207 protein-coding genes, 4 tRNA genes and 2 pseudogenes (2 of these 213 running past the window's edge) are annotated in these 230,686 nt (G+C 45.6%); 107 read left to right on the top strand and 106 right to left on the bottom strand.

Annotated features, from left to right (window positions below; translation table 11 throughout):
• The 3 genes in view from ACZ42L_RS01755 to ACZ42L_RS01745 are tightly spaced (at most 9 nt apart) and all read right to left on the bottom strand, a layout consistent with a single transcriptional unit that may run on beyond the window.
• A protein-coding gene (locus tag ACZ42L_RS01755; protein WP_464716453.1) for an acetylxylan esterase crosses the window boundary here: on the bottom strand, window positions 1-1,067 show its 5' portion. 229 nt of this gene lie to the left of the window's left edge; the window shows 1,067 of its 1,296 coding nt (coding positions 1-1,067); its start codon is at window positions 1,065-1,067; the stop codon falls past the left edge of the window.
• Complete coding sequence (locus ACZ42L_RS01750) at window positions 1,064-2,284, bottom strand: glycoside hydrolase family 27 protein (protein ID WP_464716452.1); 1,221 nt, start codon at window positions 2,282-2,284, stop codon at window positions 1,064-1,066. Before ACZ42L_RS01750 ends, ACZ42L_RS01755 begins: the two co-directional genes overlap by 4 nt.
• 9 nt (window positions 2,285-2,293) lie before the next feature.
• Window positions 2,294-2,479, bottom strand: a complete 186-nt coding sequence (locus ACZ42L_RS01745) for a hypothetical protein (protein WP_464706472.1) — start codon at window positions 2,477-2,479, stop codon at window positions 2,294-2,296.
• A gap of 445 nt (window positions 2,480-2,924) precedes the next feature.
• On the opposite strand from ACZ42L_RS01745, the gene ACZ42L_RS01740 reads away from it, so the two are divergent.
• The 5 genes from ACZ42L_RS01740 to ACZ42L_RS01720 are packed head-to-tail and all read left to right on the top strand — an operon-like array spanning window position 2,925 to window position 9,056.
• A complete protein-coding gene (locus tag ACZ42L_RS01740) occupies window positions 2,925-5,300 on the top strand; it encodes a mechanosensitive ion channel family protein (protein ID WP_464700190.1) in 2,376 nt (791 codons plus the stop codon).
• Window positions 5,301-5,355: 55 nt separating this feature from the next.
• Window positions 5,356-6,123, top strand: a complete 768-nt coding sequence (gene kdsA / locus ACZ42L_RS01735; protein WP_464716451.1) for a 3-deoxy-8-phosphooctulonate synthase — start codon at window positions 5,356-5,358, stop codon at window positions 6,121-6,123.
• The gene (locus ACZ42L_RS01730) at window positions 6,123-7,103 is read left to right on the top strand and encodes a KpsF/GutQ family sugar-phosphate isomerase (RefSeq protein ID WP_464716450.1); all 981 of its coding nucleotides are present in this window, start codon (window positions 6,123-6,125) and stop codon (window positions 7,101-7,103) included. The genes kdsA and ACZ42L_RS01730 overlap by 1 nt, the downstream gene beginning before the upstream one ends.
• An 8-nt stretch (window positions 7,104-7,111) precedes the next feature.
• Window positions 7,112-8,395: a phospholipase D-like domain-containing protein gene (locus tag ACZ42L_RS01725; RefSeq protein WP_464716449.1), complete on the top strand. Its 1,284-nt coding sequence runs from the start codon at window positions 7,112-7,114 to the stop codon at window positions 8,393-8,395.
• A 52-nt stretch (window positions 8,396-8,447) separates the two neighbouring features.
• Window positions 8,448-9,056 (top strand): response regulator transcription factor, encoded by a 609-nt coding sequence (locus tag ACZ42L_RS01720; RefSeq protein WP_464703300.1) that lies wholly within the window; start codon window positions 8,448-8,450, stop codon window positions 9,054-9,056.
• Between the two features lie 14 nt (window positions 9,057-9,070).
• Here the strand turns inward: ACZ42L_RS01720 and ACZ42L_RS01715 are convergent, their stop codons facing one another.
• The 5 genes from ACZ42L_RS01715 to ACZ42L_RS01695 all read right to left on the bottom strand — a co-directional run bounded on the left by ACZ42L_RS01715 (window position 9,071) and on the right by ACZ42L_RS01695 (window position 16,101).
• Window positions 9,071-10,027, bottom strand: a complete 957-nt coding sequence (locus ACZ42L_RS01715) for a LuxR C-terminal-related transcriptional regulator (RefSeq protein ID WP_464716448.1) — start codon at window positions 10,025-10,027, stop codon at window positions 9,071-9,073.
• Window positions 10,028-10,792: 765 nt separating this feature from the next.
• Complete coding sequence (locus ACZ42L_RS01710; RefSeq protein ID WP_464700176.1) at window positions 10,793-11,227, bottom strand: BT0820 family HAD-type phosphatase; 435 nt, start codon at window positions 11,225-11,227, stop codon at window positions 10,793-10,795.
• Between the two features lie 37 nt (window positions 11,228-11,264).
• The gene (locus ACZ42L_RS01705; protein ID WP_464716447.1) at window positions 11,265-13,817 is read right to left on the bottom strand and encodes a GumC family protein; all 2,553 of its coding nucleotides are present in this window, start codon (window positions 13,815-13,817) and stop codon (window positions 11,265-11,267) included.
• A gap of 33 nt (window positions 13,818-13,850) precedes the next feature.
• A complete protein-coding gene (gene rfbA, locus ACZ42L_RS01700; protein WP_464703298.1) occupies window positions 13,851-14,729 on the bottom strand; it encodes a glucose-1-phosphate thymidylyltransferase RfbA in 879 nt (292 codons plus the stop codon).
• Between the two features lies 1 nt (window position 14,730).
• Window positions 14,731-16,101 carry an undecaprenyl-phosphate glucose phosphotransferase gene (locus ACZ42L_RS01695; protein ID WP_464701629.1) on the bottom strand — a complete coding sequence of 457 codons (1,371 nt, stop codon included), beginning with the start codon at window positions 16,099-16,101 and terminating at the stop codon, window positions 14,731-14,733.
• Window positions 16,102-16,531: 430 nt separating this feature from the next.
• Between ACZ42L_RS01695 and ACZ42L_RS01690 the strand changes: the two genes are divergently transcribed.
• The 4 genes from ACZ42L_RS01690 to rny all read left to right on the top strand — a co-directional run bounded on the left by ACZ42L_RS01690 (window position 16,532) and on the right by rny (window position 19,402).
• The gene (locus tag ACZ42L_RS01690) at window positions 16,532-17,161 is read left to right on the top strand and encodes a hypothetical protein (RefSeq protein WP_464700171.1); all 630 of its coding nucleotides are present in this window, start codon (window positions 16,532-16,534) and stop codon (window positions 17,159-17,161) included.
• A 64-nt stretch (window positions 17,162-17,225) separates the two neighbouring features.
• Complete coding sequence (locus ACZ42L_RS01685) at window positions 17,226-17,519, top strand: hypothetical protein (protein ID WP_464716446.1); 294 nt, start codon at window positions 17,226-17,228, stop codon at window positions 17,517-17,519.
• 9 nt (window positions 17,520-17,528) lie between these two features.
• Window positions 17,529-17,828: a cell division protein ZapA gene (locus ACZ42L_RS01680; RefSeq protein ID WP_464700167.1), complete on the top strand. Its 300-nt coding sequence runs from the start codon at window positions 17,529-17,531 to the stop codon at window positions 17,826-17,828.
• A 38-nt stretch (window positions 17,829-17,866) separates the two neighbouring features.
• Window positions 17,867-19,402 carry a ribonuclease Y gene (gene rny / locus ACZ42L_RS01675; RefSeq protein WP_464716445.1) on the top strand — a complete coding sequence of 512 codons (1,536 nt, stop codon included), beginning with the start codon at window positions 17,867-17,869 and terminating at the stop codon, window positions 19,400-19,402.
• Between the two features lie 80 nt (window positions 19,403-19,482).
• On the opposite strand, the gene ACZ42L_RS01670 is transcribed toward rny, so the two are convergent.
• From ACZ42L_RS01670 to rfbC, 20 genes are all read right to left on the bottom strand, one after another.
• A complete protein-coding gene (locus ACZ42L_RS01670; protein WP_464716444.1) occupies window positions 19,483-20,586 on the bottom strand; it encodes a nucleotidyltransferase family protein in 1,104 nt (367 codons plus the stop codon).
• Window positions 20,586-22,511 carry a polysaccharide biosynthesis protein gene (locus ACZ42L_RS01665; RefSeq protein WP_464716443.1) on the bottom strand — a complete coding sequence of 642 codons (1,926 nt, stop codon included), beginning with the start codon at window positions 22,509-22,511 and terminating at the stop codon, window positions 20,586-20,588. Before ACZ42L_RS01665 ends, ACZ42L_RS01670 begins: the two co-directional genes overlap by 1 nt.
• 41 nt (window positions 22,512-22,552) lie before the next feature.
• Entirely contained in the window at window positions 22,553-23,818 is a 1,266-nt protein-coding gene (locus ACZ42L_RS01660; RefSeq protein ID WP_464716442.1) for a DegT/DnrJ/EryC1/StrS family aminotransferase, read from the bottom strand.
• A gap of 22 nt (window positions 23,819-23,840) precedes the next feature.
• Entirely contained in the window at window positions 23,841-24,842 is a 1,002-nt protein-coding gene (locus tag ACZ42L_RS01655) for an ATP-grasp domain-containing protein (RefSeq protein ID WP_464716441.1), read from the bottom strand.
• Window positions 24,843-24,847: 5 nt separating this feature from the next.
• A complete protein-coding gene (locus ACZ42L_RS01650; protein ID WP_464716440.1) occupies window positions 24,848-26,038 on the bottom strand; it encodes a type III PLP-dependent enzyme domain-containing protein in 1,191 nt (396 codons plus the stop codon).
• Window positions 26,039-26,647, bottom strand: a complete 609-nt coding sequence (locus ACZ42L_RS01645) for a sugar transferase (RefSeq protein ID WP_464716439.1) — start codon at window positions 26,645-26,647, stop codon at window positions 26,039-26,041.
• A complete protein-coding gene (locus ACZ42L_RS01640; protein WP_464716438.1) occupies window positions 26,640-27,899 on the bottom strand; it encodes a glycosyltransferase family 4 protein in 1,260 nt (419 codons plus the stop codon). The genes ACZ42L_RS01645 and ACZ42L_RS01640 overlap by 8 nt, the downstream gene beginning before the upstream one ends.
• A gap of 14 nt (window positions 27,900-27,913) precedes the next feature.
• Complete coding sequence (locus ACZ42L_RS01635; RefSeq protein WP_464716437.1) at window positions 27,914-29,020, bottom strand: glycosyltransferase family 4 protein; 1,107 nt, start codon at window positions 29,018-29,020, stop codon at window positions 27,914-27,916.
• Between the two features lie 92 nt (window positions 29,021-29,112).
• Window positions 29,113-30,165, bottom strand: coding sequence for a glycosyltransferase (locus ACZ42L_RS01630; protein ID WP_464716436.1), 1,053 nt, complete (start codon window positions 30,163-30,165; stop codon window positions 29,113-29,115).
• Window positions 30,156-31,073 carry a glycosyltransferase family 2 protein gene (locus ACZ42L_RS01625; protein WP_464716435.1) on the bottom strand — a complete coding sequence of 306 codons (918 nt, stop codon included), beginning with the start codon at window positions 31,071-31,073 and terminating at the stop codon, window positions 30,156-30,158. The genes ACZ42L_RS01630 and ACZ42L_RS01625 overlap by 10 nt, the downstream gene beginning before the upstream one ends.
• Window positions 31,070-32,269, bottom strand: coding sequence for a glycosyltransferase (locus tag ACZ42L_RS01620; protein ID WP_464716434.1), 1,200 nt, complete (start codon window positions 32,267-32,269; stop codon window positions 31,070-31,072). The genes ACZ42L_RS01625 and ACZ42L_RS01620 overlap by 4 nt, the downstream gene beginning before the upstream one ends.
• 28 nt (window positions 32,270-32,297) lie before the next feature.
• On the bottom strand, window positions 32,298-33,368 hold the full coding sequence (locus tag ACZ42L_RS01615) for an acyltransferase family protein (protein WP_464716433.1): 1,071 nt from the start codon (window positions 33,366-33,368) through the stop codon (window positions 32,298-32,300).
• A 13-nt stretch (window positions 33,369-33,381) separates the two neighbouring features.
• On the bottom strand, window positions 33,382-34,512 hold the full coding sequence (locus ACZ42L_RS01610; protein ID WP_464716432.1) for an EpsG family protein: 1,131 nt from the start codon (window positions 34,510-34,512) through the stop codon (window positions 33,382-33,384).
• 142 nt (window positions 34,513-34,654) lie between these two features.
• Window positions 34,655-35,602, bottom strand: a complete 948-nt coding sequence (locus ACZ42L_RS01605) for a glycosyltransferase family 2 protein (protein WP_464716431.1) — start codon at window positions 35,600-35,602, stop codon at window positions 34,655-34,657.
• Entirely contained in the window at window positions 35,586-36,104 is a 519-nt protein-coding gene (locus ACZ42L_RS01600; protein WP_464716430.1) for a DUF1919 domain-containing protein, read from the bottom strand. The genes ACZ42L_RS01605 and ACZ42L_RS01600 overlap by 17 nt, the downstream gene beginning before the upstream one ends.
• Before the next feature lie 139 nt (window positions 36,105-36,243).
• Window positions 36,244-37,356: a polysaccharide pyruvyl transferase family protein gene (locus tag ACZ42L_RS01595; protein WP_464716429.1), complete on the bottom strand. Its 1,113-nt coding sequence runs from the start codon at window positions 37,354-37,356 to the stop codon at window positions 36,244-36,246.
• Window positions 37,353-38,495: a Coenzyme F420 hydrogenase/dehydrogenase, beta subunit C-terminal domain gene (locus ACZ42L_RS01590; protein WP_464716428.1), complete on the bottom strand. Its 1,143-nt coding sequence runs from the start codon at window positions 38,493-38,495 to the stop codon at window positions 37,353-37,355. Before ACZ42L_RS01590 ends, ACZ42L_RS01595 begins: the two co-directional genes overlap by 4 nt.
• A complete protein-coding gene (locus ACZ42L_RS01585) occupies window positions 38,492-40,024 on the bottom strand; it encodes an MATE family efflux transporter (RefSeq protein WP_464716427.1) in 1,533 nt (510 codons plus the stop codon). The genes ACZ42L_RS01590 and ACZ42L_RS01585 overlap by 4 nt, the downstream gene beginning before the upstream one ends.
• A gap of 623 nt (window positions 40,025-40,647) precedes the next feature.
• Window positions 40,648-41,448 carry a DUF4738 domain-containing protein gene (locus ACZ42L_RS01580; protein ID WP_464700132.1) on the bottom strand — a complete coding sequence of 267 codons (801 nt, stop codon included), beginning with the start codon at window positions 41,446-41,448 and terminating at the stop codon, window positions 40,648-40,650.
• Between the two features lie 67 nt (window positions 41,449-41,515).
• Window positions 41,516-42,064: a dTDP-4-dehydrorhamnose 3,5-epimerase gene (gene rfbC / locus ACZ42L_RS01575; RefSeq protein ID WP_464700130.1), complete on the bottom strand. Its 549-nt coding sequence runs from the start codon at window positions 42,062-42,064 to the stop codon at window positions 41,516-41,518.
• 140 nt (window positions 42,065-42,204) lie between these two features.
• Between rfbC and ACZ42L_RS01570 the strand changes: the two genes are divergently transcribed.
• The 12 genes from ACZ42L_RS01570 (at window position 42,205) to ACZ42L_RS01515 (ending at window position 54,067) form a co-directional block, all read left to right on the top strand.
• Window positions 42,205-43,254, top strand: coding sequence for an HU domain-containing protein (locus ACZ42L_RS01570; RefSeq protein WP_464700128.1), 1,050 nt, complete (start codon window positions 42,205-42,207; stop codon window positions 43,252-43,254).
• The gene (locus tag ACZ42L_RS01565; RefSeq protein ID WP_464700126.1) at window positions 43,255-43,785 is read left to right on the top strand and encodes an FHA domain-containing protein; all 531 of its coding nucleotides are present in this window, start codon (window positions 43,255-43,257) and stop codon (window positions 43,783-43,785) included.
• A 251-nt stretch (window positions 43,786-44,036) separates the two neighbouring features.
• Window positions 44,037-44,636, top strand: a complete 600-nt coding sequence (gene hisH / locus ACZ42L_RS01560) for an imidazole glycerol phosphate synthase subunit HisH (protein WP_464716426.1) — start codon at window positions 44,037-44,039, stop codon at window positions 44,634-44,636.
• Window positions 44,633-45,361, top strand: coding sequence for a 1-(5-phosphoribosyl)-5-[(5-phosphoribosylamino)methylideneamino]imidazole-4-carboxamide isomerase (gene hisA, locus ACZ42L_RS01555; RefSeq protein WP_464716425.1), 729 nt, complete (start codon window positions 44,633-44,635; stop codon window positions 45,359-45,361). Before hisH ends, hisA begins: the two co-directional genes overlap by 4 nt.
• Window positions 45,358-46,125, top strand: a complete 768-nt coding sequence (hisF, locus tag ACZ42L_RS01550) for an imidazole glycerol phosphate synthase subunit HisF (RefSeq protein WP_464700120.1) — start codon at window positions 45,358-45,360, stop codon at window positions 46,123-46,125. Before hisA ends, hisF begins: the two co-directional genes overlap by 4 nt.
• A gap of 22 nt (window positions 46,126-46,147) precedes the next feature.
• A complete protein-coding gene (gene hisIE / locus ACZ42L_RS01545; protein ID WP_464700118.1) occupies window positions 46,148-46,768 on the top strand; it encodes a bifunctional phosphoribosyl-AMP cyclohydrolase/phosphoribosyl-ATP diphosphatase HisIE in 621 nt (206 codons plus the stop codon).
• A gap of 12 nt (window positions 46,769-46,780) precedes the next feature.
• Entirely contained in the window at window positions 46,781-47,566 is a 786-nt protein-coding gene (locus ACZ42L_RS01540) for a cell division ATP-binding protein FtsE (protein WP_464701626.1), read from the top strand.
• A 7-nt stretch (window positions 47,567-47,573) separates the two neighbouring features.
• Window positions 47,574-48,893, top strand: coding sequence for an aspartate kinase (locus ACZ42L_RS01535; protein WP_464700116.1), 1,320 nt, complete (start codon window positions 47,574-47,576; stop codon window positions 48,891-48,893).
• Window positions 48,894-48,954: 61 nt separating this feature from the next.
• Window positions 48,955-50,115: a diaminopimelate decarboxylase gene (gene lysA, locus ACZ42L_RS01530; RefSeq protein ID WP_464716424.1), complete on the top strand. Its 1,161-nt coding sequence runs from the start codon at window positions 48,955-48,957 to the stop codon at window positions 50,113-50,115.
• A 14-nt stretch (window positions 50,116-50,129) separates the two neighbouring features.
• On the top strand, window positions 50,130-51,287 hold the full coding sequence (locus ACZ42L_RS01525) for a glycosyltransferase (protein ID WP_464716423.1): 1,158 nt from the start codon (window positions 50,130-50,132) through the stop codon (window positions 51,285-51,287).
• Entirely contained in the window at window positions 51,284-52,072 is a 789-nt protein-coding gene (locus tag ACZ42L_RS01520) for a hypothetical protein (protein WP_464716422.1), read from the top strand. Before ACZ42L_RS01525 ends, ACZ42L_RS01520 begins: the two co-directional genes overlap by 4 nt.
• Window positions 52,073-52,078: 6 nt before the next feature.
• Window positions 52,079-54,067, top strand: a complete 1,989-nt coding sequence (locus ACZ42L_RS01515; RefSeq protein ID WP_464716421.1) for a fructose-1,6-bisphosphatase — start codon at window positions 52,079-52,081, stop codon at window positions 54,065-54,067.
• A gap of 196 nt (window positions 54,068-54,263) precedes the next feature.
• On the opposite strand, the gene ACZ42L_RS01510 is transcribed toward ACZ42L_RS01515, so the two are convergent.
• The 6 genes from ACZ42L_RS01510 to aspS all read right to left on the bottom strand — a co-directional run bounded on the left by ACZ42L_RS01510 (window position 54,264) and on the right by aspS (window position 61,034).
• Window positions 54,264-55,325: a mannose-1-phosphate guanylyltransferase gene (locus ACZ42L_RS01510; protein ID WP_464716420.1), complete on the bottom strand. Its 1,062-nt coding sequence runs from the start codon at window positions 55,323-55,325 to the stop codon at window positions 54,264-54,266.
• Between the two features lie 167 nt (window positions 55,326-55,492).
• Window positions 55,493-56,809 carry a xylose isomerase gene (gene xylA / locus ACZ42L_RS01505; protein ID WP_464703264.1) on the bottom strand — a complete coding sequence of 439 codons (1,317 nt, stop codon included), beginning with the start codon at window positions 56,807-56,809 and terminating at the stop codon, window positions 55,493-55,495.
• A 27-nt stretch (window positions 56,810-56,836) separates the two neighbouring features.
• Window positions 56,837-58,333, bottom strand: coding sequence for a xylulokinase (locus tag ACZ42L_RS01500; RefSeq protein WP_464716419.1), 1,497 nt, complete (start codon window positions 58,331-58,333; stop codon window positions 56,837-56,839).
• A 78-nt stretch (window positions 58,334-58,411) separates the two neighbouring features.
• Entirely contained in the window at window positions 58,412-58,744 is a 333-nt protein-coding gene (locus tag ACZ42L_RS01495; RefSeq protein WP_464716418.1) for a hypothetical protein, read from the bottom strand.
• 78 nt (window positions 58,745-58,822) lie between these two features.
• Complete coding sequence (locus ACZ42L_RS01490) at window positions 58,823-59,116, bottom strand: winged helix-turn-helix domain-containing protein (protein WP_464716417.1); 294 nt, start codon at window positions 59,114-59,116, stop codon at window positions 58,823-58,825.
• A 157-nt stretch (window positions 59,117-59,273) separates the two neighbouring features.
• Window positions 59,274-61,034, bottom strand: coding sequence for an aspartate--tRNA ligase (gene aspS, locus ACZ42L_RS01485; RefSeq protein ID WP_464706443.1), 1,761 nt, complete (start codon window positions 61,032-61,034; stop codon window positions 59,274-59,276).
• A gap of 401 nt (window positions 61,035-61,435) precedes the next feature.
• Here aspS and ACZ42L_RS01480 point away from each other — a divergent pair, with 401 nt between their 5' ends.
• From ACZ42L_RS01480 to ACZ42L_RS01470, 3 genes are all read left to right on the top strand, one after another.
• Complete coding sequence (locus ACZ42L_RS01480) at window positions 61,436-61,825, top strand: DUF1573 domain-containing protein (RefSeq protein ID WP_464700094.1); 390 nt, start codon at window positions 61,436-61,438, stop codon at window positions 61,823-61,825.
• 146 nt (window positions 61,826-61,971) lie between these two features.
• Window positions 61,972-62,742: an EFR1 family ferrodoxin gene (locus tag ACZ42L_RS01475; protein ID WP_464716416.1), complete on the top strand. Its 771-nt coding sequence runs from the start codon at window positions 61,972-61,974 to the stop codon at window positions 62,740-62,742.
• A 28-nt stretch (window positions 62,743-62,770) separates the two neighbouring features.
• Entirely contained in the window at window positions 62,771-64,606 is a 1,836-nt protein-coding gene (locus ACZ42L_RS01470; protein ID WP_464716415.1) for a M6 family metalloprotease domain-containing protein, read from the top strand.
• A 23-nt stretch (window positions 64,607-64,629) separates the two neighbouring features.
• Here the strand turns inward: ACZ42L_RS01470 and ACZ42L_RS01465 are convergent, their stop codons facing one another.
• Together ACZ42L_RS01465 and ACZ42L_RS01460 are read right to left on the bottom strand one after the other, a co-directional pair.
• On the bottom strand, window positions 64,630-65,304 hold the full coding sequence (locus ACZ42L_RS01465; RefSeq protein WP_464700088.1) for a YggS family pyridoxal phosphate-dependent enzyme: 675 nt from the start codon (window positions 65,302-65,304) through the stop codon (window positions 64,630-64,632).
• Window positions 65,305-65,306: 2 nt separating this feature from the next.
• Window positions 65,307-65,825: a DUF4494 domain-containing protein gene (locus ACZ42L_RS01460; protein WP_464703257.1), complete on the bottom strand. Its 519-nt coding sequence runs from the start codon at window positions 65,823-65,825 to the stop codon at window positions 65,307-65,309.
• Between the two features lie 174 nt (window positions 65,826-65,999).
• Between ACZ42L_RS01460 and ACZ42L_RS01455 the strand changes: the two genes are divergently transcribed.
• From ACZ42L_RS01455 to ACZ42L_RS01440, 4 genes are all read left to right on the top strand, one after another.
• Complete coding sequence (locus ACZ42L_RS01455; RefSeq protein WP_464700084.1) at window positions 66,000-67,211, top strand: pyridoxal phosphate-dependent aminotransferase; 1,212 nt, start codon at window positions 66,000-66,002, stop codon at window positions 67,209-67,211.
• An 11-nt stretch (window positions 67,212-67,222) separates the two neighbouring features.
• Entirely contained in the window at window positions 67,223-68,470 is a 1,248-nt protein-coding gene (locus tag ACZ42L_RS01450) for an ABC transporter permease (RefSeq protein WP_464703256.1), read from the top strand.
• Window positions 68,471-68,756: 286 nt separating this feature from the next.
• The gene (locus ACZ42L_RS01445; RefSeq protein ID WP_464716414.1) at window positions 68,757-70,424 is read left to right on the top strand and encodes an AMP-binding protein; all 1,668 of its coding nucleotides are present in this window, start codon (window positions 68,757-68,759) and stop codon (window positions 70,422-70,424) included.
• 3 nt (window positions 70,425-70,427) lie between these two features.
• Entirely contained in the window at window positions 70,428-72,095 is a 1,668-nt protein-coding gene (locus ACZ42L_RS01440; RefSeq protein ID WP_464716413.1) for an AMP-binding protein, read from the top strand.
• A 49-nt stretch (window positions 72,096-72,144) separates the two neighbouring features.
• Here ACZ42L_RS01440 and ACZ42L_RS01435 read toward each other — a convergent pair whose 3' ends face one another.
• Window positions 72,145-72,741 (bottom strand): Crp/Fnr family transcriptional regulator, encoded by a 597-nt coding sequence (locus ACZ42L_RS01435; protein ID WP_464703252.1) that lies wholly within the window; start codon window positions 72,739-72,741, stop codon window positions 72,145-72,147.
• 44 nt (window positions 72,742-72,785) lie between these two features.
• Window positions 72,786-74,570 carry a translation elongation factor 4 gene (gene lepA, locus ACZ42L_RS01430; RefSeq protein ID WP_464701625.1) on the bottom strand — a complete coding sequence of 595 codons (1,785 nt, stop codon included), beginning with the start codon at window positions 74,568-74,570 and terminating at the stop codon, window positions 72,786-72,788.
• A gap of 118 nt (window positions 74,571-74,688) precedes the next feature.
• Between lepA and ACZ42L_RS01425 the strand changes: the two genes are divergently transcribed.
• Window positions 74,689-75,084 carry a hypothetical protein gene (locus ACZ42L_RS01425; RefSeq protein ID WP_464703910.1) on the top strand — a complete coding sequence of 132 codons (396 nt, stop codon included), beginning with the start codon at window positions 74,689-74,691 and terminating at the stop codon, window positions 75,082-75,084.
• A gap of 72 nt (window positions 75,085-75,156) precedes the next feature.
• Here the strand turns inward: ACZ42L_RS01425 and ACZ42L_RS01420 are convergent, their stop codons facing one another.
• The 3 genes from ACZ42L_RS01420 to ACZ42L_RS01410 all read right to left on the bottom strand — a co-directional run bounded on the left by ACZ42L_RS01420 (window position 75,157) and on the right by ACZ42L_RS01410 (window position 79,125).
• A complete protein-coding gene (locus ACZ42L_RS01420; RefSeq protein ID WP_464700074.1) occupies window positions 75,157-75,888 on the bottom strand; it encodes a YebC/PmpR family DNA-binding transcriptional regulator in 732 nt (243 codons plus the stop codon).
• A gap of 37 nt (window positions 75,889-75,925) precedes the next feature.
• Window positions 75,926-78,394 carry a phenylalanine--tRNA ligase subunit beta gene (pheT, locus tag ACZ42L_RS01415; protein WP_464716412.1) on the bottom strand — a complete coding sequence of 823 codons (2,469 nt, stop codon included), beginning with the start codon at window positions 78,392-78,394 and terminating at the stop codon, window positions 75,926-75,928.
• 101 nt (window positions 78,395-78,495) lie between these two features.
• Window positions 78,496-79,125, bottom strand: coding sequence for a cytidylate kinase-like family protein (locus tag ACZ42L_RS01410; protein ID WP_464716411.1), 630 nt, complete (start codon window positions 79,123-79,125; stop codon window positions 78,496-78,498).
• Between the two features lie 399 nt (window positions 79,126-79,524).
• Between ACZ42L_RS01410 and ypfJ the strand changes: the two genes are divergently transcribed.
• Window positions 79,525-80,403 carry a KPN_02809 family neutral zinc metallopeptidase gene (gene ypfJ, locus ACZ42L_RS01405; protein WP_464700068.1) on the top strand — a complete coding sequence of 293 codons (879 nt, stop codon included), beginning with the start codon at window positions 79,525-79,527 and terminating at the stop codon, window positions 80,401-80,403.
• Window positions 80,404-80,515: 112 nt separating this feature from the next.
• Here ypfJ and ACZ42L_RS01400 read toward each other — a convergent pair whose 3' ends face one another.
• From ACZ42L_RS01400 to ACZ42L_RS01385, 4 genes are all read right to left on the bottom strand, one after another.
• Window positions 80,516-81,220 carry a DUF2461 domain-containing protein gene (locus tag ACZ42L_RS01400; protein ID WP_464716410.1) on the bottom strand — a complete coding sequence of 235 codons (705 nt, stop codon included), beginning with the start codon at window positions 81,218-81,220 and terminating at the stop codon, window positions 80,516-80,518.
• 7 nt (window positions 81,221-81,227) lie between these two features.
• Complete coding sequence (gene nth, locus ACZ42L_RS01395) at window positions 81,228-81,878, bottom strand: endonuclease III (RefSeq protein ID WP_464700064.1); 651 nt, start codon at window positions 81,876-81,878, stop codon at window positions 81,228-81,230.
• 185 nt (window positions 81,879-82,063) lie between these two features.
• On the bottom strand, window positions 82,064-82,675 hold the full coding sequence (locus ACZ42L_RS01390; protein ID WP_464700062.1) for an OmpH/Skp family outer membrane protein: 612 nt from the start codon (window positions 82,673-82,675) through the stop codon (window positions 82,064-82,066).
• 24 nt (window positions 82,676-82,699) lie between these two features.
• Window positions 82,700-82,894, bottom strand: a complete 195-nt coding sequence (locus ACZ42L_RS01385; protein ID WP_464700060.1) for a hypothetical protein — start codon at window positions 82,892-82,894, stop codon at window positions 82,700-82,702.
• A gap of 93 nt (window positions 82,895-82,987) precedes the next feature.
• Here ACZ42L_RS01385 and ACZ42L_RS01380 point away from each other — a divergent pair, with 93 nt between their 5' ends.
• The gene (locus ACZ42L_RS01380) at window positions 82,988-84,445 is read left to right on the top strand and encodes an aminoacyl-histidine dipeptidase (RefSeq protein ID WP_464706434.1); all 1,458 of its coding nucleotides are present in this window, start codon (window positions 82,988-82,990) and stop codon (window positions 84,443-84,445) included.
• Window positions 84,429-84,806, top strand: coding sequence for a hypothetical protein (locus tag ACZ42L_RS01375; RefSeq protein ID WP_464703246.1), 378 nt, complete (start codon window positions 84,429-84,431; stop codon window positions 84,804-84,806). The genes ACZ42L_RS01380 and ACZ42L_RS01375 overlap by 17 nt, the downstream gene beginning before the upstream one ends.
• A gap of 48 nt (window positions 84,807-84,854) precedes the next feature.
• On the opposite strand, the gene ACZ42L_RS01370 is transcribed toward ACZ42L_RS01375, so the two are convergent.
• Window positions 84,855-85,367 (bottom strand): RNA polymerase sigma factor, encoded by a 513-nt coding sequence (locus tag ACZ42L_RS01370; RefSeq protein ID WP_464703245.1) that lies wholly within the window; start codon window positions 85,365-85,367, stop codon window positions 84,855-84,857.
• 217 nt (window positions 85,368-85,584) lie between these two features.
• Here ACZ42L_RS01370 and htpG point away from each other — a divergent pair, with 217 nt between their 5' ends.
• The 3 genes from htpG to ACZ42L_RS01355 all read left to right on the top strand — a co-directional run bounded on the left by htpG (window position 85,585) and on the right by ACZ42L_RS01355 (window position 87,884).
• Complete coding sequence (htpG, locus tag ACZ42L_RS01365; protein WP_464716409.1) at window positions 85,585-87,639, top strand: molecular chaperone HtpG; 2,055 nt, start codon at window positions 85,585-85,587, stop codon at window positions 87,637-87,639.
• Between the two features lie 66 nt (window positions 87,640-87,705).
• A tRNA-Arg gene (locus tag ACZ42L_RS01360) sits at window positions 87,706-87,782 on the top strand.
• Between the two features lie 28 nt (window positions 87,783-87,810).
• Window positions 87,811-87,884 (top strand) — tRNA-Arg (locus ACZ42L_RS01355).
• Between the two features lie 54 nt (window positions 87,885-87,938).
• Here the strand turns inward: ACZ42L_RS01355 and ACZ42L_RS01350 are convergent.
• Together ACZ42L_RS01350 and ACZ42L_RS01345 are read right to left on the bottom strand one after the other, a co-directional pair.
• On the bottom strand, window positions 87,939-89,858 hold the full coding sequence (locus tag ACZ42L_RS01350) for a heavy metal translocating P-type ATPase (RefSeq protein WP_464716408.1): 1,920 nt from the start codon (window positions 89,856-89,858) through the stop codon (window positions 87,939-87,941).
• An 11-nt stretch (window positions 89,859-89,869) separates the two neighbouring features.
• A complete protein-coding gene (locus ACZ42L_RS01345) occupies window positions 89,870-90,079 on the bottom strand; it encodes a heavy-metal-associated domain-containing protein (RefSeq protein WP_464703909.1) in 210 nt (69 codons plus the stop codon).
• A gap of 320 nt (window positions 90,080-90,399) precedes the next feature.
• Between ACZ42L_RS01345 and ACZ42L_RS01340 the strand changes: the two genes are divergently transcribed.
• On the top strand, window positions 90,400-90,966 hold the full coding sequence (locus ACZ42L_RS01340) for a helix-turn-helix domain-containing protein (protein ID WP_464703242.1): 567 nt from the start codon (window positions 90,400-90,402) through the stop codon (window positions 90,964-90,966).
• 13 nt (window positions 90,967-90,979) lie between these two features.
• Here ACZ42L_RS01340 and ACZ42L_RS01335 read toward each other — a convergent pair whose 3' ends face one another.
• Window positions 90,980-92,317, bottom strand: coding sequence for an MATE family efflux transporter (locus ACZ42L_RS01335; protein WP_464716407.1), 1,338 nt, complete (start codon window positions 92,315-92,317; stop codon window positions 90,980-90,982).
• 231 nt (window positions 92,318-92,548) lie between these two features.
• On the opposite strand from ACZ42L_RS01335, the gene ACZ42L_RS01330 reads away from it, so the two are divergent.
• On the top strand, window positions 92,549-95,065 hold the full coding sequence (locus ACZ42L_RS01330) for a thiol protease/hemagglutinin PrtT (RefSeq protein WP_464716406.1): 2,517 nt from the start codon (window positions 92,549-92,551) through the stop codon (window positions 95,063-95,065).
• A 223-nt stretch (window positions 95,066-95,288) separates the two neighbouring features.
• On the opposite strand, the gene ACZ42L_RS01325 is transcribed toward ACZ42L_RS01330, so the two are convergent.
• The gene (locus ACZ42L_RS01325) at window positions 95,289-96,071 is read right to left on the bottom strand and encodes an SDR family NAD(P)-dependent oxidoreductase (protein ID WP_464716405.1); all 783 of its coding nucleotides are present in this window, start codon (window positions 96,069-96,071) and stop codon (window positions 95,289-95,291) included.
• A gap of 267 nt (window positions 96,072-96,338) precedes the next feature.
• Here ACZ42L_RS01325 and ACZ42L_RS01320 point away from each other — a divergent pair, with 267 nt between their 5' ends.
• Window positions 96,339-97,187, top strand: coding sequence for a hypothetical protein (locus ACZ42L_RS01320; RefSeq protein ID WP_464701622.1), 849 nt, complete (start codon window positions 96,339-96,341; stop codon window positions 97,185-97,187).
• 121 nt (window positions 97,188-97,308) lie between these two features.
• Here the strand turns inward: ACZ42L_RS01320 and ACZ42L_RS01315 are convergent, their stop codons facing one another.
• On the bottom strand, window positions 97,309-97,896 hold the full coding sequence (locus tag ACZ42L_RS01315; protein ID WP_464700040.1) for a DUF417 family protein: 588 nt from the start codon (window positions 97,894-97,896) through the stop codon (window positions 97,309-97,311).
• 328 nt (window positions 97,897-98,224) lie between these two features.
• Here ACZ42L_RS01315 and ACZ42L_RS01310 point away from each other — a divergent pair, with 328 nt between their 5' ends.
• From ACZ42L_RS01310 to ACZ42L_RS01280, 7 genes are all read left to right on the top strand, one after another.
• A complete protein-coding gene (locus tag ACZ42L_RS01310; protein ID WP_464700038.1) occupies window positions 98,225-99,280 on the top strand; it encodes a C40 family peptidase in 1,056 nt (351 codons plus the stop codon).
• A gap of 34 nt (window positions 99,281-99,314) precedes the next feature.
• Window positions 99,315-100,469 carry a dipeptide epimerase gene (locus ACZ42L_RS01305; protein WP_464716404.1) on the top strand — a complete coding sequence of 385 codons (1,155 nt, stop codon included), beginning with the start codon at window positions 99,315-99,317 and terminating at the stop codon, window positions 100,467-100,469.
• Between the two features lie 16 nt (window positions 100,470-100,485).
• Window positions 100,486-101,799, top strand: a complete 1,314-nt coding sequence (locus tag ACZ42L_RS01300) for a transglutaminase-like domain-containing protein (protein ID WP_464716403.1) — start codon at window positions 100,486-100,488, stop codon at window positions 101,797-101,799.
• A 97-nt stretch (window positions 101,800-101,896) separates the two neighbouring features.
• The gene (locus tag ACZ42L_RS01295) at window positions 101,897-105,289 is read left to right on the top strand and encodes a SusC/RagA family TonB-linked outer membrane protein (protein WP_464716402.1); all 3,393 of its coding nucleotides are present in this window, start codon (window positions 101,897-101,899) and stop codon (window positions 105,287-105,289) included.
• Between the two features lie 32 nt (window positions 105,290-105,321).
• The gene (locus tag ACZ42L_RS01290) at window positions 105,322-107,025 is read left to right on the top strand and encodes a RagB/SusD family nutrient uptake outer membrane protein (protein ID WP_464700030.1); all 1,704 of its coding nucleotides are present in this window, start codon (window positions 105,322-105,324) and stop codon (window positions 107,023-107,025) included.
• A gap of 642 nt (window positions 107,026-107,667) precedes the next feature.
• A complete protein-coding gene (locus tag ACZ42L_RS01285; RefSeq protein WP_464716401.1) occupies window positions 107,668-108,141 on the top strand; it encodes a hypothetical protein in 474 nt (157 codons plus the stop codon).
• Window positions 108,142-108,398: 257 nt separating this feature from the next.
• Window positions 108,399-108,689, top strand: a complete 291-nt coding sequence (locus tag ACZ42L_RS01280) for a hypothetical protein (RefSeq protein ID WP_464716400.1) — start codon at window positions 108,399-108,401, stop codon at window positions 108,687-108,689.
• A 102-nt stretch (window positions 108,690-108,791) separates the two neighbouring features.
• Here ACZ42L_RS01280 and axeA1 read toward each other — a convergent pair whose 3' ends face one another.
• Window positions 108,792-110,186 carry an acetylxylan esterase AxeA1 gene (gene axeA1 / locus ACZ42L_RS01275; RefSeq protein ID WP_464716399.1) on the bottom strand — a complete coding sequence of 465 codons (1,395 nt, stop codon included), beginning with the start codon at window positions 110,184-110,186 and terminating at the stop codon, window positions 108,792-108,794.
• Window positions 110,187-110,209: 23 nt separating this feature from the next.
• A complete protein-coding gene (locus ACZ42L_RS01270; RefSeq protein ID WP_464716398.1) occupies window positions 110,210-110,935 on the bottom strand; it encodes an SDR family NAD(P)-dependent oxidoreductase in 726 nt (241 codons plus the stop codon).
• Between the two features lie 106 nt (window positions 110,936-111,041).
• Between ACZ42L_RS01270 and sppA the strand changes: the two genes are divergently transcribed.
• The 5 genes from sppA to ACZ42L_RS01245 all read left to right on the top strand — a co-directional run bounded on the left by sppA (window position 111,042) and on the right by ACZ42L_RS01245 (window position 115,948).
• The gene (gene sppA, locus ACZ42L_RS01265; protein ID WP_464716397.1) at window positions 111,042-112,805 is read left to right on the top strand and encodes a signal peptide peptidase SppA; all 1,764 of its coding nucleotides are present in this window, start codon (window positions 111,042-111,044) and stop codon (window positions 112,803-112,805) included.
• Between the two features lie 4 nt (window positions 112,806-112,809).
• The gene (gene lpxK, locus ACZ42L_RS01260) at window positions 112,810-113,985 is read left to right on the top strand and encodes a tetraacyldisaccharide 4'-kinase (RefSeq protein ID WP_464716396.1); all 1,176 of its coding nucleotides are present in this window, start codon (window positions 112,810-112,812) and stop codon (window positions 113,983-113,985) included.
• Window positions 113,870-114,682, top strand: a complete 813-nt coding sequence (locus tag ACZ42L_RS01255; protein ID WP_464703231.1) for a purine-nucleoside phosphorylase — start codon at window positions 113,870-113,872, stop codon at window positions 114,680-114,682. The genes lpxK and ACZ42L_RS01255 overlap by 116 nt, the downstream gene beginning before the upstream one ends.
• Before the next feature lie 14 nt (window positions 114,683-114,696).
• Window positions 114,697-115,773, top strand: coding sequence for a thiamine-phosphate kinase (gene thiL, locus ACZ42L_RS01250; RefSeq protein WP_464703230.1), 1,077 nt, complete (start codon window positions 114,697-114,699; stop codon window positions 115,771-115,773).
• A 102-nt stretch (window positions 115,774-115,875) separates the two neighbouring features.
• Window positions 115,876-115,948: transfer RNA gene (locus ACZ42L_RS01245), tRNA-Phe, on the top strand.
• A gap of 215 nt (window positions 115,949-116,163) precedes the next feature.
• On the opposite strand, the gene rplT is transcribed toward ACZ42L_RS01245, so the two are convergent.
• The 6 genes from rplT to ACZ42L_RS01215 form a co-directional block, all read right to left on the bottom strand.
• The gene (gene rplT / locus ACZ42L_RS01240) at window positions 116,164-116,508 is read right to left on the bottom strand and encodes a 50S ribosomal protein L20 (protein WP_036898932.1); all 345 of its coding nucleotides are present in this window, start codon (window positions 116,506-116,508) and stop codon (window positions 116,164-116,166) included.
• Between the two features lie 41 nt (window positions 116,509-116,549).
• A complete protein-coding gene (gene rpmI / locus ACZ42L_RS01235; RefSeq protein ID WP_464700015.1) occupies window positions 116,550-116,747 on the bottom strand; it encodes a 50S ribosomal protein L35 in 198 nt (65 codons plus the stop codon).
• An 83-nt stretch (window positions 116,748-116,830) separates the two neighbouring features.
• Complete coding sequence (infC, locus tag ACZ42L_RS01230; RefSeq protein ID WP_464716395.1) at window positions 116,831-117,511, bottom strand: translation initiation factor IF-3; 681 nt, start codon at window positions 117,509-117,511, stop codon at window positions 116,831-116,833.
• Window positions 117,512-117,689: 178 nt separating this feature from the next.
• Window positions 117,690-119,501, bottom strand: coding sequence for a leucine-rich repeat protein (locus tag ACZ42L_RS01225; RefSeq protein ID WP_464716394.1), 1,812 nt, complete (start codon window positions 119,499-119,501; stop codon window positions 117,690-117,692).
• A 190-nt stretch (window positions 119,502-119,691) separates the two neighbouring features.
• The gene (gene thrS, locus ACZ42L_RS01220) at window positions 119,692-121,656 is read right to left on the bottom strand and encodes a threonine--tRNA ligase (RefSeq protein ID WP_464700009.1); all 1,965 of its coding nucleotides are present in this window, start codon (window positions 121,654-121,656) and stop codon (window positions 119,692-119,694) included.
• A gap of 364 nt (window positions 121,657-122,020) precedes the next feature.
• On the bottom strand, window positions 122,021-123,295 hold the full coding sequence (locus ACZ42L_RS01215) for a suppressor of fused domain protein (RefSeq protein WP_464716393.1): 1,275 nt from the start codon (window positions 123,293-123,295) through the stop codon (window positions 122,021-122,023).
• A 203-nt stretch (window positions 123,296-123,498) separates the two neighbouring features.
• Here ACZ42L_RS01215 and rsfS point away from each other — a divergent pair, with 203 nt between their 5' ends.
• Genes rsfS through ACZ42L_RS01195 form a run of 4 tightly spaced genes read left to right on the top strand, consistent with a single transcriptional unit; the run spans window position 123,499 to window position 127,832 of the window.
• Window positions 123,499-123,858 (top strand): ribosome silencing factor, encoded by a 360-nt coding sequence (gene rsfS / locus ACZ42L_RS01210; RefSeq protein ID WP_464700005.1) that lies wholly within the window; start codon window positions 123,499-123,501, stop codon window positions 123,856-123,858.
• Window positions 123,859-123,911: 53 nt separating this feature from the next.
• The gene (gene ftsH / locus ACZ42L_RS01205) at window positions 123,912-125,951 is read left to right on the top strand and encodes an ATP-dependent zinc metalloprotease FtsH (RefSeq protein WP_464703217.1); all 2,040 of its coding nucleotides are present in this window, start codon (window positions 123,912-123,914) and stop codon (window positions 125,949-125,951) included.
• Window positions 125,952-125,968: 17 nt separating this feature from the next.
• Window positions 125,969-126,838 (top strand): phosphatidate cytidylyltransferase, encoded by an 870-nt coding sequence (locus ACZ42L_RS01200; protein WP_464700001.1) that lies wholly within the window; start codon window positions 125,969-125,971, stop codon window positions 126,836-126,838.
• A gap of 40 nt (window positions 126,839-126,878) precedes the next feature.
• On the top strand, window positions 126,879-127,832 hold the full coding sequence (locus tag ACZ42L_RS01195) for a glycoside hydrolase family 5 protein (RefSeq protein ID WP_464716392.1): 954 nt from the start codon (window positions 126,879-126,881) through the stop codon (window positions 127,830-127,832).
• Between the two features lie 80 nt (window positions 127,833-127,912).
• Here ACZ42L_RS01195 and ACZ42L_RS01190 read toward each other — a convergent pair whose 3' ends face one another.
• From ACZ42L_RS01190 to surE, 3 genes are all read right to left on the bottom strand, one after another.
• Window positions 127,913-130,267: a TonB-dependent receptor gene (locus ACZ42L_RS01190; protein ID WP_464716391.1), complete on the bottom strand. Its 2,355-nt coding sequence runs from the start codon at window positions 130,265-130,267 to the stop codon at window positions 127,913-127,915.
• A gap of 333 nt (window positions 130,268-130,600) precedes the next feature.
• Window positions 130,601-131,752, bottom strand: a complete 1,152-nt coding sequence (gene lpxB, locus ACZ42L_RS01185; protein ID WP_464716390.1) for a lipid-A-disaccharide synthase — start codon at window positions 131,750-131,752, stop codon at window positions 130,601-130,603.
• A 254-nt stretch (window positions 131,753-132,006) separates the two neighbouring features.
• Window positions 132,007-132,777, bottom strand: a complete 771-nt coding sequence (gene surE / locus ACZ42L_RS01180) for a 5'/3'-nucleotidase SurE (RefSeq protein ID WP_464716964.1) — start codon at window positions 132,775-132,777, stop codon at window positions 132,007-132,009.
• A 113-nt stretch (window positions 132,778-132,890) separates the two neighbouring features.
• On the opposite strand from surE, the gene ACZ42L_RS01175 reads away from it, so the two are divergent.
• The 6 genes from ACZ42L_RS01175 to ACZ42L_RS01150 all read left to right on the top strand — a co-directional run bounded on the left by ACZ42L_RS01175 (window position 132,891) and on the right by ACZ42L_RS01150 (window position 140,753).
• A complete protein-coding gene (locus ACZ42L_RS01175; protein WP_464699995.1) occupies window positions 132,891-133,655 on the top strand; it encodes a ParA family protein in 765 nt (254 codons plus the stop codon).
• A 102-nt stretch (window positions 133,656-133,757) separates the two neighbouring features.
• A complete protein-coding gene (locus ACZ42L_RS01170; RefSeq protein ID WP_464699993.1) occupies window positions 133,758-134,669 on the top strand; it encodes a ParB/RepB/Spo0J family partition protein in 912 nt (303 codons plus the stop codon).
• Window positions 134,670-134,750: 81 nt separating this feature from the next.
• A complete protein-coding gene (locus ACZ42L_RS01165) occupies window positions 134,751-135,371 on the top strand; it encodes a DUF5683 domain-containing protein (RefSeq protein WP_464699991.1) in 621 nt (206 codons plus the stop codon).
• 15 nt (window positions 135,372-135,386) lie between these two features.
• On the top strand, window positions 135,387-136,712 hold the full coding sequence (locus ACZ42L_RS01160) for a lytic transglycosylase domain-containing protein (RefSeq protein ID WP_464716389.1): 1,326 nt from the start codon (window positions 135,387-135,389) through the stop codon (window positions 136,710-136,712).
• Between the two features lie 24 nt (window positions 136,713-136,736).
• Window positions 136,737-139,013: a RelA/SpoT family protein gene (locus tag ACZ42L_RS01155; RefSeq protein WP_464716388.1), complete on the top strand. Its 2,277-nt coding sequence runs from the start codon at window positions 136,737-136,739 to the stop codon at window positions 139,011-139,013.
• Between the two features lie 18 nt (window positions 139,014-139,031).
• The gene (locus ACZ42L_RS01150) at window positions 139,032-140,753 is read left to right on the top strand and encodes an alpha-1,3-galactosidase-related protein (protein ID WP_464716387.1); all 1,722 of its coding nucleotides are present in this window, start codon (window positions 139,032-139,034) and stop codon (window positions 140,751-140,753) included.
• A gap of 243 nt (window positions 140,754-140,996) precedes the next feature.
• On the opposite strand, the gene ACZ42L_RS01145 is transcribed toward ACZ42L_RS01150, so the two are convergent.
• Window positions 140,997-141,347 carry a MerR family transcriptional regulator gene (locus ACZ42L_RS01145; RefSeq protein WP_464699983.1) on the bottom strand — a complete coding sequence of 117 codons (351 nt, stop codon included), beginning with the start codon at window positions 141,345-141,347 and terminating at the stop codon, window positions 140,997-140,999.
• 112 nt (window positions 141,348-141,459) lie between these two features.
• Between ACZ42L_RS01145 and alaS the strand changes: the two genes are divergently transcribed.
• Together alaS and ACZ42L_RS01135 are read left to right on the top strand one after the other, a co-directional pair.
• Window positions 141,460-144,084: an alanine--tRNA ligase gene (gene alaS, locus ACZ42L_RS01140; RefSeq protein WP_464716386.1), complete on the top strand. Its 2,625-nt coding sequence runs from the start codon at window positions 141,460-141,462 to the stop codon at window positions 144,082-144,084.
• A gap of 98 nt (window positions 144,085-144,182) precedes the next feature.
• Window positions 144,183-144,980: a hypothetical protein gene (locus tag ACZ42L_RS01135; protein ID WP_464716385.1), complete on the top strand. Its 798-nt coding sequence runs from the start codon at window positions 144,183-144,185 to the stop codon at window positions 144,978-144,980.
• Here ACZ42L_RS01135 and ACZ42L_RS01130 read toward each other — a convergent pair.
• Genes ACZ42L_RS01130 through ACZ42L_RS01115 form a run of 4 tightly spaced genes read right to left on the bottom strand, consistent with a single transcriptional unit; the run spans window position 144,977 to window position 148,436 of the window.
• Window positions 144,977-145,792: a TrmH family RNA methyltransferase gene (locus ACZ42L_RS01130; protein WP_464706402.1), complete on the bottom strand. Its 816-nt coding sequence runs from the start codon at window positions 145,790-145,792 to the stop codon at window positions 144,977-144,979. The two genes, ACZ42L_RS01135 and ACZ42L_RS01130, sit on opposite strands and share 4 nt — an antisense overlap.
• Before the next feature lie 9 nt (window positions 145,793-145,801).
• Entirely contained in the window at window positions 145,802-146,443 is a 642-nt protein-coding gene (locus ACZ42L_RS01125) for a SprT-like domain-containing protein (RefSeq protein ID WP_464716384.1), read from the bottom strand.
• On the bottom strand, window positions 146,434-146,958 hold the full coding sequence (locus ACZ42L_RS01120) for a peroxiredoxin family protein (RefSeq protein ID WP_464703206.1): 525 nt from the start codon (window positions 146,956-146,958) through the stop codon (window positions 146,434-146,436). The genes ACZ42L_RS01125 and ACZ42L_RS01120 overlap by 10 nt, the downstream gene beginning before the upstream one ends.
• A gap of 29 nt (window positions 146,959-146,987) precedes the next feature.
• Complete coding sequence (locus ACZ42L_RS01115; RefSeq protein ID WP_464716383.1) at window positions 146,988-148,436, bottom strand: ATP-dependent DNA helicase; 1,449 nt, start codon at window positions 148,434-148,436, stop codon at window positions 146,988-146,990.
• A 696-nt stretch (window positions 148,437-149,132) separates the two neighbouring features.
• On the opposite strand from ACZ42L_RS01115, the gene ACZ42L_RS01110 reads away from it, so the two are divergent.
• From ACZ42L_RS01110 to ACZ42L_RS01080, 7 genes and pseudogenes are all read left to right on the top strand, one after another.
• Window positions 149,133-149,528, top strand: a complete 396-nt coding sequence (locus ACZ42L_RS01110) for a hypothetical protein (protein ID WP_464716382.1) — start codon at window positions 149,133-149,135, stop codon at window positions 149,526-149,528.
• A gap of 8 nt (window positions 149,529-149,536) precedes the next feature.
• On the top strand, window positions 149,537-151,102 hold the full coding sequence (locus tag ACZ42L_RS01105; protein ID WP_464716381.1) for a leucine-rich repeat domain-containing protein: 1,566 nt from the start codon (window positions 149,537-149,539) through the stop codon (window positions 151,100-151,102).
• Between the two features lie 8 nt (window positions 151,103-151,110).
• Window positions 151,111-151,302 (top strand): hypothetical protein, encoded by a 192-nt coding sequence (locus ACZ42L_RS01100; RefSeq protein WP_464716380.1) that lies wholly within the window; start codon window positions 151,111-151,113, stop codon window positions 151,300-151,302.
• A 112-nt stretch (window positions 151,303-151,414) separates the two neighbouring features.
• Window positions 151,415-151,630, top strand: a complete 216-nt coding sequence (locus ACZ42L_RS01095) for a hypothetical protein (RefSeq protein ID WP_464716379.1) — start codon at window positions 151,415-151,417, stop codon at window positions 151,628-151,630.
• A pseudogene (locus tag ACZ42L_RS01090) lies at window positions 151,630-151,920 on the top strand (type II toxin-antitoxin system YafQ family toxin). The gene ACZ42L_RS01095 and the pseudogene ACZ42L_RS01090 overlap by 1 nt, the downstream one beginning before the upstream one ends.
• A gap of 95 nt (window positions 151,921-152,015) precedes the next feature.
• The gene (locus ACZ42L_RS01085; protein WP_464703203.1) at window positions 152,016-152,162 is read left to right on the top strand and encodes a 30S ribosomal protein S7; all 147 of its coding nucleotides are present in this window, start codon (window positions 152,016-152,018) and stop codon (window positions 152,160-152,162) included.
• Window positions 152,159-152,653, top strand: a complete 495-nt coding sequence (locus ACZ42L_RS01080) for a DUF6169 family protein (RefSeq protein WP_464703202.1) — start codon at window positions 152,159-152,161, stop codon at window positions 152,651-152,653. The genes ACZ42L_RS01085 and ACZ42L_RS01080 overlap by 4 nt, the downstream gene beginning before the upstream one ends.
• A gap of 422 nt (window positions 152,654-153,075) precedes the next feature.
• On the opposite strand, the gene ACZ42L_RS01075 is transcribed toward ACZ42L_RS01080, so the two are convergent.
• The 3 genes from ACZ42L_RS01075 to ACZ42L_RS01065 all read right to left on the bottom strand — a co-directional run bounded on the left by ACZ42L_RS01075 (window position 153,076) and on the right by ACZ42L_RS01065 (window position 155,193).
• Window positions 153,076-153,441: a DUF2023 family protein gene (locus ACZ42L_RS01075; RefSeq protein ID WP_464699947.1), complete on the bottom strand. Its 366-nt coding sequence runs from the start codon at window positions 153,439-153,441 to the stop codon at window positions 153,076-153,078.
• A gap of 54 nt (window positions 153,442-153,495) precedes the next feature.
• Entirely contained in the window at window positions 153,496-153,990 is a 495-nt protein-coding gene (fldA, locus tag ACZ42L_RS01070; protein ID WP_464703201.1) for a flavodoxin FldA, read from the bottom strand.
• Window positions 153,991-154,239: 249 nt separating this feature from the next.
• A complete protein-coding gene (locus ACZ42L_RS01065) occupies window positions 154,240-155,193 on the bottom strand; it encodes an NAD-dependent epimerase/dehydratase family protein (protein ID WP_464716378.1) in 954 nt (317 codons plus the stop codon).
• A gap of 193 nt (window positions 155,194-155,386) precedes the next feature.
• Between ACZ42L_RS01065 and kbl the strand changes: the two genes are divergently transcribed.
• The gene (gene kbl / locus ACZ42L_RS01060) at window positions 155,387-156,577 is read left to right on the top strand and encodes a glycine C-acetyltransferase (protein ID WP_464699941.1); all 1,191 of its coding nucleotides are present in this window, start codon (window positions 155,387-155,389) and stop codon (window positions 156,575-156,577) included.
• Window positions 156,578-156,668: 91 nt separating this feature from the next.
• Here the strand turns inward: kbl and trxA are convergent.
• Window positions 156,669-157,040: pseudogene (gene trxA / locus ACZ42L_RS01055) on the bottom strand (thioredoxin); the annotation flags it as partial.
• Window positions 157,041-157,244: 204 nt separating this feature from the next.
• Between trxA and ACZ42L_RS01050 the strand changes: the two are divergent.
• The gene (locus ACZ42L_RS01050) at window positions 157,245-158,132 is read left to right on the top strand and encodes a helix-turn-helix domain-containing protein (protein WP_464716377.1); all 888 of its coding nucleotides are present in this window, start codon (window positions 157,245-157,247) and stop codon (window positions 158,130-158,132) included.
• Between the two features lie 110 nt (window positions 158,133-158,242).
• Here the strand turns inward: ACZ42L_RS01050 and ACZ42L_RS01045 are convergent, their stop codons facing one another.
• Window positions 158,243-158,605 (bottom strand): hypothetical protein, encoded by a 363-nt coding sequence (locus tag ACZ42L_RS01045; protein WP_464699937.1) that lies wholly within the window; start codon window positions 158,603-158,605, stop codon window positions 158,243-158,245.
• 271 nt (window positions 158,606-158,876) lie between these two features.
• On the opposite strand from ACZ42L_RS01045, the gene ACZ42L_RS01040 reads away from it, so the two are divergent.
• On the top strand, window positions 158,877-159,509 hold the full coding sequence (locus tag ACZ42L_RS01040) for an FKBP-type peptidyl-prolyl cis-trans isomerase (RefSeq protein WP_464699935.1): 633 nt from the start codon (window positions 158,877-158,879) through the stop codon (window positions 159,507-159,509).
• Window positions 159,510-159,536: 27 nt separating this feature from the next.
• On the top strand, window positions 159,537-160,613 hold the full coding sequence (aroC, locus tag ACZ42L_RS01035) for a chorismate synthase (RefSeq protein ID WP_464699933.1): 1,077 nt from the start codon (window positions 159,537-159,539) through the stop codon (window positions 160,611-160,613).
• Between the two features lie 159 nt (window positions 160,614-160,772).
• Here the strand turns inward: aroC and ACZ42L_RS01030 are convergent, their stop codons facing one another.
• The 4 genes from ACZ42L_RS01030 to holA all read right to left on the bottom strand — a co-directional run bounded on the left by ACZ42L_RS01030 (window position 160,773) and on the right by holA (window position 164,836).
• Entirely contained in the window at window positions 160,773-161,681 is a 909-nt protein-coding gene (locus ACZ42L_RS01030) for a dihydroorotate dehydrogenase (RefSeq protein WP_464716376.1), read from the bottom strand.
• Window positions 161,669-162,445: a dihydroorotate dehydrogenase electron transfer subunit gene (locus ACZ42L_RS01025; RefSeq protein WP_464716375.1), complete on the bottom strand. Its 777-nt coding sequence runs from the start codon at window positions 162,443-162,445 to the stop codon at window positions 161,669-161,671. Before ACZ42L_RS01025 ends, ACZ42L_RS01030 begins: the two co-directional genes overlap by 13 nt.
• 117 nt (window positions 162,446-162,562) lie before the next feature.
• A complete protein-coding gene (locus ACZ42L_RS01020; RefSeq protein WP_464716374.1) occupies window positions 162,563-163,027 on the bottom strand; it encodes a helix-turn-helix domain-containing protein in 465 nt (154 codons plus the stop codon).
• A gap of 777 nt (window positions 163,028-163,804) precedes the next feature.
• The gene (gene holA / locus ACZ42L_RS01015) at window positions 163,805-164,836 is read right to left on the bottom strand and encodes a DNA polymerase III subunit delta (RefSeq protein ID WP_464716373.1); all 1,032 of its coding nucleotides are present in this window, start codon (window positions 164,834-164,836) and stop codon (window positions 163,805-163,807) included.
• A 42-nt stretch (window positions 164,837-164,878) separates the two neighbouring features.
• Between holA and ACZ42L_RS01010 the strand changes: the two genes are divergently transcribed.
• Window positions 164,879-165,331: a type I restriction enzyme HsdR N-terminal domain-containing protein gene (locus tag ACZ42L_RS01010; RefSeq protein WP_464699923.1), complete on the top strand. Its 453-nt coding sequence runs from the start codon at window positions 164,879-164,881 to the stop codon at window positions 165,329-165,331.
• A 157-nt stretch (window positions 165,332-165,488) separates the two neighbouring features.
• Here ACZ42L_RS01010 and ACZ42L_RS01005 read toward each other — a convergent pair whose 3' ends face one another.
• Entirely contained in the window at window positions 165,489-165,950 is a 462-nt protein-coding gene (locus ACZ42L_RS01005; protein WP_464716372.1) for a GTP pyrophosphokinase, read from the bottom strand.
• Between the two features lie 160 nt (window positions 165,951-166,110).
• Window positions 166,111-166,584 carry a helix-turn-helix domain-containing protein gene (locus tag ACZ42L_RS01000; RefSeq protein WP_464699919.1) on the bottom strand — a complete coding sequence of 158 codons (474 nt, stop codon included), beginning with the start codon at window positions 166,582-166,584 and terminating at the stop codon, window positions 166,111-166,113.
• 346 nt (window positions 166,585-166,930) lie between these two features.
• On the opposite strand from ACZ42L_RS01000, the gene ACZ42L_RS00995 reads away from it, so the two are divergent.
• A complete protein-coding gene (locus ACZ42L_RS00995; protein WP_464699917.1) occupies window positions 166,931-167,734 on the top strand; it encodes a DnaJ domain-containing protein in 804 nt (267 codons plus the stop codon).
• Between the two features lie 123 nt (window positions 167,735-167,857).
• Here ACZ42L_RS00995 and ACZ42L_RS00990 read toward each other — a convergent pair whose 3' ends face one another.
• From ACZ42L_RS00990 to ACZ42L_RS00970, 5 genes are all read right to left on the bottom strand, one after another.
• On the bottom strand, window positions 167,858-168,688 hold the full coding sequence (locus ACZ42L_RS00990; RefSeq protein WP_464703192.1) for a zinc ribbon domain-containing protein: 831 nt from the start codon (window positions 168,686-168,688) through the stop codon (window positions 167,858-167,860).
• Between the two features lie 3 nt (window positions 168,689-168,691).
• The gene (locus ACZ42L_RS00985; protein WP_464716371.1) at window positions 168,692-169,480 is read right to left on the bottom strand and encodes a Nif3-like dinuclear metal center hexameric protein; all 789 of its coding nucleotides are present in this window, start codon (window positions 169,478-169,480) and stop codon (window positions 168,692-168,694) included.
• A gap of 77 nt (window positions 169,481-169,557) precedes the next feature.
• The gene (locus ACZ42L_RS00980; RefSeq protein WP_464716370.1) at window positions 169,558-170,433 is read right to left on the bottom strand and encodes a DNA/RNA non-specific endonuclease; all 876 of its coding nucleotides are present in this window, start codon (window positions 170,431-170,433) and stop codon (window positions 169,558-169,560) included.
• A 26-nt stretch (window positions 170,434-170,459) separates the two neighbouring features.
• Window positions 170,460-171,230 (bottom strand): ABC transporter permease, encoded by a 771-nt coding sequence (locus ACZ42L_RS00975; RefSeq protein ID WP_464716369.1) that lies wholly within the window; start codon window positions 171,228-171,230, stop codon window positions 170,460-170,462.
• A 33-nt stretch (window positions 171,231-171,263) separates the two neighbouring features.
• Window positions 171,264-171,884, bottom strand: a complete 621-nt coding sequence (locus ACZ42L_RS00970; protein WP_464699907.1) for an ABC transporter ATP-binding protein — start codon at window positions 171,882-171,884, stop codon at window positions 171,264-171,266.
• A 436-nt stretch (window positions 171,885-172,320) separates the two neighbouring features.
• Here ACZ42L_RS00970 and ACZ42L_RS00965 point away from each other — a divergent pair, with 436 nt between their 5' ends.
• The 6 genes from ACZ42L_RS00965 to ACZ42L_RS00940 all read left to right on the top strand — a co-directional run bounded on the left by ACZ42L_RS00965 (window position 172,321) and on the right by ACZ42L_RS00940 (window position 176,292).
• On the top strand, window positions 172,321-173,571 hold the full coding sequence (locus tag ACZ42L_RS00965) for a sigma-54 interaction domain-containing protein (protein ID WP_464699905.1): 1,251 nt from the start codon (window positions 172,321-172,323) through the stop codon (window positions 173,569-173,571).
• A gap of 40 nt (window positions 173,572-173,611) precedes the next feature.
• A complete protein-coding gene (locus ACZ42L_RS00960; protein WP_464701617.1) occupies window positions 173,612-174,088 on the top strand; it encodes an LptE family protein in 477 nt (158 codons plus the stop codon).
• Between the two features lie 69 nt (window positions 174,089-174,157).
• On the top strand, window positions 174,158-174,940 hold the full coding sequence (locus tag ACZ42L_RS00955; RefSeq protein WP_464699903.1) for a tetratricopeptide repeat protein: 783 nt from the start codon (window positions 174,158-174,160) through the stop codon (window positions 174,938-174,940).
• The gene (secG, locus tag ACZ42L_RS00950) at window positions 174,937-175,332 is read left to right on the top strand and encodes a preprotein translocase subunit SecG (RefSeq protein ID WP_464699901.1); all 396 of its coding nucleotides are present in this window, start codon (window positions 174,937-174,939) and stop codon (window positions 175,330-175,332) included. Before ACZ42L_RS00955 ends, secG begins: the two co-directional genes overlap by 4 nt.
• Before the next feature lie 83 nt (window positions 175,333-175,415).
• Window positions 175,416-175,489 (top strand) — tRNA-His (locus tag ACZ42L_RS00945).
• A gap of 80 nt (window positions 175,490-175,569) precedes the next feature.
• The gene (locus ACZ42L_RS00940; RefSeq protein ID WP_464703187.1) at window positions 175,570-176,292 is read left to right on the top strand and encodes a DsbA family oxidoreductase; all 723 of its coding nucleotides are present in this window, start codon (window positions 175,570-175,572) and stop codon (window positions 176,290-176,292) included.
• Window positions 176,293-176,336: 44 nt separating this feature from the next.
• On the opposite strand, the gene ACZ42L_RS00935 is transcribed toward ACZ42L_RS00940, so the two are convergent.
• Window positions 176,337-176,981: a hypothetical protein gene (locus ACZ42L_RS00935; RefSeq protein WP_464699897.1), complete on the bottom strand. Its 645-nt coding sequence runs from the start codon at window positions 176,979-176,981 to the stop codon at window positions 176,337-176,339.
• A 137-nt stretch (window positions 176,982-177,118) separates the two neighbouring features.
• Here ACZ42L_RS00935 and ACZ42L_RS00930 point away from each other — a divergent pair, with 137 nt between their 5' ends.
• The 8 genes from ACZ42L_RS00930 to ACZ42L_RS00895 all read left to right on the top strand — a co-directional run bounded on the left by ACZ42L_RS00930 (window position 177,119) and on the right by ACZ42L_RS00895 (window position 188,227).
• Complete coding sequence (locus tag ACZ42L_RS00930; protein ID WP_464716368.1) at window positions 177,119-178,162, top strand: agmatine deiminase family protein; 1,044 nt, start codon at window positions 177,119-177,121, stop codon at window positions 178,160-178,162.
• 29 nt (window positions 178,163-178,191) lie between these two features.
• Window positions 178,192-179,076 carry a carbon-nitrogen hydrolase gene (locus ACZ42L_RS00925; RefSeq protein ID WP_464699893.1) on the top strand — a complete coding sequence of 295 codons (885 nt, stop codon included), beginning with the start codon at window positions 178,192-178,194 and terminating at the stop codon, window positions 179,074-179,076.
• A gap of 125 nt (window positions 179,077-179,201) precedes the next feature.
• Window positions 179,202-180,404 (top strand): tetratricopeptide repeat protein, encoded by a 1,203-nt coding sequence (locus ACZ42L_RS00920; protein WP_464716367.1) that lies wholly within the window; start codon window positions 179,202-179,204, stop codon window positions 180,402-180,404.
• 472 nt (window positions 180,405-180,876) lie between these two features.
• Window positions 180,877-183,387: an SLBB domain-containing protein gene (locus tag ACZ42L_RS00915; RefSeq protein WP_464716366.1), complete on the top strand. Its 2,511-nt coding sequence runs from the start codon at window positions 180,877-180,879 to the stop codon at window positions 183,385-183,387.
• A 1-nt stretch (window position 183,388) separates the two neighbouring features.
• A complete protein-coding gene (locus tag ACZ42L_RS00910; RefSeq protein WP_464699890.1) occupies window positions 183,389-184,729 on the top strand; it encodes a lipopolysaccharide biosynthesis protein in 1,341 nt (446 codons plus the stop codon).
• The gene (locus ACZ42L_RS00905; RefSeq protein WP_464716365.1) at window positions 184,717-186,000 is read left to right on the top strand and encodes a glycosyltransferase; all 1,284 of its coding nucleotides are present in this window, start codon (window positions 184,717-184,719) and stop codon (window positions 185,998-186,000) included. Before ACZ42L_RS00910 ends, ACZ42L_RS00905 begins: the two co-directional genes overlap by 13 nt.
• An 11-nt stretch (window positions 186,001-186,011) precedes the next feature.
• Entirely contained in the window at window positions 186,012-187,082 is a 1,071-nt protein-coding gene (locus ACZ42L_RS00900) for a chain-length determining protein (protein ID WP_464716364.1), read from the top strand.
• Window positions 187,082-188,227: an EpsG family protein gene (locus ACZ42L_RS00895; RefSeq protein WP_464699887.1), complete on the top strand. Its 1,146-nt coding sequence runs from the start codon at window positions 187,082-187,084 to the stop codon at window positions 188,225-188,227. The genes ACZ42L_RS00900 and ACZ42L_RS00895 overlap by 1 nt, the downstream gene beginning before the upstream one ends.
• A 47-nt stretch (window positions 188,228-188,274) precedes the next feature.
• Here the strand turns inward: ACZ42L_RS00895 and ACZ42L_RS00890 are convergent, their stop codons facing one another.
• Window positions 188,275-189,336 carry a glycosyltransferase family 4 protein gene (locus ACZ42L_RS00890; RefSeq protein ID WP_464699885.1) on the bottom strand — a complete coding sequence of 354 codons (1,062 nt, stop codon included), beginning with the start codon at window positions 189,334-189,336 and terminating at the stop codon, window positions 188,275-188,277.
• A 95-nt stretch (window positions 189,337-189,431) separates the two neighbouring features.
• On the opposite strand from ACZ42L_RS00890, the gene ACZ42L_RS00885 reads away from it, so the two are divergent.
• Window positions 189,432-190,313, top strand: coding sequence for a glycosyltransferase family protein (locus ACZ42L_RS00885; protein WP_464699883.1), 882 nt, complete (start codon window positions 189,432-189,434; stop codon window positions 190,311-190,313).
• Window positions 190,310-191,056: a glycosyltransferase gene (locus ACZ42L_RS00880; protein WP_464699881.1), complete on the top strand. Its 747-nt coding sequence runs from the start codon at window positions 190,310-190,312 to the stop codon at window positions 191,054-191,056. The genes ACZ42L_RS00885 and ACZ42L_RS00880 overlap by 4 nt, the downstream gene beginning before the upstream one ends.
• 75 nt (window positions 191,057-191,131) lie before the next feature.
• On the opposite strand, the gene ACZ42L_RS00875 is transcribed toward ACZ42L_RS00880, so the two are convergent.
• Entirely contained in the window at window positions 191,132-191,887 is a 756-nt protein-coding gene (locus tag ACZ42L_RS00875; protein ID WP_464699879.1) for a glycosyltransferase family 2 protein, read from the bottom strand.
• Window positions 191,888-192,021: 134 nt separating this feature from the next.
• Between ACZ42L_RS00875 and ACZ42L_RS00870 the strand changes: the two genes are divergently transcribed.
• Complete coding sequence (locus ACZ42L_RS00870; RefSeq protein WP_464699877.1) at window positions 192,022-193,113, top strand: MraY family glycosyltransferase; 1,092 nt, start codon at window positions 192,022-192,024, stop codon at window positions 193,111-193,113.
• A gap of 3 nt (window positions 193,114-193,116) precedes the next feature.
• Window positions 193,117-193,689 carry a sugar transferase gene (locus tag ACZ42L_RS00865; protein WP_464699875.1) on the top strand — a complete coding sequence of 191 codons (573 nt, stop codon included), beginning with the start codon at window positions 193,117-193,119 and terminating at the stop codon, window positions 193,687-193,689.
• A 4-nt stretch (window positions 193,690-193,693) separates the two neighbouring features.
• On the opposite strand, the gene ACZ42L_RS00860 is transcribed toward ACZ42L_RS00865, so the two are convergent.
• Complete coding sequence (locus tag ACZ42L_RS00860) at window positions 193,694-194,137, bottom strand: lipocalin-like domain-containing protein (RefSeq protein WP_464699874.1); 444 nt, start codon at window positions 194,135-194,137, stop codon at window positions 193,694-193,696.
• Between the two features lies 1 nt (window position 194,138).
• Window positions 194,139-195,728, bottom strand: a complete 1,590-nt coding sequence (locus tag ACZ42L_RS00855; RefSeq protein ID WP_464716363.1) for a capsule assembly Wzi family protein — start codon at window positions 195,726-195,728, stop codon at window positions 194,139-194,141.
• Between the two features lie 183 nt (window positions 195,729-195,911).
• On the opposite strand from ACZ42L_RS00855, the gene ACZ42L_RS00850 reads away from it, so the two are divergent.
• Window positions 195,912-196,949 carry a hypothetical protein gene (locus tag ACZ42L_RS00850; protein ID WP_464699871.1) on the top strand — a complete coding sequence of 346 codons (1,038 nt, stop codon included), beginning with the start codon at window positions 195,912-195,914 and terminating at the stop codon, window positions 196,947-196,949.
• Window positions 196,950-197,126: 177 nt separating this feature from the next.
• Here ACZ42L_RS00850 and ACZ42L_RS00845 read toward each other — a convergent pair whose 3' ends face one another.
• On the bottom strand, window positions 197,127-197,633 hold the full coding sequence (locus tag ACZ42L_RS00845; protein WP_464699869.1) for a histidine phosphatase family protein: 507 nt from the start codon (window positions 197,631-197,633) through the stop codon (window positions 197,127-197,129).
• 185 nt (window positions 197,634-197,818) lie between these two features.
• Between ACZ42L_RS00845 and ACZ42L_RS00840 the strand changes: the two genes are divergently transcribed.
• From ACZ42L_RS00840 to ACZ42L_RS00815, 6 genes are all read left to right on the top strand, one after another.
• A complete protein-coding gene (locus ACZ42L_RS00840) occupies window positions 197,819-198,079 on the top strand; it encodes a toxin-antitoxin system protein (RefSeq protein WP_464716362.1) in 261 nt (86 codons plus the stop codon).
• The gene (locus ACZ42L_RS00835; protein WP_464699865.1) at window positions 198,066-198,344 is read left to right on the top strand and encodes a type II toxin-antitoxin system YafQ family toxin; all 279 of its coding nucleotides are present in this window, start codon (window positions 198,066-198,068) and stop codon (window positions 198,342-198,344) included. The genes ACZ42L_RS00840 and ACZ42L_RS00835 overlap by 14 nt, the downstream gene beginning before the upstream one ends.
• 182 nt (window positions 198,345-198,526) lie before the next feature.
• A complete protein-coding gene (locus ACZ42L_RS00830; protein WP_464699863.1) occupies window positions 198,527-199,174 on the top strand; it encodes an HdeD family acid-resistance protein in 648 nt (215 codons plus the stop codon).
• Window positions 199,175-199,328: 154 nt separating this feature from the next.
• The gene (locus ACZ42L_RS00825) at window positions 199,329-199,652 is read left to right on the top strand and encodes a hypothetical protein (RefSeq protein ID WP_464699861.1); all 324 of its coding nucleotides are present in this window, start codon (window positions 199,329-199,331) and stop codon (window positions 199,650-199,652) included.
• Window positions 199,653-199,846: 194 nt separating this feature from the next.
• Entirely contained in the window at window positions 199,847-201,910 is a 2,064-nt protein-coding gene (locus ACZ42L_RS00820; protein ID WP_464716963.1) for a TonB-dependent receptor, read from the top strand.
• 33 nt (window positions 201,911-201,943) lie between these two features.
• The gene (locus tag ACZ42L_RS00815) at window positions 201,944-202,975 is read left to right on the top strand and encodes a hypothetical protein (protein WP_464706372.1); all 1,032 of its coding nucleotides are present in this window, start codon (window positions 201,944-201,946) and stop codon (window positions 202,973-202,975) included.
• A gap of 373 nt (window positions 202,976-203,348) precedes the next feature.
• Here ACZ42L_RS00815 and udk read toward each other — a convergent pair whose 3' ends face one another.
• Both udk and ACZ42L_RS00805 read right to left on the bottom strand, forming a co-directional pair.
• Entirely contained in the window at window positions 203,349-203,984 is a 636-nt protein-coding gene (gene udk / locus ACZ42L_RS00810) for a uridine kinase (RefSeq protein WP_464706371.1), read from the bottom strand.
• The gene (locus tag ACZ42L_RS00805; RefSeq protein ID WP_464716361.1) at window positions 203,981-204,556 is read right to left on the bottom strand and encodes a uracil-DNA glycosylase family protein; all 576 of its coding nucleotides are present in this window, start codon (window positions 204,554-204,556) and stop codon (window positions 203,981-203,983) included. Before ACZ42L_RS00805 ends, udk begins: the two co-directional genes overlap by 4 nt.
• A 171-nt stretch (window positions 204,557-204,727) precedes the next feature.
• Between ACZ42L_RS00805 and ACZ42L_RS00800 the strand changes: the two genes are divergently transcribed.
• A complete protein-coding gene (locus ACZ42L_RS00800; protein ID WP_464699854.1) occupies window positions 204,728-204,979 on the top strand; it encodes a type B 50S ribosomal protein L31 in 252 nt (83 codons plus the stop codon).
• 194 nt (window positions 204,980-205,173) lie between these two features.
• Here ACZ42L_RS00800 and ACZ42L_RS00795 read toward each other — a convergent pair whose 3' ends face one another.
• On the bottom strand, window positions 205,174-205,404 hold the full coding sequence (locus ACZ42L_RS00795; RefSeq protein ID WP_464716360.1) for a hypothetical protein: 231 nt from the start codon (window positions 205,402-205,404) through the stop codon (window positions 205,174-205,176).
• 135 nt (window positions 205,405-205,539) lie between these two features.
• Window positions 205,540-206,094: a hypothetical protein gene (locus tag ACZ42L_RS00790; protein WP_464699850.1), complete on the bottom strand. Its 555-nt coding sequence runs from the start codon at window positions 206,092-206,094 to the stop codon at window positions 205,540-205,542.
• Window positions 206,095-206,331: 237 nt separating this feature from the next.
• On the opposite strand from ACZ42L_RS00790, the gene ACZ42L_RS00785 reads away from it, so the two are divergent.
• Window positions 206,332-206,880: a glutathione peroxidase gene (locus ACZ42L_RS00785; protein WP_464716359.1), complete on the top strand. Its 549-nt coding sequence runs from the start codon at window positions 206,332-206,334 to the stop codon at window positions 206,878-206,880.
• A 36-nt stretch (window positions 206,881-206,916) separates the two neighbouring features.
• Here the strand turns inward: ACZ42L_RS00785 and ACZ42L_RS00780 are convergent, their stop codons facing one another.
• Window positions 206,917-208,371 carry a sodium:solute symporter gene (locus ACZ42L_RS00780; protein WP_464716358.1) on the bottom strand — a complete coding sequence of 485 codons (1,455 nt, stop codon included), beginning with the start codon at window positions 208,369-208,371 and terminating at the stop codon, window positions 206,917-206,919.
• A 169-nt stretch (window positions 208,372-208,540) separates the two neighbouring features.
• Here ACZ42L_RS00780 and ACZ42L_RS00775 point away from each other — a divergent pair, with 169 nt between their 5' ends.
• Both ACZ42L_RS00775 and ACZ42L_RS00770 read left to right on the top strand, forming a co-directional pair.
• Entirely contained in the window at window positions 208,541-209,905 is a 1,365-nt protein-coding gene (locus tag ACZ42L_RS00775) for a TrpB-like pyridoxal phosphate-dependent enzyme (protein ID WP_464699844.1), read from the top strand.
• 90 nt (window positions 209,906-209,995) lie between these two features.
• Window positions 209,996-212,074 carry a GDSL-type esterase/lipase family protein gene (locus ACZ42L_RS00770; RefSeq protein ID WP_464716357.1) on the top strand — a complete coding sequence of 693 codons (2,079 nt, stop codon included), beginning with the start codon at window positions 209,996-209,998 and terminating at the stop codon, window positions 212,072-212,074.
• A 126-nt stretch (window positions 212,075-212,200) separates the two neighbouring features.
• Here ACZ42L_RS00770 and mfd read toward each other — a convergent pair whose 3' ends face one another.
• The 9 genes from mfd to ACZ42L_RS00725 all read right to left on the bottom strand — a co-directional run bounded on the left by mfd (window position 212,201) and on the right by ACZ42L_RS00725 (window position 222,796).
• Window positions 212,201-215,617: a transcription-repair coupling factor gene (gene mfd, locus ACZ42L_RS00765; RefSeq protein ID WP_464716356.1), complete on the bottom strand. Its 3,417-nt coding sequence runs from the start codon at window positions 215,615-215,617 to the stop codon at window positions 212,201-212,203.
• Complete coding sequence (locus ACZ42L_RS00760; protein WP_464699838.1) at window positions 215,618-216,370, bottom strand: polyprenol monophosphomannose synthase; 753 nt, start codon at window positions 216,368-216,370, stop codon at window positions 215,618-215,620.
• A 63-nt stretch (window positions 216,371-216,433) separates the two neighbouring features.
• Window positions 216,434-217,195 carry a lysophospholipid acyltransferase family protein gene (locus ACZ42L_RS00755; protein WP_464716355.1) on the bottom strand — a complete coding sequence of 254 codons (762 nt, stop codon included), beginning with the start codon at window positions 217,193-217,195 and terminating at the stop codon, window positions 216,434-216,436.
• A 10-nt stretch (window positions 217,196-217,205) separates the two neighbouring features.
• A complete protein-coding gene (locus ACZ42L_RS00750) occupies window positions 217,206-218,402 on the bottom strand; it encodes a metallophosphoesterase (RefSeq protein ID WP_464716354.1) in 1,197 nt (398 codons plus the stop codon).
• A 25-nt stretch (window positions 218,403-218,427) separates the two neighbouring features.
• Entirely contained in the window at window positions 218,428-219,759 is a 1,332-nt protein-coding gene (locus ACZ42L_RS00745) for a dihydroorotase (protein WP_464716353.1), read from the bottom strand.
• Between the two features lie 67 nt (window positions 219,760-219,826).
• Entirely contained in the window at window positions 219,827-220,657 is an 831-nt protein-coding gene (locus tag ACZ42L_RS00740; protein ID WP_464716352.1) for a DUF4369 domain-containing protein, read from the bottom strand.
• Window positions 220,658-220,801: 144 nt separating this feature from the next.
• Entirely contained in the window at window positions 220,802-221,221 is a 420-nt protein-coding gene (locus tag ACZ42L_RS00735) for a hypothetical protein (protein WP_464699828.1), read from the bottom strand.
• On the bottom strand, window positions 221,205-221,543 hold the full coding sequence (locus tag ACZ42L_RS00730) for an FtsB family cell division protein (protein WP_464716351.1): 339 nt from the start codon (window positions 221,541-221,543) through the stop codon (window positions 221,205-221,207). Before ACZ42L_RS00730 ends, ACZ42L_RS00735 begins: the two co-directional genes overlap by 17 nt.
• A gap of 410 nt (window positions 221,544-221,953) precedes the next feature.
• Complete coding sequence (locus ACZ42L_RS00725) at window positions 221,954-222,796, bottom strand: hypothetical protein (RefSeq protein WP_464699824.1); 843 nt, start codon at window positions 222,794-222,796, stop codon at window positions 221,954-221,956.
• Window positions 222,797-222,946: 150 nt separating this feature from the next.
• Between ACZ42L_RS00725 and ACZ42L_RS00720 the strand changes: the two genes are divergently transcribed.
• From ACZ42L_RS00720 to ACZ42L_RS00710, 3 genes are all read left to right on the top strand, one after another.
• The gene (locus tag ACZ42L_RS00720) at window positions 222,947-224,725 is read left to right on the top strand and encodes an oxaloacetate decarboxylase (RefSeq protein WP_464706362.1); all 1,779 of its coding nucleotides are present in this window, start codon (window positions 222,947-222,949) and stop codon (window positions 224,723-224,725) included.
• A 75-nt stretch (window positions 224,726-224,800) separates the two neighbouring features.
• Window positions 224,801-225,337, top strand: a complete 537-nt coding sequence (locus tag ACZ42L_RS00715) for an HDIG domain-containing metalloprotein (RefSeq protein ID WP_464716350.1) — start codon at window positions 224,801-224,803, stop codon at window positions 225,335-225,337.
• A 62-nt stretch (window positions 225,338-225,399) separates the two neighbouring features.
• Window positions 225,400-228,240, top strand: coding sequence for a putative LPS assembly protein LptD (locus tag ACZ42L_RS00710; protein ID WP_464716349.1), 2,841 nt, complete (start codon window positions 225,400-225,402; stop codon window positions 228,238-228,240).
• A gap of 48 nt (window positions 228,241-228,288) precedes the next feature.
• Here ACZ42L_RS00710 and ACZ42L_RS00705 read toward each other — a convergent pair whose 3' ends face one another.
• The 3 genes from ACZ42L_RS00705 to ACZ42L_RS00695 form a co-directional block, all read right to left on the bottom strand.
• Complete coding sequence (locus ACZ42L_RS00705; RefSeq protein ID WP_464716348.1) at window positions 228,289-229,497, bottom strand: porin family protein; 1,209 nt, start codon at window positions 229,495-229,497, stop codon at window positions 228,289-228,291.
• On the bottom strand, window positions 229,494-229,988 hold the full coding sequence (locus ACZ42L_RS00700) for an RNA polymerase sigma factor (protein WP_464699815.1): 495 nt from the start codon (window positions 229,986-229,988) through the stop codon (window positions 229,494-229,496). The genes ACZ42L_RS00705 and ACZ42L_RS00700 overlap by 4 nt, the downstream gene beginning before the upstream one ends.
• Before the next feature lie 69 nt (window positions 229,989-230,057).
• Window positions 230,058-230,686, bottom strand: partial view of a NigD-like protein gene (locus ACZ42L_RS00695; protein WP_464716347.1) — the 3' portion only. It continues 142 nt past the right edge of the window; the window shows 629 of its 771 coding nt (coding positions 143-771); the start codon falls outside the window, past its right edge; it ends in the stop codon at window positions 230,058-230,060.

Raw genomic sequence — 230,686 nt, 5'->3', positions numbered from 1 at the left:
CCTTCAACTTTCTTCTTGTCTACATTCTTATTATTATAGAAATAATGTGGCCACCCACCTGCTACACCATGAAGTTCGGCCTCGTAATCGCACATGGCATCATGCACTGCGGCCAAGAACGTCACACGCTTATCCAACGCTGCCACTGCCAACGAGAGGAAACCACCCTGACTAGAACCCGTAACACCAATCGTCTGCCCATTCCAAGCCGACAACGAAGCGATGTAATCTACCGCCCTGACAGCACCTGTTATCACACGCTTATAGTAGTTTTGGTTCGGCTCGTCCAGATTTACAGCCCAATAATTATTCAGAGCACCCTGTAGAAGCCGGTCGTAGACTTCCTGCTTCATCGTCACCGGAATACCGTGTACGCCTATTTCCAGCACGATACACTGACCTGGAGCTGTATAGGTATCACCGCCATAAGGACGGACGCCGGCTCCCGGAACGCGTAGCAAGGCTGGATACTTGCCCTCGGCCACCGGTACGGACAGGATGCCATACATCCTGCTTTGAGAAGAATTATTCGTAAAGCTCACCTCATACACATTCACATCTTTCGTGCAACGTTCGGGCAGCAACACTTTCGTAGGGTTCAGGTCATTCTTTCTGGCTTCTGACAAAGCCTTGTTCCAAAACGCATCAAAGTCAGCAGGACACTGTGCATAGGGCTTTACCTGCTCCGGAGAGAATGCAGCCGTCGCCAGTCCCGTATACTGCTTGCCGGCCACTGTAGCGACAGCTTTCACACGATAGAATCCAGGCTGCTTCATAGTTCCCGTCACACGAGTGACTCCATTCTTCAGAGTTATGGTCCGCTTCACCGTCGGAAACAAATCCGGTCCTTCTTCCAAATCTATCTTGACGTCATCCACCAAGGTACTCGATTTCAACACCTGCACCGTGAACACCGCTTTCTCGCCAACACGATAATTCCAATCCTGATGGTCGGGCTGTACCAGCACGACCACATTGTTGCCTCTAATCTGCGCTTGCACAGGTACGAAACCCAGCAAACACAGCATCAGAAGACCTATTATTTTGTAGTAGTTTGTTTTTTTCATTTCATCAATCTATAAGCTATGACATCTCTTGCTGGTACATTTACAACCATGCTCACCTTGTCTTTCTTGTTCGTCTTGCCCACCATCTTATGCTGCCACAAATCGCGTACCTTATATATATAGTCGGCAAAATCGGTAGTACGTCCCGAAACATCATCTTTCACTCCGGTCAACTTGCGCCAGTTCAACTGCACCTTGGCTGGTTTCTTCGACGAGTTCAGAAGCACGAAAGCCCAATCACCGTTAGCCAATGGCTTAATCCAGAAGGCCACTCCCTGCTCGTCTTTAAAATGGTATCCCTGCACACACAGCTTATCTTGGTCTACGGCTATCAATTCCTTGTTCTCCAAAATGGCTTTGGTCTCGGCAGACATATTGCGAATATCATTGCCGATAATCAACGGCGACGCCATCATACACCACATGGTGAAGTGCGCCCTATCCTCATTCACGGTCATACCATTACCCACCTCCAGCATATCGGGATCGTTCCAATGTCCCTTACCTGCGTATGCTCTCAGCGTATCATTATAGTTGATGCACTGCATGACACCAAACTGAGTGTAGGTGGGAAATACGCGCAGACTATCGAAATTGCACCAGATGTCAGGCGTTGTACGCCAGGAATGGCCTACCTCACGCGCCCATTTCCAGGGACGACTGCTGCCCCACTCGCACATACTAAACAAAATAGGACGACCGGCTGCACGCAAGGCATCGCTCATCAACTGATAAGCACCACGCGGGTCGATATTCGTCGTATTACACCAGTCATACTTCAGATAGTCAATGCCCCACCGCGCATATTGCAGGGCATCCTGATATTCATGTCCCAGGCTACCCGGCATACCGCCACAAGTCTCTGTTCCGGCATCCGAATAGATTCCCAGTTTCAAGCCTTTCGAATGTACATAGTCGGCCAGATATTTCATTCCATGCGGGAATTTCGTAGAATCCACCTGTATAAATCCATTGGCATCGCGCTTGCCATGCCAGCAGTCATCTATATTAATATAGGTATAGCCGGCATCCCGAAGTCCGGAAGACACCATCACATCGGCAATCCCCATGATAATACTCTCGTTGATATTTCCCTGAAACTTATTCCACGTACTCCATCCCATCTGCGGTGTATCTGCCAAATGCTCCCATTTTTGAGCACCCGACGGAATGACTACGGCTAAGAGTAACAGCAAATAAAACAGTTTGGTCTTCATCTCAATTCTTTAAGTTAGATTCTTATTTTTGTTTAGGTTTTCTTGTTGCTCTGACAAAGCATATTTTTCTATTTGCAAAGATAAACCAAACAAATTCAAAAAACTGACACTTTCTTGCCAGATGTTTTGCATTTTTTGCAAAATGGTTTTATCTTTCCAGCCGAGCATTACTATCTTCTCTCGCCCTTCTTTCAAACCCTGTCTTTTTCCTCTCTAATAGAGAAAGACAGCGCATGAGCAGTATTTACCGACCCAAAAGTCGTAAAACTGCAACGCATTCATCCAATACTGATTATTCACTGTAAACAAGACAAACTTCATACGTAATGATACTATTTTACCAAACTATAATACTTTATTGCCCTATATGAGCCTGACAAAATTGCCCGTCCTACCCTATCATTTTTCTGCAGGGCCTCCGCACAACTGCTGCAAGGCCTTATCACTCTTTCTGCAGAGCCTAGGCAGCATCGCTGCCTAGGCTCTGCAGAAAGAACATAGAAAAACTCACTTGCCAACAATCTGACCGGCACGGAACATCAAGTAGCCGACTTTGAGGTAAAATATACAAAAAAACAGTAACTGGAAGTGTCACTGCCACAATTTATTCGTAATTTTGTCATCAAATTACAGAGAGCTTATGTATAAGAAAATACTGCTGACATTTGTATTGGCCATATGCTTCGTACTGAACGGGCATGCCGTCCTCAAAGAGAAAGACTTGGCCCACACTCTATCCATATTGCGCACCGAGTTGACCAACTACCATTCGGAATTGGAGCAACGGGCCGGTTTGCAAAAGGAGCAACAGCTACAGGTACGCGACAACATCATGACGGCATGGAGCAAAAGTAACCAGAATGCACTCATGCTTTATTCGCAGAAGCCTGAATATGTATTCGACCTGACCTACGCATGCCACGAAGCTACCGAGCAATACCGCACGTTCAAAGAGTCAGTGATGCCTTTCAGGGCATTCCTGGAAAAAACAAATCAGGAAATTTCGCGCTATGACAGCCTGATAACCAGTCTCACCGGCATGTATACAGCCAATCTCTCGGAACGGTCGAAGATTGACCGTAACGTCTGCCTGACGCTTGCTGTCAACATCAGACATACACTGAAAGACAACTCTGAACAGTTCACGGAGTACATCAAGTATTATAAAACTACCGAAGAACATCTCCGCAATCTGGACCACTATGCCAATAAGCGTTATTCAGATATACAAAACAGCATCTTCAGCAATTCGGGAACAAGCTATCTGGTAGTTTTGTCGCAACTCAAAAAGAATCTGGTAGAGACCAAAGAGACTGTCCAAACCAAGTATTTCGTCAAGTCCAAGACCATCTCGCAATGGGACCCTAAAATCATGATAGGTCTGTTTGTGAGTATCTTCTTCTATGGGGCTATAGCATTGGTACTGAATGTTGTGGTCATCAGATTCCTGATACCAAAGCGTCTGCGCACGACCTCTTTCCTGGAAAAGCGCAACTGCGTGATGCTGGCAACAAGCGTTATCTCGCTTGCCATCATATTGGGTATCGTGCGATTCACAGTTGACCAGAACTTCATCTATATGGCCAGCGGTCTCATGGTGGAATACATGTGGTTGCTAGGTGTCATCCTTATATCGCTGCTGCTACGACTCGACGGCCATCAAATCAAAAGCGGCTTCCACATCTATTCGCCTATCATGCTCATCAGCTTTATCGTGATAGCCTTCCGGATAACCCTGATGCCGAACGATGTGGTGAATCTGAGCCTGCCGCTTATCCAACTGCTGTGTACCCTGTGGCAATGGAATGTCATCGTAAGGCATAACAAAAACATTCCCAAGAGCGACGTATTCTACACCTACTGCTCGCTTCTGGTCTTCTCCCTATCGGTTATCAGTTCATGGGCCGGCTATGTATTGTTCAGCGTGCAGGTATTGATATGGTGGATGATGCAGCTCACCTGTGTCCTCACCATCACCTGCCTGTCGGGATGGCTCAAGGAATATTCGCGCCGAAAAGGCATCATGCAACAACCCATCACGCAGACCTGGTTCTTCAGATTCGTGTATTTCGTGCTGCTTCCGGTCTTGGGTGTGCTGTCTGTCATCATAGCTATCTACTGGGCAGCAGACGTCTTCAACCTGAGCGATACTACCAAACTCATCTTCACACGCGATTTTATCCATACGAGTAACTTTATGGCCAGCATCTCAACGGTGGCATTGGTCATCACACTGTACATCCTTTTCTCGTATATCAACCAGACTTCGCAAGGGTTTCTCTATCATCACTTCGAACAGAGCGACCCCTCTACAGCAGCCAGCCGAATGGTCATGGCCAAGAATGTGATTCAGGTGGTGGTATGGGGTGCATGGCTGCTCATCAGTCTGAGCATCTTCCACGTCAGCAATACATGGTTGGTAGTCATCACCGGAGGTCTGTCTACCGGTGTCGGTTTTGCCTCTAAGGACATACTGGAGAATATATATTATGGTATATCGCTGATGGCTGGACGTATCAAGGTGGGCGACTATATAGAGTGTGACGGAATCCGCGGAAAGGTAAGTTCCATCAGCTACACCTCTACCATGATTGAGGCTACCGACGGCAGCGTCATTGCTTTCCAGAACAGCCAGCTTTTCACGAAGAACTATAAAAACATGACGAAGAATCATGGATACGAACTTGACGTGCTGGAAGTGGGCGTAGCATACGGTACGAACATCGCCAAGACCAAGGATATACTCGTGAACGCGATTCAGCAACTGGGCATTACCGACCCTGCCCGTCCTGTCAAGGTGGTGCTGACCCAGTTTGACGACAGTTGCATCACATTGAAAATACTGGTTTGGGTAAACGTACTCACCCATTACGGAGACGACGGTACTATCATGGAGTGTATCTATGACACACTGAATGCCCACGGCATAGAAATTCCATTCCCACAACGCGAAGTACGCATTTTGCATGCCAACGAGAAGGAGGAAGCCGAGGCGCTCGGTCCAAATCAAGAATAAAACACTTGCAAATTAGGGGCAAAATGACTACTTTTGCATCAAACAACCATCGAAGATGTCTAATCATATACAACAACCCATATTCATTGCAGGACCTTGTGTGATAGAGTCGCAAGAACTCTTGGAAACCGTTGCACAGGAAATTGTCAGAATCAACGAAGCCTTGCAAACCCAAATTGTGTTCAAAGCATCGTTTGACAAAGCCAACCGCACTTCCCTACGCTCGTTCAGAGGTCCAGGATTAGAGAAAGGTTTGCAGATGCTGGCACAGATAAAAGAGCATTATGGGCTGAAAATCACAACCGACATACACGAAAGCTACCAAGCCGAAGCTGTCGCAGAGGTGTGTGACATTCTACAGATTCCCGCATTCCTATGTCGCCAGACCGACCTGCTGGTAGCTGCATCCCGCACCGGTCGCATTGTTAACATCAAGAAAGCACAGTTCCTAAGTGGTCATGATATGCGCTTTCCGGTAGAGAAAGCACTTGAAAGCGGAGCTAAGGAAGTTTGGCTTACGGAGCGAGGCAACTCGTTCGGATATAATAACTTGGTTGTCGACTTCCGCAATATTCCAGATATGAAGGAGATAGTACCAACTGTCATCATGGACTGTACGCACAGCGTTCAACGCCCAGGTGGCGGAAACGGAAGTACAAGCGGCGACCGGAAATTCGTACCGGCAATGGCCAAGGCTGCCAAGGCTTTCGGTGCAACAGGCTACTTCTTCGAGGTACACCCTACTCCCGACCAAGGCTTATCAGACGGTCCGAACATGCTGGAATTGCACAAACTGGAATCACTTATCAAGGAATTACTGTAATGGAAAAAGATACTATCAACACAATACAGCGGCAACAGGTAAGACTATGGGGCGAACAGTGTATCAGAGACGAGGCAGAAGCCTTGCTGGAACTGATTCCCCAACTGGATCACAACTTCGAAGATGCCGTGGAAATGATGTACAACTGTCATGGGAAAATCATCATTACGGGCGTCGGGAAAAGCGGTAATGTAGGTGCAAAGATAGCTGCTACCTTGGCTAGTACGGGTACACCGGCATTTTTTATCAATCCGCTGGATGTGTATCATGGCGATTTAGGCGTCATGACGCAGGACGATGTGGTGTTGGCACTCAGCAATTCCGGACAGACAGACGAACTGCTCCGTTTCATTCCTGTCGTACTCCACATGAATGTTCCCATTATTTCTATGACTTGCAATGAGAATTCTCTCCTTGCCAAATACAGTAATGTACACGTCAAAGTACGTGTGAAGAAAGAAGCATGCCCACTGAATCTTGCTCCCACAAGCAGCACGACGGCAGCTTTGGCCATGGGAGATGCACTGGCAATAGCCCTGATGCAGGTCAGAGGATTCAAATCCAGAGACTTCGCACAGTTCCATCCGGGAGGCGAACTGGGTAAGCGTTTGCTGACCACGGCGGAAGATGTGATGCGCAGCAACGACATGCCTATCATCTCAGAATCGGCTCATCTGGGTGAAGCCATTATTGATGTGAGCAAAGGAAAACTGGGATTGGGCATCTCATTGCAAGATGGCAAAGTCTCCGGATTGATTACCGACGGCGACATCCGACGCGCAATGGAGAGATGGCAAGCCGACTTTTTCAATCATACGGTCAGCGATATTATGACTCGTGAACCCAAAACGGTATTGCCCAATACCAAGATTACCGAGGTTCAACGCATCATGCACAAATATAAAGTCCACACTGTTCTGGTGACAGATACCGATAAAAAACTCCTTGGTGTAGTAGATCATTATAGTTGTATGATTTAAAAAGGAGAATGTTTTTATCCAAGTATCATATTCAACGTTTCATATTATGCTGTGCATATCTCCTTGTCTATAGCTGGGGATATGCACAGTCTAGTGATTCTTTGGTCGTTCGGCATCTGCGAAACTATGGAGTAAGTTTCTCTCACAATAACTCCGTGGTCCTCCTGATGACTGGGCAAGAGAAGTTCGACGACTTATTCCAAGCCGTCCGTCAGGCCAGACAATCCATCCATCTGGAGTATTTCAACTTCCGCAACGACTCTATCGCCAACCTGCTGTTCAATCTTCTAGCCGAAAAGGCAAAAGCAGGAGTAGAAGTCAGGGCCTTGTTCGATGCTTTCGGAAATACATCTAACAACAAGCCACTGAAGAAACGACACCTCGAAAGAATCAGAAAGAACGGCATAGAAATCTACGAATTCGACCCACTAAGATTTCCATGGATTAACCATGTATTCTCCAGAGACCACCGAAAAATCGTCGTCATCGACGGCAAGATAGCATATACGGGGGGAATGAACGTTGCCGACTACTATATAAACGGTACAAAGGTAGTGGGCGAATGGCACGATATGCACTGCCGCATTGAGGGAAATGAGGTCAATACACTGCAAAGCATCTTCCTCAGAATATGGAACAAAACCACCAAGCAAAACGTTCATGGAACACAATACTTCAAAGGTGGCGAACCTACGGATAGTTTCCAAGGACTAAAACCCGACACTACCGCTACCGCCTATCGCAAGATGGTAGGCATCATCAACCGAGAACCCGTCCTATCAAACGAGATTATACGCGAGTTTTACACCTCGGCCATCCAGTCGGCACGCGACAGTATCAAGATTATCAATCCCTATTTCACTCTCAATACTCGCATCAAAAAAGCGCTGAGACATGCTGTCAAACGTGGTGTCAAGGTAGAAATCATGCTCAGCATCAGAAGTGATATTCCACTAACACCTGACTGCGGATTCTACAATGCACACAAACTCATGAAACACGGATGTCATATCTGGATGTATAAGCCCGGATTTCATCATACCAAAGTCATTATGGTAGATGGCAAACTATGCACTGTCGGCAGTGCCAATCTCAATGCGAGAAGCCTGAACTGGGACTATGAAGAGAATGCTGTCATCGTAGATTCATGCACAACGAAACAATTAAGCAATCTTTTCGACGCTGAAAAGAAGGACTGCTTCAGACTTACTGAAGAAAAATGGGATCAGTGGCGCACTGGTTGGCAGAAGTTCAGAGGTTGGTTTGCACACTTATTAGCTCCTTTTCTTTAAAAAAAGAAGCTCACAAGCCAAGTTTTTGTCAGATTTTTCATATATTTGTAGAATGAACGGACACAAAGCAGTCGGCAGACCCAAGATTGCCATCATTGACAACAACACACTGGCTATTCTCGGTCTCAAACAAATACTTCAAAACGTCATGCCCATCATGACGATAGAAACTTTCAGCGATTTTGACGAGTTGGAAAACAATAATGCTGACAGTTTCTTTCATTACTTTGTGTCTATTAAAATCGTATTGGAGCATAGAGCCTTCTTCTTGGAACGCCGACAAAAGACTTTCGTACTGACTACTTCAAACGACCCCAACTCTCAGCTAAGTGATTTCCGCTGTCTGAGTATCAACGTATCTGAAGAGCAACTCATCAAGTCGCTTCTCACACTAGCCCAATTCGGGCATTCGCATGGCAAGAACCTGCCCCCCATGCCCCAGATATTGAAAGCCAAAATCCTTTCAGACAGAGAGATAGAAGTGTTGTCGTTAGTTGCCCAAGGCTATATTAACAAAGAGATAGCCGACCAACTGAACATAGGCATGACAACCGTCATTACCCACCGAAAGAATATCCAAGAGAAGCTAGGACTCAAGAGTGTTTCGGCCCTAACCATCTATGCCGTCATGCACGGATACGTAGACATCAACAAAATTTAATCCCGTCACGCCTATTACAACTTGACAGAAGAGATGTCTACCAAGTTGTTTACAATAGCATAAATGGTAAGTCCGGCAGGACTGTGTATCTGCAATTTCCGCGCAATATTACGCCGATGCGTAATAACAGTATTGATAGAGATGCACAAATGGTCGGCAATCTCCTTATTCGTCATTCCCTGTACCAGACTGATAATGACTTCCTTCTCGCGCTCACTCAGCAAGTCTCCACTGTCAGGATTCTGCTTTATCATATTGGAAATCTTCACCGTAACGTCACTCTGGCGTGATTTCTTCTCCAACCGCCTAATAGCCGGAGTGAAGATTTCGTCTTCCACACGGGCATGCTGAGTCAACCATTCCTCATTATTATACAGGTCATACAATGCTGTAGCAAGTTGGTTGTTATGCAATCCGTCGCTCGGCAGATACTTGATAATGATATTCTTCAGTTCTCTCAACTTCACGTCGGTCTGACTATGATGCTTTGAATAGGTATCAATATCATAATTCATGTCTGCCTCATTGTTCAATATGGAATTCACGTATGGGAATACGGTCTTCTCTTCATACTTCATGTGCGAACGGACAGCGTGTGCATACTCATCATAGAGCTTCATGATAAGGCGCGCCAAGTTGTCTTTTTCGTCCAAGGCATTCATGAGTTGCTGACGCATGAAAGGTAACTGGAAATCCAGATAATAGGCATGAGATGCACGCAGATACTGAATCAGAGTTGGTATAGACAGACGGTCGGCATCATCGAAATCCCGATATCCGTTGATGGCAAAATTGATAACAGCGAGAAATGTATAGGTATCAACATGCTGATCTTCACAAACTTCCTGCACGGTTTTATCTCCAAATCCCAGATTGATGCCAAAAGCACCTAGGCTCTGTAGTATACTATAATTATCTCTGATAATTGAAATCAGCCGGTCATCAGGTTCATACATCTTTTGATTTTTCATCTGCGAAAACTATTTAGTCGTTAACTACCTATCCCAATATTCCTCCCATCATCGCTATTCCGTCCATTCCTCTCCACGTGCCATTCGCCCTTGCACAACTGCAAAGCCTATTCAGTTCTGCTGCCATGCTCTTGCAGCGACGCTGCAAAGGCTCAACAGTCACACTGCCGCAGCCTTGCAGTAAAACCAGTCTGATGCGCATGCCTTGTTAACACCTTTTTGGTAGATTCCAATCTTAGCACCAAAGCGACAAAATGCACTCTTTCAAAGAATCCCAGAACAATATTATAATTTACAAAGTAACAAAAAAAAAGCAAGTCGTACAATCATTACATTTAGGTAATTTTCCGTTACAAAGGCCCATCCATGCCCTTTTATCACGACATACATACCTACATATAATGACAACTGCATTTACCGAGATATTAGTATTGACATGACACACAAAAGACATTAACTTTGTAATCGGATAAAATATGAATGAATTGATGATTTTACAAGAGGTACAGTGCTAGTTACCATTCTTGATTTTCAAGCAGAATACGCACCTCAACAGGTAGACTTAAAAACAGAAACGCAACTAAAAATCTGTACCTCTTTTTCTTTCTACCCTCCACTCCTTTCCCTTCACAAGCATACCGAAAGATAAAAGAAAATGAGCCTGGTAATAATACCAAGCTCATTCTCAACTATGAATAACCCATCGTAGGCTTTACACCTTCCTTTTTGAAAGAGTAGTAAATCCCATCGACTCTTTTTCGCTTATCAGAATTGCCACCAATGTTTCTTCTTGGGCATTTCTTCTTCCTGATACATCCCCTGCGAAGAACGCTCGCGGAGGATATCATTGTAAGTCTTATGGTCGTGTATCATGTGGTAGATTTGCCCCCAATCCGGCAATCCACCTAGGTTTCTGTCATCAATGAACATCTCCACTTTGAGTTTACGAGAAAAATGATTGTTCTTCTCTTGCTCCTCTTCAGGATAGTCCCTGTTAACAGCATAGAACTCTACCCCACGCTCACGACACCAATTAACGGCATCATCCAAGAGCTTTCCCTCTCTGACGCTCCAAAGAATCAACCGATGCTGGTCCTTGATGAGCATCTTGAGAGTTTCCGTTGCAAAGGGCAATTCCTCTCCGATTTCAGGATATTTATGTTCTACGATAGTGCCGTCGAAATCTACTGCTATTGTCATTTATTTTATTAATTTTCTATTAGTTATAGTGATTCGATTATCGTTTGATAGATGAATCGTTCTTGTTCCCGTAGTGGCTGTTCGAATAGTTGCCATAACTACCGTAAGAGCCATAAGTACCATACTGGCCGTAAGAACCGTAAGAGCCGTACTTACCATTGCCGTAACGTGCATACTTGCCATACTTCGCATACTTGCCGTAGCCGTAATAGTAACCATACTTACGCTTCGACATATCAATACCATTGATAGCTATGCACATGTTTGGCATCTTCTTCTCATTATGAAGAGAATTGATAAGGCCAAAGCTCTCCTTCGCTGTATAATCAGCCCTACACATGTAGACGGTAGCGTCTCCTACCCGGCTAATCTGCAAGGTATCGGTTACCAGACCGATAGGTGCAGTGTCTATCAATACGTAATCATACATATCCTTCAAAAGATGCACCACCTTATCGAGACTCTCACGTGCAAGAAGCTCCGCAGGGTTGGGAGGAATTGGTCCGGCCATCAACAAATCCAGATTGTCGTGGACTCCGGAGCGAAGTATCTGAGCATCTATCATCTCCTTAGTGGGTTCTTCTTTCACCAGGATATTAGTAATACCATGATGATGGTCGTCTATCTCGAACAGCTCTGCCAAACGGGGCTTACGAATATCAAGACCTACCAAGACCACTTTCTTGCCTAGCAACGAGAATGACACAGCAAGGTTGGCAGCCGTAAAGGTCTTACCCTCACCAGAAGTTGTTGAGGTAAAGATGATTACTTTTTGGCCTTCATGCAACATAAACTGCAAGTTCGTACGCATGCTACGGAAGACTTCTTCCATCAAGTTATTCTTATTCTCATGCACTACCACGTCACCACGCGTCTTAATGGTATCACTTGAAACCGGAATATCGCCCAGAATCGGCAGACGAGTCAAGCGGACTACATCCTGATGGCCCTCGATACGGTACTTAAAGAATTGCATAACAATCAATATCAATGCTGGAATACCAAAAGCCAAAATCAATGCCACCAAAAGAATCATAGCATTCTTTGGACTGATTTTGCCTATTGTCTCCGGTGCATCAATCATCTTTCCCTTATCAGCCGTAGCAGCCAAAGAGATAGAGTTTTCCTCTCTCTTCTGCAACAGCATCAGATACAAGCCTGATTTCACTTCCTGCTGACGACCAATCTGGGTCAACATACGTTCCTGTTCGGGCGAAGCTCCTACCGCACCACTATATCTGCGGAACTCTGAAGCCACGGCGTCACGCTGCAACTGCATATTTCTACGCGCCTGAGACATGGCCTTCTGGATGCTGAGCAACAAATCATCAAGCTGTGCTGTCAATGGAGTAACCGTCGGGCTTGTCTCCGAAGCACTTCTCAACAACCTGTTTCTCTCCAATACAATCTCATTGTATTTCTGGATAAGTGCAGTAGTACTCTCGTCTTTCAAGCCTACATTAGATGGCAGTGGCTGGTATTTATTACCCGGCTCATGAAGAGTTGCATTCAGCTCATTAAGCAATGCTACCTGAGTATTTGCTTCTACCAACTTCTGACTAAACTGATCCTGGTTTGCTACAGACTGTGTAGCATTCAGTTTAAGTTCCACCATATTGTTGTTACGCTTATATGACTCCAGAGCACCTTCGGTACTTCCCAACTCCGTATTGATTTTCTCCAAGCGGCTATTGATGAATTCCTCGGTACGAACAGCGATTTCATTCTTATCTTCATTGGCCTGAAGATTATAGCAGTCTATCAACTTATTCAAGTAATCACGTCCGCGCTCAGGCAGTTCGTCGTTCAAAACAAGCTGTGCAATCGTAGTCATCTTAGAAGTCTGACTGACAGACAATCTTTTCACATACCGCTCTGCAAGAACCTTAGGAGATTCAACAACAGCCTTTGAGACGGTAATCTTCCGTTTTGGATTTTCTACATAGGCACTATTCTTTTCGAATCGCAAGATACCTACCTTAGTAGAAATCTTAGCGGGCAACACCTTGAGGGTCTCATCAATACTTATCGGACCTTCCACAACTTCGTCTTTATACACTGCAAAATATTCACCGGTAATATGGTAACCTCCGCTAGGAATCTGCTCTAACTCCAACTTAATGGGATATACCAATTTATCTAGATATTTATCATCCATATCCACATTAACCGGCTGATTCTTATAAAGAAGATTATCCTTTACCTTACCTATACTATAATAGGTAGTATATAGCTTCAAAATCTTAACTGCACGCTCAGCAATAGAATGAGAAGAAAGAATCTCCATTTCATTGTCTATACCCGCAGAATTGGACATCATACCCAGATAGGTCATATTCTGTAAAGAATTACCTCCACCACGCCGGCCGTTATTATCATCTTTGATAAGCAGCTTGGTCTGCGACTGATATACCGGAGTCGCATATCTTAGATATACCAAAGCACATCCAATACAGATTACAAGCGACACCAGAAACCATTTCCAGTTTAAGACTAATGTCGTGTAGAGGGCTAGAAAGTCAAACGATGACTGTTCTTCTTGTTCCTGCACCTGTGCATTTTCAGGAACAACATTCTTTTTCTCTTCCATTATAATATATTATCTAATTATTTTTATTCGTCATTAATTCTGAGAGATTCGCATGAGATACTGTCCATACTCATTCTTTATCATAGGCTTGGCCAACTCTGCCACTTGGGCCTTTGTAATCCAACCATTCTGCAACGCAATCTCTTCAAGACATGCTATTTTGAGTCCCTGTCTCTTCTCTATCACCTCTATAAAAGTGCTGGCCTCACTCAAACTATCGTGTGTTCCGGTATCGAGCCAAGCAAAACCACGCTGCAAAGGCTTAACCAGCAGTTTGCCCAGAGCCAGATATTCTTGGTTGACCGTAGTTATTTCCAGTTCCCCACGCTCGCTGGGTTTGATATGTTTAGCGATTTCAACCACGGAATTAGGGTAGAAATACAAACCTACTACGGCATAGTTGCTCTTCGGATGTTCAGGCTTCTCCTCAATACTGATACACTTTCCCGACACATCATCAAATTCGGCAACGCCATAACGTTCCGGATCGTTCACATAATAGCCGAACACACTGGCCGTGCTGCGAACCTCAGCATCCTTTACACTCTGATGCAAAAGCCCTGTCAAACCGGCACCATAAAATATGTTATCACCCAATACCAGGCATACGCTGTCTGTCCCGATAAACTCTTCGCCGATAATAAAAGCCTGTGCCAATCCGTCAGGACTAGGCTGTTCGGCGTATTCGAAGTTTACGCCCAACTCATGTCCGTCTCCAAGCAACCGCTTGAACCCCGGCAAATCATGCGGAGTAGAAATGATTAGAATATCCTTGATACCTGCGAGCATGAGTACCGATATAGGATAATAAATCATAGGTTTATCAAAAATGGGAATCAGCTGTTTACTGATTCCTTTCGTAATCGGGTAAAGTCGTGTACCCGAACCTCCAGCTAGAACTATTCCTTTCATGTTAATATGCTTGTTTATCAGGTATAATAAAACCTATTGCGGTCTTTAGGATAATCTTCATATCCAACCAGAACGACCAATGTTCAATATACCATATATCTCGTTTAATACGTTCTTCCATCTGCCACAGCTCCTTCGTCTCACCTCGGAAGCCAGTTATCTGAGCCCAACCGGTGATTCCAGGCTTACTAAAGTGTCTTACCATGTACTTATCTATCAAATCGCGATAGACGTCTGTATGATAAAGCATGTGCGGGCGAGGCCCTACGACACTCATATCACCTTTCAACACATTGAAGAATTGGGGCAATTCATCTATATTTGTCTTACGCATGAAATTACCAAAAGCAAATTTGCGAGGGTCATCCTTCGTTGCCTGCAACTTATCCGATTCGACATTAACGTGCATAGAGCGGAACTTGAAACAATCAAAGGTCTGTCCATTCAAGCCCGTACGCTGTTGCTTGAACAATACCGGCCCCGGACTCTGCAACTTGATACAGAGAGCTATAACCGGATATATCAATGCTATGAACAGACACGCTACCGAACTCACACACACATCAAACGCGCGCTTGACAAATTTATTGATGGGAGACGACAGCGGCTCTATATAATTGGTAAACAATTCGGTATCGCCAAATCGCTCTGCCTTCAGCTTCAGCCTGAAGTTACCGAACATTCTCGGCACATAGTAGAAATGCGTAACCGTACGGTCACAGTATTTCATGATGTTGATAATCTCCTTATAAGCATCATGAGACAGACAGCAGAACACATCGTCAACGCCTATTCCCTGCACCTCTGCATCGAGTTTCTCGTTCAATTTTTCGAGATTTCCCAACCATTCCAGTTCTTTCGGGCATTTCGCAATCTCACGGTCGGCATAATATCCAGCCACACGATAACCTGTAGACGGGTCTTTCATCAAATCATCATACAATATACGCACTGCGGGGTCATGCCCGATAAACAATACAGTACGAGTATTGCGACCCATCTGGCGGTAGTGCTTCAACAACACACGCTGAATAAGGCGAGCCACCATGATAAGCAAGAAGAAAGTCGGGAATAGCAATGCCAAGAAGTATAACACCCGCTCGTGCACACCTATCATCCTCAACATCACATACATAACCACTGCTTGAAATGCAGTAAGTTTGAAAACCCGGCTGAGCACGTCCTCAAAGTTGACTCTGCGAGAATGTATGATGGTATGGTAAAACGTTTGGCTCACCAACATCGAGAAGTTGGCTACCAAGAAAGTCATCTTTGTTGCGGTATGAAAGAAAGATGGCACGAGTTTCGGTGTCAATTCGATAAATGCCCACAAGAGAACATTTAACACCAAAAAGTCACCAAGCGCGACCATAATCCTTATAAGGTCATTCCCTTTTCCTGATTGTTTCATGCTATCAAACCTGAACGTGTGATTACACAATCTCTAATTTGTCGCAAAGATAAACAAAAATACATAAAGATTAAAGTTTAAACAAGAAAAACTTTCATTCAGACTATATTCTTTTTCTCAAAACAATACATCAAAATACTGCAAAGGCTTAGCAACAACGCTGCAAAGGCTCTTCAGCAATGCTGCAAAGCCCAGACAGCAACACTGCCGAGGCCTTGCAGTTTTTCCAGGTCTACAAGCAAACCTGATACAAGTCGGCAAGTTGATGAATTTACCGGTTCTTGCCCGCATACACAGCAGGACTGGCTAAAACCATTAGAATCCTTTGGTCTTTAGATGAACTTTCACTAACTTTGCAGCAAACAAGAATAACACAATAAGAATCAACAAAATGGGAATATTTTCAAAACTCTTTAAAAGAGACGACAGCGCAACAAAAGTTGGCGGAATGGAAGACTACATGACATTGGTGCGCGTATACTTTCAGGCATCGCTCGCAGCCAATCTGGGCATCAACAATCTGGCCATGCTTCCTGATTTGCGCATGTTCAAATCGACCTTGCACGTACCCACCGTCAACAACAAGCTAGGCGTCGGAGAGCGCAACCAATGCAAGAAGATGCTCAGAGAGATATATCATACCGAAGACACATTCTTCAAAGAAATAGACCAGAGCATCCGTAAGAATTGCCACAAGATACAAGACGTTCAGACCTATCTGATTCAGTTCCAAGGATTCACGCAGGATTTGATGATGCTCATGGGCAATCTGATGAAGTTCAAACTCAGACTGCCGTCGTTCTTCAAACGTGCCATATACAGCATGACAGAGAAAACCGTCAACGATGTGTTCACCAAGAACGACTATACCGATGCCGGCGTCATGAAGACGGCGTTGAACATCCGACAATACAACAAGCGTCTGGGCTTCTCACAGAAATGGATTACCGACTTTGTATACCAAGTAGTGATGCTGGCCAAGAAGGAATCACCCAACAATGCAGACGAGGACAAGAAATAAAACTACACGTATTATTTGGAATAACCGATTAATTCAATTAAATTTGTAACCAAATTGTAAATCTATGGATGCAAACGAGAAGATACTGTCTCTCTTTTCTACACGCGTCAGGCAAATGATTCTCCAATACGTCGAGACAAAGAAGGAGAATGACACCTTGTATGCGATGGTAGACGAAAGAGACGTGCGTATCAAGCAGTTGGAAAGCCAACTGGCTCAAGCTGAAAGGAATTACAATAGCCTCAAGATGGCCAAGATGATAGAAATCACCGATGGCGACATGGAGGAAGCCGGCAAACGGATTTCCAAACTGATTCGAGAGGTAAACAAATGTATCACGCTGCTCAGTGAAAAATAACAAGTCGTGATGGAAGAAGACAACAAAGAGAAACTACATATCAGATTACATGTCTACGATACAGAAATGTCGGTCAACATCGTTAGGGCCGACGAGAAACTGTATCGGGATGCTGCCAAACTCATCACTGATACGGTAAACACCTATTCTGAGGTTTTCAAAGGCCGTAAAAGTGATAAAGAGATATTGTATATGGCGCTGATAGACATAGCTTTACGATATGAGCGAGAAGCCGAACGCAACGACACGGCTCCTTTTAGTGATATTCTCAAGACATTGACTTCTGAAATCGAAGACGCACTGAAGTAGTCTTGAGAAGATAACACTAAAAATATACATATACACACATGACAACAATACTTATTATAGCCTTAGTGGCTCTACTGGCGGGAAGTGGTATCGGATATGCCCTCTTCCGCTATGTAATCACGGGAAAATACAAGGAGATTATCAACTCTGCCGCTAAAGACGCAGAAGTTATCAAAGAAAAGAAACTCCTTGAAGTGAAAGAAAAGTTCCTGAACAAGAAGTCTGAACTCGAAAAAGAAGTTCAGCAACGCAATCAGAAGATTCAGCAGATAGAGAACAAGTTGAAACAGAGAGAGTTGTCGCTGAACCAGAAACAAGAAGAGTTGGGCCGTAAGAAGCAGGAAGTTGACCAAAATCAGCAGCGTATCGACAACGAGAAGAAGCTCTTGCAAGTAAAGCAGCAGGACTTGGAAAAGATGCAAGACCTTGAGCGAGCAAAGCTGGAAGAACTCTCAGGACTCAGTGCCGAGGAAGCCAAGAATCGCCTTGTCGAAAGCCTGAAAGACCAAGCCAGACTCGATGCTGCCAGCTATGTCAACGAGATTATGGACGAAGCCAAACTCAATGCCAATCAACAGGCGAAGAAGATTGTCATTCAGACCATTCAGCGCGTTGCTACCGAGACGGCTATCGAAAATTCTGTCAGCGTATTCCACATTGACAACGACGAGGTCAAAGGCCGCATCATCGGTCGCGAAGGTCGCAACATCCGCGCACTCGAAGCTGCCACCGGTGTTGAAATAGTAGTCGACGACACCCCCGAAGCCATCGTTATCAGTGCATTCGACCCTGTCCGTCGCGAAGTTTGTCGCCTTGCGCTCCACCAACTTGTAGCCGATGGTCGCATCCATCCGGCCCGTATCGAGGAAGTAGTTTCCAAGGTTAAGAAGCAACTGGACAACGAAATCATCGAAACCGGTAAGCGCACAGCCATCGACCTTGGTATTCATGGTTTGCATCCCGAACTCGTCAGAATCGTCGGCAAGATGAAATACCGCTCTTCTTATGGACAGAACCTGTTGCAACACGCCCGCGAGACAGCCAATCTCTGTGCTGTCATGGCTAGCGAGTTAGGCTTGAACCCAAAGAAGGCAAAGCGTGCCGGCCTGCTCCACGACATTGGCAAAGTGCCAGACGAGGAGAGCGAATTGCCCCACGCATTATATGGTGGTAAGATTGCAGAGAAGTACAAGGAGAAACCAGACGTGGTAAATGCTATTGCAGCTCACCACGACGAGGTAGAGATGCAGAGTCTCCTCGCTCCTATCGTTCAGGTCTGCGATGCCATTTCCGGAGCGCGTCCAGGTGCACGCCGTGAGATTGTAGAGGCATATATTAAGCGCCTCAACGATTTGGAAGCTATTGCACTCAGCTATCCCGGCGTAACAAAGACCTACGCTATCCAAGCCGGTCGTGAACTCCGTGTCATTGTAGGTGCAGACAAGATGGACGATGCAGAAAGCGAAAAGCTGTCTAGTGAAATCGCTACCAAGATTCAGAACGAGATGACTTATCCCGGTCAGGTAAAGATTACCGTTATCCGCGAGACCCGTTCCGTGGCATACGCCAAATAAGATATTAGCCTATACAAACTCAAAAGGGGCTGCCTGAAAAAGGCAGCCCCTTTTGAGTTAAGTCTTATAGTATGAATCATCTATACGCTCTTACGAAGGTAAAATTTATAGAAAGAATGCCAAAAACGTGCAATCGGACGTCCCCATAGAACCTCAGAAGGGAAATATCGGGCAAATCTTAAATTGCGTCGGACTTCCAATAAGTATTGTTTGTAGAGTGGCAGTCCCTTGAAATTATATCGTGTATCGAAGAATCCAAAATTCCCGGCATGTAATATCTCTGCCAACAACAATTTCCCGATATTTTCATCAGGAGTCGTATATAAATACTTCCTATCTAATCCTAGAACTTCACTCAGAATCCACATGACTCCTTTTGAAAATGTCAACATGTGGAGTTTTTCCAGCGTACGGGCAATATCTGCCTGCGCTTCCGGAACAACCCCACACTTCAATAGGTAATAGTAATCTATGATTTGACGTAGTCCAATACCTTCAAAGAAGAAATGGTGCATGATGTGAGAGAGCTGAAATACACAGTCCATATCGCCATTGAGAACATATATTCCCTGCCCTGCAACACCAGAAAGAGCTACAAAGTTATCAAACTGACTATTCTTTTGTTCCTCAAAATAACGTCTTAATAGTATTTCATGATACAAGTTCCCCATGAACGAAGGGAAAAAATGAACCTCTATTGGAGTTCGTCCGAAATTAGGCCAGTCTATATGATGGTATTCTGGTGAAGCTGTAGGAGCTTTTTGCCTTACATAACGCACGACATCCTTAGCCCTCTTCATATCTGTCCAGATGTCTATATCGCCGGGCATGCGGTATAACGGATTGGGATATAGCCGTGCATTAGCCTGCCCCTTGAGTACACATGAACGGATACCGTCTTGCTTAAATACAGCCGTCAGTCGACAAGCGTCTTGATTCACTTGTATATTAGCACGTTTTATCTGGTCTACAGTTGCCACCCATTTAAAAATAAGCTGCCTTTCTGGCCGATAACTTACATCTTTGGGTAATCGTTCCAAGCCTTGATATACGACACCTAAAATGGATTGGCGATTGGCAAACTCATACATGCCTTCCCAATCCAATTCGTTTAATGAGGGAAGTGGCTGCTTGCTGTCCAGAGCAAAACGGAGAAAACGAAGATATAGTTCTGCTTGATTCATCACTGAATATCTAATTGTTCATACACAGAATTCTTCGACTTAAATTCAGGAACAAGCTCCTTCATCTTCTTCACAATCTTCATATTATCAAAGGTCTGCGCTATATCTATCAGACTTAATATCTCTTGATTAATGCTGTCATATTCGTATTCCCTTACCTTGGCAATCCTAATCTTGGGATTAAATGAAGGCAATGTATTCTCTTCATTGGATAATACCTCCTCATATAGCTTTTCTCCCTCACGCAATCCGGTATATTTAATCTGGACACCTCTCGCTCCCGACAACAGTATCATGCGTTTTGCCAAGTCAGCAATCTTCACAGGTTCTCCCATATCAAAGACAAATATTTCTCCACCGTTGCCATGAGTTCCTGCTTCTAACACCAACTTACAAGCTTCAGGAATCAGCATAAAGAAACGAATGATATTAGGATCGGTCACTGTCAGCGGCCCACCCGCTTTGATTTGTTTCTCAAAGAGTGGAATCACAGAACCATTAGAACCTAGTACGTTGCCAAACCGAGTTGTCACAAACTGGGTTACTCCATCTTTCAAAGACTCTGTTCCGCCTTGCTTAATAGCTTTGTCTAAAGACTGGATATATATTTCACAGATTCTCTTAGAGCATCCCATCACATTCGTCGGATTTACAGCCTTATCCGTACTAAGCATAACGAACTTCTTCACCCCATATTTAACAGCTAAATCTGCAATTATTTTCGTACCGCGTATATTATTCAATACACTCTCGTAAGGATTATCCTCCATCATGGGTACATGTTTATAAGCAGCTGCATGGAACACATAATCCGGCCTGAAGTTGCTGAATATATATCCCATTCTGTATTCATTGGTAATCGTCTCTACCATAGTCGTCGCCTTGATATCCGGATAATTACGAGACATCATCAATCGAATGTCATGCTGAGGGGTTTCGGCCTGGTCTATCAACATCAATTCGGCAGGATGATACACTGCTATTTGCTGCAATATCCCATTTCCTATACTACCAGCCGACCCTGTTATCAGGATTTTCTTTCCTGTAATCATTCTGCCAATAGCCTCCATATCCACTTGAATTTCATTGCGAGGTAACAAGTCCTCAATACTAATCTCTTTGAGTGTACTGACCGAATTCTGACCAGATGTCCATTCCTCGGACCCGGAAACCATATATATGTGGATATTTTCCTGTATCAGCCTGTCTTGCAAAACTCTATCTTTACGAAACACTTTATTCTGCAAAGGAGAGACCAACACTACTTGCACATTCATAGACTTCAATACATCTATCAACTCTTCATCGTTCTTATAAACACGTACACCCAACAATCTACGACCAGAGAACTGTGCATCAGGAGCTATGAATCCTTTCAATTGGAATCTGACGGGCTTCTCATTCCTGATATTTTTAGCCAATCCAATTCCCCCCTCTTGTACACCGTAAATGAAAGTGCGCATCCCATTCTTAGAACTGAACATCACTTCGTACACTGTCTTTACGAGCATTCTGAATGCTACCATTCCAACTGTCGCAACCAGATACATTGCTAAGATCTGTCGCCCTTGTAATCTGACGAACTGTAAGTTCCAATAAAAAATAATATAGTGCATCACCTCGGCTACGAACAAGGATAAAAGCATGGCATACCCTACCCTCATCAAGTCTCTCACCGTAGAATATCTGATGATACCGGCATAAGTCCTAAAAACCTTGAATCCTATTAAATTAAAGACCATATACATGAATATAGTCTTTGACAATAAGATGATATTACCCAAGGTTACAGCTCCATTATAATAAAGCCAGAACACAAACAGACCTGATAAATAACAAATCAAACAGTCTATAACGAAAATACACCAATAAGGTAATGCGTCTTTGGTAAAATACCAATTAACAAGCTTATCCAGTAACTTCATCTCCCTAACTTTTTAGAAAATCTTATTTTATAAATCCCCCTCTATAAACTCGACTTTATAGTCTCAACAATCCATTCTACATCTTCGTCAGAAACACAAGGACCAGAAGGTAAACACAATCCACTTTTAAATAATTGCTCGGATATTCCATTCACATAGACAGGAGCATCATGGTATACCGGTTGCTTATGCATTGGCTTCCACAAGGGTCGGCTCTCCACATTAGCTTCATCCAGACATACACGCATTGCCTCGACATTTGTATGAGGCTCACAATCGGTATGGGCATCATCCACAGAATGAATAACACCTGCAGCCCCCCCCACTGCTCCTTTGATAGTCGACTTATATGCGTTCTCCTGTCCTTTAACCTTCAGGGCTGGGTCAAGTGTAATCGTATTAAGCCAGAAGTTAGAGTCTATCTCTGAAGATGGATTATCATGGAACGTGATACCATCTATAGTATCGAAAGCCTTGGCATACAGGCGAGATATATGCTTGTGATGGGCTATATGCTCATCAAGCACTGTCATTTGGCCACGCCCAATACCAGCACAGATATTACTCATTCTATAATTATAGCCTATCTTTTCGTGTTGATAGTATGGATAACCTTCACGAGCTTGGGTTGCATAAAACATGATATTGTCCCTTGAAGTGTCATCAGGACAAATCAAAGCACCTCCACCCGACGTAGTAATCATCTTATTACCATTGAAACTCAATACTCCATACTGGCCGAAAGTGCCACATACCTGCCCACGATAACGCGAACCAAGTCCCTCAGCAGCATCTTCTATAAGCGGAATATCATATTTCTGAGCCACAGCTATGATTTCATCTATCTGAGCCGGCATACCATACAGATAAACCACGATAATAGCTTTGGGCTTACGGCCCGTCTTAGCAATCCTATCCTTAATAGCCTCTTCCAACAGCTGTGGATTCATATTCCATGTATCCAGTTCAGAATCTACAAATACAGGAGTTGCTCCAAGGTAAGTCACAGGATGCGATGATGCACAGAATGTAAAACTCTGACAAATAACCTCGTCCCCCCTTCCTACTCCTAATCCTATAAGAGCCAGATGTACAGCCGCTGTACCGGAAGCCAATGCCACTACACGCTTATCTGCTAATTCATCTTTATCCTCTGTCAAGAAAGTGTGCAAATCGGCTTCAAAACCATTCACATTTGGACCAAGAGGCACTACCCAGTTTGTTTCAAACGCCTCTTGTATATATTTCATCTCATTGCCACTCATATGAGCTAGGCAGAGATATATTCGCTTTTCTGGTTGCTGCATAATTATTACTCTCTAATCCTAATTATAATATTGAAAAATTGCCCTCAAGCAATTCCGATTTCTTACGAATAACAACGGCATCATACATCATCATCAGAATATCTTCATCATACTGTCCAATGATGCTTTCATTGCTTTTCCCTTCCATATTGTTCTGGATTAACTTGAAGAAATCCACCCCAGCACCATAAGCATGAAGATAAGCTCCTCCAAATCGTGGATTGACTTCACTGAGATAATATTGCCCATCCTGATACCAGAAATCCATATCAACTGGGCCATTAAACTGCATCACTTGGCAAATATCTTCAATGAAAGCAAATAATTCTGGATCTTTGAAAGAGATTGTTTTACTCGCTCCACCTATTTTCGTCTCCAATTTTCTCTTTGAAAAGGCTGCAACAGGTTTATGACTATAACAGTCAATATAGACGTCGGCATCACAATCACCACTCTTCATATATTCCTGAATGATATAATCAAATTCTGCATCTGCAAAATACGACTCCAATTCATCCATTGTTTCACATTTATGAATGCCAACACTACCGCTGCCCGTTCTTGGTTTGATGAAGACGGGGAAATCTATCTCGTGCCTGTCATATCCTTTTTTAAAATGTCCCAAAGTATCGTATGTAAGAACGGTACGGATTCCTTTCTCCTGTAAATACCGGAACATCTCATACTTATCAAAACAATAATGAGCCGTCTCTTTCGATGGTGCCAGTACCAATATACCTTCCTTTTCAAACCTATCCCTGTTTTTTGCCAGCAATTCTATTTCCGGGTCAATCAGTGTTGTTATTGCCCTTACATCATTTTCCTTTGCTATCTTCAGTATTTCATCCACATAGTTTGGTGCATCAATCCTTGGTACTAAATAGCATTTGTCTGCCACATACAAGGCTGGTGCAATATCTTGAAGGTCAGTAGCAATAATCTTGCAGCTATTGCCTAATGACTCCTTTAAAAACTTTAAAAGCTGGACACGACGGCCACAGCTGCAAAACATTATATTATTCATTGTTTTTAATATATTGATTTCTGTAAAAATTCGTCTTCAGTCCATTCTTCCCGTATAATTTGAGGTCTCTCATCACTGGAAGTCTTTAAATAGACGACTGGGAAATAGTGGATAAACAAAGGGGTTAGACTCATGGTGTAAGCCCCTACTCTATGGAGTACAATATGGTCGCCAGGCTGTAGTCTTCTTTCTCCGGCAGGGAGTGTAAACATGCGATCGTATTCAAGACAGGACAAGCCACTTACTATCTGAGGTTGTGATGCGACATCTCCCACTTCGTCTTGGTAGATAACTTCCTTGAAATAGTCAGACTTATGGAAGAAAGGATCAACATCATTGCGCGTACCATCGGTGCAAATATAAATATTGCCATCGTGTTTTTTAACATCTATCACCTCCATCACATAGTCAAAGCCTGATGCTACAACAGCATTTCCCGGTTCCACAATAATAGAAATATCATGTAAATCTGCACTAAGAGTCTTATAGAACACTTCAGCATATTCGTAATAAGTAGGTTTACCTGGCATACTCCCAAAGAAACCTCCGCCCAAATCCCAATATTTCAATTTGAGATTATATTCATGAATCACATCCTGCACATAGCTGATAACATTGTGGTAAAAACTTACACTTCTTGTTTTTGGTTCTCGATGCGAGTGAATACCAACAACCATCACGTTCTTTAGTTCAGCTATCCTGGCTAAGGCCTCTTCCCATTCTCCCGATTCATAAGAGAAGCCAAACCGACTATCATCATTAGGATGATTTTCATCTTCTGGGGAAATTGCGGATATATTTATATTCAGTCTGACTCCCACCTCGAACGTCTCTTCTCTTGGTAATTCCTGTAACCATTCTATTTCCCGCCAAGTTTCAATATTTACAATCGAGTGATGACGTACAGCATCAAGAAAAGTCTCCTTCGACTTCATCGGTCCGTTGTAAACAATATGTTCCTTAGGAAATCCAATTCTTACAGCAAAGTTATACTCGTTATACGATACAACCTCAGCATAACATCCTTGCTCCTTAACGAGTTTCAATATATAAGGAAGCGAATTGGTTTTTACCGAGTAGCTTATTACACTTTGCGGGAAAAAACTACTAAGTGCATTCTGAAATTCCTTAATATTATCAACAACATCTCTCTGATCGAGAACGAAACAGGGTGTCTGTAATTTATTCGTATTCATCTAATTTCTACCATTAAATTCCTCCATTGTAGCACTTCCTTCATGCGAAATTCCATCACGACGCAATACAGACCTAATAGTAAGCCAAATTATCTTGCAATCAGTTGTAAAAGTCACATGATCAACATACCACACATCATACTTAAATTTCTCTGACCACGACAGAGCATTCCTTCCATGACATTGTGCCCACCCAGATATACCGGGTCTCACTTCATGGCGGCGCGCCTGCTCTTCTGAGTAAAGAGGTAGATATTGCACCAGTAACGGCCGAGGGCCTATTAAACTCATATCTCCCTTTAAAACATTTATTAATTGTAATAGTTCATCCATAGAAGTAGATCTGACCCATTCACCAACCTTCGTTAACCGCTGTTCGTCTGGAAGCAAATTACCCTTAGAATCAGTATCATCAGTCATGGTCTTAAATTTGATAACTTTAAATATTCTCCCATATAGCCCTGGTCTCTCTTGCAAAAATAACACCCCAGCTCCTTTATTGGCAAAATGAAGCCAGATACCAACTCCTATCAGTAAGGGAGAAAGTAAAATCAAACCTATTAAGGAAATGAGTATATCAAATGGACGTTTAATCGCTTTTCTATACATTTTTGTTTTGTGAATCTAAAGCATTATACATATTCAGCAAAGAGAGCCATACATCCTTTTGCTCATACCGCTCACAAATCATTGGACGTGCATTTTCTCCCATCCGCTTAGCCTCTGCCCGATGACAAACAAACCATAACATTGTATTATATAGAGCATCCGTAATATCATGTTTTCTTTTTCCTTTGTCATCTAAAGGTGCTTGGATTATCTTCCCATTTAAACCATCCTTAATAATTTCATTAGAGCCACTAATGTTTGTGACAATACAAGGAAGATTCATCGCTCCAGCCTCAAGAGGTACATTAGGAAAACCTTCTCGATAAGAAGGAAAAACAAGCACATCACTTGCCAATAAAAAAGGACGAATATCCTGTTGCACCCCTACATATATTACAGCTTTTGATTGCCTAAAATATTCTAACTTATCAGTATCAACAATATCATCTTCCCCTTCAAGCTCACCTATCAATAACAACTTAGCATCTGCCTTTGTGGCCTCGAGCCGCTTCATTGCATCTGCTAATTCTCCCATTCCCTTGTCATTAGTTATTCTGCCAATAGAGATAAATAGAAAATCCTCATCTGTACATCCCAACTTCCCTCGAACAAATTCTCTTGCACCCTCTACAGACTTCCCTTGTAATCTGATTTGCCCATTATCCACAACGAAAGAAGACGTTTCTATTGTATTCTCACGGCTTAAAAAGGATGTGTCTTTCCCATTGATATTCCCATAATGTATCACTTCGAGTGGCTTACTTGTTATATGGTCGCTTTGTAAACTGCATAGGACACCATTTCCTTCAGGTATCACCTTACTGGCAAACAGACAAGTCAATCGCTCCATTGTTTTAAGTATGAAGCGAAAAACTCCCGTTGTTCCTTGATAACGTAGGCCTGTAACCAGATAGATACGATGTGGCACACGCGCCATCCAAGCTGCCACCATTGCCAAAAGACTTCCCTTTGGGGTATTGGCATGCACACACCACGGCTTTTCCCGACAAAATAACCGATACAGGAACCATAAAGCCTTGATATCTTTTATGGGGCTAATGGGACGTTCCAACGGTGCATCAATCACCCGAATCCCCTCACGCTCTCCCACTTTCTGAAGTACGCCAGTATCTTTGGCTACCCCTACAACTTCAAAGTATTGATTCAAGAATCTTAATTGCCCTTTGAGTAGACTCTCCAAAGATATATCGGCCGTAGTTATACGTATCAGTTTCTTTCTTCTACTTCTCATCGCTCTGAAACCTATTACAATTTCATCAAATCCATATACACCTGATTGTATTCCGCAACCATTTTAGCAATATCAAATTGCATAGCTCGCTGATAACACCTGTCAGCCACCTGTTGATACAATTCGTTATCGCCATGCAATCGCAATATCTCATTGGCTAGTGCCTGAGCATCTCCATGTGGGAAAAGGATACCATAGTCCTTAGTAACTTCCCGCAGCCCATCTACATCAGATGCTACAAATGGTTTACCCGCTGCCATCCCTTCTATATTTGACAATGACAGTCCTTCCCAATGCGATGACATCACTATAATATCAGCAGCCTTTAATACATTAGGGATATCTGTTCTTATACCGAGGAATTTTACTCTTTCACAAACTCCCAATGCTTCCGATAACTGCCGCACTTCCACCATCCGTATTCCTATTCCAGCAAACCAAACCTCAAACCTATCCTTATCCAGGAGACATAAGGCTTTTACGATTGTATCCTGATCTTTCTGTTGGCGAAATCCTGCCACCATCAAGACAGCCTTTCGTCCTCCTTTTTCTCCCAATAACTTCTGGTTTGGTATCGCTTCAAATACAGCATTGACATCTATGCCATTATTAATAGTCGTAAGTTTCTTATATTGAGATGAAGTTGTCGCCAGCCATCTTCCTCCCATATATTCTCTCAGTTTCTCCTCTGCGACATTGCTGATACAGATAATATGATTATACCTATTATACATCCAACTTTCAATGATACGATACCATTTCCATTGACGTTTACGATTGGAGGTATTATGTTCTGTAGATACCAGCTTCGCTGAACAGAACAAACTAGCAATAGCTACAAATAGCTGAGGCGAAGAGTTATGCGTATGCACAATATCATACTTTCCAATGAGCTTAGTGAGCTTGACTATATAAAGTGGATTATAATATCCATGTCCTAAAGTATATATTTTGGTCGTGGGACTCGTTCTCCTTAGTCTAGCAGTCAGAGGTGTTTTCTTACTATCAAACACACAGAGGTCTACAATATGTCCCAATGCCTGTAGTTTTGGAATCATATTCACTACCAATGTCTCAGCCCCCCCAATTTCTAAAGAAGTAATAACCTGAAGTATTCGCATATTCCCAATTACGCAAAGATACAAAAATCAGCAACCGATTCCAAGCTAAGCAGGATTAAAAAGAAGAATAGTATTCATACATAATAATTTGGTTACGTGCAAGCCCTGTCTATCATTCGTTTCACCACCACCTCAGGTGCAAGCCATTGTTCATAATAAGCACGTGCCCCTTGCTCCAAGTGTTGTCGATATTCAGCATCATTATTAATTTTGACTACCGCACTATAAATTTCATCTTCCGAATTCACGAAATGCACATTCTTGCCATGTACCAAACCTTCACCAGGCATTTCTCGTTTTAACGGAGTTGAGATAATAGCTTTCCCCATACAGAGATATTCAGCCAACTTCCATCCATGACACTCGCATACACTTGGTGTATTGAAAACCAGTACGCTCTCCTTTGTCTTGCGGATATAATCATCCATAGACAAACGCTTATCATAAATGAAATCCCTATATATATCTTTGTATTTAGGATAGTCAGGCATCTCGCGCAACACAGCATCTCCATCAACATAAAACAATCCGCCCTCTATATCCAATCCCGCCTTTTGGCATGCTTTCAAAAAATCACCACGGTATTTATTGGTATCTGTAGCTGCAAACTCATTATACCACAAGGTAGAAGCGTGGAAGATATAGTTAGCCCTCACCTCCGTAAATATTTCATACTGTTCGAGGCGCCGGCGACGAATATTAGTATAAAGGTAATCTTTTAAATAACTTTGAAAAGTAATATCAGTATATTTCTTTCCTTTTATGTAATGTGACATACATTGCAAGATAGTCCTTGCTTTAGAATGTAATGTCAGACCAAACTCTGGTCCAATAGGCATTAATTTACCATATTGTGCGACTTGCTCCATAGTAGGGTTTACCATGCCATATACATCACACCAATCATATCTATCCAAGAACACCTTAGCCACATCCTCCGTGTCGACAAACACCTTCACTTCCACAGAAGCGTTTTTATAAACAAAGGCAAACCCACTGTTATAGTCTTTCGTATCCTTATAAAGCAATGATGCAAAGGGCCTTACATCGTAATGTATACATTGTTTGCCAAAGAGACATTCCAAGCCCAGCAAATACCAAGAAGCATAGTTGTATTTCAATCGTGGATCAATTATTACTTGCATAAGCGCAGATCATTAAGATGCATTATAAGCCCTAACAGGGCAAAAATAAACCATCGTTTTCTGATATATGGAACATCTTGTTCTTTAGTTCTTTGAAGGCAAAACCTGAAACGCCAATAATTAATGGAAGACTTCATTTTAACTCTTGTAGGAATATTATAAGTAGTCATCTCCTGATAAGTCAGCATGGAAGCAATCGGACTTTTCATTCTGATACGAATAATACTATCTGTCAATCCACCTTCTTGATACTCTGCCAAATAAATTACTTTATCAAAATATCTCAACTTATATTTCCCTGCAATTCGATTCCAAACCAGCACCTCCGGACAGAACTTTTCTCCTTCTATCTCTGGAAATGGGAACTCACGTAAAACATCTGTTCTAAACACCTCTTTCATATCACCAATAAGCCTCTTACAATATCGTATTTCTATATTGGTACCATCTATATAGCTCACGCAATGACCATTTATGTCAAGTTGTTGCAATCTATTCAGATGGTTGAAACCAGAACCAATAATGTCTTCTGTCCCTAACTTACCATCAAGCCCACATACACCAGCATAATTATATTTATCTTCAACAGACATCCATGCAGCTCTAACATCCTGTAAAGCATCCACAGGCAGACAATCGTCTGAATCTGCGATAAAGAAGAGTTCTCCGACAGCTTCTTTTATCCCTCTGTTAATCGCCGTATGTTTCCCGCCATTGGACTTATAGATATAGCGAATAGGAAATAAAGATTCCTCTATCATCAGATGAACAACGTCTGCCGTAGTATCTGTACTCCCATCATCAACAATAAGCCACTCAAAATCCTTATCAGTTTGAGCCTTCAAACTTTGATATAGACGCCGAAGCAAATCAGCCCGATTATATGTTGGAGTGAAAACTGTTATCATCCTTGGTGATACCATTTAAACATCTCTGTAAAAACTTTCTTTGCATCGTGAATTTGCAAAACAGTTTCTCTTCCGCGATCCGCAATCTTCTCATAATACCCTCTATTACAAGCTATCTCAAATAGCAGGTGTAAAAGCTCATCCATAGTATGATACTCCAAACAGGAGTTATTATCTTTTGCTGCAATATTTTCTAAGGCATATGGAGTGCCAATAACTAGAAGCCCATTAGCTATCGCATCAAGAACTTTCCCTTTTGTACCAGTACCAATAACGATAGGGGTAAGCTGAATATCATATTTGCAAATTTCCTCAATATAATTATCTGCATAATTAATATGTCTCACATCAAAACCATATTGAGATAGTAGATGGGCATATTTATTCCAACCACGTCCTAAAAAGGTTATACGATAGAATTGATTTAAAGCTGTAGAATTACACAAAGCTTTGCAAACGGCTTCTACTCCATATTTCATGTATAAATTTGCTTGCCCAGCAATAAGTAACTCTATTTTTCCAACATGAAAGTTTATTTTTCTACTCTCATTCATTACCGTATAGTGTGGATGTCGAAAGAAATGAACATCAAGCTTTTTATTTAAAGTCTGTAACCTCTGTGCATCAATATCACCAACTAAATAATAACGAGTATTAGTAGGAATAAAAGTCTTCTCTATCCTTACAAATTTCCGTATCATAAGACGTGCTTTTATCCATGTTATTTTATCCATGAGATGTTTCTCTTTTAGAAGACGTGCATAAAAAAGCGACTCACAATCCGGCAATACGTGAATACATCTAGCGCTACCATTTAATTGTCTGACAACACGAGATAATTCTTCACCATAAATAAAGACTCCATCAATAGAGCTACTCTTTATTTCAGACAAAATTTGATGTGGAAGCAACAAATAATTCAGAAGAGGATATGGCAAGATAAAGCGTAATACCATTCCTAAAGATGAATATATTAGAAAGTTTACCCAGCGGGGGATAGGAATAACTACAATCCTACAATTTAACTCCTTTTCAACTTCGCTTATTTTGCTATCCGATAAATGATTACTATTAAAAGTATATAATATCAAATCAATATCATTTGCTCTATTTTTAAGCAAATGATATGGTAAGGCCGAAGTTCCTTGTATATTCTCTGATGCTGGTGCTACTAATGTTATTGCTATTAAATTCATTATAATCTCACTATATAAAGATTAAGCGCTACTTCCTGCTTCCCATCAATATATCCATTTGTTTAGGAAATACCTTTTTACCAATCATATAAAAGGAAACACTTACATATGAAACTAAAACAGGAATCAAAATAAGACAAAATGATGCTGTCCATCCATTAACCGGGAGAACTTTTACCCATAATTTTAGAGGTATATGGATAATAAACATATGGAAGACAAAAACAAAGAAAGAGACTTCTGCCAATAAGCGTGATACGCGAATCTTTTTTCTTGCTACACCCATTTCTACCAATAAGAAGAATGTCACAATAAGACTTAAATCCTTTATCTTATCAAGCACAAAACTATAATTATTATGATACCATACCCACAAACAGGCTAACACTAAGAAGATAGAAATACAAATCCATTTCCAAGTTCCTTTTTTAAATTCTTCCAAAAAGTCTTTATTATTAACAGAAAACCAGGCTCCAAACATATATGGAAATGCACAACGCATTCCAATGCCAGGGAGAAAATGTATTTTGGTAGGAGCTATATATAATAATGCAAATAGAACCAGCAGAAACTTACTATATTTTGAACGCAGTAGAACAAAGATGATAGGAGCAAATAGGTTTACTATCATTAAGTCTCTTAAAAACCATAAGGGTAATAACCCTTGACTAGGGTCCCAAAAGGAATAAAAAAAATCATAGAGACTCATCTGAAGCAAACTCTTCTTGTATGTTAATAAAGCTGGATAGAACCAACCGATTAAACATACAAACAGCAAGAAAATAATATTCCACAACAGATATGGAATAAGTAAAGATGAAATCCGGCGTTTTAGTTTATTCAGCAGAGACCTCATCTTAAATTCCCCCATATTATTAAAAAACAGGAAACCAGATATAAAAAAGAACATGGGTACAGCCACTGTACAAATTTCATTTTGAATAAGTTGCTGGAAAATATCAAAACCCAAGAATTTCCCTTCGGGAACATAAATCACGCCCCCTATTGGCCGATTAATAATAAAAGTATGCAATAATACGACAAAAACTATCATAGGGAATCGTATTGCAGTAATTGTTTGAGATGTTACTTGATTCATATGAGTCATCAAACTATTTGATATGAATAATTGGCCTATAGAATTTATCTTTATCATAATTAGGATCATACTCATAAGTATCATGAATACGATCATTTTCTCTTGACCCATTTGTCAAGAAAGTCTTGTATGGGTTTATCAAATTCCCCCATGAGAATACGATACGCAAAAAAAGAAGTGAACAAACCACGTAAACCATTAATCTATACTTTTTTGCCGTCTGCGTTCTCCCCATAGAAATATAATTTAATGTATAAATAAGACCCAGCATATAATACCAAGTCTGACGCCCTGCCGTAGCAGATTTTACAAACAGCAATAATATCAAGAAAAAGACTAGACTTGAATTAAGGAAAACAACATGATATCTTTCATTTGGGATTTTATCATATCGTTTTAAAATGAAATAGAGGAATATAATCACCTCTACAACATATTCTATTCTAAAATCATTTCCAGCTTCTTCATATTGACCAACTCGCTGACCAGTATTTGAGACCTCACCGTATAAACTATATAAGCCAGTTGTTATACCCGTAATCCCTATAGCCAAAGCTATGGTAAAAGAGATTAATATTACTTTTTTAGATATTTTTTTTGCTGGTATAAAATATAACGGAAAGAATATGATGGCAGAATTATGAAATTTATAGGCAATAAAAGCACAAATAAAAAAAGGTATTATCCGTCTGTCAATCACATAGCGATAGGCATACCACGATAAAGCTACAGCTAAAGCTTGGCGTAAATAAGTAAATGTGAAAAAAAAATATAATCCCAAAAATAAGATAATTGCCATTGGATAATCCTCAAAATAGTCCTTAAAGGATTTAAAGAGCAATATGTATATAATAATTGTAACAATGAAGATAAATATATATCTATTATCCGTAATGTGTGCAATAAGCATATTGAGATACACATAGGCAATCTCATAATCAGAATGCATTAAGACGTTTTCTTGCGACAGACTATTTTGCCCCTCAAGTAATAAATCAACACTATAATCAAATAAATCACCATAGATATATCTGTCATACCCTCCCAACATATCTGAAAATCCTACAATTACGCCTAAAATAATCATAACAGATAAAAGCCATGAGACAGAAGCCTTATGATTACTTTCATTGAAATAAATCATTGAAAGAGTTATGATAATATAAACGACTATATATACCATTAGACTAACAATTCATATATTCTAAAACTGCTTATATAATCTACGCGAATACAGGTATGCCACAAACACTTGTAAACACAAATCCCAAACAAGTTATATAGCCTTATCTATAATTATAAATATTATAAATAATCTTTCTATAAAGTGGTACATCACTTTTCACATTTTGCATGCCATTGATAGTCATTAGAACTCGAATGCGTTTCAGATATCCTCTGATCTCTGACAGCGAATATTTGTGCCTAAAGAGAGAATAAACTATATTATAACATTCATTCTTAATATGTTTCAATAGTAATGCTTCATTTGAAACCCTATTTATATATTCTGCTTTTTTTTCTAGAATAGTAATACTATCGCTAACTTTCTTAGCCCCCCATACAGATCTGCTAATAGAATTCATATCACCTATATAATAAAGATATGTTGTATATGGACAAAGAATTAAGGACCTAATGTAGGTTGCAACTTCAAAACTCCACATAACGTCTTCATGATAAAGACCAGAGAAGAAGTATGTCTGGTGCTTATCAAAAATATCTCTTCTAATCAATTTATTGCATCCTATAACATACCATCCATTGTTAATATAACCTTGAAAGACCTCCTCATTGGTAACGAAACTTTTTGTCTGTGCATCACTTACCTCTACCAGCCGACCTCTTTCATCAACTCCCTTTGTAATGCCCATCACTATCTCTGGAAATTCAGCCTCTTGCGCTGTTTTGACAAGTCTTTCAATGCAATCCTCCGTGATTCTGTCATCACTATCCAAAAAAAATATATATTCCCCTGTGCTCGCTCTCACACCTGTATTTCGAGCTTCAGACAATCCTTTGTTCTCTTCGTGTTCCAAAAGAATAAAGTTGATATTCCCTTGATAACCTACAACACATTGCTTGGCCAATATCAAACTATTGTCTGGCGTATCGTCATTGACAAGAATACACTCTATATCATAATAAGTCTGCTTCATCACCGATTCAAGACACGAAGCAATATATTTCTCTACATTATATATCGGAACAATAATGCTAACTTTCATTTCCATTTAAAAACTTTATGCAGTCAAAATCATCAAGATACCGTTTCAACCCGAATATATGTTTGTAATCTAAAGATTTACCAGAATACCAGTTACAATACCAATCAAATCCGTGGTAAAAAGGATAAGCAGGCTCAAACTCCATGCTCTTGGGGCCCATCACGGCCAGAGGATATTCTACATGCTCACATTCGTTCAGTAGTTCTTTTTCGAAAGAATACCCTTCTAACAGAATAAAAATATTATCCCAATTAATCCTTGCAACTCTTTCTTTCCACTTTTTCTTTGCAATATCAAATGTAGGGTAATGCACAAAGTTTATACGAACGTCACCCTTTTTAGTTCCAAGTACACCTACAGGAAAAGAAACGCTGTCATCTTTCATCTCTATTAGTTCACAGCCCATGTTCTCTTTTAAATCACCTACCAATAGCATAAAGTCTGGTAGGGATACCGAAAGGTTTACCGTAGGAGAATTAAACCGTTGCCCTAAATCATGCAGAATCACCCCACCCGTGCAATTGTTACAGAATAATGAGAACTCTTTGTTTATGAGTTTCTTTGATTTTCATCTATTATACCACAGACGCGGATATTTCATAAACCGGTGACAAAGGCCATTTATATGGGCACAGATATTCTTCATTTCAAATATTCTCTACTATTTGTTGCAACTTCTTTAAAGATTCTTCTTTATAAGATTGATATTCCATGTTATTTGACGTAAGTTGTCGCAAGTATTCTGCTTTATATTCTATATTAGCTGTATAGGAAATTAGTGCCCGCTCGTTTCCAACTTTTCTCATCAATGTAATTATGCGCCCATCATTGTCATTGGTATCCTTTACCACTGCTAACAAAGGCTTTTGGAATATCGTGGCAAATGCAGAACCATGAAAAGAGGTTGTTACAACAAAATCTGCATGTTGGAATAACCAAATAAATTCACATGGCCCTAAATTTTCAATATACTTGCAATGAGAGTCATAGACGGTGTATTTACCGCCTATATAAACAACTGGCATTCCTAATGTGGCTGCGACAGATTTTATAATCTGATTAACCCCTGGATATGGATTAAACATATAGTCAAGTATGTAAACCAAGATATAAGGACCTTGAATTTCTATCCGAGGTACCTTCGCTATTTTTATATAGTCGCCTTTATCCAGCAAAATTGTCGGGTCGCAAACAACATCTGCCTTGCGAGTTCCAAGCAAATCATCGACGATAATTTCTCCAGAATTTTCCCTAACTGTTATGTGCTTATATTCTTGTAGATATTTTTTATAAATTTCTTTGCTTTCCGCTGGAATTGTATTTACGGCAAAACTTGATGCATAAGACACCTTCGGCTTGCTTTGCACAAATGATAGTAAAAAATTAGTATCACCCTCCATCCATTTAGGATTCCAAACCTGGTCACTTCCTGTCATATACAAGTCATACTTTGGAGGATTTGTATTAATAGATTCCAAAGTGTACGTTTTATCAGATAAAGATAGAAAAAACCTGCGGAATTCTTTAAAATAGTCTTCTTTTTTCTTTGAGAAGAATACTCCGGTTCTTAATTCATATATTTTTTTTCTAAGAAACAATTCTATAGTTGAGAAAATAGAGGATTTATTTTTATGAGGAAAAATATAGTTGATAATTTCGTTCTCATATCCTAACTTTATCAAAGCCTGTTGTAGGGCATATGCTTGCAAGGCTGAGCCAAAATTAGTGACACGATGCATTGTTATAATCCCTATTTTCATTTTTTTATAGCCCTATGAAATTTATATTTAAGTACTGACGGAATACTTAGGTAAAAAGCAATTTTTGTAAGCCTATCCCATGTGCGTAGAGAATAATTTTGTCCATGATTCAACATTATTCTGGCTATGGGGTATAGGATTGCATTCTTTGCATTTTTCTTCATTTGCCCTTCTGCCACTACTCCAAACGAATGAGACTTCAAAGTACAATGGTTTAAACTCTCTAATATTTCTTTACCTTTGTTCGTAAAAGCAATGGCCGCACTGACTCCTTTTTCGTCATTTTTATATGTTTCTCCCCACAAATCTCCTATTCGTATATCAGCAGAAGATGCCTTATACTTAAACTTACAGTTTTTCACACAAGCTGGATTCATACACCAATCACCTAAAAAAAGTCGATAAAATAAATCTCCTTCTGACATCAAACTGTATATTTCTTGGTTGGTGCCTACCAAATTCATAGCCCAAGAATCATGCCAACCTGTACGCTTATTTCTCCAAGTAACAGAACTTATTCTACCGACCTTTGGCGTATAAATATTTAGATAGTTATACCACATCCACATAGAAGGGACACCATGGCAGAAAAAATCCATCAAAATAAAGTTATCTTCTTTCCTAAACTTTTTTATATATCTTCTAAATGAATCTATTTGGCAAGGTGTACCTGTTACCAAAAACTTCTCTTTAAGATTGACCGATTTTAAGCCAGCAACTGTATAACTCTGAATATATTTAGAACCTATCGACGCTTTATAATCTTCAACGTTGTCTGCTATATAGTGTTCAGCTCGTCTTTTATCTATATTGTATCTTACTCCACACGCCTTATACCCTTGATTTATAAGAAGTTTCCCTATCTCAAAACCAACTCCACCCGAGGAAGCTTTTAATCTTATACTTTCATCGTTGCTCCACGAGGCATAACTTGTAGTTTCTGTTGTTTCTAAGCCCAAACCTGGATTAATGAAACTACATACATTGCGACAAAGTGCGCAATCGATACATCGGTTTTCGTCAACGATTGGTTCATAAAACCCATTTTTGTTCAACTTAATGGAAATAGTATCTTTAGGGCAGACAACTGCACAAACTCCACAGCCAAAACAATCTTTTATGTCAGATACATTATTCATTTACTATGTAACTTGCTCTTGATTGTTACCCATAGAAGATCTTTTGATTTACAATCTAATAATAGGCAATATGAAAATGTAATAGAGAATACAGTTGGTAATATTAAAACAGAGAACATTCGTAAATATATATTCAAAATACTCGTCTTCAAAATAAGCCCAAAACAAAGTGAAAAAGCAGCAATTAACGTAATAGGGAAAACCACTGTCAAAAGAAACTCCCTTCCATTAAATATTGACATTATTTTACTTAATTTCATAACATTATTGACTCCAGAAAGGATAGGTATATAAAGACAGATTAGCAATACCAAAACATATGAGTGTGTGATATAAAGCACACTATAAGCAATAGGAAGTCTTAATAGAAACAATATGCCATTTTGGGTATTTATCTGTTTTATCTTCCCATCAGCATTTATGGCTGTATAAGTTAAGGGTGTAAAGCTATTAAAAAAATTTGCCACCAAAGCTATTTGACATATAATAACGGCCCCTTGTGGCACTTTTGCCAACCATACACCCATTAGCGTATCCATTTCGCAAAGAACAGGAATAGAAATTAACATTGTTGCGACTGCAGAAAACTTTGTACCTAAGTAAATAAGAACTTTAACCCTTTCATAGTTACCATTTGCATATTCTTTTATTATTTGGGGATTAAATGCCGAAGATATATTGCCTATGAAAGAATATAGTATAGCTTGAACCTGGCCAGCAACGCCTACAGCTGCATTTATAATAGTTCCAAAAAATGAATTCAATATAATATTGAACCCTTGCTGAGATATCGTTAAGGAAGCACTATTAAAAAGACTCCATCCCGAGAACTTTGCTATATCTTTGACAATCGTTCTCTCTATCTTTAATCCTGTCCGGGATTCTATGAAATGGTGATAAGAATAAATATAATAATATAACAACAAACCAACTGTCATCAATGAATAGAGGATACTATACAATATCAAATGATCTACCATTGAATATAAAACAATAATTGCGATTATTAGTTTTACAAGAGATAAAACTATATCTATTAAAGCAAATGTACCAAATTTCTCATGGGAAATTATCAATGCAGTATAAGGAACTTGTATTATTGTTAGGGTAGTCACTAGGATGGAAAGCTGATATACCCAATTCATAGCCTCTATTCTGTTGGCAGGTATTATTAAAAATTTATTAACAAACCATAGTCCTATTGTTTCTGCTAATACTAAAAATATTATAGCTAAAAGAATATGAATAAATAATGTTGTCGAAAATATTCTTTTTAACTTCTCTAAATCTCTAATACCCAGTCCGTAGGTTAGGAAACGTGTCGTAGTTTCCTTTAGAGCTGTACTAACTACATTAAACAAGACAACAATACCGCCAACCAGATTATATATACCATAGTCTGACACACCAAGAGCCTGCAAAACAATTCTTGATGTATAAAAGCCTATTGCCATACTTACAAACATTCGTAAATATAACATACTTGCATTCCTTGCAATAGTTCTATCAGAGGAGTTCTCAATAATCATTAATAGGGTTATGTAAAGTCAAATTTGTTATATGTAGAGCTTCTATCTTGAAATAAGCATCCTAAGTCCATAAAAAGAGACATGTTTATCCGTAATATCCAGAAATCCAACAAATAGATATTTCCTTCTAAAATTACGGGATGAGACTTCCCTCCTCCACGCATAAACACATAGAGGTAGATATAACGCTATACGATACGCTACATCGGAGAACCCGCCTCCACATCTGAGCCTGTTACAGCTCGCAGAGGATGCGCCATTCAAGGCAGTCCTACATCATGCTACAAAGATATGTATTTTTTACTAAAGTAAAGCTATTTTTATACATCTTTTATTATTGGGGTGTCAAAATACTATCTCCCCACCAACTGCTGTACATCTTTTCACCACCAAGATTCACCTGTTTTACTGCAAAGGCCTGGCAGCGTTGCTGCAAAGCCCAAACAGCAATGCTGCCAAGGCCTAACAGCATTGCTGCGAAGCCGTGGCAGTAAAACAACAAAGTAAAGGGTATATGGTAGGAATAGTATCACAGGAAGCCAACTTGCATATTCCATCATATGCAAGCCGATGAACAAACCAAGCTAGAAAGGGAAAAGCAGCGTGTAGAGAAACAATTTTGACTACACGACTTGCATCTTCATACGCCCCTGGGCATCAACAATGACTTCTACTACATAGCTGCTGGGACTGTCGGGAATACAGATGGAGGCAGAGAAATGAAGTCCTTCGGAGTCGGACTTCACATATACAATATCGCTCAATACACTTTGACGGAGTGTCTGTTCAGGCACTTTCGAACTGAAATCCTGCTTACGGAAATCGCGAGAATAGAGCCGTCGGTTGCCATTGAAAACACCCAAGTGGACAATATTGTCATAATAGACATTCTCCACCTCTACCCCATCATCGTTATACGAACTCTTCACAACCTTGTAAGAGGTGGGATTTACCTGCACGTAATAATGATAGCGCTCATCGGCATACATCACGACGGAATCGCGCTTAATGAGCTGTTGCTGGTTGAGGGCAGCAACCTTCCCGGTCTGGAAAAAACTCAGATAAGCATGGTCCGTTGTCTTCTGCAAGGTGATGACATCGCCTATCTGATTTTTAAATATAAACAAATGGGGTGCTTGTTTTACGATCGGATACTTCACTGTGTTCGTTCCGCGCAGCACCAACGTATCTCTCACCACCTGGAAATAGACAGGCATCGAGGTAGAATCGGGATAATAGATGGTATCACCCTTCACCCTGAAGGCCGGCCCGTCCTCTTCTTCATCTATCCACACACCTTGCAACATCTTCTTGGCTGCCCGATTCTCCTGTACCACGGCTTTCCGCTCTTTATTATTGCAAGATGGCATCAAGAGCAATAAGGTCAACAGCACACAGTTCACGAGGATGTCAGTGTAATTCATTTGCCTGTGCATATTCGTCTAGATAACAATTCTCAAATTCATTCAAAAACAATTCGTGTCGCGTATATCAATCAAACAACACAGCATCTTCCAACCTGCAAGCCGTCAAATCTTTCTCTGACGTCAATACATCTTCAGGAGCTATTGGCCATTGCAGGTTGAGGGTCTCATCGTTCCAGCGTATGCTGGCCTCGTGTTGGGGGGCATATACATTATCCACCTTATAAGTAAAGACAGCCTCATCGCTAAGTACCAAAAAGCCATGGGCAAATCCACGGGGAATAAAAAGCTGATACTTATTGTCTTCACTCAATTCCACCATGACGTGTTTTCCAAAAGTGGGAGAACTACGGCGAATATCTACCGCCACATCGAACACACGACCGCGAATCACACGCACCAACTTGGCCTGCGAATACTCACCTTTCTGATAATGCAAACCGCGCAGGACACCATAAGACGACTTGGATTCATTATCTTGAATGAAGTCTACATGCCCCACATGCGCATCGAATTCGGCCTGCTTCCACGCTTCATAAAAATAACCGCGAGCATCGCTAAACACCTTGGGCTTGATAATAAAAACTCCCTCTATCCCGGTTTCTTGATATTCCATAACATTCTATATTACAGTAATTGTAACAACGCAAAGATACAACAAATAATATTGGCAGCAAAAGAATATTAAAAAAATGACGAAACTATTTTTGCCCGATTCACTTGTCTTTCTCATAATAAATTGGTAATTTTGCAAACGTGCTAGAGATTGAAAGACATATTGAGATTCTATTGCTGAACAATGACTGCGTGATTATTCCCGGCTTCGGTGGATTCATGGCGCATCATGTAGAAGCAAGGTATGACGAGGGAGACGACATCTTCCTCCCACCCTCGCGTACAGTAGGATTTAACCCACAGCTCAAATTAAATGATTCGCTTCTAGCCCAGTCGTACATTGAAGCCTACGACATCAGTTACCCGGAAGCGCTCAACCGGATTCAACAGGAAGTTGCCGAACTCCGACTCATCCTCGACAACCAAGGGGAATATGAATTCAGCGACATTGGCACACTATCACTAGACGAAGACGGACACTTCCAGTTTACGCCTTGCGAAGCAGGTATCCTCACGCCGTATCTATACGGCCTGAGTTCGTTCCAGATGAAGGTGTTGAGCTACCAGAAGCCGCAGGCAAAGGGGGCGACCATCGTTCCGAGCAAGGTTTCTGTTGACAATGCAGACATACAACAGCTGACAGAAGATACCTACGCCGCAGAAGAAGAGGAAGAAGAGAAAACTGTCAGCATCAAGGTAAGCCTATTGCGCAATATTGCCGCGGCATGTATTGTCTTCATGGCATTCCTGCTCATTCCGGCTCCGCTCAACAACGACAAGATACTGTCGAACACTACGCCCGACACCAGTCTGCTACTCAAAATTATGCCCAGCGACATGACCGCTGGCAGCATGAACAGCCAGTCGCCCGATTTTCAGAGACAGGCAAAAAAAGCAGTGGCAAAGGTGGTCGACTCAATCTCTACGGTCAAGAAAACAGCAGAGGTCAAGGCTGCAAACACACCTTATTATAGTCTGGTGCTTGCAAGCAAGGTAAGCCGGCACAATGCCGAAGCTTACGTAGCCCGCCTACAGGCATCCGGATATAAGGATGCGAGTATCGTGGAAAAGAGCCAGAACAGGAAAGTTGTCTACGGCAAATATGCTACTGCGGAAGAAGCCCGACTGGCATTGAACAAGCTCAATGACAACAGTGAATTTGCAGATTGCTGGATTAGTAAAATCAACTAAATGAAGAGAGTACGCTGTCCTAAGTGCGACAACTTTATCATATTCGACGAAACCAAATACCAAAAAGGGCAATCCCTGGTATTTGAGTGTCCGCAATGTGGCAAGCAATTCAGCATCCGAATGGGGATTTCCAAATTGAGAAAAACCCAAAAGGAGGAGGCTAACGACGACGAAATGCCCTCCGGGGCATACGGTACACTGACCGTCATTGAGAATGTATTCCACTACAAGCAAGTCATCCCCCTGCAAATGGGCGATAACGTATTGGGGCGATATATGAAAGGCAGCAAAACCAACTGTCCCATTGAGACGGTCGACCCTAGCATCGACATGAATCACTGTGTCGTTACGGTCAGCAAAGACAAGAAAGGCCGGCTGAAGTATGTACTCAGAGACGGACCTAGCTATACCGGAACTTTCGTTGACAACGAGATATTAGGCGACAAGGAACGCCGAATTCTGGAAGACGGAAGCCTCTTTACCATCGGAGCGACAAGCATCATACTACATACCCCCGAAAAAACAGAATAACACTTATTTTCGACTTTTGGGTACTGATTTGTTCTATTTCAGCATGATATTCTGCTGATATACCTATTTTTTCATTTTTCAATTATCAATTATCAAGTTAATGTACTATCTTTGCATAGATTAAAGGTACATAGAGCGACTTATGCTACAAATTGAATAATTGAGGATGAAACCAACGGCCATATTGCCATTTCGTCACTATATCCGACCTATTACGACGAGACGGTTATTCTCGGTAAAAAAGAATCAGAATGCAAATAGCTATTGTTAAATACAATGCCGGCAACATCTACTCGGTTGTCAACGCCATGTTGAGATTGGGAATCACCCCTACCTTGACAGACAATATAGAGGAACTTCAACGCGCCGACGGCGTACTCTTTCCCGGACAAGGGGAGGCTCAGCACGCCATGAGCTATCTGAAAGAGCGCAAACTGGATCGTGTCATCGCAGAGCTGAAACAGCCTGTATTGGGCATCTGCATCGGCCAGCAGTTGCTCTGTAAACATTCTGAAGAGGGAGATACCGACTGTATAGGCGTCTTCGATGCCGAGGTGAAACGATTCGTACCTACCCGGCACGAGGACAAAGTGCCGGCTATCGGATGGAACGAAATTGCCGACCTGAAATCGGCACTATATGCAAACATGCCGGAGCATCCATATACCTACTTTGTGCATAGCTACTATGTGCCTCTGTGCGAGCATACGATAGCCACGGCCGACTACATCCAGCCTTTCAGTGCATCCATGCACAGGGACAACTTCTATGCTACCCAGTTCCATCCTGAAAAGAGTGGTAATGTGGGAGTACAGATTCTAAAAAATTTTATTGAGATTGTAAGAAGATGAACATCGAACTGATTCCAGCCATAGACATCATCGAGGGCCAGTGTGTGAGACTGACCCAGGGCGACTATACACGCAAAACGGTGTATGAGAGCAATCCTGCAAAAGTGGCAAAAGAATTCGAATTGATGGGATTCAAGCGATTGCATATAGTAGACTTGGACGGTGCGCAGTCGAAACACATCGTCAATTCCGAGACCCTGAGGAACATAACGACAACGACAGAACTGCGGGTAGATTTCGGAGGTGGCATTAAAACAGATGAAGACATCCAGAAAGCATTTGACTGTGGAGCAGAGATGATTACCGTAGGGTCTATTGCCGTAACCCAACCGGAACTATTTATGCAATGGCTAGACAGATACGGAGCGGACAAACTCATATTGGGAGCTGATGTCAGACATGGGAAAGTGTCTATCAACGGATGGAAAGAAGATTCGGAAATGGAGCTGCTGCCGTTCTTAAAGACCTATATCGACCACGGTGTGAAAAACGTGTTGTGTACCGAGATAAGCAAAGACGGCACACTCACCGGACCGGCCATAGAGCTGTATCAACAGATAATGGCAGCCTACCCACACTTGCACCTCATCGCGAGCGGGGGCATTTCGTGCAACCAAGATATTGTGGAGCTTGAAAAGGCTGGTATTCCGGCTGTAGTGTTCGGCAAAGCTTTCTACGAGGGAAAAATTGATATACAGGAACTAAACCGCATAATGAGCGTATGAAGAATAAAGGATTGGCTAAGCGAATCATTCCTTGTCTCGACGTCAAGAACGGAGAAACGGTCAAGGGAATCAACTTCGTGAATCTGCGGAGTGCAGGAGACCCAGTGGAACTGGGCAAGGCCTACAGTGATGCAGGGGCTGACGAACTGGTGTTCCTGGATATTACTGCAAGTTTTGAAGGCCGAAAGACATTCACCGAAATGGTGACACGCGTAGCTCGCGAAATCAACATACCCTTCACGGTCGGTGGGGGAATCAATGAACTAAAAGACGTTGACAGGCTTCTCAATGCAGGAGCCGACAAGGTAAGTGTCAACAGTGCCGCCCTGGCCCATCCGGAACTGATTGACGAGATAGCTCACAACTATGGTTCACAGGTATGCGTCTGTGCTATCGATGCACGATTGGACGATGACGGATGGCACTGCTACACACACGGAGGAAGAGTGCGTACGGAACGTGGACTGATAGATTGGGTACAGGAAGCAGCGCATCGAGGAGCCGGAGAAATTCTCTTCACCAGTATGAACCATGACGGTGTGAAGCAAGGATTCGCCAACGAAGCACTGGCACTGCTAAGCGAGAAAGTGAACATTCCCGTCATTGCCAGTGGTGGAGCAGGCACGATGGAGCATTTCAAAGATGCTTTCGTCTGTGGAAAAGCCGATGCAGCCTTGGCTGCCAGCGTATTCCACTTTGGCGAAATCAAGATTCCGGCATTAAAAGAATACTTGGCTCAGGAGGGCATCAACATAAGATTATAACGACATAAAACAAGATTGAAATATGACAGAGATAGATTTTGAGAAGATGGATGGCCTCGTGCCTGCCATCATACAAGACGCCATAACCAGAAAGGTGCTGATGCTGGGCTTCATGAATAAAGAAGCTTACGAGAAGACGCTGGAATCTAAGAAAGTAACTTTCTGGAGCAGGACACGTAATTGCCTATGGACAAAGGGAGAAACTTCGGGAAACTATCTGAACGTTGTGAATATCAAAAACGATTGCGACAATGATACGTTGCTCGTTATGGTACATCCACAAGGGCCAACTTGCCACAAGGGAACAGATACCTGTTGGGGAGAAGAGAACAATGCCAATCCCCTACTCTTCCTGACAGAGTTGCAAGACTTCATTGAGAAACGCCACGAAGAGATGCCTGAGGGTTCGTACACCACCAGTCTTTTCAAGGACGGACTGAACCGTATGGCCCAGAAGGTAGGCGAAGAAGCATTGGAAGCTGTCATTGAAGCAACCAATGGAGAAGATTCACGCCTTATCTACGAGACAGCAGACATGTTCTATCATTTAATCGTATTGCTGACAAGCAAGGGATTGAGAATTGAAGACATTGCCAAAGAGTTGCAAGTACGCCACGACCCCAACTGGCATAAACACGATTAAAAACAAGGGATGATGTTAATAGATTACCGGAACATAAATATATACCAAGCAGACAATCTCATCCTACAAGATGTCAACTTGCAGGTGAATGAGGGAGAGTTCATATATATAATAGGTAAAGTAGGAACAGGAAAGAGTTCCCTACTGAAGTCGCTGTACTGCGAACTCGATTTGGAACAGGAAAACGAGAACCAAAAAGCAGAAGTGCTTGGTCGCGACCTGTTTGACTTGAAAAGAAAAGAAGTACCCGCATTGCGTAAGGACCTGGGTATCATCTTCCAAGATTTCCAACTGCTGCACGACCGGAGTGTACGAAGGAATCTCCGCTTTGTACTCGAAGCTACAGGCTGGAAAGGCAAAGACGAAATCAATGAACGCATTGAGAGTGTGCTGAAGGAAGTGGGCATGCTGGACAAGATAGACAAAATGCCTCACGAACTATCAGGCGGCGAACAGCAACGCATTGCGATTGCACGTGCGATTCTGAACCAGCCCAAAATGATTATTGCCGACGAACCCACCGGTAATCTGGATGCCGAAACAGCCGGCAACATCGTATCGCTGCTGAAAAATATCACCGGTACGGGCGCAGCAGTCATCATGACAACACATAATATATCTATGCTTAACCAGTTCCCCGGCATCGTCTACAGATGTAAGGACAAGACTTTGCAAGATGTAACGAATGAACATAGCCAACTCGACCTCATCAACGAGGAAGAGGAGGAAGAAGAAAGAGCTGACGATGCAGAATCTGTCGACTCTGAACAAATATCAGATAATCCATCAACAAAATAATTGCGGTATGAAAGTAATGAAATTTGGAGGGACTTCCGTTGGCTCACCCGAACGCATGAAGAATGTTGCCTCATTAATCACAGAATCGGGGGAACCCACCTTTGTCGTATTGTCTGCTATGAGCGGGACTACCAATTCGCTCATTGAAATCAGCAATTACCTATACAAGAAAAATCCGGAAGGTGCGAACGAAGTTATCAATACACTGGAAAGAAAATATGCACAGCATGTAGAAGAACTATACACCACAGCAGAAATGCGGACTCAGACTGCCGAATTCCTGCGCGAAGAGTTCGAGTATCTGCGCTCTTTCACCAAAGATCTCTTCACCAGCTTTGAGGAAAAGAATATTGTTGCCCAAGGCGAAATCATGAGTACCAACATGGTGGTAAACTATCTTCAAGAGATTGGAATCAAGGCAAAGCTGATCAGTGCATTGGATTTCATGCGTACAGACAAGAACTCTGAACCAGATCCTCAATACATCAAGGAGAAGCTGACCGAGATAATGGCAAACAATCCTGACTACCAAATCTACATTACACAGGGCTTTATCTGTAGAAATGCGTATGGAGAAGTGGACAATCTGGAACGTGGTGGTTCTGATTACACGGCATCATTGATTGGAGCAGCATTGCCCGCTGAGGAGATACAGATATGGACCGACATCGACGGCATGCACAACAACGACCCGCGTATCGTCGAAAAGACAGAGGCTGTGAGACAGTTGAACTTCGAAGAAGCAGCCGAGCTAGCTTATTTTGGAGCGAAGATTCTTCACCCCACCTGCGTTCAGCCGGCCAAATATGCCGGTATTCCCGTTCGACTGAAGAACACGATGAATCCGAATGCCGAGGGTACAATCATCGACAATGTGATTGTAAGGGGCAAGATAAAGGCTGTTGCAGCAAAAGATAATATCACTGCCGTCAAGATAAAATCGAGCCGAATGCTCCTCGCCACCGGATTTCTAAGAAAGGTATTCGAGATTTTTGAGAGCTATCAGACACCCATTGATATGATTACAACATCAGAAGTAGGAGTATCCATGAGTATTGACAATGCTACCCATCTCAACGAGATTGTAGACGAGCTGAAGAAATATGGTACGGTCACCGTAGATTCCGACATGTGCATTATATGCGTAGTTGGCGATCTGGACTGGAGCAATATCGGCTTTGAAACTGTAGTATTAGACGCCATGAAAGAGATTCCTGTGAGAATGGTATCATACGGTGGTTCCAACTACAATATCTCATTCTTGATTCGCGAAGCTGATAAGAAGAGAGCATTGCAGAATCTCAGCCGTACTCTTTTTAAATCATAAGAAGATAACTATCAAGGGTGTGCATGTATCGGTGCACACTCTTCTTTCAACACAAAACACTATGAGTAAAGGAATGTTTCCTATCGACAAGTTTCAAAAGATTCCCACTCCATTTTATTATTATGATACTGCGGTCTTGAGAAAGACTTTAGATACCATTCAAGAGCAAGTGAGCAAACATGCCAACTTCATTGTACACTATGCTGTCAAGGCCAATGCCAACCCGAAGATATTGGAAATCGTTCGCAAGGCTGGTTTAGGTGCCGACTGTGTGAGCGGTGGTGAAATACGGGCAGCGATTCAAGCTGGTTTCCCGGCTAGTCAGATAGTCTACGCCGGTGTGGGTAAAAGCGACTGGGAAATAGAATTGGGACTCGACCATGACATCTATTGTTTCAACGTCGAGAGCATTCCGGAACTGATGGTCATCAACGAAATTGCCGAGAAAAAAGGTAAAATTGCTCAGGTAGCATTCCGCATCAATCCCAACATAGGGGCTCATACACATGCCAATATCACTACAGGACTTGCTGAAAATAAGTTTGGCATCTCCATGGAGGATATGGAATACGTTATCAGAGAGGCTGACAAACTGAAGAATGTCAAGTTTATCGGACTGCATTTCCATATTGGTTCACAGATTTTAGAGATGTCCGACTTCGTCGCCCTATGCGACAGAATCAACCAATTACAATGTCAATTGGACGAACATCACATTAATGTAGAGAATATCAACGTTGGAGGTGGGTTGGGAATTGACTACGAATATCCTAACGAAAACCCTATTCCCGATTTCAAATCATACTTTGATACGTATGCCGAGCATCTGAAACTACGTGAAAGTCAGCAAGTCCATTTCGAATTAGGACGCTCTGTCGTCGGTCAATGCGGAGCGCTCATCACCAAGACTCTCTATATCAAGCAAGGCACATACAAGCAGTTTGTCATTGTCGATGCCGGCATGACCGACCTGATTCGCCCTGCATTGTATCAGGCCTCTCATCAAATAGAGAATCTAAGCAGCGCAGAACAAACCGAAACATACGACGTCGTAGGGCCTATTTGTGAGTCTAGCGACGTATTTGCCAAATCCATAAAGCTCAACACATGCCACCGTGGCGACTTGATTGCCCTCAGAAGTGCAGGTGCTTACGGCGAGATTATGGCCAGCCAGTATAATTGCCGCACCCTACCTCAAGGTTATCTCACCGAAGATTTATAAATCTAAAGATTATCATGCTCACTCTCCTGACCACTATATATATTGGAGGAATACTCATTTTATTAGCTGTCATTGCATCGCTGACAAGTCCTTTTCTACGCAAAGTTTCCCTCAATGCCGAAGAAGATGAATCGTCCAACGGGCAAAATCAGACTTTACCGGGAATCAGCATTATCATTCCGGCTCATAAAGGAGCAACTTTTTTAGAAGACAATATCCCCTATTTCTTACAACAGCAATATCCCGCACCATTCCAAGTGGTGGTAGTTGCCGAGAAGGGAGACACCGAAACGGAAGATGTACTGAAAAGATTGAGTATACACGACAATCTCTACACCACCTTTCTGCCCATGTCTTCCAGATATATGAGCAGGCGAAAACTAGCCATAACAGTAGGTATTAAGGCCGCTAAATACGAATGGTGCATATTGACAGAAGCCAGTTGCAGACCAGACAGTGACTTTTGGCTTGCATCAATGGCTGCCACCATGCACGAAACCAAAGACATCGTGATGGGATATACCCACTTCCCCGACGAAGATGTGACAGACTATCAGCACTTCCAACACTTCTCTAAAGCCAGACTCATGTTCCGTTCTATGCAAAAGGGACACGGCTATGGCTGTCATTGTACGAATCTGGCATTCCGCAAGAGTGTCTTCATGGAAGGCAATGGATTTCTAGGAAATCTGCAATTAATACGCGGAGAATATGACTTTATCGTCAATAAATACTCCACAGAAGACAATTCTGCTTTAGCAATTACACCTCCTTGCTGGCTTACTGATATGGACATCAGCCAGAAGACTTGGCTCAACAACCAGCTCTTCTATCAGGAATCCAGGAAGTTTCTGCGTGGAAGTCTCAGATATAGATTTCCACTTCTCACAGACAATCTATTCCTCCACACTAGTTTTCTGGTCAATATAGCAACTATTACCTATGCCGCTATCATACACAATTGGATGCTATTGGGTGCAGCTATTGCTGCGATACTCATTTTGATGAGTTGGCGTACCCTCTCCTGTTCCAGGGCTTTAACCAAATTTGAAACTCATATCGCTCCATTCAAACTTTTCTTTTTCCAACTGAGAAGTGTATGGACCAACTCCCGATATGCCATCAAACATCACTTTGCCGATAAGTACGAATTCACCAGTCACAAATTATGAGAATACAGGTCGTAACAAGCTCTGCCATCAAAAAGGAAACTCTGTCTGCCCAGTACATCTCTACCATGCAGCATGAGCTAACCCTCGAAGGGACAAACTTCGAGGATAACAAGAGCGTAGACCTTATACATATCATGGGTAAATTGGACCTTGCCCTGCTGCGTCTCATTAAAACAGCCAACTCAAAGAAAATACCCATCCTCTACAGTCCATTGGCTTCCATTGTATCATGGCAACATTCACCACTTCAATACGCCTTGAAGAAATGCCATCTCACATTCCATGCTACAGGAAAACATGAGAAGCAATATATTCAACAACACTTTCAGCCACATGAGGTGTATTTGGTCAAAAATCCTATCGTAACCAATGACGGAGCGAGTAGCGACCTATACAAACAGCTACTGGAACTCTATACCAAGGTAACAAGTGAACATGACCAGCAGATAAGGAGGCAAATCAAACAGCAAGTAGATCAGTTTGAGAGCACCGACCATCAGTTACAGACATTATGCAATGAGTTTCTCTATGCCCAATACCTATTCCACAGAGACAGTCTCAATCCGGTGTTTGCACAGCAACTAGCCGACAAGATGCAGACAGCAGACTACAATGAAGACCTCATGGGAGAGATATTGCAAAAACTGGAAATATATTCATTTGTAGCCAGTCTTGAACAAGCCATGCTACAGACTACCACTCTTACCGAAGGTTTCATCCCGATTCCGGCTATCGACAATCGAACAACCCGAAAGATAGCCGAAATGATAACACACAAAAATTAAGCAAAAATGACAAAACAAGATACGATTCATCAAGACATGAGATATTTGCAGCTGCTGTCACAATCATTTCCTACAGTAGCTGAAGCCAGTACAGAAATCATTAATCTGCAAGCCATATTGAACCTTCCAAAAGGAACGGAGCATTTCCTGGCCGATATTCATGGGGAATACGAAGCATTCCAACACGTTCTGAAGAATGCTTCCGGCAACATCAAGCGAAAAGTTAACGAACTATTCGGTAACTCCTTGCGCGAATACGAGAAGCGTGAGCTATGCACACTCATCTACTATCCGGAACAGAAATTGGAACTTGTCAAGACCAATGAGGCCGATATCATCGACTGGTACAGAATCACCATACACCAACTCGTAGCCGTATGCCGCGACGTGTCGAGCAAATACACACGCTCTAAGGTAAGAAAATCACTACCGGCAGAATTCTCCTATATTATTCAGGAACTCCTCCACGAACGTACCGAAGACACTAACAAGACAGCATACGTCAATGTTATCATTGATACCATCATCTCTACGGGCAGAGCCGACGACTTCATTATCGCCATCGCCAACGTTATTCAGCGGTTGGCCATTGACCGTTTGCACATTCTCGGCGACATCTTCGACCGAGGTCCTGGGGCACATATCATTCTCGACACCATGTCGGCACGCCCTAATTGGGATATCCAATGGGGTAACCACGACATACTATGGATGGGAGCTTGCGCCGGAAACAATGCCTGTATCTGCAATGTCATCCGCCTGTCCCTGCGCTATGCCAACCTTACCACACTGGAAGAGGGATATGGCATCAACCTCATCTCACTGGCAACATTCGCCATGGAAACCTATGGAGACGATGAATGCAAGGAGTTTATACCTAAGCTCACCGGATATAACAAGAACACCGATGACAAATCCGTCCGTCTCATGGCCCTCATGCACAAGGCGATTGCTGTGTTGCAGTTCAAGGCCGAGGCGAAAATCTTCGAACGCAATCCTGCTTGGAGCATGCAAGACAGAGAGCTTTTCAAGAACATCGACTACAAGAAAGGTACCATCATGCTTGATGGCAAGGAGTATCCGTTGACCAGCAACAACTTCCCCACCATCAATCCGGAACATCCATGCGACATGACTGAAGAAGAAACTGTGCTGATGGAGAAACTACACCACTCGTTCATGGTGTGCGAGAAGCTACACAAGCACATTCGTCTACTCCTCCAACATGGCTGTATGTATGCCATCTACAACAACAATCTGCTCTTCCATGCGTCCGTACCGCTTAATGAAGACGGAAGTTTAAAGGATGTAGAAATTGCAAAAGGACAAATCTATCAGGGGCGGGAACTCATGTACCACACCGGTATGCTCATCCGTTCTGCATTCCAAAACGACACTCCTCCAGCCGAGAGACAATATGCCATCGACTATTTCCTCTACCTGTGGTGCGGTCCTGACAGCCCACTCTTTGACAAGAGCAAGATGGCAACGTTTGAACGATACTTCATTGAAGACAAGGCCACACACAAAGAAGAGAAAGGAAACTATTTCAAACTGAGAGACAACGAGGCCGTAGCCGACCGAATATTGGATGCCTTCAGCGTAAACGGCACCAACAGACACATTATCAACGGCCACGTACCCGTACATGCCGGCAGTGGAGAGAATCCCATTAAGGCCAACGGCAAGCTCATGGTGATAGATGGCGGACTCTCTGAGGCCTATCACAAGGAAACTGGTATTGCCGGTTACACGCTTGTGTATCATAGCCGTGGATTCCAATTGGTTCAACACGAACCTTTCACCAGTGCTGCCGACGCAGTACTAAGAGGCACAGACATTAAGAGTACTACGCAGATAGTCGAACTCAGCAGCCATCGCATGCTGGTGGCCAACACCGATAAGGGCGAAGAGTTGAACCGCCAAATCAGAGACCTTGAAGAACTTCTCTACGCTTATCGGCACGGGCTTATCACGGAAAGAGCGTCTAAATAAATTTCATATATCAATAAAAAAGGTGGTAATAGCATGTGAAACTATTACCACCTTTTTAGTTGTTATACAACAGACTATCAGTATTCCAGATACCCCTTTCCTCACTGCAAGGCCTCTTCAGCATCACTGCCAAGCCTCATCAGTAAAAATGCAAAGGCTCGGCAGTGATGCTGCCGAGCCTTTGCACTGATTAGCCCTATTCCTGATACTGTTTTATTTTCTGTTCCTCAGACAACTTACAGATTAAGAGTATGCCGTCTTTCTCGGCCACGATGTAGCCGTCAAGGCCTTGTATGACCACCTTCTTCTCCTGCGTGGTATGCACAATGCAGTTGTGACTGTCAAAAAAACGAATATCCTGACCGATGCCACAATTTCCATACAAGTCCCTGTGACTCTTCATCAACAGACTGCCCCATGTTCCCAAATCGCTCCAACCGAAATTAGCAGGACATACAAATATCTCTTCAGCTTTCTCCATGATGGCATAGTCGACAGAGATGTTCTCACATTCTGCATATCGCTGATCAATGATTTCCTGCTCTTTCGGTGTACCTAATACCGGCAACATCATTTCAAACAACTTACCCATTGTGGGCTGATAGACTCTGAAAGCATTGACTATCGTCTCCACACTCCACAAGAATATACCCGCATTCCAGAAATAGTTATTATGTCTGATATACTCTGTAGCAGTTTGTAAATCAGGTTTTTCTCGAAACGAATCTACACGGAATATCTCCTTATTACGCGGAGAACGTGCCGTCAAGTCGGCCTGTATATAGCCATATCCGGTCTCCGGCCTGTCAGCCTTCATACCCAGTGTGACGATAGAATCGGTCTCACTGGTAAACTGTAGGCACGAAGATATAACCCGTTGGAACTCGATAGTATCCGTAATGATATGATCACTCGGAGACACCACCACATTAGCCTTGGAATCTTTGGCCTTGATGCGCCAACTTACATAAGCTATACATGGTGCTGTATTACGACGACAGGGTTCTAACAATATATTTTCTACCGGTACTTCGGGTAATTGCTGTTTTACGAGTTCTTCATACTTACGATTCGTAACAACCCACACATTCTCCGGAGGGCAAAGCCCCTTAAATCGGTCAAAAGTAAGTTGAAGCAGTGTTCTTCCTACACCGAGAATATCTATGAATTGTTTTGGATATTCCTCAGTACTCATTGGCCAGAATCGACTCCCCACACCACCAGCCATGATGACTAAATGATTGTTTGCAATAACCATAAGATTTATTCTTCATTTTATATTGTTACAAATATAAGTAAAATATTCCATACTCATGCCAATAGAAAATTTTATTTCCCCTTTAACTTCGGTATCGAGCAAAAAAATAGGAGAAACCTGCGAAAAGGTCTCTCCTATCAATGTTCACTGCGTATTTTGTAGCAGCCTTATTTGGTATATAAAGCAACGATAGTCTCATAAAGTTCCTGTTTGCCCGACAATTGTTTAGGCTCGCCATTCTTCTTTGCGTAGTCTACCAACTGCTCCAAGCTTACCTTACCGTCCTCGAAATCCTTACCCAGTCCACTGTCGAAGCTAGCGTAACGAGACTTCAACATCTGTGGAAGCTCGCTCTCTTCGAGAATGGCAGCAGCATTTTCCAGCGCACGTGCCATTGCATCCATACCACAGATATGGGCAATGAAGATATCTTCAGGGTCAGTTGAGTTACGACGAATCTTAGCGTCGAAGTTACTACCGCCATTACCTAATCCGCCATTACGGATAATCTGCATCATGGCCTGAGTCAGTTCGAGATTGTCAATGGGGAATTGGTCGGTATCCCAACCGTTCTGTGCATCACCACGATTAGCATCAATGCTACCCAACATACCATTGTCTACGGCAACGGCAAGTTCATGCTCGAAAGTATGACCGGCCAATGTTGCGTGGTTCACTTCAATATTAATCTTGAAGTCTTTATCCAGATTGTGAGCACGCAAGAAACCGATAACAGTCTCTACATCTACATCATACTGATGCTTTGTCGGCTCCATCGGTTTCGGTTCGATAAGGAACGTTCCGGTAAAACCTTTCGCACGGGCATAGTCACGAGCCGCAATGAGCATCTGGGCCAAGTGGTCCTTTTCGCGCTGCATCTGTGTATTGAGCAGTGACATATAGCCTTCACGACCTCCCCAGAACACATAATTGCTACCTCCCAACTTGATGGTTGCATCAATAGCGTTCTTGATTTGCACGGCAGCACGAGCCACAACATCAAAGTTAGGATTGGTTGCTGCACCATTCATGTAACGCTTGTCACTGAACACATTGGCTGTTCCCCAAAGCAATTTCACGTTGCTGGCCTTCATCTTCTCCAGAGCATAATCGGTTATCTCCTTCATATTCTGCTCATACTCGGCTATATCATCAGCTGGATCGCAAAGGTCTACGTCGTGGAAGCAGAAATACTCTATTCCCAATTTCTCCATAATCTCGAATCCGGCATCCATCTTATCCTTTGCACGCTGGATAGCGCTGTCGGCATGATCCCACTCATAATCGCGGGTTTGTCCACCGAACTGGTCGCTACTTGCAGCTCCGAGCGTATGCCACCAAGCCATAGCAAACTTCAACCAGTCTTTCATCTTCTTCCCTGCAACTACTTTCTCCGGGTTATAATAGTGGAATGCCAGTGGATTCTTGCTATCTGTTCCTTCGAAAGGAATCTTACCAATCTGTGGAAAAAACTCTTTTGTCATTTTCTTGTAGTTTTAAAATTTAAGTTCTTATTGATTTATATATTTGTTCAATACCGATTTCCATCTCGCGTAAGCATCGGCATAAGCAGCCTGCAAATGTTCTTCCGGCTCTATCACAGCCAACTTCCTGAGTGTCGAGAAAGCCTCTTCATGATTCTTATAGATGCCTGCTCCCATACCTGCTCCCTTGGCTGCTCCAACGCTTCCATCGGTCTCATAGAGTTCTATCGTAGCTCCACTCACTCCTGCCAAAGTATCTCTAAACAGCGGACTTAAGAACATATTGGCATTGCCGGCATGTATTTTACGAATATCCATACCCATATCGCGCATGATTTCCATGCCATAACAGAAGCTGAAGACTATGCCTTCCTGGGCAGCCCTGACAATATGAGCTTTCGAATGCTTGTTGAAATTCAGTCCATGAATGGAGCAATCTACTTCCTTGTTCTCCAGCACACGTTCAGAACCGTTGCCAAACGGAATGATGCTCACACCCTCTGAACCTATCGGCGCAGTCTCTGCCAACTGATTCATATCGGCATAACCGATGTCAGGAGTGACATTGCGATGAACCCAGGCATTCAAGATACCAGTACCATTGATACACAGTAACACGCCCAAGCGGTCTTGCTCCAATGTATAGTTGGCATGTGCAAAGGTGTTAACGCGGCTCTTCACATCGTAGTTTACATCTCCCAAGACACCATAGACAACCCCCGAAGTACCCGCCGTAGAGGCGATTTCACCTGGGTTGAATACATTCAGACTCACTGCATTGTTGGGCTGGTCACCGGCTCTATAGGATATAGGCGTACCTTCTCGCAGCCCAGTTTCGGCAGCAGCAGCTCTCGAAACTTCTCCTTGCACGGCAAAGGTAGGGACAATATTTGCCAGGATATGCTCATCAAAGCCATAATAATCCAAAAGCGATTTGGCCGGACATTTATCTCTAAAGTCCCACATCATACCCTCTGACAAGCCGCTAATCGTAGTGCAGACCTCGCCCGACAGCTTCATAGCAATATAGTCTCCGGGCAGCATTATCTTATCTATACGCTCATAGAGGGCCGGTTCGTTCTCCTTCACCCAGGCAAGTTTTGAAGCCGTAAAGTTACCGGGCGAGTTGAGCAGATGCGATAGACAATAGTCTGAACCCAGTTCCTGGAATGCTCTCTCTCCATAAGGCACAGCACGGGAATCGCACCAGATGATACTCGGACGAAGCACCTCCCGATTCTTATCTACACACACCAAACCGTGCATCTGATACGAAATACCGATGGCCACAATCTCTTTACCCGTGATGCCACTATCTGCCATGACTTGACGCAGGGCCAGTTTGGCATTGTCCCACCACATTTGAGGTTCTTGCTCTGCCCATCCTGCCTTTACAGCTATCATGGGAGCTTCACTCTTTGGATAGAAAGCCGTGGCCGCAGTCTGTCCGCTTTCCACCTCAACCAGAGATGCCTTTACCGAACTACTGCCCACATCAAAGCCTAATAAATATCTATTTGCCATAAGATTCCTATTATATATATTGTATAATACGAATCAAAGGATGTGTTCCCCTTAAAAAAATCACAAATCTTGCGATGCTCAGAACAAACTTAACGACTGGTCTTTCGGCTGACTATCCAGCTCCACTTCCTCCGCAGATTCTTCGCAAAACTGAAGCATCAGTTGCTGACTACCGGTATTATTCAGGTTCAACCGATACCTTCCACGAGTCTCCGTACGCTCTACCAAGCCGTTTGTCATCTTGGCATTCTTCACAAGATATTGCTGCACATAAGCATGTACGACACCGTATTCCACGGGGTCGAACAGACTATTACAGGCATTCAGCACATGGCGTGCTATCTTCCTGACCGACAACCCTTCCTTGCCGGCCTCTGCCAAAACCCGTAATATCTCCGTATCGTAACCCATGTAATAGCAATATATGAAACATAAAAAAGGAGCTGTATTATAAATGCAGCTCCTTATTTGGTTTATCCTTCATCAAGATTAAGCCAGTGTCACGAGTTCTCCTTCGCCTTTTACCTTGCCCTCTTTGAAGAGCCAACCAATACCGAGATAAGTTTCCTCGGTTGTAATCTTTGCTACTTTAGAAATCTCACTAACACTGAGAGCCTTTTCCGCAGCTGCCAAAGCCTGATAAACATCACCGGCACGGAAGCCCACACTCTCTGCATTAAGTGCTACTACCACCTTACGTGCGGCCGGTTTCTTTGCCACTACCTTCTTTGTAGTCTCCTTCTTAGGAGCTGCTACAACCTTTGTTGCTTTCTTTTCTGCCATATTTCTTTATTTGATTACAATTTCATCTCAATTTCCAAACATAGAAATCAGATTACTATTCATCACTGCAAAAGTACGACAATCTTTCCATGTTCGTGCATATTTTTTACACGAAACATCATGACAACAACAAAGTAGCTCTTTTTCTTGATTTACATCAATCCTTCAAATCTATTTTCAAGTTCAATTCGTCTAACTGCTTGATATCTAGTTCTGAAGGTGCATCGAGCATCACATCCCTACCGCTGTTGTTCTTCGGGAACGCAATACAGTCGCGAATAGAGTCCAGACCAGCCATGATACTGACAAAACGGTCGAGACCGAAAGCCAGACCTGCATGGGGAGGAGCACCATATTTGAACGCATTAATCAGGAATCCAAACTGAGCCATCGCTCTTTCGGGAGTAAATCCCAGCAGTTTGAACATGCGTTCCTGCAATTTTCCGTCGTGAATACGCAAGCTTCCACCGCCCACTTCAATACCATTGCATACGAAGTCGTATGCCTTGGCTCTCACCTGTTCCGGATGTTCTTCCAACAATGGTATATCATCGGGATTAGGCATCGTGAACGGATGGTGCGTAGCCATCAGGCGCTGCTCTTCATCGCTCCACTCGAACAAGGGGAAGTCGACTATCCACAAGCACTCAAACTTATCCTTATCGCGCAAACCGAGACGCTCGCCCATCTCCAGACGGAGCGCACACAACTGCACACGGGTCTTATTGGCATTGTCACCGCTCAATATCAGCACCAAATCGCCATTGTTGGCATTCATCACCTTCTTGATTTCGGCCAGTTCGTCGGGTGAGTAGAACTTGTCTACAGAACTCTTCACCGTGCCGTCGGCATTGTACTTGATATATACCAATCCCTTGGCACCTACCTGCGGACGCTTCACGAAGTCGGCCAGTCCATCCAGTTGCTTGCGTGTATAGTCTGCACAGCCAGGCACACAAATACCACCAATGTACTTAGCCTCATTGAATATAGGGAAATTGCCCTTGCCCTCAAAGGTCTCCTTCAGCTCTACAAACTCCATCCCGAAGCGCAAATCGGGCTTATCGCTACCGAAACGTCTCATCGCTTCGTGCCACGGCATCTGCTGCAACTTAGCCGGAAGCTCCACACCTCTGATTTCCTTGAAAAGCATACGGCACATATCTTCAAACAGGCCTATCACATCTTCCTGGTCCACAAAGCTCATCTCGCAGTCTACCTGAGTGAATTCCGGCTGACGGTCGGCACGCAAATCCTCATCGCGGAAACACTTTGCAATCTGGAAATAGCGGTCGAAACCAGCTACCATCAGCAGTTGCTTCAATGTCTGCGGACTCTGTGGCAGCGCATAGAACTGTCCGGGATTCATACGGCTGGGCACTACGAAGTCGCGAGCGCCCTCTGGTGTACTACCTATTAATATAGGAGTCTCTACCTCCATAAATGCCTGTGCATCCAGAAAGTTGCGAATCAATATGGTCATACGGTGGCGCAACTCCATATTCCGACGCACGGCAGCACGACGCAAGTCCAAATAGCGATACTTCATACGAATATCATCGCCACCGTCGGTATTGTCTTCTATCGTGAAAGGAGGCGTTACGCTCTCCGACAAGACATTGAGTTCATGCACCAATATCTCAATATCACCGGTATCCAGCTTATCGTTCTTGCTCTGACGCTCGCTCACCGTTCCCTGAATCTGAATACAGAATTCGCGTCCCAACTTGTTGGCTCTGTCACAGAGTTCACTGTCATCGGCCTCGTTGAATACGAGCTGGGTAATGCCATAACGGTCGCGCAGGTCGACAAAAGTCATACCTCCCATCTTTCTCGAACGCTGAACCCATCCGGCCAAGGTTACTTCCTTGCCCTGATCAGAGAGTCTTAACTCTCCACAAGTATTGCTTCTATACATATTTCTTATGTTTCCTTTGTATCATGCAAAGTTATACAAAAAAAAGCATTACACAAAGAACGCACCTCCTTTTATCACATATAAATTGAGCAAGACAGGCACTTACCAAGTGCCAAGACTCCACCTACTCATGATAGAACTCACCAAACTTACAAACCCTTCAACTCAAACTCCAAAAACTGCAAAGGCTTCGCAGCATTGCTGCAAGGGCCAAACAGCGTTGCTGCAAAGACCAAACAGCAGCACTGCCGAGCCTTTGCAGTAAATTAAGCCAGACCACATAAAATGATAAAAGTATCAAACATTTAACGTATATTAGATAAATATATGACCGAATAGTTGGCAACTATCACGAAGTTTCATACCTTTGCCACGAATTTTTACAATCAAAACGAACAGATATGAAAAAGTTTTTAAGCATCATAGCCATGTTAGTCATTGGTTTTATAGCTGTTTCAGCACAAAACCAAGCCGACATTAAATTCGACAAGGTAACCGTCGACCTAGGTACTTTCTCTGAGAGCAACCCTGTACAGAAGTGTGTGTTCACCTTCACCAACGTAGGCCAAGCACCTCTTGTCATTAATCAGGCCGTTGCAAGCTGTGGTTGCACCGTACCTTCCTACACAAAATCACCGGTGATGCCGGGACAGAAGGGACAGATTCTTGTCACCTACAACGGCAAAGGCAAATTCCCCGGACATTTCAAAAAGAGCATCACCGTTCGCTCTAACGGGCAGACCGAGATGACCCGCCTGTACATCGAGGGAGTCATGACAGAGGCCAAATAGCAGATTTGTAACCGAACTAAAAAATAAAAAGACCATCCTGCACTCACAGGATGGTCTTTTTGCTGCTGCACATCTATTCTGAAGAGAGCCTTGGTTGATTCAAGATAAATCACTATTTTTGCAAAAATAATATTGAGGACAACGTCATGATTTTCTATTTTTCGGCTACCGGCAACTCCAGATGGCTCGCAAGAGAACTGGGGCAAGCTACAGGAGAAGACTTGATTTCTATCTCGGAAAGCTCATCGCCTGATTGCTATACGCTCAAGAAAGACGAACGGATAGGATTCATATTTCCTATTCACGGATGGCGTCCCCCAAAAATCATGCTCGACTTTATTGCCAAGCTGTCATTCCTAGGCGACAACGGGCAACATTACTGCTATGCAGCCATGACGGCCGGCGACGATATAGGGCGCAGCGTAGACTATCTGAACAAGGCTCTCGGCCAAATCGGACTGCATACACATGCCGCGTTCTCCCTGAAAATGCCAAATACCTATGTGGGACTACCGTTCATGGACACTGACAAACCACATATAGTGCAAGCGAAGAAACAGAATTCAGAAGAGCTGTTACGCAAGTATATACCACGGATTCTGAACCGTGAGCATGGCATTGTGCCTATTCACAACAGCCATTGGCCTCGCATCAATTCCGACATACTGGGCAGTCTTTTCGTTAAAAGACTCCTTACCGACAAGCCGTTCTACGTAGACGAGAGCAGATGTGTGAAGTGTGGCATCTGCGCTGACGTCTGTCCTACTGACAATATCAAGGGTGGACTGGGCTTCCAACCCACTTGGCTGCATGCCGACAAGTGCATCACGTGTTTTGCCTGTTACCACTATTGCCCGCACCATGCCATCGAATATGGGAACAAGACTCTACATAAAGGGCAATACCGCTATAAATAAAACAAATATCTATTATTGATTTAAGAATATGAAGAAATCTCTACTCATTATCATTTTATCGGTCATAACCATATATGCGTGGGGCGCGAAAGTTTTCAGCGAGCCATTCAGTACCACTCAGTCCGACGGGACAACGCTCCTGGTATCAGGACATGGCGACGAACATGTGTCATGGTACACGACCAGCGACGGTGCAATCCTCGTCCATGTGGGCTTCGACTATTACATCGGCAAGATAGACTCGTATGGCAATCTGACGGCTTCGACACAATTGGCCCATGAAGCCGAACACCGTTCTGCAACAGAACAAGCACTCGTCGACAACCAGGACAGAGACGCTTTTTATCAAAAGACCACCGGCACATGGACCAACAAGATTCGTACACGCGAGGTTGTGAGGTCTACAGACAAGTATTTTCCCCATCTCGGTAGCCCCAAGGCACTCGTCATCCTGGCCGAATTTCAAGACACGGTATTCAAAATCAACCACCCTATAGAAGCCTATAAAGAATACTTGAATGCTGATGTACTGTGCGATTTCGGCAATAACAACACTTCCAATATCAGCAGTATTCGTGGCTACTTCAAAGCCATGAGCAAGGGAAAATTCACACCGCAGTTTGATGTTTTCAACACGATTATCAAGCTAGACAACAACCTCAGCTATTATGGAGCGAATTCCGGTGGAAGAAAAGACAATATCGGCGCACTTATCACCGAAGCATGCCAGAAAGCAGACGCATTGGGAGTAGACTTCTCGCAGTACGATTCAGATAACGATGGATATGTAGATTTGGTATATATCATCTATGCCGGATACAGTGAAAGCTGGTCGGGCAACAGCTCGGATGCCATTTGGCCCAAGTCGGGTGCCACTCCCGGCGGGACCTATGATGGTAAAACCGTATATAGATATGGTGTCAGCAACGAGCTTTATGGAAATCCTGAAATCGTTAAGAAACAAGGCAAATACCTGATTAACGGCATCGGATTATTTGCTCATGAGTTCTCTCACTGCCTGGGACTGCCCGATTTCTATGCCACCACGGCAGCTCCTTTGGAAACCCAAAAAGCCAATAACCAGTCGCTGGAATACTGGAGTCTGATGGATACAGGAGAGTACCTAAAAAACGGATATGCCCCTGCTGCCTACACGGCATGGGAACGCGAGGCACTGGAATGGTTCACTATCGACACACTGAAAGAAGCAAGTAAGGTGACACTAAAGGATCTTGACTCAGGAGACAGCGATGCAAAGGCCTATCGCATCATGAATGACAATGATCCTACAGGGCATGAATATTTCATCGTACAGAACATTCAGCAGACCAACTGGAACAAATATCAATTTGGACACGGCATGCTCGTCTTCCATGTAGACTACGATGAAAATGCGTTTTCACTCTCTTCGGGCATATCGGCCAATACCGTTAACAACACATTAGGACATCCGCGAATGACATTGGTAGCTGCCGACGGCATGCTGCTGAATTCATCTATCGTCAAAGACCAAACTTCTCAAAACGCATACAGAGCTTCAGCGGCCGCTAACCCATTCCCCGGAACGACCAACACCAAATCTCTGACGGATGATACGACAGTGAAACCAACCGTCTATAACGGTACAGCCCTGGCCAAACCGATATACAAAATCACCGAAGCCAACGGCGTTATCACATTCAACTTCTTAAAGGAAGACATTGATACGGCGACCGGTATCATCGGTATCCCGGCCGAAGTGGCAGGGCAACTGTACAAAGATGACCGTATCTACTCCATTGATGGAAGATACTTGGGAACTGACAAGACACATCTCCCGAAAGGTATCTACATTATGAACAGAAAGAAAATCGTCATTCAATAAATCAAAAAAATGGGCCGGAAGTCTTAATAGACTCTCGGCCCAAATATTGTCGTACCGACTCTAACCATCGTTGAACCGTGACTGATTGCTAATTGGTAATCATGACTCATTCCCCACGAACGCTCACAAAAGGCATCATCAGTCGGGAAATAGGTCGCCTTCACTTCGTCGAAAAATCTGCGGGCAGTCTCAAATTCACTGATAATCTGCGCTTCATCGTCTACATAGCTGGCCATCATCATGAGTCCGCATATCTGAACATGCGTCAATTCGCGCCAAGCCGAACTAGCCAGCAACTCGCGACAGGCATCCAACGTAAGCCCATACTTGGTTTCTTCCTCGGCAATATGCAGTTCCAGAAGCACCCGAATCACCCGATTACACTTGGAAGCCTGCTTCTCAATCTCTTTCAAGAGCTTCAAACTATCCACAGCCTCAATCATTGAGATGTACGGTGCGATGTATTTCACCTTATTAGTCTGAAGATGCCCGATAAAATGCCACTCTATATCATTGGGCAACGACGCCACTTTCTTAGAGAGTTCCTGCTCATGGCTCTCTCCGAAAATGCGTTGTCCTTCCTGATAGGCAGCCTCGATGTATTCATTGGGATGATACTTGCTCACCGCTACCAACTTCACTGTAGACGGCAAATGAGACCGCACTTCATGCAACTGACGAGCTACATCAATGTCCATTATTACTCCCCTTCTTTCTGCTCTTCCGATTGTTGTTCGTATTCGGGAACGTCGTCAACTTCCGGTTTCTTCCTGGTTACCTGATGTTCGTAGACATCCATGATTTGGGTTTCATTGATACCGGCAATCACGTAGTCTATCATCGTGCCACCCATTATCTCATCTATATGCTTCACGGCAACCGGGACGTTGGCGGCCTGTACCAGATAAGTGACCGTAGAACGTTTCTCCTTCTCCGTTTTCTCGTCGATAGTGATGAACTGCAACTTCGCTTTGTACCAGCGATCATCCAAATCTGCATCGCTGAAGAAGATTTCGCCGTAAGATGCAGGCTTTATATCTGTAATCTTAAACTCACCGCTTATATAAGAAGACATCTCATTGATAATGGCATTTTCGGCCTCGGTAAAGCTCAAAGCATCAACGACATACTGCTCTGTAACCTTCTTCTGCATGCCATCTTCCATTGTTTTTTCGTAACGAATCTTGGTCTCAAACCAAGAAGCTGTTCTTGATCTCATAATCTAATAATATGTATTTCTGAATTATTTTCTTCCTTGCAAAGATAATATATTTTTGACCATGAAGTCAACAAAGGTCATAAAAATAAGGCGATAGACAATAAAATCCTATCCACAGGTTTTCGTTTCAATTAAATATACTATCTTTGCAATTCAACAAACAATTTAGTTACAATGCCTGAAATATCTGTGCGCGGATTGGAAATGCCGGAGTCTCCTATCAGGAAGTTGGCTCCACTGGCTGCCGCAGCAAAAAAGAAAGGAACCAAGGTTTACCATCTTAATATTGGACAGCCAGACCTACCGACACCTCAGTGCGGTCTGGATGCACTCGCCCATATTGACAGGAAGATTCTGGAATACTCTCCCAGCCAAGGTAATCAAAGCTACAGAGAGAAGCTTGTTGACTATTACAGGAAATACAATATTCAAGTAACAGCCGATGATATCATTATAACATCGGGCGGAAGTGAGGCCGTTTTGTTTGCCTTCATGAGTTGCTTGAATCCCGGAGACGAGATTATCGTACCCGAACCCGCCTATGCCAACTACATGGCATTTGCCATTAGTGCCGGCGCAAAGATACGTACTATTGCCACAACCATCGAAGAAGGATTCTCACTACCAAAGGTCGAGAAGTTTGAAGAGCTTATCAACGAGCACACACGTGCCATCATGATTTGCAACCCAAACAATCCTACGGGCTATCTCTACACCCGCAGAGAGATGAATCAGATTCGCGATTTAGTGAAGAAGTACGACCTTTATCTCTTCTCCGATGAAGTTTACCGCGAATACATCTACACAGGTTCACCCTACATCAGTGCCTGCCATCTCGAAGGAATAGAGCAGAATGTCATCTTGATAGACTCCGTTTCCAAGCGATATTCAGAATGTGGTATCAGAATCGGTGCACTTATCACCAAGAACGAACAGGTGAGAAAGGCCGTAATGAAGTTTTGCCAGGCCCGACTGTCGCCTCCACTCATAGGTCAGATAGTGGCCGAAGCCTCTCTGGATGCCCCCGAAGACTATTACAGAGACGTGTACGACGAATACGTAGAGCGTCGCAAGTGCCTGATAGACGGACTGAACCGTATTCCCGGCGTATACTCCCCCATTCCCATGGGAGCTTTCTACACAGTGGCGAAACTGCCTGTCGACGACAGTGAGAAATTCTGCCGATGGTGTCTGGAAGAGTTTACTTACGAGGGAGAAACCGTCATGATGGCCCCAGCCGCAGGTTTCTATACCACCCCCGGTGCCGGTGTCAACCAAGTGCGTATAGCCTATGTACTCAAGAAAGAAGACCTGGAGCGTGCCCTCACCGTATTGCGCAAGGCATTAGAGGCTTATCCCGGTCGTGTAGACGAAGAACTATCCTAACCCGACACAGTTTGAACTTCCCCTTATTCATAGCCAAACGCATCTACAGCGATACGGGCGACAAACGCAAAGTATCGCTTCCCGCCATCCGAATAGCCACTGTCGGAGTTGCTATCGGACTTGCCGTGATGATTGTATCGGTATGCGTGGTACTGGGATTCAAGCACACCATCCGCGACAAAGTCATCGGATTTGGTAGTCACATACAGGTGGCCAACTTCATGACACAGCAATCTTCAGAATCCTACCCCATACAGATGGGCGACTCCATGATACGTGTCATCAAGGGCATTCCGGGTGTCAAGCACGTGGAACGCTTTGCCACAGCACGCGGAATCCTCAAGACCGACAACGATTTCATGGGCGTACTGTTCAAGGGCGTAGGCCCTGAATTCGATTCTACCTTTCTCCATCAAAACATGGTAGAGGGCACAATACCCACTTTCAGCGACCGTAAATCAACCAACAAGATTCTGGTTTCGGCGTCAATGGCAAGCAAGATGAACCTGAAATGTGGCCAGCGCATCTTCGCCTATTTCATTGACAACAATGGAATACACGTGCGTCGCTTCACCATTTCGGGCATTTACCAGACCAATCTCTCACAATACGACAATGCCATCTGCTTTACCGACCTATACACAGCAGTGAAACTGAACAACTGGGAAGCCGACCAAGCCACCGGAGCAGAAGTCACCGTGACCGATTTCGGCAAACTCTACGAGACCGCAGCAGTCATGGTGAACAGAGTAAACCGCAGTGTAGACCAGTACGGAGAGACTTATTCATCCCAGACCATTCAGGAAATCAATCCACAGATATTCTCCTGGCTTGACCTGCTCGACCTGAACGTATGGATTATCCTGGCTCTCATGATATGCGTAGCCGGTGTGACGATGGTTTCCGGACTGCTCATCATCATCTTGGAACGCACGTCGATGATAGGCCTGCTCAAAGCTATGGGCGCCAGAAACAAAACCATCCGCCACACATTCCTGTGGTTCGCCGCATTCATTATAGGCCGCGGACTACTCATCGGCAACATCATCGGCATCGGACTCATAGCCCTGCAACACTTCACACACCTGGTGAAACTCGACCCGACCACTTATTATGTCAACACCGTACCCGTGGAATTCAACTTCCCACTCATCATCATCCTGAATGTGGCAACGCTGCTGATAAGCCTGTTTATACTGATAGCCCCCAGCTATCTCATCTCGCACATCCACCCGGCCAAGTCAATGCGCTACGAATAGAAGCAACCTTGGCAAGCCATTCATTTATCACCCACTTTACTGCAAGGGCTCGGCAGCATTGCTGCAAAGCCCAAACAGCGATACTGCCAAGCCCATTCAGTAACGCTGCCAAGGCCTTGCAGTAAAACAATGTCAAGGTATTCGATTTCCGAACACGAATAGCTGATATGGATACATACCCTCTATTGTATCTTTACGAGGGCATAAACAAACCAAAAATTGCACATAAAGTTTTGTATTGTGCAAGTAATTCATTATCTTTGCACGATATTTTGATTTTTGTGCAATGGAATTAATACCCAGCTTCAATAAGTATATAGAACAGAGTATCAAGGATAATTGGTACAAAGATGCCCTTACCGACTACAAAGGAGTCACGCTACAATATCACGATGTAGCAAGAAAAATAGAGAAACTCCATATCTTGTTCGAGAATAGTGGCATAGTGTGTGGAGACAAGATTGCCATTTGTGGCAGAAACAGCAGTAACTGGGCTGTTGTGTTCATGGCCGTCCTTACCTATGGTGCAGTGGCCGTTCCCATACAACACGAGTTTATCCCCGACCAGATTTATCACATTGTAAACCACAGCGAGTCCAAACTTCTGTTTGTAGGCGACGTAGTATCGACCACGATTGAGGCCGACCCAATGCCCAATCTCGAAGGTATCATCTATATACCCGACTTTTCTATCGTGGTATCGCGCTCTGAAAAGCTGGTGTATGCACGCGAACATCTGAACGAAATATTCGGTCAGAGATACCCCAAATACTTCCGTCCGGAACACATCAAGTATTACGAGGACAAGAACGAAGACCTTGCACTCATCAACTACACGAGCGGAACGACTGGATTTTCAAAGGGAGTGATGCTCCCATACCGCACGCTGTCAAGCAATCTGGAAGGACTCTCCGAGTCTATCTCTTGCCATATTCCGGCAGGAAGCAAGGTGCTGAACATTCTCCCTATGGCTCACATGTATGGCATGATGGTAGAATTTATCTTGGAATTCTGCCACGGCAATCATCTCTTCTTCCTCACCCGACTGCCCAGTCCGTCGTTCATTCAGGAGGCAATGGTTGAAATCAAGCCGGCCATCGTCGTGGCCGTACCGCTCATCCTAGAGAAAATCATCCGCAAGAAGATATTCCCACAGATACAGACGAACAAAGTAAAAGTGCTGTGGAGAATGCCGGTTGTGCAGAAAGTAGTAAAGGAAAAAATATGCCAGATGGTGAAAGATACATTCGGGGGCAATCTATACGAGATTATCATTGGCGGTGCACCGATGAACAAGGAGATTGAAGCATTCCTGGTATCTATCGGATTCCCCATCACCATGGGCTATGGCACGACAGAGACTGCACCCATGATTACCTACAGCGACTGGCAGGATTTCGTGCCGGGTTCGTGTGGTACGGTTGTTAAGAACATGGAAATCAAGGTGAACAGCAGCGACCCGGAGAACGTTCCGGGCGAACTTATCACCCGTGGAGCAAACGTCATGGTGGGCTACTACAAGAATCCGGATGCCACCAAGGCCGTGCTAGATGATAACAGATGGTATCATACGGGGGATTTGGCAACCGTCAGTGCCGACGGACATGTATTCATCAAGGGGCGTATCAAGAATATGCTGCTGGGTGCAAACGGCCAGAATGTATATCCCGAAGAAATAGAAGACAAACTCAACTCTATGGCGATGGTCAGCGAGAGCCTGATTGTACAGAGCGGCAACGCCCTTGTAGGCCTGGTACATCCCGACTTTGAGGAAGCCGAAAGCATGGGATTCTCTAACGAGGACTTGCAAAACATCATGGAACAAAACCGACAGGAACTCAATTCGGTCCTGCCATCATTCTGCAAGTTGTCTGCCATCAAACTGCATGAAGAAGAATTTCAAAAAACCCCGAAAAAGAGTATCAAACGGTACCTATATCAAAATATCGAATAATCTATGACAGGAAACATTCCAAGCTTCAACGCTTTAATTCAGAAGTCTATCGTGGATCATTGGGAACAAGATGCACTGACCGACTTCAAGGGTATGACCTTACAATATCATGATGTGGCCAGAAAGATAGAGAAACTGCACATCATGTTCGAGAACTGCGGCATTGTGAAAGGCGACAAGATTGCAATAGCCGGTAGGAACAGTGCTAACTGGGCCGTGGCTTTCTTGGCCACACTCACCTATGGAGCTGTGGCTGTACCCATTCTGCATGAGTTTACAGCCGACCAGATACACAATATTGTCAATCACAGCGAGTCGAAACTGCTCTTTGCCGGCGACGTTGTCAGCACTGAAATAGACGCTACGAAGATGCCGGAACTGGAAGGTATCATCTATCTTCCGGACAGTTCACTGATTCTCTCGCGTACGGATAAACTGACATATGCACGCGAACACCTGAACGAAATGTTCGGCAAGAAATTCCCGAAATACTATCGTAAGGAGCATGTCAACTACTATATAGAACAGAGTCCCGACGAATTGGCACTCATCAACTACACCAGTGGTACGACAGGATTCTCAAAAGGCGTGATGATACCTTATCGCGCCCTGTGGAGCAACTTTGACTTTGCACAGCAGGTCCTTGGCCAACATCTGAAGGGTGGGTCGAAAGTTATCAGCATCTTGCCGATGGCCCACATGTATGGAATGGCATTCGAATTCCTGTTCGAATTCAACAAAGGCTGCCATATCTATTATCTGACGCGTATGCCCAGCCCTGCCATCATCGCCCAGGCATTCTCAGAAGTAAAACCGGACATTATTATCGCCGTGCCGCTCATCATTGAGAAGATTATCAAGAAAAAGGTATTCCCGAAGATACAGAACAACAAGATGCGCCTGTTGCTCAACATGCCAATGATTAGCAAGAAGGTGAAAGAGAAGATTTGCGATCTGGTAACCGACGCATTCGGCGGCGAATTCTACGAAGTCATCATCGGCGGAGCAGCCCTGAATCAGGAGGTTGAGCAGTTCCTACAGCAAATCAAATTCAAATATACGGTGGGCTACGGAGCCACTGAGTGTGCACCCATCATCGCCTACGCCGACTATCAGAGTTTCGTACCGGGCAGTTGCGGTCGCAGTGTAGTCCACATGGAGATAAAAATAGACAGTCTAGACCCTGTCAATGTGCCTGGTGAGATATTGGCCAAAGGCCTCAATGTAATGCTGGGATATTACAAAAACGAAGAAGCTACTCGGCAAACCATCGACTCAGAGGGATGGTATCACACAGGCGACTTGGGCACAATGGACGAAGATGGCAATATCTTCATCAAGGGACGCTCCAAGAATATGCTGCTGGGTGCAAACGGACAGAACATCTATCCCGAAGAGGTGGAAGACCAGCTTAATTCGATGGCACTGGTAAGCGAGAGTGTTGTCATTCAGGATGGTGACAAACTGATAGGCTTGGTATATCCAGATTACGACGAAGCTGCATCACTGTCGTTCAACAATGAAGACTTACAAAACGTGATGGAACAGAACAGACAGGAGCTTAACCAGAAGCTCCCAGCTTACTGCAAACTGTCGGCTATCGAGATTCACAAAGAGGAATTCGAAAAAACACCCAAGAAAAGTATTAAGCGATACCTATATACAAGGTAGGAAAATAAAAAAGGATAAGGCTTTCACCTTATCCTTTTTATACTTTATATCAATCCAGCAATGTCGAAGCCCGTACCCTGGAGAGCGTTTCGGGAGTCATCTGCAAGTAGTTGGCAATATATACCAACGGCGCCCGCAGCACCACCTGAGGATTCAGCTTGCATATCTTCTTATACCGATCCTGGGCAGATTCGAACCTTACGAGGTCGGCATGAACCTGCGATATGATAAGACTCTCCTCCAATATCTTACGGTATAGTATCTGAATGTTGACATTGTGCAAGGCCACTTCCTCCAACCGATGCTTCGGAAGTGCATAGATGACAGTAGGTTCGATAGCTTCTACCTGCAACTTTGAAGGCTCTTCCCTGAACAGACTCTCAATACACATGAAGATAGTACGGTCTTCGCCAAGATGCTCTGTGACCTCTTTGCCATTTTTGAAATAGAACTGACGTATCAATCCACGGTCTACATAATAGATGTTCCGGCACACATCGCCCTCTTTCAGAATCACTTCATTCTTCGCAAACTTCATCGGTACTAAGATGCTCTCCAATATATCAAGCTCGTCATGAGTCATTGTACTGTATTTGCGGGCTAACTCGCGCGCTATATCGCGTGGAGTATTTACGGGTTCTCTCATCTCTATTTCCTCTCTTTCTTATTATTCTTGGTATTTAAGAATGATTAATCCAACTTCAACACGGCTAGAAACGCTTTCTGCGGAACTTCTACATTGCCGATTTGCTTCATGCGTTTCTTACCCTTCTTCTGCTTCTCCAACAGTTTACGTTTACGGCTCACGTCGCCTCCATAACATTTGGCTGTGACGTCCTTACGCACACATTTTATCGTTTCGCGAGCCACAATCTTTGCTCCGATTGCCGCTTGTATGGCAATATCGAATTGCTGTCGGGGTATCAACTCCTTCAACTTCTCGCACATCCGGCGTCCCAATGTCACGGCATTGTCCTGATGTGTCAATGCAGACAAGGCATCTACCGGCTCGCCATTGAGCAAAATATCGAGCTTGGCCAGTTTTGACGGACGGAACGAGTCGATATGATAGTCAAACGAGGCATATCCTTTCGAGATACTCTTGAGCTTATCATAGAAGTCTATCACGATTTCGCCAAGCGGCAACATGAAATGCAATTCCACGCGATTACCGCTCACATACTCCTGATTAATGAGTTCGCCACGCTTATCCAGACACAATGTCATGATTGGACCGATGAAGTTTGTATCTGTAATAATGGTTGCACGAATATACGGTTCTTCGATATGCTCTATCGAAGTCTGCTCAGGCAAGCCCGAAGGATTATGCACTTCGCGACTTTCTCCATGCTTGTCATACACCATATATGAAACGTTCGGAACGGTCGTAATGACGTCCATATTGAACTCTCTGTCCAGTCTTTCCTGCACGATTTCCATGTGCAGGAGTCCCAGGAAACCGCAACGGAAACCAAATCCCAAGGCTACCGAACTCTCAGGCATGAACGTCAGCGATGCGTCATTGAGCTGCAACTTCTCCAAAGAAGTACGCAGATTCTCATATTCTGATGGGTCTATCGGGTAAACACCGGCAAAAACCATCGGCTTGACCTCCTGGAAACCGGCAATAGAATGCTCACATGGGCGATTCGTATGGGTAATCGTATCACCCACCTTCACCTCTTTGGCATCCTTGATACCACTGATGATATAGCCTACCTCGCCACACGTAATCTCCTTACGAGGCATCATATCCATCTTGAGAACACCCACCTCGTCGGCCACATATTCCATTCCGGTATTGAAAAACTTCACCTTATCACCCGCATGGATAGTTCCATTCTCTATCTTAAAGTATGCAATGATACCTCTGAAACTATTGAATACGGAGTCGAAAATCAAAGCCTGGAGTGGTGCTTGGGCATCTCCTTGCGGATGAGGAACTCTTGCTACGACGGCCTCCAAGATGTCGTCTACCCCCACACCTGTCTTTCCAGAGGCATGGATAATGTCCTCTCGCTTACAACCGATAAGATCTATAATCTCATCTTCTACCTTTTCGGGCATCGCACTGGGCATATCTATCTTGTTGATAACAGGAATTATCTCCAAATCATGCTCTATCGCCATATACAAATTAGATATGGTCTGGGCCTGAACACCCTGTGTTGCATCCACAACCAACAAAGCTCCTTCGCACGCCGCGATACTTCTAGACACCTCATAGGAGAAGTCTACGTGCCCCGGAGTATCTATCAGATTGAGTACATACTGCCCTCCGTCGCTCGCCCGATAATCCATCTGTATGGCATGACTCTTAATCGTGATACCACGTTCACGCTCCAAATCCATGTCATCGAGCATCTGTCCACCTGTAATCTTGATGGTCTGCGTATGCTCAAGCATGCGGTCAGCCAGCGTAGATTTACCATGATCGATGTGTGCAATGATGCAAAAATTCCTTATGTTGTTGATATTACCCATTTAATAAGTGCGCTTTTAAGGTGCAAATATACAAAGAATTCGTTAGATTATTCGTATATTTGTACAGAAATACAAACGAAACGATATGCAACTTTTCAGATATTCATTCATCAGGCAATGTGCTTTTATGATGAGCACCATCGTAGTTTTCTCATCATGCCATGAGAGTTTGGAAGATCGTGCAGCCAGAGAAGCAGCCGAATATACCCGCAAATACTGCCCCACTCCGGTCGTCAACAACACCCGTACAGACAGTGTCGTATTCAATAAGCAGTCCAAGACTTACACTTACTACTGCTCTTTCACCGATAAATTTGACGATGCCAAGGTGATTCAAGCCAATAGTAAGAGTATCACCGACGGACTATTGAGTGCCATCAAAGACAATCCCGGCATCAAAATCTACAAAGAAGCCGGCTTCAGTTTCCAATACATAGTCCATTCGGCACAAGCTCCCGGTAAGGTGTTATACCAGCACAACTTCACTTCAAAGGAATACCAATAATCCCAAAAACGACAAAGGGGAAAAGACGCCAGGTCTTTTCCCCTTTATACTTTCAACCACAGGAGACGCTTCCTAGTCTTCCGCAGGCTTCATATTCGTGTAAACGTTCTGCACATCATCGAAGTCCTCGAGACGTTCTACCATCTTGTCGATAGTCTCACGTTCCTCGGCAGTAACGTCCTTCAAGTCGTTAGGGATGCGTGTAAATTCTGCCGAAGTAATCTCGAACCCATTCTCCTCCAAGTGTTTCTGGATATCCCCGAAGCTGGTCGGTTCGCCATAGATGGTTACTTCGTTCTCTTCTTCATCTTCATCGAACTCATCTTCCACTCCAAAGTCAATCAGTTCCAGAATCAGTTCTTCCATATCCAGACCATCTTTCTTCTTGAAAGAGAATACAGCCTTATGGTCGAACAGGAAACTCAAAGATCCCTGAGTACCCATATTGCCGTTGAACTTATTGAACACTGAGCGGACATCGCCCACCGTACGGGTCGTATTATCGGTCAAGGTATCTACAAAAACAGCCACTCCGTGAGGTCCATATCCTTCATAAGTCACTTCCTTATAGTCACTGGTATCCTTACCCATAGCGTTCTTGATGGCACGCTGAATATTATCCTTAGGCATGTTCTCACGCTTACAGGTAGCAATGATGGCACGCAGACGCGGATTGTTCTCCGGTTCAGGTCCGCCGGCCTTCACGGCAATGGCAATTTCCTTACCTAACTTCGTGAACGTACGGGCCATGTGACCCCATCTCTTCATCTTCGCAGCTTTACGATATTCGAATGCTCTTCCCATTGGAATTTAATATTTGATTGTTATTTATTATGTCTGATTATCTCAATTCTGCATTCAGTTTTGTTGTCAACTGATGTATCAATTTACTCATGATAGCCTCTATCTGCTTATCGTTCAATGTCTTCTGCTCGTCTTGCAAGATGAAATTAACGGCGTAACTCTTCTTGCCGGCAGGCAGATTCTTCCCCTCATACACATCGAAGAGTTCTACTTTCTTCAATAGTTTCTTCTCTGTCTGCTGGGCTATCTGCTCTATCTGGGCAAACTCAATGCTTGTATCGACCAACAAGGCAAGGTCGCGACTCACAGCCGGATACTTGCTTATCTCCTGATACTCCAGTTTGTTCTTGCTCACAGCCTTCACCACTGCATCCCATTCTATATCGGCATAATACACTTCCGTGTCGATACCAAACTTCTTCTGCAATGCCTTGGTAAGAATTCCCAACTCTGCAAGCACCTTGCCACCTCTGTTTTCAAGACGCAATCCGTGAGAGAATATATTATTCTCGCTTTTCTTCACCACGACGCTACCGGCCGGCACTCCCAGTCGATTAAATATATTCTGCACGTATGCTTTCAACTCATAGAACGACGTATCTTCGTTCGGATGAATCCAGCTCCCTTCTACACGCTTACCAGTCAGCCACAATCCCAGATGCGTGCGCTGCACGTATCCACGAATAGGAGCTTCCTCTGTCTGGCGTTCTTTCTCGAAAGTGTAGCAGTTACCAAACTCAAAGAATTTCAGATTGGCCTGCTTTCGGTTCGTATTACGTACGACGCTTTCCAGTCCGCCGAACAACAATGTCTGGCGCATCACACCCAGGTCTGCACTCAGCGGATTCATCACCTTCACCGTGCGTGCCTCCGGATAAGCGTTAAGCTCCTGCTCCGTATAGTACGCCGACTTGGTCAGCGAGTTGTTCAAGATTTCGTTAAAACCGCATCCTACAAGCTGCTCACCTATCAGATTCTCCAGTTTATGCTTGGTGTCGCCATCGCCGGCAACCGTCAGCGAACTCTTCAGCTGGGTAGGTATCTCGATATTATTGTAACCATAGATGCGCAGGATGTCTTCCACCACGTCGCAAGGACGCTGCACATCCACACGATAGGCAGGAACTTGCAGTTTCAATCCCTCCTCGTCTTCGGCTACTATCTTCATTTCCAGACTCGTCACAATGCGCTTGATAGTGTCCTTACCTATCTGCTTGCCGATAAGGCGGTCGCAATATTCGTACGTCAAATCTACATCAAAGCCGTTGATAGGTTCCGGATAGACATCTTTTATCTCCATCGACACCTTGCCACCAGCCAACTCCTTGCAGAGAATGGCGGCTTGCTGAAGGGCATAGACCGCCCCGTTAGGGTCAATACCACGCTCGAAACGATAGCTGGCATCCGTACTCAAACCATGACGACGCGCACTCTTGCGAATCCACGTAGGATGGAAATAGGCACTCTCCAACACCACATTGCGCGTGGTCTCGTACGTACCGCTACCCTTTCCGCCAAAGATTCCGGCAATACACATCGGCTCTTCGGCATTGCAGATGCTCAAGTCGTGCTGTCCCAACTCATGCTCTTCGCCATCCAGGGTTACAAACTTCGTTCCCTCCGGCTGCGTGCGCACCACAATCTTATGTCCTTTTACCATGTCGGCATCAAAACAGTGCATGGGCTGGCCATAAGCCATCATGATATAATTGGTAATGTCTACAATATTATTAATAGGACGTAAGCCTATCACGCTCAATTTGTTCTTCAGCCACTCCGGACTCTCCTTCACCTCGCAGTCGCTGATACTCACGCAGGCATAACGCTTGCAAGCATCCGTATTCTGTATCTCCACGTCAATTGGGAGGTCGTGGTTGTCTACTTGGAATGCCGACGTATCGGGACGGTGCAGGCTGGTTTCATACCCGTTCTGTACCAACCAGGCATACAAGTCGCGAGCCACACCGTAGTGACTCAATCCATCGCTGCGGTTGGCAGTGATGTCTACCTCTATCAGCCAGTCGCTCTCCAAGTGATAATATTCAGCAGCAGGCATTCCCACCTGGGCATCTTCGGGCAATACGATGATACCGTCGTGAGACGTTCCCACTCCGATTTCATCCTCGGCACAAATCATTCCCAACGATTCTACACCACGCAACTTGCTCTTCTTAATAGTGAACGACTCGTCACCATCGTACAGCACACAGCCCAAGTCGGCTACGATAACCTTCTGCCCGGCTGCAACATTAGCCGCTCCACACACGATTTGCTGTGGAGCTTCCTTACCTAAATCCACGGTAGTAACGTGCAAATGGTCGCTGTTGGGATGTGGCTCGCAGGTCAATACCTGACCGACGAACAGCCCTTTCAGCCCTCCTTTAATGGTTTGCACCTCTTCCAGCGAACCGACTTCAAGCCCACAAGAAGTCAACGCGTCCGCTGTCTCCTGGGGAGTGAGATTAAAATCGACGTATTCTTTAAGCCATTTATAAGAAATATTCATTATATAATGATTTTTATGTATACTCAAAAACCTTGCAAAAATACTAAAAAATTGGCACTTGGCAAAAAGATTTCAAGGGTAATACAGCTTCAAAAACATTTTTATGTCTCGATAAAACGCATCAGCAAATCCACGACACCGCTCTGCCCGTACTTCCCCACATTCAACGTCAGGTCGTAGTTGTGCACGTCGTACCACTCATGCCCCGTAAAAGTCTTGGTATAGAGCTGTCGCGTATAGTCGTTGTCGTCTATCATCCGGGCTGCTTTCTGCGCGTCCACTCCATATCGCTCCATGATTCGCCGAACCCTATAATCGCGCGGAGCATGCACAAACAGTTTCAGAACATTGGGCGTATCCTTGAACACATCGAACCCACAGCGACCTACGACCACGCACGACTCGCGGCCGGCAATTTCGCGCATGGCTTTACCTTGGGCAAAAAACAGCTGCCGGGACGTAATGTCGCGGGGATTGACATGATACTCGTTCATAGCCATGAACGACTGATAGAAGTGCGTAAAGTCGTCCCACCACGACGGAGACCGCTGCTCCAAAGCCTCAGCCTCTTCCTGCGACAAGCTGAATCTGTCGGCCACGGCCTGCAACACCTGCTTGTCTATCAACTTCACCCCCAGCCTACTGGCCAGTTCTTCGCCTATAGCATGACCGCCACTACCAAACTCCCGGTTTATCGTAATGATTAATTTCTCATTCTTATCCATAGCCATCAATTTAGTTCTACATCCGATTGCCACTACGCAAATATAACGATTAATTCGATAGAAGACAACGATAGATGCAGGAATTTCACAACATCATTTTACTGCAAAGCCTTTGCAGCACTGCTGCAAAGCCCAAACAGAGATGCTGCAAGGCCTCGGCAGCAATGCTGCCGAGGCCTTGCAGTTTTTTAGGTTGACAAGCAGACGAGACGCAGGAAGTAAGAGCCAGGAAACAAGGGGGCGGAGAAAAGAAATAAGAGGATGTCAGATAGAGCCATATCCATATTACATCTGCAACGGTGGCATGGCAAGATAAAGTTTGAAATTTTATACTGTTTCCACGCAATATTCAGATTTTTTCAGTAAGTTTGCAAAATAAATTAACAACCTTTTAGAACAAGAGTTATGAGATTATCAGGTAGACGCGAGAGCAACAACGTTGAAGATCGCAGAGGAATGAGCGGAGGCACAAAAGCCGGTATCGGTGGTATAGGAGGTATTATCCTGATTGCCATCATCACATTCATGTCGGGTGGCAACCTTGGCGACGTCGTTACCAACGTCGTACAGCAAGGCGGATTGAACCAGCTACAGGAACAGACCGCACCGAGAGAAGAGCAATCGTTCACACCCGAAGAGCAGGAACTGGCCAAATTCTCGCGCCAGATTCTGGCCGGCACAGAGGATGTGTGGACCGAAGTATTCCAGAAGATGGGGCGTAAGTACACACCGCCAACGCTCGTATTATTCACTTCGCAAGTACAGAGTGCCTGTGGCAACGCATCGGCATCGGTAGGCCCGTTCTATTGCTCGGCCGACCAGAAACTCTATATCGACCTTTCGTTCTTCTCACAGATGAAGAATCAGCTGGGAGCAGACGGCGACTTCGCCTACGCCTACGTCATCGCCCACGAGGTAGGACACCATGTGGAACATCTGTTAGGCACACTCGGAGAAGCTCACCAGGCCATGAACTCGATGAGCAAGGCCGAGGCCAACAAGGTAAGCGTACGACTGGAATTGCTGGCCGACTACTACGCCGGCGTATGGGCACATTACGACAACGCGGAATATAACAGTTTGGAAGACGGCGACCTGGAAGAGGCTATCAACTGTGCACAGGTGATTGGCGACAACTATCTGCAAGAAAAAGCACGCGGATACAGCCAACCGGAGAGCTTCACCCACGGTACAAGCAAGCAACGTATGAAGTGGCTGAAACTCGGTATCGAGACCGGCGATATGAATACGACTACATTCGACCGCTCGGAAGCCGAACTGTAATCAGCGCATCCCGGTTGCGCCGGCAAACTTTATTTGAAACAATAAGGAGTTAAAAACCTTGAGTCATGCAACGATAAACAAACGGCTCAAACCTTTTAACTCCTTTTCTTTTTTATTCGTAATCGTCTATGACGCTGTTTACAAAGTCCATCATCGGCTTTGCAACCTTCAATATCTTCACGGCCTCGGCTATCCAGTCTTCTTTTTCAAACATGGAAGCAGGCACATATTGCCAGCACACATAGTCTTTCATGCGCAGATAAGAGGCCAAATCCGAGTCGCGTGGAAAGCCTTTTGGGGCTGTCTTCAGGTGACTCAGGCCGAATCCCTTACCCGACTTCACATTCATATCGCCCTCATTGGCATATCCGAAGTTCTTGACAAAAGCTCCGTTCTCCACACACTTGCGCCATGCTTCGGCATTGCCCAGTATCTCATTGCGACAAGAAGTGAGTATATTGGTAGGCAACCAGTAAGCTCCACTGGCCAGCATGCAGCCATCCGGAGCTATATGGAGATAGTAACCGGCGTGCAGGCTCTTCTTTCCCTTGGCACTAATATAAGCTCCGAGATGATCTTTGTAAGGACTCTTGTCTTCGCTGAAACGCGTATCACGATAGAATCGATAGGTGCAATCCTTGGCCGTCAGATGGCCTATAGTGGGGTCGAACTTGGCTATTGCCAAGATTAATTGGTCTACACTTCGTTCAAAATCGGCCCTGCAAGCCTCGTATTCTGCTCTATGTTCCTGAAACCATACGCGATTGTTGTTGGCCACAACGGCCTTCAGAAACTTATTGATTCTCTTGATATCCATACTTATTTTATTCTAGTTTACTTCCATCCAACCATTTGGGACAAAACGATTCGAAAGGACACACTTCGCACTTAGGGCGTGCACTCTGACACACATAGCGTCCATGCAGCAGCAACCAGTGATGGGCATTGGGTATATCTTCGTCGGGTATGCTCTTCATGAGGGCCTGCTCCACCTTCAAAGGAGTGTTGGCCGTCTTGGGAACGAGTCCCAATCTGTGGCTCACCCGATAGACATGGGTGTCTACAGCCATCGTTGCGCGCCCAAACCAAACGGCTTGTAACACATTGGCCGTCTTGCGTCCTACCCCCGGAAGTTTCACCATATCGGCCATATCGCTAGGCACTTCGCCACCAAAATCGTTTACTATCATGCGCGCCATCTCCACCAAATGCCGGCTTTTGGCATTGGGATAAGACACGCTACGCACATATTCGAACACCTCTTCGGGCTCGGCCTTGGCCATAGCGCGTGCATCGGGATAGTGGCGGAAGAGTTCCGGAGTCACCTCATTGATGCGCTTGTCGGTACATTGCGCACTGAGGAGCGTGGCAACAAGCAGCTGAAAAGCACTGCCAAACTGCAATTCTGTACCCACAACAGGCATCTCTCGACGAAAATAATCGAGAATATATTCGTATCGTTCCTTTCTTGTCATAATACAAAAGTACAAAAACAAATGACAACAAGAAACGATATAGACAAAAAAATACCCTCTCGTCACGAGAAGGTATTTCTATATCAAACATAATCAGAGGAAGTAAAAAGAATCTAAACAAGCAGTATTTTCCTATGCTGCCGGTCGCCTACCGGCCAACGACTATCTTCTTCCTCCACTTTTTCTTATTTCTTGGTAGTCTCAGCCTTTACTGTAGACTTATAAGCCTTGTTCAATCCGGCAATCACCTCGTTGGTAATGTCGTAAGCCTTGTCTGCATAGAGCAGATTATCGCCGGCCTTGCTCAGGATAATGCTGTACTTCTTATCCTGGTTATAAGCCTTCAGATAGTTCTGGATGCTGTCGCGCAGAGCCTTGTTATACTTATCGGTCTCTACCTGGAACTCGCTGCTCAGACGCTGATTGAGAGCCTGTAGGTCGTTGTTCTGCTTCTGCAGACCAGCCTGTATAGCCTCAGCCTGCTCACGAGTGTAGGCATTCTGCTGTACTTTCTGCTGGAAATTGGCTGCCGCAGCTTGCAGTTGCTGATTCTTGGAAGCCAATGTATTCTGGATGTTCTGCCCCTTCTTCTGGAGGATAAGAGAGAACTCCTTACAGAACTTATATTGTGTCATGATGCTGTCTACCTCTACATAGGCAATCTTCAATTCTGCCGGAGCAACTTGAGAAACCTCAGCCTTGTTATCCACCTTGGGAGCTGACTGATTACATGATGTCATGGCAAGAGTTGCTGTAGCAGCAAAAGCCATATTGAGAAAAATGCTTTTCTTTTTCATTTGTATTTTATTTAATTATTATTCTTAATATGCCTTGTTCGCAGCTCTGGCCTCTTTATCTTGGTCTACGACACAATGGATACCCTGCTTACGCAATGCTTCGCTGTCATGGATGTGCTGAGAAGCGAACTCTCCATTCTTCTTGAATATCAACTTTACGCTTAACAAAGCTATCGAGATAGCAATTATTAACACGCTCATGAGTAATGTTTGTACCATTTTTATTACTTTTGCAGAATAAGATGTACCTATTTAGTACGTCGCAAAGGTAATATAAAACCATAAAAGGACAAAATAAAATAACATAATTAAATGAATAAAAACGAATTAAAGCCTGCACACGTTTTCGAACAGTTTGCAAAAATAAATCAGATTCCACGTCCCTCGAAACACGAGGAGAAAATGATAGAGTATCTAAAGGAGTTCGGCAAGAGCCACGGACTGGTTACCAAAGTCGACGCAATCGGCAACGTATTGATATGTAAACCGGCTACCAAGGGCTACGAAGACCGCGACACCATCGTGCTCCAGAGCCACATGGATATGGTATGCGACAAGTTGGTGGATGTAGACTTCAACTTCCTGACCGACCCGATACAGACATATATCGACGGGGATTGGCTCACAGCCAAAGGCACAACGCTTGGAGCTGACGACGGCATCGGCGTAGCTATGCAGCTGGCAGTACTCGAAGATGACCAAATAGAACACGGACCGTTGGAGTGTCTTTTCACCCGCGACGAAGAAACCGGTCTTACCGGTGCTCATGGACTGGAAGCCGGATTCATGACCGGTACTCAGTTGATTAACCTGGATTCGGAAGAAGAAGGATTGATTTTCGTCAGCTGTGCAGGTGGACAAACCACTCATGCCACATTCAAGTTTGACCGTGAGGATGCCCCCCAAGGCTACTTCTTCATGGAAGCATCGCTGAAAGGACTGACAGGCGGACACTCCGGCGACGACATCAACAAAAAAAGAGCCAACGCCATCAAGATTCTGACTCGCTTCCTATACCTCACCAACGAGAAATACGGACTGCGGTTGGGTTCTTTCAACTCTGGAAAGATGCACAATGCCATTCCTCGTGACGGCAAGATAGTATTCGCCGTGAAGAGCGATATGAAAGAGAATGTGAAAGCAGACTGGAACATATTCGTGACAGAAGTAGAAGAAGAATTCCACGTAACCGACCAGGCTATGGAGTTTGCCATGTCAAGTACAGATGCTGTAAAAGTATTACCCCAAGACCTTTCAGACAAGTTTATCCTGGCTATGCAGGCCGTTGACAACGGCATCTTCACCATGTGTCAGGACGAAGCTATTTCGTGGTTGGTCGAGACATCAAGCAATGTAGCAAGCGTACAGACCTCGGACAATGAGATAAAGGTCGTAGCAAGCCAGCGTAGCAACGTCATGAGCAACCTGGACAACATGACCAACACCGTCAAGGCAGCATTCCAGTTGGCCGGTGCAGAGCTTAGCGTCACCGACAAATATCCTGCCTGGAAGATGAATCCGGACAGCAAGCTGACCAAAACTGCTATAGAGAGCTACAAGAGACTATTCGGAAAAGAGCCTAGAGTATTGGGTATCCATGCTGGGTTGGAATGCGGACTCTTCTCTGAGAAGTATCCCAATATGGATATGGTGAGTTTCGGGCCGACGCTTCGCGATGTTCATACACCGGACGAGCGTCTCTATATCCCAACCGTACAGATGGTGTGGGATCATTTGATAGATATCCTAAAACATGCAACTAAGAAATAAAATAACATCATACATGGCCATTGCCCTCACGGCAATGGCCATATTCTCATGTGGCACGAAGCACCGAGCAAAGGGTCTGGTAGAAGATTATCTGGCCAGTAACCTTGTTAATCAAGACATTGCAGACCTATCCGTCTCCGACGTAGATTCATCCTTCTACATCACCCCGACTGTCATCAAGCGCATGGAGACTCATCTGGCAGCGAACAAAAGATTCAAGAAAGATATCAAATTCAAGACCTCGCCCAACAGGAAAGTGCTTTTCGTACGGGCAAAATATGTCAATGGACAGGATACCTTGAAACAAACGTTCTATTTTGACGACCACCTGACGACGGTCATCGCATGCAAAGACAATTAAACAATAATCCCTCGATAAAGCAAAATGCTCATCGAGGGATTATTGTTTTTACGAAACCAACATGCGACGCATATATTGCCGCACCTCTTTCCGCGCTATTCCAAGCCTGTTCTCAACACTCTTGTAATTCATATTGAGCGTTTGAGAAATTTCAGAGACCTGCAATCCCTCATACAGACTCATCCTATAGATATGCTGATGCTTATCGCTAAGGCGGGCAATCCCCCGCTCCAGTATCTCACCTATCTCATTGATGGAGTATACAGAAGCCGGACTGCTCTGACAACCCTGCCACGCCAGATAGTGTTCGTATTCCTCTACGTAGCGCAGATGACGCCAATAATCGTATATCAGATTACGTGCAACGGTATAGACAAGACTAGGAAGTGTGATAGCAGTAATCATTTTGCCTATCGACAAGATTCTCAAAAAGACATTCTGGACGATGTCTTCCGAAGTTTCTTGGCTTAATGAATGTCTGCATACAAAAGCTAGTAGTTCGTCGTAGTGCTGAATATAATAATCAGCTATCAGATTGTTTGTTTCTTTTAGATTCTCCATGATGAATGCTTAGCATAGGAGTTGATTAGTTATTGCAAAGATAGTATTTTTTCCAGATGGCTCACACAGAAAACCATTAATTCTGTTTAAAAGAATCGAATTGACACATTTTTCCAACGCTGGATAATATATAGGTAATTTACATACAACAAACCACAAACTAATTTGGCACAGTCTTTGCATAAGATGGGTAGAAAACACTAAACTATATAATAATATGCAAAAAGGAAATATCGGGGTTACAACTGAGAATATCTTCCCTGTCATCAAAAAGTTTCTCTATTCTGATCATGAAATATTCCTTCGCGAAATGGTCAGCAATGCCGTTGACGCTACGCAGAAAATCAAAACTTTGGCCGAGAGAGGCGACTTCAAAGGCGAGTTAGGCAATCTCTCCGTACAGGTAAAACTTGATACCGAGAATGGAACTTTGACCATCAGCGACCGCGGTATCGGCATGACCGAAGAGGAAATCGAGAAATATATCAACCAGATAGCATTCTCCGGAGTCAACGACTTCCTCGACAAATATAAGGATAATGCCAATGCCATCATCGGACATTTTGGACTTGGCTTCTATTCCAGCTTCATGGTAAGCAAGCAAGTAGAGATTGTTACCAAGAGTTATAAGGAAGGTTCGAAGGCTGTCAAATGGAGTTGCGATGGCAGCCCAGCCTATCAAATAGAAGAGACAGAAAAAGAAGACAGAGGTTCTGACATCATCCTGCACATCGACGACGACTGCAAGGAATTCCTGGAGAAGAACAAGATACAGGAACTTCTGAATAAATACTGCCGCTTCATGCCTGTTCCTGTAGCCTTCGGAAAGAAGACTGAATGGAAAGACGGCAAGATGGTAGACACCGAAGAAGACAATGTCATCAACAACATCGAACCACTTTGGACCAAAACTCCATCTACCTTAAAGGACGAGGACTACAAGAATTTCTACCGCGAACTATATCCCATGCAGGACGAACCATTGTTCTGGATTCACCTCAACGTGGATTATCCATTTAATCTGACGGGTATCTTGTACTTCCCTAAAATCAAGTCGAATATTGAATTGCAGCGCAACAAGATTCAATTATACTGCAACCAAGTATTCGTAACCGATCAGGTAGAGGGCATCGTACCCGAATTCCTCACGCTCCTGCACGGCGTAATAGACTCTCCGGACATTCCTTTGAATGTAAGCCGAAGCTACCTTCAGAGCGATGCAAACGTCAAGAAGATTTCTACTTACATCACCAAGAAGGTGGCCGACAGACTACAGAGCATCTTCAAGGAAGACCGCAAGGCATACGAAGAGAAGTGGGACGACCTGAAAATCTTCATCCATTACGGTATGCTGTCGCAAGAAGACTTCTACGACAAAGCCAAAGACTTTGCTCTATTCAAGGATGTAGACAACAAATACTACACCTACGAAGACTACAAGACACTCATCAAGGACAACCAAACAGACAAGGATGGCAACCTCGTATATCTATATACGAACAACCCGGAAGAGGAATATACATATATCCAAGCAGCCAAACAGAAAGACTACAATGTGTTGCTGCTCGACGGACAGTTGGATTCTCCGATGGTTTCGATGTTGGAACAGAAGTTCGAGAAGAGCCGTTTCACACGTGTAGATGCCGATGTCGTAGACCGTCTCATCGTCAAAGAGGACAGCAAGAAAGTCGAACTTGAAGAAGAGCAGCGTGACAATTTGTCACAAGTATTCAAGTCGCAGATGCCTCAAATCGGACAAACCGACTTCCAAGTAGAGGTACAGGCACTCGGTCAGGAAGCTCAACCCGTACTCATCACTCAGAGCGAATACATGCGCCGAATGAAGGAAATGAGCAAGTTCCAGGCCGGCATGAGCTTCTACTCACAGATGCCCGACAGCTATACCATCGTGCTCAACAGCGACCACGCACTCGTCAAGAGCATTCTGGAAGATTGCGAAAGCAAGACAGCCGAGACTTTGAAGCCCATCGTCAGCGAACTCAAGGGACTGCAAGCTCGCCTTGCTGCCCTCCACCAGAGCCAGTCGGCCAAGAAATCGGAAGAAGTTACACAGGCCGAGAAAGACGACGTGAAGACTACAGAAGAGAGCATCTCCGGCGAGAAGCAGAAAAAGACAGAGGTCATTGCCAACTATGCCAAGGATAATTCCATCGTACATCAGCTGATAGACCTTGCTCTTTTGCAGAACGGAATGCTCAAAGGACAGGCTTTAGACGCATTTTTAAGACGTTCGGTAGAACTTATTAAATAAAAAACAAGTGAAAATTTGGTAGTACGAAAAAAAGTCACTACCTTTGCATTCGCAAATTAAGAACGGGGCTTCGTAGCTCAACTGAATAGAGCATCTGACTACGGATCAGAAGGTTCCGGGTTTGAATCCCAGCGAAGTCACCACTTTTCTTAATAGCGACACTTATGGATTGGCTTCGTAGCTCAACTGAATAGAGCATCTGACTACGGATCAGAAGGTTCCGGGTTTGAATCCCAGCGAAGTCACAAAAAGAGACGAGCATCAGCCCGTCTCTTTTTGTTTTTATACCCTTTCTTCTCTTATGCGAATTTCAATCGCAGACTATTCAGCACTACACTCACACTGGAGAAAGCCATCAATGCACTTGCCCACATCGGAGTAATCTGGAAATTGATGCCAACAATGTGGAGTACACCGGCTGCCAACGGTATACATACAATGTTATAGACAAAGGCCCAGAAGATATTTTGCGCTATCATGCGCACCGTTTTCTTGCTCAATCTGATGGCTTCCGGTATCCGCCGCAAGTCATCACTCATCAAAGTCACTTGTGCCACGTCCATCGCCACATCCGTACCGCGTCCCATAGCCACACTCACATCGGCCAGGGCCAGAGCCTGCGTATCGTTGATACCGTCGCCTATCATGGCCACTCGCTTTCCTTCTGCCTGCAATCGGCGCACCAGATTTTCCTTATCCTGTGGCAACACCTTGCTACGATAGTGCCTGATGCCGGCTTTCTCAGCCCAATAACGGGCCGCCTCTTCCTTGTCTCCACTCATCATATAGACCTCTATGCCCATGCCTTGCAACTCTTCCATAGCCTCACGTGCATGGGGTTTCAGACTCTCTCGCTCCTCCAAAGGCAATTCATCGGCCTTCGTGAAATCCACATTTCTATTGGGAATCGTGATAGTCCCCGTCTTGTCTATCACCACTGCATTCACCGTCCGCATGCTTTCCAGCGCTGAAGCATCTTTAATCAGCACATTTTCCTGTGCAGCCTTACCGATACCCACCATCAAAGCTGTTGGCGTAGCCAGTCCCATCGCACACGGACAGGCTATCACCAGCACCGCCACCGCCGAGAGAATGGCCTGTGGAAGCATGGCATTACCACCCACCATCCACCATATTATAAAAGTAAGCAACGCGATAGCAGCCACTACCGGTACAAAGACGAGTGCCACCCTGTCTACCACTCGCTGCACGGGGGCTTTGCTCCCCTGGGCTTCCTGTACCATTCGGATGATGTGGGCCAGTGCCGTATCTTCCCCTATCTGGCGCGCCCGGAACCTCAATTTTCCCTGTTGCACTATCGTACCGGCCAGCACTTTGCTCCCCACCTGTTTGAGAGCAGGTGTCGGCTCGCCCGTTATCATCGACTCGTCTACGTATGCACCGTCTTCCTGCATGAAGCTGTTGGCCCATGTCACATCACCATCCACAGGCACTTTCTCTCCAGGATGTACCTCCAACACATCGCCGACAGCGATGGTTGAGATAGGCACTTCGTCCATTTCTGCACCTTTTACCACATGCGCCGTCTTGGGCGCAAGTCCCATCAGTGCCCGAATACTGCCGGCCGTACCATTCTTTGCCTTCTCTTCGAGCAGTCTACCGGTGAGCACAAACGTGATAATCATGACCGAAGCATCAAAATAGGTATGCCACTCTATGCCTCGCGCGCCCCATACGGTCGCTCCCCAAAAGGTGTTGAACGTACTGAAGAGAAATGCAATAGAGGTACTCAGCGCTACCAGCGTATCCATGTTGGCAGTCCCGTGGCGCATCTGTCTGGCTGCCGAGACAAAGAATCCACGACCGCAATACACAAAGTTGGCCAGTGCAAGGAGCATGGCAGCCTGATTGGCAATATCGCGATTGCTGACAGCAATCCACCCCATAGACACCGACATGACCAATATCGAGAATACCCACGACAGGATTGTCTTGCGCCGCAACAGCTGATATTCGCGCCGTTCAATCTCTACCACACTGCGGTCCGACTCAATAATCATGTCGTAGCCGATGGCATTGATTTCGCTCTTCATCTTTTCGAGCGAGATAATCTGCGGGTCGTATTCCACCAAAGCCGAACGACCGGGCAACGACACCGATGCCATGCTGATGCCTTCCAGGGCATTCAACTTTCGCTCCACATTGGCCGAACAGGCCGAGCAGGCCATACCGACCACCGGAATCGTTCGTTTCTCCATCTCGCACCCTCCTATCCTACAAACTCATAACCGGCATTCTCTACCGCCGTCTTAATGCCCTCGACCGTCACTTGGGCCTCATCGAAATCCACCGTCAGGCTCTTATTCTCCAAATCGGCCTCTACACCGGTCACTCCGGCCATTGCCTTTACTGCATTTTCCACATTGACCTTGCAATGTACACACTTCATACCATTTACTTGAAACGTCTTATTCATCATCGTCATATTAATAGTTTATAGATGCAAAGATACACCGTTTCCATCCTATCCATGTTATGTAATGATGGATATAATTTATAATATTCCGCCAACCTTTCACACCTCGATTTACTGCAAGACCTCGGCAGCAACGCTGCAAAGGCCGAACAGCAGTGCTGCAAAGCCCAGACAGCAATGCTGCCGAGCTTTTGCAGTTTTTTAAGTGTGTCGGGTAGACGAGATACAAGCAGACGAACTAGCAAGAGTTAAGAACACCATAATTAATAATAGTGCAACATTGGTTTGGCAATTCCCGCGAGTCTGCGTATCTTTGTAACAAGATGGAGACGATATTATACATCAAGAATATGGTTTGCGACCGCTGCAAGATGGCCGTATCGCAAACGCTTCAGCAACTGGCCTTGCATCCCCTGAACGTGGAACTGGGCGAAGTGCGCATAGAAGAAACCATAGACGACCGCCAGCGCGAGACATTGCGTCGACGTCTGGAAGCCCTCGGATTCGAATTGCTCGACGACAAGAAGCAACAGACCATCGAACAAATCAAGGCTGCCATCATCAAGCTCATACGCTATACAGACGGAGACAGCCACATGAACCTGAGCGACTATCTGGCCGACCGGCTGCACAGCGACTACAGTCTGTTAAGCAAACTCTTCAGCGAAGTGACAGGACTCACCATTGAGCGCTACTATATCATGCAGCGCATCGAGCGTGTGAAAGAGCTTATCAGATACGACCAACAGTCGCTTACAGAGATAGCCCACCAAATGAACTACTCCAGCGTGGCCTATCTGAGCAGTCAGTTTAAGAGCGTAACGGGCATGACGCCCACCCAATTCAAGAATTTGAAAGAGAATACCAGGAAAAACTTGGACCAAGTTTAGGCATACTGCTCTCCTATTTCGCAAAAAACTCGCGATAAGTATAAATCATCACAGGTACAGTAAGCAGGAATGAACAGACATCACTCCATGCCTGGCACATCTCCACCCCCTTTAAACCGTAAAAAGAAGGGAGCGTAAGAATCAAGGGAACAAAGAAAAGTCCCTGTCGGGCTGCTGCCAAGATGTTGGCCCGAAGCGGTTTCCGACAAGTCTGGGTAAGCATATTGCTCATCAGGATAACAGCCAACAGAGGCAATGTGAGCAACTGCCAGTTGAGCGCCACAGCACCTATGGCTATGACATCGGCATCGTTTCGGAACACAGCTATCACCTGCTCGCTGAACAAGAAACAAGAGACTGAGAATATCAGGAGAAACAATGTACCCACCTTCACCGTAAAACCATAAGCACTCCACAACCGCTTGTAGAGCTTAGCACCGTAGCAGAAACCGCAAAGCGGCTGGAATCCCTGTCCCAACCCTATGACCACCGACATGACGAGCATCGTGATTCGGCTCACGATACTCATGGCTGCAATGGCAGCATCGCCATACCGGCCAGCCACGACATTGAGTGAAATCGTGGCTACACAGCCCAATCCCTGCCTAGACAGCGAGGGCGAGCCACCGTAAAATATCTCTTTCAAGACCTGCCACGTGGGCGAAAACAATCGCAGACGGATACTGATATTCTCAGAACGATGGGTCATGTGGAGCAAAATGAAGAAACTGACGGCCTGACCTACGACCGTAGCTACAGCCGCACCGGACACTCCCATATCGAATACGAAGATAAACAGAGGGTCGAGCAACACATTGAAAACAGCTCCTGCCACAATACCATACATGGCCAGACGGGCATTTCCCTGCAATCGCATCTGATTGTTCAGTGTCAACGACGACGTGAGCAGAGGAGCACCTAGCAAGACAATACCCATATATTGCTCTGCATAAGGAAGAATGGTGGGCGTGCTGCCAAGCCATATACAGAGCGGAGTGAGCAGCCATTCGCCCACGATGAGAATCAAAAAACCCGTCAGCAAAGACAGAAAAAAACCATTGCTGGCCATTCGCTCGGCATTCTCCATATGCTTAGCCCCCAACTCTCTCGATATATAATTGCCCGAACCGTGACCGAAGAAGAACCCGACGGCCTGGATGAAAAACATAACTGAGAACACGACACCCACTGCTGCCGTACTCTGCGTATTGATTTGACCTACGAAGAAGGTATCGGCAATATTGTAAAGACTGGTCACCAGCATGCTCACAATCGTAGGGATGGCCATCGTCAGTATCACTCTGTGAATAGGGGCGGTAGTCAAGAAGGTATAATTGTCTTGTTGCTTCATATTCAATAGCAAAGTTACGGTTTATATTTGGGTTTGGAATCAAGTTCGATAAAAATTTAGTACCTTTGCAAAAGTTATCACTGTCATCGCTGTTTATGGTAATGACAATGCAGACACTATGAGCGATTTATCTCGCATATTAATTGAAATACAGTAATTTATAAATCTATCGAGACTCACCATAATATACATGTCAAAGTGTATGTGAGCCATCATTCAACATTAAACAAAATGAACAGAAAAGCTTTTTTGTCGGTTTTAGCCGCCTTACTTGTTTTGCCCTCCTTTCTACAGGCACAGCCCATCACTTCGCGCCGGGCTGCCAAAATTGCATCCAAATATATAGATAAGGTGGCCAAGAAAGCACACACACGTGCTGTGGAGTCGGCCAAATCAAGCTACTACATATTCAATGATGCCGACGGCCGTGGCTTTGTCATTGTTGCGGGCGATGGCAGAATGAATGAAGTCGTGGGATATTCGAAGACAGGTCGTATCAATATGGCAGCTATGCCACCGGCTTTGCAAGTCTATCTGGCTGACTATGAACGATATGTTAAGGCCCTCGGCACTACCAATGTACATTATGAGGCCACTGCTACGAAACAATCGGTAGGACCTTTGCTGAAAACCAAATGGAATCAGGATAGTCCTTATAACGACATGGCCCCTCTGCTGGATGGTCGCAGACCTCCAATCGGCTGTGTGGCAACAGCTGTAAGCCAAGTCATGAACTATCATCAATGGCCTAAAAGAGGTAAGGGAGAATATAGCTATACGCCATCATATCGTAGGGGGGAACTTTCTTATGGACTTCAACAGGTAAATTTCGAGAAATCAGTCTACCAGTGGGACAAGATGACACAGGACTGCAAAGAGCCCGAAGCAAGAACAGCTGTAGCCAAACTGATGTACGACGTAAGCGTAGGCGTGCGAATGGATTTTAAGCCAGAAGCCAGTGGCGCACATATAGACAACGCTGTTGATGCGCTGAAGAACTATTTTGACTATCAAGCCGACTTAATCCAACGCGAATATATGTCTTCTGCCGCTTTTATGGAAACACTCCGCAATGAACTTCGAGATGGCTTCCCCGTAGTTTTCAGTGGAAGTCCTGAGACTTCGGGTATGGGCCATGCGTGGGTATGCGACGGTTTTGATGAGCAGGGACTCTTCTCTATGAACTGGGGATGGGGCGGAGCTTCTGATGGATATTTTGACCTGAGCTACCTCAATCCCAACGAACGAGGTGCTGGTGGCAGTGGTATCGGTGGCTTCGTGAGGACACAGAGATTCATCCGTGTACACCCTAACAAGCCCGATACAAAAAAACTGGAATCACTAAGAATGGCTTTTGATTTTAAGGAAAACGGTTATATCTGTCCTGACAGGACAGAAACGACCCGTCAAGAAGGATTAGAACTGAAATTCGAAAATATCGGTAACTTCAGTTCTTCGCAAGAGTTTAAGTCAAGGATAGGTATCGGCATATTCAAACGACTGGACGAGAAACCTATCGAGACAATTGACTTTGGAGATGAATATACCCAGACAGCCCTTCCACTTGGAACTTGCTTTTACAAAGTAAATAAGAAAATAACCTTTGAGAATCTTCAGGATGGTGTCTATTATCTCCATCCTATGACGATGACTATAGACAAGGAAACAGAATGGCATAAGACAGGACGGGCTTGCTATATCAAGATTCAGGTTGCAGGTGATAAGGTTTCGGTGATAGAACGTACAGACATACCGGCATTGAAGCTTGTCAACACTCCTACGGGAGCTATGGAAGTGCCGAGTGGTACACTTGCAGAATATAGCATACGCATAGCCAACATGTCTACGCTTCACTTTAAAGGAGACTTGCAAATAGTGCTAAAGGGCCAAGGAAAGGAATATACTTACCAGCCTGTTAACTCTACTTACCGTTTTATGGACAATACAGAGCAAACAAGAAAAATCAGTATTGATTTCCCTTCTGAAATGGAAACAGGAGAGTATGAACTGCACTTTATGTTTGATTACCAGGAGCTTACGACCAATAATGGAAAACATGAACTTACACAGCTGGAGACACCTCTTAAAGTAAAAGTATGGAATACCTCGAAAGATGCCTATCTGAACTACATGGGAACTTATATTACAAATGGTTACGTACAAATGCTTGAGGATAAACTCTCTGTAGAGCAGCATCTCGACATGCAAATATTTGCCAAGGCTATCAATATGGGCAAAAAAGAATTTAAGGGCGAATTGCATTATATGCTGGAGGATGTTGACAGCAAACAACGCTTGAACTTGGAGAACAAACCTTATGTACTTGCTCCTGGGGCGAGCGCCCCTACCCCACTACCGATATTCTCAATGAAAGACCATCTTAGCAAAATGGCAGCAGGACACAGCTATCGCGTTGTTACGGAAGTCTATAATGAGGGAAAGAAAGAGTATGAGTGGGTGCACAGGCAACAAGTTTTGATGCGTGACTTCACCACAGATATACACAGTCACAATGGCAGTGAGGGATATAAGGCGACTTATCAGCGCGACAACCAAACGCTCACCATCGATACAGACAAACTGTTGCCCTCACTGGCTGTATATTCAGCTAATGGCACTTTGGTGTTTAGTCGCCAACACTTGCAGGCAGGTCATCATGAAATAAGCCTGTCGCACTTGGGTTCTGGCATTTACATTATAGCGACACAATATAATAACGAACGCAAAGTCATGCGCATTATGAAATAGCATTACGCAACCGTGGCACAATCTATGTGCCCGATATCTCTATGAACCTTTATGACCTGAATAAAAAATGGGCGCCAATAATGGCGCCCTCAGTTCAGGTTTGAGAAACCTGCGGAATCTCCTGAATTCCTCCTTTACCTAAGCTAGGACCTATTGCAGTTTGAATACCTTTCTTTACAGAATAGTAAATCATCCTGTACTTCCACTACTATTCGGTCTGACTTCAAGACAAATGCTCTTCGCGATTCACATCACGACTGATGGTGTAGCCGTTGGCCTGATGCGTAGCCAATACCAGCACCTCGGCAATCTGCACATGTTCAGGGGCAGACGCTGCATAAAATGCTACATCGGCAATGTCGTCACCCTTCAAAGGTTGAATGCCCTGATACACCTGATTGGCCTGTTGCTGATTGCCATGAAAACGTACGACACTGAAATTGGTCTCTACCAAGCCGGGCTTTACATTCGTCACGCGCACACAGGTATCGACCAAATCTACGCGCAACCCATCGGTCAGCGTCTTCACAGCAGCCTTGGTGGCACAGTACACATTGCCTCCGGCGTATGCCACATCGCCTGCCACACTGCCGATATTGATAACGTGGCCATGATTTCGCGTTACCATCCCAGGTACAATGAGGCGTGTCATTGTGAGCAATCCCTTGATATTGGTATCTATCATAGTCTCCCAATCGTCTTCATCGCCCTCATGCTCCTTTGTCAAACCTAAAGCCAGACCGGCATTGTTAATCAGTACATCTATCGCTTTCCAGTCTCCATCCAATGACTCCAGTGCCATCTTAGCAGCCTGCCGGTCGCGTACATCAAACTTCAACAGCTTGACTTGTACCCCATCTTTTTCCAACAGAGCCTTTAAGTTCTCCAACTTTTGCTCATTTCGCCCTGTCAGTATCAGACGATAGCCACCCTGTGCAAACTTACGGGCACATGCCTCGCCGATTCCACTAGTAGCTCCTGTAATTAAAACTAGTTTAGTTTTCACCTAATATATATTTTATTGAATAATGTATAGTCTGTTTTTAAATTCTATTTTTTATTTGCAAACATAGTAAAAAAACAGGCACGTGATTCTCTGCTTAACATCATTTAAGAAAATAACAATTTTCTTGAAATAGCAGCCTAATACAAATAGTTTTGGTAATGGTTGCAAATATTTCGCAACAACTGCGTTAATTATATCTTTTTTTTATAATTTTGCTGTAGTAAACTTTTACAGACCTTCAAACTTTAAGATAATACGACGATCATGATGAAACTAATTGCTGAGAGTGGTTCTTCACACACTAGCTGGGTGCTGATTGAAAATGGCAAGATTGTGGAGCAACAACGCTCTGATGGTTTGAACCCCTATTTCCAAAATAGAAGAGAAATTAGTAGAAGTATCAGACTCGGACTCCCTGAGGAATTTTTCCACAAGAAGATTCAACATATTTATTTTTATGGTGCAGGATGCGACACTGAAATACGTAAGAATACAGTCAAAGCATCTCTGATTTCCCAATTCCGCACTCCGGTAACCGTAGAGAGTAATCTCGTTGCAGCTGCCAGAGGACTCTGCCAAGACAGTCCCGGCATCGCTTGTATCCTAGACACCGGTTCGAACTCATGTCTCTACAACGGGAAGCAAATCGTATCGAGCGTTAAAACATGTGGATTCATCTTGGGCGACGAAGGCAGCGGCTCGGCCATCGGTAAGAGTTTTCTCTCTGACGTCATGAAAAACCTTGCACCCAAGGAATTGGTCAACGCCTTCTATCTGGAGAACAATACGAATGCTGACGAAGTGATGCACGCCGTATACAATGAGCCAAGACCCAATTATTACTTGGCTAAAGTGGCTCTCTTCCTGACGCCTTACACCTCTAACGAATACGTACACAGGCTGATTACCAAAAACTTCCGCTGTTTCTTTAATCGCAATGTATCGCAATTTCCATATCACGACTACCCTATCAGTTTTATCGGTAATGTGGCTCACACCTATTCTGGATTCTTATTGGAAGTATGTGACGAATTCGGTATTACTCCCACAACGATTGTTGAATCATCAATAAACGGACTGATTACCTATCACGGGAAAAACATTCTAACTCCTTAAGAAGATATTAAATATAACTTTTCTATCACAAAAGATAGAAACACTGATAATTATAAATGCAAAACCTCCGAAAGTGATGGAACAACTTTCGGAGGTTTTTTGTTTACGATATTTCCACAGACTATTTCTTGTCAGCAAGTATACGTTGTGCACAGTCGGCCAACACCACCACAGCGCCGGCCAATATGGCCACATCTTTTATAACTAGTCGACCGGCACCGGTTAGTAACGGGAAACCATGCTCACCACTACCTAAATCAGGCACCCAACATTCGGGAGTGGTGACAAGAAACGATAGCGTACCAAAGGTCATGATAATGACCAGACCTGTGCCAATAAATCCTACTTTAGGCCAGAAAATACCCAATAGTGTGAGCAAGCCAAATGACATGATGGCAATGCCGAGTCCGCGTGAAAAGATATAAGTACGGTTTGATTCGTGCCACGAACGCTTTACTTGATCAAACTCACCCTCTTTGAGTTTATAGTCTTTATATTCGGGGGCTTCCTTGGCATAGAAGAAACTCATGAAAGGACTGTTGGCAACAAACGGTACGATACCTTCGGCCTCGTAATGCCAAAACTTGAGTCCGCCTATCCATATAAAGATAATAAAGATGGCCACACGAATGAGATGAACACCCAAACCTTTGAGAGATGCCGCGAGTGTAAGTCCGTCGGTCACCAGAGATGCTATTTTCTTAATCATTTTGTTGTTGGTTTATATAAAATTATTACTATAAATTATTTCTGTCGGCAAATATACATCATCTTGATAATATATCGTACAAGAAGTGAATACTATTTTATCTTTCACCCCGAAAAATCCCACAATCGTGGGATGCCACTGCCCTGAAAACAGGCAATATAGATTGCTGGCCACAATACATAAATCCTCCTATCTAGCTACCAACAAAACTACCAAAAGTAAAAAAGAGTTCCCGTATGTTAATTTTACATATACTTAGCAGTATTTCTTTGCAAACATTTAGATTTTACCGTATTTTAGTACCCAACAAATCTATAAGCCTATAACCATGTACACAAGAAGAGATTTTCTTAAGAAAGCAGCTCTTGCCACTGTCGGTTCGACACTGATATTGGAAAAGGCTCATGCCTTAGAGGGAATTGTACGCCCCCTCATGCGGCAAAAGAAAGGCTCTTCAAAGCTTTCAGAAAATCCTGTTACACATCCAACGGAGAGTTGGGGAATCGTCACAGTCTCTGTGTGCAACATGCGACAAGCCGATGACTACAATTCCGGACAGGTTTCCCAAGCTCTACTAGGGATGCCTGTCAGAATATTGGCAGAAAGCCATGAATGGACAAAGATTCAGACTCCGGAGAATTATATGGGCTGGACATTGACGCGAACGGTTACACGTATCAATGACAAGCAGCATGCAGAATGGAATGGTTCAGAACAAGTGGTCGTGACAAGTATCTATGGCATGATTTATTCTGAACCCAAATCAAGCTCCCAGACAGTGAGCGATGTGGTGGCTGGAAACCGCTTCAAACTACTGAACACTACCAAACATTTCTACCATGTGGCCTATCCAGATGGCCGAAAGGGATATTTGAAGAAAGCCGACGGAGACTTACTGAGTCATTGGCGTAAACATTTGAAGCAGGACGCACAAAGCATTATTGCCACAGGGAAAAGTCTGATGGGACTCCCATACATGTGGGGCGGAACGAGCACCAAGGGCGTTGATTGCAGTGGTTTCGTACGTACTACCCTCTTCATGCACGACATCATCATTCCACGCGATGCCTCACAACAAGCTTACAAAGGCAAACACATTGACATTGCACCTGACTTTGGGAATTTAATACCGGGCGATTTGGTCTTCTTCGGCACAAAGAATATGGAGACCAACAAGTCTCGTGTCTCTCATGTGGGTATATATATTGGTAACAAGAAATTCATCCATTCACTGGGATTTGTACATATTGCCAGTTTCAATCCAAGCGATAAGGAATACGACGAATATGATTTGAACCGTCTTCTATGGGCACAACGCATTTTACCTTATATCAATAAGGAAGAGGAAATGACGACCACAGCCCACAACACCTATTATCAATAAGCTCCTGGCCAGGAGATAGAAATACCAGATTACGATGAGCAGCAGACGAGATTTTATCAAGAAAACAGCATTGGCTACACTGGGTGCGGCCATCTCTATAGACAAGATGGATGCCATCAAGCAGATGACTGTTCCCGAAATCAACGTCAATCGGACAAGGAAATCAGGTAAACTCAAAATGAGATTCTTCCCTTACGACCTCAAGCTGCGCCATGTATTCACGGTAGCAACCTACTCTCGCACAATGACTCCTGATGTTCAAGTAGAGATAGAGTACGAAGGCATCACCGGATATGGCGAGGCTTCCATGCCCCAATATTTGGGACAAACCGTACAGAGCGTCACTGATTTCTTGCAAAAAGTGGATTTGAGCCAATTCAGCGACCCTTTCCAACTGGAAGATATACTCACCTATGTAGACAGTCTGTCCCCAGGCGATTCTGCTGCCAAAGCTGCTGTCGACATCGCTTTACACGACCTTGTGGGCAAATTACTAGGTGCGCCCTGGTACAAGATATGGGGATTGGACAAACAGAAAGCTCCGTCGACCACCTTTACTATCGGCATCGACACCCCCGAAGTAGTCAGACAGAAAACCAAGGAATGTGCCAATAAGTTCAATATATTAAAGGTGAAACTCGGCAGAGACAACGATAAGGAGCTGATTCAGACCATCAGAAGCGTCACAGATTTGCCCATTGCCGTGGATGTCAATCAGGGGTGGAAAGATCGCCAGATGGCTCTCGACATGATTTTCTGGCTCAAAGAGCAATCTATTGTGATGGTAGAGCAGCCCATGCCCAAAGAGAAGAAAGACGATATTGCATGGATTACGGAGCATAGCCCGCTGCCAATCTTTGCTGATGAAGCCATCCAGAGATTGAAAGATATTGAGAGCGTGAGAGGAACTTACTCCGGTATCAATATCAAACTAATGAAATGTACCGGTATGCGCGAGGCCTGGAAGATGCTGAACTATGCGCGTGCCATCGGCATGAAAGTAATGGTGGGCTGCATGACCGAGACCTCCTGTGCCGTCAGTGCAGCTGCCCAACTCGCTCCTGCGGTCGACTTTGCCGACCTAGATGGAAACCTACTCATCTCGAACGACCGTTTCAAAGGAATGGAAGTGGTAAAAGGAAAGATTACACTGCCCGACCGTCCGGGTATCGGAGTTGTAAAAATATAACCTAAAAACAAACAGCATGCGTCTTCCGTGCCTTATCTTACTATCCCTCTTTGCCGTCGGCTCATTCACGGCAAATGCCTACTCATGGGAAGAAGATTTGCATCGTCGCCTATTACTCGATTTCGATAAGACTCGCAGCGAAGTCAAGACCTACATCCAACGTTTTATTCCGGATGTGACAGACGAGCAGATTGACGTATGGGAAAAATCTCATGCGTTGGAGAGTATGGTTATAGACGGACAGAAACGATATTTCCATCATGCAGCCCCCAACCTATTCAGAATTGACAAAAACTGCATTCGTATCAAAGCAGAGAAGGAAGGTTTGCCACAAGAAGGCTATGAAGAGAAAGACAAAACCAACGTACCACTTATCATTCAAAACGTCGATAAAGCCACTCGTATGGCAGAGCCGAAACGCATCAGGATTACTTATACCCTGACCGTGAAGCCGGATGCTGTGCCTGAAGGAGAACTCATCAGATGTTGGTTACCGTTCCCAAGGACCGATATTGCCCGCCAGACCGATGTCAAGCTGTTGAGTACAAGCGAGCAACAATACCAGCGTTCACCCCAAGAACACGCCCACTCCACCCTCTATATGGAGAAACGGGCCAAAGCCGGTGTCCCCACAATCTTTTCAGAGACTTTTGAATATAGCACTTATGGCTATTGGGCCGGACTTACCCCCGAACAAATCAAGCCATACAACATTCATAGCCAACTTTATAAGCAATACACCTCAGAGCGCGACCGGCACATGGTATTCACACCTGTGCTACGCCATCTGGCCGACAGTCTGACACGTGGAGAGAACAATCCACTTCTGAAGGCTCGCCGCATCTTTGCCTATATAGATGCCAACTATCCTTGGGCATCTGCCAGGGAATATTCCACTATTGAGAATATACCAGAATACGTAGTACTCAACAAGCATGGTGATTGCGGCCAAGTCACCCTGTTATTCGCCACCTTATGTCGCATCAGTGGAATCCCCTCACACTTTCAAAGTGGTTTCATGCTACATCCCGACAACGAAAACCTGCACGACTGGTGTGAAATATACTTTGAAGGCGTCGGTTGGATACCTGTAGATATGTCTTTCGGCATTCCCTCTTATGCCCGAAACGAGCAAGAGAAATGGTTTTTCCTGGGTGGCATAGACTCGTGGCGTATGGTCGTCAACCAAGACTTCGGCATGCCACTCTATCCTGCCAAAACCTATCCACGAAGTGAAACGGTCGACTTCCAGCGTGGCGAAGTGGAATGGCGCGGTGGCAATCTATATTTCGACCAATGGTCGTGGAATCTGGAGCGACGAGACATCTAAAGCTCCTTACACCATGAGAACCGAATCATTACTACATTGCCAGCAACCATATAAAGACGAAAAACAATAATATCACAATAACTTTAACGCATCGCTTATGAAAAAACAAATCACACTTATCAGTGCACTACTTCTCTATGGTAGCACGATGGGGACATTGGCTTCTGCATACGCAGCTAATCCACCTCAGTTTGTTAACAAGAGTGAGACGACTGAAACTGTCCAAGGTACTGTCGTCGACAACCAAGGTGAACCTATCATTGGCGCCAGTGTTGTTGAGCAGGGCACTACACGAGGAACTGTTACCGATGCCAATGGTAACTTTTCATTCAAAGCCGGTAGTAATGCCAAGCTTACTATTTCGTTCCTAGGCTATAAGACTACCACGGTAAAGGCATCTAACGGGATGAAAATAAAACTCACAGAAGACAACGCTTTGCTCGATGAAGTGGTAGTAGTAGGCTACGGTCAACAGAAGAAGGTCAACCTGACAGGTGCTGTTGCCAACGTAGATCTCGAAAAGACATTAGGCAGCCGCCCCGAACAAGACGTAACGAAAGCACTTCAAGGTTCTGTCCCTGGATTGACCATCTTGAGTTCCAGCGGTGATTTGGATGGTAGTCCCACTATCAGAATACGCGGTTTGGGTACATTGTCCAACGAGCAGAAGTCTTCACCTCTGATTGTTGTCGACGGAGTTCCCGTAGAAGATTTCTCGATGATTAATGGCAATGACATTGCCTCTATCTCTGTATTGAAAGATGCAGCCTCCTCTGCCATCTACGGTAGCCGTGCCGCATTCGGTGTCATTCTGGTCACAACCAAGCAAGGCAAACGAGGCGACAGAATCTCTGTAAAATACGATGGCAAATTGGGTTGGGACAATTCTACCTATCTGCCCGACTATCCCGACGTTCCCACCCAGTTGAAAGCTGCCATTGCAGCCAAGCAGAGAGCTGGTTCAGGCGCTGTAGAATTGTTCGGTATGCACTTCGACAAATTGCTCCCCTATGCCGAGAAATGGAAAGAGCAGCATTCTGGTCGCAAGGGGTACAGTGCTATGGAGCCTTGGCAGAGCGACAGTAATGTAGGCGACTATCTCTTTAACGGCAAACAGGCACTCTACTATGCTGACTATGATATCCAGAAGATATGGTACAACGATGCAGCCCCCTCGCAGAGTCATGACATTTCGTTAAGCGGTTCAAGCGGTCGTACCACATTCTATGCCGCCTACGGTTACAGCAGCAAGCAGGATGTCATGAAGTTCAATCCGGGTGTCAGAAGCAAATATAATGCCACAGTCAATCTCAATACCGCCATCACCGATTGGTTGAGTGCCGGTCTCCGAGTGAACTATACACACCGGAAAATGGGCCGTGCCAATGCTTACAACAACATCTACCAATACTTATGGCGCTGGGGGTCTTTCTTCATTCCGTCAGGCTATATGCAGGAAGCAGATGGTACTGTCAACGACTATCGCGTCATAGCAATGCAGAAACAGGCATCCCGTATGTATGCTTTCCACGATCAAATAAATCTCAATGCCTACATCAAAGCCAACATTACGAAAGACCTTACCCTCAATGCCGACTACACATATAAGGTAGACAACTTCAATTTCAAGTCGAGTAATCACAGCGTACACGGCATGAACTGGTCAGGAACAGCACCTGTGGACATAGTCCAACCCAGCACAACGAACGCTACACGATGGAATAGGAAGAATGCACAGTGGACTGCCAATGCCTATATCAACTACGCCCACTCATGGAACGACGCCCACAACCTGAACGTCATGGCCGGTATCAACGGCGAGAACTTCAAGTCCGACTACTTCTATGTACGCCGTACACAGCTTTATGATGAGAACTATCCCGAAATCAACCTGGCTTATGGCGATTTGAAAAAAGCTACTCTCAATTCCGAGACCGGCGACCGTGCTTCTGCCGGATACTTCGGACGTATCAACTACGACTACAAGGGTATCTATCTGCTTGAACTGAATGGACGCTACGATGGTTCTTCCCGTTTCCCCAACGGAGACAAGTGGGCTTTCTTCCCATCCGTATCCGTAGGCTATCGATTCACCGAAGAGCCCTACTGGAAAGACCTTCACCAGTACATTTCAAATGGTAAGCTGCGCTTCTCTTATGGCGAGATTGGTAACGAGGCAGTAGGCGACTGGATGTTCATCTCTACCCTGAGTCCTGAATCTGAATCAGACATCACATGGTTGAACGGCAGTGGTACAAAGGTAACCCAATTTAAAATTCCATCATGGGTTTCTTCTACTCTCACATGGGAACGCATCCATACCATTGATGCCGGAATCGACTTGAGTTTCCTCAATGGCGATTTGAACCTGACAGCCGACTGGTTCCAACGCTCTACTACCAACATGCTCGCTCCCGGTACAGCTCTTCCTGCCAGTGTAGGTGCTACCGCTCCCTACACCAATGCCGGCGAACTGCGCTCACGCGGTTGGGAACTTGCCCTCAGTTATCGCAAGCAGCTCAACAAGGATTTGGGCATCTATGCCAACTTCAGCATCAGCGATTCCAAGGCTAAGGTGCAGAAGTGGAACAATACCGCTAAGGTAATAGGCTATACAGGTGGTATCGTAGGCGACGCCAATGCCAAGACTTATGCCTACGCAGGTGAGAACTGGGGAGACATCTGGGGATTTGAAACAGACCGTTATTTTACCGAAAACGACTTTGACGGTAAGAATGCCGACGGTAGCTGGAAATATAAAAGTGGCGTAGCCAGCCAGGTTGGCATCCAGACCGACAACTTCGTGTATGGTCCCGGCGATATCAAGTTCAAGGATTTGAATGGCGACGGTGTCATCGACGGTGGTAAAGGAACAGCCGACGACCACGGAGACTTAAAGGTAATTGGTAATACTCTGCCTCGCTACGAGTACAGTTTCCGCGTCGGTGGTACTTACAAAGGCTTCGACCTCGACTTATTCTTCCAGGGAGTGGGCAAGCGCGACATGTGGACTAAGTCAGCATTTGCTTTCCCAGAAATGCGTGAGGCCGACCTTGCCATCTATGCCAACCAGACAAAATATAATGTCTACGACCCCGAAGGCAAGAATACCAATATCAGCGAAAGCAACGACTTCCCATGTCTCTACCCCGGAAACGAAGGTGCAGGCAACGTGCCCGGCCTTTCTCCCATCGGCGGTGAGCACAACTACTATCCGCAGACCAAGTACCTGGTCAACATGGCCTACCTCCGTCTGAAGAACATCACACTGGGCTACACCATGCCGGCCTCTCTCACCAAGAAATTCTATATCCAGAAACTCCGTGTCTATGGAAGTGTAGACAATCTCTGTCTGCTCTACAAGGGTAGCGGCAATCTGCCTATAGACCCCGAAATGAACGAAGGCCAAGGGTTACTCGCTTATGGCACATGGGGACGTACCTACCCCATTACCCGTACTTGGTCGGTAGGTCTGCAAGTTACATTCTAAACCTAACAGTAACACATTAAGATATCACGATTATGAAAAAATCAATCCTATATATCATGGCAATAGCCGGTTGCATGCTCACCAGCTGCAACGACTTCCTGGACAAGTCACCTCGTGACACATTCACCAACGACCCAAGCTTTTGGAACAATGCCAACGACGTAGCCAGCTATAGCAACAAGTTCTACGACAGCTACACCGGATACAGTTCTGGTGGCAGCTTCGGCTGGTTCTATTTCAAGACACTGTCCGACGACCAAGTAGATGGCAATTTTGCCGACTGGACCTTCAAGACCATTCCTTCTACAGCCAGTGCCTGGACAGAGGGATTCGAGGAAATCCGCCGTATCAACTACATGTTGCAAGGCATGGAGAATTCTACTCTGGCCAATCGTACTTACTATAAGGCTGTAGGCCGTCTCAACAGGGCCTGGCAATACTACCAGATGGTACGCCAATACGGCAATGTGCAGTGGCAGAATCAGGTTATATTAGACCCTGAAGACGCCACCATCTACGGAGAGCGCACCGACAGAGACGTCGTCATGGACTCGGTACTCAACGACCTGAACTATGCCATAGCCAATCTCAGCACTTCCACAGACAAGACCGCATGGAGCAAGGACATGGCACTGGCCATGAAGAGCGACATCTGTCTCTACGAAGGTACATTCTGCAAATACCGCACACAGGCCGACAACGGCAAGGCTCCCGATGCTGCCCGTGCCAAGAAATACCTGCAAGAGAGTGCCGCAGCTTCCGATGCCATCATTGCTTCGGGTACTTATGCCCTGACCGCCAACTATGGTGAGGTGTATAACAATCTCAATTTGAATCAATGCAAAGAAATCATCTTCTTCCGCAATTACGAGAAAGATATGATTATGCACGGCACTGTCGACTACACCTGTAGCTCCACCACAATCAACGGTATCACGAAAGATGCTTTCGACGCTTTCCTCTTCACCGATGGAAAACCGCTTGCTACGACCTCATGCAATAAAGACGACAAGGCTGTTCTCAACAAAGACGGCAACTTCTCTATCAACAAAGCCCTTGCACAGCGCGACAAACGACTCAGCGTATTGATTGACTCCATCATCTGTTTCAAAGGGCATGGATGGGCAAGACTCAACAATGAGGGTAAGGCTTCAGGCTCTTCAGAGATGACTTCGTCTACAGGCTACACCATCAGAAAATACGATAACCTGACGCTGGAGGCATACTACCGCACCAATACCAACACCGGTTACACCGATGCACCGCTCTACTGGTACGCAGTAGTGCTCCTCAACAGCGCTGAAGCAAAGGCCGAAATGGGTACGATTACCAATGCCGACCTCGACAAGACCATCAATCTGCTGCAAAAGCGCGCCGGCCTACCGGCCATGACCACTGCCGTAGCTGCCGACCCGGCCAACAATATGGGTGTCAGCAATCTCATTTGGGAGATTCGCCGTACCCGCCGTTGCGAACTGATGACCGACAACTGGTATCGCTATTGGGACTTGGTGCGTTGGCATCAGCTCGACAAGCTCGACTCCAACAAGTATCCCAACATCAACCGCGGTGCCAACCTCGCCAACATGACAGACGACGCAGTCAAAGTAGATGCCGACAAATACATGATTGGAACATCGGCCACGAGAACATTCCACAACAAGTATTACCTCTATCCTATCCCTAACAGCCAGCTCACCCTGAGCCCTGCCACCGGACAGAATCCTAACTGGTAACACTTTACGACCACGATAACCGTGCCGGACCAAACCTATGGTCTGGCACGGTTTTTTATTTTGTCTCTACTCCATAGCGGCTCTGCCTGTAGCCACCTCTCAAACACTTCTATTACTGCAAAGGCTTGGCAGATGTGCTGCCAAGCCTTTGCAGCATTGCTGTTTGGCCCTTGCAGTAACGCAAAATAGGCTCTTTTGAGTTTCTAAGTTTTTTAGTCTGTAAGTTGTTGGTTTACAACCAGATATAAAATCAATCATCAGTCGCATCACAATCAAGGCAGCAATTCTTAAAGATGGAACATGCCACAACTACTCCATGTTGCCACTATGCCTCTATAAAACAGTAAGCATACCTATATTATCAACACAACTCTGATTAAAGAAGCCAGTAAAATACTGTTATTAAAAAACATTAATCGTCTACAAATTGGCATACCCGTTAACACTAACATATAGTTTATTTCTTTATATTTGGAGCAAAATACAATAATTAACCTTTTTGTTTATGAGACTACAATATCCATTCATGAATGTAGGGGTAATTTTAAAGAATCTAACCTTACTAATCTTTATTTTATAACTATGTGCATGTTCACAATCAGAGAGTTTTCAACAGCTTCTTGAAAATAAAATGCAACTGGTATGAAGAGATTTGTAACATTATGCCTGTTTGGTTTATTATGTATTTTTAGCAATGCACAAACGCCGAGGTCCATAGATGTTCCTTTATTGGAAACTGATCAAGAAAAAGAAAATTACTTAAAACAATTAGTAAAGAACAAAAGAAACCTTATAGGACAACCAGCTTCTGAAGTTTATAAAGCTCTTAAGGCTGATGGATTTCCTATAAGGCATATGTCAACCTCAACAGTCGGCCCTTGGAGCCAACCAGACGGAATAGAATATATGACCGGAGTCATATGCTTTGATAAAACGATCAAAGAGATTGAAGCAACGAATACTGCCTTTTTGGTAACTATAGAACTCGGATTATGGGTAAACGATGTGGATTTCTGGCAAAATCTACCAAAACATAATTGGATGGAATATATACAAAAGCGAACGGGAAATGATATAATACAAGATATAAGCTATGTCAAAATGAGATTACATTGAATAGAAACATCATTAAATCAGGAGTCATACTATAAGAAATTCTACCTTCTATGCTCTAACAGCTATCAGCGATATGAAAAGATTTGTAACATTATGTCTACTAGGCATGTTATGTATATTTGGCAATGCACAAACGTCGGGGACTACACACATTCCCCTTTTAGAGACTGACTTGGAAAAAGAGAACTTCCTAATAAGAGGTGGTGAAAAACAAACAAAAATTCATTGGTTGACCAGCCTCTGTCATATATGCCTATATGAAAGGAAGCGGTTTCCCGATAAACTGGATGTCAACTCTCTCTGAGAGTGCTTGGAATCAACCCGATGGCAGGGAAAAGATGACAGGAGTCGTTATCTTTGACAAGACGGAAAAAGATGCACAGATGGAGAAGGAAAAATTTAGTGTGCATATAAATTTAGGCTTATGGGAAGACGACAACGATTTTTGGCAAGATGTTCCAGAGAAGAATTGGATGGAATACATACAAGAGAAAACTAAAGATTACACGATACAAAATATTGATTACGTAAAGTTCAGAGGCTTCTAAAAATCAAGACAGCCATGGTGTATCATAGAAAAACGCATACACCATGCCTGTTACCGTATAAAGAGAATAGTATCTCAAAGAATTTTCGAAAGTTGCCGGCGCTTAATGTTTCTTCAATTCGGCAGCAACGAGTTCGGCCAACTTCGCAGCCCCTTCCTCATTAGGATGAATACCGTCTTGATTCATCAGACGACCGTATGCTGCAAAGCCCGTATGCAAGTCGATAACCTTGCATTTATTCTTCTTCGCCACTTTCCGAATAGCCGGAATGATGGCATTGACCAGTATGGAATCGCTCATATTCCATGTAGGCTTGAAGGCAGGGATGGGCGTACACAGATAGATAGCAGGGTGAGTGGGCAAAGCTTTGAGCGTATCGACCATAGCCTGCAAATCGGTGGCAAAGTCTTTACCGTGCTGCCAATTCTCAGGTTTGGTATCGTTCGTACCCAGCTTCAGCACCACTACATTGGGTAGAAACTCGCGTGCATCTCTCCATACAGACTCCTGGGTGTAAGGCAGATTGCCTTTCCGCAGCAGGGTTCGGGCCGATATACCGAAGTTGCCGACATGATATTGACTGCCCAGAAGACGTTGCAGCACAGACGGATAACTCGTATGGGAGGGCATAGACAGGACCATACCTTCCGTGATGGAGTTTCCGATGCAAGCCACGCGAACAGCATCGGCACGCGGAGAATTGAGTTGTCGGAGCCAAGCTGTGAGGTCGTTGAGCATCTGATCGTGATGGGCGAAACTTGACCAGAATCCAAATCCGTGGCCACCACTGGGATAGACATGGAGTGTACAGTCGTTGCCTTGGCGCCGCATAGCCGAATAATAGGCCACGCCATTAGATACTGGGTTCACAGCATCGTCGTCGTTGGCAAGCAGGATAATGGCCGGTGGCGTGGTATGCACACGTACGCGGGTCTCCATCGAGTATTGTTCCTGCATGGCAGCATCGTCTTTATACTGTCCTAGCAGCTGTGCCCTTGAAGACACATGAGTGCCTCGTTTCATGGTTATGACCGGATAGAAGAGGATGGAAAAGTCGGGACGGTCGGCATAACTCAGCAGGCAGGAAGCCATGGCGGCCAAATGGCCACCGGCAGAAAAGCCCATGACACCCACATCGGCAGGGTTGACACGCCACGACGCAGCACTGTCGCGCACCGTACGGAGCGCCTGACGGACATCGTTGAGCGGCACATGGCGGTCGCCCTTTGGCATATTGTATTCCAAGACAAAGTAGGCTATGCCCTGACGGTTGAAGTATGCTGCCCAGTCATGTCCCTCATGGGCTGTGGCCAAAATCTGATATCCACCCCCTGGACAGTCTACGACAGCCCGACCGGTAGCCACCGAAGCATCGGGCAAATAGGCTGTCAACACGGTAGTACGCCCTGTAGCTAGCTTTAACTGAAAAGTGGCTGCCTTGCTCCACCCCATCACAGAGAATAAAAGACAGACTAGAAAAAGTGAAAAGTTTTTCATACGAAAGTAGTTGGTTTTATATATCATTTTGTCAAATTCATGCGTCGCCAGAGAAAATCGGGTATCAACCGCCAGAAAAAGGTCAGGATGGCGTAGCGTGTATCAATCACTGCCACATGGCGATGGGCTGATATGCAGCGGACAATATCGCGTGCCACACGCTCCTTACTCATCAGCATGGGATAATGACCGCCCGACAACAGAGGGGTATCTACAAAGCCCGGACGAATATCGGTGAAGGTAATGGCAAGCCGACGGCTATGGGCCAACTGCTCCAGTGCCTGAATATAGATAGACTGATAGGCCTTGGTAGCACTGTAGGAAGGAGCAGGACCTAATCCCTTAGTGCCGGCTATAGACGAGACAACGGCTATATGCCCCTGTCCCTGCTTCTCCATGAGGTGAAACATGGTATCTATCAAGCGGGTAAAACCCACGACATTGGTGTCGACAGTGGCGGCCTCGATACCCGGTTCGAGCATCGGATTCTGTTTTCCGATACCGGACATGTGGATATAAAGGTCTATCCGTCCCATCTCATCGGCCAGACGAGACAACAACGTGGGCGCATCCTCGTACGTCACATCTATCTGTGCAATGCCAACCTGTGCAGGATACTGCGCCTGAATCTCCTGCAATGCCTCTAAACGACGCGCTGCAATACCGATATGCCAACCAGCCTGGCACAGAAGCAGGGCTACCTCGCGGCCTATCCCCGACGAAGCCCCCATGATAATAGCCTTTTTCATGGTGCACAAAGTTAATTATTTTTGATTAAAATATAAATCTTTAGCAGATAAAATCAAAATAAACACGTATCTTTGCATCATATCTCTCTGAAATCAAAAGCTTTATATGAAGGATTTTCTCAAAAACGTATTTGCCACCATCGTTGGTCTCTTTATCTTCGGAATTATTACATTGTTCTTCTGTTTTATCGGTATCATCGGCATGATGACTGCAAATAGTTCTACCAAGAGTATAAAACCCAACTCCGTATTGTTGCTAAAGCTCGACGGAAACATGTCTGAGTATGACGAGACGACATTGAGCGATCAACTCTACGGCAACACCAATGTCAGCTTTAAAACGTATATGGAAGCTATCAACGAAGCTACCCATAACGACAATATCAGCTGCATCTATCTGGAATCAGGCAACCTGAATGCCGACATAGCACAGAGACAGGAGTTGCGCGACGCACTGCTGGAGTTTAAAAAGAGTGGGAAAAAGGTGATAGCTTACGGTGAAGACTACTCGCTGTTAAACTATTACATGGCAACTGCTGCCGATAAAATTTACATGAATCCTATTGGCTCGATTACCTGGAAAGGTATAGGTGGAGAGATGGTCTATGTGAAAGACTTGCTGTCCAAAGTGGGTGTAAGGGTAGTTCCGTTCAGAATGGGCAAATATAAGAGTGCCGTAGAAATGTTTACCGAGGATAAGATGTCGGAATCTAACCGTGAACAGACCGAGCGATATATTCATGGATGGTGGGACACGGTGCTGAATGCTGTGTCCGGCAGTCGCAAGATTTCAAAAGATTCACTCAATGCTTATGCCGACAGACTGATTGGCATGGAAGAGCCTTCGAAGATGGTTGGCTATAAAATGGTAGACAGCTTGTGCTATAACGACCAAATCAAGGACATCGTCAAGAAGGCTATCGGAGTGGATAAAGACGATGAGCTGAATCTGGTAACACCGGCCGAACTGGTGGAACAGAAAACAGTAAGCTCAGAAAGTCGCATCGCGATATACTATGCCTACGGCGATATAGTGAACGACAAGATACCTCAAAGCATGTTTGCTGAGAATCATCAGATTATAGCCAAGGATGTGTGCCGCGATTTGCAAGACTTGGCTAAGGATGAAGACATAGAGGCTGTTGTCATCAGAATCAACTCTGGAGGTGGAGATGCCTACGCATCGGAACAGTTGTGGCATCAGATTGCCGAACTACGGAAAAAGAAACCGGTGGTTATCTCGATGAGTGGCGCAGCTGCTTCCGGTGGATATTACATGAGTTGTCCGGCTAATTGGATTGTTGCCGACCCCACTACGCTTACCGGCAGCATCGGTATTTTCGGCCTACTCCCCGACCAATCAGAGTTGATGACCAAGAAACTGGGGCTGAAATTCGACGAAGTGAAGACCAATCGCAACGCTGTCTTTGGAGCAAGTGGGCATTTCCTCACCGAGGAGCAGTTCAACATCATGCAAACAACTATCGAAAACGGCTACAGATTGTTCAAAAAACGTGTAGCCGAAGGCAGGAAGATGTCGATGGAGCAAGTAGAAAACATAGCACAGGGACATGTCTATCTGGGTGCTGACGCTGTCAAAGTGGGCCTTGTAGACGAGTTGGGAGGCTTGAATAAAGCTGTGGCCAAGGCTGCCGAGCTGGCCAAACTAAAGAATTATAGCACTGAAAGTTATCCCGCAGCAAAAAGTTGGTTGGATAATTTAATGTCCGTATCAGACAACAGTAGCTTCCTGGACAGTCGATTGGAAGCTACATTCGGCGAATACTACACAACTTTCAAGCTCATCAACGATATGAAGCATAGGGATAAATTGCAGGCTGCCATGCCCTATATATTACGAATACAGTAACATCATGAGAACGGAAGGAGATCTGATAAAAATCAATGAATGGCTGTTACCATTCAGTTGGCTCTATGGCATAGGGGTCAGATTCAGGAACTGTCTCTTCGAGATGGGTGTGCTCAAAAGCACCGCTTTTGACATACCGGTTATCTCTGTAGGCAATATAACAGTAGGCGGCTCTGGAAAAACCCCACACGTGGAATACCTGATTCGACTGCTCGAAGACAAGGTAAAAGTCGCCGTGCTATCGCGAGGATACAAGCGTAAGTCGCGGGGGTATCTGCTTGCCGATACCGATACGACGATGGAGCAGATTGGTGATGAACCTTTCCAGATGAAGAAGAAATATCCCAATGCCTATATAGCCGTGGATGGGAATCGTCGCAGGGGCATCAACCGACTCATCACCGACGAAGCTACCAATGATACCGACGTCGTTTTACTGGACGATGCTTTCCAACATCGCTATGTAAAACCTGGTATCAACATCCTCTTGGTCGACTATCACCGCATTATCATCTACGACAAACTGTTGCCGGCAGGAAGACTCCGCGAACCACATGCCGGCAAAAACCGCGCCGATATTGTCATTATCACCAAATGTCCCAAGGACTTAAATCCTATGGAATTCCGCGTACTGACAAAAGCGATGGACCTCTATCCTTATCAGAGTCTATTCTTCTCGACCATAGAATATGTAGACCCACAGGCCGTATTCGACGAAAAGAAAATCGAAAAGGAAGATTTAAAGGATTATAATATATTGCTCTTGACAGGTATTGCTTCGCCACAGCAGATGGAACAAGACCTCACAGCCTGTGTCAAGACACTCACTCCCATGAGCTACCCAGACCATCATCGCTTTACGGCACGCGATATTGAAGACATTGAGCGGGCATTCACTGCCCTACCCGAACCTCGCATCATCCTGACAACAGAAAAAGATGCAGCACGCCTAAGTATCTTAGACGGTTTCAGCGAGGACACACGAAAGCATCTCTATGCGCTCCCTATTCAGACAAAATTCATGCTCGACGATGAAGAGCTATTCAATAATAAAATCATTGACTATGTACGAAAGAATTCAAGAAACAGCATCCTGGTTAAAGGCAAGGATGACAACAAGTCCAAAAACGGCAATCATACTCGGAACAGGTCTCGGACAATTAGCTTCAGAGATAACTGACAGTTACGAATTTCCATATAGCGAAATCCCCAATTTCCCTGTTTCTACGGTCGAAGGACACGCTGGCAAGCTGATATTCGGTAAGCTCGGAGGTAAGGATATCATGGCCATGGAGGGACGATTCCATTACTACGAGGGCTACGACATGAAGGAAGTGACGTTCCCGGAACGTGTCATGTACGAGTTGGGTATCAAGACTCTCTTCGTGAGCAACGCTTCAGGCGGTATGAATCCCGATTTCAAAATAGGCGATTTAATGATTATCGACGACCATATCAACTTCTTCCCCGAACATCCACTACGCGGTAAGAACTTCCCTACAGGTCCTCGTTTCCCCGATATGCACGAGGCATACGACAAGAGTCTCATTGCCCTGGCCGACCAAATTGCAACAGAGAAGGGCATCAGAGTGGTACATGGTGTCTACATGGGAGTACAAGGCCCTACCTTCGAAACGCCTGCTGAATACAGAATGTACCACCGCATGGGAGCTGATGCCGTAGGAATGAGTACCGTACCCGAAGTAATCGTGGCCCATCATTGCGGTATCCGCACATTCGGAATCAGCATCATCACCGACCTGGGATTGGAAGGTCAGCCCGTAACCGTGTCTCACGAAGAGGTGCAAGAGGCTGCCAATGGCGCCCAACCTTTAATGACTGAGATTATGCGCGAGATGATTAAGAGAACAGAATAAGACTATATCAACACATGGAAATATCCGAATTGGGAGAGTTCGGCCTCATCGAACACCTCACAAAAGACATTCAAATCAAGAACGAATCGACGAAATATGGCGTAGGAGACGACTGCACCGTACTTCATTATCCCGATAAAGAAGTGCTTGTAACCAGCGATATGCTGATGGAGGGAGTACACTTCGACCTCACTTATATAGACCTTCAGCACTTGGGATACAAGTCGGCGATGGTGAATATCAGCGATATTTTCGCCATGAACGGAACGCCAAGACAGCTGATAGTCAACATAGCCCTCAGCAAACGTTTCAAAGTGGAAGACATGGAAGCCTTCTATAGCGGCCTGCGTATGGCGTGCGACAAGTGGAATATCGACATAGTGGGTGGCGACACAACATCATCCTACACCGGACTGGCCATCAGTATCACATGTATAGGAGAAGCTGCGAAAGAGGATATTGTCTACCGCAACGGAGCTAAGGATACCGACCTCGTATGCGTAACTGGCGACCTCGGTGCTGCCTACATGGGATTACAGCTGCTGGAACGCGAGAAATCGGTCTACTATCAACAGGTGGAAGAAGCTCAGAAGAAGAACGACCAACGCACACTGGAGCAACTCCGCAACTTCCAACCCGACTTTGCCGGCAAGGAATACCTACTCCAGCGACAACTGGAACCGGAAGCACGTGGCGACATAATACAGAAGTTGCGCGAGGCAAATATACACCCTACGGCTATGATGGACATCTCCGACGGACTGAGCAGTGAACTCCTACACATCTGCAAGCAAAGTCATTGCGGGTGTCGCATCTACGAAAAAAACATTCCTATCGACTATCAGACAGCCGTTCTAGCCGAAGAATTCAATCTAAACGTGACTACCTGTGCTCTCAACGGAGGTGAAGACTATGAGCTACTCTTCACCGTTCCTATCGGCGACCATGCCAAGATTGAGAATATAGAGGGTGTACGCCTTATCGGACACATCACGAAAGAAGAGTTTGGCAGACAGCTCATCAGCAGAGACGGAAACGAATTTGAACTCTTGGCACAAGGTTGGAATCCGATGGCAAAGCAAGATAAATAATCCCGTTTAGTTAATTTTCATTAACCATTACGGGAAACTATCACGCCCATTCGCGATTTACAGCATTTATATATACCTTTGCAACACCTTTTAAGGGACTATGGTGCCATAGCTCAGTTGGTAGAGCAAAGGACTGAAAATCCTTGTGTCCCCGGTTCGATTCCTGGTGGCACCACTTCGATGATTCCGCTTATGGAGCATACGGAATTGCAAAACAAACTATCAGTGTCATTACTCTTCGGAGTGATGACACTTTTCTTTTCTACCTATCCCTACTCCATACCTTCGTCAAAGCCCTATACACACTATATTCCGTGGGCCTCTGAGAAACAAAAAAGTGTGTCAGATAACCTGACACACTTTTCATATTACGTTTGTAGAGGATATACCTTACTTCACTTTATCAACGATAGCCTTGAATGCTTCAGGATTGTTGACAGCGAGATCAGCAAGAACCTTACGGTTAATCTCAATACCAGCCTTATGCAGAGCACCCATCAATGTAGAGTAGCTCATATCCTGTAAGCGAGCAGCTGCGTTGATACGCTGAATCCACAATGAGCGGAAGTTGCGCTTTTTATTACGACGATCGCGGTAAGCATAGGTAAGACCTTTTTCCCATGTATTCTTTGCTACCGTCCAAACATTCTTTCTCGCTCCATAGTAACCCTTTGTGAGCTTCAGAATTTTAGTTCTCTTTGCTTTAGAAGCAACGTGATTTACTGACCTTGGCATAGTTTTCTGCTAATTTAAAAAGTTCGACTAAAAAGTAATAATTAACGGAGACACAGCAAGTCACGAACCTGCTTCAAGTTTGTTCTATCCACCAATGTCTGGTGAACAAGATTTCTCTTTTGCTTCTTTGTCTTCTTAGTCAGAATGTGACTGTGGTAAGCATGATGTCTCTTAATCTTACCTGTACCGGTGAAAGTGAATCTCTTCTTCGCACCGGAGTTTGTCTTAACTTTTGGCATTTTTTTATTGTTTAATTGTTATTTATATAGAGTGGCAACGCATATACCCGGCGTTACGCACCTGTTTTCTCTTTTCCCGGAGATTATTCTCCCTTGAGTTTGCTCAGCACATCTTCGCCATTCTTTGCATTGGCGAACAATCCGTTCTTCTCGGCCATTGCAGCCTGTTCTTCTTTCACGGCAGCCTTAGCTTCGGCCTCACGCTTCTCGCGGTCTATCTTCTGCTGGCTTTTCTTGACCACGGCAGTTTTCTTTGGTGCAAGATAGATAAACATCTTCTTTCCTTCGAGCTTAGGCATCTGCTCTACCTTACCATACTCCTCCAAGTCGTTGGCAAAGCGTAGCAGCAAAACTTCGCCCTGCTCCTTGAACAGGATAGAACGACCACGGAAGAAAACGTACGCACGCACCTTATTACCTTCGTTGAGGAATTCCATTGCATGTTTCAGTTTAAACTGATAGTCGTGTTCATCTGTCTGCGGTCCGAAGCGGATTTCCTTCACTTCTACCTTCACCTGCTTCTGCTTCATTTCCTTCTGATGCTTCTTCTGCTGGTAAAGGAACTTCGAATAGTCAATGATACGACAAACCGGTGGCTGAGCGTTTGGTGAGATTTCAACAAGGTCTACTCCCTGCTGACGAGCCATATCCAACGCCTTTCGTGTAGGAATCACCTCTGAACCGCTTTCACCTACAATGCGGACTTCACGCACGCGTATCTGTTCATTTACGCGATACTGGTTTTTCATTTTGTCATTCTTCATTCAACTATTTTATGTGACAGTTTTTGCTAAACGGCTGCAAAGTTACGCCTTTTCGCCCAAACGGCCAAACTTTTGTCTTTATTTTTATCTATACTCTATTACTCTATCTGTCCATATACTATCAGAGAAGTATTCTCCGGAATTATTCTATCATCATATCAGTATTCCCGAACGATTCCTACTTGCCTACAATATACGACGCATACTGTTCTGACATTCGCTCCAGAAACCGCTGTTTATACAGCTCCACTCCCCGATAAGGAACTGTTATCGTGAACTTTTCAAAGCTATTGAAAAGATTCTCACCCAAAACCGGTGGTATTTCCGATTGAAACCCTATACTCTTCAGCCGATAACAGTAGGCAAAAGCCCCATCACCTATAAGCGAAACTGTTGACGGAATAACGATACTATCCAGATGTTCTGCATATGCTAACGCAGCACTTTTGATGCTTTTAAGACCGATAGGCAGTTCGATAACTTTCATGGAAAAACAGCAGGTAAGTCCTTTTTCGGCTATTTCGGTAATTCCTTTCGGTACTTTCACAACATCGGGAACCTGTCCAACCCAGCTGACAAGACAGGTATCATGGGCTATAACAAAGAAATTATTGACCTTCTTATACTGCGGATTGGCAATCTGAAAACCTTTTCCGTCTGACATCCGCGCAAAATACCCCTGCAACACCGTCCCTTTCCCTAATACTTTTAGCGACGAAAGCGAATCACAATTAGTAAAAGTATAGCTTCTCAACGTATCAACCTGCTCAGGAATCACTACTGAACGCAGGTTACAATTACTAAAAGCATGATGGGAAACGCGATTGACAGCTGTAAAATAACGAAACTCATCAAAATGATTTATAAAACTACGGGCGAATGCAAGTCGAATGTCTTTGACCGAAGCTGCCTCCCAATAGCTTAAATAACCATCATCATCGGTGTCCCAATTAGCAACACAAATTTGCCCTACTTTGCTTTCCTTAAAGACTATCAAGCCTTTAGACTCAGCCAATGTCGGCTTAGGGTTGACATAAGACTTGCTCTGTTTCTTGTCTAACCGATAGTATCTGCCACCATCAGAATCACGACTCAGCAACAAGCACCCACGCTGTATATCACCAATATAGAAAGCACTGCTGTCTATATTCCCTTCCGCCGACTTCGTGACAACCACTAATTGGTCATTGTTAAAATGCCATTGCCACTCTTTCTGTTTGGAAACCTTCTCGCCGTTAAAGGCCATAACGGGGAAAGAAGCCTTTGAGACGAGACGAACATTCAAAGTTCCTCCGTTGATATGTGTATCGCTCAAAGCCACATTTACTTCCTCATCTTTCTCGTGATAGTCCCACCAACCTGTCAACCCACTCATACCAAAGACCTTATAAGCACACATCTTACCATTGGCTATCTCTGGAATCACGGCTACTTTATCGCCTTTATGAATACGCCCCAACATCCTACCGGCATTCATTGCAGCCAAGATATCGAACGTCTTGGTTATTCCTCCTAGGCTCTTCACCGTGAGCGAAGCTGCATCTACATGCTGCACAATACCATAGACATTGTAATCTCTCGGAGAGGTCAGCCGCATATTCATGGGCATTCTCCAACGATAGCGTATGGCATTGCCCTCTTTGTCAAACGCCACCGAACGGGCCTGTATGCGCATAGTAGCTGATACTAAAGAATCGGCCAATGCCTTGTCTGGCGAATCCAATACACGCGCATGGGTCAAACGACCGTCTTTTTCTACCACAAACTCTATATGAACAGTCATTCGTAGTGCCGGCAACGTAGAGAAACATGTGTATCTGAATATCTCCAGCCACTGCTTTGACGGCTCATCCCGATAATTGAGCACCGGCATCTGGGCACACCGGTCATAGACAAGAGTATCTGCATTCTGTCCTTTTGCTCCCCCCACGTAAACACTAAGCAGCAAGAGCAGCATGATTCTCAGAAGCTGATGGCAATAAAAATTCATTGAGTTTCCATATTGACTAGATATCCGGCTCTCACGAATATCTCTATTAATTACCTATATATAATAAGAGAAACCCACAAGCCTTACGTTTCGCTCCCCATCAAGGCAGTAAGAAGCATAAGACTTGCAGGTTTCTATGCAGACATTGTCACCCATCGCCTCTTACAGGCGGTCGGGACGTCTTATCAAATCAATCTTCTGGACGGATATCCGTTGCCTTCAGCATCTCAGCAACCTCTGCATTGACGCGGTCGGCAAACTCTTCCATCTTCATGGTAGCCTGCTCACCACCACCCTGCTTACGCATAGAGACAAGACCTTCGGCCGACTCCTGCTCGCCCACGATAACCATGTAAGGCACGCGCTTCAGCTCGTTATCACGAATCTTACGGCCTATCTTCTCGTTGCGATCGTCAATCGTGGCACGCACACCTTGGCCATCAAGATAGTTAGCCACCTGCTTCGCATAGTCGTTGTACTTCTCTGAGATAGGCAGGATAGCCACCTGGTCGGGTGTCAACCACAAGGGGAAGTGGCCTGCCGTGTGCTCAATAAGCACGGCTGTGAAGCGTTCCATGCTGCCAAACGGCGCACGGTGAATCATCACGGGCGTCTTCTTGGTGTTGTCATCGTCGGTATATTCCAGCTTGAAACGCTCCGGCAGATTATAGTCTACCTGGATTGTACCCAGCTGCCAGCGACGACCGATAGCATCTTTCACCATAAAGTCGAGCTTAGGACCATAGAATGCAGCCTCACCATACTCTATCTTGGCATTCAGCCCCTTTTCCTCGCAAGCCTCCTTGATAGCATTCTCGCTCTCTTCCCACACCTTCGTAGAACCGATATACTTCTCATGGTCGTTAGGATCGCGCAAAGAAATCTGGGCTTCGAAGTTGTTGAAGTTGAACACCTTGAATACGGTCTGGATAATATCCATCACGCGCAAGAACTCGCTCTTCACCTGGTCGGGACGGCAGAAGATATGGGCATCGTCCTGCGTAAACGAGCGTACACGCGTCAGTCCATGCAGCTCACCGCTCTTCTCGTAGCGATATACCGTACCAAACTCTGCTATACGCAGAGGCAGGTCCTTATAAGAGCGCGGTTTCCAGGCAAACACCTCGCAGTGATGCGGACAGTTCATCGGCTTCAGCATGTATTCCTCGTCCTCTTCGGGCGTATGGATGGGCTGGAAACTGTCTTTGCCATAATGGGCATAGTGACCCGAAGTCACGTACAGGTTCTTCGAGCCGATGTGCGGCGTAATCACCTCCTGATAGCCGAAACGCTTCTGAATCTTGCGCAGCATGTCCTGTAGACGCAGGCGAAGCTCCGTTCCCTTCGGTAGCCAGATAGGCAATCCTTTACCCACACGGTCGGAGAACATGAAGAGTTCCATCTCCTTTCCTATCTTGCGGTGGTCGCGCTTCTTGGCCTCTTCTATCATGGCCAGATACTCGTCGAGCATCTTCTTCTTCGGGAACGTGATACCGTAGATACGGGTCATCTGCTCGCGCTTGGCATCGCCACGCCAGAAAGCTCCGGCCACACTCGTAATCTTGATGGCCTTGATAGCCCCTGTAGACACCAGGTGCGGACCACGGCAGAGGTCGGTAAACTTGCCTTGCGTATAAGTAGAGATAGTACCGTCTTTCAGGTCCAGGTCTATATGCTCGCACTTATACTCCTGTCCGTCAGCCTTGAACTCCTTCAGGGCGTCGGCCTTCGATATATCTTTGCGAACCACAGCCTCGTCCAGCTTGGCCAGTTCCTTCATCTTTGCTTCTATCTTTGGGAAATCCGTCTCGCTGATAACGTCTCCTTCCTTCGGCATCACGTCGTAGAAGAATCCGTTTTCGATAGCAGGCCCGAAACCAAACTGTATACCGGGATAGAGTTCCTGCAATGCTTCCGCCAACAAGTGGGCAGAGGTATGCCAAAATGTGTGCTTGCCCTCCTCGTCCTCAAACTTGTAAAGGGCAATGGTAGCGTCCTCATTGATGGGACGATTCAATTCTACTGTTTCGCCATTGACCCCGCAAGATACAACGTCGCGGGCGAGAGCAGGCGAAATACTCTCTGCGATTTGATAACCGGTGACACCCTGTTCGTACTCACGTACAGAGCCATCGGGAAATGTGATTTTTACCATAACAAATTAGCAATTTCGTTTTAATACTTGCAAAAGTAGCATTTTATTTTGTAACGAAATAATTTTTACCCACTTTTCATTCCTCCATCAATTTACTGCAAAGGCTCGGCAGCGACACTGCAAAGGCCGGACAGCACTGCTGCAAGACCCAAACAGCGATGCTGCCGAGCCTTTGCAGTAAATTGGGAGTATCCTGCCTGGATTTCGTATAGAACCAAGCCTACCGCACATGTAGTATATTGGGCATTCTGTAATAGGTAATATGCTGCCTGAAACGATGATTCTCCGTAATAACCCGAATGACAAGCCATCGCCTACCTCCTTTCTATACCATGATGAACTGTTTTCATCACCTCGCAGCACATCACACGCCTTTCTCTCCCAAACGATTCAAATACCGCTGTATCATAAACTCGTCTGTACCCACTTCCGTATCAAACAATTCCCAAAACAGCCCTATCTTCTGGAACAACCCATCTGCACCATCGTCGCTATCAAGCTTGAATTGCAGTTCCTCGGCAGTGATAGGCACTACCAGATAGTGCATAACACTCTTGCCGGTAGGCAGATTGGTGACACAGAAATCCTCAGGCGGAAAGCCCAATATGGCAGCCGAGAAGCCGACATTGCCGGCCAATGGTTCGCCGTCTTCATGCGACACGGTATGCCCATAGCCTATCCAACTACCGTCTATCAACGGCATACGTGCAAAATCTTTGAGCAATCGTATCGGCCAATAGTTGTTCTCGTCTTGGAAAACATCTCGGTCGTCTTCTCCAAGCATCATCTTCCAATCGGCCGGCAAATACATCATGAGTTCCGCGCGTTCGGGCACTCTGTCGTCTATATCTTCCTCGGACAGAGGCATACGATATGCGCCGAGTCCCGATGTGCACAGCTTATAATATGGGCGGTGTTCGGTCGGCATATAGACCATGATGTCTAGATGTATGTCTTCTGATACGATTTCGTGGTAAACGAAAGATTTATCCTCTTTCTCTTCCTCCGTCATATCGCTTTCGCTGGCCAGAAACATCCTGTCCAGCGATTTGTCCAAGGCTACCATCTCTGCCCCTTGATAAATTATCGGGAGGGTGACAGGCTCGCCTACCAAAGCTCTTTTCCACAATCCCAACACATTTTTTACACCCTCATCCACATTGTCCATGCTGAGAACCAGTGATGGGTCATGATGCTTTTGGGTCACGATTACCATATTTTTAAAAGTCCGCACACATTTGACATTGTCCCACTGGTAACGCGAGTAGCGGATAAACAGGCTATCGACACGTCCCATCAGACAATTAATACCCTCACCATCCACACTGATACCATTTATACTATCAGGGAGTTTGTACGTAGCATTCTTGTATAGCTGCACATATTTCGCCAGCACATAGATTTTGACGCCCAGCCCAATTATCAATAAGACGAGGATATGGACATAGCCCTGCCTCATGGCTAGCAGACCGAAAACGAACAACAGAAATAGATTCTGCCCGATTTTATTATAAAAATCTTCCACTATCAGTGCCGACAAATAGTCTTTCAGGCTTGCAGGATGCTGGTAAAAGGCATCCTGACATTCTTTCGTGTCAATCGCTTCATCCTTCAGAAGTTTTTTAGAGCTATAATACATAAGACTGCGTTTAAAATGGTTGATAGGCACAAAGATAGCATAAATCTGATAAAAAAAAATGACAAGCACGGTTTTTCAGGATTCTTAACAGGCCATTGACCGTGCAGTCGCGGGTGTGAAAAGAAAAAACAGTTCTTTTATTTTGCCATTCTATTAACTTCTACTAACTTTGCCACAAATAAAGCTTTATACAATAATAATTAATGGAAGAAACAGCAAAACTGGTAGAGACAATTACCAAAGGTATACAAGAGAAAAAAGGAGAGAACATCACTATCGTCGATTTAAAGGGTATCGACGGTGCTATCACAAAATATTTCATCATCTGCCAGGGCAATTCTCCGGCACAGATTGAGGCCATAACCGAGTCGATAGGCGATATGGCACGCATCGACTTAGGCGAGAAACCTGTCAACGTAGTGGGTTTAGGCACCGACCAATGGGTCGCTATGGACTATGTAGACGTGCTGGTACACGTATTTTTACCCGAAGCCCGACAGTTCTACGACCTTGAAAATCTGTGGCAAGATGCCAAACTGACCAATATCCCCAACCTCGATTAGGACTGGCACGATATTTGATATTTGGGTTTCCATTAATCAGATAAACATTAAGTATGGACAACAGAAAATCGCCCAATGGCAACAATAATAACGAGCCGAAGATGCCCCGATTCAACATGAATTGGCTCTATGGTCTCATTATCTTTGCCGTAGCCCTCTTCCTTCTGAGCGGAGGAGGAAACTCTCTGGCAAGCAATAGCGGAGCAACACAGAAGGCCACGTACGCCAAATTCAAGGAATATGTCGTGAAAGGCTACGCCAGCAATATCGTGGTCAACACCGACAAGAAGACACTGAAGATGTATGTAAAGGCTAAGAACATACGCGACGTGTTCCAGATGAGTGCCAAGCAGACAGGCCAGAAACCCTCTGTCGACGTAGAGTTTGGCTCGACAGACAAATTGGAAGAGTTTCTTACTGCCCAGCAGAAACAAGGTAAATTTACTGATTTCAGCTACGAGAACGACAAGAACAATGGGCTTATCAACTTTCTCGTCGGTACGATTGGACCTTTCGCTCTTTTCTTTTTGATTTGGTTTATACTCATGCGACGCATGGGCGGTGGCGGTGCTGCCGGCGGCAATGTGTTCAGCGTGGGCAAAAGCAAAGCCAAGATGTATGAGAAAGGAAATGACCTTGGCATCACGTTCAAGGATGTTGCCGGACAGGCTGGGGCCAAACAGGAAGTTCAGGAGATTGTGGAATTCTTGAAAAACCCTGCCAAATACACCGAATTGGGTGGTAAAATACCTAAGGGAGCATTGCTCGTAGGCCCTCCGGGAACGGGAAAGACGCTGTTGGCCAAGGCCGTTGCAGGCGAAGCCGGCGTACCATTCTTCTCCATGAGTGGTTCTGATTTCGTAGAGATGTTTGTGGGTGTAGGTGCAAGTCGAGTACGCGACGTATTCCATCAAGCCAAGGAAAAAGCCCCCTGTATCATCTTTATCGACGAGATAGATGCCGTAGGTCGCGCCCGCAGCAAGAATCCCTCAATGGGCGGAAACGACGAGCGAGAGAACACGCTCAATGCTCTCTTGACCGAGATGGACGGATTCGGAACCAACAGTGGTGTCATTGTATTGGCAGCGACCAACCGTGCCGACATGCTCGACAAGGCTCTGCTGCGTGCCGGACGTTTCGACAGACAAATCAATGTAGACCTGCCCGACTTGCAGGAACGTCGCGAAATATTCCAGGTACACCTTCGTCCTATCAAGATAGACAAGACTGTTGACATCGATTTTCTGTCTCGCCAGACCCCAGGTTTCTCCGGAGCCGACATCGCAAACGTATGCAACGAGGCCGCATTGATAGCAGCCCGACACAACAGCAGCTACGTAGGCAAGCAGGATTTCCTGGATGCCGTAGACCGTATCATCGGAGGCTTGGAGAAGAAAACCAAGGTAATGACCGCTGCCGAGAAGCGTTCCATAGCCCTACACGAGGCCGGACATGCCACTGTGTCATGGTTCTGCCAACATGCCAACCCACTTGTCAAGGTGAGCATCGTGCCACGCGGACAAGCCCTGGGAGCTGCCTGGTATCTGCCCGAAGAGCGACAAATCACCACCAAAGAGCAAATGCTCGACGAAATGTGTGCCCTGCTCGGAGGCCGAGCTGCCGAAGAACTCTTCACCGGGCATATCTCTACGGGAGCGATGAACGACTTGGAACGTGCCACCAAGAGTTCGTATGGCATGATAGCCTATGCCGGCATGAGCGACAGATTGCCTAATATATGCTATTACAATAACCAAGAATATCAGTTCCAACGCCCCTACTCCGACACGACGGCGAAGATTATCGACGACGAAGTGCTGAAGATGATTAACGAGCAGTACGACCGTGCCAAGCAGATTCTGACCGAACACAAGGATGGACACAATCAGTTAGCCGATTTACTCATCAAGCGTGAAGTCATCTATGTGGAAGATGTGGAAAACATTTTCGGCAAACGTCCGTGGGTAAGTCGCTCACAGGAGATTATCAACGAGAACGAAGCCAATGCGCCAAAGCTCGAAGACATGCCGGAAGAAGTAAAGCAAGCAGAGGCCGAACATCAACAGAAGTTGGCCGAGCAGACTGAAAGTTAAGACCAATACATAGAACTATGTCTGATAAAATGAAGAATCTAATAGTACGCTCGATTACGGGCGTGCTATTTGTCGTTATCATGGTGGTGTGCTTTTTCACCCCACGCGCAATGGTATTTCTATTCGCGTTGATTACCGGACTGACCCTTTGGGAATATACCGGACTCGTCAACACCCGCGAAAACGTACAGGTGAACCGGTTTATCTCGACCGTAGCCGGCGTCTACTTCTTTTTGGCCGTGGCCGGTTATCGCACGGGAATCACTCCCAACTTTATCGTCTTTGTGCCCTATCTGCTGACCATCGTCTATCTATTCATCAGCAATCTCTATCTAAACACGAAAGACCCCATCAACGATTGGGCCTACACCATGCTTGGGCAAATGTACATAGCATTGCCATTCTCCATGATTAACGTCCTGGCTTTTGAATCAACGGTGGCCGACGGCAGTGCCATTGCGTACGACATGCTGCTTCCACTCTCCGTTTTCATCTTCCTTTGGACCAACGACACGGGTGCTTATTGCTCCGGCTCGTTGCTGGGCAAGCACAAACTGTTTCCACGAATAAGCCCTGCCAAAAGCTGGGAAGGCAGCGTCGGAGGTGGTATCCTGGTACTGATTGTAGCTGCGGTTATCGGCTACTATGCCAATCAAGGCGACACGCCCCATACACTCAGCATTGCCGGATGGATGGGACTGGGCCTTACAGTCGTGTTCTTCGGCACATGGGGCGACCTCGTAGAGAGTCTCTTCAAACGCACCCTCGGCATCAAGGATAGTGGCAATATCCTGCCGGGACACGGTGGTATGCTCGACCGTTTCGACTCTTCGCTCATGGCAATACCTGCTGCGGTCGTCTATTTATACACACTTACGCTATTTTAGACAAAACTACATAAACAATCAAACTAACTACATTAAAAACATGAAAAGAATCTTATTGGCCGCCATAGGTGTAATGGTGGCATGTCAAATCTATGCAGTCTCCCCAGTAAAGCGTTGGGGACAGTTGCAAGTTAAAGGCTCACAGCTCTGTAATCAGGCAGGAGAGCCCGTCGTATTGAGAGGTGTCAGCTATGGGTGGCACAACCTTTGGCCACGCTTCTACAATGCGAAAAGCCTGAAATGGCTGGTCAAAGACTGGAACGTATCGGTGGTACGGGCCGCTATGGGCATTCAGATAGATAACAACTATCTGGATAATCCCGAACTGGCCATGAAGTGTATGACACCTATCATAGAAGGAGCTATCAAGAATAACATTTACGTCATCATTGATTGGCACGCCCACAAGATGCACACACAAGCTGCTGCCGACTTCTTCGGAAAAATGGCTCAGAAGTACGGAAAGTACCCCAATGTCATCTACGAACTATACAACGAACCTGTGGAAGACTCTTGGGACAGTCTGAAAGAGTATGCCCAGACCGTTATCCGCGCTATCAGACAGCACGACCCAGACAATATCATCCTCATGGGATGCCCCCATTGGGATCAGGATATCCACCTCGTGGCTGCCAGTCCGCTACAGGGAGTCAGCAATGTGATGTATACTCTCCACTTCTATGCAGCTACCCACAAGGAATATCTGCGCCAGCGCATGGCCGCAGCCATCGACACGGGTTTGCCCGTATTCGTATCTGAGTGTGCCGGAATGGAAGCATCGGGCGACGGACCGCTCAATATGGAAGAATGGCAGAAGTGGATAGACCTGATGGAAAGCAAGAAAATAAGCTGGGTCAACTGGTCTATCTCCGATAAGAAAGAAACCTGTTCGATGCTGCTTCCCAGTGCATCGTCTACCGGAAAATGGAAAGATACCGACCTCAATGAGTCGGGCAAGCTCGTCAGAAAATTTATCAGACAGTATAACCGATAAAAAAACGAAAAGAAAAAAGAGTGCTCCCTCCAACCGAGAGAGCACTCTTTTTTTGTCTATAACAGAGCGTTTGCCGATACTTAATAAGAGAATTTCACACCTGCGAAGAAACAACGAGGCTGGCCAGGGCCGTAGATATAGCCCGAATCACGCCCCCAACCACGATCGAAGTCGCGCTGATAAGCGTTCGTGATATTCTGAATACCACCGTTCACCTCCATCTTCATATAAGTAGTCAAAGGCCATTCGTAAGCCACTTTTGTATTCAGCGTGAAGAATGTGGGCGTCTGTACGGCCTCCGGAGCTATTTCCTTACCATCTTCCAACGTATGCGCAGCATGCCCCACCAACATCGTACCAGTGTAGTTGCCCGACAACGAGAGCGTCAGGCGGCGCGCCGGATGAAGCGAAGCCGTGAAATATCCGTAGGTAGAGGGTGTGCGCAACATCTTCTTCACCTTGGGAGCGCCTTCGTCCCACTCCGTCAGTTCGTCGTAAAGACTGCGTTGTAAGGTCATGCCTGCCTGTATATCAAACCACCGGCTCATCGCAACCTTTCCCTCCAGATTCACTCCGAACACTTTTGCTCCGCTACCGTTGTAGCGTTCCTGCAAGTTATTCCCCTCACTGTCTTTCTGTTCCAGATTGCGCAAGGCAAACACATCGCGCAACATGGTATAGAATCCTTCTACCAAGAAGTTGGTCTGCACGCTGCCGAAATTGTGGTAGAAGTCGGCCGAAAGACTGAAACTGTGCGAACGTTCCTCTTTCAAATTGGCTGCCAGACGCGTCATGACACGCTCGCCACCGGCATAGCCTACGTGCAAATCTTCGTCGAATGCCTGCGGTGCACGGAATCCACCGGCATAGCCCACACGCAGACTGACAGCCTGAGAGGGATTATAACGCACATTGACACGCGGACTGAAGATGGCATGATGAATCATGGAATGCTTGTCCAACCGACCACCCAAGAGCAGCGTCCACGCCTCGTTGCGCCACTCGTTTTGCACATAACCACTATAGATACGTACTTTCTGTTCCAGCAAATGATGGTAACCGTTGATTTCATCTTTCAATCCATCGTAGTGATACTCCCCTCCCAACGTGAGATGAGCAGGCATGAAACCAAGTCGGGAGAACGAATGCACATACTGACCACCCAACACATAGGTGAAATCACGTGTGCGCCCATAAGCCTTCAGCGCCGTTTCCACATCCTCCGGCTTGCCTTCGGCTATACCACCGTAGTAACTCTTACGCAGCGTACTGCCGAAAGAGAAATATGCTTTTACGCGGTCGGCAGCATTGGGCGATATGAAATCGTAACTCAGATTACCACCATTCACATTATGGTCCAGCTGTTCGGTGATATTCGACTCGTGCGGTGCGCGCTCCAAATGGTTTCCGCCACGGCGGAACTCACCTATATGATGATACTGCAACCGCAACTTGGAGTAGGCATCGAGCTTATAGAAGGCATTCAGACCGAGCGTCTCGTTACGCAGATTGGGCAGTTCGGTATAGCCGTCGCCATCATGGTCGTAACCCGGACGGTAGTGATACTGTGTATAGGCCGACAATCCCGTCTTGCCATCTTCCGACACGATAGAGAGATTGGCCGTCGTATTGTTTTCGATGCTGCCCCCCTTCCCATTGATAGAGGTCAGTGTATGGGCCACCTCTGCGGAGTTTCTCAACGGTTCGCGCGTAATGACATTGACAGTACCGCCGATAGCCGACGCCCCATACAGTGCCGAACCGCCACCTCTTACCACCTCTACGCGTTCTATCATCGAAGCCGGAATCTGCTCAAGCCCGTACACACCGTTGAGCGAAGAAAACACCGGGCGCGAGTCAATGAGTATCTGTGAGTAGTGACCATCAAGCCCATTGATGCGCACTTGCGAGAAGCCACAGTTCTGGCAGTTGTCCTCCGTGCGTACACCAGGCTGGAAATTCAGTCCCTGCGCCATACACATGGCATTGGTAGTCCGAAATATCTTCGAATCAATGACATTCACCAGGTTCGGCGCTTCGCGCTTCAATGTCTGCGTGCGGTTGGCCGTCGTCACTACCTCGTCCAACGAGATAGCATCTTCTTCGAGCGAGAAATTCAGTTCGGACGAAATATTCTGCTTCGTCATCACTTCCATCACAGCCGTGCGATATCCCACCATCGTCACTTCTATCTGGCAGAGCCGTAGGGGCAGATTCTTCAGGTAGTAATGCCCCGTGGCATCGGTAGCCGTCTCCAAGGTTGTCCCCTTCACTGTCACATGCGCATAAGGCAAGTGCTCCCCCGTCTTCCTGTCCACCACATGGCCGTATACATTGGCATCGGTCTTACCCAAGGGAGTGTCTGTTTCGGCATTGACAGAGAATACAAATCCCACCAATGCACAGAATAAAAACAAGCGTAGTTTTACTATCATACTTTAGTCTTATTTTGAGTTAATAATTAATACGGGTATTATGTGCTACAAAGGTAGCACTATACCCATACACTGGCAATACCTATATATAGGCATTCTACCCCGTCAGCCTCCCTACAAAGCGCGCAGTCCGACACTCCATACTGCCCAGCCGGCATACTTGCAAACAAGATACGGCCTACTTGCAATCGCGTCGACTTCCCAACTAAAAAACTGCAAAGCCTCAGCAGTATTTCTGTTCGGGCTTTGCAGCATTGCTGTCTGGCCCTTGCAGCACCGCTGCCAAGGCCCTGCAGTAAAACAAGTATTCTATCTGAACGAGCGCATACGGCCCTACCCCTTGCTTAATAAGTCGACCATCATACGCGCGGCATTGTCGGGAGCGACGGTGTCGCCAAGCGCATGGGCCACATCCTCATATCCTTCCAGCATCGCCCGACGGTCTTCGGTATCGGTGAGAATGGCTTCCAAATGGCTCTTGATGTTCGACACAGAGAATCTGTCGGCCAACAACTCCGGCACGACTTCCCTGTCGGCTATCAGGTTGACCAGACTGATGAACGGTACTTTGATGATATGATTGAACGCAAAACGAATGAGACGAGGCACGGGAGTCTCATAACATACCACTTGCGGCACACGGAAAAGGGCCGTTTCGAGCGTGGCCGTACCACTCGTGACAAGTGCCGTAGAGGCGTGGGCAAGCAACGCGAAAGTCTCGTTCTTGACCATGTGTACACCGCTGCCATCCACATACTGCGCATAGTAGGCATCGTCGATAGAGGGAGCACCGGCCAAGACAAGCTGACACCCGTAGGCTTCGGCCAAAGGACGGGCCGCCTCTATCATAGCCGGCAGATTGTCTTTAATCTCCTGTTTGCGACTGCCGGCAAGCAAGGCGATGATAGGTTTGCCGTCGTCCAGACGATGACGGGTGCAGAACTCCGTCTTCGTCTCGCGATAATCGGCCAGAAATCGGCGCACTTCGTCGGCCGTAGGATTGCCTACATAGTGGATGGGATAATGATGCTTCTGCTCGAAAAAGGGAATCTCAAAGGGCAAGATGGAGAAAAGCTCGTCTATATCACGGCGTATCGACTTGATGCGCCATTCCTTCCAAGCCCATATCTTCGGCGAGATATAGTAATACACGGGTATCTCGGTGTGTGCATGCAGATACTTGGCTATGTTGAGGTTGAATCCCGGATAATCTACCAATATGACAACATCGGGCTTCCACCGTACAATATCCTGTTTACAGAAAGCCATGTTGCGGAAGATTGTGGGCAGATGCAGCAGCACCGGAATGAAGCCCATATAGGCCAATTCGCGATAATGTCTGACACGTTCGCCACCCACAGCCGACATCAAGTCGCCACCAAAGAAGCGGAACTGCGCTTCCGGATCTACGCCAAGCAGCGACTTCATCAAATGAGAAGCATGCAAATCGCCACTGGCTTCGCCTACAATGAGATAGTATTTCATATTTCTTATGATGGTTTTTACGGGAGTTAAGAGGGAGTTAAGAGGGAGTTAAGGGGGAGTTAAGGGGGAGTTAAGGGGGGAAGATCGGGCCAATGCTTCGTTAGACATAACGATATAGACTATTGTCTATTAACTCCCCCTAACTCCTTATTAACTCCTTATTAACTCCTTATTAACTCCTTATAAACTCCTTATAAACTCCTTATCAACTTCTTATTAACTCCCACTAACTCCCACTAACTCCAGCTTCCTCCCTACAACTCCCACGAATCCACTTCTTTTATAAACTCATGAGCGGTGACATCCATCTGCGTAGGAGTGATGGCAACATAGTTATGAGCCAATGCCCAATAGTCAGTATCCTCTGCTTCGGGTTCATCGCAACGATACTCGCCCACCATCCAAAAGTAGTCGAAATCGCGCGGATGGCGCTCTTTGACCACCTCTTTTATCCATTGCGCATAAGCCATCCGGCATGCTTTGACACCCTGAAAATCCTTTCCTGCGGGGAAGTTCACATTCAGACAGATGCCCTTAGGAAGCCCCTCGGACAACACCTTCTGCACTATTCGCTGTACATAGGGCGCAAGAGGCGACAAATCGGCATTCACATCGTAGTCGCAACTGGAGAAGGCTATAGACGGAATATACTTCATGCAGCCCTCCATGGCAGCCCCCATCGTACCGGAATAATGCGTATTGACCGACGAATTGTCACCGTGATTGATGCCACTCAGTATCAGGTCGGGACGGCGATTCTGGCAAAACTGGTCGAGAGCCAACTTCACACAGTCTACCGGCGTACCATTACACGACCATACTTCGGCGTTCGGCATGTTATGACGAGGTTTCAGGCGCAACGGTGTCGTGACCGAGAAAGCTCCCGAAAAGCCCGAACGCCCGGATTCAGGAGCTACCACCAACACCTCAGCAAAGCTACTGACCATCGCTACCAGACTCTTGATGCCATTGGCATGGTAGCCATCATCATTTGAAATCAATATAAAGGGTTTCTTCATTTCTATTATAATAATGTTGAATTCTCTACAAAAGTAGCAAAAAAAGGAGTAAAATACGGCCTTTTCAATGAATTATTGTAACTTTGCAACACGAACCCTAATGACAACAGCAATAACAAATGGGAAAAATCATCGCATTAGCTAATCAAAAAGGCGGAGTGGGAAAAACCACTACAACCATCAACCTGGCTGCCTCGTTGGCAACCATGGAGAAGAGCGTGCTTGTTGTAGATGCCGATCCACAAGCAAATGCTTCCAGTGGATTGGGTGTGGATATAAAGGAAGTGGAATGCTCTCTCTACGAGTGTATCATTGACCATGCCGATGTGCGCGATGCCATCTACACCACTGATATTGACGGCCTGGACATTATTCCCAGCCACATAGACCTCGTTGGCGCAGAGATAGAAATGCTCAATCTGGAAACGCGCGAGAAGGTACTCAAGAAACTTCTCGAACCCATCAGAAGCGAATACGACTATATATTAATAGACTGTAGCCCGTCTCTCGGACTCATTACAGTGAACGCTCTCACGGCAGCCGACTCTGTCATCATCCCTGTACAATGTGAATATTTTGCCTTGGAGGGTATCAGCAAGCTGCTCAACACCATCAAGATTATCAAGAGCAAACTGAATCCGCAGTTGGAGATTGAGGGTTTCTTGCTGACGATGTACGACAGCCGTCTGCGTCTGGCTAATCAGATTTACGACGAAGTAAAGCGCCACTTCCAGGAATTGGTATTCAAGACCGTCATCCAGCGCAACGTGAAACTGAGTGAAAGTCCCAGTCACGGATTGCCCGTGATACTTTACGATGCCGATTCTACCGGCAGCAAAAACCATTTGGCACTGGCCAAAGAGATTATTAATAAGAATAAGTGATGTGAGTTAATCAGTTTGTGAGTTTTTTAGTTCTTGACCAAAACTATCAACCGATAACTCAGAAACTCATTAACTTATAAACTCAAAAACTCATCAAACACTATGGCAGTACGCAAAAAATATAATAACCTAGGAAGAGGACTCGACCAAATAGGTATGGGACTGGATGCCCTTATCTCCACCGAAGGAGTGAGTACACAAGGCTCATCGACTATCAACGAGATTCCTATCGAGCAGATTGAGGCAAATCCGAACCAGCCTCGCCGCGAATTCGACCAGGAAGCATTGCAGGAATTGGCTGCAAGCATCCGCGAAATTGGTATTATCCAGCCTATCACGTTGCGCCAGATAGCCGACAATCGTTTCCAAATTATTGCCGGCGAACGTCGTTGGCGTGCTTCGCAATTAGCCGGCCTGACCGCTATTCCCGCCTATATCCGTACCATCAGCGACGAAAATGTGATGGAAATGGCGTTAGTAGAGAATATACAACGCGAGGATTTGAACTCCATTGAGATAGCTTTGGCTTACGAACATCTGATGGAAGGCAGCGGTATGACTCAGGAAAAAGTTTCGGAACGGGTTGGCAAAAGCCGTACGGCCATCGCCAATTACCTACGTCTTCTTAAACTTCCGGCACAAGTTCAGATGGCATTGCAGAAGAAAGAAATCGACATGGGACACGCCAGGGCATTGCTCGCTATAGATAGTCCCTCGCTGCAAATCAAGCTTTTCAAGGAGGTACAAAAGAACGGCTACTCCGTTCGTCAGGTAGAAGAGATGGTTCAACATCTCAAAAATGGCGACGATATTGAGAGCGGAAGAAAGAAGATTATAGCTAAGAAGCAACTTCCCGAAGAGTTTGGCATCCTGAAAAAACGTCTTTCGTCCTTTCTGAATACGAAGGTCCAGCTCACCTGTTCTTCCAAGGGAAAGGGCAAAATCAGTATTCCCTTTGCCAATGAGGAGGAACTGGAGCGCATCATGAACATCTTCGACAAACTGAAAGACTAAGTCTAGGTGAAAGGTTTGACTCACATATTGCTCACTGCGTTGGTCGTGCTATCGCCCTTATCCGGGCATGGCCAGACCTCTATGTCCCAAGATACCGCAACCATCAAGGTAGCTCAAGCGTTGACTCACAAGGACAGTATTGCTCTTGCGGAGACAGACAGCATGGCTCGCAAGAAGCAAAAGCGGAATTGGGCAACATGGCGTCCGAGTCCCAAACGCGCATTATGGCTGGCCTTGGTAGTGCCAGGAGCCGGACAAATCTATAACCGCAAATTCTGGAAACTACCTATTATATATGGTGGAATGGTCGGCTGTGCCTATGCCATCAACTGGAATAACCAGATGTATAAGGACTATGCCAAGGCCTATCTGGATCTAGTGGACGATGATCCGAACACGCAGAGCTACAATGAATTCCTGCATTTAGGAGCTACCATCAATGATTCGAACAAGGCTACATATCAGAATCTGTTCAGAAAACGTAAGGACCGATTCCGCCGTTGGCGCGATTTGAGCGTCTTCGTGCTGATAGGTGTGTATGCTCTATCCGTCATCGACGCTTATGTGGATGCCTCTCTTTCTGAGTTCGATATTTCCAACGACCTCAGTCTAAGGGTGACACCTACTATCATAAACAATCAGACAGAACGCAATCCTTTCAAAGCCAATGCGGTAGGATTGAATTGCAGTCTGAACTTTTAAACAAGAAAACATAGAATGAACAAACTTTATCTACTCGTTATCACGATGATGTTCGGTGGGGTTTGCAGCGTGCAAGCCCAATCAAATGACGACAACGAAATCACAGTGACCGACGCGCAAGGGAAGAATGAAGTAATAGAACTCCCCGAAGCTATGACTCAAGAGCTGGACAGCCTGCTCCACCTCTATCATTCCAAAGCCTACCTGAAGGCTGATACAAGCTGCAATATGCCCGATGTCAATCCTATGTACGACCGCAAGGTGTACAAGGAACGTCTCAGTAAGTTGCCCACCATCATTGAAATGCCATACAATGACGTGGTACAGAAGTTTATCGACCGCTATAGCGGACACCTGCGTCGCTCTGTGGCATTCATGCTTGGAGCGCAAAACTTCTACATGCCCATCTTCGAACAGGCCCTGGAAAGCTACGGTCTGCCATTGGAATTGAAATATCTTCCAGTCATAGAGTCGGCCTTGAATCCACTTGCCGTATCACGTGTTGGGGCTACAGGACTGTGGCAGTTCATGCTCAGGACGGCCAAACGATACGACCTGGAAGTCAATTCACTGGTCGACGAGCGTCGCGACCCTGTCAAGTCTTCATACGCAGCAGCCCGCTATCTGAAAGACCTATATAACATCTATGGCGACTGGAATCTGGTCATTGCCGCATACAACTGTGGTCCCGACAAAATCAATAAGGCCATACACCGCGCCAAACAGAATGACTATTGGCAGATTTATCCCTATTTGCCACAGGAAACAAGAGGATATGTGCCGGCCTTTATAGCTGCCAACTACATCATGAACTACTATTGCGACCACAACATCTGTCCCATGACAACCGACTTACCTGGCAAGACAGACACCGTGATGGTAGACCGTGACATTCATTTCGAACAACTCTCACACGTTCTCGGTATCAGTATCGACCAGATACGGGAATTGAATCCGCAGTATCGCCGCAACATCATCAATGGCAGCAACGGCTCTACAGCGTTGCGTCTGCCCTCGGCTAAAATTACAGAATTCATTGATAACGAGAAAGCGGTCTATGCTTACGAGTCCAATGAACTGACTACCAAGCGCAAAGAGGTGGTTGTGAACGACGATGTTCCAACTTATCAGTCGAGTCGAAACTATAGCCGCCACAGTTCGTCATCGTCGCGTCGCCACAGAAGAGAGAGAAGAAGTCGTGGCAGAAGCATCACCATACGCCAGGGAGACACCCTCTCAGAGATTGCAGCACGTAATGGTACGACCGTGAAAAAGCTGAAGAAGCTGAACAAGATATCCGGCAACAGCATCCGTGCCGGAAAGAAGATTAAAGTGAAATAACAACCTCTAAACCTATAAAACACTATGGACGAGCATAATTTGAAAGAGCAGAACCGCGAGCAGGCGGACAACCAATTAATTAATGATGCGTTCCAACATTTACTGGATACCTACTTGGCTTCACGCCACAGAAAGAAAGTCGACATCATTACCAAAGCGTTCAATTTTGCCCGTCAGGCTCATAAGGGAGTGAGACGACTCTCTGGTGAGCCTTACATCATGCACCCCATTGCCGTCGCACAAGTGGCTTGCGAGGAAATGGGACTAGGTTCTACGAGTATCTGCTCGGCCCTACTCCACGACGTAGTGGAAGATACGGACTACACAGTAGAGGATGTTGAGAACATGTTCGGTCCGAAGATAGCCCAGATTGTAGACGGACTGACAAAGATTAGCGGTGGTATCTTCGGAGACAAAGCATCGGCACAAGCTGAGAACTTCAAGAAACTCCTGCTCACCATGAGCGACGATATCCGTGTCATCTTGATTAAGATATGCGACCGTCTGCACAACATGCGTACATTGGACAGCCAACCTGCCAACAAACAATACAAGATTGCAGGCGAGACCATGTACATCTATGCCCCGCTGGCCAATCGTCTTGGCCTCAACAAAATCAAGACCGAACTGGAAAATCTCAGCTTCCGCTACGAGCATCCTGAGGAATATGCCAAGATTGAGCGTAAGCTCGCTGCCACCGAGGCGCAGCGCGATACGCTCTTCGCCCAGTTCACCAGTCCCATCAAGGAAGCCTTGGACAAGATGGGATTCCAATACGAAATCAAAGCAAGGGTGAAGAGTCCTTTTTCCATCTGGAACAAGATGCAGAACAAACATGTCACCTTTGATGAGATTTACGACATTCTGGCCGTCCGCATTATCTTTACCCCGAAGTCGCGCGACAACGAAATCAACGAATGCTTCAACATCTATGTGGCCACCAGCCGGATATACAAGAGCCATCCTGACCGTCTGCGCGACTGGCTGAACCATCCGAAGGCGAACGGCTATCAGGCACTGCACGTCACACTGATGAGCAAGCAGGGCCGATGGATAGAGGTACAGATACGCAGCGACCGCATGAACGAAGTGGCCGAACAAGGCTTCGCTGCCCACTGGAAATATAAGGAGGGTGGAGAATATACAGAGGATGAAGGCGAGTTGAACGACTGGCTGCGCACCATCAAGGAGATTCTGGACGACCCGCAACCCGACGCAATGGACTTTCTCGATGCCATCAAACTGAACCTGTTTGCATCAGAAATCTTCGTGTTCACGCCCAAGGGAGAAATCAAGACCATGCCCGCAGGCTGCACAGCCCTCGACTTTGCCTTCCAAATCCATACATTCCTCGGCAGTCATTGCATTGGTGCCAAGGTCAATCACAAGCTCGTTCCACTCAGTCATAAGCTGCAAAGCGGCGACCAGGTGGAAATTCTGACGAGCAAGGCACAACATGTACAACCCTCGTGGATAAACTTTGTATCTACCGCCAAAGCCCGTGCCAAGGTGCAAGCCATTCTCCGGCGCGACGAGCGGACCTTGCTAAAGCAGGGCGAAGACATGCTCAACGACTGGCTACAGAAAAACGACATGCAGATGTCGGCCTCTATAGTAGCCAAGCTCTGCGACGCCCATAACATCCAGAAACCGGAAGCTTTCTTTCTGGCGTTGGCCGAAAAGAAAATCGTTCTCGAAGACAAAGACTTGGACGAACTGATGGGCAAGCCCAAAAAAGAATCTACCTCTCTGGGCTGGCGCAAGTATGTCCCGTTCTTCGGACATAGCAAGAAGGAGAATCAAGAAGTCGAGAAAAAGCCCGAAACCTTCATTGTCGGCAAGGACTTCAACCGCAAGAAGACCCTCCTCATCAACGAAGAGAATATCCGTTCGTTCATCTTCCCCACCTGCTGCCACCCTATTCCCGGCGACGATACGCTCGGTTATATTGACAACAAGAACCAGATAGAGATTCACCGCCGCAACTGTCCCATCGCAAGTAAGCTGAAGACAAGCTACGGAAATCGCATCCTTGCCACTCAGTGGGACATGCACAATCAGATGTTCTTCGATGCAATCATCGAGTTCCACGGCATCGACCGCAAGGGAATGCTGCACGATGTCTCCGAAATCATTTCGGGAAAGATGGACATCAACATCCACCGAGTCACCGTGAGCAGCAACGACGGCATCTTCGACGGAGTCATAGAGGTGCGTGTACACGACCGCGACGAAGTGAGAGGTATCGTTGCCAACCTCCGGCAAATACCCGATATGCAGGAAGTACAATATATCAAATAACCCTCAACACCTTATTCCATGAGACACAAACGACTACTATTCATAGCCATTCTGGCTTTCTGTTGTTCGTTGTATGTACAGGCGCAGTCTGCCGATACCGTCAACGTGGCACAGTTCGGCGCCCGTGCCAACAGCTTCCAGAATTGCGTCAAGGCCATCCGCAAGGCCATAGACTATTGCCGCACACACCGTGTCAAAGTACTCACGTTTGACAATGGCCGCTACGATATATGGCCCGAAGGAGCTGAGCAACGCGATTTCTACATCAGCAACACCTCGTCTGAGATAGAATGCCCCACGAAAACCAAGGTCATAGGCCTTCTGATCGACAGCATTCAAGGGCTCACCATCGAGGGCAACGGGGCTACACTCATGTATCATGGCAAGATGACGATGCTCTCCGCCTGGCACAGCAGCGACATCAGACTCCGCAATCTCCATTTCGATTTTGAGCGTCCGGGCGGTTCGGAACTTACCTATATCAGGCAAGACAACGATGGTGTGGTAGTCAAACTGCACCGCGACAGCCGCTATACCATCATCAATCATCAGCTACAACTCATCGGCGAGGGATGGCGCAGCAATCGCAACCACTGCATAGAGTATAATCCTGAGACCCAACACTTCCAATATACCACCGACTTCAACAAGATTCTTGCTCCCTCGAAGGTAGAGGAAGTCAGTCCCGGCATCCTCAAATTCCATACCCCTGCGACCTTTCGACCCCAAATAGGCAACACACTCACCATCCGCGACATCATCCGCGACCAAGTAGGCATGTTCCTGGCCTACAGCCGCAACATCACATTGCAGAACGTATATGTACACTATATGCACGGATTGGGCATCGTAAGCCAGTTTACACGCAACATTACGATGGACAGCGTATACTGCGAACCACGCGAAGGCAGCGGACGCCTGCTCGCCTCATCGGCCGATTTCATGCACTTTTCTGGATGCGCCGGCAAGATTACCGTCACAAATTGCCGATATGCCGGTGCTCAGGACGACTGTATCAACGTGCATGGCACGAATCTCCGCATTATCCGCAAGCTCGACAACCGCACGCTCGAACTGCGCTTCATGCACCCGCAAACCTATGGATTTGACGCTTTCTTCCCCGGCGACACCGTTGCCTTTATCCGGTCAGCTAGGATGATACGCTATGGCCAATGCACCGTCAAAGCCACTAAAGTGCTGAATCCGCGTACTATAGAATTGGTTCTCGACCGCGACATTCCTGCCGATGTAGAACTCAATCACGACTGTATCGAGAATCTGACATGGACACCCGAAGTAGAGATTCGTAACAACTTCTTCAGTCGCACCAGTACGCGCGGCATACTGGTTACCACTCCCCGTAAGGCCGTTATTGCCAACAATACGTTTATGAAGACTGCCATGAGTGGCATACTCATCGAGAGTGATGCCGAAGGCTGGTTTGAGTCAGGCCCCGTAACCGACGTTCTCATCGAGGGAAACACATTTATCGACTGCGGATTCAAAGCCTATCCAGCGCCAGCCACCATCGTTATCAATCCCTCCAACAAAGTTGTCGACCCGAAATTCCCCGTCCATAAGAATATCCGCATCATCGGCAATACATTCTCGCAAAGTGGCAATCCCGTACTCTATGCCAAGAGTGTAAGCGGTCTGAAGTTCAAGAACAACACCATCAACTGGCTTACACCGCTGCCAAAGAATAAGAAAGAAATCATCTTAATGGAGAAAAGCAAGTAGTCAGAAAGCTGCATCAAATGCCCTATCCCCTACCCCTTTGCCGGATAAACCATATTGTCTTTGAATATGGCATTCAGTACCTAGGAAAACTGCAAAGGCTCGGCAACATTGCTGCAAAGCCCAAACAGTGATGCTGCCAAGCCTCGGCAGCGTTGCTGAAAAGCCCTTGCAGTCTGACAAGTAAAAAACACACAGACTTGCAAGTGAACGAGTCTGAAGAAAAAAGCGATTGGTTCGGTCCAGTCAGACCAAACCATCCATTTGGTGTTTGAGTTCTTTCAACTGGTCGCGCACAGACATGAGAGACTCCAATATCTCCGCGGTCTTCTCCACGCCCTGCCTGTTTTCGTTCAGCATCTTGCGAGCCGCGGCGAGCTTAAATCCCCTCACTTTCACCAAATTGTAGATAATCTTAACCTGCTCTATGTCCTTTTCGGTGTACTGGCGCACCTTGGTTGCCGACTGCGTCTTAGGGCGTAGCCGTGGAAACTCGGTTTCCCAATAACGCAATGTACTCTCATTGATGTCGAACATCTGCGCTACTTCCTTGATAGAGTAATACAGCTTCAGATTCTTATTTGGATTCAGTGCCATGCCTTTAGGTGTCCTAATTAGTAAAACATTAACCGATTTATTTGCAAAAATACGCAAAACTCGGTATCTTTGCAAATGTTTTTTCAATGAATTAAATTAAAAGTTATATAAGATGATGACAGCAAATGAGATCCGCGATTCGTACAAAAAGTTCTTCGAATCAAAAGGACACGTCATTGTACCGTCCGCTCCTATGGTAATCAAGGACGACCCTACCCTCATGTTCACAAACGCTGGTATGAACCAGTGGAAAGATATTATCCTCGGAACCAAGCAGCCCGACCCACGCCGGCGTGCCGACTCACAGAAGTGTCTGCGCGTCAGTGGCAAGCACAACGACTTGGAAGAGGTGGGCCATGACACGTACCACCACACCATGTTCGAGATGTTGGGCAACTGGAGCTTTGGAGATTACTTCAAGGAAGAGGCCATCGACTATGCCTGGGAATACCTGGTAGACGTGCTACACCTCAATCCCAAAGACCTGTATGTAACGGTGTTCGAGGGTTCGCCCGAAGACAATATCCCTCGCGATGCCGAGGCTGCCGGCTACTGGGCGAAGTATTTACCCGCCGACCATATCATCGACGGCAACAAGCACGATAACTTTTGGGAGATGGGCGATACCGGTCCATGCGGTCCTTGCTCTGAGATTCACGTCGATTCTCGTACGGCAGAGGAGAAAGCAGCAGTTCCCGGACGCGACTTGGTAAACCAAGACAATCCCCAGGTCATTGAGATTTGGAACATCGTCTTCATGCAGTTTGCCCGTAAGTCTGACGGTTCGCTGGAGTCACTGCCCATGCACGTGATTGATACCGGTATGGGATTCGAGCGTCTGGTACGCATGCTGCAAGGCAAGAACTCCAACTACGACACCGATATTTTCCAGCCTATCATCAAGGAGATAGAACATCTGTCCGACCTGAAGTACGGTAGCAAGGAAGAGACCGATGTGGCTATGCGCGTGATTGCCGACCACTTGAGGGCTGTGGCATTCTCTATTGCCGACGGTCAGTTGCCCAGCAATGCCAAGGCCGGGTACGTGATTCGTCGCATCTTGCGCCGTGCTGTGCGCTATGCCTACACCTTCCTGGGACAGAAATCAGCCTTCATGTTCAAGCTCATACCCGTACTTGTGCAGGAGATGGGAGCTGCCTATCCGGAACTGCCGGCCCAGCAAGAACTCATTGCCCGTGTCATCAAGGAAGAGGAAGACAGCTTCTTGCGTACCTTGGAGAAAGGTATCAATCTGCTCAATGGCGATATGGACGAGCTGAAAGCGCATGGTAAGACCGAGCTGGACGGTGCTGAGGCATTCCGTCTGTTTGATACCTACGGCTTCCCGCTCGACCTTACAGAGCTTATTCTGCGCGAACATGGCTACACGGTAGACGAAAAACAGTTCGACGAAGAGATGCAGAAACAGAAGGCACGTGCCCGCAACGCAGCCGTAGTAGAGAATGGCGACTGGGTCATTCTGAAAGAAGGAGAACAGGAATTCGTGGGCTACGACTACACAGAGTACGAATGTCGCATCCTTCGTTATCGCCAGGTGAAGCAGAAGAAGAGTACATTCTTCGAGGTCGTATTAGACCATACACCGTTCTATGGAGAGATGGGCGGACAGGTAGGCGATACCGGGGTACTCGTATCGGAGGACGAAACGGTCAATGTCATCGATACCAAGCGCGAGAACAATCAGAGCATTCACATTGTCAATGAACTGCCTAAGAACCTCGAAGCCGACTTCATGGCATGCGTAGACACAGATAAGCGCAATGCCAGTGCAGCCAACCACACCGCTACCCACTTGATAGACTACGCCCTGAAACAAGTACTTGGCGACCACGTGGAGCAAAAAGGTTCTTACGTAAGTGCAGAGACACTGCGCTTCGACTTCTCGCATTTCCAGAAAGTTACCGACGAAGAACTGCGCCAGGTAGAGCGTATGGTCAACGAAATGATTCGTCAGGACTACCCCATGGACGAACATCGCGACACACCTATGGAAGAAGCAAAGGCTATGGGAGCTGTTGCACTGTTCGGAGAGAAGTATGGCGACAAGGTACGCGTGGTTCGCTTCGGTCCTTCATGCGAGTTCTGCGGTGGTATTCATGCCACAAGTACAGGCCGTATCGGCCTGTTCAAGATTGTCAGTGAGAGTTCGGTAGCTGCCGGTGTGCGCCGTATTGAGGCCCTGACAGGCAAGGCATGCGAAGAAGCTGTCTATGCTTTGGAAGATACCATCAGGGATATCAAGGCACTCTTCAACAACAGCAAAGACCTCAAGTCAGCTATCACAAAGTTCATCGGTGAGCACGACAGCATGAAGAAAGACATCGAACGCTTCCAGGCACAGGCTGTCGAAAGGCTCAAACAAGAGTTGGTCAAGCGTGCAGAGATGGTCAATGGCGTGAGCGTAGTCAAGGCTGTCGTACCATTGGAAGCTGCCGCTGCCAAGGATTTGGTTTTCAAGATTCGCGAAGCTATCCCTACCCAACTGGTTTGCGCCATCGGTTCTACGGCCAACGACAAGCCTATGCTGAGCGTCATGTTCAGTGATGATATGGTGAACGACCACGAGCTGAACGCCGGAAAGATAATCCGCGAAGCTGCCAAACTGATACAGGGAGGTGGTGGCGGACAGCCTCATTATGCACAGGCAGGCGGTAAAAACCTCGACGGATTGCATGCCGCAGTAGATAAGGTCATTGAGCTGGCCAAGCTATCATAAGATTGTAACACCGGCAACACATATTTTAGAAAGCCACTTCTCTTTTCAGAGTTGTGGCTTTCTGTGTTTAACGCAAGCAACACAAGAGAATACCCACTATGCACAGATTATTGTTTTTCATTCTTGGACTCACCTTACTCGCCGGTTGCAACAAATGGCCCGACAGAAAGATATACCAAGGCAAGCTGCTTCACAAGCTTGTTACGATGACTAGCCACGAAACGATTGAGGGCAAGGATTATCACGACACACTGCATCTTTATGTGGATAAAGCCGGTTTTCCAACTCTCATGAACAACGAGACCGCATATAGCAGGCGCAGCCAAGACACACTATGGTTTGTTGGCACGTATATTCTCCCCAAGGTTAACAACCATTATCAGGATAGTTTGATGGGATTCATCGTCCTGAAAAATGACTTGGTAACAAGCTATGACCCCGTACGTGGCCCTATCGTTCAATTTGAATACGACAGCCAGCGAAGGCTTATCAAAGCCCATCATCCCCTATCAGACGATACCTATACGTATGAATTCAAATGGAAAGGAAATCTGCTGACCGAGGTCATCAAGACCGGTGGCTATTGCGGTGATTCCACTCACTATGCCATTATCTACGAACCTAACGTGCCTCGATACCCGAATGCGGGTATAGCAGCTTTGCTTGACGGTACTAACAGGATATTCTTTTCCAAAAACAATCACTCCAATTCCCTTCTGCTTGCAGGATACATAGGCGCGATTCCCGACCTTGCCGTGAAAGAAATCATTCTTACCGGAAGCACTCAAAACATCATTAAGTTTGCCAATCGACTAGATAAAAACGGCAAACTACAAAGTTATCAGATGACAATGACGAATAGCCAATACCGTATCAAAAGGATATTTGACGACTAGGCCGGCTCATCTTCCCTTACCCGCAATTCCCAAAAGGCCACGGCAGCAGCTGCGGCCACGTTGAGAGAATCCACATGATGAGACATGGGAATGCGCACCACATAGTCTGTCTGGACTATTGTTTCGTGCGACAGCCCATCACCTTCTGTCCCCATAACGATGGCCAGCTTATGAATGGAAGCCAACCGAGGGTCGCCCAACGGTATCGACTGGGTGGTCAGAGCCATTGCTGCCGTGCGGAATCCCAAATCGCTGAGACTGCCGACAGGCGACTCCAGCCACGTCCAAGGCACGAGAAACACCGACCCCATAGACACCCTGACGGCACGACGGTTCAACGGATCGCACGAAGAAGTAGTAAGCAGAACACCGTCTATGCCCAAGGCTGCCGCCGAACGGAAGATAGCCCCGATGTTCGTCGTGTCTACGACCCCATCTATAACCACTATCCTACGCGCCCCACGGCACACCTCTTCCACGCTACGGGCATGCGGACGACGCATCGCACACAGCACACCACGTGTCAGCGTATAGCCTGTCAGTTGGGCCAACAGCTCACGCTCGCCGGTATAAATGGGGATGTCGCCACAGCGAGCAATGATTTCTGCAGCGTCGCCCGTGATGTGTCTCCGTTCACAAAGTAGCGATACTGGCTCATAGCCCGCATCCAATGCCACCTTAATGACCTTTGGACTCTCGGCTATGAACACAGCCCTTTGCGGGTCTTTCCTGCTGCGCAACTGCGCTTCGGTAAGCGTAGCAAACACCTCTACTCCTGGTTCTGCCAGCGATTTTATTTCTATGATTGCCATTTTTTATGTTTATAAGACCACCTGTCTCATCTCTGCCAACTTGTTCTCGTACGTATCGCGGTCTACCCTACGGCCACGCAGACTGCGCACTTGCGGAAAGTCTTGGAAATAAGCATCGGCAGAGGTGTACCACCCATAGTTGCTAAAGTCGCGTACACGACGCGCGACAGCGTCCAACCGACGGGCATACTGCGGATGCACCACAGACAGTACACGTTCGCCCGAAGCCAGTTCCACCGCCAGCACAAGCCGCTCTTTCGCTACGATGCGGCGTGGCGCAACCTTTTTCCGCCGGCTCATGACACGTATTTCCCACCCATACTTACGATTCAAGGCATCCATCATGCCCCGAAACACAACACCGTGAGGCGCCGTATCTTTCAGCCCCGTATAGGCTATACTGTAATGTATCATCTCGTGCAGCAGCACGTTCTGATACTCGCGCTCGCTCTGGTCGTAATAGTTGCTCAGCCGTATGGCGAAATCATAATAGCGCGTCTTGCCCCAACGCGTGGCACGCTTGCACGACATCGTACCCAGTCTGGTGCGCGACTTCGATATGCCTAGCAGCGGACGGGGAAGCCCTCCACCGAAATAATCGCGGTCGAAACGGTCGAACCACTTCCCCATCCACTCCACGGTTACTTGCATAGTTCGCTCAAGGTCTTCTCCAATTTGTCTATCATCACAGTGCCGAGAATCACCTTGCCATCCTTACCTATGATGTAAGTAGACGGAATCCAGTGCACCCCATAGGCCTTGGCGACGGCCGACTCGCGCATCTTCTTCAGGTCGCTCACGTTTACATAGCCCAGTCCGTATTTGCGAATAGCATTCGTCCAGTTTGTTTTATCGGTATCGAAAGAAATACCTACGAACGTCACCCGATCTTTATACTCATTCCAAAGTTTCACGATACGAGGCAAATCCTTACGGCAATCGGGACACCACGAAGCCCAGAAGTCGAGCACCACAAGCTTGCCTTTCAAGCTACTGGAACGGAACATTGTTCCATCGGGCTGTTTCATACTGAAATCAGGAGCTGTCGTCCCCGTTTTCAGCAGTTCGGTTGCATACTGAGCATCTTCATCTACGGCTGTGGTCTGCGCCTTCATGCCTACCACAGAGAGCAGCATCAAGGCTGCCATCAACATTTTCTTCATCATCTTCTTATTATTAATCTCTATTTATGATACTATTCCTCTATCTGCGACTTAGGCCAGTTGACGAGGAACAATTTCTCCGTTGCGCGCGTGAAAGCCGTGTACAGCCAGTGTATATAGTCGGCCGTCAGCATGTCGTCGGTCATATATCCCTGGTCTATATACACATGCGACCACTGCCCGCCCTGCGCCTTATGGCACGTAAAACTATACCCATACTTGATTTGCAAGGCATTGAAATACACGTCTTTCCGCAGTTCGGCCAGTCGGGCCGTCTTTGTCGACAGGTCGGCATAGTCTTCCATCACACCCTGATAGAGCCGTTCATTCTGCTCACGCGTCAGTGCAGGCGACTCGGTCGTCAACGAATCCAGCACCACCGTGGTCTGCATCTCATAATCATCGTAATCGGGAAAGCGCAACAACACATCGGCAAAGCTGAATCCATACAGGTCGCGAATGTTGCGGACCTTCAGCACCACCGCCCTGTCGCCATTGGCAATAAACGACATCGGGCATTTCTCGCCCTCGCCGGCACGCGCATTTTCCTCGCCCACCCAGTAATAGTTGTTCTTCACTATCATCAGCAAGTCGCCCGTATTCAGCACATCCTCGCGGTCGAGCACGCTTCCGCGGATGCCCTGATTATAGATATTGGCACGCTTGTTACTGCGCGTTATCACCGTCGTCTCGTCCATGCCCACGTGGCTATAGCTGCTCGCCAAGGCGTCTACCAGTTCGTTTCCCGGCAGCATCGCGATATCGGCAAAATCGCGAAACCGCACTTTAGGCATGGTAGTCGCAGCATCGAGCGTAATCATCCGACGAATCGTAGTGGCATTATAGAGGATGCCACTGCCATCACCCTGGCGCAACACCTCGTCCAAATCGCACTCATACACACGCAGACCATAACCGGCCAGTCGCTGGGCATTCAATGCCGGCGACTCCATCTCGCCTACCGGAGGCAGCTGGGCCTTGTCGCCGATGAGCAACAGGCGGTCGTTCTCGCCCTCATAGACAAACTTAATCAAGTCGTCGAGCAGCCTTCCCGTACCGAAACTGCTCTCCCTCAGGCCTTGGTTGGCTATCATCGAAGCCTCATCGACCATGAAAAGCGTATCGCGATACATATTGCGATTGAGGTTGAACTGTCCGTCCAGCCCCTCGTATGCCTTTTCCCGATAGATACGTCGATGGATGGTGTAGGCCTCGTGCTCGCTGTTGAGCGCAAATACCTTGGCCGCCCGGCCCGTAGGCGCCAGCAACAACACACGCTGGCGCAGTTTCTTCATCGTTCGCACGATAGCCCCTGCCAGACTCGTCTTTCCAGTTCCGGCACTGCCACGCAATATCATCACGGCTGCGGGAGAACGGTCGGTCAGGAACTGCGCAAACACATTGAGCGCATGACGCTGGTCTGCCGTGGGTTCAAAACCAAAGGCCTGAACTATCTCATGTTTTATTTCGTCAATGATCATATAATATTCTTGCAAATATAGAGAATTACTCTGAATTGGCAAAGAAAAACTACCTATCTCACTGCAAAGCCCCCGCAGTATCGCTGCAAAGGCCAAACAGCATCGCTGCAGAGCCTAGGCAGCACTGCTGCTAAAGCCTTGCAGCAAAACGAGTATAAATTTATGAAGAAGTGAGACAGAAGAAATGCTATGCTTATTATATATAAGAGGCATCTTCCTGACTCATCTTTTCTTTGCAACCGACTGTTTTACAGGCTTTCAGAAAACGTCATTATTTCTGGATTTATAAAAAATAACACTCTTTAAGGTAGAAAAATCACCTTACGTTTTAAAATTTTCATAGAAACCAAACATTTAGTAAGTATTTTTATCTATCTTTGTAACAGAATCTCCAGTGCATCTGTGTGCAGGTGTGCATTATAAAGAGTTCAACCTTAGAAAAAGAGCGTTTGATATTATCCTTCGTCCGAAATGTGGAAATTTCAACTACCGAGGATAATGGCAATACGCTCACGCTTGGGATAATTGTACCCTTTTGTTAAAGGGCATAGTATACCTCATGGCGTGGGCTATTGTTTGTTATTTGGTAGTAGGTATTCCACAACCTCGGACGAGATAACATTCAATAGTTCCCACGCTTTTTCCACTTAATAATCGCTTACTTCTGGGAAACAGTGGGCTTGATTCGATAAACATATGAAGCTATATCGGTCAACATTACAAGAAGAAGACTTGGTGTTTTTTTATGGCATTTTGTACCAATATGAAAAAGAAAGTAGCCATAGTGGCTACCAATATCTGAATGTACCAAAAGATATTTCTTCTAAGATAACTTTGATACATGACAGAAAGAAGCATCCTATATCTCTCAAATATAACGATAAGGAGAATGAACTGATGTTCAAAGGAACTTCTGTTTCTGTTTGCATATTAAGCAATCTTAGACATGCTTTTGCTCATGCCTGTATTGAACGAGAAAATGATTACTACATTATAAACAAACACCTTAATCCAAAGTGTCGTATATGTGGGAAAGTCAACAGAGAATTATTCATAAGTTTGATTAAAGAAATAATAAGAACAAGAAAATAACAGCATTTATGAAACAGATTTACTTTACATTACTTTTGGCTGTAATGTCATTATTTACAAGCCAAATAGCGAATGCGTATGATTTTGAGGTGGATGGGATTTGCTACAATCTCAATACTTCAGACATGACCGCAAGTGTAACTTATAAAGATGATAATTATGGAAGTTACAGTGGTGATATAGCTATTCAGAGTTATGTGATTTATAAAGGAAGGAAAATAAATATTAGTTCTATAGCCAATAAAGCCTTCTATAAATGTGAAAATTTATCTTCTATAACTATGGCTAATGGAATTAGAGAAATTGGTGTAGGAGCATTTGGTAATTGTACAAACTTAGCACAAATTTCCATACCTCAATCAGTTGTTACAATCCACAAACAGGCTTTTACAAATTGTACTTCATTGAAGACGGTTGTATTGCCAAACACCATTAGGACTATCGACGAGGAAGCTTTTTGTAATTGTAAAAATCTTTCGTCGGTAAATATACCTGACAGTGTAACTATAATTAGCAAAAGTTTGTTTAGAGGGTGCGTCAATCTCTCTGAACTTAAATTGCATAATAGAATTGAAATTATTGGCGACGAAGCTTTTTATGATTGCAAAGCCTTATCCGAATTTATTATACCTTCTTCAGTAAAAAGTGTTGGTGTTTTCGCATTGGGTCGTTGCAAAATACAAAACCTTTATATTGAAGATTGTGAGAACACACTTCATTGTGGTGGGAAATATCCAGGCGGAATAAATTTAGGTATCTCTAATGATAATGATTATAATTATGTTTATGTTGGTAGAAATATTTCAACAATAGGTTCTTACGAAACAGATCACGAAAATGGAGAGGATATAGGAATTAGAGCCAAGCAAGTAGTTCTTGGAAAATATTGCACAACCACAGAAATTGGAACTTGGCACTATAAAAGATGGGAATATAGTAATGAGAAGTATGGTGATTTACTTTTGTTTTCAAATAGGTCTAAAATAGACAAAGTTAGTATTTTAAATGGAAATTTATCGACCTCTCATAATACACATTTTAACTTTGGAGATTTCGATTCTCTTTATGTTGACAGGGAAGAAGGCTTTCCTTTAGAGGGACGCAATGTGAAAGTTATAGAGGTCGGATCAAATATAGCATATCTTTATATTCCATGGGGATGGGACGGACGTGATTATCCATTGCGCAAACTGATTTTAGGATCAAATATAATCAATTTTCAACATAGTTATTATCTTTCTCACTGCGAACATCTTGATTCCATCATTAGTTATGTACGCAATCCATATCCCATAAACCCAGCAGTATTCTCTGGTAGAACTTATACAAATACTGTACTTATAGTTCCTAATAACACCATTAGCAAATATATGCAAACAAATGGGTGGAAAAATTTCTTTGACATACAAGAAATGGACGAAGAGACAACCCCAATAGCATCGGCCATATTAAAGGAAAAAAAGAATATTATGGGTCGGTATAATGCAAGCGGACTAAAATTGAATAGCCCTCAGAAAGGTATCAACATTATTAAATATAGTGACGGAACAACCAAAAAAGTAATCATTAAATAGCAACAATTATGGATTTTAAAGAAGCAGAAAAACTCGCAAAAGACTGGGGCGAAAAGCCTTGTGACCACCCTCATATTCAAAAGGAGACTTGGATTGATTTGGAAGGCATTGCGGTACAAAACGGCGATTATGTTTGCACACAATGCGGACAAACTTTTACAGAGGCAGAGTACAAAGAATTTTGTAACAAAAGAAAGTAAACTGCAAAGCCACCATTTGAGCAATCATTTGGGGCTTTTTCTATTTCTTCTTGTAATCCTCAAAACAAGGAGCTACACTTGCAATGTGAACCAGTAAATAGGAGAATAAGCAATGGATATAAATAGTACAATGACAGATACATTCTCTTTGGAGATACCCAAGGAAGATATATCGTTACTGAAATCACTTGTAAAGCGCATGGGATGGACGGTACACAAGACCACAGTAAAGCCCAATGCCTACGAGCAAGCACTTGACGACAAAGAACATGGGCGTATCAATGAGTATGCCAACGCAGACGAGCTGTTTAATCAACTGGGTATCTGATGGCATATAGGCTCTTGACTACCCATTAGTTTGAGAAAGACCTCAAACGATGCAAAAAACACGGGTTGCCAATGGATAAACTCAAAGAGGTTATCAGAGAGTTAGTGGCCAACGGGAAAGTCCCTGCCAGTTTCAAGCCCCACCTATTGCACGGTAACAGGGCCGGACAGTGGGAGTGCCATATACAACCGAACTGGTTGCTTATATGGGAACAGAACAATACGGAACTGACCTTACTCATGCTTAATACAGGGACACACGCTGATGTATTCGGCAAAACAAGACGATAAACACCAAGTGAGCAATCATTTGGTGCTTTTCTTTTATTCTTTTGCAATTCTCAAAACAAAGAGTTATATTTGCAATGTGAAAAGGAGAATTATATATGATTAAATTCAAGGAAAAAACAAGAGAAGAACTCATTGCAGGTTTCAAGCGTGCCATTGAGCGTAAAAGAGTATTTGAGGAGCAAGCTCAAAAAGAGTTTGCAGATATGCGTAAACGTGGGGCAGAACTGAAAAACGCATTATGAAACCGCTTGATATTTCTGCCATCAATCTCAATGCGCCATATTCCGTTTGGAATGTTGCTGATTATTACTATTTTCGCACGAAACATGGAGCCATCTATAAAATAGGCTTTATGGATGATGATACCATTTGGGAAAGTGGTGCCTATCAGTTCATTATTGTAAACGAAAACAACACACCCTCTCCCAATGACCCCAAATTACGTGAGACCATTTTCTGCATTATAGAGGATTTCTTTAAGGCTAACCCAGAGATACTTCTCTACTTATGTGAAACTGGCGATGGGAAGCAAGCATCACGAAACAGACTTTTCATAAGGTGGTTCAGAGAGTATGCCCAAAAGCATCTTTACTATTTTGATACGGTGGAAATGGAAGCTGACGGAATAGAGAATTTCGCTGCCATCATTGTACAAAAGACAAATCCCAAATTAAATGAGATTGTGGAAGTCTTTAACCACGTGGTGAACACCCTCAACGATAAGCCTGAATAGAGTTTCACCCCATGACATTTTTACTTCAAAAATTCTTATATATACCCAAATGTGAAAATGTCACTCCTACTGTAAAATTCAGACCTCAGACTCGATTTTTCAAAAAAGTGCGAAGTGGCTTGGATTTGCGGAATAGTGCGCCTATATTTGTTTCTATTGCTGCCCACTCACACAAGTTAAAACCTGCATTATACAAAATGCTGTGCTATATTGAAATCTGTGCTTAAACGGTCTTTACGAGCCGATTTATATCAATTTAAGACGAATGGATTTCCACAGCCTTATATTGTCATATACCACCGATAATCAGAGATATAAAACATAAAAGGCCGACTTCACAGCCAGCCTATTACATATTATACAAAAACATTATGAATTTTATTTAGCGAACAAGATTTATCTAGTCTATTCTTTATGTAGTCTTATTGTGCTTGCTTGCACGATTTGCATTTTCGCTGACAATAGCGTTCGCACTGCATCCTGATATCGTAGCCCAGCATGGCACCCAAGATGAAGTCTTCTTCGGGCGTGAGCTGGCTCAACGGACGAGTGACGATAAGGCGAATAGCATCCAAGCATTCCTGGCGACCGAAGAACAAATTGAGCCTGTCACTGTCTACCCGCTGCACGATGTAGCTGATATTCTGACGCTCAAGCCGCTGAAGTGCATACTGCTCATATCGCTTGTTGAAAGTGAAGAGTACCATTTGGCGCACCCCTTTCTGATATTCGTAGATATGATTCATCAGCACTTTCATGTCGGCCGGTATCAACTCAGTCTGCTGCATGCTATTCCTCTTACTATCGTCGTGAATATATAATCGTCTAATACCTTTGCTTGATTACAGGCTTGGCTTGATAGCTTCGAGCCAAGCATCGACGCGGCTTCCGGTCTTATCGTCTTCATTGACATCGTCGAGCGCCAGACCTACAAACTGTCCATCGACTACTGCATCGCTATCATCGAATGTATAGCCATCGGTAGACACACTGCCTACGACTGTAGCACCGGCATCCTGAGCAGCATCGAAGAGTTCCTTCATTCCGCTACAGAATGTATCGCCATACGATTCGCTATCGCCACAACCGAAGATGGCAACCGTCTTACCAGCCAAATCCACAGCTTTCAATGTCTTCAAACCATCGTACCAATCGTCTTGCAATTCGCCACTACCCCATGTAGAAGTTCCCAGCAAGAGATTGTCGTTCTCCTTTAACACGTCTTCTGTCAGGTTTGCAACGTCGACAGATTCTACACCAAGTTTGCTGGCAACGCTCTCTGCAATGCTCTGGCATGTTCCTGTAGAGGAACCATAAATTACGATTGTCTTCTTCATATCATTTATTTTTATTGTTCAAAACTCGATGTTGCAAAGTTAATACCAATCAGTACATTCTGCAATACCTAGAAATAGTGTTTTTAGCAAAATACCTATTAATAGTGATGATATGAAAGTATGGGTGCAGCAGAGCATGACAGATGCCCGATTACGGGCAGACACAAATGTTACCAAAAGCAGCTCTGACACGCCAGAGAGGCATAGGAATAAAAAAAGTGCGATACTCGCGTATCGCACTTCGTATGATTAAAGTAATTTCGCTGTCAGTTTTTCCAGCATATCCACTGTCATCGACTCCAAATTGTATTGCGGTTTCCAGTCCCACTCCTGACGGGCACAAGAGTCGTCCATGCTGTCGGGCCAACTATTGGCTATGCTCTGTTTCATCGGGTCAACATCGTACACCATCTCAAAGTTGGGTTTATGCTTGCGAATGGCCTCGTAGATGGTTTCCGGAGCAAAGCTCATGGCTGCGATATTGAACGCATTGCGATGGATAAGGCGTGTGGGGTCGGCTTCCATCAGGCTGATGGCTGCATTCAGCGCATCAGGCATATACATCATGTCCATCAATGTTCCCTCGCCAACGGGGCAAACAAAGCGCTCACCACGCACAGCTGCATAGTATATATCGACTGCATAGTCGGTAGTACCACCGCCCGGAGGAGTCACATAGGAGATAATGCCAGGGAAACGGACGGCACGTGTATCTACACCATATTTATTGAAATAGTAATCGCTGAGCAACTCTGTGGTAACTTTTGATACACCATAGATGGTGCGAGGGCGCTGAATGGTGTCCTGGGGAGTCATCACATGGGGCGTATTCGTGCCGAAAGAGCCGATGGAACTGGGGGTAAAGACGGCACAATGATGTTCGCGGGCCACCTCAAGGATATTCCACAGACCATCAATACCGATAGTCCATGCCAAACGGGGCTTGGATTCGGCCACTACAGAGAGCAGTGCTGCCAAGTTGTAAATGGTATCAACATGGTAATCGGTCACCACTTTGGCAAGCTGATCGGGACGTGTAACATCAGCAACAGCCGAAGGACCAGACTCCTTTAGTTCACCTTGGGGTTCGGCACCGGGAATGTAACCTGCCACCACATGTTCATTACCATAACGCTTTCTTAACTCCATTGTAAGCTCAGACCCAATCTGGCCCGTAGCACCTACAACCAAAATATTCTTCATTGCCTAGATTACTTTTAACTATGATCTATTTAAATTTGATACTGCAAAGTAAATGCTATTTTTTGAGAAAGCGAAGAGAATTTTTCTAAATAATAACATTTAAAACCCCATTTAAACAAAAATAACAGAAAACACTTCTATATCAGAAAAATTATCTGTTCCTTTGACCAACATTTAATACCTATTCATCAGTATGTACGGAAAAATAAAAGAACATCTTTGCAATACGCTTGCCGAGATTAAAGAAGCCGGTCTCTACAAAGAAGAACGACTGATTGAAGGCCCACAGCAGGCCGCTATCAACGTGAAAGGACAGGAAGTGCTGAACTTCTGTGCTAACAACTACCTTGGATTATCTAATCATCCACGCCTCATCGAGGGTGCAAAGAAGATGATGGACAAACGGGGCTACGGTATGTCTTCGGTTCGTTTCATCTGTGGAACACAGGATATCCACAAGGAACTGGAAGCTGCCATCTCTGATTATTTCAAGACCGAGGACACCATTCTGTATGCAGCATGCTTCGATGCCAATGGCGGCGTGTTCGAACCACTGCTCACCGATGAGGATGCCATCATCTCGGATGCACTGAACCATGCTTCGATTATCGACGGTGTGCGCCTGTGCAAGGCTAAACGTTATCGCTATGCCAATGCCAACATGGAAGAACTGGAGAAATGCTTGCAGGAAGCTCAGGCCCAGAGATTCCGCATCATCGTAACCGACGGTGTATTCTCAATGGACGGCAACGTAGCTCCTATCGACAAGATTTGCGACTTAGCAGAGAAGTACGATGCCTTGGTGATGGTGGACGAATCGCACTCTGCCGGCGTGGTAGGTGCTACAGGACACGGTGTAAGCGAATTCTTCGACACCTATGGACGCGTAGACATCTATACCGGCACACTGGGTAAGGCCTTCGGCGGAGCACTGGGTGGATTTACAACCGGACGAAAAGAAATCATCGACTTGCTGCGCCAGCGCAGTCGTCCCTACCTGTTCTCCAACTCACTGGCACCGGGTATCATCGGCGCAAGCCTCGAAGTGTTCAAGATGCTCAAGGAAAACAACGAGATACACGACCGACTGGTGGAGAACGTAGAGTATTTCCGCGACAAGATGATGGCCGCCGGTTTCGACATCAAACCTACACAAAGCGCTATCTGTGCAGTGATGTTGTACGACGCAAAACTCTCTCAGGTGTACGCAGCCAAACTTCAGGAAGAGGGCATCTACGTTACGGGATTCTATTATCCGGTCGTTCCAAAGGATCAGGCACGTATCCGTGTGCAGATTTCGGCAGGTCACAACCGCGAGCATCTGGACAAGTGCATCGCTGCATTTATCAAAGTGGGCAAGGAATTGGGCGTACTGAAAGCCTGATATTCATCTAATGATATAAAAGAAAAACAGCAAGTAACGAGGTTACTTGCTGTTTTTGTATAGATGACACCAATTTTTATAGGAGTATTGTCTAGCCTTTCAGGAGTTCGGAATTGACAACCTGGGTGAGCTGGCTCTTATTCATTGCACCTACCTGAAGACTGGGCTGGCCGGTCTTGGGAATGAACAATAAGGTTGGTATGGACCGTACATTGAACAGAGCAGCCAACTCTGGCTCCTTATCTATATCTACCTTATATACATCCAGCTTACCTATATTCTCAGTAGCCACTTCTTCCAATACCGGGGCTGTAGCCTTGCAAGGGCCGCACCAAGTGGCATAAAAGTCGATAACTGCCGGCTTGTCGCCTAAGAAGTTCCACTCTGTTGACTTCTCATAATCCAAGACCTTTGTTCTAAACTCTGCATTGGTTAATTCTTTCACATTCATATTTTTGTCCTTTCATATCCTTATTCAGGATGTTTAATTGATACCTTATTTCTTATTTTATATTGCAAAGATACGATAAGAATATATACTAAGCGATGTATTTTCACGAATAAAGATGGTAAATTTAAGCATTTCACAATATAAAAGACGATATTTTCCGAAATTTACCATGCAATGATTTGTTATTACCATTTGCTTTTATATATCTTTGCAAACATGAACAACAAACTGACATACGAGCATCTCTATCTCCATAGCAACGGTGTGGGAACTGAGGAATTTGCTATCTACCAAGTGGAAGACTTCCTTAAAAAAGGCGATAAGCGAATATTTAGCCCATACACCCACTCTTCCTACCAAATTATATGGTTCACCAAGGGTGTCGGAACACATTATATTGATGGACGTGCATACAACTTTATGCCCGATACGCTGTTCTGCCTGTCGCCCGGACAGATTCACTGGTTTGAAGAGAAAGACGACGTAGAGGGAACTATCCTAGATTTCTGTCCGGGATTCCTAGCCGAAGAGACAAGCAGTGAGAATATCTTTTTGAAATACAATATCTTTAATTCGTTCGACAGTTCACCGCGCTTTAGAATCTGCGAACAGTGCATCCACAATCTATCTCCCATCATCAAGGCAATGCACAGCGAACTCAACATGCCCCAAGAGTTTGCACACATAGAGTATCTGAAGAATCTTATCAAGCTGTTCCTGATAGAAGTACAACGTCTAGGTAAGCGAAGCGACGGCATACAACTCCAAATCAGCAATGTCGCCAACACCACTTTTGTGAGATTCCGACAACTGCTGGAACAAAACTACAAGCAAATTCATACTGTGAAAGATTATGCCTCGCTGCAGAATATATCTCTCAGGACGCTCAATAATTACGTACAAGAGAGTGGACACACGACTCCGCTGCGCATGATCAACGCCCGCATACTGCTCGAAGCCAAGCGACTGTTGCAATATAGCAGCATGAAAGTAAAAGAGATAGCTTACGAATTGGGATTCGAAGATGTATCGTATTTCGTCAAATTCTTTAAGCGACAGGCTGGCATGCTGCCTCTGGAATTCAGGGAATACAACGTGGACTAGCCCCTCTTGCCAATCCGGTAACCCCATATTACACAAAAAAGACAGCCGGTCTTCCATCATAGAAAACCGGCTGTCTGTGTATAGTAATTGCCCTTATCGGCAACATCTGATTAATCGTTGATACCACGATTGTTGAGTGTAGCGTTCAGCAACATCAGATATTTGCGATACTGTCCATTGTCCAATACATAGTGCATGTATTTCAAATCCTTGGCAATAGCTTTATCCTTCATGCTCTTACGCTCGCTAACAGGAGCATTGGCAGCATTCAACATCTCTACGGCGAAAGTCTTGTGAATATCCTTTACGCCATCAATCTGGTCTACAGAGAGACTCAAAGCATCAGCCAACTTATTGAAATTAACATTCATATCATAAGCTGCAACGACGTTTGTTGCATTTGTATTCTCTCCTTCTGCGAAAGCCATTGTCATACTCAACATAGCTACGATAGTCAAAACAATCTTCTTCATAATCTTTTTACCTTTCTAATTTTGTTATTATCCTTTTGTCTTTTGACGTTGCAAAGATACGAATACGATTCATCCAATCAAACAATTTATCATATTGTTTGCGATAACAGCTTCTTTTCTTGACATGAATCAACAATATAATAACAATTTAAAATATTTCATCCTCCTACGATTCCATTGATACAACTTTATAGCAGCAACAGCATTCATGTCGTTTTTTATTCGTACCTTTGTACCAGTACACATGTTTCACTAATTAGATATTTAGAAAATGGAAAATAACAACAAGTATATTGCTGTTGCATACAAGCTGACAACCATTGATGGTGAAGAACAGGAAATGGTGGAGGAAGCTACCGCCGAGAAACCATTCCAGTTTATCAGCGGCTTCGGAGTAACGCTCGACGAGTTCGAAAAGGCTGTAGTCGACTTGGAAAAGGGTGGTGAGTTCGACTTCACCCTCAATCCCGAACAAGCGTACGGAGACTTCGAAGAAGAACGCGTACTAGACTTAGACAAGAGTATTTTTACGATAAACGGCCATTTCGACCACGAGAATATCTTTGTCGATGCTATCGTTCCGCTACAGAACGAAGACGGAAACAGATTCATGGGGCATGTGCTGGAGATTACAGACTCGACCGTCAAGATGGACTTGAACCACCCGCTTGCCGGCAAACAGCTTAACTTCAAAGGCTACGTAGTAGAATCACGCGAAGCTACCAACGCTGAGATTGAGGGCATGATTAACCGCCTGAGCGGCGAAGGATGCGGATGTGGAAGTTGCAACCACGACCACGAACATGGCGAAGGAGGCTGCGGACATCACCACGAACACGGTGAAGGCTGCTGTGGAAAACACCAGCATGAGGGCGGATGCAGCTGTCATCACCACGACGAATAATCGCACGCCCATCATATTCAAAGCAATATGAGAAATACTTTCGGAAACATTTTCACCCTTACCACGTTTGGTGAGAGTCACGGCATCGCCGTCGGCGGCATCATAGACGGCTTTCCGGCCGGCATAGAGATTGACCTGGAATTCATACAAAGCGAACTCGACCGTCGCCGTCCGGGGCAAAGTAAGATTACCACCGATCGCAAAGAGTTTGACCAAGTAGAGTTCCTCAGTGGCATATTTGAAGGCAAATCAACCGGCGCACCGATTGGTTTTGAGGTCCGTAATCGCAATCAGCACTCCAAAGATTACGATAACATGCGTTATCTCTTTCGCCCTTCGCATGCCGACTATACCTATTACAATAAGTATGGGAATCGCGACCATCGTGGCGGTGGGCGCTCTTCAGCCCGTATCACACTTGCCAGAGTCGTGGGCGGGGCACTTGCCAAGCTCGCCCTCAAACAGATAGGCGTCGACATCAAGGCCTATACTTCACAGGTAGGCGACATCGCTCTGGACAGAGACTATCGCAAATACGACCTCAGCAAGATTGAAGACAATCCCGTAAGATGTCCCGACCAAACAGCAGCCGTGGAGATGGAAGAACTCATCAGAAGCGTTAAAAAGCAAGGAGATACCGTCGGTGGCATCATCACATGCGTAGTCAAAGGATGCCCCATAGGTCTGGGAGAACCGGAATTTGGCAAACTCCACGCCCAGCTAGGGGGTGCCATGCTCACCATCAACGCCGTCAAGGGTTTTGAATATGGAGAGGGCTTCAACGGCGTCTCGGCACGAGGAAGTCAGCAGAACGACGAATTTATCAACGTAGGCGACCAGATTACCACAGCTACCAACCGCAGCGGAGGCATCCAGGGAGGCATCAGCAATGGGCAGGATATCTACTTCCGAGTGGCATTCAAGCCCGTAGCAACCATTCTAATGCCACAGAATACAGTGGATATGCAAGGAGATACCGCTACACTCAACGTACGTGGACGCCACGATTCATGCGTTCTTCCACGCGCAGTACCCATTGTCGAAGCCATGACCGCAATGGTTTTGCTCGACAACTATCTGCTGAATCGTGCCGTAAAATGGTAAAAAACAAAGAAAAAGACCTTGTTGAAGGGCTTTATCTACAGAATTGTATTAAATTTGCAACGACTATTCACGGGGTCGAGAGATTCCTGGAATAGGTCTAGTTAAGTCTAGTTTAGTTTTTGTGTTGGTTGAGGGTGGCTTTCAGGCCACCCTCATTTTTTATTCCATGACGCCGATAATCTCGTTGACATCGGCAACACCATGCTCATCCAACCATGTAGAAATACCGTCACGCACCTTGATTGTAACAGCCGGGTCGATGAAGTTGGCCACCCCAATCTCCACCGCCGTTGCACCACACATCATAAACTCTATCGCATCTGTGGCCGTAGAGATACCTCCCATTCCCACTACGGGAATCTTGACGGCATGATATACATCGTACACCATACGCAGAGCAACGGGCTTCACAGCCGGACCACTGAGCCCTCCGGTACGAATACTCAACAGAGGTTTGCGCTTTTCTATATCCACAGCCATCCCCATCAGCGTATTAATGAGCGACACACTGTCTGCCCCCTCTGCTTCACAGGCACGCGCTATGTCGGCAATATTCGACACATTGGGCGAAAGTTTCACGATAATAGTCTTATGATAAACCTGCCGAACCGCCTTCACTACAGCGGCAGCCCCGGCACATGTCGTGCCGAAAGCCATCCCCCCATCCTTCACATTGGGACAGCTCACGTTCAATTCTATAGCCGGGATGCGGTCCAAACCATTCAGGCGGGCGGCACATTCAGCATAATTCTCAGGCGAGTTGCCACTCACGTTGACAATCATATTGGTATCAATATCCTTGATTTCCGGGTAGATATGCTCACAAAAATAGTCTACGCCCTTGTTTTGCAGCCCCACACAATTAAGCATCCCCATAGCCGTTTCGGCCATACGTGGGTAATCATTACCCTCACGGGGAGCCAAAGTAGTCCCCTTGACCACAATGCCCCCCAGCTCATCGAGCGGCACGAAATCGGAAAATTCCACCCCATAACCAAACGTTCCGGATGCTGTCATCACCGGATTCTTCAACGACAAATCGCCTATCTTAACTCCTAAAGCTGCCATAACAACTGATTGATATTCATTACCGGTCCTTCTTTACACACGCACACATTCCCCTTATCGGTCTTTTCCACGCAACACAGACATGCTCCAAGGCCACAAGCCATCTGGTTTTCCAGCGACACCTCGCACATGATATCGTGTTCACGGGCATAGCGTGCCACACTCACCATCATGGGTTTCGGACCGCACGTACCGATCTGGTCGAACCGTCCACCTTCCAACACAGAGTGATTGGTCACAAAACCTTTCTCTCCCAGACTTCCATCTTCGGTTGTTACACACACACGGCCATATCTTCCAAATTCGTCGAGCAGCAACAAATCTTTCGCCGATCGCGCTCCTAAGAGGAATGTCGGTTCACATCCCAGCTCCTTCAACGACTTTCCCCAAAACAGCAACGGAGCTACTCCGACACCTCCACCAATCAACAGCACTCGCTTATCAGCCGATGCCGGCATCGAGAAACTATTGCCCAGAGGCAACACACAGTTCACCACATCTCCCACCTGAACGCGCGATAGCTGGCGCGTCCCATCTCCGACAGCAGCCACCAACAGCCACAACTCATTGCTGATACGGTCTACAAAACAAATAGAGATAGGGCGACGAAGGAATGTAGAAGGCGAATTGTCTATACGAACTTCGACAAATTGTCCGGGAAGCATGTCAGGTAGTGCCTGCGAATCTGTCAACTTGATAAGCACATGCTTATCGCTCAAGACTTCGACGGCAGAAACCCGAAGGTCTAAAATGTATTTCTTCATTAGATTCTTGCTATATATTTTGCAAAGATAAACCAATTTAGGCCGACCACAAAATATTCATCTTGAAATCTACACCTTATATTATAAAGCATCATCGTCGGCAAAACTTCATCCCGACTATTCCTTAGGCACAAAAGTCTCCCACGTCTTATCGTCGAAAAAGATTCTAATTTCCGTAATTTTACGTGACTTTTTGTCAAGAATATTAATAATATTTTTTGCCTGGTTCTGAGCCATTCTCGGCGGCCTCTGAACACTGTTTTCCTCAAACAGATCTGGAGATGATATTTCATTTTGAGAAGAAAAGTCTAACATGCCGGCATCAGTGGAGGAGTGAGTTTCCGCTACTGATTGCCCCATATCTCCTTCAGACGACTCGTACATAGAGCCGCTGCCAAACATCAACCAATCGGTAGAGATTGTAGGAATTTTATTTTTTATGGCCTCGACGATGTTGAGAGTCGGACGAGTACGACCATTAAAAATACTGCTCAACGATGCCGGAGACATTCCAATGAACTCTGCAAATTCTTGTTGAGTCATCTTTCGACTCTCCATAATATTTCTGATTCTGTCCTTCATAATCACTTCAATTTGATGAGTAAACCCTCAAAATGGGATATTCGCTTTGGTTTTACAAAGATAAATCAAAAAAATCATATAACCAACAAATCTATATCCAATTTTAATACACAAATTTCAGGTTTATGATTTTACACTTCGGAAATCCACATTACATTCTATAGACATACCATTCAGTTTTGTATATTACAAATTACACAGAGTATTATACATCAAACTTTTTGTTTTGCATAAAAGCATAAATAACTGATATACAATTAGTTAATACAAAAATACAAATTATTATATTGCATATTACAGCTTACAGGGAGCAAAAAATCGTATAAAATCCTAATTATTTAGTTTATTATAACAACATAACTATCTAGTTATCAATACATTTATATCAATATCTATATACCGAATAAATATCTGTATACATATAGATATTTAAATATTTGGGTGTCAAAATTCATATACACAAACCTAATTTAAATAACGAAACAAAAACGACAACCTCGCCATCTTCACATATTTATATTTCAAAACATAAACTATCCACCTTCGATACAGTTTTTTAAATACTAACAAATGTGAATACTAAAAACTTAAGAGTGTAAAAACTGCAAAATAAGCATGGCTGCCATATTCTGAACAGACGGTCAAAAAGCTGCAAATATTCGATTTTCAGAGGGGGTAAAACAGGCCTAAATCCCCTATTATTAGGTATTTAGGCATTAAAAAAGTGCTCTTGAAGAGCACTTAATCTAGAGGAAATAAGGGACTAAACAGGTGTTTTTAGTGCAAAATATAGAAAATAAGTTCCTTCATCAGGTCTCCCGCAGAGGTATTTGGATTGTCCAATCCCTTACTTTTACCATCAATTTCTCTTATTTTGGAAATTATCTGGAGCGTTTTCATTGCCGTGTAATTTCTCATCCCGACGATATAGTCCTTCAACGCCCATGCACTTCTGAGATCCAGATGCCGAGCCAACTCTGCCTCATTAGTTTTGTTCGGAGCATAATGAGCCACCATCAGATTCTCGAAGTAAGAGAAGAGTAACGGGAGGAACGCATAGAGTGAACCAGACTTAGGGTTCTTGTCAAAATAATTAATAATTTGGTTTGATTTATAAATGTCACGATTTATGATAGCATTTCTCAACTCAAACGCATTGAAATCCTTACTCACTCCAATTTCTCTTTCCACGATTTCGGGAGTCACTCTCCTATCGTTCGCCGAAAGAGAAATCAGCACCTTATCTAATTCCGATGTCAGACGATGCAGGTCAGCACCCACATGGTCGGCTATCATCTGCGATGCCTTCTGTTCAATCGTGGCCTTCCGTCCTGCCAAGTACGAGCTAATAAATCCTGAAAGTTGATAATCCTTCAGTTTCTTGCTTTCGAAAACCACACCGGCAGTCTCTGCCTTGCCCACCCACTTCTTACGGCGATCGAGCGTGCCATTCTTATGACAAAGCACCAGTATGGTAGATTTCACCGGCTTCTCCATATACTTTTCCAGCGCATCCGCCCCTTTCATATCCTTTGCCTCCTTCACGATGACCACCCGATATTCAGCCATCATGGGATAGCCTTTGGCCAAATCGACCACTTGCGCTCCCGTAATATCAGCCCCGAACACCACTGTCTGGTTGAAATCACGCTCTTCGGGCAGCAACACATGGTCAGCTATATAGTCGGCTATCTTGTCGATATAGAACGATTCGTCGCCCATCAATATATAAATAGGTGAAAATTTGCGGGCCGTCAGGTCGCGCATCAGTGTTTCATAAGAAATTCCGGATTGTCGTTTTTCAGCCATTTTTTCCTTAACTTTGTCGTAGTTATCGACAAAGTTAAGAAAATGATTCCATTAAACCTGCCTCCATACCCTATAAAATTGTCGGGCAGCCAAGACAAACCGACTATTTTCGACCCGCTCAGACGCCGCTATGTAGCCCTGACGCCGGAAGAATGGGTGAGACAGCACTTCGTACATTTCCTGATAGAACAAAAGGGCTATCCTGCCACACTATTGGCCAATGAGGTAAAGCTCAGCGTAGGCAGCAAGACGCTGCGTGCAGACAGCGTATTATACGACACCCACCTACATCCACGCATGATTGTGGAATACAAGGCGCCTCACATTGCGCTCACCCAGAAAGTATTCGACCAGATATCCGCCTACAATCTCATCCTGCATGTAGATTATCTCGTCGTAAGCAACGGCCTGCAACATTATTGTTGCAAAATGGACTACGAGAGTCACCAATACATCTTTCTCGAAGACATACCTATGTACACTGAAATAGAATAGAAAACAAACGGGAATTACTGCAAAGGCTTCGCAGCGTTGCTGCCTAGGCTTTGCAGCAGTGCTATTCGGGCTTTGCAGCAACGCTGCCAAGCCCTTGCAGTTTTTTAGTTGACAAGTTGACGAGACACAGCTGACAGACTATTCAAAGAAGAAGTGGCTATCCCAATATCTTACTTGTATCCTTTTCCAAACCTCGAAGATACCTCCAGCTATGCAAATACCTGCATAGACGCCGGCAATCTTCTTCTGTCAATTCGCTCAATCTACGAATATCCATGTTGTCTTCCAGGTCGGCAATCTTCACTTCCTTACCTCGCTCCGACTGCTCCACACGCAAGATGAAGTCGGCATAGTTCTCCCCTTCCCGCCGAGTCATAGCCAACACGTCGTCCACAACCTCCTGTGGAAATCCCATAGAGAGCAAGAAATCGGACGTCACATCCGTGTCTTCCAACAGGTCGTGCAGCAATGCTACAATCTTTGTTTCATCTGCATTACATCGTGCAGCCACACGTTTCACATGCTCCACATACTTAGCTCCACCCTTATCGGTTTGCCCGTCATGCTTCTCAATGGCTAGTGTCATGGCCTTTGCATAAAGAATATCAACATTTCTCATAGCCGCATCATTTAATGATTTCACAAATATAGTAAAATAAGTTGATAAGTGTTCGCTTACCACGACTTTTTATTACACACTCCAACAAAAGAAAGAGAGCATGACCGACAAACCTGCCAGTCATGCTCTCCCTGTTTTCTTCGCTTACCGCTGCTCCAGCTTAAACCGTCTGCTTGGACGGACGTCCGCGACGACCTTGCTTCTTTTCGGCAGCAGGCTCTACTTTCAGAAACTCCTTCTTGTACTGACGGGGAGTCTTGCCCTGCAACTTGAAGAATGCACTATAGAAACTCTGCCGGTTAGAAAATCCCACCATCTCGCTCACGTCTTCCATTCTCAACTTAGCATAACGTCTGTCTGCCAAAATGCTCATGGCTTCGTTGATACGGTACGAATTCACCAACTCACAGTAATTCATGTGGAAACGGTCGGCACATACAGCCGAAATATACCTTACATTAGTAGCAAGATCGCTGGCAAGTTGCCTTGCACTATAAGTTTTATCCTTATACTTAGCTTCCAATACAATCTTATTACGAATCTTTTCATACAAGTCGTCCTTCACATCCGGATTCATGTATGTGCGGTAAGCCGCCTTTTTCTCTTTCTTTTCTTTAATGTTATACTTTGCCATCTTCCGCTAAAACTTTATTACCTTAAACCCACTTCATACAGTGGTAATACCTAACTTGGCCGACAAAATTAATAAATATTTGACACACCACACCATATCCGTTCCTTTTTTTTGATAATTAAACTCACTTTATCACTCTGCAAGGCCTACAAACATTCCCTCTTACCTTCCTGGCAGCTACGAAACTACACTCTTCCCTGTACGATGTAAGGCACATACCGACAAGTGGCATACATTTTGCTTTCATATAATGGGCTGCCGATGGCAACCGCATCATATCACCACACTGACGAACATGCGGTCCGAAAGCCCTGTTCAGATTTATTCACAACAACCCTAATACACTATGGCAGTAGGAAAATGGATAGGAGGATTCCTCGGTTTTATCAATGCAGGACCGCTCGGCGCACTTGCAGGATTTGCTCTCGGCGCACTGTTCGATGCCGGCCTGGATGCAGTAAACACGCCCGACAACGAGCCTAGACACACAACCAATCAACAGAATTCGGCCCACCGGCAGGGCTATAGCCAGTCGTATGAGGGCCAGCGCAACTCTTTCCTGTTCTCACTATTGGTACTTGCTTCGTACGAAGTGAAGGCCGATGGCCGTGTGATGCACTCCGAAATGGAACTGATACGCAACTTCCTGCGCCAGAATTTCGGCGAGGCTGCGGTGCAGCAGGGCGACCAAATCATGCGAAGACTGTTCGAACAGCAGAAGCAGATGGGCGAAGCTGCCTATCGGAACATCATTGCCGACTCGTGCAGACAGATAGCCATGAACATGGATTATGCCCAGCGATTGCAACTACTCCACTTCCTGCTCATGATAGCACAGGCAGACGGCAGCGTCGTAGTAGCTGAGACAGAGGCCATCCGGTTCATAGGAAGACAGCTTGGCATGGACAATGACGACGTCAATTCACTGCTCAACATCGGCAAAGACAATCTCGACGCAGCCTATCAGGTACTGGGCATCGCCCCCACAGCGACCGATGAAGAGGTGAAGACGGCCTATCGCAAGATGGCACTCAAGCACCATCCCGACCGCGTGGCAGCCCTCGGCGAGGACATTCGCAAGGCAGCCGAAAAGAAACTACAGGAAATCAACGAGGCTAAAGAAAAGATTTACAAGGCCCGCGGATTGTAAATCGCATATAAAGACAAAAGGACATAAGACTTACCGACGCTTCCACAGCTGCTGAATATCAGCACGTATACGTCGGTAAGTCTTATGTCCTTTTAGTAAGATAACTTATCGTTCAAGAGGTCTTTAATCCTCTTCTTCCTCTTTCTTCGTCTTGCGGATAGTACGCTTACGCTTGGGTTTCTCCTCCATTTCCACATGCTCGGTCTTTACACCGGCCAATTCGGGGTCTACCATGATGCGTCCGCAGTATTCGCAAACGATAATCTTCTTGTGCATCTTGATGTCAAGCTGGCGCTGTGGCGGTATTTTATTGAAGCAACCACCGCAAGCATCACGCTGCACATACACGATTCCCAGACCGTTGCGGGCATTCTTACGGATACGCTTGAAGCTGGAAAGCAAGCGCGGTTCAATCTTTGTCTCCAAATCCTTTGCCTTTGCCTTCAGTCTGTCTTCTTCTTCACGAGTCTCTTGCATGATTTCTTCCAGCTCGCTCTTCTTGTGTTCCAAGTCAGCTTCGCGCTCCGAAATCAATGCCTGAGCCTGCTCCAAACCAACCTTCTTCTCTTCTATCTTGATGAGAGCCTCTTTGATTTTCTTGTTGCAAAGTTCGATTTCCAGCGACTGAAACTCAATCTCCTTGGTCAGTGTATCGTACTCACGGTTGTTCTTAACGTCGTTAAGCTGCTCCTGATAACGCTTTACACTGATTTCGGCCTTAGCAATTTCTTCTTTCTTCTGAGCCATTGCATCCTTGAATTCGCGTATCTCCGATTCTATCTTTTCCACGCGGGTATTCAAGCCTTCTAGCTCATCTTCGAGGTCCTGAACTTCGAGTGGAAGCTCTCCACGGAGTGCTTTCTTCTCATCAATACCACTCAATGTGGTCTGCAACTGATAGAGGGTCTTCAGCTTTTCCTCTACTGACAAGTCTGTAGGATCTTTCTTTGCCATATATTATAAGTAAATTATAGGATTCGTGTTCGTCTTCGTGAGATAGCAAGCTACCCCCGGACACGCTTCCTCTATGATTGATTTAAATATTTCGTTTGTATATTGTTCGCTCTGATAGTGGCCGATGACTGCTATCTGTATCTCCTGATCGTGGCCGAAATAGTCGTGATAGTGCATCTCACCTGTGACAAACGCATCGGCTCCGGCAGCTATGGCATCATCCAACAGGAACGAGCCTGCACCACCACAGATGGCCACTTTCTTAATAGGACGGCGCAACAACTGATTGCACATCACACATTCCACGTCGAAAGTACGCTTCAACAGCAACACCAAGTCGTCTGCTGCCACCGCCGTTTCAAACTCTGCTACAACACCTTCGCCACCATTCACACCATCGACAACCTTCGTCTTACCAAAGAATACGGGATTCTGAAGCCCCAGCTTCTGCGCAATTTTATAGTTCACGCCACCCTCAACACTGTCTATATTGGTGTGCATCGACATGATGGCCACATGGTTCTCGATAGCTTTACGCACCGTCTGCTGCACCTCGTTCTCATCGGTCAAACACCGTAGTTTATGAAAAATAAGGGGATGATGAGACACGATGAGATTACAACCAAGCTCCACTGCTTCGTCGACAATCTTGGGCGTAACGTCCAGACACAATAAAGCCCCTGAAATCTCCGCTTCTGTCAATCCTACTTGCAAGCCGGCATTATCGTAGTCTTCCTGCAAGGGCAGAGGCGCGAATCGTTCAAGGGCATTAACCACCTGTTTTATTTTCATATTCAGCACTTTGCGAATGGCAAAGGTACTGCTTTTTATTTACATTCTAATCACAGAAAGGCAATGGTTAACAACTTTTAGTATTTCCATTCATTCAGGTCGGCCTCCTTTTCCACTTTATTTTCAATGGCATCGGGCAGGGCCGAGAAGAAGTCGAAACCTGTAATGCGTTCTATCTGGTCTACAGAGTTCAAGTAGTCTCCCTGCGGTCTGTTACCACTCTCATTACGGTAGATGAAGCCCACAGCCTTAGGCCTTCCTTCCATACACAGTACCACCTTGAAGAAGGCTTCGGGCACAGTTACCTTGTTGCGCCCTATCGTCTTATGCTTCCGGTCGAACAAGATAGGCCCGGCAACCACGTACACGCTCCCATATTCCTGTGCCCAACGACGGCAGCGGATTTCCAATTCATTCCAGTCGCCTGTATTGAGCTGATGGTTTTGCGGGCACATGTTTGTCATCAGGAACGATTCTTCCTGCGCTTCCCTGCTCCACTTATTATCGCCCGAAGGACACATGTGACCACGATCATATCCCGACCTTGCATAATCATACGTATCTACCCGCGGTCCTTCAGCCTCATCGTCGGCATGAAACTCCACTCCCTTGCGCTTATAAGGACCAGTTACGTGGTCGGCCGTCAGTTTCCATGCCACCCAGTTAGGAATGCGCGTTTCGGGATTATAGGACACCACATACCCCGTTCGGCGCAGTATCTGGGCAGACAGTCCGACCGGCGTCTTCTGCATCAGCATGTCATCATCGGTCGCCACAGACACACTTTCGCTTTCTGCACCAGTTTCCACAACCACCTCATCTTTGTTCGCCCACGCCTCCTTATCCTTACTGATACCAGGCATCAATCGGCGATGTCCGGCATTACCAAACTGACAACTGCACAACAACGAGACGCCCACGAAGGCGTATATACTCAACAAATATCTTTTCATCGGTTCTAAATTACAGCTAACTTCCTCTACGCCACGTTCTTCAGACGGCCATATCCGTCGAAAGCATACCTGCGAGCCACGAACAACGTAACGACCATTGAGATACAGACACCGGCCAATGCTGCCACATGCACAAGTATCTCCAGCCCCACAGCCGTCCAAATATCGACGCCGGCAAGCAGCAACATCCACATCATCACAGGTGCATGGGCCACCACAATCAGCGCCATCCGCGACAGACAGGGCGTCAGACTGCGCTGCAAAGCCCTGCGAACGAAGTAGCCTACAGCCTCGCCATGCGTCGCACCGTTGCCCAACAAATAGTCATAGAGCTGATGGTGATTCCTTATACCTATATAATATATATGCAGCGCCTTGGCATTGACTTCGAGCATAGCGCCCAGCAGGAGTCCTGTCAATGGCAGGAAAAACTGCGCACTCAGCGGACTCTGCGGTTTCAGTACCAGAAAAACAAAATACAGCCCCACCACCAGGGCGGCAGTAAACAGCCCCACGGAGACAGGAACGATGAATCGCGCCACATTCAGCTTAGCCCGCATCAAGACCGAAGACGCCCCCAGCACGGCCACCAGAAGCACCCACAGGATGTTCAGCACCACACTATCCCATCTCATCAAAACGCCGACAAAGATGCCCAGCAGTCCGACATAGACCACCATCTTGGCCACCGAGACCGCCAACTGACGCAACAGCCCCAGGTTAAACCGGTATATCACGAACAGCGGTATCATCAGCAACACCAGTCCGGCAATCAATCCTCCTATCGTTATAGCCATTTCCTCAAATGTTATATATCATTTATTCCTTGTTCATTCACTCAGTGCAATATGCTTCTGACAACCGGAATAGATAGTACCATCGTTGCTCACGACCACCACGGCAGCCCCGTTGTCGGCCATCTGCCGCAGTGCCATCATCACCAACTGGCGATTCAGCGCCACATCCCACTCGTCTACAAGCACATATTTCTTCTTGGTCACTGCAATAAGACTCACCAAAATCCACTGCAACATACCACGCGGCACATCTTCCACCCGTTTCTGCCAGTAAGCCTTGTCAATGCCCATAGCCCGCCATTGGGCCAATAGCTGTTCCCTGTCCACTGGCTGCAAAGCATTCACCTGCATACCTAGATACTCTTTTATCAACTGCTCCACCGTCTCATGGGGCAAGTCCAGACACTGCGGAACATAGCCCATCTCCCTGCGAAGATATGGTGCCGACCGCTCATCGAGCAAGTCGCCATCGGTATTGACAAACCCGCTGTCAAGTGGCTGCAATCCCATTAAGGCACGCAGTAGCGCGGTCTTGCCACTACCCTTGTCGCCCGTGACACACAGTATCTCCCCCTCATGCACGATGAATGAGTGGTGCGGTCGCAGCAGTTCGCGTCCACCAAGCGTCAACGACGGGTCTTTTATCTCTAACATTACCAAATAGTAAATGATACCGTATGCAAAGTTAAAGATAAAAAATGATTATCATGCCAACTCACAATAACTTTATTGACCTCACCTCTCGCCCACTTCCCGACCGCCCCACACACAGACCATTTTACTGCAAAGGCTCAACAGCGATGCTGCAAAGCCCAGACAGCACTGCTGCCGAGCCTAGTCAGTAACGCTGCCAAGGCCTTGCAGTTTTTTAAGTTAACAAGTTGACGAGTAGACAAGTAAACAAGCTGGAGATTGTTTTAGCCTATGGGGAATGTCAATTTACAAGTGGATAGAAGGAAAAATCGAAATGTTCGAAGCTCATCGGTTTCCAGGTTTCCAGCACAATCGCACGAGATTGTTACCTAAAATTAGATAAATATACTGCCAAAATTACAGACCTTTGGAATAAAATGCGTAATTTTGTCATCCAATGAATACATCCGAACTGCAAAAGATAAAGCAACGCTACAACATCGTCGGTAATTGTGCCGAACTGAACAGAGCCTTGGACGTCGCCCTACAGGTGGCACCCACCGACCTGAGCGTATTGATAATAGGTGAAAGCGGTGTGGGCAAAGAGATTGTCCCACGTGTGATTCATGACAACTCCCCACGTCGTCGCGAGAAGTATTTTGCCATCAACTGTGGTTCAATTCCCGAAGGTACTATCGACAGCGAACTGTTCGGACACGAGAAAGGTTCGTTCACAGGGGCTATAGGCGAAAGCGAAGGCTACTTCGGTACGGCCAACAAGGGCACTATCTTCCTCGACGAGGTGGGCGAACTGCCGCTTGCCACGCAGGCCCGCCTGCTGCGCGTGCTCGAAACGGGAGAATATATCCGCGTGGGCGGGCAGAAGATTATGAAGACGGATGTGCGTATCGTGGCAGCCACCAACGTGAACATGCGCAAGGCTGTGAGCGAAGGGCGCTTCCGCGAAGACCTGTTCTACCGCCTGAACACCATCCCCGTACAGATGCCGCCCCTGCGCTCCAGAGGCGAGGACATCATCCTGCTGTTCCGCCTGTTTGCCATGCAGATGGCCGAGAAGTACCATCTGCCCAAGGTGACACTGACCGAGCGAGCTAAGCAAATCATGCTGAAATACAAATGGCCGGGCAACGTCAGACAGCTGAAGAACATCACCGAGCAGATGTCTATACTCAGCGAGAAGCGCGAAATAGACGAAGAGACACTGCTACACTTCATCCCGCAGGATGTAGAGAGCACCCAACTGGCCACCATTGCCAAGCCCGGTGCACACTCGTACGAGAGCGAGCGCGAAATACTATACAAGATATTGTACGAGTTGCGTGGCAACGTGGGCGACCTGCGACGCGACATGAACAACCTGCGCAAGCAGTTCGACGAGCTTCATCATCTGGCCGGTGCAGGCGGATTCAACAATACGCTGCCTGTGAACGACGCCCCGTTGATGCCCGCCGTACCCACGCCCTACCCCGTAGTGGCTGCCACTGGCGGCACTGCGGCCGAAGAAGCCGTGGCCGAAGAGATAGAAGAACCGGAGAGCCTGAACCTGAGCGACCTCGGCCGCCAGATGGTAGAAAAAGCGCTGGAACGCAATGGAGGCAACCGAAAGAAGGCTGCCATCGAACTGGGCATATCCGACAGAACACTCTATAGAAGAATCAAGCAATATGGTTTGGAAAGCAATAAATAGTTTACGACACCACCGCAAGGCATCGGCTGTCATACTGTGTATGGCCCTATTGCTCTCCGCCTGCTCCATCAGCTACAAGTTCAATGGTTCGAGCATTGACTATACCAAGACCAAGACCATCCAGATAGTCGAGTTTCCCATCCGCAGCAGTTACGTATGGGGGCCTATGGCGTCGATGTTCAACAACAAGCTGAAGGATAAGTTTGCCGACCATACCCGCCTGATTCAGGTGAAGCGCAACGGCGACTTGAAGATAGAGGGCGAGATTTCTCAATACAACCAGCGCAACAAGGCTGTATCGAGCGAAGGCACATCGGCCCAGGTAGAGCTGTCTATCACGGTCAACGTGCGCTTTACGAACCGCGTAAACCACAAGGAAGACTTCGAACAGTCGTTCACATCCAGCGCTACGTACGAGTCTACCCGCAGTCTCAGCTCGGTACAGGAAGAACTGGTGACACAGATGATTGACGACATCACCGAGCAAATATTCAATGCAACGGTAGCCAACTGGTAATATCATATAAGAAAAGCACAGCTGGCTTACACCTTGAAAAAGCGAAAGACGGCACTGCGAAAAATAGAAATGGAAATTCAAGAACTCATACAACATCCGGAGCTAATGGACAAGGAGACCCTCTACGATCTCCGAAGTCTGCTGGCCATACATCCCTATTACCAGACCGCACGTCTGCTGATGTTGCAGAATCTCTATTTACTACACGATGCAACTTTCGACGAGGAATTGCGTAGTGCGGCACTCTATGTGACCGACCGCCGCAAAATCTTCGACATGATAGAGGCCACCCACTACAAAATACATCCTCAGCGGTCGGCTCTCACAGCTAAGTCACGTCAGGAAGAACAGCCCTCGGAAGACCGTACAGCTGCACTGATCAACAACTTCCTGGATTCCATCCCTTCGGAAAAAGAATCGGAAGCCGACAAGAAGACCAAGCGCAAGCCCACTCCGGCCGATGCTGCCGTAGACTATGTAGCCTACTTACTGGAAACCGAAACGGAGGAGGAACACCTTGCCGAGAGCGAAGACAGGCCACAACTGAGAGGACAAAGTCTCATCGACAACTTCATCTACAACGAGAAAGGAAAGATTCAACTGAAAGACGAACCTGAATTCGTGCCGGAGATAGAAGAACCTGCGGAAGGCGAGTCTGCCCCTACAGACGAGGGATATTTCACCGAGACACTGGCCAAAATCTATATTAAACAAGGTCGATATGAGAAAGCTCTCGAAATAATTAAGCGTTTAGATTTGAATTATCCAAAAAAAAATGCTTACTTTGCAGACCAAATACGATTCTTAGAAAAATTGATAATAAACAATAAAAACAAAATAACAACAAAATGATTTACACACTTTTCGTAATTCTGATAGTTTTGGCATCCATCCTCATGGTTGCTGTCGTATTGATTCAGGAGTCTAAAGGCGGTGGTCTGTCGTCTAACTTCTCTTCTTCAAATACCATCATGGGTGTTCGCAAAACCACCGATGTCGTAGAGAAAACGACTTGGGGGCTGGCTATAGCAATGGTACTCTTCAGCATCGTATGTGCCTATGTAGCTCCTCAGGCTACAACCGAACAGAGTGTCATGGAGCAGAGCGCAACAGAGACTCAGACAACCAATCCGACCAATACACAGGGTTTTGGTGCCAGCCAACAGCAAACAGCTCCGGCTACAGGCAACCAACAGAGCGCACCCGCTGCAACTCCTAAGGCTCCGACAACTCCTGCAAAATAATTCCAAAAAAAGAGTAGATTTATTTGGCGAGTTCAAATAAATCTACTACCTTTGCACTCGCTTTTGAGAAAGAAAGCAATATGGTGGGCGTAGTTCAGTTGGTTAGAGCGTCAGATTGTGGTTCTGAATGTCGTGGGTTCGAATCCCACCGTCCACCCAGAAGAAGGAGTTATTCTATTTCAGAATAACTCCTTTCTCTTTATCCCATACATCATACCACTTTTCAAGGAGAAAATTATGGAAGGAACAAACAAGCAAGATAAGAAATTAAACGTAGAGATATGGTACGACATAGCGTGCCCCTACTGCTATATCGGCGAACGCAGATTCGCCCAGGCATTGAAAAACTTCATTCACCGCGACGAGGTAAATGTACAATTCCGAGCTTTCGAGCTGAATCCTGATGCTCCCAAGGACACCGAACTGTCTATGCTGGAAGAAGCCAGGGGCAATGGCGATGCCGAAAGCATCATGACCATGAAGCATTTGCACGAGGTAAAAGACTATGCAGCCCAAGATGGACTAGACTATGATATAGAACATATCAAGCGTGTCAGCACCCATGATGCACACCGACTGGCTGTATTGGCCGATGTATATGGGAAGCGGGCGGAACTTCTGGAAACCTTATTCCATGCTTATTTCATCGAAGCCAAGAATGTAGCCGACCATCAGGTACTGACCGTAGCTGCTGCCGAAGTAGGCTTGCCTGCCGACGAAGTACAGGTAGTCCTGACCAGCAATCGCTACGAGGAAGAGGTGAGACAAGAGGAAGAAGATGCCTGGAAGATTCAGTTCGAATACATCCCTGCCTATGTAGTCAACCGCCAATTCAATATCAACGGTGCAAAATCGGTAGGCGAAATATTGCAATTACTCGAAAATGCCTATGAAGGCAAAGCCCCGGATGCCGATGCCGACACCGACGGCAATGCTTGTGGCATACACGGTTGCAACTAAGAATATCTCTCAATGTGAGTTGGAGACATGGCTGTCTTTGGCCCTCATTGAGGGATTTTTGCGTCATCGTCCAGCTTATAGTACTCCTGTACTACGATTCTATCTTGTGTAAAAAAGTTCCAATTACCGATTTTTTCTGCCAAATCATCTTCGGGGTCATCGTAGAAAGATATGTTCCCTTCTTCTGCCAATGAGCCTGTCGGATAGTAGATTCGAGCATGGACAAGATTCTTTCGCCCAACCACGATAGGATGTTGGGACAGTGTGTCATAGACTATACTATCTAACAGTCCACTCGTTTCAAGAGAGTGGATATAGTTTATGATTTTCCGATGCTGAGAAGCAGACAGCTTTAATGCCTTACCTCTGTCCCACTCGCCTATCAGCGGATGAAAAGTATTGGCCGTATCAAAATCCTTGAGATAGTACAACTCGTAATTATCACTATCGTAAGCCATATAGTAAAAGCGGATGCCCTCAAACAAATAACCATCATTATCGGCAACCATTCCCATCTCATTCAGTCCCTTGGGTAACTGCCCATGAGCGGCCTTGAAGTTTCCTATCATCTGGACGATGCGGTCACCCGATGCCATCGCACGCTGTTCTGCCGTTGCTATACGGTAGGACACCACGGCTACTGCGCATAAAAGGGCTAGCAGCCCCATCCAGAGCACATTCTTCTTCATATTGCAAATATAATGATTATCAACAACATATCACATTCTCTCATGCCTTTATGTAAGAGATTTACACCATAATATGCTGTTGCCTTTGGCAAGTACTAAATAAATTTGCTATATTTGCAGTTACAAAAGGATTAAAAATGACAGATACAAACGCTATATATTCACTACCGGCAGAGTGGTACGAACAGAGTGCCATTCAATTGACGTGGCCACATGAGGACACTGACTGGAAACCTTATTTGGCTGAAATCACTGACACCTTCGTGCAAATGGCCCGTGTCATCACCCTGCACGAAAAACTACTGGTGGTGGCATCCGATGTTTCCAAGGTGCAAAGATTGCTACAGGGCGAATTGACGGCGGCGCAAATAGAGCGTATAATCTTCTTCGAATGCCCTACAAACGACACATGGACACGCGACCACGGAGCTATCACACTCCTGCGTAACGACCACCCGATACTCTTGGATTACAAGTTTAACGGCTGGGGAGAGAAATTCAAATGGGAAAAAGACAACGCCATTACCCGGCAGCTGGCAGAGCATGGCATACTCCAGGGCACGCTCGAAGACCATACCGACTTCGTGCTTGAAGGTGGAAGCATTGAGAGCGACGGTGCAGGGACGGTGTTTACCACTTCGCAATGCCTGTTAGCTCCACACCGCAACCAACCGCTTACGCAGACAGAGATAGAGCAACGACTTCGCCAGCAGCTGCATGCCGAACGCATCGTATGGCTGGATTACGGCAATTTGGTAGGCGATGATACCGATGGGCATATCGACACCATCGTGCGCTGTGCTCCCAATGACACCTTATTATATATAGGATGTGACGACGAGAGCGACGAGCAATATGCTGATTTCAAGGCACTCGAAGGGCAGCTGCAAACGCTTCGGACTGCCGAGGGACAGCCTTACCGACTCCTGAGGCTGCCCATGCCCACTGCCATCTACGACGACGGAGAGCGGCTACCTGCCACTTATGCCAACTTCGTGATACTCAACGGTGTTGTCATCTGCCCAACCTATGCCCAACCTAAACACGACAAACAGGCTATGGAGACCATCCGACAGGCCTTTCCCGAATACGAGATAGTGGGCATTGATGCCCGTACCGTCATCCGGCAACACGGGTCGTTGCACTGTCTGACAATGCAATATCCTGCCGGAGTCGTTTAAAATTCACCCCCTATTAATTTCTACAACACATGAGAGAAATCAGAATCGGATTCCTACAGCAACACAATGTGGCCGACGTGCAAGACAACATATCGCGCATTGCTACCGAAATAGCCGACCTGGCACGCCGAGGCGCCCAGCTCATCATCCTACAGGAGTTGCACAACTCGCTCTACTTCTGCCAAGTAGAAGATGTTGCCAATTTCGATTTGGCAGAACCAATACCCGGACCGTCAACCGACTTCTACAGTCAGCTGGCACGCCAGTATGGTGTCGTCATCGTCACCTCGCTTTTCGAGAAACGCGCGCCTGGCCTTTACCACAACACGGCTGTGGTGATAGAGAAAGACGGCAGCATTGCCGGAAAGTATCGCAAGATGCACATACCCGATGACCCTGCCTACTACGAGAAATTCTATTTTACCCCCGGCGACCTTGGCTTCCATCCCATCCAGACCTCTGTCGGCAAACTGGGAGTCCTGGTTTGTTGGGATCAATGGTATCCCGAAGCTGCCCGTCTCATGGCATTGCAGGGAGCAGACATGCTCATCTACCCCACAGCCATAGGCTATGCAGCCAGTGACAATGCCGACGAACAGCAGCGGCAACGTGAAGCCTGGACCACCGTCATGCGAGGACATGCCGTTGCCAACGGACTGCCTGTAGTGGCAGTCAATCGCGTAGGCTTCGAGCCCGACCCTTCCGGACAGACCGAAGGAATCCAATTCTGGGGGTCAAGTTTCGTTGCCGGACCACAAGGAGAGATACATTACCGTGCCTGCGACGACGATGAAGAGAGCATCGTCATGGATATTGACCTCGACCACAGCGAGGATGTGCGCCGTTGGTGGCCTTTCCTTCGCGACCGCCGTATCGACCATTATGGCGACATCACGAAACGGTTTATAGACTGAGACGTCCCGTGCCTCGCTGGCAAATGACAATTTAAGATATTCCCTGAAAAAGTTTCAGGGAATATTTTGTTTATATCTGTTTTTTATTTACATTTGACTCCGAGTTCCATTTAATCTAAACGAACATGAAAAAAATCTTTCTTTTGAGTCTCATCGCACTTAGCTCATTGACCATGAGTGCACAGGGCACGATTGATTCTGCCAAAGTCAAAGCCGCCGACAAACTGCTCGAACAATATGTACGTCTCTTTGCCGACCAGAAGTTCAAACAGTCTGGCGAAGTCATGCAGGAACGCCTGAATATGCTGAAAGCAGCCGGAGACATGCGGAGTAAGAATTATGCTCTGTCGTTAGTACAACTGGGGAAATGCCAGTATCGCCTTGAACAGATAGAAAAGGCTGTAGTCAGTGCCCAGGAAGCAGTCGACATTTATGGTAAGCACGTCAGCAACGACGATGCACAATACGCTTTCTTGCTCGACAACCTGGCACTCTATCAGGGCTCGGCTAAAGATACGAAATCTGCATTGGACAACTCTAAGAAGGCATTGCAAATCTATGAAACTAAATTAGAGAACAATCACGACATGGCAGTGATACTGATGCACGTGGCCGAAAACTCATCGTACGAGGGTTTGCATGCCGATGCCGTGAAGTATGAGTTGCGTGCGCTGGGCGTACTGAAACAACTCTATGGCGAGCATTCCCAGCAATATCTCGAAGAAGTGCCCTACCTGGAGAAATATTACAAGATGAACGACGAGATGGATAAGGCCAGCAAACTGGCAGAACGCATCAAGACACTCACCGAGGAAACCAATGCGGGCAAGGCCGACCTGCCTCCCATGATGGAATTTAAGACCGCCGAAGAGTGCACACAACATAAGAACGACATGCTCAGATACTGCAACTACTACCTGAATCACGCCCTGTCTGCCGAGCAAATGGGCGATGCCGGACAATATATTTTCCGTTGGATAGCCACCACAGACCTCATCAATGTCTACATAGGAAGCAATGAAGCCAAACTCTTCAATACCGTCACCGGCATGCAATTCATGCCCAGCTATATGGCAGGATGTGCTGTATATGCCATCAAGAACAATACAAAAGAATTCTCGCTCGACCTATACAAATACGCCATCATAGCAGCACTCAACCACTACAGCGCGAATAAGAAGATTCTCAAAAAGCCTGTTAAGGAGATGGATAAATACTTGAATCTCTACGAGAAAAATCCCGATAAATTCTATCAGGAACTGGAAAAGAACTATGCCGAACTACAGAAAGAGCGCAAGGAGACCAAAAGCACCCCCATAACAAACTGAAAATTGAAAAGCGAAAGTGTATCCATTGAACTATCTCCTAAATGAAGTATATAATAAAAAGAGACGATATTCTGAATATCGTCTCTTTTTTGACGTTGCTGCTCTACATCATATCCAGAATACAGACGGTAGTTCACACACCGGCAGCCATATAAATACGACCTACTCCTCCTACCACAACCTACCTTTTCTCCATCTGCCCTGTCAAGAACCAAATATTTTTCACTAACTTTGCAACAAAATGCCAGTCTAAGAGTTATTAAGAGAAAAGATCATTTATCAAAACAAGGACATGACGTAACAGTCGGTCAATGCAGTAAGACTTTGCGTACCACTATTTCCATTCAGTGGTTACACATGCGAATAATACCAGCGTTGACTGTGGGTACAGGCTACGGCCTGATATACTGTGGCCGGCACTGAAGCTATGGCCAAAGGAAAATTGTACACTGTCCAAAACATTTCTTCAGCTATGAAAAGAATACTGACATACATTCTACTCAGCTTGATGCTGCCACTGAGCATGCAAGCCCAAAGTTCCATGAACGACGAACAAGTGATGCGCATTGTAGTACGCGAACACCAGGCAGGTAAGTCGCAAACGCAAATTGTTACCAAGCTCATGCAGAGCGGTGTAGACATATCGCAAATCAGACGCGTGAAGGAACGCTATCAGAAACTTATCAAGAAAAACGGCATGGAAAGCCAAGTGAATGCCGGCATGGGTGAGGCTGAAAGCAGGATGCGCACCAATAATGGAGGAACGGAGAAACTGACCCGCAAACAGGGAAGCAACTTCCAACAGCAGGAATACAACGAGAATGGGGATAGAATGTATAACATTTCAGACAACTTCGGTACCAACGTATATACAAGACATGCGAACATATTGGATGGTGACAGTCTGCTGGTAGAAGAAGAATTGCCTTCTCAACAAAAGAAGACAAAGGTGTTTGGACGAGATATTTTCAATAAGAAGAACCTGACCTTTGAGCCAAACATGAACATTGCAACGCCTCAAAACTATAGACTAGGCCCAGGAGATGCTGTCATTATCGACATTTACGGCGCCTCACAAAAAACCATCAACGCGACGGTATCGCCCGAAGGTGAGGTAACGATAGAAGGATACGGACCTGTGCAGGTATCGGGACTCACCGTGGCACAAGCCAATGCCCGACTCCGCTCGTCAATGGGAACACGATACAGCAGTAGCAAAGTAAAACTGACTGTGGGACAAACCAAGACCATTATGGTCAACGTGATGGGAGAAGTGAAAGCCCCCGGTACCTATACCCTATCGGCTTTCGCCAGTGTGTTCCATGCCATGTATATGGCCGGAGGAACGAACAACTTGGGTACACTGCGAAACATCAAAGTGTATCGCAACAATCGACTCGTAACTGTAGTCGATATCTACGACTACATATTAAACGGCAAACTCACCGGCAACGTAAGATTGGCCGACAATGATGTCATCGTGGTCGGACCATACGATTGCCTTGTCAATATTACAGGAAAGGTAAAACGCCCGATGTTCTATGAGATGAAGAAGAACGAGAGCATGAGCAGTCTGTTGAAATACTCCGGAGGATTTACCGGTGACGCTTATACGAAGGCCGTAAGGGTATTCCGCAAGACCGGCAGAGAGCGTGCAGTATTCAATGTAGAAGAGTTTGACATGGGTACATTCCACATTGCCGACGGCGACTCTGTATGTGTAGACTCCATCTTAGATCGCTATGAGAATACGGTCGAAATCAAAGGTTCGGTATTCCGACCGGGCCTCTATCAATTAGGTGGAAGCATCAACAGCGTGCGAACCCTGATTTCCAGTGCCGAAGGGCTCAAAGAGGATGCTTTCACGGCTCGTGCCGTCTTGCATCGCATGAAAGCAGACCGCACATTGAAAGTCATCAGTGTGGATGTTGAGGGAATCATGAGTGGCAAAGTAGCAGACATTCCTTTGCAGCAGAATGACGTGCTGTTCATCCCCACACGAAACGATATAGCTATTCAGCGCACTATCACCATATCGGGCGAAGTGAAGAATCCGGGAACATACCAGTATGCAGACAATGAAACTTTGGAGGACTTCGTGTTACAGGCCGGTGGCTTGCTCGATGCAGCTTCCACTGTTAAAGTGGACGTGGCACGCCGCATTGTGAATCCTAAAGCTACGACCAACGACAGTATTCTCTCCGAGACTTACAGTTTCGCATTGAAAGACGGTTTCGTCGTAGATGGTACACAAGGTTTCGTACTAGCTCCATTCGACCAGGTATACGTGCGTCGCAGTCCAGGCTTCTCCTTGCCTAAGAATGTCAGAGTAGAAGGAGAAATCATGTTTGCCGGCAGCTACGCACTAGCAAAACAAGGCGAACGATTGAGCGACATTGTGAAAATGGCAGGAGGAGTAACCAATCTGGCTTATACCAGAGGCGCACGTTTGGAACGGCAAATATCCCACGACGAACTTTTGAGGATGCAGAATATCATGAGATTGATAGAATCTCAGAATAGCAGTAAAGATACCTTAGATATAGCAAAGATAGACCTGGGAGATACTTACTATGTAGGAATCGAGCTGGATAAAGCCCTGGCAAATCCCGGAGGTGAGGCCGACATCGTGCTTCGTGAGGGCGACAGACTCATTATCCCCGAATACAATGGAACGGTAAGAGTCAGTGGTAACGTGATGTATCCGAACACCGTAGCCTACCAAAAAGGCAAACGTACAGCCTGGTATATCAACCAAGCCGGTGGCTGGGGACACCGCGCTAAAAAGAACCATACATTTATCATCTATCAAAATGGTACTGTGTCACGCGTCGGCCACGATGCCCCCATCCGTCCCGGATGCGAAATCGTAGTGCCAACCAAGCCAAAACGTACTAGTACAATCTCAGAATGGCTCACTATAGGAACTTCCATCGCCAGTATCGCTACAATGATAGCCTCTATTGCAAATTTGGTGAAATAATATGCCAGACAGAATATTACGCAGTAAAAACCAACGGGACAAGATGTTGCGCAACAACATCTTGTTTTCGAGCATACTCAAGATTATTAGCCTTCTCACCTCTCTCCTCATTGTCCCTGTCACTATCGGCTATCTTAACAATGAGGTCTACGGAGTCTGGATGACTATCACGTCAATACTCTACTGGATAGGAACATTCGACATTGGACTAGGAAACGGAATGAGAAATTATCTCGCAGAAGCAATTTCCAAAAATGACTACCATGCAGGGCAAAGATACATTACCACAACCTTTGTCCTGCTAGGTGGTATTGCCATCTTCATTTTCTTGCTCATATTAGTACCAATGCTCACCATGGACTATAATCGCATGTTTAATACTGACAGTATTGCCAATACAGATTTGCGTGACGCCCTCTTTGTAGCCGTGGTATTTACACTGCTAAATTTCGTATTGCGCAATATTGGCATGATATTCGTGGCCCTGCAAAAATATGCAATCAACGATCTGCTCAATGTTACGAGCAATGTAATATCATTGATCATCATCTATCTACTAACCAAGACTACCACAGGAAACCTACTCTATGTGGTTTTGGCTTATACTTCCACATCAGTCATAATCTATGCGCTCGCTGCTATACCAGTATTCAAACGATACCCAAATCTAAGCCCCAAACGCCATGCTTTTGACACAGGAATAGGAAAGGCCATCATCAGCAAAGGACTAGGTTTCTTTTTCATACAGATTACTAGCTGTCTAGTCATCTTCGGCGCAGCCAACATGTTTATCAACCAGTATTGTGGTCCGACTCAAGTCACGGTGTATAATGTTGCCTATAAATTTTTCAATCTCCTCGTCATCGGATACACTATCGTATTGGCTCCCATGTGGAACGCATACACCGATGCCTACATCAAATGCGACTGGCAATGGATATCCACCACTTTCAACCGAGCTATAAAGATATGGGGACTCTCGGTGCTAGCAGGAATTATCATGCTTGGCATCTGTCCTATCTTTTACCAACTATGGGTAGGAAACAAGGTATCTGTCCCTTTCGCCATATCACTGAGTACACTTGTTTACGTGTGTTTCTTCAATCTTAACAACTGTGCAACCTATCTCATCAATGGACTCAATAAAATAAACGTGCAGATCATTACTTCAATCATCTTTACCGCTTTATATATCATCTCGACCTTTCTTATCGGCAACAAATATGGGACTGAAGGTATCATCTTCTGCATGGCCGTAAGTTATGCTGCTATGAGCGGTATCCACATCTATCAATGCAGACTGATTATCAATCAAAAAGCTAAAGGAATATGGAACAAGTAGTCATGAGTAATAAGATAAGCGTAATAACTGTGGTCTTCAATGATGCCAAGCATATCCGAGATACAATGGAAAGTTTCTTCTCACAAACATGGGAAAACAAGGAATATATTGTAATAGACGGTGGTAGTACAGATGGGACCGCAGACATTATCAAAGAATATCAAAACCGGCTGACCTACTGGTGTTCAGAGAAGGATGGTGGAATATACGATGCCATGAACAAGGGTATTATCCAATGCAACGGAGATTGGATTAATATACTGAATAGTGGAGACACGTATGTCTCTGCCCATGCACTTGAGGATGTTATTAAACAGACAAAAAACATAGCCGAAACAGATGTAATTTACGGAGACAGCATAGAACAGACACCTAGTCATGACGTACACATGAAAGCTTCTTGTGACCCATCACTTATGCAATGGCAGCCCATCTACAGGCATGGATCATCATTGATACGTAGCGAAATGCAGAAGAAGAACTTATTTGATTTATCCCTACTCAACAAATTGGATTTTTCCTTAGATTGGGAAATGATATTCCGAATATATAATAATGGGGCAAGATTTCAATATGTGAATGTCACTATACAGAATTATCAAAAAAGTGGAATTTCAAACCAAATTAAAAAAAGCTTATGGTACAATTATATCATCACTTCACAGGGAAAATTCAAATTTAAGAAAGCACTTTTTTATGTAAAACAACGACTGTCTTTAGCTTTCACATCATCTTTTATTTATGAATGGATAAAAGGGTTCTTTGTAGAATATTGTGTTAATGACATTCTACCGCATATCCCTTTTTGGATATGGAGAAAGATGTATTTGCAATTATTGCAAATGCAGATTGGACAAAAGACCTTTATCATGAAGAGCAATTACATCATTAGTCCCAATAGGATTTCTATTGGTGATTACACACATGTCAACCGTGGATGTCTAATAGATGCACGAGGACATATTACCATTGGAAACAATGTTTCCATTTCACATAACGTCAGTCTAATAACCGGAAGCCACCTAACAGATAGCACTACATTCAAGGCATCCTATAAAAACATTCGAATAGATGATTATGCTTGGCTGGGTATAGGATGTACAATCCTTCAAGGTGTTCACATTGGGGAAGGAGCTGTCGTATGTGCTGGTGCTATTGTAACAAAGTCTGTTGAACCTTATACGATTGTAGCAGGTATCCCTGCAAGAAGAATAGGAATAAGGAATCATAATTTAGGATATCATTGTATCTGGGATTCACCATTTACATAAAAAGCAAACCTATGGAAATAAAGCAAAGTACAAAAGAAATAGATGTCATAGCTCTTATATTAAAAGTACTGGGCAATAAGACAAGTTTAAAAATTTCTGTGGTAGCAAGTGCTATTATAGGAATTATAGTTGCTCTGAATACTCCTAAAAGTTATCAGGCTAATGCGATGTTGGCTCCAGAGCTTGCATCTGGAGGTTTAGGACTTAGTGGGAATATTGCAGATATGGCTTCAAACTTCGGTATTGAACTTGGAAATAAAGCGGCAATGGACGCAATCTATCCGGAGCTATATCCAGACGTTTTCGCATCCACTGATTTCGTCTTGCGCCTTTTTGATATTCCCATAAGATCAAAAGATAATGAACAGGTAAGAACATATAGAACCCACCTTATGACAGAGCAGAAGATTCCATTTTGGAATTATCCTAAAATATGGTTATCAAGACTTCTGACTAAGAAAACTGTAGCTTCTGGCCAAGGAAAGAATGACCCATTTGTTTTATCAAAAGCTGATTATGCCCTATGTGACAATATCCGAAATTCTACGTTGTGCTCAATAGATAAAAAAACAAGTGTAATTACCATTTCTGTTACCGACCAAGATCCACTCGTAGCTGCTATTGTTGCTGATACATTACAAAGCCGACTTCAAGATTATATCACTAATTATCGTACAAAGAAAGCTAGGACAGATTATCAATATTACAAAAGACTAACTTATCAGGCCAAAACTGAGTATCAAAAAGCACAACGACTTTATGCCTCTTACGCTGATACGAATACAGATGTACAGCTGCAATCTTTTCGTTCAAAAATAGACGAAAAAGAAAATGAAATGCAGTTGAAATATAATATATACACACAAGCTGCCGCCCAAATGCATCAGGCACTGGCAAAGATTCAAGAACGCACTCCCGCCTTTACAATGATTCAGAAGCCTGTCATGCCCTATAAAGCTTCTAGCACTCCCCGTTTCCTGATTGTTTTAATTTTCATAATTATAGGAATAGGATTTGATGCAATATGGGTTTTAGGTTTCTCAGACTGGTGGAAGAATAAAAGAAAAAAGAATCAGGCATAATGATATATACTATTCCATATATCCTGCTAATATGTTTTTTGAGCTTAATGGCTCTGCTCTATGATGATACAGAGGACATCAAGCTCAAAAGCCAGTTTATGTGGGCTGCAATCATTATTTTCTTTGTGTTCTTCGGTTTTCGTGGATTCATTCTGAGTGATTGGACAACATATTATCCTTACTTTTATGATTGCGATCTAAATGACATCTTAGAATGGTATCCTGGCTCAGAAGATCATTGGGAACCAGGCTTTACTCTTCTATGCCTTATCTGTAAAAGCATTTTACGAGAATACTTTTTCTTACAGATTGTATGCAGTATCATCGTAACTGGATTGCTACTCAGATTTTTCAGATTGAGAGTAGATAATATTGCGTTAGCACTGATGATATACATTGTCTTTGAAGGTTTGGTCATCAGCACTAATCTGATGAGAAATTCAATTGCTATCGTCATTTTTCTTAACGCAATCCCCTATATAGAACAAAGAAAATTTCTACCATACCTAAGCCTGATTTTACTGGCTATGACATTCCATTTCTCAGCTATAATCTACCTCCCACTATATATCTTCTTCCACATTAGATTCAACAAATGGATATACCTGAGCATTATAATATGTTGCAACGTGATCTATTTAGGTCATATATCAGTTTTTCTACCTATTGCCTCATTATTAGGAATAGACGATTACTTTGCTATGAGAATAAAAGCGTATACAGAGGTCTTTAATACTAGCACAGGACTTTCTATTGGATACTTAGAACGTCTCCTAACCAGCATGCTTGTTTTCTTATATTATAACAAACTCAACGAGGTACGTAAAAATAATGCCGTATTTATTAATGGACTGATTGCATACTTTGTGATGTTTTTCTTTTTCAGTGAATTTCAGGTTTTGAGCAAGCGATTTGCAAATCTGTTTGCTTATGGTTATTGGATTATATGGATAGATTTAATCAAATGTTTTGCTATAGCCAACAATAGAAGACTATTTAAGGCCTTTATATTTATATACTGTGTCATGAGAATGGCAGGTTCTACTTATTTGCCAGACTTTGCTTATGACAATATACTCTTTGGAGCAACATCATACCAAGAACGTTTAAGAATCCATGACAAGACTTTCGAGGAACCAATATAATAACAAAGCAATCACCAAAGCCCATTAATATAACGTAGGAAAACTTATCAATCCATCAATTCCTTGTATATTTCGAGGTGTGCCTGTGTACACCTTTCCCATGAAAACTGCACTACCCGCTGGTCTCCTAAGCGAATTAGCTCATCTCGCTGTTGATTATCAGAAATGAGATGCATCATGCAGTTGCAACATTCTTCAATACTTTTTGCATTAAAATATAGCGCAGCATTCCCCGCAATTTCAGGGAAACAGCTACAATCAGACAAAATAACCGGACAATGGCAACTCCATGCTTCTAAAATAGGCATGCCAAACCCTTCATATAAGCTTGGAAATACAAACGTAATTGCATCACGATAAAGTTGTTTCATCATTACCTCGTTTGCCTTAATATGTATCACTTTATCAGAAATTCCTAATTTTGCGAACATTTCCATTTCCTCTGCTGTAAATCTTTCTGATGTACATACCAAGCATACATCCTCTTTCTGAGACAACAAGCTAAAGGCCTGAATAAAAAGTTTGAAATTTTTATATTCTGTACGCCGCCCCACATACAAGATATAAGGACGCTCCACAAGGCGTTGGTGGGGTAATAAACTCATATCAGGCATTTCTATTCCATGATAAATGACACGCACTTTCTTCTCATGTCCAGGAAACAATTCAAGTAAGTCTTTTTGTGTATTCGCACTGACAGCTATAATAGCCTGTGCCCTATCTAAGGACTTTCTTTGCCTCTCCACAATTTCAGGATGAGGGTCTATGGTAGAAAGATTGGAGTCATGATACGTTGTAACCATAGGTTTATTACCTAATGCAGCAAAACAGAAGGTTCCAAAATTGGTCTGATGGTATACATCAAAATTCTGTCGTCTCATTACCATATTGGTATATGGCCTATTAAGGTAATCCGCCAATATAGCCTGTCCTCGAAAACGATATGGGTATGTTTTGAATAAACCTAAAGATTTAACATATTCATTACTAGAAAAGAGAGAAGTGGTCTCCCATAAGTCAGGAGACATATTGGCTAGTAACATCGAGAAATATTTGGATGCTCCACCAAAAACATAATTAAAAATCTGATGGTCGAATAAAACTTTCATATTTTTTTCAATATAACGAGATTACAAGATTTATATTTCGACATCATACTGTTTTTTTGTATCTTTGTTGGCATAATCTAGCTAAAAATATTCGAGTGGACACAAAAGCTGCACTTCTCATTATACTCTATAATCCAAAAGAATCTGATTTTGCTCATCTGCAAAAACTAGCCTCTCTATATGATGGGGTGGTAGTAGATAACTCATCACAACCACTCCCGCAATATTCCTTTGGAAGGTTCAAATATCACTGTTTTGGTCAGAATCGGGGAATTGCTTTTGCACATAATTATGGGCTAAGAATTATCATGCAAGATCCAACTATTACCCATGTAGTCATCCTAGACCAAGATTCGCGCGTTCCAACACAGTATATACCCCAAATTATATCTTATTTTCAATCTATCAATCATGAGGTTGGACACCTTGCCGCACTAGGACCAACAATTATACAGAAGTATACACAAGAAGTATACCAATCGGCCATTTTTCGAGATCAATACTTAACCCCCCAGTTTATCAAGCGTAATGAAATCATTGCATCGGGTGCTTGTATCAGCATTGAGGCTTTTCGAAATGTAGGACTAGAAGATGAAAGGCTATTCATTGACTTTGTTGATAGCGAATGGTGTTTCAGAGCATGGAATAAGGGATGGAAATGCGGTATCACACCTTGCTTACAGCTCAAACACATGGTAGGAAGAGGAGAATTGCATATTGGTAGCCATATCATTTCTTTATCTGCACCTTTCAGATATTACTATCAATATAGAAATCTCTTACTGCTCTGGCGTAGAAAATATGTCCCCATCCGATTCAAGATCAACTGGACTATAAAATTCATTTTACGATTCCTTTATTTTCCACTCTTTGTAAACAAGGGATGGCAATGTTGGAAGTTTATGTACCGCGGAATATGGCATGGGATTATGGGCAAAACAGGTATTGCATATTTTAACAATTCTAAAAAATCATGATATCAGTATGTATAGCTACCTATAATGGTGGAAAATATATCCAAGACCAAATCAGGTCTATCATTACACAGCTTTCACCAGAAGATGAAATCATTATCTCGGACGATGGTTCAACTGATAATACAATAGAGAAAATCCAAGAACTCAATGTTAGTAAGATCAAGATTATCTATAATTATCAAACACACGGGTATACCTCCAACTTTGAGAACGCCATAAGAGCAGCAAAGGGTGAGTACATATTTCTGGCAGATCAAGACGATGTCTGGATGCCCACTAAAGTAAAAGTGTGTATGGAAACTTTGAAAAAATATGATTTGGTAGTTTCTGATGCAAAGATAACAGACTCTAACATGAATATTATATTTTCTTCGTTTTATGAACAACGTGGAAATTATAGAAGCTTGATTGGAAATCTTCTGAAATTTGGTTATCTGGGATGTTGCCTTGCATTCAGGAGTTCCATATTACATATGGCATTGCCTTTCCCATCCAATCACAGACTTTGTACTCACGACAACTGGTTATTTCTAATAGGTAAGACCTTCTATCATTCATGTATCCTTGACAAACCCCTCATTTATTATCGTAGACATAAGAATACAACTTCAACAGGTCATAATCCCGGACACAACTCCATCGGCTTCATGCTACGCTATCGCTTGTATCTGATATGGAACTTAATATGTCGAACATGGAGACGTAACAAACAACTTAACCAATTCCAGAATAGAAATACATAGGAATTACAATTAGAAGCAAAAAATCACTTCATAAGATAGAATTGCTGAGTATATGAATAGATTACACCACATTTCTCAAAATCTCAATTCAAACAATTTGAATATATACTTCAATCCTATAAAAAAGGGATTAGTATATATTCCATTTTCTCGACAAGCTCTTGCATCTTCAATAAGTAGCGTATAGCGACTTCCCATATTCTTAGTACTTGCACCTCCTATTCTCATTGTGACAAAATCCATAGCTATATAACGTGCATTGGTATTAAACTTCTTGAATATCCTGACCATCATCTCAAAGTCGGCTCCTATCTTATAATCGGTTTTATATAATCCCACTCTATGGTATACTTCCCTCCGAACATAAAATGAGGGATGGGCAGGCATGAAACCAAAACGTAGCAAAAAAGGCTGAAACATTGCAGAAGAATAATATCTTATAATTTTGTCAGGTATTCCATTACGAATAAAGTGTATATCTCCGTATACAGCATCAATTGTTTTATCACTAAACTCTTTCACAAAACTTTCTACTACAGTATCCGACGTAAAATAATCATCAGAATTTAAAATCCCCACAATGTCGCCTGTAGACATTTTAATTCCTTTATTCATAGCGTCATAAATTCCATTATCTTTTTCTGAAATCCAACGTAGTTTCCCCTGAAAGATATCTTCGTAATGCTTAATAACATCAACAGTACCATCACTTGATTCGCCATCTATTATCAAATATTCTATATCAGAATATGTTTGCTTGAATACAGATTCAATTGTATCAGGCAAAGTCAATTTACTATTAAAAGTAGCAGTAATTATCGAAACTTTCATATATACTGTTTTATCTGAAAACTATATCTTTCTTTATTTATTGCATGAGAAAGTCTACTTTTCCGCTTCTTCTATACAATATTATGCACTTAATGGAGTTTTACAACCATATCATTTAAACTATATTCGGATATATGGACAACTATCTAATATTAACTCTCACCGCTTTTTTAGTAAGTTCCCTATGCGGTTTCCTTTTTATTCCCATCATTCTAAATTATTGCAAACAAGAGAAAATATACGATATACCAAATTCCCGTAAAGTCCATAAAGTAGCCGTACCAAGATTAGGAGGAATCTCATTTCTACCTTCCATGCTTATTGCAACCCTATTTGCCTTGTTTTTTTTAAGCTATCAATATAAGACAACACGCGTACCAATCAATATTTGGTCGCTTTCTTTTATATTTAGCCTACTCATTATTTATGCAACTGGAATTATTGACGACCTCATTGGAGTCGGGGCTAAAATAAAATTCACCACACAGATAATAGCTGCAACTATTCTTCCTCTATCGGGACTCTACATTAACAATCTCTACGGCCTATTTGGCATTTATGACATACCATTTTGGTTTGGAGTTCCTCTCACTATATTCGTAATAGTATTCATAGACAATTCTATAAACTTGATTGATGGGATTGATGGTCTTTCAGCTGGACTCTCCTTCATTGCATTAAACGGCTTTCTTTATTACTTTCTCAGAGAAGGCCTTATCGTTTACGGCATTCTTATAGGTGCCCTTATGGGGGTACTACTGGCATTCAGCTATTTCAACATATTCGGAAAGGTCGACAGCAAAAAAATATTTATGGGAGATTCAGGAAGCCTTACTCTTGGGTTCATACTTGGATTCGCTTTTGTAAAATATTCGATGTATAATCCTACTATAGGACTATTCGATGCAACTCGTATGCCTACTGTCTATACTCTGCTTATCGTACCTGTCTTTGATACTGCACGAGTCATTTTGTTACGAATACACCTTCAGGCGCCAATCTTTGATGCTGACAAGAATCATATTCATCATAAACTCATGCAACTAGGTCTCTCTCAACATCGCTCACTTATTGTGATTTTAACATTGGCTATATTCTATATACTTATCAATAATATTCTCTTTTCGATAATAGGCTTTACTGGCATTGTTTTAATTGACATTGCCATATATACACTATTCCACTGCACACTCAACTATTACCGTATACACCACCATACCAGATAAATTATGAAAAGAGTCATAGATTTTCTGCTCGCCACCTTATGCCTCTTCTTATTTACACCTCTTATAGCACTTTGCGCCATAGCCATTTACCGCGAAGACCGACTTCCTATCTTTTTTAAGCAAGAACGTATCGGACTACACGGTAAGCCTTTCTATATATATAAATTCCGTAGTATGAAAACCAATACTGAATCTAACGGACCAGAACTTTCCAACGCAGAAGAAGATATACGTACTACCAAAACTGGCAAATTCCTACGCAACCATCATCTCGACGAACTACCACAGCTTTGGAATGTCTTTATTGGTGACATGTCATTTGTCGGCCCTCGCCCCGAACGCAAGTTTTATATTGACCAGATTATGAAGCACGACCCGCGCTACCCTCTCCTTTATCAGATTAGACCGGGGGTAACGTCTTATGCCACACTCTACAATGGCTATACCGACACTATGGAAAAGATGCTCAACCGTCTGGAGCTCGACCTTTACTATCTGGAGCATCGCTCGTGGTGGTTCGACATCAAGATTTTAGCAAAAACATTCCTGAATATCGCTATTGGTAAGATATTCTAGCCTTCTAAAATCTTTTCAGTGTCAGCCTCAGCTTCTTGTTTTTCAGTACAAACGTACTGCCTTTGAGTTTCTCTACAGTAAAGGTATCAGTCAATGCCATGATACCGTAAGGAGCGAGTTGGTTTATTTCTGTCACCTTTATATCTCCTTTTTCCCGGTCAGAGATGTATGGTTCTGATACCATGAGCTGCTTTTGCTCATGCTGGAAACGCAACACTATCTCCGGATTTCTACCACTGCGGTCAACCACAGCCATCAGACGATGCTGGAACGACCAGAATATCAATTCATCGGACAGGTCGACCACACTGCCGGTAGACAACGTTTCCATTTGCTCCAGATGCCAAAAGCCATCCAAATCCCCATTGTCCGAAGTTTCAACCTCACAGGAAACAAACAGGCTTGCCATCAAAGTGACAAGCATATATCTTGAAAAACACTTCTTCATTTTATCTTCCTCCTCCCAAATTAAACAATCCTCTTTTTATCACAGTTAATTGTAAACCGTAGTTATGACCTCGGACAGAACCTATATCCATGCCATAGCTGCCCCGAACCAACCAGCCCTTACGCAATCTAGCTGACACTTCGGCCAACATGCTCACATTGCTTCGACGCACCGTATAGGGATGGGCATACGTACCCAAACATGCCTGATACGTTCCCAGAATGCGATAATCAAGATTATCGGTGGGCGAACCGGAGAGACCTAAGTGTAAAGCTCTGAAACGATTATCTTTCACTTCTATTTTTCCATCCGCACTATATATAGGTGAAAGATACAACGGATTACCTATTACCTGCCCCCAATGCTGCCATCCTGTGTACACATGGTGGTTGTAATAATTGTCTATTCCCCCAATATGGTCGCTGATAGACTGGGTGTGATCATGATAGACAGGCCCACTTTGATAGCGTGTATTCAGATATTCCAGCACGATAGTATGCAGCCACCAACCACGTTTCAACTGCAATTCAGCACCTAACATCACGTCCTGAAAATCATAGAGGAGATAACGACGTTGTCGCCTTACATTCCAATCCTCACCAGTACCATAGCCGTCATAATCTAGCTGAAACATTGACGAGTGGTCTTCGAAATACTTATCGGCATATATAGAAAATCGCCAATCAGTAGCATCATAGTTCAGTCTTGCCATCCAAGAACCCAACTGGTTTCCTTCGGCATTCTGATACACAGTACCTTGCTCTATCGTCTCTGCCCCACCAGGAATGAAAGCCTTCCAAAAAGACTTCGGTCTGCTGCTGCTTTTCACTGTCGCCAGCGTTCCGTCATCTTGCATGATGTGAGATGTTCCACCAAAGGTTGCAGCCATTTCTAATCCCAGCTCCAATGACAAAGGCATAAATCGGTCGGGATTTCCTATCATCAGATAGCCGGCTTTGCTATGATACAACACATCGTCGGCATAGCGCGAACGTTTTTTAGTGAAGTCATGCTGCCACCCGTCATCAGTCATTCGCCCATAGGCAACATGTCCTTTGATACGCAACCAACCATCAGTTAAGGGTAATATCCAATATTCCGGCAACGATAAGCGTACCTGAGGCACCGGTCTGGCATTGATACCCAATGTCTGCGAACCACTGCTCAAGGCATTATTACGCAGCTGCATCGGTTCCTGCTTACTACCGACTGTCAACAATCCATGCAGCCATCTCACCTCGGCAAAAGCCTGCTGCACCACCAAATGACTGGTATAACGCCAAGGTACGGCCACATCAAGACCATACCCCAATCCCCATCGACGTACGGAATCAGCCCTCAACGGTCTCATCACCCCCATTCGCAAATAGCCATTCTCCCTGTCAAGCGACGAAAGCCCATACTTGTTGGCATTCAGCCACAACGGCGTCCGACCTTTTGAAAACGAAGTTTGCATTTCTACTTGATAGCCTAATTGTTCAAACGGCTTTAATACACCTACTCCATCGTCCCACTCTCCGGCTGATGCCGGCAAGGCAAACAATGCTGTCAATACCAGACAAGCATATCGTTTTGTCTTCATGTGTTTCATACTAAGCGTATAACGACTTTACACCTTATTTATTATATCAGAAGCAAAGAGACATATAAATACGATATTCACCTTTAGGGAAAATCCCCCACTGCATAGGGAAAAACCTTTTTCAACCTCATATATTCTTCGTTTCTTTGCATCAGATAAATAAACGAATAGAACAAATTAAAATATAAGATTATGAAAAAGTTGATATTAGCCCTTGTAGTTCTGCTGACAACAGCAGTTTCTGCCAACGCAATGAGCTATCAGCAAGCTCGCGAACAGGCTCTCTTCTTGACAGACAAGATGGCTTATGAGCTTAATCTGACCGACGAGCAGTATGAGGCTGCCTATGAAATAAATCTCGACTACCTGCTGGGAGTGACTGACCATAGCAGCTTGTACGGAACATATTGGACTCAACGCAATATGGACCTAAGCTATATTCTGCTCGACTGGCAATATCAAGCATACTGTGCAGCCAACTATTTCTATCGCCCACTCTATTGGGATGGAGGATACTGGCACTTCGGCATATACGCCCGCTACCCACGGCGCGACTACTTCTACTTCGGCCGTCCACACTTCTACACCGTCTATCGTGGCGGACATAGCTGGCGGATGAATGGCGGTCGTTCATGGTACAGAGAGCGTGTATGGGGTGGTCCGGACAATAGAAGATTTGGAATGCGCGACGGTTTCAACCGTGGAGACTTCGGTCGCAGTCGCAGCTTCGGCAATCGTAGCTATGGAGGACGAGACTTTGGCAATCGCCGCTACGACTATAACGAGCGTAGAATGGATATGGACCGCGAGCGAATGAACAACGGAAGTCGTGGTGTATTCAACAGAACGAATGTAGAACGCAGCGACATGCAACAGAGAGAAAATCGCTCATTCGGTGGACGTAGCGACATGCAGCAAAGGCCAACACGCTCTTTTGGAAACCGTAACGACGGTCAGATGCCAAACTCACCGCGCTCATTCGGCAGTCGTGGCGGCATGCAACAACCTCCTACCCGCTCATTTGGCGGACGCAGCGAGATGAGTCGTCCTGAAAGCAGCACTCGTACAACCGTGCACCAAGGTGGATTCGGTAGCATGCGCAACAACTTCAATAGCAGCTCAAGCGCTCCCAGCCGCATGTTTAGTCCCCGTTCCGGCTCAGCAGGACAATCTGCTCCCAATCGTTCTTCCGGCAACTTCGGTGGTGGCGGACATTTCGGACACAGATAAATGACCAACAATTTCAGACATAACTATATGCTCAATAGAGCAACTTTTTTAAGAAAAAAGAATTCAGGACTAAAAGATTAGAGAGTAAAAAGAGGACTTCGTGCTGTACAGCACGAAGTCCTTCATGTTTTTAACAGGTTCGTCTCTCAGTATCAGGGGCATACAGAAGCCCACTCCCTACAACATCAAAACGCGTATCTCGGCATTTCCCATCTTCTGTATTTCGTTCATAGGCTTATGGAAATATACGCTCTGAATAGCCTTGTTGATAAGTCCGTGTCCCACGGCCAACACTGTTTTGCCGGGATAAGCAACTTTCAAATAAGTAATAAAGTTCCGGGCGCGCGATTTCATCTGTTCCAGAGTCTCTATATCGTCGGGCCACTCCACATCCTTCAGCGTAGGGATAAACTTGCCCGTAAAACTTCCCCAATCACGTTCGCGCAATAAACCCGTAGTCTCTACTCCCTTTCCATGCGGTTCGGCTATGATGCGACAGGTGTCCATCGCACGCTTCAAGTCGCTGGCAACAAATATGTCTATCTGCTCGCCGGCCATCCTGTCGCGCACATCTTTGGCTTGTTCCAAGCCGCGCTCATTCAGTTGTCCCGGCTCTTGTCCTTGTAAAATCTGCGCAACATTGTCTACGGTCTCACCGTGACGTACCAAATACAATTTTGTCATACATCTGATTTTCTACAGCAAAAGTACACATTAATAGAACAAACACCAAACAACTCATCCCAGTATCCTGAAATGAGACAATAAAATAGACATAAGAAATAATCAGAAAAACACTTGGACTTTTCGCTTATTTATATTACATTTGTATGCCTATACTATAAGATAAGGACAAAAATATGGAAACGATGACAGCAAGAAAGTCGGCATATTTCAGACTTAATGCCGAACTACTAGAGACATTGAAGCGACATGCCAAGGCTGCCAACAGTAGCCTGAACAATTATGTGGAAAACGTGCTGTTCGATGCCATGTACTTTGAGCCTAACGATGAGACAAAGATTGCTATTGAAGAAGCCATGTCAGGAAAGCCTGCTGCTGGCACACTTGACATTTCGAGTTTTGACACATTTGTGAAATCTATTTCAGAAATCGATGAAGAAGATTGAGTATAGCGCTAAGGCAAAGAAAGACCTGAAACGCTATCGACACAAGGCTCACGACCTGGAAGAATTATTCAAACTCCTGCAAATACTGGCTTTCGGCCAAAACATTCCTGCAACTTATCATCCTCATTTTCTACATGGCGAATACGAAGGCTGTATGGAGTGTCATATTAAAAGTGATTTTCTGCTCATATGGATAGATGAAGATTCGTCAACAATACGAGTATTAAGACTTGGCAGCCACTCCGAACTTTTCAAAAAATACTGATTTTGTCCCACGCTCTTGAAGAAGAACGTGGGATATTTGTTTTTACTACAACATCTTTCCTAGTTCCACTTCATAAACTATACATTAATGTTTTTCATCTTTCGATGACATAAACTAGGTAAAACTCTACTTTTTTAGAAAAACATCGAGCATAATCTACGTTTTTTCTATATATTTGTAGCATGAAAGTTTTGCAAAGTTCATTCTTCAGAGCCATCTGTGCTATCATCGTAGGTGCGCTCATTATCCAGTATCGCGAGCAGACCGTTACATGGATTACCATCGCTATCGGCGTATTGTTCTTCCTGTCGGGCGTCATTTCGCTGGCTGCCTACTACGCTTCCAAGCGCAAGACGGGCGATGTGGAGGCCTTCGATACTGACGGAAATCAGATTTCCGGACTCCGCCCCAGTTTTCCCCTGGTAGGCTTGGGCAGCTTGATTCTAGGTGTCATCCTGGCTTTCCTGCCTACCACATTCGTCACCGGACTGATGTATATTCTTGCTGCCATCCTCGTATTAGGTGCTATCAGTCAGTACGTGGTGCTGGCCGGTGTGACGAAGATTGCCCGTATCGGTTTCTTCTATTGGCTTCTGCCGTCTGTCATCCTGCTCATAGCCATCTTTGTGATGGTAAAACCTATGGAATCGGCAGCCACACCGCTGTTCATCATCGGGTGGTGTATGATTCTCTATGGAGTGACAGAGTGCATCCAGTCTATCAAGATTTACCAGTGTCGAAGGAAATATAAGGCCACCATAGAGGCTACGCAGAAGCCCATCGTCACGGCTACTGAAACCGAAGAAAAGGCGCAAGACGTGACAGAATAGAACTATCAACGTATTATAACAACTCCTTATAATATCTAAATTCGAGCTATTATGCAAGAAATATGAAGGCAATATTTGCACAATTCATATTTCTTGCATAATTTTGTAGCATAAGTTATTAACTCTCTCCAAATTCTTATTTGGCAGAATATTAATGAGAAAAAGCAGAAACATACGCACTGTCTACGCCTGGGTGCTGCTCATAGCATTCATGGCCGTACTGGGTATCAAGGACTTTCACGTCCATGACAGCCTTGACAGTGAGCTTACTCAGACTCATCAAGATCAAGGAACGGCAGCTTTCAACGCCGTCTGCCACATCTGTGACTTCGTGCTTCACAAGGCAGATGTTGCCAAGCCGACCACTTATCAGCCCATTCTGTGCTATATCGTGGTCACTCCTTACCACTTCGTACAGCAAACTGTTTATCGCCATATTGATGCCATAAACAGCCATTCTCCTCCTTTCATGGCATAAGATATGCCATGATTCGGGTGACGCATGCCCCCGCTATAGGGATAAGATGCGTTCTATCCTATGCTCACCAAGCGTTTTTCTATGCAGGGAAACCTGTGCAGCATTCATTTTCTGTATAACATATTCAAATGAAACGAAGAACATTTGCGTATCGCACATACGCGACTGCTCTTGGTGTAATGGTTGCCATAACCATGCCACACGAGGTATGGGCCACGGCAGATAAGGTACTGCCAAATGGTGCAGATACGTCATCCATACGCCAAGAACAGCACATTCACGAAGTTGTAGTGACCGGCCGACGCCGACTCACGAGTGTAAATACGGTATCGACCCAACTTTCCAAAGCTGCCATAGACCAGTCAATGGGGCTGTCGCTCGCCTCTATGCTGGAGCAAGTGAGCGGTGTCAGTTCCATCCATACGGGTACGATGGTGGCCAAACCTGTCATCAATGGTATGTATGGCAATCGCATCCTAATTGTCAACAACGGCGTCAGACAGACCGGACAACAGTGGGGAGCTGACCATGCACCCGAAATCGACAAGAACAGCAGTTCTACGATAGAGGTGGTAAAGGGTGCCGAAGCCGTGAGATACGGCTCTGAAGCACTTGGTGGCATCATTGTCATGGAGCAGAGCAAACTGCCTTATGGCGAGAAAAACGTACACGGACGCATTGCTACCATGTATGGCAGCAACGGCCAGCGCTACTCTGCCGTAGGTACAGCCGAAGGTGCTTTCTCGTCGTTTGCATGGCGCGTACAAGGTACGTATGCCAACAGTGGCGACCAGAAAACGGCCCATTATCTGCTCAACAATACCGGTTCGCGCGAATTCGACCTTTCTGCCGGTATCGGATATCAGAGTCGCAAGCTGCGCGCGGAGGCTTACTACAGTCGATACAACCTGAAACTGGGCGTCATGCGGAGTGCCCAGATGGGTAGTATCGACCTGCTGAAAGAACGCATTGAACTTGGACAACCGGTAGATGTATATCCGTTTTCGCGCCATATAGACTACCCCATGCAGGAAATTATCCACCAGACGGCCATCGGAAAGATATATTATCAGCCAGGGAAGATAGGTAACTTTTTCTGGCAAACAGCCTATCAAGACGATGACCGAACGGAGAATCGCATTCGTCGAATGAACCATTCGAACATCCCAGCGGTAAGTCTGCATCTACACTCTCTGCTCAACCAACTGCGCTGGGACAAGAGTTATGGCAGCTGGAAAAGTGAAGCCGGTACACAGATGGCTTATATCAAGAATACCAATCAGGCCGGAACAGGCGTTGTTCCCATTATTCCGAATTACACTGAGACAACATTTGGTCTCTATGCAGTGCAAAAATACAGTCATCGGCAGTGGGACGCTGAAGCCGGCGTACGATTTGATTACCAAAAAACCAAGGCCAGCGGATACGACTGGACCGGCACGCTCTATGGCGGAACACGCAACTTCGGCAACTTCACCTATAGCCTGGGAGGACGTTATCGCATAGATAATCACTGGACCGTCACATCTAATATGGGCCTGGCCTGGCGTGCCCCCCACGTCTACGAGCTTTACAGCAACGGCAACGAACTGGGTTCAGGAATGTTCGTTCATGGCGATTCGACGATGAACTCCGAGCGAAGCTATAAATGGGTGACATCAGTCCAATACCACAACGACTGGATGGAAGCACGCATAGACGGTTACCTGCAATGGGTAGACAACTATATCTACGATGCCCCGACCCATCAGAATATCATCGTCATATCAGGTGCTTATCCCGTATTCCAGTATCGACAGACTGCGGCTTTCTTCCGTGGAATAGATTTGGACTTCCGTTTCCAACCCTTACCCACAGTCACCTACCATGCCATGACCTCTTTCATCTGGGCCAACGAGCGTAGCACCGGCAACTATCTGCCATACATACCTTCCACTCGTTTCGACCACCATTTGAAGTGGATGCCGCATGTGGACGACCGCATATCGGCCTGGACAGAGGTCAACCATCGCTTTGTAGCCCGACAAAGACACTTCAATCCAGAGGCCGACCTCATCAATTTCGCCCCCCCATCGTACAACCTCTACGGCTTGGAAATAGGCATCAACTATGCGATGAAGAACGAACAGCGCCTCAAACTGCTCATCTCTGCCGACAACATCTTTAACAAAGAATACAAGGAATATACCAACCGTGCCCGCTACTACGCCCACGATATGGGCCGGGATATTCGTTGCACACTATCATGGATATTCTAACAACATAGTATTAATTATATAAACCAAACAACAATGAAAAGAAACTTTTTAAAAACAGCAGCATTCCTGTTGATGGGATTAGCTGCCACAATGGCTTTCACTGCATGTAGTAACGATCCTGAAACGCCACAAGACGAACGAAAGAACAAACTACACGAAGACCCTGCAAAGATGGAAATACAGCTTGTAGAATGCCATTTGCACGTAGACTGGAACGACATACAAGAGGTAGGTGGTCCTCATCAGAACACAGAATCAGACAAGACGAAGTTCATGAAGAAGATTCAGACCATCACATACCAGAATGTTGCTGGCAAAGGATGGCAGTTGGCTGAGGGAAGTCAGAAGAAATTCTACGTCATGAAGAACGGAGATTACTATCAAGATCCTAAAGAGAAACAGCACTATCGACCTGCTCCTGTATACTTGCTCTTCATCAAATACTACAACACAGCAGGCAAAATCATCAACCACGAATTCATGACAGAGGACCAAGCACGTATCCATCAGCACTTCTTTACGCCTGTTAACGTGAAGTCTTTCGTAGATGGCAAGCCCGAAACCGATAATGCCGACAAGTCAGAACTCATTGATTACCTCTATACCGATACAACACCGTGGGACGGAACCAAGAAGGATAAAACGGCAGAAATCACCGGTAAGCAGAACCCTGTAGGCTTCAAGGGTGTCATCAGATTCCTTAAAAATGACAAGGAGTTCGACCTCAAGATTCGTCTTTTCCACGGTTTCAAGGGCAAGACCGACCCTAAGACCAACCAGTTCTGTCCGTTCAACAAACCGTCCAGCTCGCTGATTCAGAGTGGCGAATGGGACGTGAATATTGATGTACCCTTCGTTGTATACATGGACAGAGACAACATGTTTGTTGATATAGAAGATAACAGCGATTTGTCAAAGCTCAAAGAGTCTGACCTTGACGAAGACAGCAACGATACTTTACACCGTATCATGAAGGCGTACGGAATAAGTTGGGCCGAAGCATTGCAGGACTATTACTACTACACTTTCACCAAAGGACACTCCAATGGTGGTATCTGGCTGTAAGAACAAGAAAATCAGTACTTCTACCCTAATAAACAGGGGAGATAAAAGACTTCATTGACAGCCCGGAGGGCTACCCATTCATAGCCGGGGACAATCGAGCGAAAGCGAGATTGTCTCCGGTTATTGTTTGTATCTATAATTCCAGTCTGGCAAGACTGCCCCCAAACTATTTATACACAGATTATATATAGGGGAGTCTTTCTGACTCAATTATCTTCTGCCGACTTGTCCGTAGGTTTCCACTCCGTTCCAACCTACGGCAATGAAAAGATTGTCCTTCGGACAAGGAGACGTAGCATCATGATTGATTATAGATGGTAATAACTACCATTTATATTTGACACTCCATCCTTTTGATTAATTCAGAGTCTGCTTATTCCTTTGGCACTAGCCCTTCGATATATTTACAGACGATACTGATACCTGTAACGTTATCTCCACCTTGCGGTATAATCAGATCGGCATAGCGTTTCGTAGGTTCAATAAACTGCTCGTGCATAGGCTTGAGTACCTCCAGATAGCGGTCTACGACCATCTGCACCGTCCGTCCACGTTCAATGATATCGCGCTGGATGTTACGGATGAGCCGCTCATCGGAGTCGCAATCCACAAATATCTTCAGGTCCATCATGTCGCGCAACTTTTTGTTGAGCAGCGTCATAATCCCCTCGACGATTATCACTGGACGCGGTTCTACGTGGATGGTTTCGGGCAAACGGTTACATTTCAGATAAGAGTAAGTGGGCTGTTCCACGGCTATTCCTTCGCTCAAATCCTTCATCTGTTTCACAAGCAACTTCCAGTCGAACGCATCGGGATGGTCGAAATTGATGGCATGGCGCTCTTCTTCGGTCATCTCCGTGGTGTCATTATAATACGAATCGAGCGGAACCACGGCCACATAGTGTGGTGGTAAGGCCTCAACTATCTTGCGTACAACGGTAGATTTACCGCTACCCGTACCTCCGGCAATGCCGATAATGGTTATTTTATCAGTTTCCTTGTTCATAGTATGTCATCAAACATTTTTTGGTAATAGGCAGCCTTCTTCTCCACGGCCAGCGGATAGGCCCGCGAACTGCTGGGCATGCGATAGAGACGGAGCACACGTCCTTCGAATTCGAACTCGGTATAATGCCCCATAGCAGGCTTCTCGGTGATACCATAGTGGCTCGTAAACACGCTTGTAGCCAACTGCCCGGCAGCCAGCACACCCTGACAATCGGGCAAACTGCTCAGCATTCCGTCCAAGTCGGCCCGTTCTACGATTTCCAAATCCTTATCCGACGCATTATTCTTGGTACGGCGAATACGCAAAGCGGTATCGAATAGCGCCACACGGCGCTCCAAGAGCATCTGCTTGATACCCTCCACATCAAACGTCTTCTGTTCCTGGCGCACAAAATGATTCTTATCGCCATAGAAGCAGAGGCCGAAAATGCGCCACATATCATTCTGGAAATTGGGATAATAAAACTCCATGCACCACCGCTTGGGAGCAGGTGGGAACGTACCCAGCATCAGCAGACGTGCATCAGTGGGCAGCCACGGTTCAAAAGGATGAACTTCTATCTCTTGCATTATCGTGCAAATATACGGCTTTTTCCATGAAAAGGTTAATTAACCATTACGAAAAACGAACCATAAAGAAATAATGAAACAATTATTTGGCAGCCTGCGGAATAATTCGTAATTTTGCACTTCGAATTGATTATAGCAAGATTAATTATCAAACAATAATATTAAAACGAAATGAAAAAAGGTATTCATCCAGAAAACTATCGCCCCGTCGTATTCAAGGATATGTCCAACGGCGATATGTTCCTTTCAAAATCTACATGCAAGGCTAATGATACAGTAGAATTTGAAGGTGAGACTTACCCAGTGGTAAAGATTGAAATCTCCAGCACCTCGCATCCATTCTATACGGGCAAGAGCAAGCTGGTCGACACAGCTGGTCGCGTAGACCGCTTCATGAACCGTTACGGTAAGCTGAAGAAGTAATATATCTTTTCAGAGTATATATTCCGATGTAAATGCGGTAGAAAGTAGTTGCATATGCTTTCTATCGCATTTCTTTTTTAAAAGAGCCTATTTTGGCTTACTGCAAAGCCTTGGCAGCATTGCTGAACAGGCCTTGCAGCAACACTGCCAAGGCCCTGCAGAAAACAGAGTGGATTGGGCTGCCGATGAGAACTCTAAATATTGGCAACGAGAAACAGGAAGTTGTCAAAATGCCAATGCCCGTCATTGCCATTTATCATCAATAATAATGCTGCACCACTTGTCCGAAAGATAACCTCTGCATGGCCGTAGGTTGGAACATAGTAGAAACCTACGGAAAACTCTGTAGCAGACTTTCGAGTCTGAAAGATTCCCCCAGTAAATACTACTCCATACCACAGGGCAGTCTTATCAGACTGATTCATTGAACCGAAAACAATCCGGAGACAACCTCGCTTTCGCTCGATTGTCTCCGGATATGCAGGTGGTAGCCCTTCGGGCTATCAATAAAGTTGTTTGATATTCCTCAATTTATGCTACAGATGGCACTTCTGCGTATCTTATTTCGTTCTGAATATACGCTTGGGCAATTCTACATCGCGCTTCACCGAGCGGCTCATGGCATCATTGTATCCCTTGGCATAATAGCCCGAATCCCAAGTATCGTACCACTCATCATAGCCGTAATAATAGTAACGGTTCCAGTTAGGCGATGATGTATGTGCCAGCTGGAAGTCTACAGTCTGGTTTCCGGAATAGATAGAACCGCTGAAAGAGTAGTCGCTCAGGCTATAGTCGAAGATTCTTATATCAGTGCCTTCTTCTACAAAATGCACGTAAATCGTACCATTGTTCACCGTCCAAGTGATGTGGTTGGCAATATAATCATAAGGAGCATTGCTGTAATAGTCTACCCAGACGCCCGACGTAAAGTCTATCTCAGAGTAGGTAGCATCATAGGTGCGCCCTGAATAATTAGACGATACGTACATATTGCCCTTCCATGTACCTTCCAGGGTATATCCAATCTCTGCATCTTCATCGCAAGAAACAAAAGAGAATGACAGGACAGCTATCGCTATCATCGTCATGAGTGTAGAAATCTTCTTCATCATTATATTCGTTTTGTGTATTATTACTTTGTTTTTATCTCTGATGCAAAGATAGATATAGTTTGCTGCCACATCTCATCTATTTCCATATTAGGCAGTAGGGATTTCCCTACTCTTTAAAGTCAAACCCCGCAGGAAATAACTTTAATTAGCATATCCGGATGCTTGCTTATCGCTATTTTTCCGTATTTTTGCATGTATTGAGACAATAGATTTATTTAAAATACAGACAAGAAAAAGATGAAAACGGTTTACGAATTCTCCGTCAAAGACAGAAAAGGCAGCGCTGTATCACTGAAAGAGTATGCCAATGAGGTGCTCCTGATTGTCAACACAGCTACAAAATGCGGTTTTACGCCCCAATACGAAGAATTAGAAAAGCTTTACGAGAAATTCCATTCACAAGGTTTTGAAATATTGGATTTTCCTTGCAATCAGTTCGGACAACAGGCTCCGGGTACCGATGAGAGCATACACAGCTTCTGTAAGCTCACCTATGGTACGGAATTTCCACGTTTTAAGAAAATCAAGGTGAACGGCGACGATGCCGACGAACTATTCAAATTCTTGAAAGAACAAAAGGGATTTGCCGGTTGGGACGAATCTCACCCACTCTATCCCATCCTCGACAAGATGCTTAGCGAGGCCGACCCGGATTACAAGGAGAAGGCTGACATCAAGTGGAACTTTACCAAGTTCCTCGTCAACAAGAAAGGACAAGTGGTCGCTCGATTCGAACCTACTGAGCCGATTTCAAATATTGCCCAGCAAATAGAAGAACTCTTGTAGGAATACAGACCAATATATAGAGAAAGGGGACGGTGCTTACACCGTCCCCTTTTGTTGTTTATAGATAGTCCATCTATTTCCCTTCCCTGCCATCCACAATCCCGCAAACGTGAGAAAACCGTTGAGCATGAGCAGCTCATAGCCGAATTTATAGCCTAAAAGTTGACTACACAAGGTGTCAACAGCGAAACATAGCAAGGGAGCTAATACTGCAATGTAAGGCACTAACTGGTCGTTGGTCTGCCTACGAGTGAGCAATCCGAAAGCAAACAAGCCTAGTAGCGGACCATAAGTATAGGAACAAAGCACATAAATGGCATCTAGCACACTGGTAGAATTCAATGCCCGGAATATCAAGATAAACACGACGAACACCAAAGCCAGCAGTCTGTGGGTGCGACGACGCAGAAGTTCGTCGTCCGGACGGTTCTTTATATCCACACAGAAACTTGTGGTCAGAGCTGTCAAGGCACTGTCGGCACTGGAGAAACTGGCCGCCACGATACCGATAGTGAACAGAATTGTCACCGTCATGCCCAACCGTCCCGTGGCAGCAAACATGGGCAACAGCTCGTCTCCCATTGCAGGCAGGGCCACGCCTTGCCTTGTTGCCAACTGGGTAAGCAGTACTCCAAGCGACAAGAACAGCAGATTGGCCGGCACGAAGGCCAGTCCATAGGTACACATGTCTTTCTGTGCCTCGCGTAAAGTCTTGCAAGTGAGATTCTTCTGCATCATATCTTGGTCGAGTCCCGTCATCACTATCACGACAAAGATACCGCTCAGAAACTGTTTCCAAAAGTTCTGTCGGCTCACCCAATCGTCGAAAACAAATACCCTGCTGTGCGCATCCGCCACGATGGCATGCACGGCTTGGGGCAACGCAAAGTCCAGCTCGCCTATCACATTATATATAATAAGGAGCAAAGCAGTAAACATACAAGTCGTCTGGAAAGTGTCGGTCCATACCAAAGTCTTGATACCGCCCCGATGGGTATAAAGCCATATCAGGCCCACCATGCAGACAACCGTCAGCGGAAAGGGAATGCCCAGGGCATCGAGGACGAAGCGTTGCAGGATGATACACACGACATAGAAGCGGACGGCAGCCCCCGTCATCTTCGACAAGAGGAAGAACAAGGCGCTCGTCAGGTAAGAACGCTTGCCCAACCGCTCTTGCAAATACGAGTAGATAGTGGGCTTTCGCAACTGATAATATACCGGTAGAAGCAGGAATGCCACCGCCAGATAGCCGAAGATAAAGCCTATACACATCTGAAGATAGGTCATGTCGGTCTTCAGCATCATGCCCGGAACCGATACAAAGGTCACTCCCGATATGGAAGCACCGACCATTCCAAAGGCCACCATGTACCAGGGCGACCGTCGATCGGCACTGAAAAAGATGGAATTAGTAGACTTGCGGGCTGTCAGCCGGCTGAATATCAGCAGACAACAGAAATATATCAAAACAGTGAGAAGTATCAACATAGTGCAAAGGTAGCTGGTTTTAGGCAAGCAGACAAATCCATACACATTTAAAAGCATTGTATTTTACTGACAAACCTCTGTTTACATGGTAGCAGAAAAGTTCGTCCAAAAGGTTTGCCAGCTCTCGAAAAAAGCAGTATATTTGCAATGATTTATAAACAAGATATAGATGAAACAGAAGAAATTCCTCCTTCAAGAGAAGGATATCCCTACACAGTGGTACAACATACAGGCCGATATGCCTACCAAACCATTACCCCCACTGAACCCCACCACGCGTGAACCTATGTCTGCGGAAGACTTGTCGCGCATCTTCAGTGCCGAGTGTTCCAAGCAAGAACTGGATTGCACAAACGCATGGATAGACATTCCCGAAGAGGTACGCGACAAGTATAGCTACTATCGTTCGACTCCGCTGGTGCGTGCCTATGCACTGGAAGAGGCGCTGGATACTCCTGCCCACATCTATTTCAAGAATGAAAGCACCAACCCACTAGGCTCTCATAAGATTAATTCGGCTATTCCGCAATGCTACTACTGCAAACAAGAGGGAGACACCAACGTCACCACAGAGACCGGAGCAGGTCAGTGGGGCGCAGCATTGTCGTATGCTGCAAGCATCTACGGGTTGAGTGCGGCTGTCTATCAGGTGAAAATCAGCATGCAGCAGAAGCCCTATCGCTCCAGCATCATGCGTACATTCGGGGCTACGGTAGAAGGTTCGCCCTCCATGTCTACCCGTGCCGGGAAAGACATCATCACCCGTGAACCCAATCATCTTGGCTCACTGGGTACTGCCATATCCGAAGCTATCGAACTGGCAACGACTACACCGCATTGCAAATATACGCTCGGTTCGGTGCTCAACCACGTAGCTTTACACCAGACCGTTATCGGACTGGAGGCCGAAAAGCAGATGGAAATGGCCGGAGAATATCCCGACAAGGTGATTGCATGCTTCGGTGGAGGCAGCAACTTCGGCGGACTGGCATTCCCATTCATGCGCCACAATATTCTCGAAGGCAAGAAAACCGAGTTCATCGCAGCCGAGCCGGAGAGCTGTCCGAAGCTGACCCGCGGTAAGTTCGAGTACGATTTCGGTGACGAGGCAGGCTATACTCCATTGCTGCCTATGTACACACTGGGACACGATTTCAAACCCGCGAACATCCATGCAGGCGGTTTGCGCTACCACGGAGCGGGTATGATTATCAGTCAACTGATTCGCGACAACTACATGCACGGCGTAGATATCCCACAGTTGGAAAGCTTTGAAGCCGGAATGCTGTTCGCCCGGACCGAAGGAATCATCCCTGCACCGGAGAGTTGCCATGCCATTGCCGCCACTATCAGAGAAGCTCTGCGGGCTAAAGAAGCCGGCAAACAAGAGAATATCCTGTTCTGCCTGTCCGGTCATGGACTCATCGACATGACTGCCTACGACTCTTATATCAACGGCGACTTGCACAATTACGCCGTCAGCGACAGCGAAATCAAGAGCAATCTCTCCGCAGTTCCCGACATAAAGATATAATACGACAACATATTATCTCCTTGAAGCCCTCACAAACGAGACTTCAGGGAGATTTTTTTATACCACTTTTCCAACTCCAACTTTTACACCATGAGACAGAAAATACTGCTTTTATTGGTTTTATTGACAACCTTTTTATCAAGCATCGAAGCCCGTCGGCCCATCAAAGTGGCCTGTGTGGGCAACAGCATCACCTTTGGTTACGGCATCAAGGACCGCGAACATGACAGCTACCCTGCCCAACTCCAAGCCTTGCTCGGCACAAATTACGAAGTAAGAAACTTCGGAAAGTCGGGCGCAACGCTCATCAACCGGGCCTATCGCCCCTATACTGCACAGGCAGAATACCATCAGGCGCTCGACTTCAAGGCCGATATGGTCATCATACATCTTGGGGTGAACGACACCGATCCGCGCGCCTGGCCCAATTATTCGGATGATTTCATCAGGGACTATCGCGCACTCATCGACTCATTCCGCGTAGCAAACCCTAAATGCAAGGTATGGATTTGCCGATTGACTCCCATTTCCGACCGCCATTCACGCTTCAAATCAGGCACTCGCGACTGGCATCAGCAAATACAGAAGCGCATAGAGCGGATAGCAAAGACTGCCAACGTGGGACTCATCGACCTGCACGCAGCGCTCTACAATCGCCCCGATGTATTGCCCGACGGCCTGCACCCGAATGCCGAAGGAGCTGGCCTGATAGCCCGAAAAGTATATACCGCCATCAGCGGAGACATGGGTGGACTGCACGTTTCAAGGCTTTATACCGACGGGATGGTACTCCAGCGCCAAGCTCCCATTCACATGGAAGGTACGGCCGACAGCCATGACGAAGTTACCATACAGCTCGGAAAACAAACCATCAAGACCCGCTCAAATGCCGAAGGACATTGGAACGTAGACCTCCTACCCATGCAGGCAGCAAAGGGATTGACACTGGTTATCAAGACGAAGATACAGAAACTGCAATTCAACGACGTAGCCATTGGCGAAGTATGGCTATGCTCTGGTCAGTCGAACATGGCTTTCCGTACCTCGCAACTCACTCCCACAGAGCGACAAGACATGATGGACTACAGTCGTCGACAACCCGATATACGCCTCTTCAACATGACCGAGAACTGGGCAACAACGAATTCTGAATGGCCTACATCGGCTCTCGACTCTGTCAACCGACTGCAATATTACACAGATAAGGGTTGGCAAGCCTGCAACGAGCACACCGCTCCGGCCTTCTCGGCAGTCGGTCTCGCCTTTGCACGCACACTGGCCGACAGTCTCGGCGTGACTATCGGCGTCATCTGCAATGCCATCGGGGGTTCTACTACAGAGTCGTGGATACCCCGACAGACACTTGAAAACGACTTCCCAGACATACTGAAAGAGCCTGCCAAAAACGATTTCATCCAGCAATGGGCACGCGAACGCATGTCGAAAAACATCGCCCTGAAGACCAATCCACTGCAACGACATCCCTATCAGCCCTGTTATCTGTTCGAAGCCGGCATCGAACCGCTTGCCCACTACTCCATCCGGGGCGTGGCATGGTATCAAGGCGAGTCGAATGCTCACAATATGGAGGCCTACGACCAGCTATTCACCCTCATGGTAGACAGTTGGCGCAACTATTGGAACAGCAATCTGCCTTTTTACTATGTGCAATTATCGAGCCTGAACAGGCCCAGCTGGCCGTGGTTCCGCGACGTACAGCGCCAACAGCTACAGACCATAGCCAACACAGGAATGGCCGTGAGCACCGACATGGGCGACTCGCTCGACGTGCATCCTACGCGCAAGATGGCCGTAGGACAGCGTCTGGCACGCTGGGCCTTGGCCAAGAGTTACGGACATCAGCTTGTCCCTTCAGGTCCGCTGATGAAGCATGTCGACTATCGTGAGGGCGCAGCCTACGTATCATTCGATTATGCCGACGGTTTGAAAACAGCCGATGGTAAAGACCTCCGTACGTTTGAAGTTGCCGGAGAAGACGGCTTATACTATCCTGCACAGGCACAGATTGCAGGCCGGCAAGTAAAAGTATGGAGTCGACAGGTGGCCAAACCAGTTGCTGTGCGCTATGGCTGGCAGCCTTATACAAGGGCTAATCTGGTGAATTCGTCCCTTCTTCCAGCCTCTACATTCCGAGATGAAGACTTCTGATTGCTCACATTGATTTACTGCAGAGGCTTGACAGCAATGCTGCAAAGGCTCTTCAACAAAACTGCAAAGGCTTGACAGCGATGCTGCCAAGCCTTTGCAGTAAAATAACAATATTTACCTCGGAGTCTAACCATTCATCTCCCGCAGCACCTTTACGGCGTCGCCGACGGTCGGAACTTGCGAGATGTGCATGAGACGTCGGCCCTTGACCTCCTTCAAATCGCAACGGCGGGCATGCGCCCCTATGTAGTCGAGTATCTTGCCAAAAGCTGAACTCTTGTAATAGGCACTTTCGGGATTGCTCACAAACTGCATATTCATGCGCCCCTGGCGCAACATAATCTTCTCGCAACCGAGCGATTTGCCGAGTCGGCGAAGCGCAACCACCTGCATTAATTCCTCGCCTTCGGGCGGAACAGGGCCAAAACGGTCTATCAACCGTTGCTTGTACACCTCCAAGGCATCATCGTCTTCGATATTGTCAAGCTCGCGATAGAGCAACATTCGCTCGCTGCTGCCCGGCACATAAGTATCGGGGAAGTACATCTCCAAATCGCTCTCGATGGCACAATCCTCGACAAACTCGCCACCAGAGATTTCCTCGCCACGCGCAATCTCTTCGGCATAGAGGTCACCGAATTCCTCGTTCTTGAGTTCGGTAACGGCCTGATTCAGTATTTTCTGATAAGTTTCGTAACCCAAATCCTCCATGAATCCACTCTGTTCAGCCCCCAATAAGTTGCCTGCACCGCGAATATCCAAATCTTGCATAGCCAGATTGAATCCGCTACCCAGTTCGGAAAAATTCTCCAACGCTTCCAGGCGACGACGCGCTTCGGGCGTGAGCACACTCTTCGGGGGCGACAGCAAGTAGCAGAATGCCTTGCGATTGCTTCGTCCTACGCGCCCACGCATCTGATGGAGGTCAGACAATCCGAACCTGTGGGCATCGTTGATGATGATGGTATTGGCATTTCCGACGTCTATCCCGTTCTCTACGATAGACGTAGAGAGCAACACATCGTAGTCGTAATTCATGAATCCCATCACGATTTGCTCCAGCTCTTCGGGCTTCATCTGCCCATGACCGATGGCAATACGGCAATCCGGTACATACTTCCTGATGAGATTGGCTATCTCCGGAAGATTGGAAATGCGGTCGTTGATGAAATACACCTGTCCGTTTCGGCTCATCTCGAAATTGATGGCGTCTGCTATCACCTCGTGGCCATAGGTAGACAGCTCGGTATGGATGGGATGACGGTTGGGCGGCGGAGTGCGGATGATGCTCATATCGCGTGCTCCCATAAGCGAGAATTGCAATGTACGCGGAATGGGCGTGGCCGACATGGTGAGCGTGTCGACGTTGGTCTTGAGCTTGCGCAGCTTCTCTTTGGTCGATACACCGAACTTCTGTTCCTCGTCTATAATCAACAATCCGAGGTCATGCCATTTCACCGACTTGCTGATGAGCTTGTGCGTGCCTATCAGAATATCTATTCGTCCGGCCTCCAAATCGTCGAGCACAGCCCTGGTCTGCTTGGCAGTGCGTGCACGCGAGAGGTAGTCTACACGCACGGGGAAGTCTTTCAACCGGTCGCGGAAGGTCTGGTAATGCTGGAAAGCGAGCACCGTCGTGGGCACAAGTACAGCCACCTGCTTATTGTCTACAGCCGATTTGAAGGCTGCACGCACCGCAACCTCGGTCTTACCAAATCCCACATCGCCACAAACGAGCCTATCCATCGGTCGGTTGCTCTCCATATCGGCCTTCACATCGACCGTAGCCTTATTCTGGTCGGGCGTATCTTCGTAGAGGAAACTGGCCTCCAGCTCGTGCTGCATGAACGAATCGGCACTGAATGCAAAGCCTTTCTCTTGGCGACGTTTGGCATACAACTTTATCAAATCGCGTGCAATATCCTTGATACGCTTCTTGGTCTTCTCCTTCAGACGATCCCATGCACCCGTTCCGAGCGTGCTCAGACGCGGCGGTTCGCCCGTATCTTGTCGGCGATACTTGCTGATTTTATAGAGCGAATGGATGGAAACATCTACCTTATCGTTGTTCTGATAGATGATGCGGATGACTTCCTGATACGAGTTGCCGGCCGGAACACGCACCAGACCACCAAACTTTCCGATGCCCAAATCCACATGCACGATGTAGTCGCCCGGCTCCATTTCCTGCAATTCCTTCATGGTAAGGGCCATCTTACCAGCCCGCGCACCATCCGATTTCAGATTGTATTTGTGGAAACGGTCGAATATCTGATGGTCGGTAAAGAAGCATACACGCAGGTTGTTGTCTGCAAATCCTTCGTGAAGCGTCTTGTTGACAGGCTCAAAATGGATGCCGTATTTCTGCAATCCCTCACTCTCAAAGATGTCTTTCAGACGTTTCTGCTGCTTCTCGCTGTCGGCTAATATATATAAGGTGTAGCCTTTAAGATGATAATCTTCCAACGTCTGTGCCAGCAAATCAAAGTTCTTGTGGAACAACGGCTGCGGGGTGATATCGAAACGGAGTACCGACGAGCGCTTCGCATCCTTGCGATGCGACTTGTCCAAATCGCTGTTAGCCCCGAATTCCACACGCCTGAAGGCAGAAATGTCTTCCTTGAAAGCTGTGGCCGTGAGCAGATTCTGCTCGCGCTGCATGCTGCGTACTATCTCGCGTTGCTCTACCTCGGTAGCTCCCTCCATACGTTCGGTCATAGCCTGCGACGAGAATCCCTCTTTGTAAATGCGGTCTATGGTGTCGTGGACGTATAATATGTCCTTGTAGACTATCACCGTCTGGGCCGGCAAGAACCGCAGGAACGAGATTTTATCGGTGGCCTGCATGGCCAGTTCGGGCACAATCTCTACGTTGTCGCGTCGGTCTTTAGACAGCTGGTCCTGCACTTCGAAAGTGCGGATAGAGTCTATCTCGTCGCCAAAGAAGTCGATACGGAACGGATGTTCGCATGAATAGGAATAGACATCCAATATACTTCCGCGCACGGCAAACTGCCCCGGCTCATATACATAGTCCACTTCGTTGAATCCATATTCCCTCAATGTCTTCTCTACACCGGTGATATCAATGTGCTGGGCAACCGACAAGCGCAGCAAACGTTCGTCCATGAACGACTTGGAAACGACGAGTTCGCTCAGCGCTTCGGGATGGGTAACTATAAAAAGATTCTTGGGATTGCTGCTCAAACGAGCCAATACGTCGGTACGGAGTATCTCGTTGGCATCGTCTCGCTGCCCGTATTTCACGGCCCGACGATAGGATGAAGGGAAAAATAAGACTTGTTCTGTGCCTAATATTTGTGTCAAATCGTGATAGAAATAGCCCGCTTCGTCGGCATCCTGCATGATGAAAAGCACCGGATGGGCCAACTTTTCGGCTAAAGAAGCAAAGAACAATGGGGCGGCAGAAGCTAATAAACCTTGCAGGGAAATGGGTTCTGCCGTTCCATCTCCCAGTAATTGCAACATAGCACCCGCCTGTGGCTGGGTGCTATAATGTTTTCTTACGTCTTGTATATCCATTTATGCACGTGGCATCGGCGGATATTTGCGGAACAAACCGTCCATACGGAGTCGCATTACGCCGAAGAAGGCCTCTCCAAAAATACCTCCACTCATCTTGCTAACGCCCTCACGACGGTTCACAAAGATAACAGGTACTTCCTTGATTTTAAAGCCTATCTTGTATGCCGTATATTTCATTTCTATCTGGAAACCATATCCTTTGAAGCGAATCTCGTCGAGCGGGATGGTTTCCAGCACACGCCGACGGTAGCATTTGAATCCTGCTGTAGTGTCGTGTACCTTAAAACCAGTGACGATACGCACATATTTGCTGGCGAAATAACTCATCAGCACGCGACCAATAGGCCAGTTCACCACATTCACTCCACTCACATAGCGCGACCCAATGGCCAAATCGAAGCCTTCATCGTGGCAGGCAGCATAGAGCCGAGGCAGGTCTTTGGGGTCGTGACTGAAGTCGGCATCCATCTCAAAAATATACTCATAGTCATGCTCCAAGGCCCATTTGAAGCCTTTGATATAGGCTGTTCCAAGACCTAACTTGCCACTACGCTCCACAATAAAGAGCCTGTCGGCAAACTCGGTGTCGATAAGTCGATGGACTATCTGGGCCGTGCCGTCAGGACTTCCATCATCAATCACAAGTATATGGAAGCACTTGTCCAGACCGAAAACGGCACGGATAATCTTCTCTATATTCTCCTTCTCGTTGTAAGTAGGAATAATGATGATACTGTCACTGCTGTTCATGATGATTTGTATTTATACTGTTGGGTCTTTGCAAAGTTACGAAAAAGCCATCAAAAGGTCGTATTATTGATCGGGATTTTCTACATATCCCTGATAATCGGGTGCAAGTCCACCCATCACCGTGGCATAGGCCTCTTCCATCATGGCACGTTCCTGTTCCACACCGTGCCCTTTCGGCATGATAGGACGATGAATCGTGAGATGCAACGGATGCCATAACACCCACTTCATATCGCGTGTTCGCGGCATCACGTCAAATGCTCCATTGATGGTCAATGGCACTACGGGCAGCTGTAATTCATCGGCCAACATGAAAGCTCCGCGCTTGAAACTCCCCATGTGGCCCGTAAATGTGCGTGCACCTTCGGGAAATACCACCACCGACATACCTCCCTTCAATGTCTCACGAGCCTTTTCGTAGGTTTCTTTTACCTTGCCCGGACCACGCTTATCTACAAAGATATGATGGGCAGCAGCACATGCCATACCCACAAAAGGAAGCTTACGAAGCTGCCGTTTCATCATCCATTTGAAGTTACGATGCAGATATCCATATATCAGAAAGATGTCGAAAGCCCCCTGATGATTGCTCACAAAAATATAGGATTGTCCTTTTTCCAGATGCTCACGGCCCTCCACACGCACCGGAAGTAACAATATCTTCGTGATAAGCCACGCCCAATACCTTCCGGGATAGTATCCCCAGAAGTGTCCATCACCCACAAAGCATCCTACGATGGTAACGAGTGCCGTCAATAGTGTGGCTATCAGAATCACCGGTAGCGCTATACATAACTGATAGATGCGATATAACAATGTAACCATCTTCTTCCTTTTAATGATGACTGGATTCTTTCTTACTACTTTCCAAACGATGTAATGTGATGACGGCAATCTCGGCTGAAGCACCAAAACGGAAGGGAACGACCCCTCCCAATCCTGCCGTCACATAGAGATAACGCCCTGCCTGCTCATAGAGTCCATAATCTTGGGCGTACGCAAGGCGCGTAGGGCGGAAACCAAGCAGACTCACTTGCCCTGCATGCGTGTGTCCGCTCAGGGTCAGCCGAGCCGATGTCAGGGGCAGAATGTGCCTGTCCCAGGCCGAAGGATCATGCTGCAACATCACAACAAAGGCCTTCTTACCCACCCCATGTAATGCTTTAACATAGTCGGCATGCTGTGGAAAGGGGGCGCGACCGTCGTTTTCGGTACCAGCAATGACGATGGAGTCTTGTCCGCGGTACACAACAGCGTGTTCATTCAGCAACAGACGCCAGCCAAACTGCCGCTGCCGGGCTATCAACTCTTTTTCATTGGCTCGCTTGACAGCTCCATCGGCCTGAATATACTCGCTATAATCGTGATTGCCAAGCACGGAATACACGCCATCGGGGGCTTTGATACTGTGCAACATTCCCATAAACGGACGAAGTTCCGACGGTTGTATGTTCTGCAAATCGCCCGTGAAAGCCACCAAATCGGCCTTCTGCGCCTTGATGCTGTCAATATCTCGTGCCAGCAAACTGGCTTTCCCTCCTTCAAACATACCCACATGCGCATCGCTGAAATGTACGATACGATAGCCCTCGAAGGCTTGTGGCAATTTTTCTACATAAAGGCCGATATGCTTAACCGACAGTTGTCGCACGCCAAAAGTCAGACTATAGACGAACATCAATACCAGCACAATACCCAGGAAGAACCCCACGATATTGCCCCAGTTATTCCGTCGATGTGTCAAATGGCAAACGCCAAGCCCAATAACCGAACAAATGGTAAACACAGCCTTCGGCACAACGAAGATACCCAGCAACATCAGATAGACCTCAACCCACATCAAGTTATCCGGAACGAAGTTCTGAACGCTCGCCAACCCCACTGTATAGGCCACCATACCGATACATGGAAGCCACCACAACAGCCGTCTGCCATCACCAAGGTGAAATTTCCGACGCAGATAATGTATGTCGATATACAGGTCTGACAATACTATCATCAGCAAGATAGGGATATACATGCGTGCTATCATCTTCTTTCCAAACTGCTATCGGGTCTTAATTTCTGAATGCGAGTGCCTCTCCCCGTACGTCGGCATCAAACTTTCCGCCATCCAGTATCAACCGGCCATTGCACAAGGTATGCTCCACGCGCCAATGGAAACGATGCCCCAACAGCGGACTCCACCCACACTTGCTCTGGATGCAATCTTCCGTTACCGTCCAATCCACATTCGGACGCACGATAGCCACATCGGCCTTATATCCTTGGCGCAGGAATCCACGCTCACAGACGCTGAACAACCGCGCCGGATTATGGCACATCAATGCCACCAACTGCGGCATATCCAATACACCTTCATCGACCAGTTGCAGCATTGAGACAAGCGAGAACTGTATCATCGGCATGCCCGAAGCGGCCTTGCGACACCCTCCTTGCTTGTCGCTCAACAAGTGTGGGGCATGGTCTGTGCCTACTATCGTGATGCGACCGTCGGTCAATGCCTGCCGCAAAGCATCTCTGTCGGCAGCAGTCTTCACTGCCGGATTACACTTGATGAGTGTCCCCAGCCGTTCGTAGTCGGCATCCGAGAACATCAGATGGGCGATGACGGCTTCTGCCGTGATGTTGCTATCTGTACCAAACAGTTCCAATTCGCGTGCAGTGGTAAGATGTGCCACGTGCAACCGAGTACCATACTGACGCGCCAGCTGCACTGCCAGCTCCGTAGAGGCATAACATGCCTGCTCACTACGTATCTTCGGATGCAGGCGAATAGGTGGGTCGTCGTCGTTTTCACGTGCCTTTGCCATGTTGGCAGTGATGGTAGCCGTGTCTTCACAATGCGTCATCAGCGGTAAATCCAGACGTTTTGCCTCTTGGAAAATACCGGCCAGTACCTGTTGTTTATCCACCAACATACCCCCAGTACTGCTTCCCATAAACAGTTTGATGCCCGGAATGCGATGGCGGTCGAGCCGTTCGAAGAGATACGTATTATGATTGGTAGCGCCAAAAAAGAAACTATAGTTTACATGGCTCTTCTCGCCTGCCAGGGCAAACTTCTCGTCCAATGCTTCCAACGACGTGGTCTGCGGATTGGTATTGGGCATCTCGAAGTATGACGTGACTCCGCCATAGGCGGCAGCACGGCTTTCAGACGCGATATCGGCCTTGCCCGTGAGCCCCGGCTCGCGGAAATGTACATGGTCGTCGATGACACCCGGCAGCACAAAACACCCCGTGGCATCTATCTCTTTATCGTAGACACCACGGGGCGCACAATCCCCTTCCATGACAGACTCGATGCAATCGTCGGCTACAGACAGCGAGCCCCGAAAGACTCGCCCTTCATTGACGATACTGCCACCAGTGATAAGTATTCTCATGACACTTTATTTTATAGACAAGGACAGACTCAGAGCCTGTCCTTGGTATTGTATATACATATTTAAACTACTTGTTCAGCGGCTCTGCCGGTTTGGCCAACTCATTGGGAGTGGGTGCGGGAACTGCATTGGCAGCTGCACCTGGAGGGGGTGTAGGAGCGGCCTGGACGCCTTGCGGAGCTACAGTGACACCGCTAGGCTCTTTCAATCCCGTCATAATCTGCTGATTTTCCTGTGCCTTCTGGTAGTACATCTTCACGTAAGGATCGTTCTTGAAGTGGTCGGTAGCCTTACTCATGATGTCTTCTATCCACGGGGTCAGTTCTGGATATTGATTACCGATGGTCACCAAGAAGAATACACCCGGACCGAGAGCATTGTCGAAATTCTCGGTCACAAAGCTCGTTACCAACTGGTCTTCCTGCTCCGAAAGCCGGGTAGCCTCACTATTGAGATGAGAATTCACAAGATTCATATCCTTCCCATCCATGATAGCCTGGTCGTGCTTATGCACCAACTCGGCCTCGTCGTTCTTCAGTTGATTGTACTTATTGAAAAACTTCATCAGCTTATCGTTGAGCGGTGTGCCACTGACCGTGAGCTGCGTATCGTTGATTTGCACCTTGATGTCGCCATCTTCCAGTATCAACGGCATGACACTCTCGTCGTCCATGAAGATGTTGGCCATTCTCACCGAGTCTACCGGACCAGTAAAATGGAATTGCCCATGAACTACTTCGCAGGAGTCTAATTTCTTAAATTCGTTGTTTTTCAGCACTTTCAAGTACAACATCCGGCCATCAATCGTAGACATGTTCGACGTTCCATCCACGCTGTACGAATTCATACAGGAGGTGATAGTCATGATAGTCAGAAATGCGTATAAGACTTTATTCATAAACGGTATTCTTGTTCTATAGCAAAGGTAATGCGTATTCGCGATGTAAGAAAACAAATTCATGGTATTTAATTGATTCCACGGTGCTTTTATATTTTTTTCATAATTTACACAGCACACAACGCTGTGTATTCAGTATTGTTACTATCGGTTTCCGGCAGCTTCCTTGTCCAGCTCCGCCGAAATGCGGTGCATGGCATACATCTCCAACAACGCAGCCACAAGCAGCATGACCACCCATTTATTATATAAGTAGTTCACATAGTCGAGTACGTTGGAGAACAGGGGGCGGAAGATGCCATAGACATCGTTGAGCATCAATATGCCGGCCAAGACAAACAGGAGGTCGGCCAGTGTCAGCATCTTCTTGAGGCGGCTCACGATAAAGTTCTTGCCCTCGTAGGCCTGCATCATCTGCATCAGGGCAAACAACACTGCTCCCAAGAGGAACACCCAACAGAATATCTGCTGCTGGAACATAAATACAAAACACCCTGCACCGATAACCATCAGCGCTCCACCTACCATGAATAGGACACTCTGCAATCTACTCAGTTGTTTCATCTTTAGTTTCTACGGGTACTTCTTCGTCGCTCAATACATAAATATCTTCATCGTCGGCCTTCATGAAATAACGCTCACGGGCAATCTTCTCTATGTGCTTAGGATTGCGACGAAGGTCTTTCAACTGCTTTGTATCAGCTTCATACTGTCGCGTGTACTTATCTATCTCACTCTTCAAATCGTCTATTTGCAGCTCCAGTTCCATGCGTTTACGGAAACTGTTCTCGTCAAGAAAGCCCACGATAGCTACCCCCACCACTATGACGATGAGGTATTTATAGTGAGCTGCCAAGCTCCAAATAGCGTTTAAGCGACGATTCATTATACTTCTTTCGTGCAAAAGTAAGCAATTATCATTAATAAAGGAAGGAAATAAAAATCTTTTTTACCCACCTTCCGTTCACAACCTACTATCCGTTGCCTCGTAGCCAAAAAAGAGTCGGTTTACTGCAAAGGCTCGGCAGCAGTGATGCCTAGGCTTTGCAGCATTGCTGTTTGGCCCTTGCAGTGATGCTGCGGAGGCCTTGCAGTATTTTAAGTTCATGAGTTTCTAAGTTGATGAGTTATTGAGCTGCATCCCAACCATAGCTTTGCCAAACGATTACCTACCCTTCCTTGCCTTATACCCTTATGCTCTTTTACCTGGAACATAAGGAGTTTTTGAGTTGACAAGTTATTGAGTCAGCTTACAAATGACGTACCGACAGTTTTTCCAGACATTGGGAATGCGAACTATTGCGTAGCCTGCTTCAATGCTTTCCGCTTGAGCATGGCAGCAATGGCGATGGCTTTCTTATTGACGTCGTTGATATTTTTCTTGCGATAATAGCCACGGCTGATACCGTCGCTGCTCAAAACCAAGGAGTCGTCTTTCAGATAGTCGATGTTACAGGTGTCGTAAATCAGGCTGTCGCCCTTTTTCTCGTTCACCGTACCATAGGGATAGGCCAGACGTGCCACTACGAGTTTGCCATTCCACATACGCCAGCCCGTAAAATAACCCAGCTGTGGATATACCACAGGACTCTCATCTTCGAGCGAGCTTTTCTCGCCCACATAGCCCACACTCTGCGCTACCCAGTTGCGACGAAGCCAGAAACCATATTCCCGCGGAATAAGATAGGTGGCCTTTACCGAGTCGGGCATATCGCGCATCATCGTCTGTTGCAGGTGTTTGCTCATCTTATCGTAGTCGCGCATCTGCGGCATGACCACATAGCACCAGATGCCTCGCAAGTCATCCAAGTCGACCACCGACGTCGCCACTTTCTTGTTATTGTCGTCCAACACCACCGTTATCCAGTCGCCAATCTTTACCTTACCGTAGATTTGATTGTTGCGGTGGGCATTGATAATATTATACGTAACCGGATCACTGCCGTCGGGCGGCAGCAATACCACTACAGAATCGGTACAACCCTCGCAAGCCAGCCCGTAGACAGCCTTGTCGCGGTGGAGCAATTCTGCCCCGGCCAACAAGCCGTTAGGTTTTTCTTCCCGATTATCTTTCTTTCCTCCACAAGCCACCAAAGCCAACGAGACAATGCCTAAAACAAACAATGTGCGGATTTTCATAACGTTCTGATTTTGTATGGCAAAGTTAATGCAATAATTGTAAAAAATATATTAGATGGTGGGATATTTGATTTTTTTTATCTAATTTTGCACCACAACGGACGAGTGGAATTTATCCACTTCGCCCGATAAGCAAAGAAAATAAGAAATATGAAGAAAAAAATACAGTTTAGTCTCCTTTATCGAGATATGTGGCAGAGTTCAGGTAAGTTCCAGCCACGCAAAGATCAGTTGGCTCGCATTGCTCCCGTCATCATTGAGATGGGATGTTTTGCCCGTGTAGAAACCAACGGTGGTGCTTTCGAGCAGGTGAACCTGCTCGCCGGCGAGAATCCTAACGAAGCTGTACGTGCTTTCTGCAAACCTTTCAACGAGGTAGGCATCAAGACCCACATGCTCGACCGCGGTCTCAACGCGCTGCGCATGTATCCCGTGCCCGACGATGTTCGTGCCCTGATGTATCGCGTGAAGGCGAAACAAGGTACTAACATTACCCGCATCTTCGACGGTCTGAACGATGTCCGCAACATCATCCCTTCTATCAAGTGGGCCAAGGAAGGCGGCATGACACCGCAGACTGCACTGTGCATCACCAACTCTCCGGTGCATACATTGGAATACTATACCAACATAGCCGAGCAGCTCATTGCAGCCGGAGCTGAAGAAATCTGCCTGAAAGACATGGCCGGTATCGGACAGCCTGCACTGCTGGGTCAGCTCACCAAGGCTATCAAGGACAAGCATCCTGAAATCATCATTGAATATCACGGTCATTCCGGTCCCGGACTTTCAATGGCGTCTATCCTCGAAGTGTGCAACAACGGTGCAGACATCATTGATACTGCCATCGAACCATTGTCTTGGGGTAAGGTTCATCCAGACGTTATCTCGGTACAAAGCATGCTGAAGAACGAGGGCTTCGACGTACCCGAAATCAACATGAATGCCTATATGAAGGCACGTGCATTGACTCAGGAGTTCATCGACGAGTGGTTGGGCTACTTCATCAATCCGCAAAACAAGCTGATGAGTTCACTGCTTCTGGGCTGCGGTTTGCCTGGTGGTATGATGGGAAGCATGATGGCCGACCTGACAGGTATCCGCCAGACCATCAACAACCTGCGCAAGAAGAAAGGCGAAGAAGAGCTTTCGGTAGACGACATGCTGGTCAAGCTGTTCGACGAGGTGGCTTATGTATGGCCGCGCGTAGGTTATCCTCCATTGGTAACTCCGTTCAGCCAGTACACCAAGAACATCGCACTGATGAACCTGCTGACACTCGAACAGGGCAAGGGCCGATTCGTCATGATGGATGATACCATGTGGGGTATGATTCTCGGAAAGAGCGGTAAGATTCCCGGAACTATCGACCCGGAACTTGTAGAGCTTGCCAAGGCTAAGGGATTGGAATTCACCGATGCCGACCCACACACACTGTTGAAGAACAATCTCGACGATTTCAGAAAGGAAATGGACGAGAATGGCTGGGAATACGGACAGGACGACGAAGAACTTTTCGAGCTGGCCATGCACCCGGAACAGTATCGCAACTACAAGAGCGGACAGGCTAAGAAGAACTTCCTGGCCGACCTACAGGCTGCAAAAGACGCCAAGCTCGGTGCAAAGGTTTCTCCCGAAGAGGCTGCTGCATTCAAGCATGCCAAGGCAGATGCCATTGTTGCGCCTGTCAAGGGACAGATTTTCTGGGAGTTCCAGGGCGAAGGCGAAGCTGCTCCGGCCATAGAGCCGTTTATCGGCAAGGAATATCAGGAGGGCGATGCTTTCTGCTATATCATGACTCCGTGGGGAGAATTCGAGACAGTTCCGGCTGCACTCGGAGGCAAACTTGTTGAAATCAACGCCAAGCAAGGTGCTAAGATTAACAAGGGCGACGTGATAGCATACATCGAAAGACCCGCAGCTGAGTAAGAATATAAAACTATACACGGAAGGCACAACCCCATGAAAGGAGTTGTGCCTTTTTAGATTAACAGTAAAGGACCTATGGATTACCAAGCCATCATAGACAAGTATTATCCCGAAGACAACGAATTGCGCCATATATTAATGGTACATAGCCGCAGTGTAGCAGACAAGGCATTGGCTATTATCAACCGACATCCGGAACTGAATATCGACAGGAATTTCGTAGAAGAGGCAGCAATGCTCCACGACATAGGCATCATGAAGTGCCAGGCACCGGGCATTCACTGCATGGGCACGGAACCTTATATCTGTCATGGACGCCTGGGAGCCGACATGATGCGGGCAGAAGGTTTTGAGAAGCATGCCCGCGTATGCGAACGGCATACCGGTGCCGGCATATCAGCAATGGCTATCAAAGAGCAAAGCCTGCCCCTGCCCAGTCGTGATTTCCTGCCCGAGACGCTGGAAGAGCAACTGATATGCTATGCCGACAAGTTTTACAGCAAGACCCATCTAGACCGCGAGAAGACCGTGGAGCAAGCCCGTAAAAGCCTCGAAAAGTTTGGCAGCGACGGCCTGATAAGGTTTGATGCCTGGTGTGAATTGTTCGAGTAAAACGTTAAATATATCATGCACAAAGACCCAATCTGCACTTTTTTCTTACCTTTGTAGAGATTATGAGAAGATGTTCGTTCATAGTATTGTTGTTATTTGCCTTCATCTTTGTGTTGGCAAATTCCAATATGCAATTCTTTAAGAAGAAACGTAGGGCCTCTACCAAGGATACAACAGAGGTGAACGATAGTGTGTTGAGAGATTCATTCGGCAGAATAGTCCCCGATACCCTTCACATGGACTCTTTGCAGTTAGCCATCTATCACCACAACAAGGCGATAGACGACTCTGTAAGACAGGACTCCATCAACCGCACGAAAAAGAGTGGCATCGATGCTCCCGTCACTTATACAGCCACAGACTCGCTCGTCTACGATGCCACATCGAAGACAGCCCACCTCTATGGCAACGCTAACGTGAAATACGAGACGATGGATTTGACCAGCGACAAGATTTATATGAATCTTGACAGCAGCCTGGTACACGCCACCGGAGTCTACAAAGACTCTGCACAGAAAGACCTTTCCGGTACTCCTGTATTCAAAATGGGAAGTGACTCATACGAAAGTGATACGATGGCCTTCAACTTCAAGACCAAAAAGGGCCTCATCAGAAACACATATACAAAGCAAGAAGACGGCTTCCTGACCAGTGAATTGTCGAAACGCAATGACAATGGCGAGATATTCTTGCAGCATGGCCGATACACAACATGCGATGAAGAGCATCCGGACTTCTACATTGCGTTATCAAGAGCAAAGGTTCGCCCCGGAAAGGATGTCGTTTTCGGTCCGGCATACCTCGTTGTTGCCGATGTGCCGTTACCTCTGGCTATCCCCTATGGCTTCTTTCCCTTCACCAAAAGTTATTCCAGCGGATTCATCATGCCTACATATGGCGATGAGAGTACACGCGGTTTCTATTTGCGAGATGGCGGTTATTACTTTGCCATGAGCGACAAGTGGGACTTAAAACTCTTAGGAGAAATATATACCAAAGGGTCGTGGGGACTGAGTGCGGCAAGCAATTACCGCAAGCGTTATAAATACAATGGCAGCTTCTTTTTGAGCTATCAAAACACCAAGACCGGCGATAAGGGGTTGCCAGACTATTCCAATCAGAAGAGTTTCAAGGTTCAGTGGAGTCACCGTCAAGACTCCAAAGCCAATCCCTACAGCTCGCTTTCGGCCAGTGTCAACTTTGCTACATCGAGCTATGAGCGCAACAACCTGAACAGCATGTACAATCCCTACACGCTTACACAGAGTACACGTACTTCTTCAGTCAGCTGGAGTACCACCTTCTCAAGCATCGGATTGACCCTAAGCAGTACCGCCAACCTGGCACAGAACATGCAGGATTCGACTATAGAAATGACCTTGCCCGACCTCAATGCCAGCTTGAGCCGCTTCTATCCATTCCGCCGTAAGAGCGTAGCAGGGAAGCTGCGGTGGTACGAGAAAATATCCGTAAGCTATACAGGACAGTTTTCCAACTCCATCAGAACCAAGGAAGACCGTCTGCTCCATGCCAGTCTTATCAAGGATTGGAAGAATGGTATGTTGCACACCATCCCTGTAACAGGAAGTTTCTCGCTCTTCAATGTCGTGAACGTGACACCCTCTTTCAACTTCCAAGACCGCATGACAACCCGCAAAGTGATGCGTTCGTGGGACACAGCCAAACAAGAAGAGGTGGCCGATACCACTTACGGCTTCCACAATCTGTACAATTGGAATCTCAGCGTGAGCGCAAGTACCAAGCTGTATGGTATGTTTATCCCCTCTCGTAAGCTCTTCGGCGACAAGGTACAAGCTATCCGCCACGTCATCACCCCGACCGTCAGCTTCAGCTATGCACCCAACTTCGGTACAAAACGATATGGCTATTGGGATTCATATCAGAAGACCGATGCCGACGGAAACGTAACCTGGGAACAGTATTCTCCTTATTCCGACTCCAAATACGGAGTCCCGTCAATCGGCCAAACCAAGAGTTTTAGCTTCGCCATTGATAACAATATAGAGATGAAAGTAAAGTCGGACGATGACTCTACGGGCTTTAAGAAAATCAGTATTATAGACAATCTGGGCATCAGCATGTCGTATAATGCGGCCGATAAGAAGCAACCTTGGAGCGATTTGAACATGAATATCCGCCTGAAATGGTGGAAAAGCTACACCTTTAATCTCAATGCCGTCTTCGCAACCTATGCCTATGAGCTTGGTGCAGATGGCAAACCATTCATTGGTACACACACGGAATGGGGACGGGGACGATTCGGAAGATTCCAAGGAATGTCGCAGAACCTCTCTTTCACGCTCAATCCAGAGAAGATAAAGAAATGGTTTGGCGGTGGCGATGACGAAGACTCAGACGACAAAAAAAGGAAAAAGAACGATCCGGATGCCGAAGGCGTGGATACAGATATAGAGAGTAACGTCGACGACGACATGATAGAAGGACAGCGCGGAGCCAGAGCCAGGCAGAAAAGAGGCAAGGCCGAGACCGATGACGACGGTTACATGACGTTCTCTATGCCATGGTCTTTGACATTCGGGTATGGTATTACGATGCGCGAGAACACTGGCGGTACATTCAATACAAAGACGATGCGCTATCCCTATAAGTTCTCCCAGACTCTCAACGTGAGTGGAAACCTACGCATCAGTGACGGTTGGAACATCAGCTTCTCCAGTGGTTACGACTTCGACTACCACAAAATGAGCATGACAACAGCCTCCCTACAGCGCGATCTCCACTGCTTCAACATGAGCTGTTCGGTGGTTTTGGCACCTTACACAAGCTATAACTTCACGTTCCGTTGTAATGCCAGCACCCTGACCGATGCTTTGAAATACGACAAACGAAGTGGTGTCACCAGTGCCGTTCAATGGTATTAAATAAAAAGCGAGACCTATCGGCCTCGCTTTTTTCTTTTAATGAACCACTTATCTTGTGTTAAACCGGATGCCGGCTTTCAATTCAAATGTCATCGGACAGTCATTGTAAATCGTCTGAACATCTGAACCATTGTCGAAATGATAACCAACTCCTGGCTCAACATATAGCCCTAACTTGGGCGATAATTTATATTCCATGCCGACACGACCGCTCAGCGACCACTGCAACTGGTCCATCTTCACTTTCTTATACGACGTTTCTCCTTTGCGGTCCTCCCCATCCTCCTGGCGACCGGAGACCAGCTTCTCTGCCCTTCCACCCGCTGCGGCATAGACATTCAGTTTTCTATTCTGCCACAAGGAGTAATTAAAATCCACCGGAATACCTACGAAATGGAGCTGTTGACTTCTGTCATACGATACCGAACCCATACTATAAGCAATGGTTGAGCTATGGTAACTATACATCAACCCTGTTTCTATACTCAGACGAGTCGTCAATGGCACTGCCACCGTCACCCCAGCCGTCAGCGGTTGATGGTGATGTGCCTTCTTGCTAATCTCGTTTTGACCTACAGGCACATAATCGACAGCTACCAAGGTAGGCACTCCGTAAGTTGCACTATAGTCGAGTTCCGCATGACCTAAGTTCGTCAACGACGATACATTAGGCACACCACCGAGCGATAATCCAAACCTCAATCCTCTGCGCACAGTCCGACGGTCGTTTGCCGAAGCCAACAACCTTTCCTCACGCGGTCGTGCAGAAATGGCCCTCTTGGGCTTTTCAGGCACTGGCAGTTCCTCTTCCATCTTCTCAGACGGCTCTTCCTGTTGGCCAGGCAACACTGCCATATCAGCCTGTTCTGCCACTTCTGCTACCATCGCACCTTCTTCTACACGCTTCATTTGGGAAGCCTGTCCATGTTTTTCGGTATTTATATACTGTTTTGTAGGAGTTTCCTGTTCCTGAATGCTTGCCAATGGTGCATTCGGCTTGATGACTGGAGCCACATTGTTGACTGATGTATTGGTCAGCAAGACCAATCCCACAGCCGCAGCACCCATCATCAAAGTTACGACGGTGGCTTTCCTTCCCGTCCTATTTGGCATCACCTTCTCTTCTACAGAGACCGGTGCTGCACTTTGTTCGAGAACTTCCAAGCGGTCCATTACATCGTCAAACAACCCTTGCGGGGCAGTCTCCTCGTAATGCTCCATCTTGTCGCGCAATGTTTTTGTCCATTCATTGCTCATATCCGTCCTCCTTTCTTATATTCTATGATTTTCTTTTTTAATACTGTTTTTGCTCTATTCAGCTGCGACGCCGACGAACTTTCTTTGATGCCCAGTATTTTTCCTATCTCTTGATGACTCTTATCCTCAAACACATAGAGATTGAACACCGTGCGATAACCATCAGGCAGCTCCCTTATCATTTCTTGCAACAATTTCGGTGGCACATCGTCCACCGGCGTATTGTCCTCATCCGCCACCTCCGGTAAATTTTCGTCGAACAACAACGGTACTGTCTTCGACTTTCTGAGAAAACTCAATGCCTCGTTGACTACAATCCTTTTACCCCACGCCAACAACGAACCCGCAGCCCTATATTCAAAGCTATCGGCATTCGTGAATATCTTAATCAGAGCTTCTTGAAGAACATCTTTCATATCGGCATCACTCGCAATATAACGTGAACAAACGGCGGTGAGTCTCCCCGCATATAGAGCATAGAAGTCCCTCATCGCCGTTTTGTCATGTTGGCGAAGTCCTTGTACAATGTGTAGTTCTTGCTGTTTCTCTGTCAGTTGCACCTATTTATAAAGATTGTCGTCTCGCACGCGGTAGCTGAAGTTCACGCTCTTCTGACCGGCAAACGACTTCCAAGTCAATTTCAACTTCACTTCTTTCTTTCCTTGTGCCTTAGCGATGCTGTCAATCTCGGCCAGTCTGAAGGCTACAAGCGCATCGGCAGCAGTTCCTTTCGTATCTCCATGCGCATGATGACGGAATACTAACTCGTATGGATCTTTTGGATTCGTTCCTGTCACAAGGCTTACCACATGCTGTTTTTTACCTTTTACACCCCACAACGTGCGGAATCTCAACGTCAGATAACCATCCTCGGCCACAGTTGTAAAGTCTTGCACTACTTCTACTGGGTCGTTTCCAAACTTGACCATGTCTTCTTTTTCTCCCAAGGTCTTCACGGCCGGCTTGGTTCTGATACTATCCAACCAGTTCACATAAAACTGCTGGACACCACTCTTGTTCAATCCGTCGTCGCGAAGATTGGCCAGCGCGCGCACTTCTTTGCCACCAAAAGGCGACTTCGTGATGTTACTGGCAACTCCCCCTTTCTTGTCTGTCACCCAGATAAAAAATTCTTTTCCATCGTTCATGGGTTTAATAGTCACCACAGCGTTGGCTACATAGCTGTTAA

It is taken from the genome of Prevotella mikamonis (assembly GCF_055381405.1).
This window is presented reverse-complemented; position numbering and strand designations above follow the sequence as displayed.

What these genes read in the sequence shown, in the direction of transcription:
- ACZ42L_RS00960 (WP_464701617.1), top strand. Translation starts at nt 173,612, where the DNA reads ATGGCCCTATTGCTCTCCGCCTGCTCCATCAGCTACAAGTTCAATGGT.
- hisA (WP_464716425.1), top strand. Translation starts at nt 44,633, where the DNA reads ATGAACATCGAACTGATTCCAGCCATAGACATCATCGAGGGCCAGTGT.
- ACZ42L_RS01215 (WP_464716393.1), bottom strand. Translation starts at nt 123,295, where the DNA reads ATGTATTATAGCTCTAAAAAACTTCTGAAGGATGAAGCGATTGACACG.
- ACZ42L_RS01045 (WP_464699937.1), bottom strand. Translation starts at nt 158,605, where the DNA reads ATGAAGAAGATTGTTTTGACTATCGTAGCTATGTTGAGTATGACAATG.
- ACZ42L_RS01650 (WP_464716440.1), bottom strand. Translation starts at nt 26,038, where the DNA reads ATGAATACGAATAAATTACAGACACCCTGTTTCGTTCTCGATCAGAGA.
- ACZ42L_RS01135 (WP_464716385.1), top strand. Translation starts at nt 144,183, where the DNA reads ATGCACAGATTATTGTTTTTCATTCTTGGACTCACCTTACTCGCCGGT.
- ACZ42L_RS01585 (WP_464716427.1), bottom strand. Translation starts at nt 40,024, where the DNA reads ATGATTATTGAGAACTCCTCTGATAGAACTATTGCAAGGAATGCAAGT.
- ACZ42L_RS01305 (WP_464716404.1), top strand. Translation starts at nt 99,315, where the DNA reads ATGAGCAGCAGACGAGATTTTATCAAGAAAACAGCATTGGCTACACTG.
- ACZ42L_RS00775 (WP_464699844.1), top strand. Translation starts at nt 208,541, where the DNA reads ATGAAACAGAAGAAATTCCTCCTTCAAGAGAAGGATATCCCTACACAG.
- ACZ42L_RS01660 (WP_464716442.1), bottom strand. Translation starts at nt 23,818, where the DNA reads ATGCAGCAACCAGAAAAGCGAATATATCTCTGCCTAGCTCATATGAGT.
- ACZ42L_RS01710 (WP_464700176.1), bottom strand. Translation starts at nt 11,227, where the DNA reads ATGACAATAGCAGTAGATTTCGACGGCACTATCGTAGAACATAAATAT.
- ACZ42L_RS00785 (WP_464716359.1), top strand. Translation starts at nt 206,332, where the DNA reads ATGAAAACGGTTTACGAATTCTCCGTCAAAGACAGAAAAGGCAGCGCT.
- aspS (WP_464706443.1), bottom strand. Translation starts at nt 61,034, where the DNA reads ATGTATAGAAGCAATACTTGTGGAGAGTTAAGACTCTCTGATCAGGGC.
- ACZ42L_RS01115 (WP_464716383.1), bottom strand. Translation starts at nt 148,436, where the DNA reads ATGATCATTGACGAAATAAAACATGAGATAGTTCAGGCCTTTGGTTTT.
- ACZ42L_RS00935 (WP_464699897.1), bottom strand. Translation starts at nt 176,981, where the DNA reads ATGAAGAAGAATGTGCTCTGGATGGGGCTGCTAGCCCTTTTATGCGCA.
- ACZ42L_RS00895 (WP_464699887.1), top strand. Translation starts at nt 187,082, where the DNA reads ATGATATATACTATTCCATATATCCTGCTAATATGTTTTTTGAGCTTA.
- ACZ42L_RS01605 (WP_464716431.1), bottom strand. Translation starts at nt 35,602, where the DNA reads ATGGAAATGAAAGTTAGCATTATTGTTCCGATATATAATGTAGAGAAA.
- ACZ42L_RS00800 (WP_464699854.1), top strand. Translation starts at nt 204,728, where the DNA reads ATGAAAAAAGGTATTCATCCAGAAAACTATCGCCCCGTCGTATTCAAG.
- ACZ42L_RS00750 (WP_464716354.1), bottom strand. Translation starts at nt 218,402, where the DNA reads ATGATAGCACGCATGTATATCCCTATCTTGCTGATGATAGTATTGTCA.
- ACZ42L_RS01110 (WP_464716382.1), top strand. Translation starts at nt 149,133, where the DNA reads ATGAAGCTATATCGGTCAACATTACAAGAAGAAGACTTGGTGTTTTTT.
- rny (WP_464716445.1), top strand. Translation starts at nt 17,867, where the DNA reads ATGACAACAATACTTATTATAGCCTTAGTGGCTCTACTGGCGGGAAGT.
- axeA1 (WP_464716399.1), bottom strand. Translation starts at nt 110,186, where the DNA reads ATGAAAAACTTTTCACTTTTTCTAGTCTGTCTTTTATTCTCTGTGATG.
- ACZ42L_RS00875 (WP_464699879.1), bottom strand. Translation starts at nt 191,887, where the DNA reads ATGAAAGTTTCGATAATTACTGCTACTTTTAATAGTAAATTGACTTTG.
- ACZ42L_RS01150 (WP_464716387.1), top strand. Translation starts at nt 139,032, where the DNA reads ATGAGACACAAACGACTACTATTCATAGCCATTCTGGCTTTCTGTTGT.
- ACZ42L_RS00850 (WP_464699871.1), top strand. Translation starts at nt 195,912, where the DNA reads ATGAAAAAGTTGATATTAGCCCTTGTAGTTCTGCTGACAACAGCAGTT.
- ACZ42L_RS00965 (WP_464699905.1), top strand. Translation starts at nt 172,321, where the DNA reads ATGAATACATCCGAACTGCAAAAGATAAAGCAACGCTACAACATCGTC.
- ACZ42L_RS00910 (WP_464699890.1), top strand. Translation starts at nt 183,389, where the DNA reads ATGCCAGACAGAATATTACGCAGTAAAAACCAACGGGACAAGATGTTG.
- ACZ42L_RS01590 (WP_464716428.1), bottom strand. Translation starts at nt 38,495, where the DNA reads ATGAATAATGTATCTGACATAAAAGATTGTTTTGGCTGTGGAGTTTGT.
- ACZ42L_RS01680 (WP_464700167.1), top strand. Translation starts at nt 17,529, where the DNA reads ATGGAAGAAGACAACAAAGAGAAACTACATATCAGATTACATGTCTAC.
- ACZ42L_RS01670 (WP_464716444.1), bottom strand. Translation starts at nt 20,586, where the DNA reads ATGAATCAAGCAGAACTATATCTTCGTTTTCTCCGTTTTGCTCTGGAC.
- ACZ42L_RS00860 (WP_464699874.1), bottom strand. Translation starts at nt 194,137, where the DNA reads ATGAAGAAGTGTTTTTCAAGATATATGCTTGTCACTTTGATGGCAAGC.
- ACZ42L_RS01095 (WP_464716379.1), top strand. Translation starts at nt 151,415, where the DNA reads ATGGATATAAATAGTACAATGACAGATACATTCTCTTTGGAGATACCC.
- ACZ42L_RS00870 (WP_464699877.1), top strand. Translation starts at nt 192,022, where the DNA reads ATGGACAACTATCTAATATTAACTCTCACCGCTTTTTTAGTAAGTTCC.
- ACZ42L_RS01085 (WP_464703203.1), top strand. Translation starts at nt 152,016, where the DNA reads ATGATTAAATTCAAGGAAAAAACAAGAGAAGAACTCATTGCAGGTTTC.
- mfd (WP_464716356.1), bottom strand. Translation starts at nt 215,617, where the DNA reads ATGGATATACAAGACGTAAGAAAACATTATAGCACCCAGCCACAGGCG.
- ACZ42L_RS00735 (WP_464699828.1), bottom strand. Translation starts at nt 221,221, where the DNA reads ATGAAACAACTGAGTAGATTGCAGAGTGTCCTATTCATGGTAGGTGGA.
- ACZ42L_RS01380 (WP_464706434.1), top strand. Translation starts at nt 82,988, where the DNA reads ATGAATAAAAACGAATTAAAGCCTGCACACGTTTTCGAACAGTTTGCA.
- ACZ42L_RS00865 (WP_464699875.1), top strand. Translation starts at nt 193,117, where the DNA reads ATGAAAAGAGTCATAGATTTTCTGCTCGCCACCTTATGCCTCTTCTTA.
- ACZ42L_RS01075 (WP_464699947.1), bottom strand. Translation starts at nt 153,441, where the DNA reads ATGCAGCAGACTGAGTTGATACCGGCCGACATGAAAGTGCTGATGAAT.
- ACZ42L_RS01280 (WP_464716400.1), top strand. Translation starts at nt 108,399, where the DNA reads ATGAAAGGAAGCGGTTTCCCGATAAACTGGATGTCAACTCTCTCTGAG.
- ACZ42L_RS01620 (WP_464716434.1), bottom strand. Translation starts at nt 32,269, where the DNA reads ATGAATTTAATAGCAATAACATTAGTAGCACCAGCATCAGAGAATATA.
- ACZ42L_RS01630 (WP_464716436.1), bottom strand. Translation starts at nt 30,165, where the DNA reads ATGCAAGTAATAATTGATCCACGATTGAAATACAACTATGCTTCTTGG.
- ACZ42L_RS00980 (WP_464716370.1), bottom strand. Translation starts at nt 170,433, where the DNA reads ATGAAAAGATATTTGTTGAGTATATACGCCTTCGTGGGCGTCTCGTTG.
- ACZ42L_RS00900 (WP_464716364.1), top strand. Translation starts at nt 186,012, where the DNA reads ATGGAAATAAAGCAAAGTACAAAAGAAATAGATGTCATAGCTCTTATA.
- ACZ42L_RS01350 (WP_464716408.1), bottom strand. Translation starts at nt 89,858, where the DNA reads ATGGAGAAACGAACGATTCCGGTGGTCGGTATGGCCTGCTCGGCCTGT.
- rpmI (WP_464700015.1), bottom strand. Translation starts at nt 116,747, where the DNA reads ATGCCAAAAGTTAAGACAAACTCCGGTGCGAAGAAGAGATTCACTTTC.
- ACZ42L_RS01335 (WP_464716407.1), bottom strand. Translation starts at nt 92,317, where the DNA reads ATGAAGCAACAAGACAATTATACCTTCTTGACTACCGCCCCTATTCAC.
- ACZ42L_RS01040 (WP_464699935.1), top strand. Translation starts at nt 158,877, where the DNA reads ATGGAAAATAACAACAAGTATATTGCTGTTGCATACAAGCTGACAACC.
- ACZ42L_RS01125 (WP_464716384.1), bottom strand. Translation starts at nt 146,443, where the DNA reads ATGCAAGTAACCGTGGAGTGGATGGGGAAGTGGTTCGACCGTTTCGAC.
- ftsH (WP_464703217.1), top strand. Translation starts at nt 123,912, where the DNA reads ATGGACAACAGAAAATCGCCCAATGGCAACAATAATAACGAGCCGAAG.
- ACZ42L_RS01470 (WP_464716415.1), top strand. Translation starts at nt 62,771, where the DNA reads ATGAAGAAATCTCTACTCATTATCATTTTATCGGTCATAACCATATAT.
- ACZ42L_RS01685 (WP_464716446.1), top strand. Translation starts at nt 17,226, where the DNA reads ATGGATGCAAACGAGAAGATACTGTCTCTCTTTTCTACACGCGTCAGG.
- ACZ42L_RS01520 (WP_464716422.1), top strand. Translation starts at nt 51,284, where the DNA reads ATGAGAATACAGGTCGTAACAAGCTCTGCCATCAAAAAGGAAACTCTG.
- ACZ42L_RS01100 (WP_464716380.1), top strand. Translation starts at nt 151,111, where the DNA reads ATGGATTTTAAAGAAGCAGAAAAACTCGCAAAAGACTGGGGCGAAAAG.
- ACZ42L_RS01740 (WP_464700190.1), top strand. Translation starts at nt 2,925, where the DNA reads ATGTATAAGAAAATACTGCTGACATTTGTATTGGCCATATGCTTCGTA.
- ACZ42L_RS01695 (WP_464701629.1), bottom strand. Translation starts at nt 16,101, where the DNA reads ATGGTCGCGCTTGGTGACTTTTTGGTGTTAAATGTTCTCTTGTGGGCA.
- ACZ42L_RS01170 (WP_464699993.1), top strand. Translation starts at nt 133,758, where the DNA reads ATGGCAGTACGCAAAAAATATAATAACCTAGGAAGAGGACTCGACCAA.
- ACZ42L_RS00755 (WP_464716355.1), bottom strand. Translation starts at nt 217,195, where the DNA reads ATGGTTACATTGTTATATCGCATCTATCAGTTATGTATAGCGCTACCG.
- ACZ42L_RS01300 (WP_464716403.1), top strand. Translation starts at nt 100,486, where the DNA reads ATGCGTCTTCCGTGCCTTATCTTACTATCCCTCTTTGCCGTCGGCTCA.
- ACZ42L_RS00795 (WP_464716360.1), bottom strand. Translation starts at nt 205,404, where the DNA reads ATGAATCAGTCTGATAAGACTGCCCTGTGGTATGGAGTAGTATTTACT.
- lpxK (WP_464716396.1), top strand. Translation starts at nt 112,810, where the DNA reads ATGAGAACGGAAGGAGATCTGATAAAAATCAATGAATGGCTGTTACCA.
- ACZ42L_RS01165 (WP_464699991.1), top strand. Translation starts at nt 134,751, where the DNA reads ATGTCCCAAGATACCGCAACCATCAAGGTAGCTCAAGCGTTGACTCAC.
- ACZ42L_RS00705 (WP_464716348.1), bottom strand. Translation starts at nt 229,497, where the DNA reads ATGAGCAATGAATGGACAAAAACATTGCGCGACAAGATGGAGCATTAC.
- ACZ42L_RS00830 (WP_464699863.1), top strand. Translation starts at nt 198,527, where the DNA reads ATGAAAGTTTTGCAAAGTTCATTCTTCAGAGCCATCTGTGCTATCATC.
- aroC (WP_464699933.1), top strand. Translation starts at nt 159,537, where the DNA reads ATGAGAAATACTTTCGGAAACATTTTCACCCTTACCACGTTTGGTGAG.
- ACZ42L_RS01005 (WP_464716372.1), bottom strand. Translation starts at nt 165,950, where the DNA reads ATGAGAAATGTTGATATTCTTTATGCAAAGGCCATGACACTAGCCATT.
- udk (WP_464706371.1), bottom strand. Translation starts at nt 203,984, where the DNA reads ATGAACAAGGAAACTGATAAAATAACCATTATCGGCATTGCCGGAGGT.
- ACZ42L_RS00825 (WP_464699861.1), top strand. Translation starts at nt 199,329, where the DNA reads ATGAGAAAAAGCAGAAACATACGCACTGTCTACGCCTGGGTGCTGCTC.
- ACZ42L_RS00770 (WP_464716357.1), top strand. Translation starts at nt 209,996, where the DNA reads ATGAGACAGAAAATACTGCTTTTATTGGTTTTATTGACAACCTTTTTA.
- ACZ42L_RS01010 (WP_464699923.1), top strand. Translation starts at nt 164,879, where the DNA reads ATGATTCCATTAAACCTGCCTCCATACCCTATAAAATTGTCGGGCAGC.
- ACZ42L_RS01475 (WP_464716416.1), top strand. Translation starts at nt 61,972, where the DNA reads ATGATTTTCTATTTTTCGGCTACCGGCAACTCCAGATGGCTCGCAAGA.
- ACZ42L_RS00745 (WP_464716353.1), bottom strand. Translation starts at nt 219,759, where the DNA reads ATGAGAATACTTATCACTGGTGGCAGTATCGTCAATGAAGGGCGAGTC.
- ACZ42L_RS01540 (WP_464701626.1), top strand. Translation starts at nt 46,781, where the DNA reads ATGTTAATAGATTACCGGAACATAAATATATACCAAGCAGACAATCTC.
- ACZ42L_RS01725 (WP_464716449.1), top strand. Translation starts at nt 7,112, where the DNA reads ATGTTTTTATCCAAGTATCATATTCAACGTTTCATATTATGCTGTGCA.
- infC (WP_464716395.1), bottom strand. Translation starts at nt 117,511, where the DNA reads ATGAAGAATGACAAAATGAAAAACCAGTATCGCGTAAATGAACAGATA.
- ACZ42L_RS01445 (WP_464716414.1), top strand. Translation starts at nt 68,757, where the DNA reads ATGGAATTAATACCCAGCTTCAATAAGTATATAGAACAGAGTATCAAG.
- ACZ42L_RS00720 (WP_464706362.1), top strand. Translation starts at nt 222,947, where the DNA reads ATGAAGAAAAAAATACAGTTTAGTCTCCTTTATCGAGATATGTGGCAG.
- secG (WP_464699901.1), top strand. Translation starts at nt 174,937, where the DNA reads ATGATTTACACACTTTTCGTAATTCTGATAGTTTTGGCATCCATCCTC.
- ACZ42L_RS01500 (WP_464716419.1), bottom strand. Translation starts at nt 58,333, where the DNA reads ATGGCAAATAGATATTTATTAGGCTTTGATGTGGGCAGTAGTTCGGTA.
- ACZ42L_RS01610 (WP_464716432.1), bottom strand. Translation starts at nt 34,512, where the DNA reads ATGATTTATTTCAATGAAAGTAATCATAAGGCTTCTGTCTCATGGCTT.
- thiL (WP_464703230.1), top strand. Translation starts at nt 114,697, where the DNA reads ATGGAAATATCCGAATTGGGAGAGTTCGGCCTCATCGAACACCTCACA.
- ACZ42L_RS00975 (WP_464716369.1), bottom strand. Translation starts at nt 171,230, where the DNA reads ATGGCTATAACGATAGGAGGATTGATTGCCGGACTGGTGTTGCTGATG.
- hisIE (WP_464700118.1), top strand. Translation starts at nt 46,148, where the DNA reads ATGACAGAGATAGATTTTGAGAAGATGGATGGCCTCGTGCCTGCCATC.
- ACZ42L_RS00710 (WP_464716349.1), top strand. Translation starts at nt 225,400, where the DNA reads ATGAGAAGATGTTCGTTCATAGTATTGTTGTTATTTGCCTTCATCTTT.
- ACZ42L_RS01375 (WP_464703246.1), top strand. Translation starts at nt 84,429, where the DNA reads ATGCAACTAAGAAATAAAATAACATCATACATGGCCATTGCCCTCACG.
- ACZ42L_RS01495 (WP_464716418.1), bottom strand. Translation starts at nt 58,744, where the DNA reads ATGGGTTACGATACGGAGATATTACGGGTTTTGGCAGAGGCCGGCAAG.
- ACZ42L_RS01460 (WP_464703257.1), bottom strand. Translation starts at nt 65,825, where the DNA reads ATGAGATCAAGAACAGCTTCTTGGTTTGAGACCAAGATTCGTTACGAA.
- ACZ42L_RS01370 (WP_464703245.1), bottom strand. Translation starts at nt 85,367, where the DNA reads ATGGAGAATCTAAAAGAAACAAACAATCTGATAGCTGATTATTATATT.
- ACZ42L_RS01730 (WP_464716450.1), top strand. Translation starts at nt 6,123, where the DNA reads ATGGAAAAAGATACTATCAACACAATACAGCGGCAACAGGTAAGACTA.
- ACZ42L_RS01535 (WP_464700116.1), top strand. Translation starts at nt 47,574, where the DNA reads ATGAAAGTAATGAAATTTGGAGGGACTTCCGTTGGCTCACCCGAACGC.
- ACZ42L_RS00845 (WP_464699869.1), bottom strand. Translation starts at nt 197,633, where the DNA reads ATGACAAAATTGTATTTGGTACGTCACGGTGAGACCGTAGACAATGTT.
- kdsA (WP_464716451.1), top strand. Translation starts at nt 5,356, where the DNA reads ATGTCTAATCATATACAACAACCCATATTCATTGCAGGACCTTGTGTG.
- ACZ42L_RS01640 (WP_464716438.1), bottom strand. Translation starts at nt 27,899, where the DNA reads ATGAGAAGTAGAAGAAAGAAACTGATACGTATAACTACGGCCGATATA.
- xylA (WP_464703264.1), bottom strand. Translation starts at nt 56,809, where the DNA reads ATGACAAAAGAGTTTTTTCCACAGATTGGTAAGATTCCTTTCGAAGGA.
- ACZ42L_RS01290 (WP_464700030.1), top strand. Translation starts at nt 105,322, where the DNA reads ATGAAAAAATCAATCCTATATATCATGGCAATAGCCGGTTGCATGCTC.
- ACZ42L_RS01200 (WP_464700001.1), top strand. Translation starts at nt 125,969, where the DNA reads ATGTCTGATAAAATGAAGAATCTAATAGTACGCTCGATTACGGGCGTG.
- ACZ42L_RS01190 (WP_464716391.1), bottom strand. Translation starts at nt 130,267, where the DNA reads ATGATAGTAAAACTACGCTTGTTTTTATTCTGTGCATTGGTGGGATTT.
- ACZ42L_RS00740 (WP_464716352.1), bottom strand. Translation starts at nt 220,657, where the DNA reads ATGAATAAAGTCTTATACGCATTTCTGACTATCATGACTATCACCTCC.
- ACZ42L_RS01105 (WP_464716381.1), top strand. Translation starts at nt 149,537, where the DNA reads ATGAAACAGATTTACTTTACATTACTTTTGGCTGTAATGTCATTATTT.
- ACZ42L_RS00835 (WP_464699865.1), top strand. Translation starts at nt 198,066, where the DNA reads ATGAAGAAGATTGAGTATAGCGCTAAGGCAAAGAAAGACCTGAAACGC.
- ACZ42L_RS01625 (WP_464716435.1), bottom strand. Translation starts at nt 31,073, where the DNA reads ATGATAACAGTTTTCACTCCAACATATAATCGGGCTGATTTGCTTCGG.
- rsfS (WP_464700005.1), top strand. Translation starts at nt 123,499, where the DNA reads ATGGAAGAAACAGCAAAACTGGTAGAGACAATTACCAAAGGTATACAA.
- ACZ42L_RS01225 (WP_464716394.1), bottom strand. Translation starts at nt 119,501, where the DNA reads ATGAATTTTTATTGCCATCAGCTTCTGAGAATCATGCTGCTCTTGCTG.
- htpG (WP_464716409.1), top strand. Translation starts at nt 85,585, where the DNA reads ATGCAAAAAGGAAATATCGGGGTTACAACTGAGAATATCTTCCCTGTC.
- ACZ42L_RS01435 (WP_464703252.1), bottom strand. Translation starts at nt 72,741, where the DNA reads ATGAGAGAACCCGTAAATACTCCACGCGATATAGCGCGCGAGTTAGCC.
- lysA (WP_464716424.1), top strand. Translation starts at nt 48,955, where the DNA reads ATGAGTAAAGGAATGTTTCCTATCGACAAGTTTCAAAAGATTCCCACT.
- ACZ42L_RS01420 (WP_464700074.1), bottom strand. Translation starts at nt 75,888, where the DNA reads ATGGGAAGAGCATTCGAATATCGTAAAGCTGCGAAGATGAAGAGATGG.
- sppA (WP_464716397.1), top strand. Translation starts at nt 111,042, where the DNA reads ATGAAGGATTTTCTCAAAAACGTATTTGCCACCATCGTTGGTCTCTTT.
- ACZ42L_RS01510 (WP_464716420.1), bottom strand. Translation starts at nt 55,325, where the DNA reads ATGGTTATTGCAAACAATCATTTAGTCATCATGGCTGGTGGTGTGGGG.
- ACZ42L_RS01340 (WP_464703242.1), top strand. Translation starts at nt 90,400, where the DNA reads ATGGAGACGATATTATACATCAAGAATATGGTTTGCGACCGCTGCAAG.
- ACZ42L_RS01645 (WP_464716439.1), bottom strand. Translation starts at nt 26,647, where the DNA reads ATGTATAGAAAAGCGATTAAACGTCCATTTGATATACTCATTTCCTTA.
- ACZ42L_RS00955 (WP_464699903.1), top strand. Translation starts at nt 174,158, where the DNA reads ATGGAAATTCAAGAACTCATACAACATCCGGAGCTAATGGACAAGGAG.
- ACZ42L_RS01655 (WP_464716441.1), bottom strand. Translation starts at nt 24,842, where the DNA reads ATGAATAATATAATGTTTTGCAGCTGTGGCCGTCGTGTCCAGCTTTTA.
- ACZ42L_RS01715 (WP_464716448.1), bottom strand. Translation starts at nt 10,027, where the DNA reads ATGAAAAATCAAAAGATGTATGAACCTGATGACCGGCTGATTTCAATT.
- rplT (WP_036898932.1), bottom strand. Translation starts at nt 116,508, where the DNA reads ATGCCAAGGTCAGTAAATCACGTTGCTTCTAAAGCAAAGAGAACTAAA.
- thrS (WP_464700009.1), bottom strand. Translation starts at nt 121,656, where the DNA reads ATGGTAAAAATCACATTTCCCGATGGCTCTGTACGTGAGTACGAACAG.
- ACZ42L_RS00970 (WP_464699907.1), bottom strand. Translation starts at nt 171,884, where the DNA reads ATGTTAGAGATAAAAGACCCGTCGTTGACGCTTGGTGGACGCGAACTG.
- ACZ42L_RS01480 (WP_464700094.1), top strand. Translation starts at nt 61,436, where the DNA reads ATGAAAAAGTTTTTAAGCATCATAGCCATGTTAGTCATTGGTTTTATA.
- ACZ42L_RS01000 (WP_464699919.1), bottom strand. Translation starts at nt 166,584, where the DNA reads ATGGCAAAGTATAACATTAAAGAAAAGAAAGAGAAAAAGGCGGCTTAC.
- ACZ42L_RS00815 (WP_464706372.1), top strand. Translation starts at nt 201,944, where the DNA reads ATGAAAAGAAACTTTTTAAAAACAGCAGCATTCCTGTTGATGGGATTA.
- ACZ42L_RS00880 (WP_464699881.1), top strand. Translation starts at nt 190,310, where the DNA reads ATGATATCAGTATGTATAGCTACCTATAATGGTGGAAAATATATCCAA.
- ACZ42L_RS01145 (WP_464699983.1), bottom strand. Translation starts at nt 141,347, where the DNA reads ATGGCACTGAATCCAAATAAGAATCTGAAGCTGTATTACTCTATCAAG.
- ACZ42L_RS01750 (WP_464716452.1), bottom strand. Translation starts at nt 2,284, where the DNA reads ATGAAGACCAAACTGTTTTATTTGCTGTTACTCTTAGCCGTAGTCATT.
- ACZ42L_RS01195 (WP_464716392.1), top strand. Translation starts at nt 126,879, where the DNA reads ATGAAAAGAATCTTATTGGCCGCCATAGGTGTAATGGTGGCATGTCAA.
- fldA (WP_464703201.1), bottom strand. Translation starts at nt 153,990, where the DNA reads ATGAAGAAGACAATCGTAATTTATGGTTCCTCTACAGGAACATGCCAG.
- ACZ42L_RS00985 (WP_464716371.1), bottom strand. Translation starts at nt 169,480, where the DNA reads ATGAAAATAAAACAGGTGGTTAATGCCCTTGAACGATTCGCGCCTCTG.
- ACZ42L_RS01130 (WP_464706402.1), bottom strand. Translation starts at nt 145,792, where the DNA reads ATGGCAATCATAGAAATAAAATCGCTGGCAGAACCAGGAGTAGAGGTG.
- ACZ42L_RS00890 (WP_464699885.1), bottom strand. Translation starts at nt 189,336, where the DNA reads ATGAAAGTTTTATTCGACCATCAGATTTTTAATTATGTTTTTGGTGGA.
- ACZ42L_RS00730 (WP_464716351.1), bottom strand. Translation starts at nt 221,543, where the DNA reads ATGAATCGTCGCTTAAACGCTATTTGGAGCTTGGCAGCTCACTATAAA.
- ACZ42L_RS00940 (WP_464703187.1), top strand. Translation starts at nt 175,570, where the DNA reads ATGGAAGGAACAAACAAGCAAGATAAGAAATTAAACGTAGAGATATGG.
- ACZ42L_RS01635 (WP_464716437.1), bottom strand. Translation starts at nt 29,020, where the DNA reads ATGCGAATACTTCAGGTTATTACTTCTTTAGAAATTGGGGGGGCTGAG.
- rfbC (WP_464700130.1), bottom strand. Translation starts at nt 42,064, where the DNA reads ATGGAATATCAAGAAACCGGGATAGAGGGAGTTTTTATTATCAAGCCC.
- ACZ42L_RS00780 (WP_464716358.1), bottom strand. Translation starts at nt 208,371, where the DNA reads ATGTTGATACTTCTCACTGTTTTGATATATTTCTGTTGTCTGCTGATA.
- ACZ42L_RS01310 (WP_464700038.1), top strand. Translation starts at nt 98,225, where the DNA reads ATGTACACAAGAAGAGATTTTCTTAAGAAAGCAGCTCTTGCCACTGTC.
- ACZ42L_RS00790 (WP_464699850.1), bottom strand. Translation starts at nt 206,094, where the DNA reads ATGATGAAGAAGATTTCTACACTCATGACGATGATAGCGATAGCTGTC.
- rfbA (WP_464703298.1), bottom strand. Translation starts at nt 14,729, where the DNA reads ATGAAAGGAATAGTTCTAGCTGGAGGTTCGGGTACACGACTTTACCCG.
- ACZ42L_RS01465 (WP_464700088.1), bottom strand. Translation starts at nt 65,304, where the DNA reads ATGGACATTGATGTAGCTCGTCAGTTGCATGAAGTGCGGTCTCATTTG.
- ACZ42L_RS01385 (WP_464700060.1), bottom strand. Translation starts at nt 82,894, where the DNA reads ATGGTACAAACATTACTCATGAGCGTGTTAATAATTGCTATCTCGATA.
- ACZ42L_RS01065 (WP_464716378.1), bottom strand. Translation starts at nt 155,193, where the DNA reads ATGAAGAATATTTTGGTTGTAGGTGCTACGGGCCAGATTGGGTCTGAG.
- ACZ42L_RS00990 (WP_464703192.1), bottom strand. Translation starts at nt 168,688, where the DNA reads ATGGCAAAGAAAGATCCTACAGACTTGTCAGTAGAGGAAAAGCTGAAG.
- ACZ42L_RS01390 (WP_464700062.1), bottom strand. Translation starts at nt 82,675, where the DNA reads ATGAAAAAGAAAAGCATTTTTCTCAATATGGCTTTTGCTGCTACAGCA.
- hisH (WP_464716426.1), top strand. Translation starts at nt 44,037, where the DNA reads ATGCAAATAGCTATTGTTAAATACAATGCCGGCAACATCTACTCGGTT.
- ACZ42L_RS01515 (WP_464716421.1), top strand. Translation starts at nt 52,079, where the DNA reads ATGACAAAACAAGATACGATTCATCAAGACATGAGATATTTGCAGCTG.
- ACZ42L_RS01615 (WP_464716433.1), bottom strand. Translation starts at nt 33,368, where the DNA reads ATGAATCAAGTAACATCTCAAACAATTACTGCAATACGATTCCCTATG.
- ACZ42L_RS01050 (WP_464716377.1), top strand. Translation starts at nt 157,245, where the DNA reads ATGAACAACAAACTGACATACGAGCATCTCTATCTCCATAGCAACGGT.
- nth (WP_464700064.1), bottom strand. Translation starts at nt 81,878, where the DNA reads ATGACAAGAAAGGAACGATACGAATATATTCTCGATTATTTTCGTCGA.
- ACZ42L_RS00715 (WP_464716350.1), top strand. Translation starts at nt 224,801, where the DNA reads ATGGATTACCAAGCCATCATAGACAAGTATTATCCCGAAGACAACGAA.
- ACZ42L_RS00820 (WP_464716963.1), top strand. Translation starts at nt 199,847, where the DNA reads ATGCCACACGAGGTATGGGCCACGGCAGATAAGGTACTGCCAAATGGT.
- ACZ42L_RS00760 (WP_464699838.1), bottom strand. Translation starts at nt 216,370, where the DNA reads ATGAACAGCAGTGACAGTATCATCATTATTCCTACTTACAACGAGAAG.
- ACZ42L_RS00725 (WP_464699824.1), bottom strand. Translation starts at nt 222,796, where the DNA reads ATGAAAATCCGCACATTGTTTGTTTTAGGCATTGTCTCGTTGGCTTTG.
- alaS (WP_464716386.1), top strand. Translation starts at nt 141,460, where the DNA reads ATGATGACAGCAAATGAGATCCGCGATTCGTACAAAAAGTTCTTCGAA.
- ACZ42L_RS00920 (WP_464716367.1), top strand. Translation starts at nt 179,202, where the DNA reads ATGAAAAAAATCTTTCTTTTGAGTCTCATCGCACTTAGCTCATTGACC.
- ACZ42L_RS00905 (WP_464716365.1), top strand. Translation starts at nt 184,717, where the DNA reads ATGGAACAAGTAGTCATGAGTAATAAGATAAGCGTAATAACTGTGGTC.
- ACZ42L_RS01565 (WP_464700126.1), top strand. Translation starts at nt 43,255, where the DNA reads ATGAAGAGAGTACGCTGTCCTAAGTGCGACAACTTTATCATATTCGAC.
- ACZ42L_RS00805 (WP_464716361.1), bottom strand. Translation starts at nt 204,556, where the DNA reads ATGCAAGAGATAGAAGTTCATCCTTTTGAACCGTGGCTGCCCACTGAT.
- ACZ42L_RS01400 (WP_464716410.1), bottom strand. Translation starts at nt 81,220, where the DNA reads ATGGATATCAAGAGAATCAATAAGTTTCTGAAGGCCGTTGTGGCCAAC.
- ACZ42L_RS01255 (WP_464703231.1), top strand. Translation starts at nt 113,870, where the DNA reads ATGTACGAAAGAATTCAAGAAACAGCATCCTGGTTAAAGGCAAGGATG.
- ACZ42L_RS00925 (WP_464699893.1), top strand. Translation starts at nt 178,192, where the DNA reads ATGAGAGAAATCAGAATCGGATTCCTACAGCAACACAATGTGGCCGAC.
- ACZ42L_RS01020 (WP_464716374.1), bottom strand. Translation starts at nt 163,027, where the DNA reads ATGAAGGACAGAATCAGAAATATTATGGAGAGTCGAAAGATGACTCAA.
- holA (WP_464716373.1), bottom strand. Translation starts at nt 164,836, where the DNA reads ATGGCTGAAAAACGACAATCCGGAATTTCTTATGAAACACTGATGCGC.
- ACZ42L_RS01030 (WP_464716376.1), bottom strand. Translation starts at nt 161,681, where the DNA reads ATGGCAGCTTTAGGAGTTAAGATAGGCGATTTGTCGTTGAAGAATCCG.
- kbl (WP_464699941.1), top strand. Translation starts at nt 155,387, where the DNA reads ATGTACGGAAAAATAAAAGAACATCTTTGCAATACGCTTGCCGAGATT.
- ACZ42L_RS01490 (WP_464716417.1), bottom strand. Translation starts at nt 59,116, where the DNA reads ATGGCAGAAAAGAAAGCAACAAAGGTTGTAGCAGCTCCTAAGAAGGAG.
- pheT (WP_464716412.1), bottom strand. Translation starts at nt 78,394, where the DNA reads ATGAATATTTCTTATAAATGGCTTAAAGAATACGTCGATTTTAATCTC.
- ACZ42L_RS00995 (WP_464699917.1), top strand. Translation starts at nt 166,931, where the DNA reads ATGGCAGTAGGAAAATGGATAGGAGGATTCCTCGGTTTTATCAATGCA.
- ACZ42L_RS01120 (WP_464703206.1), bottom strand. Translation starts at nt 146,958, where the DNA reads ATGATGAAGAAAATGTTGATGGCAGCCTTGATGCTGCTCTCTGTGGTA.
- lpxB (WP_464716390.1), bottom strand. Translation starts at nt 131,752, where the DNA reads ATGAAATACTATCTCATTGTAGGCGAAGCCAGTGGCGATTTGCATGCT.
- ACZ42L_RS01580 (WP_464700132.1), bottom strand. Translation starts at nt 41,448, where the DNA reads ATGAATTACACTGACATCCTCGTGAACTGTGTGCTGTTGACCTTATTG.
- ACZ42L_RS01025 (WP_464716375.1), bottom strand. Translation starts at nt 162,445, where the DNA reads ATGAAGAAATACATTTTAGACCTTCGGGTTTCTGCCGTCGAAGTCTTG.
- ACZ42L_RS01525 (WP_464716423.1), top strand. Translation starts at nt 50,130, where the DNA reads ATGCTCACTCTCCTGACCACTATATATATTGGAGGAATACTCATTTTA.
- ACZ42L_RS01345 (WP_464703909.1), bottom strand. Translation starts at nt 90,079, where the DNA reads ATGATGAATAAGACGTTTCAAGTAAATGGTATGAAGTGTGTACATTGC.
- ACZ42L_RS01705 (WP_464716447.1), bottom strand. Translation starts at nt 13,817, where the DNA reads ATGGAAGAGAAAAAGAATGTTGTTCCTGAAAATGCACAGGTGCAGGAA.
- ACZ42L_RS01665 (WP_464716443.1), bottom strand. Translation starts at nt 22,511, where the DNA reads ATGAAGTTACTGGATAAGCTTGTTAATTGGTATTTTACCAAAGACGCA.
- ACZ42L_RS01320 (WP_464701622.1), top strand. Translation starts at nt 96,339, where the DNA reads ATGAAACTAATTGCTGAGAGTGGTTCTTCACACACTAGCTGGGTGCTG.
- ACZ42L_RS01595 (WP_464716429.1), bottom strand. Translation starts at nt 37,356, where the DNA reads ATGAAAATAGGGATTATAACAATGCATCGTGTCACTAATTTTGGCTCA.
- ACZ42L_RS01175 (WP_464699995.1), top strand. Translation starts at nt 132,891, where the DNA reads ATGGGAAAAATCATCGCATTAGCTAATCAAAAAGGCGGAGTGGGAAAA.
- ACZ42L_RS00915 (WP_464716366.1), top strand. Translation starts at nt 180,877, where the DNA reads ATGAAAAGAATACTGACATACATTCTACTCAGCTTGATGCTGCCACTG.
- ACZ42L_RS01160 (WP_464716389.1), top strand. Translation starts at nt 135,387, where the DNA reads ATGAACAAACTTTATCTACTCGTTATCACGATGATGTTCGGTGGGGTT.
- ACZ42L_RS01455 (WP_464700084.1), top strand. Translation starts at nt 66,000, where the DNA reads ATGCCTGAAATATCTGTGCGCGGATTGGAAATGCCGGAGTCTCCTATC.
- ACZ42L_RS01720 (WP_464703300.1), top strand. Translation starts at nt 8,448, where the DNA reads ATGAACGGACACAAAGCAGTCGGCAGACCCAAGATTGCCATCATTGAC.
- ACZ42L_RS01315 (WP_464700040.1), bottom strand. Translation starts at nt 97,896, where the DNA reads ATGATTAAGAAAATAGCATCTCTGGTGACCGACGGACTTACACTCGCG.
- ACZ42L_RS00700 (WP_464699815.1), bottom strand. Translation starts at nt 229,988, where the DNA reads ATGAGGGACTTCTATGCTCTATATGCGGGGAGACTCACCGCCGTTTGT.
- ACZ42L_RS01410 (WP_464716411.1), bottom strand. Translation starts at nt 79,125, where the DNA reads ATGGCTATGGATAAGAATGAGAAATTAATCATTACGATAAACCGGGAG.
- hisF (WP_464700120.1), top strand. Translation starts at nt 45,358, where the DNA reads ATGAAGAATAAAGGATTGGCTAAGCGAATCATTCCTTGTCTCGACGTC.
- ypfJ (WP_464700068.1), top strand. Translation starts at nt 79,525, where the DNA reads ATGAGATTATCAGGTAGACGCGAGAGCAACAACGTTGAAGATCGCAGA.
- ACZ42L_RS00930 (WP_464716368.1), top strand. Translation starts at nt 177,119, where the DNA reads ATGACAGATACAAACGCTATATATTCACTACCGGCAGAGTGGTACGAA.
- ACZ42L_RS01295 (WP_464716402.1), top strand. Translation starts at nt 101,897, where the DNA reads ATGAAAAAACAAATCACACTTATCAGTGCACTACTTCTCTATGGTAGC.
- ACZ42L_RS01270 (WP_464716398.1), bottom strand. Translation starts at nt 110,935, where the DNA reads ATGAAAAAGGCTATTATCATGGGGGCTTCGTCGGGGATAGGCCGCGAG.
- ACZ42L_RS01440 (WP_464716413.1), top strand. Translation starts at nt 70,428, where the DNA reads ATGACAGGAAACATTCCAAGCTTCAACGCTTTAATTCAGAAGTCTATC.
- ACZ42L_RS01155 (WP_464716388.1), top strand. Translation starts at nt 136,737, where the DNA reads ATGGACGAGCATAATTTGAAAGAGCAGAACCGCGAGCAGGCGGACAAC.
- ACZ42L_RS01690 (WP_464700171.1), top strand. Translation starts at nt 16,532, where the DNA reads ATGGGAATATTTTCAAAACTCTTTAAAAGAGACGACAGCGCAACAAAA.
- ACZ42L_RS01330 (WP_464716406.1), top strand. Translation starts at nt 92,549, where the DNA reads ATGAACAGAAAAGCTTTTTTGTCGGTTTTAGCCGCCTTACTTGTTTTG.
- ACZ42L_RS01285 (WP_464716401.1), top strand. Translation starts at nt 107,668, where the DNA reads ATGAAGAGATTTGTAACATTATGCCTGTTTGGTTTATTATGTATTTTT.
- ACZ42L_RS00840 (WP_464716362.1), top strand. Translation starts at nt 197,819, where the DNA reads ATGACAGCAAGAAAGTCGGCATATTTCAGACTTAATGCCGAACTACTA.
- ACZ42L_RS01080 (WP_464703202.1), top strand. Translation starts at nt 152,159, where the DNA reads ATGAAACCGCTTGATATTTCTGCCATCAATCTCAATGCGCCATATTCC.
- ACZ42L_RS00855 (WP_464716363.1), bottom strand. Translation starts at nt 195,728, where the DNA reads ATGAAACACATGAAGACAAAACGATATGCTTGTCTGGTATTGACAGCA.